Raw genomic sequence first — 230,686 nt, 5'->3', positions numbered from 1 at the left:
GCAATTGCTTCTTTCAATTTCCATTGCTGCTCAGTATTGGTTTCTGGGGTATATGTATTTCCCAGTTGTTGATACCGTTGGGCTATTTCATATGTGTATAATCCAGAAAGCGGACTATGCTTTATATTTTCTGCTGAATTTTGAAGTACCTCTAAAAATAATGCATCCTTACTGGAGAACGTAGCATTTTTATGAATGAAGCGTAGTCGCTCAATATCAACCAACACTAATGGGTGAATATCTGGGTTGCCAAAATGAAATGCTACAAGTTCTTGGTAAATGCTCAGAGCCTTAGCTTGAAGAGATGTTGTTTCTTGAGCTTTAAAATCAATAAAACTAGAAGTATATGCCTCGCATAAAATAGATGGGTCATCAATTTCAAAAGCGTCTACCGGTTTGTTGATGGAGTTTTCGCTAGTTGTATAAAAACTCAGTGCAGTATGTGCCAATAGGTCAAAAAGGGATGGTCTATAAATTCGGTTTTCCTCTTTTATGTGCAGAATATATTCGAAATCGGAAATAGGTTGGTTCTGAGTTTCGCTTGAATATTCTAGCGAAGCTGAGAAATGTTGGTCTATTTCTTTGAATAGCGTATCTAGGTCCCATGTTCTAAAGTCTACTGAATCTACTTTGGTTTCAGTAGTTGTTCTATTGTAAAATTGATATCTATTATATTGATAGTACTGCCAGTATAGGTTCGCTAAATAACTGTGTAATATGCTTTTGGTAACATTATCTGCGGATGCAATTTCTAGCTTAAAATCATTTACAATGCTCAATTCGGCATCCTCTTCAAGCGTTTTTATAAATTTTGATTTATAAAGGAGCGATTTTATGACTTGCGTATCGTCGCCTTCTTTTTTTGCCTTTGTAGAAATAATTTCAACCAATTTTAACGCCGATTTGGTTTGGTTTTCAAACTCATAATCATCAACCTGTTTCCATAGTTGATCGAATGAATTATTTTCTTGGGCATTACCAAATTGTGAAAACATAAATACGGTTAGAATTAGATATAGCTTTTTCATCATAGTAAAATTACAATACAAAACTGTGCCAAATAAATAATAGGAACAATGAATAATGAGGGAACTGTAGTTTTGGGTTAGTTATGTGAACAAACGTTTATAATTCTTAAAAATAAAATTATTTAGATTTTTTTACTACAGTTTAGATGTTATAGGTTGGTTGCAAATTCAAAAAAAAACACCCCATTTTGCTAATTAGCATAATGGGGTGTTTTATAAATGTTTAAAACCTTTAAATTAATCTTGAAGCTCCAATTCGTTAAGATTAGGAATTGCTTCAGGTTTATTTTCTTTCACTAAATCTTTTATGAATTCATCAATTTGAGACTTGTTAACGTTAGGCATACAAATAACATGTGTTATATCATCTGTAGCCAATTGCCATTTCTTTTTAATAGCATCAGATACTTTAGGAAGTACAACGGTAATGGCACCTTTATTGGTCCAGGCGTTAATTCCTATTTTTTGTAATTCTCCTTTACAATACTCTGCTGTCTCTAAACTATGACGGTACCGTGCTTCTAGACCTTTTACGCCCATTTTCTTAATGGCATACCATAAAAATAACGGACTGTGTCCATTTCTAGAACCTGTAATGGTGGTATCTAAAGAACCTATATAAGAAATACCTCTTGCAATTCTATCTCGTAAAGAACGCTTAGCTATAATAACGCCCGATGGAAAAGGAGAACCAATAAATTTATGACCACTAATAGAAATACTATCGGCTCCGTCTTGAAAATCAAAAGGAATACGGGGTTCTATAAATGGACCATATGAACCAGCTAACGCAGCATCACAATGAATGTAGTGATTTTGAATGGCTAGCTTTTTCAGAATTTTTTTCACTTTAGAAACATCATCCTTCGCCTCGGTCATTGTAGTGCCGAATGTGGTAAGGATAATTGCCGGTTTGTCTCGGTTTAATTGTAAGGTGTTTTCAAGATCTTCATAATCTAACTCCCCATTTTCTTGAGCTCTAATAGTAATGCTAGGCAGGTTTAATAAATGAATATTCTTCTTGACGCTATAATGTGTAGATTCAGAAAAATACACCATTGCCTTAGGGTGAGATTCCCTAGCTAAATACAATCCGTAAAGATTACTTTCAGACCCACCATTGGTAACATAGCCCCAAAAATCAGTAGGGTCTGCTCTAAATAATTTAGCGAAAAAATCAACTACTTCTCGCTCCATTTCATGTGTTTGAACCTTGTAGGTATTATCCTCATAAGGGTCACCAACATTATTTATGGGGTGCTTTAAAAATTCGTATAATCTTGAATAATCAAAATCCTTTGCTACTGGGTAACCTATAACTTTATCCTTCTCTTGAATTAGTTTGGTTAACAGCTCATCTATCTGTTGCTCGTTATTCATATTCATTATATTTATATGCGTATTTTAATATGGTAAAATTACAATTACTCGTAATATTTTACTTTATTTAATCATAATACAGAATATTGAACTGTTATATTTATTTTTACAGTAATTAATAACTGTTTGATGGAGGTTTAATTTAGATAACAGAAAAATAAACTAGTATGGATAGTATCGATAGTAAGATTTTGATGCAATTACAAGAAAATGCAAAGCAAAACACCAAAGAAATAGCGGCTAAAGTCGGACTTAGTGTTACCCCTACTTATGAAAGAATTCGGAAACTGGAACAGGCAGAGGTTATAAAATCTTATGTAGCCTTACTTGACAGAACCAAAATAGGAAAGGAGCTTATTGCTTATTGCCAGGTGACACTATCTAAGCAGCAGAAAAAATTAGCGGATAGCTTTAAAAAGGAAATATTACTATTGCCTGATATTATGGAATGCCATCAAGTATCCGGTAATTTTGATTATCTATTAAAAATTGCTGTAGATGATATAGCTGGGTTCCATGAATTTATAAATGAAAAGCTATCTATAATTAATGGTATTTCTACCATACACAGTTCATTCGTATTAAACTCGGTAAAAGATAGTACTGCTTATAATATTTAGACGATTTTCTCTTTTACTGGTTTATGCCAGTATATAATCAGAACTTTTTGGGCAAAGTGTTATAGGGTTGATTATGGAACTTCTATAAAGTACTTTTCCTCTAGTGGTTCATCTTGCCAAAACGCTTGTTCAAAAGTCCAATAGGGATTGTCCTCGTACAATACATGGTAATCTCCCCAAGTACATTGAAAGGCATACGTTTCTTGTGTATCAACATTAGTAACTTTTCCGAAAAGATACGCACTTGTGGTACCACTTACTCTACCGGTATGTAGCTCTGCTTTATCAATTGTTACTTCTGTGCCAATAGGTAGTTCAGCAAGAACTTCTAAATCAGAGTTCATTCCAAAACTATTCCCATCCTCTAAATGAAAAGTATAGTTTTCCTTTATAGGAATACCCGGATACTTAAAAATTAAAGTAGGTTTCTTTGTAACGATTTTCTTATTTACAATTTCTAAAAATGGTTTTTCACTAGAAACATCTCGGTATTTAGGTCTAAAAACCAAATAGAACATAACAGCCAAAGCTCCTATCCCCAGCACCAAAAATATTCCACAGCCTATTGCCATTTTTTTCAAACCTTTAAATTTTAAGTCGTTGGTAGCTACTAAATATAAGATATGTAGATTATATGCGCTTAAGTGCTCAAATCAGTATTTTCCCAGCTATCACCATTAGATACCATAAATGTTAAAGCATGTCTGCGTTCATGAATTACTCCGCCATTACCCATTGGGTCAAAACCATTTGGTACGGTGTCGCTTCCCATTTGGGCACTTCGTACCGCATTATGTAAACAATAGAACAAATCTTCTTTTTGCATCAGTTTTTCTTCTGAAACTGTTTCTTGGTTTTTAATCCAATCTGCAATATTTTCATCTAACGGGCAGGTAAAATCAGAAAGAATCTCTTGCATTTGTTCACCAGTCATCATTTGCCCTGATATCTCTGGTTCCTTATATCCAAAGTACCATGCTAATGGCCAGGCATTTTCAAATTTCCATCCAATGGCGTTTCTTGCTTGTTCATCGTCTCTTGCAACATTTAAAATTGAAATTTCTTCTTCGGTCAGTGCATCGGTAAGACCGTTTCGTTGTATGAAGTCGAGAATTCTTTCGTCCGATAAATTTTCTGGTGGTACCATTAACCAAAGCACTAAAGCCTTTATGGCATGTAACCGATTTGCTATTTCTAATGAAGGGCGTAGTGATCTTCCAAGTTCAGTTGGTAATGAACGTACAGGCGCAAACCCTGCAGCGGCAGATATGGCTAAATTGTTTCGTCTTAAATCGGTCATCCAAGCTACCTCTGCAGGTGTTTCTTGAACATTATCTTTTTTAGGTTCCGGTTTTTGTTCGTTATTTTCTTTTGAACCGAATAGTTTTTTGAATAAACTCATGCTATGCTAATTAATGTGATTTTAGTACAACGCTTTTGCTTCCATCAAATTGGATAGTGATTATAATTTTTTTCAAGGAAACTTTACGCGGTTATTTGAACACTATAAAACTGGACAAAAAATATAAAAATTTATTGTTGTCTTGTGAGCAAGTGTTTATGATTGGAGTATAGCATTGGAATATCAGTTAGATTCAATTGCAAAAGCTCTGTTAAACACTATAGCATACCCTAAAAAAATCTATTTATTATGTACTTTCGAGCCGTCTTAAGGCAAATACTATGGAAGTTGATAAAATGCTAGATTATATTAAAGATGTTTTGGAAAATATGCCAGCTGATTGGTTGAGGTTAACAACTCATCGGTTAGATATTTACAATGAAGAATTGGCTAAAATTCAGTTTTTAGATCAGTTTGAAATTTTGGCAAATCAAAATAATTCTAGTTCTTCTGTTCTTAGTGAATTGCCTACTGCATACGATTATATTCGTTTAGGTCACCCATTGTCTTGTGTTTTAGAATGGGCAATTGCTAAACTGAATAATCTAGCGCCAGATCAGGTTATTAGTTTCTTGTCAAAGACAACGCCTATTTTATCTGTTTTAAGAAAGAATTTATTAAACCATAAAAACACGTTAATTGCTTATACGAACGAACTGCCCAGTTCTTTTGATACTGAAGTGCTAAAGACTGTTTATGGTTATACGTTTGAACTAAAAAAAGTAGAAAAAGCATCAGACGTATCGGAGTTTGACGGTAGTGTCATTTTTGTGTCACACCAAGATGAAATTTCCCCTATTAATCAAAATTCGAATATTGATTTTTATATACATCTTTATGCTGATTTTGGGAGTATTCTTTTAGTTAGTGGCGAACAGAATAAAGAGTATATTTCAGACATACAGCATGTAAGAAGAAGAGAAACCGTAGCAATGACTCCGAATAATTGTCTTGCTGCTTTAAAGTCTTTAGTAAACCAACCTACTTCAGACACGCAAAAGAATAATGTGGTCGAGAATAAGACTACGGTATTAGATGCTATTAAGGAGGTTAGTGGTGCCAATACTACGCCACTTGTTGCATCCAGCGGATTATCTGTACAGTATGCCATTTTAATGGGGCTAGTGCATAATGCTATAGAAAACCATAAAGGAAAGGCAATTAAAATTGTTGTTCCGCCTAATTGTTATGGAGGTACCAATGATCAAGCAAGGCGTGTTGCTGCTTGTAATGATGCTATTGAGATTGTTGATTTACCAGTAGATGGCGATAATGATATGGTACAAAGTATTGGTATCGTTTTAGATAAATTAGCTAAAGAAGATGCTATCCCTTATATTATTGCTGAAATACCTACAAACCCTAGGGTTGAGGTTCCTGATCTTCAAAAATTAAGAGATGTTTTAAGTGCTAAACGTAAAACTGCAAGTGGGAGCGAGGCTTTAGATCCAGTTTTTATATTGGATCAAACGTTTTGCCCTAATGTTCACTTTTTAGGTGAATCGGATATTCTATCATCAGTAAGAACTATTTCATTTGCTAGTGGTTCAAAATTTCCAAGCGGAGGTAAATGCACAGCAGGTTATTGTGTAGCGAATAAAAAAGCGGAGGTTTTAATGGATAAAATTGCACTGCACCTTCAACTTTGCGATAATGAAGCTACAGACTTGCAAATGGAAATTTTAGCTAAACAAATGCCATCGATGAAACAAAGAATTCATGATGCTTATTTTAACACGCTTGAATTCGTAAACATTATCAAGGAAACTTTACCAGCCGCTAAGATCAATTTTGTATCAGAGGAATTGGCAAAAGAAGGTTTTACACCCTCTGTTTTTTCTTTAGACCTACCTACAAAAGGAAATACTGCTGAAGAAAGAGAAACGTACAAAAGAGCGCTTAATCATAAATTAATTAATTTAATGATTACCGAGATTCCTAATGAAAGCAAATACTGTGTTAGCTACGGACAGTTAAATGGCTGCTATTGGACGATACCGGCAACATCTACCCAAGGCACCACAAAAGAGGACGACAAGGATTATATAGCCCGTGTGTCACTTTCTCCAAATATGGATGTGGAACTGCACAAAAAAATCTTTTTGAAATTTGTGGAACTAATGTAATGGCTGTATAGTTTAAAAAGAATGAATCAATTATAAGACATGTTTAAATTATTCTTTAAAAATGTTGAGGAAAAAGTTGCATTAAGCATTGATGAAAAAACGGCTATTGGGGAAAAACTAGAAAGAAAAGAAATTAAAAAAGGTCAATTTTTATTACGAGCCGATGAAATTTGCAATCAAATAGTATTCATTGAAAAAGGAGTGTTAAGAACATATTTGAAGGATGAAAATGGATTTGACCATGTGATATTTTTTGGACTTGAAGGATGGACTGCTGGAGATTTAAACAGTTTTATGAAGGAACAACCAGCAAGATTCTATATTGATGCCTTAGAGGATTGTGAACTTACTATGATTTGTAAAACAGTCCATGATGAATTAATTGAAACCATTCCTGCGTTTGAATCTTACATGAGAATTTTGATGACTAATGCATATATGGCGAGCCTAACTCGTACATCTGATTTAATTAGTTTATCACTAGAAGAGCGATATAAAAACTTCATCACTTCGTACCCAAGTATAATTCAAAGAGTACCACAATATATGATAGCTTCACATTTGGGAGTTTCACCAGAAACACTCAGTCGCCTTAGGGCAAAGATTATAGATTAAACAATGGTTCAATTTTTATAACTTCTTGACAAATGTCAATGAAACATGACAGCAATGTAGAATAGCTTTGCACAAAGTTATTCTCAAATTGAATATTCAGAAAACATTGAAGCCATGTATAATTCTATTAAAACACTATTTATTATCTTATTTACTTCTTGGGGATGTATTGCTACAGCTCAATTAAATTCAATACCAGAGGATGGAGGAATATTTGTAAATCCTGAATTTGGAGATAATTCAAATAGCGGGACTAATGATTATCCTATACAATCGGTATATGAAGCTGCGCAGCGTATAAATCATGCAAACGGTAAAGGCGCGATAACTATATATCTATCGGAAGGTATACATGGTTTGGACAAGACTGTAACTTTCCATCCTGCAAACTGGCATTTTACAAAAGAAAACCGCTTGACAATTAGAGCAGAAATACTACCGGATAGTACTAGCTGGAATCACGGTAAAATGCCGGTTATTATTTCAACAATGCCTTTGAACTTTAAACCATACGGTAATGATGACCCTTTACATGGAGCATCATACGGACTTCAAATTGAAACGAGCCATGTAACCATTCAAGGATTACGTGTTTTGGGAACCCCTGTTCATGAAACTCCTAAGGATGGTTATGTGAAAAGAAATTACCCGATAGTTCGTGAAGGAATGGACTTGTCTGATTTAAGAATTACACAATGTCTTTTTTTAGGCGATATTCATGCTATACCTAATCACCTATCAATTCTGGCTAGTGGTCACGGTATAGAAGTAGACCATTGTGTTTTTTACGGAGTGAAAGATGCAGTTGTATTTTGGCAGTCAAATGAACCTGCAGTAGGTTGTTCAATGCATCATAATTTGATTGTTGATAATTACGGTGGTGCCGTTTGGGCTTGGACAGTAGCCTCAGATTTTAAATATTACAATAACGTTGTTTCCAATACGAATGTATTTTGGGAAATTGGAAAAAATGAGCAGATGACCTATAAGCTATCAAATTCTATGGTACTAGGTTATACTGAATTATTGAATAAAAATGGTGGTGCATTTGGATACGGCGAGCCTGCAGATACATCAAAATTGATTTATAAAAATGATGTCATTATCAAGAAAAAAGGTGCAGTTGAATTAGATAAAAATCCTACCAGTAAAAATTATCTTCATCTAAAACCTGGCTCAATAGGTTCAGAATTAGGAGTAGGATTGTTCTTGAAATAATGTTTTAACATTAACTGCTTATGCCTAAAGTCAAAAGAAAAATAAGCGTTAATTTACTTTAATTGCAGATAATCCTTTATGTGATTTAAATTATATTAATCTATATAACCTTGCTTGCGCATCCAATCATCATTAAACATTTTGCCTATATAGCGGCTTCCGTGGTCATGGAACAATACCACGACGACATCGTCTTTTGTAAAATGCTCTTTTAGTTGCAATACACCTTTAATTGCAGAGCCTGCCGAATTCCCTAAGAACATACCTTCTTCTTTGGCTAAACGTTGCGTATACACCGCACCGTCTTTATCGGTTACTTTAGTGAAACCATCAATGATGCTGAAGTCAACATTCTTTGGTAAAATATCTTCACCTATACCTTCGGTTACATAAGGGTAAATTTCCTTTTCATCGAAAATACCCGTTTCATGATATTTTTTAAATACACTACCATAGGTATCAACTCCCCAAATTTTAATATTTGGGTTTTGCTCTTTTAAATATTTACCAACGCCAGAAATTGTACCTCCTGTACCAACACCAACTACAAAATGAGTGATTTTTCCATCGGTTTGCTTCCAAATTTCTGGTCCGGTACTTTCGTAATGTGCTTTTGTATTACTAGGATTATCATACTGGTTTACATACCAGCTGTTTGGTGTTTCTTTTGCTAATCGTTTAGAAACGGAGTAGTAAGATCTTGGGTCTTCTGGTTCAACGTCCGTAGGGCAAACAACAACTTCAGCACCTACCGCTTTTAGAATATCGCACTTCTCTTTCGACTGCTTATCCGCCAGAACAAAAATACATTTATAGCCTTTTACAATGGCAGCCAATGCCAGTCCCATACCTGTATTTCCAGAAGTTCCTTCAATTATGGTTCCGCCAGGTTGTAGTCTTCCATCTGCCTCAGCATCTTCGATCATCTTCAACGCCATACGATCCTTTACCGAGTTACCAGGATTAAAAGTTTCGTATTTGGCTAATACTAAACAAGGTAGTTCTTCCGTAAGTTTATTTATTTTAACTAGAGGAGTATTACCAATTGTGCCAAGTATATTTTCTGCGTATTCCATAGCTGCTTTTAATGAGGGTCAAAAATATAAAACAAGATTGACTCAATACCAATATTGTTGCATATACATCAATAATTGTTGCGGTTTATGTCAATAAAACTAAGATTAAGTGTGGTTAGGAGAGAAGTTGTACTTATATATTTTCTGTTACCACCGCCTAGTTCTAAAACGACATCAAAATTATATTTACTTAAAGTTTCTATAGTAGCCTTTTTGTCTAAATCTCTTGTGTCATATTGTTCTGCCCAACTATTATATGCTTTTTCTATGCTGATGTTTTAGATTTCCCTATCAATGTAAATAGTCTTCTAAAACTTTAGTTACATTATTTAAAACTTAATTTAACGAATAAGGCTTAAAAAGTAAAGTGCTTAGTGTGATACTACTTTTAATCCAACTATAGAGATAATTAACGTGGTCATAAAAAATAGACGCATAAATGTAGCCGGTTCTTTAAAAATGAATATCCCCACTAAAACTGTGCCCACAGCTCCAATGCCAGTCCAAACTGCATAAGCGGTACCAATGGGTAGTTCTTGGGTCACTTTTATAAGTAGAAGCATACTAATTACCAAACAGGTTAAGAAACCCATGTACCAATAGGTGGCTTCACTTCCTGTTGCTTCTTTGGCTTTTCCAAGACAAGCTGCAAACCCTACTTCAAAAAGTCCGGCAAGTACTAGTAATATCCAATTCATTTTTAATATTTATGTGTTATCTGTATTGACCGGTTTATTTAGAAAATTCATTCAAAATAGCCATCGCCTTTTCTGTGTCTTTTTGATCTATAAAAATATGGTCGTGATAATATGCTGCAACGACATTGCAACTAATTCCATTTTCAGAAAGCGCTTTTGAAAATGCAGCTGTTAAACCAACTGCTTCTAATGAAGAATGTACAGTAAGTGTAATCCAAGAAGCAATAAAAGAATAGTCTAAATCTAATTTGTCCGCCACTGCCTTTTCTGCAATAATGGTGATACTTTCTTCTTCTTTAAAAGACATTATTATTTGGCTCAGGTTTATTTGCTCCAAATTTTCTGTTTTACAAAATACAAATTCGCCTACATTATGCTTAGGTTTCATTGATTTTAAAAGGGTATCTAAGTTCTTTTCTCCACTCATTTATTTTGTGTCTTTACTTATTTTCTGTAGCTCATTTAAAGTTGCTTGTCCAACACTTTTGGCTGACTGTGGGTTTTGACCCGTCACCAATCTTTGGTCAGCAACAACATGATCGGTAAATGGTTCTGATTTTTCAAAAATAGCACCACGCTCAATTAATTGGTCTTCAAGTAAAAATGGAACGACATTCTCTAAATTAACCCTGATCTCTTCTTCGTTCGTAAACGAATTTACTTTTTTACCATCTACAAGATACGACCCATCATTTAATTTAATATTCACGAGTCCGGCAGGACCGTGGCAAACGGCGCTTACAACACCATTGTTTTCATATATCTGTTGTGCAATTGCTGCAATTTCAGAATTGTCTGCAAAATCCCACATGGCTCCATGACCACCAGCATAGTGTATTGCAACATAATCATTGGGATTTACTTCGCTAGGTTTTTTAGTGTTTTCAATTTTGTGGCGATACAAATCATTATCCCAAAATTTCTTATTGATAGCATCTGTCATGTCAAAAGCATCTACTGGCGCTTTTCCACCTTGTGGACTTACAAAATCTATTTCATAACCGGCAGAATGTAACACATCCCAAGGATGAGAAACCTCTCCTAGATAATAACCGGTTTTCTCTCCGGTATTTCCTTTTTCATCATGACTGGTAACTACAAATAATATCTTTTTTAATTCTTGTGCTTTTGCATCTGCAGCTGAGTTACCTGATTTGCTTTTATTATTACAGCCCGTAAGAAGTACAACAGATAGGAATAAAAATAGGAATGATTTAATTTTAATGCTATTTGACATATCTAAATTTATTTTAAAATAAGTTTTAGATTATTCCCGATTCTAAGAAGGTTAAAACAGTTTTTCTGTTTAACAGGGAATAATATTATATGGCAAAATTCATAAACATTGAGCAGAAATTATTTAACAAATGATAAATAAACAATTTATTTTATACTCGCTCTAATTCTGCTTAAACTAACTTGGGTAATGCCTAAATAAGATGCAATATGCGTTAGTTGTACCCGCTGTATAATGCTAGGGTAATTTTCAAGAAGTGCTAAATACCTTTGGGTTGCAGTATTAAACTGTAAAGAAATAAGACGCTCTTCAGATTTAATAAGCTCGAATTCTGAAAATTTACGTCCCCAATTTGCAATGTGTATGTCTTCTAAAAATAACTGTTGAAGTTTTTCTGTTTTTAGTTCATAGAGTTCGCAATCTTCCAATAACTCCACATCTTCATATCCTTTTTTATTATTGACATAATTTTGCATGGAAACTATAGGGTCGCCTTCTTTACCGAACCAAAAAGTGATTTCATTTTCATCTGAATAGGCGTATGCCCTTGCAATTCCTTTTTTGATGAAATAAATGCTTGTTTCAATTTTATTTGCTCTGAATAGAATATGCCCTTTAGGAAACTTGGTTTCAACTATTGATTTCTTTATCAAGTTTTTTGATGCCGAGGCTAATGGATAAATAGTATCTATAATTTGGTCTAGTTCCATGTAATTGGGGCTAACAATTTTTTTATTTGAATCAAAGTATGTTTAAAATCTTTCGGTATTAATTTAGATAAATAACACTGTTGTCTTTTGTATCTAAAAAGGGATATCCTTTATGTCTTAAATACGTTGTTGATCCTATCGTAATTCTAGACTTTGTAAATTCTTTAATTCTTTAATTCTTTAATTCTTTAATTCTTTAATTCTTTAATTCTTTAATTTTATAATTTGATATTGTAAATATATCCAATTCAATATCATGTTTTCTAAATTGGGAACCTATGATTTCTTGTTTACAAAAAAAACCGTAATAGCTGTTGTGGTGTGTATAATGGACTTTCTCATGGAGTAATTTTACTTACTTGGTTTGGAGACCTTTTTTCTCACCTTTACAATGCCCTTTTTTAATCTTGGACTTCTTGAGATAATTACAGAAAATCCCATGGATGATAATAGGGCAATAAAAGCCAATGCGCCCAGTGCCCCACCGTAGCCTTCAAAAAAATGAGCTTTGTTTACATAGATAATACCAAATAAGCTAGCTGCAACCGCCAATCTAATATAGTTGCCCCTTGATAGTGGAGATACCATACCTATGAATGTGGCACCAATAAATACTAAAGGAATATTCTTCGATAGGTACGCGCCAAAAAGTTCTGGGAAACAATAGAAAAATAGACCTACAACTAGGGATAGTAGAGCAGAGGATCTTACTGGTCCTTGTTTTAATCGTTCACTGATGAAGAATGTAAGCCAAGCGCCTAATACTCCGGTTAAAATAAATATGAGATAGTTCATGTGGCTAATCCGTATATTAATGAAACAATAATAACCCCACCAAAGGCTACGGTACCCAGCTTACCGCCAACGCCTAAAAATAAGTTTTTTGATAACAGAAGAAATACGCCTGCCACCAAACCTGCCGCAGTTACAAAACCAATAGACGGTACAATCTCAGAGCTAGACATGCCCACAAAAACCCCGCAATATATAGCTGCTGGTAACTTCGCCAAATAGCTTGAATCTTTATTGATTTCAGGTATAAACGATGCCATGGTACCGGTAATACCAGCGGAAAGTACACTCCCTAATCCTCCATAAATGTTTAATAGGTAGCAAATTACGGCACCAACGGGAACCCAAATGATGACACTTATTTTTTCATATTCATATTTTGTGTGATGTAGGTCTATGTAGCGGTATCCAAAAAAGAGGGTCAATATTAAAAGAAGCATGGAAAGTATAGCTACAAAACTGCCGGTTTCATATTCCTCTTTTACAATGGTAGTCAAAAACGCTATTTGAATCAGTAATACAGTCAGCACCATAAAAACTCTTATGGCTTTATGTTTCCTCATCGAAAAAATATGTTTGCAAATGGTGCCGTATCTGTTTTGATAAAGGCTCCTTTTTAGGTTATACTTCCTTGTAAGTAATTGAGGGTACTAAATTAAGAATTACCACTCAATTGGTAACCTTAAAACAGGTCTTATATCTGTAATTTATTTTAGTTGATACTAATGAAATCGATACATTTCAGGAATTTGGAAGTGACAATTTATATTTGTTGTAACCAAAATTAAATAATGCTTGAACTATCAAATTTAGAGTAATCGGAATCCAAATAAAGTTAATATTATAACCATTCCGGCTTCTCCAGTTGTCTTAATGATCAATCTAAAAAGTATAAAAGGAAGTACATTGATGAAAACAGCCAATAAATACATTCTAAGAGGAGTAAAGTATTAAAAAGTCTTATTAATATGAACCTATAATTATTGCTTTTTCTCACCTTTAGCAGCCCAATAAATACCACCGAATAAATGGTCTAAATACATTTTATTTTGAAAAGCCTCTGGTTTATGACCTAGTGTAGTATAGAAAGAACGGCCTCCGTCGTATAATTGATACCAAGCTATAGGGTGGTTTTTGCCCATACCTTCAAGGGGAATTTCATCATACCCTTTTTGGTAATCATACGTGTTTTCGTCTACGGAAAGCAGTACTGTTATGTCATCGGACTTTAAGGATTTGAAATTATACCATTCCTCACTCCACAGCCACTTTTCCGGTAGGTGTAAGTTTGATGGAAAATTAGAATCATGATTGGTAAGCACAGCTGCCTGAAATTGGGGATGGTCTTTAAAAACTCCACCAATAAGATCATCAAACCAAGTATTTCTAATCTCACTATCAGAAGTGGAATGGACTCCCACAAAGCCTTTACCATTATTTAGATGGGCTTTTAGAACTTCAAGCTGTTCATTGGCTAAATTGTCTGCATTGGCATTTAAAAATACAACTACATCGTAAGACGGTAATTTTTTGGCGAGATCTTCCGGACTTTGCGTCCAATCAAACTTAAACTGCTGTTCTGCCGCCATTTTATGGAAAGCATCTACCGCACTAGGTATGCACTCATAATGCCAAGTATCCTGTACCGTGAATAACAACACCTTAAATTGATCTTGGGCAAAAGCCATAGTATTGAAAGTTAAAATGATAAAACATAATAATTGTAAAATTCTGGTTTTCATAAAGTCAGGTGTTGCAAGTGATTTGTTATAGTATATTAAAGTATAAATAGTTCCATGCAGAATTGATACTATACCATACCGGGTAATTAAAGGCCTCTACTTCTGCAACAGTGTATTTAAGACCTGCGGCTTTTGCGTATGTAAAGTAAAGCTCAAAATCCATTTTGCCACTCTGTCCAAGTTCTTCATAATCCTTTACGTGCCAGCTTATAAATCGGTTTTCATACCTTTTGAAGTAATCAATTGGGTCAACTTTTGAAAAATGCATCCAATACAAATCGGCTTGAAAACTAACGTATTCCGGATCGGTGTTTTCTAAGAAATAGTCATAAACGACCTTGTTCTCTATAGTCTTAAACTCATCTGAGTGATTGTGGTAGGCAAATCGAATCCCTCTTTCCTTACAAAGTTTTCCAATGGCATTGTAATACTCAGCATACCTTTTAAGTTCAGAAAGGGTAGTGATTTCTTTAATTTGATTGTTGGATATGGTAAGGTATTCAACACCTGCTTGTTTGTGGTCTTCTATGCATTCTTGCCACCATTGCATCGCTTTTTTCCAAGCCTGTTTATCTTCGGAAGGGAGATCGTAAAACGTCATGGATCCCGTAAACTTTAGGTTGTTATCTTCTACCAGTTTTTTAAAATCTAATGGAGATAATCCATAAAAAGAGCGGTCTTTGTACACAAAGGTTTCAATATAGCTATAGCCCATTCTATCAAGATACTTCAGTGTCTCTTTTGGGTTTTGCTGCATTTGTTCATGAACGGAAACCAGTTGAATACCAATATTTTTATCCTTTGGATTTTTCTTAATATAACGAGTTTGCCAAAGAATTTCGTTCTGTGGGTTTACTCCCTTTAAATGAACATCGGTTTGATTTTTAAAATCAAAAGTAACCGTCATAGTTTCTTTACCTGTAAAGTCGCGATCTCTCATTATCCAATCCGTATCGCTGGTAAACCCACCTTTCCCCAAGAACATATTACCTTGTGCACTTTTACCCAATGCAAAAATTGAATCGGTCTTTGCGTCGTGACCAATAAGTTCTGTTAAGGTATGATTGTATGTTTTGCCATCTTTTTGAAATACATCAACTGACATTGCGGTATTATCTATTTTAGGATAATTGTTCATTTTTACAAGGGGCGTTTTGCCGATACTATCTGTTGTATGATTAATAGAACTGACCCAGAAGCCTAAATACTGCTGTAATCTATCTGCTTGTTTTGGAATATTCGTTTGTGCGAAAACAGTACTTGTTCCTATTAAAATGAGCAGTAATATAATTTTATTGGTAAACCTTTGTATGCTGAAATAGTACGTCATTCTTTGGTATTTATGTTAGTAAATATAAACGAGATCCTAATCAAAAGACTATAATCAATGTAGCAATGAATGCTACTGGTGTTGCATATGGTCAATTATGTTTGTCTGAGTAAGACTTATAGTTATTAGAACTAATAAGCTTTATGCACTTATAGTTGTTCTTAGTATTGCGAATTTTTTTACGGACTTGATAGCTACGTATGCAAAGAGGGAATGCCACATTTGTGATATACAACGCACATTTTATTATAGAATTCAGATAAGATAATAGTTACCTTCGGATGAAGCGAAACTTAGTATCTAAGTAACTCTTTTCAGAAATAATGGAAAAAGAAGCAGTCTTAAAAATTATAAAATAGAAGAATCTATAACTTAATATTTTATACAAATACACCTTATGAAAAATATACTTTTTGTCGCATTGGTTATGTTATGCATTTCAAATTTTACCCAAGCCCAATCTACTGTCAAGAACGATGGAAATAAAGAGGACACGGAGAAAATGCTTTTAACCATTTTCTTAAAACATGATCAATCTATGAACCTAAGTGAGATTGAAGATGTTAGAAATAAACAAGGGTTTTACAAAAGCTTTCCTCCAGAAGGTGTATCGGTCGTTAATTGGTATGTAGTAATGGGTATAGGTCAAATGGTGGTATTGGAGTTACCGGCATCCAAACTTAGGGATGTGAATTTGGCAATAGAAAAAACCGCTTGGAAAGCATTCAAATCTGAAATTTACCCTACGTATGATTTGTATCCGCTAATAGAAGAAAAGTTAGATAACAAGTCTAAAGTAAGCTATTAACTGTTGTTCTAGCTCATCCAAATTTCTTTGTAATAAATGTTTAAAGAGATTTGGATGAGTCCGTTGAACTCGGTTTTTTAATACTAGTTTTTAAGGGGTACCGAATATATCTTTCCTGCCATCATATCAGGTACCAATAATCTGTCTTTGTCTTCTTCCAAATAAAAATCTGCGGCAGATTCTAACCCTTCGATAAGTATGGTAGACACTTCTGTTTTCAAATTGGTATTTGGTATTACTGACTACATCTTAGTTATAAATAATGCGAGAGCAATCTAGCATTTACTTTCCACCAAGCACATAGTAAAATATTTTTATTTTATGTTTTCTTTGTCCCGCTAAAATGTAAAATTCCAAAGGTTTTTTGGACATCATTAAAATACGCAAACCTTTAAATTAGACACTAAACCCACAATCCGTTTAGGTTTTGCTATACTCAATTATTCATGCTTAAGTGCTGGTAGTATTCTGTCTTGCAAAACTCTATAAGTTGACTTTTCTGGTTCACCATTTATATTCCAACCATTAAAGACAATTATTAAATTATGTTCTGGTGTTATCATTAAATACTGACCTCCATATCCGTTGGCAGAATAAATATTGGTTTCGCCATTATCAGTATATTCAGGAATCCACCATTGATACCCGTATCCGGTAACACTTTTCCAATGTGGTTTTACGTTTTTAAGTAAAGGACTTGTGGATGTTGCCACCCAATTTTCAGATACAATTTGCTTACCGTTCCATTTCCCTTTGTTCAAAAACAATGAACCAATTTTAGCCAAGTCTTCTGCCTTAAGATATAAACCTCCTTCGGTATCAATTTCTCCATCGGGTGTTTCTTTCCAATAGTAATCTGTAATGCCTAGTGGCTCAAATAATTTTTCTTCTGCCCATTTATCGATTCGTTTGCCGGTAATGGTTCTAATGATTTTACCTAAAAGCACAGTTCCACCACCGTTATACACGAATTTTGTTCCTGGTATGGTATCCATAGGCTTGCTTAACACATACGCTATCCAATTGTCGCTTGATTCTAGCCTAAAACAGTCATTTGTAGTATCATTATGATCCGTCTCTTCATTCCAATCTAATCCACTTCTCATCGTCAATAAATCTTCAATTGATATGTTTTGCTTTCGTTTATCTGAAAAATCAGTATCATAACCTGTCAACAAAGGCATTACTTTGTCACTCACATTATAATCTTCGTTTACATCTAGCGCAATACCGAAAAGGATTGAGGTGATACTTTTAGATACAGATTGAAGGGTGTGTAATTCAGTTTGTTTGTAGTATGGATGCCAATCTATACTATTGAAATTATATTGATGATTGGTTGTGTCATATTTTTGAACAATGGTTTCATAGTCCTGCTTATATTTAAAATCTGCCAATAATTCATCATTTTGTATGACCATAAAGCGGTCAATTAATCCATAATCCCCATTATTTATTTCTGAATTAATAGAATCAATTACGACAGAAATGGTGTTTTGAGAAGTAGACTTCTGGTCATTTTTAGTAGACTCTTTACTTTTTGAGTTACAACCAATTAACGCAACTATAAGTAAAATTAAAAATGATAGTTTATTCATCATATTTAGTATTGTTTTCATAGTTTTTCTTTTAATAGGGTTTAGCGCTTGCGCTATAATTAGTACGACTTTTTAATCTAACGGATTTCTAGCTACGCGCTAGGCTAATGTTCTTGGTTCATTTACTGTTTTATCTAAAGTTAAATCCATAAGATTTAGCGACTTAATAAATATACGCAGACCATTCGGTTTTGCCTTAAACTCCAGATTACGTTTAGGTTTTGTGCTTAGTGTTTTTTTCTGCGTTGTAATTTCTCCCAGTTTTGAATCCAGAATAAGCTAGTAATACTAAAAGTCCTATCTGAACAATAAATAGAATTCGTGATATAATTTTAAGTGCGTTTCCAACCACAGATTCATTATTGGGAGGTCCACTAAAAAAATCTAGCATACCAATTGTTTTCCCAAGAACTGCTGCGACCAAAATCGTTACAATTATCAATATAAGATTTGCCGTAATATTTTTAAACCTATTTCTAACGGCTCTTAATAGATAAACCGTAAAAAAAATGAAAACAAATAATAGTAAAACTAAATGGACATTGGCAATAACAAAATAAGTATCATGAATATTTATATCGAAAGTAGAATCAATATTAAATCCGTCTATTCCAAAAAGGATTAGAGTTAAGACTAAAAAAAGTCCAGCGGTAACAACTAACCAAATGATTTCTTTTCTACTCAAATTTTTAATTTTGGTGACTTTTCAAAAATAGCCAAGGCTTAGTGTTGGCAATTACTTGCGGTAGTAATTATTTTCCCAATATTTCATTGATGTATATTGAACGATATTTTTCTGGATATTCAACCTGTACTCCGTGCGTTCCATTTTCAAATAGAAACCATTTTTTAGATGGAGCAATAATAGAATCAAAATACATCTTTGCTACAGACGTTTCGGTAAAATGGTCATTGTCTCCTTGTAATATATAAATTGGCACATTCAATTCTGGAATATCACGCATTAAATTCATATCAATAGCTGTAGATTCCAAAATCTTAGCGGCAGGATAGTAGGTTTCAGGACTATTTATCATATCAGTGAATTTTTCCTTAAACGTCAACCCATTATCTAAAAACATACTTTTAATAAAATTAAAATCGGTATCTAATTTTATCGGTGCATATTTCATTACAATCTGTCGTTCTATTTCAAAGGCTTCGGTAACTGAATTTTTTGAGTTTTTAACATAAGGTGGTTTTCCAATTTGTTTTAATTGATTGATTGAAATGGTATCATTGTGTTTTTGAGATTCTGACAGTGCAAATTCATAAGATAACTCTTCTGAAAGTGATAGATTAGCCATTAGACCACTACCAATATAGGCGTGATATAATTCAGGCTGTTTTTGAACCATATAAGCTGCTACCGCTGTTCCCCAAGATATACCTTCGATGTAAATTTTATCTTTTTTGAAAGTCTTTTTTAAATGATTTGATAGTTCTAAACCATCAGCTACTATATGGGGCAAGGTAATGGACGAATCAGCTATGCTATCGTTATAGGCTAGTCCAGAGCCTCTTTGTTCCCAATAGCAAACTGTAAATATATCTTCCAAATCAACTCCCGTGAGTTTATAAATTATAGGTAAAATTGGTGCGCCCGGTCCTCCATGAACTATTAGTAACACGGGATTATTTTTGTCTTTTCCTCTAATAGTAACCCTTTGTGGCACTCCATTTATGGTCATATCCTCGTGCATAGCAATACTATTCGGAAGCACATTACCCTTTTCGTCTAAAAAAGGTTCTTCGTTTCCAGAGCTATTGATTCGGATTATTAGCAATACAACTAAAATAAACGCAATAAGTGCTCCCAGTAAAACCAAAAACCACTTTCCTATTTTCTTTAATATTTTCATATGTTCTTGATTAGTTCTGTGGTTTTTCTTATTCTGCCAACGGTTAGTATAATGTTAATTGCGAGCCTCGTACAACTAATTTAACAAAAGGAAACCGAATCTTAGAAAAACCCGAAGGATTTTCTGGGTACACACAAACTAATCAATTGGTTATACACGGAGTCGTGCTTTTGTTATTTTTCGAGCTCTTTCTCAATTTCTTTTATAGTGTTCTCTATTTCCGCTTTTACACGTCCAAAAAGATTTGGTCCATTCGTTGCTTTAGCCGATAGGTAGTAGGCTAATAGATAATTTTCAAATTCAGCTGATTCGAATAATCTTTTGTTATCTGTTTTTTCGGAAATCGACTCGCGATCAAAATCCTTAAATCCTATATCCATCACAAGTCTTCGTACACTTCCCTTATTATAAAAAATAGTACGCAATTTATCTTCTGTGAAATCCATTGCATTTAACTGAATGTTTAAATGATTCAATGAGCTATTAAAAGAGGCTAGGTTTTGTCGTAAGCTTTTATTCAAAATGATATTTAGCTTACCTGAACTAATGATATCTTCTAAAACTCCTGTTGCTGGTATATAGCCAATTGAACTACCGAAAATAGGTGCGAACTTTTGAGAAATTATTTGACTATTGACTGTGTCAAGTACATTTTTGTCAAATAAAGTCAATAGATATTCAAGTGACTGAATACGCAGCTCATTTTCTTGAATAGAGGCATTTATTTTATTCAGGTTTGTTTCAAATTCTGCTTGTAGAGATAATAAATATTCCTGCTCTAGACTTCTTTGTTCGTTGTAATTATTGTTATTATTAATCTGTAAAGCGATTAATATTCCAATCACAACAAGTATAATTTCACCGATAGCATAAAGTAAATATTTACTGAATTTATTTTCAGTCAGCATTTTTTGACGAATTTTTCTAAAGAATTTTATCATTGGTTATTGGTTGGTCATCTTGAAACACAACGGTTTAGCTAAAGCTTATTACCAGGCCGTATCGAAAAGGCACGTTTGGGTGGGTTTAGTTGTATTTTTTCTTGTTGCAAGGCTAAATCCATAAGATTTAACGACTTAATAAATATACGCAGACCATTCGGTTTTGCCCAAAAATCTGCATTACGTGTAGGTTGTGTTGTAGCAAGTATTTGTTTTACGCAGATTTGAGCATAGGAGTTAAATCAGATTATTTATTTGAATCCAATTTATCCACAATTTGAAATACTAGTGCTATATGTAATATTAAAAGACCAGCTGAAATCGGATTAATTCCGAAACTTCCAAATCCAACTTTGAAAGTTAAATAGTAAAAATCCAAAAGCCCGAAAATTCCAACCAGCAGAGTTATGCCATAAACGACATAGTAAGTTATTCTGTTTTTAAAATAGAAATAGATTGAAATTATTACGCATCCAATTCCGATGTAGTGTTTTAAGCTTAGAGCATAATTGGAAGTAGAAATCATCACTAATGAAACTAGAATCAGTATTATTGAAATTCCTAATGGTATAAAATCGAAATCTAGTTTTTTCATATTTGCTACAACGGTTTAGCTTTGAACAGTACGGGAGCAAACTAGTGTTTGCTTGTTACCTACTGGCTTTTCTTTACTCAAAAATACGGATTGCACTAATATAAGCCCAAATGATAAACAGGAATTGCAATGGGATTCTAAACCACAAATAAATAAGACCGTTTCCGTCAAATGTTCCTTTTTGGTAATTCACATGATTTAAAGAAGCATATATATTGGCAGGTAACATTAGCAGGAGAAAAACAATAAGTGCCCATCCAGAAACTATTTGAAATTTAGGAATTATTAAACCTAATGCTAATAGTATTTCAAATATTCCGGTTAGGTAAATTATACTTTCTTTGAAAGGAATAATTTTAGGTATCATCATTGACATTCCTTTTGTAAATGCAAAATGTCCAATAGCTGTAAAAAGAAGCATTATCGACATTGCAATTCTTGCTGATAAGGCAAAATCATACTCTTTTTTGATAATTTTAATTATGAAAATCGAGATTGTAAAACTTAATAAAAGTACAATTAGTGGTTTCATGTTTTTCTAAATTATTGAAATACAAATTTCAAAATACATTCTGTTGAAAACAATGAACCCAAGTTAAGTTATGCGTTTTCTTATTCTGCTTAATGCTTGCGGAGTAACACCAATGTAAGAGGCAATATATTTTAATGGAATTTGTTGGAGTAACTTTGGTCGGTCAGAGAATAAGTCCAAATATCGTTCTTCTGCTGTTTTACTTAATAAAGAAAGTTCTCTTTTTGATTTTATTAAGAACATGTTTTCAGCCATTTTACGTCCAATAATATTTCCGCTGTTTGTTCTTTCATAAACTTCTTGTAAGTCTTCTCGGGAAATTTTCCAAAGAATGGTTTCTGTCAAAGTTTCAATTTGGTATTCAGAAGGATCTTGTGTTAAAAATGAATCATAACCTGTAACAAATTCATTTTCGAATAAAAAACCAAAAGTTAAATCGAATTCTTCTCTTGGAACATAAAGTCTGACTATTCCTTTTGTAATAAATGATAGATGGTTCTCAATCTCTCCAAAATTTAATAAAATAGAATGTTTTTTGAGTTTTACCTCTTGCAATTTCGAGGAAAAAAACTGCCAATCAGAATTGTTCATTGGAGTTATATTTTCAATAAACCTTCTTATTTCGTTCATTCAAGATTCTTTTATCTAAAGGCTGGACTATGATTAGTGGGGCGCAGAAACCTGACGGATTTCCAGCTACGCGCTAAGCAAAATCTCAAAGATTATGTGACCTCATAAATATACATAGACCTTGACGTAAAAACCTAAATCCCGCATTAATTATAGCCATTGTGCCTGTTGCACAAGTCCTTGATAAAAATACTGTTTTTGCTTAACTTTAGCTATGCAGGGAAAAAAGGATTACCAGGAAAAATTGTTCGCCCGTTTCCAATTGAGCGAGCGTATACCTAAGAACAATTTCTACAGGCGTTTAAAAGAGGTTCTGGACTTGGATTTACTCTATAATCTGACCAAAGGCTATTACGGTGAGAGTGGTCAAAAGAGCATAGACCCCGTGGTCTTCTTCAAGCTTTGCCTTGTGGGCTACCTGGAGAACATCATCAGCGACCGTAAGCTTATCGCCCATTGTTCGATGCGCTTGGATATTCTTTTTTTCGTAGGCTATGACATTGACGAGGAACTTCCCTGGCACAGTACCATAAGCCGTACCCGTCAACTTTTTCCTGAATCGGTATTTGAAGAAGTATTCACCAATGTCTTGAGTATGTGTGTAGAAAAAGGGATGGTTTCCGGTCATACTCAAGCAATAGATTCTGCCCCGGTAAAGGCTAATGCGAGTATGGATACATTGGAGCTGAAGGTGCCCGAAGAGGAACTTGACGAGCATTTACGGAAGGTACGTGCTATCAGCGCCATGGACAAGGAAGTGCCACACCGCAAGAGCAAGGGCGACAGGTCGGATAAGGGGCAGCGTAGCATCAGTGCCAACACTAAGGAACTTGGTGCTATAAAGGGCAGGAACAAAAAATGGGCGAAGGACCAGGATCAAAGACCTGGCGCCGGAAACAAGGGAGCGAAGTATACGAGCAACAAGACCCATTACAGTCCTACCGACCCCGATGCCAGAATAAGCGTAAAGCCGGGCAAGGCAAGAAAGCTGAACTACCTCAGTCAGTTGAGCGTGGATACCGCCCATCATGTAATTACCGATATCAGGGCGTACCATGCCGATGGCAAGGACAACCAGCAGTTACAGGATATCGTAAAGCGCCTACAGCGGCGCCTATGGCAGCAGGGCTTCGTTTTTGAGAACTGCGTGGCCGATACGGGCTATAGCAGTGGCGAGAACTATGCCTTTTTGGAAAGCAGGGGGCTGAAGAGCTTCATACCCGCCCACGGAACGTTCAAGGGAGGTCCCGATGGTTTCGTTTATGACCAGGGGACGGACAGCTACCGCTGTCCCCAAGGGAAAACGATACCGTTCACCAAGGAGTTCAGGGATTACCGCACGGGAACAAGAAAGAAGGAATACCGGGCAAGAAAGCATATCTGCACCGGGTGCCCGATACGCAGTAGCTGTCTGGGCAAAAGCGCACAGGAGAAGAAGTTCGGCGTTACCTATTACCGGGCGGAATATTTTCGTAACATCGCACGGGTGGAGAGCCCACTGGGGCGGTATATGAAGGGCAAGCGACAGAGTACGGTAGAGCCCGTTTTTGGTACCCTGACCCAGTTCATGGGACTGAGGAAGATAAATACCGTCGGGCTCGCACAGGCGAACAAGGTGATGCACCTCTCGGCGATCGCCTACAACCTCAAAAAGTACCTGAAATTTGAAAAGAAACGCTCCAAAAGTGGGGCGGGAAGGCTTGCTTTTACGGTTTTCGTAAAAAGCATGGTTCATTACCTGAAAAGCACTTCTCCGGCGCACCGAAAATTCACGCTCAACTTCTAGCTTAGCATAAAAAAAGCCCCTTGAAGAGGCTTATATCGATAGTAATTATTTCTAATTATAGGCTAGTGCAACGGTTACCATTGTTAGACCAGTATTTATTTTAGAACATTCATTTTTCTAAGACCAAGAAGAGTTAAATCCAACCTTTTTTTAATGAAAGAATCAAAATTAAACTCCTTTTTAGGCTCTAGATTTGTGGCAAATAGGTATGTGTTGTTTTTGAATTCAACAAACCCAACAAACCAACCATTGTATTCTCCGTTATTATTTGATAAACCAGATTTCCCACTAAGTTTATATTGGTCAGTTTCTTCAATGAGCATAATCTTTCGCATAATACTCTCAGTTCTTTTTGAAATAGGAAGTTCAAAATTGTAAAGCCTTTTCAGGAAGTCGATTTGTTGCATTTGACTTATTCTTGATGCTCCTTCTAACCAAAATTTATCGATATTGGTAGCGTCAATTTCTAGATTCCCATAGTTAAGTTTGGATACATAATCGTTCATTCTTTTCGAACCAATTTTTCTTGCAACTTCTTGATAACAATGAACACAAGAAAACTGAAAAGCATCTCTAAGAATCAGGTCTTGTTCCCAATTTTTTAACCATTTTTTTTCCCCGTCCCATTTAAATATGACACTATCATTTTCAATCACACCAGTTTCAAGTCCGATAATTGAATTTGCGATTTTGAATGTAGATGCTGGTAAATTTCCTTTGTTTGACCATTCAAAGTCATTTGAATAATATACGTCTTGGTTTAAGTCGTAAATTAATATTGAACCTTTGACATCAGAAGAATCAATAATCGACTGAAATTCAGGTTTTATGATGTTCTTATTTGCCGATTGCTCTTTATTTATGGTAGTGATTCCTTTGTTTTCTTTGCAGGAAATAAAGAGAATTAAAAATACTGCTATCGATGTTATTCTCATTTTTTATAATGGTGCTACGGTTAGTATATGAAAAGTAGGCGATTTTAAAGCACCGAATTTTCAGTTAAGCACAAAGTTTGATACGATTTAAAACGTTTGATTTTATTACTTATCCGCCTATTTTTTATATACATTGTGTGTGCCCAGCATGGGCATCTTTTTAACTACAGAAAAGTAGTTGATTAATCTAGAGGGTGCAAGTCCCTTATGGACAGGGGTAACGCCTTTAACCATTAGTAAGTTGCAAGGTTGCTAGTTGCGAAGCTAGGACTGAAGGAAGCGAGCCTACAAACTCTGGTACTGACGAATAGGAACCTGATATGAGGCTATAAGGTCGGGTAAGCAGGCACATAACTGTGACGCCCCAAACTCCAAGCAATTGGAAGCAGACCAAAGTAGTAGATTGGGCAGCGATCAGAGGAAAGAAGATGCCCTTACCTGGGGAGGTCTCCCAAGCTACGAGTAGCTATATGGAGAAGTCAGCAGAGGTCATAGTAGTTCAGTTGTGATACTGAATGAAGGACTGAACGTTAATGGTCTTTAATGAACTAAGGAGTTTAGCTGTGTTACAGATAGTTTTCCAGCAGTTAAATAGCCTTAAATCAAGCGAGACACCTAAACAATTTTATAGTACCGATGATTAAGGAATTAATCAACAAAGAAAACCTAAACCGCGCCTATTTAAAGGTCTACCGAAACCGTGGAGCAAGCGGTGTAGATGGCATGGAAGTCCATGAACTGTCTCGCCACTTTGGGCACTATGGCGAACAGTACGCCTTGCAAATAGCAAGTGGCACGTATTATCCCTCAGCGATAAAGGGCATAGAGATACCGAAATCAAACGGAAAGACGCGCCTTTTAGGCGTACCTACCGTAGTAGACAGGGTATTTCAACAAGCACTACATCAAGTGTTAGAACCTTTGTTCGAGAAAGATTTTCATGCTTATAGTTTTGGTTTTCGTCCTCAGCGTAACACGCATCAAGCGTTAGCGAAGAGCCTATCAGAAATCAACTCGGGCAGAAAGTATATTGTGGACATCGACTTAAAGAGCTTCTTTGACGAGGTAAGACATGATGTGCTTCTCAACTTGATACATGACAAAGTAAGGTGTCCACTAACGCTAAAGTTGCTACGCAAATTCTTACGTGCACCTATTGAAATCAATGGCAGCTTGCACAAACGCAGTAAAGGGGTACCGCAAGGTTCGCCCTTAAGCCCACTTCTGTCGAATATCTTGCTCAATGAGCTAGATAAAGAGTTAGAAAAGCGTGGTCACGAGTTTGTACGCTATGCCGATGATTTCAGTATTTACCTGCGCAGTAAGCCAGCCGCCAAAAGGGTAGGGAATAGCATTTTCAAGTTTTTGCGAGACAAGCTGGACTTACCCATCAACCGAGAAAAGAGCGGATTACGCACCCCTTACAACTTCAATTTATTAGGCTACGGATTTGTTCCTACCTATAAGAAAGGAGAACGGGGCAGGTATCAATTTGTGGTAGAAAAGTCGAAATGGCAAGTGCTGAAACAAAAGTTAAAGTACCTGACCAAGAAGACGGTTCCTGCCAGTTTTGATGAGCGTATACAGCGCATAAATAGGTTGATACGTGGTTGGACAAACTACTTTAAACTAGCGAACATTCAAGCAAAGCTAAAGCAGCTGGATGAATGGTTGCGAAACCGATTACGGTACTGTATTTGGCATTACTGGAAGAAACCCGAGCGCAAGCGTAAAAACCTTATCCGTTTAGGTATTGAACAAGGACAAGCCTATGCATGGAGCAGAACCAATATGGGAGGATGGGCAGTAGCCCAGAGTCCTATTCTGGGTACCACCATAACCGTATCACGCTTAAAGCAGCGAGGATATCTAAGTCTATTGGATTACTATAAGAAAGTAAAGCATCATTAACGAACCGCCCAGTACGAGACCCGTACGCTGGGTGGTGTGAGAGGCGCAGTCCGTTCCTAACTAGGGGCGGACCCGTCTACTCGATTACCATACGTTTTTTTTACTATATAGGTCAAGTATCTTTTTCAGTCCAGTCATATTCCATATATTTTGCAGTTTTCAAAGCAACGTCTTTCCCATGAAGATTTTCAATTATGTGAAAGGACAAATCAATTCCTGCTGAAATTCCACCAGAGGTAAAAATTTTATCAAATCCTACGAACCTTTTAGATTTCTGTGGAATACCAGTAGGTACAATTTCCAACATATGGTCATAAACTTCGTGATGAGTGCAGTAAGGTTGATTGTCCAGTAGTCCTAAAGTACCAAGTAATCTTGAGCCTGAACATATGCTAGCGGTAATCAAACTGTTCTTATGTACTTCTTTAATCCAATTCAGGGTTTCAATTTCTTTCATTTGATTCCTAGTCCCAGCTCCACCAGCAACTATCAAAATATCAATCTTCGGTGCGTTTTCAATATTGTATTTAGGGTTGACGGAAAGTCCATTGACCGCAGAAATGGGTTCGTTTTTTTTGGCAACTGTAAATACATCGAAAAGCTCGAAATTATTTAGCTCAGAAGTAACGGAAAATACCTCAAAAGGCCCTGCAAAGTCCAGTACTTCTACATTGTCAAAAATTAAAATTCCAACTGTTTTCTTCATGATTTGTATTTGTTTTTAAATGTATGGTAACGGTTGAGCTATGAACAGTTCGGTAGCAAACTAGCGTTTGCTTTCCGCCACGCACATAGCGAAATTTTATTGGTTGATTTATTTTTTCTTGACCTGAGCAAAATCCATAAGATTTTGCGGGCTTCATAAAAATACGCAAACCTTTCGATTAAGCTCGAAGCCCGTATGGTTTATAGGTTGTGTTGGTAGTAGTTTTTATTTCCCATATTCTCAAAGTCTGTTTGATAATGCTTAGTCCTCAAAGAATGCTTTAATGTATGAGTTAGTTTCATTAGGATATTGAAAATGCGGAGCATGGCCGGCTTCTGGCATGACAATGAGCCTTAATGTTGGCGCTTTGCCAAGCATTGGATACCAGTTTTCTAACGAAAATGAGATATCATTATCACCAGATAAAACCAAAATAGGAATGTTTGTGTTTTGATATGCGGTTCTAAAATTATCCGAGTCTTCAGCAATCGCATTTTTTGAGGCAAAATATCTATTGAATACTTCTTGGCTTGAAGGTACTTTACTAAGGTCAAATCTTTTTGCTATTCGCTGCATAGATTTTTCTGCCGCAGTACTACTTTTCTTTGAGCTTGGCTCAAAAAACAACACTAGAAAATCGTCATCAGTATTTACTGGTTTTAATGCTCTTTCAAAGAACTCTTTCTTAAACGGCAACTCATTTTTTCCAATGGGATTATTACCAATTATAACAGTTTTTAATATTCTTGAAGGATTTAGAAACATAGTATACTGAGCTACCCAGCCGCCATAAGACCATCCTAAAACATGAAATTGTTCTATATCTAGGTAGTCTGCAAGTTTTATAACATCATTTGCAACATCTTTAATAGCTAAAGGTAATTCTCCTTCAGAATAGCCAATACCACAATAGTCAAAAGTAATAACGGTATTATGTTTTGCTAATAAATTAAGAAATAAAGGATCCCAAGTGTCTAATGTTCCTCTAAATCTATTTAGTAATATTAATGGTTGTCCAATACCAAATTTTCTATACGCAATTTGATTATTATCAATGTTTGCAAATTGAGTATGAACTGTAAGTGCGTTCTCTTTCATAATTATTCTTTTATATTTGTATTTTACTTGCAAAATGCAAGTGTAAATATAAATCAATCTACTTGCATTGTGCAAGTGAATTTGCGTTAAATTTTATGAAAGCACCAAAAAGAAGGTCTCATTGTCCCATAAGTTCTTCACTGGAAGTTTGGGGAGACAAATGGTCATTATTGATAGTTAGAGACCTAATGTTTAATAAAAGATTTACTTATGGAGATTTTTTAAAATCTGAGGAGAAAATTTCAACTAATATTTTAGCGGCTAGATTACTAATGCTTGAAAAGAATGATTTGATTGAAAAATTGGAACATCCTGATAGTAAAGCCAAAGTACTATACCAATTGACCCAAAAAGGTATAGATTTAATTCCGGTAATTGTAGAAATTAATTTATGGGCAGAAAAGTATTTTCAATTATCGGAGGAAAAGAAGTTTCTAATAAAAGAGATAAAATTAAATAAAGAGAAATTTATTTCAAACTCAATTAATAGCTTGCTAAAAGACTAGGTTTAAATTACTATCAATGGTTTGGCTATGCTTAGTTGCGACAATTTAGTACTCAATTTTATAAGTGCAAAGCCAAGTTTGGGAAATCGGAGATTTTTCCAAAGTAGCACAGAACTAAGCAATTAAGTATAGCCGTTGTAATAGGCATAATTTATTTCAGTTCAGCATTTTGTTCAAAATAGCGTTTACGTGAATTTTAGTCGTATTAAACACTTTTAACTTGTCAAAATCTTCTTGTTCAAGTATTAGTGGTAATTCAGTTCCACCTAATACAATTCCTTCGATATTTTCATTGACTTGTAATTCATTTATTATTCGAATGAGTTGTTTTTTTGTTTCGGGAACAATTTTGTTAAAAACTAATTCTCCCATATATTTTTCGTGAATATAGTTTTGGTCTTCCTCATTTGGAATTACTATTTTAATTCCATTTTTTTCTCCTGATTTTTGATAAAATCCTTTGCTCATTGTTGATTTTGTTCCTAGCAAACCAACTTTTTTAATTCCTGTGTTTTTTATTGCATTAGACGTTTCCTCAACTATACTTATCATTTTCGTGTTTACAGATTCCGCTAGTTTGTCAAAAACTAAATGAGGTGTATTTGATGCTAATGCAATATAATCTACATTCGATTTTTCTAATATTTTGATTTTACTTTTTAAAAACGCTACCAATTCATCTAATTGATTAGTAAAAATATAATTAAGCATTTCTGTCATATCCACGCTTTGAATAAGAATTTCTGGATATTGATTTGTGTTCAATCTCTCTCTAAATGTCTTTATCAACAATCTGTAGTATTCGATAGTTGATTCAGGTCCAATTCCACCAATTATTCCGATTTTATTCATATACTTTTTTTCTTTGCCTATAACGTGTTTGTATATGGCTTGTTGCGTGTTTAAATACCTAATTTAGCAAATACAAACCGAATAGAAAATCTGTGAGGATTTTTGTAAGTAGGCTCGAAATAGCAATCAATTATACACGGCTTAAGTTTGATTCTCAGTAAATTGTTGCTATAGCTAGAAAGAACAAAAGAGAGAATTAAGGTTACTATACACGGTGAAGCTTTAGACTTCGACAACATTGATAATCCTCTCTCTTTTACTACTTAAATCACGTTCAGTTCTGTGAGACTTTAGATCTCTTTTTCAAGTTGGTGTGAGCAGAAGTAGCCGGTTCTTTCATAAAACATTTCTTATGAATAAATATAAAGAAACTTTTGGAGTTGACATCAGTAAAGATGTCTTTGATGTACATGGTAGTAACAAAGGTCACGACCAGTATAAGAACGATGAAATTGGATTTAAGAAATTCCTTAAGGAATTACCCAAAAGTTCATTGGTCGTTATGGAAGCTACCGGATATTATCATTACAGGCTTGCACAGTTTCTTTACAAGAATAGAGTAGTAGTTTCAGTAGTAAACCCATTATCGATAAAGCGATTCATTCAAATGAAACTTGCAAAGGTAAAAACGGACAAGAGCGATGCCAAGGCTATATGTGAATACGCCCTGATCAACGAGGTTCCTATTTACAATGCCTTAACGGATACCCAGAGCGAATGTTTACAGTTGTTCCGATTATTGGATACCTATTTAAAACAACGAACGGCAACCAAGAACAAGATACATGGGGAAGCAGTTCTGGGTATACCCTCAAAGTTTGTTTATCGTTCCTTGATACGTAACAAGAAGCAGCTGAATAAAGAGGTAGCTGCTATCGAATCAAAGATTCTATCATTGGTAAAAGAGGACCAACAGGAGCAATTGACCTTGTTGATGTCAATACCAGGTATAGGTCAAAAGACTGCATTGTTCCTAATAGTGGTCACCGATGGTTTTAACAAGTTCGAAACGGCATCACAGCTTTGTAGTTATGTAGGTATAACCCCAACGATACGTGAGTCGGGGAGCAGTGTAAGAGGTCGAGCGCGAATAAGTAAGGTCGGCAATAGAAAGCTTCGTAATCTATTGTTTCTATGTTCTTTCAATGCCTGTAAACATAACAAGGCATGCAGAGAGGTATATGAGCGAATCGTGAACAAGGGGAAGAGCAAGAAATTGGCATTGATAGCGGTTGCCAACAAATACTGAAACAGTCCTTTGCTATCGCAAAATCTGGCAGACCATATGATGAAACCTACGTTTCTGTATTGCCTAGATAAATAGCAGATAAATTGAATAAAAAAAGCTCAAGAATCTGATTTTAGAATCCATGAGCCTAGAATAATATTGTCTCAGATTAAAGAAGAATTTGTTTGTTTTTTACCTCAGTTCTTTGTTGTAGTGTGTTTTTTCTCCAGCTCTTTAATTTTAAATTTAATTTTAGAGCTCCAAGTATTACTCCCGACAAAACTAATAGTACTGTCAGCTTGTAATATTCTTGATTTGAAAATGATTCTGTAATAATAATAACTGAAGCCAAAATACAGGCAATAGGAATAAAATAGGACATTACCATAATACCCTTGAAAGCAATATTTTGCACTGTTGAATTGTCTTTAACCCAATTCAGTTGTTTTAATGGTACGATACTAATTAGGTGATAAAACATATGAAAACCAATATTCATAATTAAAACAATTCCGAATTTGTCTTGAACTAATAAGTTATCAATCGGTGTTAAAATAAAAATTAGACTTACTGCAATTAGAAAATATGCAATCAGTTTATAAAGTTTATGTAATTTATTTTCTGTCAAGGTTTTCAATTAAGTTTCTTATTTTCTAATTCCGCAAACCTTTGTTTGTCTGTCGTTTCTATTTCAGTCAGTTCAAAGCTATTTTTGTCTAAAACATCAAAATCAACTAGGCTTAAATAAAGCTCCACAGCATTTTTGTCTATCATTATCTTTCCACCACCAGCCCAATGTCTGTCAGTTCCGTTTTTCTTAATTCCAGAAACCCAATATTCATCTCCATTTTCTATGTCAAAGTAATTTCCTGCGATTCCTTGAGCATTTGAGTTTTTAAGTGCTTTTCCGTTAAAATACACAGTCCGTCCAGATTTTGAAAATTCAGCAATTCCAATCCAAGCTGGTCCATTATCTCCAAATCCGCTTTTCAATTCGATGTATTTTAATTCAGGTTTCATTATGTTAAATATTTTGATGTCTTACCATTCCAACCACATTTTGAACAATTTCCGTTTTCAAATTCGTGCTCACAATTTGGATAATCATATAGTTTATGAGCGCAATCTGGACATAAATCTGTCATTTCCGAACTATCTTTAAAGTATTCAGATTCACATTCTATACAAATAATTTTCTCTCTGTTCATTGGTTTCTCAAATGCACTACAACGCTTGGGCTAAGCGTAGTGCGGTTTTATAGAAGCGATTCCCATTCCGCCACAAGCCGAAGCTAAAGCTTATTGTTTAGTTTTATTTTTTCTTGTCCAAAGCTAAATCCATAAGATTTAGCGACTTCATAAATATACACAGACCTTTCGGTTTTGCCCTAAAGTCCGCATTACGTTTAGGCTTTGTTGTAGTGCGTTTTTATTTCTCGGTTTATTATATCACTTATCTCTTTAGCTTTATCCACTATCATAAAGTGCTCCCCTTTGTCAATCAAAATTGTATTATCTCCTTTTGGTGGAAGTAACTTATCTTTTGTACCACCAATCTTAATTAAATTTGATAATTGAGTTTGATTTTTCCAATTCATTAGTTCTCTAATCGCCCATTTAGTGAAACTTACGTCTGTATCGTCTATGATCGAGTTTAAGAGTTCTTTCTTATTCGTTCCGAACATGAAACTTGCAATTGCTTTCGGAGGATTCAATAAGCTCTCAGGAACGAGCTCTAACAGTTTTGATTTTCCTGTTAGTTTGATAAGTCCGCTCAATTCATTTCTTGTTTCAACGGATGAGATTAAAATCGTGAATTTTGGTTTCGTCAATTTACTGATTTCAGTTGCAATTAAGCCGCCAAAACTTACTCCTAAAATTCCAAAATTTTTATCCGTATCGATTCCGTATTCTACAATTAGTCTTTTGGAATATTCAATTATAGATTCCTTTGTTTTCGGTTTAATCCACTCAATTGGAACTAATTCGTAGTCTAGAGTTAAATATTTAAAAACTCTTTTGTCTGCTCCAAGTCCACTAATCGCATATATTTTCATTTGTCCTTAGATGTTCTTGAGAAATGCACTACAACAATTGTATAAGGTAACAAGTTACTTTATATCTATTTTACCCGTAATTTAATCAAATCTTCTAAAGTATCAATGAATACGGTTGCTTAGTGGTGTTTACCCGTATATTATGTGTATAATATACGTTTGTAAACGACTAAATTTTATTATTACTTGGCCATCTAAAGAGATTTTAGAAGTCCGCCATCAATAGGAATATTTGTTCCAGTTATATAAGCTGCATTGTCAGATGCCAAGAAGGCTGCTAAAAAACCATATTCTTCTGGGTTACCTATACGTTTCAATGCCACTCTAGATTCCATGTCTTTACGTACTTGACTTTGTTCCACGCCTAATTGCGCTGCTTTTTTTGCATTAAGTTGCGTAATACGGTCCGTATCAAAATAACCGGTGAGTACGCTATTTACTGTAATGTTGTGTTTGCCAACATCTGTAGCCAAAGATTTTGCCCATGTTACTACGGCAGCCCTAATAGAATTAGATAGCGCTAGGTATGATAGTGGTTCTTTCACTGAAACGGAGGCAACATTTATAACTCTACCCCAATTCTTTTGCATCATAGACTGTAGTGCCAATTCTGTTGTAAAAACCACGGTTTTAAATAAGAGATCAAAAGCTTCTTGGTAATCATCTACTTTTTTTTCTAATGCACTACCAGCAGAAGGTCCTTGTGTATTATTTACCAAAATGTCTACGGTATTGTTCTCAAAATAAGTACTGATTACCTTTTTGTAGTCTTTAAAATTATTGAAGTCTACGGCAAGATATTGGTGTTGCTGTCCTTGATCCGTTGGTAATTCTGCAACAATATGATGTAATTTCTCTTCGCTGTGAGACATTAAGGTTACACTAGCGCCACTTTCTGCCAATTGTTGTGCTATAGCTTTACCTATACCTCCGCTACTACCACCAACTAATGCTTTTTTGTTTAATAGGGTTATGTTCATTTTTTAAATTTTATAGAAACAATAACTAGCGATACTCTTCTCTTGTTGGACTAAAAACATCTAACAATTTACAAGGGGTAAGTGCAATGCCACTATGTTTCTTATGTGGTGCTATGACCACAATGTCACCTGGCACGTATACCTTTGTGTTGCCCTCTAATGTAAATTGAAATTCACCTTCTATTACGTGCATAATTTGCTCGTTCATATGGGCGTGTTCTGGTACTTGCGCACCTTTTTCTACATCCCAAAATGCCATACTCATATGTTCAGAATGTACTAATTTTCCATGTAATCCAGGCATAATTTCCTTTGATGGAATGGTAGAAAGATTCAATGTCATAGTATCTTTTGTTTAAGTACTAAAGATACTAGAAACCGTTTCAATTATAAAGATGCAGGTAGTAAAGTATTTTATTGCAAACAAATTTTTATACTATCATCTGCTGTTTATTTGTCATAATCCCAGCCAACTACAACAAACTCGCATCGGCGGTTCCATTCATGATCTTCTTCTGAGCAAGCATCTTCTTTAGGGCAAACTACAATGGGTTTAGATTCCCCATAGCCTTTAGATACTATTCTCTCAGAAGCTATTCCGTTTTTAACAAGAAATTCTTTAGCGGAATCGGCACGTTTTTGAGATAGGTCTTTGTTGTAATTACCATTACCCCTAATATCTGTATGTGTGCCAATCTCAATGATCATACCCGGGTTCTTTATCATGATGTCGATTACGGTCTGTAATCGCTCTCTAGATTCTCTTCTAAGGTACCAAAGACTATAATCAAAATGTATTTCTTCGGTCTGTATAACCGTACGGTCGGTTTCTTTTACCAAGGCACTTTCTGTATTAATGGCATCTTCTATTTTTTTGGGTAAAGCTTCCTCGGTTTTTACTTTCTTAGCTATCTTTTCTTTAGCTATACGTTCTGCTTGTACGGCAGATTGTTTTTCTGCCAATAGCGCTGCCTTTTTCTCTTCTTCCAATTTCTTGATGGCCAACGCCTCTGTTCGTAACTTTTCGGCTTCTTGTTTTTGTTGCAATACCAATGCCTCAGCCTTTTGTTTTTCGCTTACTGAATATAAGCTCATTGAGGCATCGTGTTCTGCATTTCGTTCTTTTGTACTGCGGATGGTTTTAGAATTACTTTCATAACCAGTTTTTTCAGCATTTACCGTGTAGGATGTTTCACAGGTAATATTAAATTCAAAAGCACCATTTGCTTTGGTTGTTGAGGTAGCTATTGTTTTATTATTCATATCTACCAATGTCAACGTTGCGTCAGCAAGGGGCAGGGTAGTAGTGCGGTCTGTAATAATACCTGCTATATATTGTTGGCAATCTACAATCTGTAATTCTTTGGTTACGGTAAAGTTGTATATATCATCACTTCCCTTACCAGATGGTCTGTTTGATGCAAAGTATCCTGATGTGCCATCTGAATGCAATACATATGAAAAATCATCATATCCGCCATTTACGGGTAGCCCTAAATTATCTGGTTGTTGAAATGAACCTTTATTGTTTTTTGAAATAAATACATCTAAAAGTCCGTAGCCTGGGTGTCCGTTAGATGAAAAATAGAGTGAATTATCAGAAGCAATAAAAGGAAACTGTTCTTTCTTATCTGTATTGATCACATTACCTAAATTCATGGGTGTTCCAAAGGTATTATCCGCTTGTAGGCTGACTTCATAAATGTCAAATGAACCGAATCCGCCAGGTCTATCCGAAGAGAAATATAATTTTGTTCCATCGGTATTTAAAGCTGGGTGCTCGTTAGAAAATTCGTCACTGTTAAAAGGTAATTCGGTAATATTCTTCCATTCTCCATCTACCAAATTGGCACTATAAATTTTTAGGTTAGATACTTTTTTATCATCTGTCTTGCGCTTACCGTTATTGTAATTATTACGGGTAAAATACATGGTGTTGCCATCTGCAGAAATCGTAAAAGATCCCTCGTGTAATTTGGTGTTGATGTTGTTTGATAAGCTTGTACTGATACTATCGCCTAATTGTTCTTGGTCAATAGGGTGCGTATAAATATCCAAGTACTGTTGGTTGTTCCAACGATACATTTTTGAATTCGATTTTTTATGGGTTGCAGTATACCAAATTGAATTACCTACATGCATGGCCCCAAATTCTGATGAAGTTGTGTTTAGGTAACTATTTTTAATGGTAAAACGGTCTCCTATGGCTTTTACATTTTCTAAATAAACGGCATCTGCTTTAAGTTTCTGCAGTTTATCGGTATTGCCTTCTTTAGTATAAAAGTCTACAAGCACACGTTCTGCCTCTTCATATTCGCCAATGGCTTTTAAAGATTGATTGAGCTTAAAGTAATATTGTTCTCCAACAGCATCGCCATAATTAGAAATTAAATAGCGATACCAGCGAGCGGCAGCATTTAAATTGAATGTATGGTAATAGCTGTCTGCCAAGTTCTTAACCACTAGGCTACTTTTATTGCTAGGTAATGCCGCTTCGTATAAAGCAATGGCATCTGCATAATAGGCTTTTTCAAAAAGGTCATTGGCACGTTTTAATTCTTGTTGAGACCAAGCGGATTGAAATATTCCTAAAAACAGTATGATGTATATATATAACTTTTTCATTTTAGTAGAATCTAGGAGATTTATCATAGCCTTTTTTGAGTCCCCAAAGGTCTAGGTTGAACAGCACAAAAATTTCGTGAGAACCGGTATTGAACGCGCCTAAATTTGATAAGGTATAATCGTATGCATAACCAATTCTTAATGCAGGTACTACAGACACGTTGAACATGGCACTTACAGAATCTTCTAAACGATAAGACACACCACCTTCAAAACGATTATTGAATAAGGCATTAAAAGAGAAATCTGCCGTAATGGGAGCTCCCGATACCATTTTTGTTAAGATTGACGGTTTTAATTTTAGATTAGTATTGATATCAAAAACATACCCGGCCATACCAAATAAGTGAATGGCTTCTGCACCAATACGTGTTATGCCATCTCTATTTTCTAAATGTTTAGAGGTCAATAAATTTGGAATGGATATGCCTGCGTAAAATTTATCTCTATTGTAAAAAGCACCCACACCAATATTTGGGAAGGTGTTGTTTAAGTTTTCATTAAAAGCAGGGTCATCTTGTATTTCCGGAAGTCTAAAACCATTAAAGTTTGTTTCAAACGTGGTAACACCTCCTTTTAGTCCTAAGCTTAAATTACTTTTTTCATCTAGCTTAAGAATATAGGCGAAATCCACATATATGTTATTCTCCTTTAAGGAACCGTCTCCAATATCATCTGCTATAATAGAGGCACCCATTTCTATTTTTTCTGATAACGGTGTATGTGCAAAAAAGGTTAAGGTCTTTGGAGCACCAACGGCGTTTTCCCATTGGGTTCTATATAGCGTACCAAAATTAAGCATGCCCACATCATTGGTAGTATACGCAGGGTTAACCACATTCATATTATACATATACTGGGTATACTGTGGATCTTGCTGACCTTGCAGTTTTAAAAGGAATAAAAGCAACACAATGCAGATACTCCAACGGATGTTAATTAATTTCTTTTGCATTGGTTATCTGTTTAAGTATAAGCGACCTTGTATAGGTTCAGAATTACCTTTATTGTAATTTATAATGTAGAAGTAGACACCGTTAGGTGCGGTAGATGACCCATTTCTACCATCCCAAGCAGGGTTGGTTTTGTCTCCACTAAATAACGTAGTACCGTACCTGTTTAAAATTTCTAACGTATAGTTGGGAAATATGACTTCTATGTTAGGGATGAAAAATGTATCGTTTCTGCCATCGGCATTCGGTGAGAACCCGTCTGGGATAAAAAAGTCATAATTTTCTGGATCACAATCACTGAAATCTATAGTAACAGGTAATCTTGTGTTAGTAGAGCAACCTGTAAGCGTATTGTAATTTTCAGCATAGTAAATTGTATCTACTACCAACGGTACATCATCAGTTAAGGCAATACCGCCAGTTTCTGTAGAATACCAAAGAACTTCGTTTTCTGTTTCACTTTCTAAAGATCTTAGTGCTAATACTGTTGGATTATCTAAGCCACAGACTGCTAAATTATCTGCTAGCAAAGAAGTTGGTACAACTGTTATTACAGTGGGTGTTACCTCTAACCGTTCTGAGCTGTTGCAACCGCCACTATTTGTTGCTGCAAAATAAGATTGACCATCAACAAGAACGGTAGATGCTGCTAATTCGGTATTGTCAGTATTAAACCACGTAACCGAACTGCCAGGAATAACATCAATAGTTATGTCGGCTAATGTAGGATTATCTTCAGCACAGAACAACGGATTTACATTAGTGCTTGTTGGCGCATTGGGATTACTAAAACTAACTGTTACCTGAATACGTTCTGTACCCTCGCAATTAGTCAGTGGATCGCTGTTGGTTATAAAATAATCTTCACCATCTACCAATGCCGTTGAAATTGGCAAGATGGTAGTGTCCGTTAGTGTATCGTAAAACAAGATATCTGCTGCTGCGGTCACTTCAATGTCCATTAGGGTTGGACCGCCAGGAAAATCGCTTAAACAAAATGTTTGGTTAATAGCTGCTTGCGGTGCTTCTGGCACTCCGCCTCTTGAGAAATTTTCATTCTCTTCAAACTCAAAATCTAGTCTACATGGTGTAGTGTCGTTTTGTATGCTTCGTACACTTGCAGTATAATTACCTAATGGTAATGCATCTACATCAATTTGATAAGCAGCAGTACCGCCCGTGAAATTTATGGTATTTGTGGTAAGTACCGTATTGGAACCTAGTTCTGTTACATCATAGGTAATAGTATATGTGCCATTTGGTAATATAGGCGCATCTACCAAAACATCTATTTGTGTGGCATCGCAATTATTGTCTACGATGAGGTCTAGCTGAATGGCATCTGGTAACGGGGTTACGATAAATATATCAGCTAGATTACAGTTGGTTGGAAATGTATTTAAGATGGTGGGGCTAACTTCATATTCACCACCGTCAGAAAAATTGCTTCCTGCTATGCTAAACGTTGCATTACCATTTGTAAACGCTAATTCAAAAGTTTCTGAAGTTTCTGTACTGGCATCTGGTCTCGTTAAAACATATTCAGTAGTAAAAGTGCCATTTGCAAAATTACCGCTAGTATCCAATATATTGTTTATGGTAACAGTGGCATCAGTCTGTACACATATATCTGCAACATCGGCTATGGAGCTTGCCACTAAAAACGTAGTAGGTGGTACAAATACTCTTGGACAAACATCCCTAATGGGTGTAACACTGGTAATTCCTGTTATTTCTAATGTAACCGTCTGATTAAGGGGTACTAAATCCGGATCGACTATAAAATCACCGATTCCTCCAGATAATGATGCGGCTGCAACTCCTGGGGAACCATCAATAGTATACCCTATTAAAAAAGATCCATTATGCAAAAGGTTGGCATCATACTCTAGGTCAACTACATAATCTTGTCCAAAACATATATTATCGGCAATAATATCTCCAACTAAAACAGGAAGAATATCTATAACAACGGATACTTCTCTCTTTTCGCAAACGGGATGCGTAGGAAATACTGTATACGTAAATGAAAATGAATTGTAGCCGAAATTATCGTACAGCTCTTGAATATTAATAATTGAATCATTTAGATCACTTAGTTGATTGGTGCCGCTTTCTGACCATGTTCCATTGGGATCTTCGCCTGTCAATTGTCCGTTGAGGTCAAAATTGGTAAAGGGTGAAAAGTCATCGTTGGCACAAAAGTTTACGCTTGTTGCAAAACCGGCATTTGGCGGCGGGTGAACTTCTAAAACTACCGTTGCGGTTCTACCAGTACAACTATTTACATCTGGTACGGTATAGGTGAAAATATAAATACCGGTTCCAGCGGCTTGGGCATTAAAGATATTATCTTCTAAGAAACCGGTAAACGTACTAGGGTCTTCTTCCCAAAGCCCATTAAAGTCTTGTACTTTACCATCAACATTACTTCCTAGAAATCCGTGAAGGTTTACGCTATTGTCATCTCCGCAGGCATTGGCACTACCGTCAACATTATCTTCACCAGGATAACCACCTAAATTAATAGTTACAGTTGCCGTTTGGTTACATGAAGTATTGGTATAGACAAATGAATGCGTTCCAAAATTATTAATACGCCAAAGATCAACCACACCTGTGTTTTGATTTAATGCATAGAAATTTTCTGGATTTGTGGTTGACCATGTTCCGCCAACGGTAGGTGAACCACCTAGTTGTGAGAATAGATCATAATCGCGATTAGCGACGTCGGCATCTTTATTGCATACTTCTATTGTAATGTCATTACCTGCGCATTGTGCATTAACTAAGTTTGACAAACTAAGTATGAAAAACATTATAGTAAAGAGCCTTAATTTTAATATATTCATTAATAGGGGGTTAGTTGTGAATATGATTAATGAGCGTTAAAGGTATTTGTGAAAGCTATCGTAAGAAACTATATGTTGTAAAAGTGTTAAAATGTAGGGTGAATACTACTAAATATGATAGGAAGTGTTAAAAATATGCGCATTTCATCGGTAAAAATGCTTCGGAATAGCTGATTTTCAACTCTTGAGAATGTAAGGAAGTAGGTAATAATAGTAGCACAATACGTATCTTTGCCACCTAAATTTTAGGAATGCGAATACATTTTATTGCAATAGGAGGAAGTGCTATGCACAATTTAGCGCTGGCATTAGAGCACAAAGGATATGTAATTACGGGTAGTGATGATGTCATTTTTGAACCTTCTAAATCTAGACTTGCTGCCAAAGGGTTATTACCAGTAGCGTTTGGATGGTTTCCTGAAAAAATAACAAGTGATTTAGATGCCATTGTTCTTGGAATGCATGCAAAAGCAGATAATCCTGAATTGCTGAAAGCGCAAGAATTAGGTATTACGATATACTCTTATCCTGAATTTTTATACGAGCAATCCAAAAATAAAACGAGAGTAGTTATTGGCGGAAGTCATGGTAAAACAACCATTACTTCTATGATATTACATGTGCTCAATTTCCATGATATTGAAGTAGATTATATGGTAGGTGCCCAATTAGATGGGTTTGATAGAATGGTGCACTTAACTGAGGATAATGATTTTATAGTTTTAGAAGGAGATGAGTATTTGTCTTCTCCAATAGATAGACGACCAAAATTTCATTTATATCAGCCTAATATAGCGTTGTTGAGTGGTATTGCTTGGGATCATATTAATGTATTTCCAACTTTTGAAAATTACGTTGAGCAGTTTAAAATATTTGTAGATAGTATTGTAAACGGTGGTTCTATAACATATAACATAGAAGATGAGGTAGTTAAAGAAGTAGTTGAAGCTTCTGAAAATGCGATTAGAAAATTACCATATACTACTCCAGAATATACTGTTGAAGATGGTGAAACGCTATTGGAAACTAATGAAGGGCCAATGCCAATTGAAGTATTTGGCAAGCATAACCTAAGTAATTTGGCAGGAGCAAAATGGATTTGTCAGAATATGGGGGTTGATGAAGAAGATTTTTATGAGGCAATAGCAACTTTTAGCGGAGCTTCTAAACGATTAGAGAAAATTGCAGAGGCATCAACTAGTATCGCCTATAAAGATTTTGCCCATTCGCCAAGCAAGGTTGCGGCAACTACCAATGCTGTAAAAGAGCAATACCCAAACAGAAAATTAATTGCTTGTTTAGAGTTGCATACCTATAGTAGCTTTAACCCTGAATTTTTAAAAGAATATAAGGGAGCCTTAGATGCTGCAGATGAAGCGGTAATTTTCTTCTTACCAGAATCTGTTGCCATAAAGAAGTTAGAAGCGGTAACTCCTGAACAAATATCAGAAGCATTTCAAAGAAAAGATTTAAAGATTTTTACCGATGCAGCTTCCTTTCATGAATACTTGGAAAGTCAGTCGTATGATAACACCACATTGTTACTTATGAGCTCAGGTAATTATGGTGGATTTGATTTAAGGAAATTTCAAGAGTTGATGAGTTAAGGTGGGAATTACAAAGTAAAAAGTATTAATTCTTGAGTTTTTTGAACTTGAATTTGATATTTCAAACATCCAACATCCAACATCCAACATCCAACATCCAACATCCAACAATCAAGTTATACTCCAAATTGCTTTAAATGGTGGTCTAAATGTTTGTATTGTACCTGACCCCATTGCTCTTTAGTAAACGGACCAAAAGCAGGATGTGGATACCATTCTTCACGATCACGTACGGCATAGAAATCAGCAACTAGCATTTTAAGAATGTTATGCTCAGATATAAAATCTTTATCTTCTTTAGCTTTTAATTGAGGTGCTGTAGGTAAACTTTTTCTCCATGGTTTATCATTGTAAAGCGATTTTTTGAAGAAGGTTTTAATAAACCAATTTCCTTTAGAACTATTAGGTTTATTGGCTATGGCCAATTTTAAAGGATACTGGCAATGCCAACACATTTGACCAACGGTCATTTTTCCCCAACCTCTCTCAGAGTTTTCGGTAAGTAGTTCAATTCTATTTTTAATTTCCTCGAAAGCCTCTTTGTTTAATAATGATTTCATGTCGGTTTTTTAATTGATGTATAAATTTACCATAAAATAATTTGTTCTGTATCTTTATCCAATGCACGACAAACCCACTTCGTTCTCCATTAAAAATTGGTCAGATGATGACAAGCCTAGAGAAAAACTAGTACAGAAAGGTAGATCGGTATTATCTGATGCTGAATTAATTGCCATTTTAATAGGTTCAGGAAGTAGGTCTGAAAGTGCTGTGGAACTATCTAAACGAATTTTGGCATCCGTAGACAATAACCTGAATGAACTTGGTAGGCTGTCCATTAAACAGCTAATGACCTTTAAAGGTATTGGGGAAGCAAAAGCAGTAAGTATTGCCGCAGCTTTAGAAATAGGAAGAAGGAGAAGAGGAGAAGGTGCCGCCAAAATAGAAAAAATTGGTAGTAGTAAAGATGTATACGAGATTTTACAACCACTACTGGGAGATTTGGAGCATGAAGAATTTTGGATTCTCTTTCTAAATAATTCCAATAAAGTATTGCACAAGGCGCAATTAAGTAAAGGTGGTATTACCGGTACTTTGGTAGATGTGCGTATTGTTATGAAACAAGCTCTGGAACTTGGTGCTGTTGCAATTATTTTGGCACATAATCACCCTTCTGGTACGTTAAGACCAAGTGCGGCAGATAAACAGATTACCCAGAAGATAAAAGTAGCTAGCGAAACTTTAGATATTAAAGTGTTGGATCATTTGATCATTACCCAAAAAAGTTACTATAGCTTTGCAGACGAAAAAATTCTATAGATGTTATTGATTTACACGCATAAGATTACACCGCGGCTTACCTATATCATGAGACATATCTTTGTGAATATTTTGGGCGTTGAGCTCGATTTTACCACTAAAGTAGAAGAGTTTATAAAGCATACGGGACCCAAAATCACGTATACGAAGCAACCGTTACAAAACGAATTTTTTATTAGAAGCAATGAGTTGTTATTTGAACAAGGAATAAATGATATTCAATTAAATATTGCGGACTGGGATGGAGTTCCTTGTTTTTTTCAGGCAGGGGAGAAAAGCATTCTGCCTTTTGATATGTTTGCTGCCAGTTTTTTTATGCTTTCTAGATATGAGGAGTATTTACCTCATGTAAAGGATATTCATGGTAGGTTTTCACCAAAAGACAGTGTTGCCTTCCAACACGGATTTCTTCAAAAACCTGTAGTGGATATTTGGGCGTTTAAATTGTTAGACGCACTTAAAGAACGTTTTCCAGAACTAGAGCATAAGGACAAAACCTATGATTTCATATCTGTTTTAGATGTTGCTACATCGCATTGCTATGCAAATAGGGGTGTTGTACGTGGTTTGGTTGGTTTATTGTTAGATGTTGGTACACTAAAGCTTAAAAGGGTTGTTGAACGTATTGCGGTGGGGATAAACAGGCAGAAAGACCCCTATGATAATTATGCAGAAATAATTGCCTTGCATAAAAAATATAAAGTGAAATGTAATTTCTTCTTTCAATTTGCAGATTATTCTAAGTATGATAAAAACGTTTCTACCAATAGCATCCGATTTAAATCGCTTATAAAATATGTGGCAGATTATGTGCCGGTTTCCTTGGCAGCTAGCTACAGTTCATTTTCAAATTTAGAATTACTGAAGAAAGAGAAAGCCAATCTAGAAGTGGTTATCAATAGACCGGTAAATAATTCTAAGATGCGTTATAATAGGGTAGATGTACCACAAACCTATCGTAATTTAATTGCCGCAGAATTTACGGATGACTATACCATGGGTTATACTTTTGAACTTGGGTTTAGGGCAGGTACGTGTACTACATTTCAATTCTATGATATTCCACTAGAAGTAAAACAACCTATAAAAGTACATCCTTTCGCAGTACACGATATATCGTTGTCTAAAATTAAAAAGGACCAAGATTTACTGCGTCAAGTACAACAGATTACCAATGAGGTCCAAAAAGTAAATGGAACGCTGATAACGATGTTTTCTAACGAAGTGCTAGGGAATAAGGAAGACCGTGATTGGATGGCTATTTACGCTGAAATAATAAAAGAGCAACATGTTTGAAAATAAAGTCACAGATGTATTTTTTGATTTAGATCACACCCTTTGGGATTTTGATAAGAATTCAGCATTTACGTTTCAAAAAATTTTCAAGGAGCAAAACGTAGCTTTAGAACTAGAAGATTTCTTGGAAGTTTATATGCCCGCCAACTTAAAGTTTTGGAGATTATTTAGGGAAGAAAAAATTACCAAAGAGGAGTTGCGATACCAACGGTTAAAATCTGTTTTTGATACTATGGGTTATGCTGCTAAAGATGATTTAATACATTTATTGTCAGATGAGTATATCAATAATCTCTCTTCTTTCAATACCTTGTTCCCTAATGCAATTGAAGTGTTGAATTACTTAAAACCTAAATATAAACTACATATAATCACCAACGGTTTTCAAGAAGTACAGGAAAAGAAGCTTATCAATTCTGGTATACACAGTTATTTTGATCAAATAATAGATTCTGAAATGGCAGGCGTTAAAAAGCCTAATCCTATAATTTTCAATTTGGCTTTAAATAGAGCTGGTGCCATACCTGAAAAATCTTTAATGATCGGTGATAGTTTAGAAGCTGATATTATTGGGGCTAAATCTGTAGGTTTTCATACCCTACATTTTAACGCTCATAAAGAGGAAACACATGATGTATCTCCCATAATTTACAATTTAGAAGAAATAAAATCCCTTTTATAGAGTTACTATAACTATAGGCTTGTGCCTATTTGCTTAAACTTTGAATTGGTGATGAAAGGGGTACGTATACTTTGTATGGCTTTACTTGGTTTTCTATTGGTAACTTCTTGTTCTGAGAATCAAGATTTTGACCAGCTAGATAATCTAGAAATTACCCCAGATTACGAGACTAGTATTTTTTATGTAAAGGCACAGGAAAGTTTAATAAATAGAGTAGCCGGACTCAGTTTTTTTACCCAAAATTTTAATTTTGATGCTTTTGAAGAGCCTTTTTTTACGAAAAGAGTACTTGAAGGCGTATTGACCTATGAATTGGAAAATACTACCAGTAAGCCTATTGAGATTAGACTTGAGTTTTTAGATGAAGGTGAAAATATTTTAGATACAGAAGTTTTTAGAATGGATGCTGCACCAACGGCAATATTATCTCGTGATGTCGCTTATGGTGCTACGGGTAAAAGTTTAGATATAATTAAGTCTACTTCAGAAATACGTTTAACGGCTATTAACTTAGGTGATAATAGCAGCGAGTCAGATTTACCAGACCCTTCGGTAGTGCTTCGCTCTAGCGCAAAATTCACATTGGAATTGCAATGAGATTAACACGTTGCCTTTTTGTAATATCTATGTTATTTACTTCGGGAGCTATTGCCCAGAATAAATCGGTTCTCTACGATTTTAATGAAATTCCTCAGTCACTTTCTGTAAACCCAGGTGTTGAAACAGATTTTAAATGGTTTGCCGGTGTGCCTTTATTATCCGGTATTTCTGGATATGGGGGTTCTAACGGTATATCTGTACATGATATCTTTGCTGATGATGGTGTTGATATTAATGTAAAATTTAGGGAGCGAGCTTTAAATACATTGACACCTAAAGACGAATTTAGTTCTACAATACAACTTGAATACTTAACTGGAGGATTTAGAGGAGAGAACCCAAATCTTTTTTATTCGTTTGGTGGATATTTAGAGTTTGATAATATTACCTATTGGCCACAAGATTATGCTTCATTAATATTTGATGGTAATGCAGATCAACTGGGAAGAAGATTTGACTTGGGTGATTTAAAGACGCAGGGTTCTTTGGTCAACGTTTTACATTTTGGTGTCAATAAAAAAGTAGATCGTAATTTAACGATAGGTGGAAGAGGTAAAATTTATTCAGGAATTGTTGATTATAGTTCCACTTCTAATAATGGACATTTGAGCAATACAGAAGGTCAGAACAATTTAATAGCAACCAATCTAAATGCAGATTTGTTATTACGTACCTCTGGGCTTCAAGATTTAGATAATGCCAGTGATTCAGATACGCTAACAAATGAGATTATAAGTAGAGCTCTTTTTGGCGGAGATCTTGGTTTAGGAATAGATGTTGGTTTTACGTATCACCTAACCGAAAGAACTACTATAACTGGAAGTTTATTAGATGTAGGGTTTATTTATCATTCTAGCGACCCTAAAAGTTACAGCCTTAAAGGAAACACAACGGTAGAGGGTATTCAAATAAATGTTTTAGAAAATTTTGCCAGCCTAGATCGAGATTTTTGGCAAGATTTGGTAGATGATATAGAGGCAGAAGTCCCTTTTGAAACCGACACGAAAAGTTATGTTTCTTTTAGACCTACTAAATTGTACGCATCTATAAGAAATGATTTTGGAGAGCCGGTTGGTAAAGAGGGACAACAAAGTTGTGATTGTACGGCAGGGTCTTCGGGTGGTGGAGAACTCCGTACCAAATATAGAAATTCAGTTGGTGGTCAATTATATGTTATTAATAGACCTAGAGGTCCACAAATGGCTTTGACCGGTTTTTACACTCGTAGAATTGGGAATATTTTAGCTTTGAAAGGTACTTATACCGTAGATAAATTTAGTTATACCAATGTAGGTTTAGGTATGAATCTACAAGCCGGACCGGTTAATTTTTATATAATGGCCGATAACTTGTTATCTTATAACAATATTGCCGATACTAACTATGCTTCCTTTCAATTTGGGTTGAATATTATTTCCTGGGGTCGTAATTAGAAGCATATCTTCTTCATCATATTTTATTTTTTTGGCATGCTTTTTTCATATATTACCATGAATTTAAAATATAGGTCGTTTTGAAAACAGTTATCGCATTACTATTCACATTTATAGGTTATAGCACTTTTGCACAAACAAATTTAGATGATTATAAATATATCATTGTACCAAAAAAGTTTGATGCCTTTAAAAATATGAACGAATACCAAACAAGTACATTGGTTAAGTATCTATTTACAGGAAAAGATTTTAATGCAGTTTATGATGATAATTTACCCGAGGATTTAAAATTTAATAGGTGCTTAGGGTTGTCTGCAGATATACAAGATGATAGTAGCATGTTTTCTACCAAGACAATTATTAACTTAATTGATTGTAACGATGAAATTGTATTTAGTTCTATGCAGGGTATAAGCAAAGAGAAGCAATACAAAGAAGCGTATAACGAAGCCATTAGAGAAGCTATGCGTTCGTTTAATGGAATGAACTATACATACAGTGGTAAAAGTGAAAAGAACGAAGCTGTTACCGTTGATTTTAGAAATGACGTTAAAAAACTAGATGAATCTAAAGCCGATAAAATAATTCAAATTGAAAAAACTACTGAAGTGGTGAGTTCTCAAAAAGAGCCAACGGTTATTTCAAAAGAAACAGAGAAAACTCAATATTACAAAGACAATACTCCTGTTGAATCTAATATTAAAAAAACAGAAGCTGAGAAGCCTGCTTTTAAAAGTCTAGAGATTAAAAAACCAAGTGCTAAAGATATGTGGTACGCACAAGCTACAGATAATGGTTTTCAGTTAGTAGACAGCACGCCAAAAGTTAGAATGAACTTACTAAAGAGTTCAGCTGACAATGTTTTCATGGCAAAAACCGATACCAAGAATGGTATGGTGTACCAAAAAGAAGGCAATTGGATTTTTGAATATTATGAAAACGATAAATTAATTCAAGAAGAATTAAATATCAAATTTTAAAAATCATATTTCTCTTTCCATCTATTCTTTAAGAAATCGCTAAGTGCTTTTTCACGGGCATTATTACCTGGTTTGTAAAATGTTGTACCTGTGAGTTCTTCAGGTAAAAATTCAGCGTCTACGAAATTGTTCTGGTAGTCGTGGGCATATTTATATTCTTGACCATAACCTAAGTCTTTCATTAGTTTTGTGGGTGCATTTCTTAGCGGAAGCGGTACAGTTAAATTTCCTGTTTGCTTAACTGCTTGTTGTGCTTTTCCAATAGCCATATAACTAGCATTGCTCTTTGCTGAGGTTGCTAAGTAAATGGCACACTGGCTAAGGACTATACGTGCTTCCGGATAGCCAATAGTTGTTACTGCTTGAAAGGTGGTGTTTGCCATTACCAAAGCGGTAGGGTTTGCTAAGCCTATATCTTCAGAAGCGGAAATGAGCATTCTACGGGCTATGAACTTAACATCTTCACCACCTTCAATCATTCGTGCCAACCAATACACCGCACCATTGGGGTCACTACCTCTGATGGATTTTATAAAAGCCGATATAATATCATAATGCTGCTCACCGGTTTTATCATAAAGAACTGTATTTTTCTGAACTTTTGATAAAACCAATTCATTGGTGATAACAATGTTGTCACTTGCTTCTGAATTAACTACTAGCTCAAAAATGTTTAATAATTTTCTGCCATCACCTCCAGATAAACGTAACAAGGCTTCTGTTTCTTCAAGCTTTATATTTTTAGATTTAAGCAATGAATCTTTCTCCATTGCCCTTTTAATAAGGTTTTCTAAATCATCTTTTCCAAATGCATTTAATACATATACTTGGCAACGAGAGAGTAGTGCTGGTATTACCTCAAAACTTGGGTTTTCTGTAGTAGCCCCAATTAAAGTTACCCAACCTTTTTCTACAGCTGCTAGTAATGAGTCTTGTTGAGATTTACTGAACCTATGTATCTCATCAATAAATAGAATAGGATTTTTTGCGGTAAACAATCCGCCTGCTTGCTTCGCCTTATCAATTACTTCACGAATGTCCTTTACACCACTATTAATTGCACTTAAAATGTAAAAGGGTCTTTTACTTTGTTCCGCAATAATATTGGCTAAAGTAGTTTTGCCGGTACCAGGAGGTCCCCAAAGTATTAGCGAAGGAATGATTCCTCTTTTAATTTGGTGCGTAAGAGAACCTTTTTCACCAACTAAATGGTTTTGACTAATGTATTCATCTAATGTTTTTGGGCGTACGCGTTCTGCTAAAGGTTCGTTCATAGTACAAAAGTATGATAATCTTAAAAGAGAAAATAAAAGTAATGTGCCAATTGATTGTTAAGTAAGGTTTTGAATGACAATATGACCAATTTGTAAACGTTGGTAGTATAATTGTAATTCCAATACCAAAACAAGCTCATGTCAGAAATGGGACATTTTAAGTTTTCTAATAAAATATTGGGTATTCCTCTAATGGCCATGATTCTCATATGGGTCGTTTACTGGGTAGAACTTGTTATTGGAGTTAATTTTAATGAAATGGGAGTGAAGCCTAGAACTCTTTTAGGTCTTCGCGGTGTAGTATTGAGTCCGTTTATTCATGGCTCTCTTGAGCATTTATATAACAATACAATTCCCTTGGGTATTCTACTTTCGGCATTATGGTATTTTTATAGGGATGTTGCTTGGAAAGTATTGGTGTATGGTATTTTGTTGTCAGGCTTAATAACTTGGCTAATTGGTAGAACATCTTACCATATTGGAGCAAGTGGATTTATATATGTTCTTGCAAGTTTTATTTTTTTTAAAGGAATTTTTAGTTCTCATTTTAGACTAGTAGCACTTTCATTAATTGTTGTATTTATTTATGGAAGCATGCTCTGGTATATATTTCCTGTGAAAGACGGCATGTCTTGGGAAGGACATTTGGCCGGGTTTCTAACGGGTCTATTTTTAGCGAAGGTTGTTAAGGCTAGTATTCCCCCAACTAAAAAATATGAATGGGAAAAAGAGGACTTTAAAGAAGAAGACGACCTCTTTTTAAAGCACTTCGATGAAAATGGAAACTTCAGAGAATTACCAAATGAAGAAGAATTAATTGAAGATGATGGTTTGTCAATAAACTATATCTACAAAGAGAATCGTAAAAGCGATCAGCAATAGGTTATATTACATACGTTGACGAACAGCTTCATATAAAAATACTGCACAAGCAACAGATACATTCAAAGATTCTATTTCGCCAAGTAACGGTAACTTAGCTCTATAGTCCGAAGCCTTTAAAATTGATGGTGTAATACCGCGATCTTCAGCTCCCATAACAATAGCTATAGAATCTGTAAAAGGTACATCATAAACAGAATCATCTGTTTTTTCAGTAGCTGATACAATTTTAATGCCTGATGCCTGTAAATAGAAAACGGCATCTTTTAAATGATCAATTTTTGCGATAGGAACTTTATATGCTGCACCAGCTGATGTCTTAATGGTATCTGCAGTAACGGGGGCTGCACCTTTTTTCTGTACAATGATTCCATCAACTCCAGTGCATTCAGCAGTTCTAATGATGGCACCAAAATTACGTACATCCGATAGTTGGTCTAATAGTAAAAATAATGCAGGGCCTTCTTTTTCGTTAGCCTTTTCTACTAAATCTTCTAGTGTATGAAATGCAATAGGGGAGATATTTGCAACTGCCCCTTGGTGATTACTTTTGGTTAATCTGTTTAACTTTTCAATTGGTACATAGACCATATTGATTTCGTTACGACGCAATAAACTTTCCAATTCTTTCATAAGGTCTCCTTTAAGACCTTTTTGTAGAAATACCTTGTCTATCTCTTCATTTGAATTGACAGCTTCTATAATGGCTCTTAAGCCATAAATCTGAGTGGTTTTTTGCATGGGGCAAAGGTATAAAAAAACCGCCCAACAATTGTTGGGCGGTTGTAAATCTTAATGGTAAAATATATTAACTGTTTAAATACTCAAAAACTTTTATTAAATCTTGTTTAGATTTAATGTTCAGGTTATTCTCTTTTAAGAAGATTTTCAGCTCTTCTTTTTTAGAGTCATCAACTAGCTTTAATAGTTTGTTGTTTTTCTGAGGAATTTGGTCAATTCTATTGACTCCAGTTTTTTGAAAGTAAAATTCTGTAAATTTTGTAAATCTACTTGGAACGGCTGCTATAAAAGAATTTTGAGCAGGCTGACCTTCAGTAAATTTGACAAGAGTTCTTTCGTATAAATCATACTGACTTCCTTTTTCAATAAGAGATAAGTAACCATTTATTGTTGCTTTCTTGTCCGTTACAAAAGTTTTAAAACTCAATGGCTTGGAATTAATTAGTAAACTAATTTCCTTGTCTTTTACCAATGCTTGATATGCTTCCTCTTCAGCGGCAGTTTTTTTAATTTCAATTTCTTCGTTTAGCGCATTGTATCTATAATATATTGATCCAACTACTTCATCATTGTATTTTAAGACTGTAGGGGCAAAAGTATTAGATGTATAAGGTGAACCTTGAAATTTATCTAAATCTATTTCACGTCTTTTTTGATAAGCTTCATTTACCGGACCTAAGAAATTAGAGATAACGGCCCCAGCTGCTGCATTTTGACTTGCACCACCTAAGTTTGTTGGTACTTGACCAGAGTATTGAGCTTGTAATGTGGTGCTAGCTATAGCTGTAATAGCAAACATTAATATTTTTTTCATGGTGTGGTTGTTTAAGAGGTATAATTTAAATATTTTTTTTAAACCTCTTATCTTCAGGATGTTTAATTTTTTGTTAATTCGAATGTTCTTAATTTATCATTGTTAAATCCAGCAACAAGTATTGTTTGGTCATTGAATTTTATTGATTCCATACTTTTTACATTTCCTCTTAAATAAAGTCCTGTTTTTTCCATTGTTACAGGAGTGTATCCATCTTTTCCATTAGAAATTAATGCTAGACCAGAAATAGCATCTAATCTGGGTGTTTCTACTTCTGTCTCATAAATGTTGCCAGATATTACACAATCTTCGAATCCATCATTGTTCAAGTCAAACAATGTTATGGCCAAAGTTGGAAATAATTGGCACTCATTAGGTAAAGTGATTTTTTCGAAATTGTTATCGCCTTTGTTTAAAAGAAGTATGGAATTAAACTCATTAGCTTCTTTAGAATATGATTCTTTTAATTTTTCTCCATAAATGTCTTCCATAGTGGCATTGGCAAAATCATTATAAGTAGAGAATTTATCTTTTATAAAGGGCATTTGCTGTGAAGAGCATTCTCTGCCTCTAACCGGTACGTAAGTTTCATGATATTTCTTACTAAGAACAACATCATTGATTCCGTTGTTATCAAAATCATTTGCAAATATTTTAAACGGGCTTTCATCGGTTGCTTTAAATTTTATATTTCTACCTACATTTCCTATCAAATAATCTTTTTTACCATCATTATTTATATCGGTCTCTTTTATTTTAAACCACCAGCCTTTGCTATTTAGGTCGGTATTCTCGGTTGCTACAAGTTGAAACTTTCCGTTGTGATTTTGAAATAGACCAATAGGTGTCCATTCGCCAACAGCGATGAAATCTTGCCATCCATCATTATTAAAATCTGTTGTAATGATACTGTTGATCAATCCAAAATTTTCAAGATCTGGAGCGATACTTTCTGAGACATTTTTTAATATACCATTGTCATTCTCATAAAGAATTGATGCACTATGTTTTGGGTAATTATGTGGTATTATTCTATTTCCTACTAAAACGTCATTATCCCCATCTTTATCAAAATCAATTATGGTTACAGATTTTCCACTCTTTGGATATGATTGTAAAACGGGAGTATCTAGTTTCGTAAACTCGCCCTTGCCATCATTTAAATACAATCTATCTGCATAGTACGAAGAACTTTCTCCATACTCATTACCACCACTGACTACATAAAGGTCTAAGTCGCCATCATTGTCAAAATCAAAAAATACAGATTCGGCATCCTCTTTATTTTTATCCTGTTTAAATGAATTAGGTGTTTGGTTTATAAAGCCTTTCTGCGTTTGCAGGTATAGAGTACCTGATTGGCCTGATCCGCCACCTATATATAGATCTTCTCTTCCGTCCCCATTAATATCACCTTTAGCCATAAATGGCCCTGTGTTAGATTGTTTGTAGGGTAAAAGAATTTCTTGTTCAAAATCATCATACAATGTTTCTTGATGGGTGAAATTAATACTGTACGCTTTTGGTGTTTCAGATTTAAAATAAGAATTACTTGCTATTAAAGATGAATGCTCATTTAATGTGGCATCCTGTTCTTTGAATATTATAGAAGAGTTGGCTTTAACATTGTATTTATATGAAACTTTACCGCTAGGCCATTGAATTTTTACTGTGTCAATCAAAGTTGAACTTCCAACGCCAAAATGTGCAGAGTTTGCTTGAGATGACATATAGCCTCTTACTCTTTTAATCTCTTCGTATTGGGTTTTGTTATCATGGGATATCGTAATCTTCGAAAATGATTCTGAAGTATTCCCTTGTGCGGTTACTTTTAGGAAATTCCCTAAATTGTTTTCTACAGTTTTGTTCTTGTAAAGAATTGCTTCTTGGTCAATATTGTTAATTATTAAATCAAGATCTCCGTCATTATCAAAATCTCCTTGCGCGGCACCATTGCTAAAGGTAAGATCATCTAAACCCCAGTTGCTACCTACTTCCTTAAAATTTAGATTTCCTTCATTTTTATACATGAGGTTACTAAGACTTTCAGAAGGCATTTCATCATATAATTGCTGTTTTATGTTATTCGGAATATTGCCTTTATATTTTACCTTAGTTTTATATACTTTATTTTGAAAATCATTGTCCAAAGCATATTTACGATAACCGTTAGTGATGAATACGTCCTTTAATCCATCATTATTATAATCGGATAATAATACTGACCAGCTCCAATCAGAACTAGCCATAGAAGTTAACTGAGAAATGTTAGAGTAATGGTTGTTGCCTAAGTTAAGTTGTAGCGAGTTAAACATGTATTGATGTTGAAAACCCACTGTTTTTGTTAAGTAATTAAACTTATCTGTGCTCATAGAAGCCATTAATGTTTTTGCTCTAAAATTGTCGTTAGATGCCATGTCTAGAACAAATATATCTTGTAATTGGTCATTGTTGATATCAGCAATATCTAAGCCCATACCGTAAAATGAAACCTGTTGTGTTAAATCTTTTACTGAGTTAATAAAACTACCGTTCTGGTCGTTTAAATAAATGGCATCTGGTAAATAATAATCACTAGAAATATAGATGTCTAAGTACCCATCTGAGTTGATGTCAGAGACGCATAAACCTAAACCAAAAACCGGGTTTTCTAAGCCGACTTCTTTTGTAGCATCTATAAATTTACCATCAACGTTCTTGTAGAAGTGACTACTATTAAAATACTTGGTATCTTCTGTTGTGTTTACCGTTTTAAGAAGTGAAATGGGGTCTAAACCGTATAATTCATTTTCATTCATTACAACACAATCTAGATCGCCGTCTTTGTCATAATCAAAAAAAGCGGATTGTGTGGATATGCCTGGATCATCTAATCCTAGTTCTTGTGCTTTTTCTGTAAAAGTTAAATCTTTATTATTGATGAATAGAAGATTGTTTCTGTTGCTTCTATTATTAGGTCCACCTTGAGAGATGTAGATGTCTTGCCAACCATCATTATTGATGTCAACGAAGGTTACACCATTACTCCATTTTTTTCCAGTGTTAATACCTGACGATTTAGATATATCTTCAAATTTAAAATCACCTTTGTTTAGATATAGTTTGTTTTCAACTTGGTTTCCTGAAAAGATAATATCAAGTAATCCATCATTGTTAATGTCTTCAACACCAACTCCGGCACCGTTGTAGAAGTAGTCAAAATTGAAAACATTGTCATAGGTTTCCATGTTTTCTTTTAGATTATTACTGAATGTGATGTTACTAATTTCACTTGAAATGCTTTCGAAGATTTTGGTATTTGTATTTTGATTATATGCTATTTGTTCTGAAGATTCTTTTTTTTGATTTGAACATGATAGGGTAATTGATACAAGTATAATTACAATTATCAATCTTGAATCTCTATTTATGTTGAAAAGATTTAGCATATCGGGGGGGGTGTTAAAAATTAGTTTAAACAAAATAGCTGCCCTAAGTTAAGAGGGCAGCTATTGATTAATTTAAGAATTACGAAGACTACCCGTTACAGATATTCAATGTAATAGGTCCAACTGCCGGACTTGGTCCATCAGATATTGCAGTTTCACCTGTTGGAGCAGTAATTTCATAAGTTACTTCAGAATCAAAAGCACCGGAAACAAATTCTAATGTAAATTCTGTAGCTCCTTCTGGTACCGTGAAAGTAAGTGTACCTGCACTACCATCTGGAATTGTATATGAAGATGCTTCACCATCGATAACAACATCAATAGATGCACCATTCCATCCGTCACCATAACTATCAACTAAGTCAATAGTATACTCACCTGGTACTGGAGCTGGAGGGATACATTTAATAACTGGACCGTAGAAATACGGTGCATTAAAGAATGATCCTGTAATTGTACCTGTACTGTCATCGTTAGTAAAGGTTCTACCATCTGTTAATGTTAAGATCAAACGATATTGAATTGCATCACCACCGTCGAACTCTCCTTCAACTAAACCTAATAAAGATAAAGCATTAGCTAAGGTAGTCTCATAGCTTGCTATTGGCAAACCAAATTCACCATCTGTAAAATCAGAAGGAAGAAATGTTTCTATTAAGATTTCATCAACTGTAGAATCACCGTTACCCGCTGTATTGTCTTCAAAGCTAATGTATAGATCAACTTTTTCTAACAAATCTCCATCTTCGTAATCTTGCTCTTCAAAGGTGAAGCCAAAAGAAGTAGATGTATCGAAACGGTCAAATACTCCGCCAGATTCAATTGTTCTTAAAACGGCACCTCTGGTAGTTTCAGCAAATACTTCGTCAATTACTTTACCTCCATCATCATCACATGATGTTATTAGTAGAGAAGAAACACCGATTATAGCGCCTAGTATTTTATTGTTTATTTTCATTTTCTTAATTTTTAGTTAGCAGATGGGAAAGCTGGTCCGGCTGGATTAGTATCCCAAAATACTTGAGTTGATAAATCAGATTTCTGAGAAACATTCGAGTTTGTAATAACCTCTGTTTGAGGATACAAGAATGATCTTGGAAAAGACCCTGGGTTTAATTCCCAGTTAGGTGCCAAAGTTGTTGGGAAACCTGTTCTTCTGTAGTAGTTAAATGCTTCAACACCACCACCGTAAAGTGCGATCCAATATTGTTCAGACAAAATGTTTGTTTGATCATCACCAGAAGCAGCTAAATAATCAGCAACAATACCATCAATGTATGTTGTTACTTCAGCATCAGAAGGAGCAAAAGAAGTATCAGCAGTACCATCTAAAGATCCAAAACCTTGTACTTTTTCTATTGACTTTGTCATTGCCGATTCTAAAAATGCAGCTTTAGCAGCAGGAGAGCTAGCTATTTCAGCTTGCCAGAAATCAACATATGAAGCTAAGATGATAGGTTCGATACCTGCACCTCCGCCACCTAGGCCAAGACCAACACCACCAAAGCTATTGTCATCAAAACGACCTGCAGCTGGATAAACACCTACAGCTGTTCTAAGGAAACCATCTGGAGGAGTACCTTCATTGTTTCCATGAGATCTTCCCCAGTATCCATTAGGAACTGAACAATAAACAAATCCATCATAATGAGCTGGAGCAACTGCTAAAGAACACGCTAAGTCTTCTTCACTTGCTGGTTCTCCTGCAGCACCTGGTGTAGCATCAACTTGACGATAGAAATAATATCTAATTCTAGGGTCATTCTTTACTAACATGTTATTCATCAACCAGTTTGATTGGTAGATGTTAGCACCACTTGGAGTGTAATCATCTTGGTAATCTGGGTGACGTGTATCTGGCTGTAAATCTCTTGCTCCATATTGGAATTGGAAATCATCACTAGAGTCAGCAATATAATCACCAGAAGCGATAATAGAATTAAATGTGCTAACGTCACCAGTAGTTACGGCAGCTTTTAATTTAATTGTATTAATTAATTTAATCCATTGATCAGTGTCTCCACCGTAGAAAAAATCTGTTGCACCTTGATCGGCAGGACCTGCAGCAAATAATGCTTCAGCCTCATCTAATAAAGCTAATGCTCCTGTGTAAACCGCTTGACCATCATCTAATAATGGAGCAGGAAAATCTACAGGGTTACCAGCTTCGCTCAAAGTTGCTTTTCCAAGATAATCTGTAAGTAATAAAAGCATATGTGCTTTTAGAGTTTGGCCAACAGCTATATGGAAAGAGAAATCAGTATCAGTTCCTTCGTCAATAACTTGAAGGTTTGCTACGTTAGGAAAAATTCCTAAATCAACATCTGAGGTGAAAACATCACCATTACCATCTGTACTACTGTAAAGACGCTCCCAAACATCATCTAATGTGTTACCTGGGTAGGTGTTAAAATAGTTACGTCCAAGCATGTAATCAATTCTTGTTAACTCAGAACCAATATCATTTAATTCGTACATGTTGGCTACATAAGCTAACTGAATAGAATTCAATAGCAAATTTGGATCTGCTTGATCTGCTGCCAAATCATTAGGGCTAGTCCTAAGATCTAGGTCTGTTGTTTCACAAGAGTTTAATAGCACTCCTGCGGTAAAAACAACGGTTATATATTTAATTATTTTTTTCATAATATTTCTATTAATTAAGATTAGCAATTTTTAAAAGGTTGCTTTAATACTAAGTCCATATCTTCTAGAACTAGGACCATTTAAAAAGTCAAAACCTTGAGAGTTACCAACACCAGCACCTTGAATGTTAGGGTCAAAGTTTGCACCTTTAGGTGTATTGTAAGCATCATACCACAAGTTGAAACCTTGAGCAGTAATTGTCAAAGATCCAAAAGGAGTTCTTTCTAATGACTTTGCAGGGAAAGTATAGCCTAAAGAAAGTTCTTGTAAACGAACTACAGAAGCATCATAAACTTTCAATTCTGTTGGTCCGAATAAAATATTGTTGAAGTAGTAAGTAGAGTTGTTGATCTGCTTATTGTTTACTTCACCAGTACTTTGAGAAACTCCTGGAAGAATATACGTATTCTCTCTGTCTAAAGTTTCGGTAATTAAACCTCTACCTAACAAAGTACCAATAGTGTTAGAAACAATATCACCACCTTTTATATGACTAATCTGAAAACCTAAATTCCAATTTTTATAAGAAAAAGAGTTAATTACGTTCATTACAAAGTCAGGGTTTGGATTACCGATAATTGGAACATTTCCATTAGCGTCAACTTCTGTAGTAACATAATCACCACCATCATCAACTAAGAAATTACCATCAGCATCTCTAGCAATTGCATCACCTACAATTACACCTAATTGCTCACCTTTTATAGCGGCGTTACCACCAACAGATAATGTAGAACTACCAGCATAAATAATGATATCTTGTTCTTGTTCTGTAACAGTAAATTTGTTTTTAGTAAAGTTTGCTCTTGAATTCCAGTTAAATCCACTTGAAGAATCGCTTCTAAACCAATCAATTCCTAAATCAATTTCAATACCATCACCTTCTATTTTACCAACATTACTTTGTGTGAAAGTAAAACCAGTTGAAGGAGAAAGAGGCTCTCTTACGATAAGATCTTTTGTAGTTCTATCAAAATAAGTGAAATCTAAAGAAACTCTATTGTCTATGAATTTAGATTCGAAACCAACTTCAAATTCAGAAAGTAATTCTGGCTTTAAATCTGGATTTGCTTTAAATCCGGCAACTTGATTAGTTGTTACACCACCATCATCACCATAAACCTGCGTATTTTGTTCAACAACACTTACTGTTGGGTAAGCTGTTGGAAATGTTGCAGATTGTCCTAAACCAGCTCTTAACTTTAAGAAGTTAAGTCCATTTTGAGATTTAAGTCCAGGCCAAGCAGCAGTTGGCAAGAATGATGCACTTGCACTTGGGTAAGTTTGGCTATTGTTCTCTGTAATAAGGTTAGAAACCCAATCCGTTCTAGTAGATGCAGTTAAGAATAACATGTTGTCATAATCTAAAGTAACTTGACCTAAAAGACCTGCAATGTTTCTTGTCTCAGAATACTGAATTGGAGATTGGTTAGCATAGTTGAAGTGTCTTTGTATATCAAATACAATTTGACCTGTACTAGCAACACCTTGCTGATCAAATGATGTAGATCTAGAAGTAGCACCTACGTTAAATGTCATACCTAATTTCTCTGATAAATCATAATTACCATTTAAGGCTAAATAGTGATCCCAGATAGTATTATTGTTATCATATGTATTTAAGAAACCGAATATGGCACTTGTAAATTCTACACCACCCTTGTTAGAGTATTGTTCGTTTCTTTCATTGTAATAATCTAAACCTGCTCTATAAGTAACATTAAGATTGTCATTAATGTCATATTGCATTGCTGCATTCCAGAATACACGAGTAGTCAATTGAGAATACTTAGCATTGTTTGCAGTCCAACGAGGGTTTATAATGTCGTTACCATTTCTATAGTAAACACTAGAACCGTCAATTGGGTTCTGGTAAGGTAAACCTAATAAATCAACACTTCTTGGTGTAAAGTAGATGTTACCAAAAATTGAAAGTCCAGTAGTACCATTACCTTCACTAGCTGCAATTGGAGGTGAGCTATAATCAGTTCTAGAGTAGTTCATTGCTCCAGATACTGTAAATCTATTTGATAATTTAGATCTACCACCAATAGATACGTTAGCTCTTGTTAAACCGTTTCCTGGAATAAAAGACTCGTCATCTAAATAACCGAAGTTCGCATTGAAAGTAGTATTACCATCTTCAGAAGCACCGTTTATGTTAACAGAAGTAGAACTTACTGAACCTGGCTTAAAATAATTCTCAACTGAGTTGTAAGGTTTCCAGTCATATCTTGCACCCTGAAATTCAGGAAATGCTTCTCTTGTAGCTGCTACTGCTGTAGTGCTATAAGGATGTTCTAGAGTACCATTTGCATCAATTGAAGATTGTCTACCCCAACCAGAAAGACCGCTTTCTTCAAAGCTAGGGCCCCAGTTACTAAAGAACCATCCAAAGGCTTGGTCAAAACCATTACCATATTCATCTTGATAATCTGGTAATGAAGCAAATTCATTAACGAAGTAAGATTGATTAACAGTTATTTCTGTTTTTTTCTTTCCACCAACAGCAGAACCTGCTTTTGTAGTAATAAGAATAACACCGTTTTTACCTTGAGAACCATAAAGAGTTGCTGCTGCAAGACCTTTTAATACTTCAATTTTTGCGATGTTGTTTGGATCTAAATCTAAAAATCTAGAAGAACCAGTGTTACCAGTTAAGAAGTTAGAACCGCCACCGTTTGTGTCTTGTGCATTAGTATCACTACTAAATGGTACACCATCAACAACGAAAAGAGCTTGGTTACTTCCACTAAAGGAACTTAAACCCCTAACAACAACGTTAGTTGCAGAACCAGACATACCACCAGCGGCAGTAATCTGAACACCAGAAGCTTTACCAGATAAAACACGGGCAACATCACCTTCTGACCGAGATTCTAAGTCTTTTTCGTCTACAGATGATACTGCAAAACCTAAAGCTTTCTTCTCACGCTTAATACCTTGAGCGGTTACAACCACTTCTTCCAGCGCTTGTGCATCTTCTTCCATTTGCACACTTACTGTACTACCGGCACCTACCGATTTTCTTACAGCTTTCTGACCGATGTAAGTAAATAATAATGTTTCGCCTTGTGCGGCCATAATGGAATAGTTACCATCAAAATCTGTCTGAGTACCTGTGGTGGTACCTTCAACTACAATGTTAACCCCGGGCAAAGGAAGCCCTCCCTGATCAGTAACCGTACCGGATACTGTTTTTTGCTGTGCAAAAGAAATATGCACAACTAACGCTAAAAGTAGCGTTAACAATCCATTTAGTTTTGTTCTCATTTTTAAATTATTTGAATTAGCTAGCGACAAACTTCACAATAATGTGTTAATAATGCAAGATAATTTTAATAAAATTTTAAGAATTCGTGATAAAATTGGGAGTTACAGATTAAACACGATCCATATTTAAAGTTATATAATTCAACACCGTTTTTTTTGTCATATTCATAATTCTTCAATATTTGTCTAAAAAACCTGCATTTAATTCAACTCAAAAAACGTATGGGGATTTGCTGATTTTACAAATTGTTAAGGATGTTTTAACAAGTGTGTTTTTTACGATAAAACGGGGGGAATTAAAAAAAAATAAAAATAAATGCGACTTGGTTTGAATTTTACTTAAATATTACTACATTTGCCGACCCTTAAAGTAGGGGTAATTTTTTATATATCATTATAGTATGCCAACAATATCACAATTAGTACGAATAGGAAGAGAGACGATTACTAAGAAGAGTAAATCGGCTGCTTTGGATTCGTGTCCTCAGAGAAGGGGTGTTTGTACACGTGTTTATACTACCACACCTAAGAAGCCAAATTCAGCTATGAGAAAAGTAGCAAGGGTTAGGTTAACAAATGGTAAGGAAGTGAATGCTTACATTCCAGGAGAGGGTCACAATTTACAAGAGCACTCGATAGTATTAGTAAGAGGCGGAAGAGTTAAAGATTTACCAGGAGTTAGGTATCATATTGTACGTGGTGCATTGGACACAGCAGGTGTGGCCGGTAGAACACAGCGTAGATCTAAATATGGTGCTAAACGCCCTAAAAATTAATTAAACTTGTTTAAAAGGAAGTAATGAGAAAAAGACAGGCAAAGAAAAGACCACTTTTACCAGATCCAAGATTTAATGATCAATTGGTGACACGTTTCGTCAATATGATGATGTGGGATGGTAAAAAATCAGTTGCTTTTGGTGTTTTTTACGATGCAATAGATATCGTAGATGCTAAAAAAACTGATGAAGAAAAAACAGCTTTAGAGCTTTGGAAGGATGCATTGAGTAATGTTATGCCTCACGTTGAAGTTAGAAGTAGAAGAGTTGGTGGTGCAACATTTCAAATTCCAATGCAGATCAGACCGGACAGAAAAATATCAACAGCTATGAAGTGGTTGATTAGTTATGCAAGAAAGCGTAATGAGAAAGGGATGGCTCAAAAATTGGCTGGAGAAATTTTAGCAGCAGCAAAAGAAGAAGGAGCAGCTGTTAAGAAAAGAGTCGATACGCACAAGATGGCTGAGGCTAACAAAGCATTTTCGCACTTTAGATTCTAAATAGAAATGGCAAGAGATTTAAAATTTACAAGAAATATAGGTATTGCTGCGCACATTGATGCTGGTAAAACTACGACAACAGAGCGTATTCTTTTTTATACGGGTGTTAGTCATAAAATAGGTGAAGTTCATGATGGTGCTGCTACTATGGACTGGATGGAGCAAGAGCAGGAAAGAGGTATTACTATTACTTCTGCTGCTACTACTTGTACTTGGAAGTTTCCTTTAGAGAATGCAAAGGAGCTTGATAATACTAAGGATTATCACTTTAATATAATAGATACACCGGGGCACGTTGATTTTACTGTAGAGGTAAACAGATCATTACGTGTTTTGGATGGTTTGGTTTTCTTGTTTAGTGCTGTTGATGGTGTTGAGCCTCAATCAGAAACTAACTGGAGATTGGCTGATAACTATAAGGTTCCAAGAATTGGTTTTGTGAACAAGATGGACCGTCAAGGTTCTAACTTCCTTATGGTTTGTAAGCAAGTTAAAGAAATGTTGGGTTCTAATGCAGTTCCAATTGTACTTCCTATCGGTGACGAAGCTGATTTTAGAGGTATAGTTGATTTAGCTAAGAACAGAGCAATTACATGGCACGAAGAAGGTTTTGGTGCTACTTTTGACGTAATTGACATTCCTGAGGACATGAAAGCCGAAGTTAAGGAGTATAGAGCTGCCTTAATTGAAGCTGTTGCAGAATATGATGAGGAGTTGATGGAGAAATTCTTCGAAGATGAAGACTCTATCACAGAAGATGAAGTGCATGCTGCTTTAAGAGCTGCTGTTATGGATCGTGCAATCATTCCAATGATTTGTGGTTCTTCATTTAAGAATAAGGGTGTTCAGTTTTTATTGGATGCTGTATGTAGATATTTACCTTCGCCTGTAGATAAAGAGGCGATTGAGGGAACTAACCCTGATACGGGTGAGGTTGAAAAACGTAAGCCTAGTGTAAAAGAGCCTTTTGCGGCTTTGGCTTTTAAAATTGCTACTGATCCTTTTGTTGGAAGATTGGCATTTTTCAGAACTTACTCTGGTCGTTTAGATGCTGGTTCTTATATATTGAATAACCGTTCAGGTAAAAAGGAACGTATTTCACGTATTTATCAAATGCACTCTAATAAACAAAATGCTATTGATTATATCGAAGCGGGTGATATTGGTGCGGCTGTAGGTTTCAAGGATATCAAGACTGGTGACACCATGTCTGATGAAAAGCATCCAATTGTATTGGAGAGCATGGATTTCCCTGAGCCAGTTATTGGTATTGCTGTTGAGCCTAAAACTAAGGCAGACGTTGATAAGTTAGGTATGGCTTTGGCTAAATTAGCTGAAGAGGATCCAACTTTCCAGGTGAAAACTGATGAAGCTTCAGGGCAAACAATTATATCTGGTATGGGTGAGCTTCACTTAGATATTATTGTTGACCGTTTAAGAAGAGAGTTCAAGGTTGAAGTAAACCAAGGTGAACCACAAGTAGAATACAAAGAAGCATTAACTAAAACGGCATCTCACAGAGAAACTTATAAAAAGCAATCTGGTGGTCGTGGTAAATTTGGTGATATTGTATTTGAGATGGGTCCTGCTGATGAGGATTTCAAAGGAGAAGGTCTTCAGTTTGTTGATGAGATTAAAGGTGGTCGTATACCAAAGGAATTCATTCCATCTGTAGAAAAAGGTTTCAATGTTGCTATGCAAAACGGACCGTTGGCTGGGTATGAAATGGATACAATGAAAGTTGTACTTAAGGATGGATCTTTCCACGCTGTGGATTCTGATGCACTTTCGTTCGAATTAGCTGCAAAAATGGGGTATAAAGCTGCTGGTAAAGCTGCTGGTGCCGTTATCATGGAGCCGATTATGAAATTGGAAGTTATCACCCCAGAAGAAAACATGGGTGATATCGTGGGAGATTTAAATAGACGTAGAGGTACTATTGGTGATATGAGTGATAGAGCTGGTGCCAAAGTTGTTAAAGGTACTGTTCCATTATCTGAAATGTTCGGATATGTAACATCTCTTAGAACTTTATCTTCAGGACGTGCTACTTCAACAATGGAATTTTCACACTATGCAGAAACTCCTTCTAATATTTCAGAGGAAGTTATTAAGGCAGCAAAAGGTATAACAGCATAAATTTAGGACATGAGTCAGAAAATTAGAATAAAACTAAAATCTTACGATCACAATTTAGTGGATAAATCTGCTGAAAAGATTGTAAAAACGGTAAAGACTACCGGTGCTGTTGTAACAGGACCAATTCCTTTACCTACGCATAAAAAGATATTTACAGTTTTGCGTTCACCTCACGTGAATAAAAAATCAAGAGAGCAGTTCCAATTAAGTTCTTATAAGAGATTATTGGATATCTATAGCTCTTCATCTAAAACTATTGATGCACTTATGAAGCTAGAGCTTCCAAGTGGTGTAGAAGTAGAGATTAAGGTGTAATTAATTGTCTAGCTCATTTATGGGCTAGACTACATGTCCTAAGCTGCGTGCGAGGGAAAAACGGAAAAAATAATTTAGGGTTAAATTATTTTGACCCTATTTTTTTGTATAGAATTTAATAAGTAATAATTAATATAAATAAGTATGTCTGGGTTAATAGGAAAGAAAGTAGGCATGACCAGTATTTTTGACGAGAATGGAAAGAACATTCCATGTACCGTTATACAAGCTGGACCATGTGTAGTTACCCAAGTCAGAACCGAAGAGGTCGACGGGTATAGTGCCCTTCAACTTGGTTTCGATGACAAGGCAGAAACTCGTGCTAATAAGGCTGAATTAGGCCATTTTAAAAAAGCAGGTGCTTCTCCTAAGAAAAAGGTCGTTGAGTTCCAAGATTTTGAAGGTGATTTTAAATTAGGTGACACCGTAGGTGTAGATGTTTTTACTGAAGGTCAATTCGTAGATGTTATTGGTACATCTAAGGGTAAAGGTTTTCAAGGTGTTGTTAAACGTCACGGTTTTGCAGGGGTTGGTCAAGCAACTCACGGTCAGCATAACAGACTTAGAGCTCCTGGTTCTATTGGTGCTGCATCATATCCAGCAAGAGTATTCAAGGGTATGAAGATGGCTGGTAGAATGGGTACTGATCGTGTAACGGTTCAGAACCTTAGGGTTTTAAAAGTAGTTCCAGAGAAGAATCTTTTAGTAGTAAAAGGTTGTGTTCCGGGCCATAAGAATGCTTATGTAACTATACAAAGGTAGATGTAATGAAAATAGCAGTTTTAGATATTAAAGGAAAAGACACAGGTAGAAAGGCAAACCTTTCTGATGATGTTTTCGCTATAGAGCCTAATGATCACGCAGTTTACTTAGATGTTAAGCAATATTTAGCTCATCAAAGACAAGGAACGCACAAAGCTAAAGAAAGAGCTGAGATCGCTGGTAGTACTAGAAAGATTAAAAAACAAAAAGGTACGGGTACTGCAAGAGCAGGTAGTATTAAATCGCCAATCTTTAGAGGTGGTGGTAGAATATTTGGACCTAGACCTAAGGATTATACTCAGAAGTTAAATAAAAACTTGAAGCGTTTAGCAAGAAAATCTGCATTGTCTTTGAAGACAAAAGAAAATGCAATTTTAGTAGTTGAAGACTTCGATTTTGATACTCCAAAAACTAAAGATTTTATCGAAGTTTTGAAGACATTAGGTCTTGAAAATAAAAAGTCTTTAATAGTGTTGGGTGATTCAAATAAAGGTGTATATTTGTCTTCGCGTAATTTTAAAGGCTCAGAAGTTATAACTAACTCAGAATTAAGTACTTACAAAATTCTTCATGCTAATAGTGTGGTATTGTTAGAGAGCTCTTTAGAGGGGATTGAATCGAATTTAAATAAACAATAATATCATGAGTGTGTTAATAAAACCAATTATAACGGAGAAAATGACTGCTGATAGCGAGTTGAATAACCGTTATGGATTCGTAGTTAACCCTAAGGCTAATAAGTTGCAGATTAAAGATGCAGTTGAAGCTACTTATGGTGTTTCTGTGAAGAAGGTTCGTACAATGAATTACGGTCCATCAAGAAAATCCAGATATACAAAAACTGGTGTACAACATGGTAAAACAAATGCTATTAAAAAAGCAATTGTTGATGTAGTAGAAGGTGATATTATCGATTTTTACAGTAATCTATAAAGACAAGAAATGTCAGTTAGAAAATTAAAACCAATCACTCCAGGACAGCGTTTTAGAGTAGTAAATGGATTTGACGCCATTACTGCTGATAAGCCGGAGAAAAGCTTGCTTGCTCCGTTAAAAAAGTCGGGAGGTAGAAACAGTCAAGGAAAGATGACCATACGCCAAAAAGGTGGAGGTCATAAAAGAAGGTATCGTGTAATAGATTTTAAGAGAGATAAGCAAGATGTACTTGCTACTGTTAAGTCTATTGAATACGATCCTAATAGAACTGCATTTATTGCTCTTTTGGAATATGCGGATGGCGAAAAGCGTTATGTTGTAGCTCAAAACGGATTGCAGGTTGATCAACAGATTTCATCTGGATTAACTGTTGCTCCTGAGATAGGGAACGCAATGCCTTTGAGTGAAATTCCTCTAGGAACTATAATTTCATGTATTGAGTTAAGACCTGGTCAAGGTGCTATTATGGCGCGTAGCGCAGGTACTTTTGCTCAACTTATGGCAAAGGACGGTAAGTTTGTTACTGTTAAGATGCCATCTGGTGAAACAAGATTAATTCTTTCAGGTTGTATGGCTACTATTGGTGCTATATCTAACTCGGATCATCAATTACTAGTATCAGGTAAAGCTGGTAGAAGTAGATGGTTGGGTAGAAGACCAAGAACTAGACCGGTAGCTATGAACCCTGTCGATCACCCAATGGGTGGTGGTGAAGGTAGGGCTTCAGGTGGTCATCCAAGATCGAGAAATGGAATTCCTGCTAAAGGATTCAGAACTCGTTCTAAGACCAAGAGCACCAACAAGTATATAATAGAACGTAGAAAGAAATAAAAAAGTAGAAAGAAATGGCACGTTCACTAAAAAAAGGACCTTACGTTCACTATAGTTTGGAGAAGAAAATCCAACAAAGTGTTTCCTCTGGAAAAAAAGCAGTAATCAAAACTTGGTCTAGAGCCTCTATGATTACACCTGATTTTGTAGGAATGACGATAGCGGTTCACAACGGAAAACAATTTGTACCTGTTTTTGTAACAGAAAACATGGTAGGACATAAACTTGGGGAATTTTCACCAACTAGATCTTTTAGAGGTCATGCAGGTGCGAAAAACAAAGGAAAAAAGTAAGCTATGGGAGTTCGTAAAAAACAGATGGCCGAAAGAATAAAGGCTGAGAAGAAGAAGGTAGCTTTCGCTAAGTTGAATAACTGTCCTACTTCACCTAGAAAGATGCGTTTGGTTGCTGATTTAATTCGTGGTGTAAAGGTAGAGCAAGCTTTAGCTATTTTAAGGTTCAATCCTAAAGAAGCTTCTAGGAAGTTGGAGAAATTATTACTTTCAGCTTTGGCTAATTGGCAGGCAAAAAATGAAGAGGCAAGTGTAGAAGATGCTGATTTAATTGTAGCTGAGATTAGAGTAGATAGTGGTGCAATGCTTAAGAGATTGCGTCCTGCTCCACAAGGTAGAGCACATAGAATTAGAAAACGTTCAAACCATGTAACTTTGGTATTGGGGTCAAAAAATATAACAGAAAACTAGGATGGGACAGAAAACAAATCCAATAGGAAATCGTCTAGGAATCATTAGAGGTTGGGAATCTAACTGGTATGGTGGTAACGATTACGGAGATAAATTGGCTGAGGATGATAAAATACGAAAGTATATTCATGCAAGACTTTCTAAGGCTAGTGTTTCTAGAGTTATAATTGAACGTACTCTTAAATTAATCACAGTTACAGTAACCACTGCAAGACCTGGTATTATTATCGGTAAAGGTGGTCAGGAAGTTGATAAACTTAAGGAAGAATTGAAAAAAATCACCAATAAGGAGGTTCAGATCAATATCTTTGAGATAAAAAGACCTGAGCTTGATGCTAACTTAGTTGCAGCAAGTGTAGCTCGTCAAATTGAAAGTAGAATTTCTTTTAGAAGAGCAATAAAAATGGCAATCGCTGCAGCAATGCGTATGAATGCTGAAGGAATAAAGATTCAGATCTCTGGTAGATTGAATGGTGCTGAAATGGCTCGTTCGGAATCTTATAAAGATGGTAGAATTCCATTATCTACTTTTAGAGCTGATATTGATTATGCTCTACAAGAAGCTCAAACTACATATGGTAAACTTGGTATTAAAGTTTGGATTATGAAAGGTGAGGTATATGGTAAAAGAGATTTATCTCCATTAGTAGGAATGCAAAAGGATTCTTCTAAAGGTGGTAAGCAAGAAGGTGGAAGAAAACAACGTCGTAGAAAGTAATTTTTTAAAGAACTAAAGTAATGTTACAACCGAAAAGAACAAAGTTCCGTAAAATGCAGAAAGGCCGTATGAAAGGTCTTGCTGGGAGAGGACACCAACTTTCAAATGGTATGTTCGGTATAAAGAATGTTGATGATGCTACATTTTTGACTTCACGCCAGATAGAAGCTGCTCGTATTGCTGCTACTAGATTCATGAAGAGGGAAGGTCAATTGTGGATTAAAATATTTCCAGACAAGCCGATTACCAAAAAGCCATTAGAAGTACGTATGGGTAAAGGTAAAGGTGCACCAGAATATTTCGTAGCCGTGGTAAAACCAGGTAGAATTATGTTCGAAGTGGCCGGAGTTCCTATGGAAGTAGCAAAAGAAGCTTTAAGATTAGCGGCTCAAAAACTTCCTGTTAAAACAAAATTCATTGTAGCTCGAGATTACGAGGGCGGAAATTAAACGTAAGGAATAATGAAAAAACAAGAGATTAAAGAAATGTCTGTGGAAGGACTTACGGAGAAATTTGCCGAGTACAAGAAGCAACATGCAGATTTGAAAATGGCACATTTTGTAACTCCGTTAGAAAATCCACTTCAGATTAGAAAAGTAAGGAGAACGGTAGCAAGATTAGCCACTGAATTAACTAATAGGGAAAACCAATAATTGGTGGGCTTTATGGAGAAAAGAAATTTAAGAAAAGAGAGAGTAGGAGTTGTCACTAGTAATAAAATGGAGAAGTCTATTGTTATTGCTGAAGTGAAAAGAGTAAAACATCCTATGTACGGTAAGTTCGTTTTGAAGACAAAGAAATATGTTGCACATGACGAAAAGAACGATTGTAACATTGGTGATACTGTAAAGATCATGGAGACTCGTCCTATGAGTAAAACCAAATGTTGGAGATTAGTAGAAATCTTAGAAAGAGCTAAATAAGTTATGTTACAGCAAGAATCTAGATTAAAAGTAGCGGATAACACCGGAGCAAAGGAAGTTTTAACTATCCGTGTTCTTGGTGGTACCAAAAGAAGGTATGCTTCAATAGGTGACAAAATTGTTGTTACGGTTAAGGAAGCTACTCCGAACGGAGGTATCAAGAAAGGTGCGGTTTCAACTGCTGTTGTAGTTCGTACTAAGAAAGAGGTTAGAAGACCTGATGGGTCTTATATCAGATTTGATGATAACGCCTGTGTGTTATTGAATCCTGCCGGAGAAATGAGAGGAACTCGTGTTTTTGGACCTGTAGCAAGAGAGCTTAGGGATAAGCAGTTCATGAAGATTGTATCATTGGCCCCAGAGGTATTATAATATAACGGACAAGATGAAAAAGTTAAAAATCAAAACAGGAGATACGGTAAGAATTACCGCTGGTGACCATAAGGGAACCGAAGGTAAAGTGATGCGTGTTGATCTTGAGAAAAATAAAGCCATCGTTGAAGGTGCCAATATGGTATCTAAACATGAGAAGCCTAGTGCTAAGAACCCTCAAGGTGGTATTGTAAAAAAAGAAGCTTTAATCCACATTTCTAACTTGGCTCTAATCGACGGTAAATCTGGCGATACAACTAGAGTAGGTTACGAAGTAAAGGATGGTAAAAAAGTTAGGGTTTCCAAAAAATCCAATGAAGTAATTTAGTTATGGCATACGTTGCAAGATTAAAGAAAGAGTATAAGGAGCGAATAGTAGCTGCCCTTACCGAAGAGTTTGGTTACAGTAATGTAATGCAGGTTCCTAAGTTAGAGAAGATAGTAATGAGTAGAGGTGTAGGAGCTGCTGTTGCTGACAAGAAACTTATTGACCATGCAATAGATGAAATGACTATGATTACTGGTCAAAAAGCCGTTGCTACTATGTCTAAGAAAGATGTTGCTGCCTTTAAGTTAAGAAAAGGCATGCCAATTGGTGCAAAAGTTACCTTAAGAGGTGAGCGTATGTACGAATTCTTAGATCGTTTGGTGACTTCAGCATTACCTCGTGTTAGAGATTTTCAAGGTATTAAGGCTACAGGTTTTGATGGTCGTGGAAATTATAACTTGGGTGTTACTGAGCAAATAATATTTCCTGAAGTTAATATTGATAAAATCAATAGAATTAACGGTATGGATATTACCTTTGTAACTTCTGCGGGAACTGACAAAGAAGCAAAATCATTATTAACAGAATTAGGTTTACCTTTTAAAAAGAATTAGTATGGCTAAGGAATCAATGAAAGCCCGTGAGAGAAAAAGGGAAAGAACTGTAGCAGTTTATGCTGAAAAACGCAAGGCTTTGAAAGAAGCTGGCGATTATGAAGCGTTACAGAGACTACCTAAAAATGCCTCTCCGGTACGTTTACATAACAGATGTAAATTAACTGGAAGACCTAAAGGTTACATGAGAACTTTTGGTATTTCAAGGGTAAAATTCAGAGAGATGGCTAATGCCGGTTTAATACCAGGTGTTAAGAAAGCTAGCTGGTAGATTAAGAATTATTAATGGATTCAGGTTTAGCTTAATTGCTGAAAACCGTTTCCGAATTATATACATATGGTAACAGATACTATTGCAGATTACCTAACGAGAGTTAGAAACGCGAGTAGAGCGGGACATAGGGTTGTTGAAATTCCTGCGTCAAATCTAAAGAAAGAAATAACTAAAATATTATTCGATCAAGGATATATCTTAAGTTATAAATTCGAAGAAAATAAAGTTCAAGGTTCTATTAAGATAGCTTTGAAATATGATAAGCTTACAAAAGAGCCTGTTATCAAGAAAATACAGCGTATAAGTAAGCCTGGTCTTAGGAAATATTCAGGTAACGAAGATTTACCTCGTGTATTAAATGGTTTGGGTGTTGCAATTGTTTCTACATCTCATGGTGTAATGACTAGCAAGCAGGCTAAGGCAGAGAAAGTTGGTGGTGAAGTTTTGTGCTACGTTTATTAATTGATTAAAGATTTAGAAAATGTCTAGAATAGGTAATAATCCAATCGCAATTCCTGAAGGGGTTACAATTGAAATTAACGACAATATAATTTCTGTAAAAGGGAAATTAGGTGAGTTGACTCAAGAGTTCTCTGGTGTAGCGGTTAAAGTAGAAGACGGACAGGCTTTCGTAACAAGGCCATCGGATTCTAAGGAGCATAAAGCAAAGCACGGTTTATATAGATCACTTATAACTAATATGGTTGATGGTGTTTCTAAAGGTTGGACCAAAGAATTAGAATTAGTAGGTGTAGGGTATAGAGCAAGTAATCAAGGTCAAAAACTTGAATTGGCTTTAGGTTTTTCTCACAACATCGTTTTCAACTTAGCATCTGAAGTTAAAGTTGAAACTATATCAGAAAAAGGTAAGAACCCTATAGTTAAGCTAACGTCTCATGACAAACAACTAGTTGGTCATATAGCTGCAAAGATTAGATCTTTCCGTAGACCAGAGCCGTACAAAGGAAAAGGAATTAAATTTGTAGGTGAAATATTAAGAAGAAAAGCTGGTAAGTCGGCTTAATAATAGGATATTATGGGATTATCAAAAACACAAAGAAAATTAAGAATCCGACGTAGAATACGTAAGGTTTCTTCTGGAACTGCAGCTAAACCAAGGTTATCTGTTTTTAGAAGTAACAGCGAAATTTACGCTCAAGTTATAGACGACGTAAAAGGAGTCACTTTAGTATCCGCTTCTTCAAGAGATAAGGATATTGCGAAAGCAAAAGGAAATAAAACCGAGATTGCTGCTTTGGTTGGTAAAACAATCGCTGAAAAATCTGTAAAAGCTGGCTTAGAGAAAGTTGCTTTTGATAGAGGAGGTAATTTGTATCACGGAAGAGTAAAATCTTTGGCTGAAGGTGCAAGAGAAGCAGGTCTAAAATTCTAATATACTAGTATGTTCCAAAAATATAAAAACGTAGAGACTGTTAAGCCAGGTGGTTTAGACTTAAAAGATAAATTAGTTGGTATTCAACGTGTAACCAAGGTAACAAAAGGTGGTAGAGCATTCGGTTTTTCTGCAATAGTTGTTGTAGGTGATGAAAATGGTGTTGTAGGTCATGGTTTAGGTAAATCTAAAGAGGTTGCTACTGCAATAGCAAAGGCAATTGAAGATGGTAAAAAGAACTTAGTTCGTATTCCTTTAAACAAAGGAACTTTACCTCATGAGCAAAAAGGAAAATTTGGTGGAGCTAGAGTTTATATCCAGCCTGCATCTCATGGTACCGGTGTAATTGCTGGTGGAGCTGTAAGATCGGTATTGGAATCTGTAGGTGTACAAGATGTATTATCTAAGTCTCAAGGATCTTCAAATCCACATAACGTTGTTAAAGCAACTTTTGATGCTTTGTTGCAACTTAGAGATGCAAAAACTATCGCTACGCAAAGAGGTGTTTCTTTAGAAAAAGTATTTAAAGGATAAGAGGAAAATTATGGCAAAGATTAAAGTTACACAAGTAAAAAGCGGAATTAAGAAACCTCAAAATCAGAAAAGAACTTTAGAGGCTCTTGGTTTAAAGAGAATAGGACAGGTTGTTGAGCATGACGATACGCCTAACATTCTTGGAATGATAAATAAAGTTAAACATTTAGTTTCCACAGAGGAAGCTTAAATTTAGAATAAAAATGGGTTTACATAGTCTACAGCCTGCAGAAGGTTCAGTTAATAGAGACGGAAAACGCCTTGGAAGAGGTCAGGGTTCTGGAAAAGGTGGAACAGCTGCAAGAGGTCATAAAGGAGCAAAGTCAAGATCGGGTTATTCTAAGAAGATTGGTTTTGAAGGTGGTCAAATGCCATTACAACGTCGTGTACCTAAGTTTGGTTTTACGAACATTAACCGTAAGGACTATCAAGGTATCAATTTAGAGAAGTTACAAGAGCTTGTCGATAATAAAGTGATATCTAATGAAGTTTCTTTAGATCTTTTAATTGAGAACGGTTTAGTTGGTAAGAATGAATTAGTGAAAATTTTAGGAAATGGTGAGTTAAAAGCTCCTCTTAAAATTTCGGTACATAAATTTACTGCATCTGCTAAAGCAGCTATTGAAGCAGCAGGTGGTGAAGCAATAAGTTTGTAAGCATAAACGAGAGCATGAAGAATTTTATTGATACAATATCCAATATTTGGAAGATAGAAGAACTAAGAAATAGAATTCTTATTACATTGGGTCTTTTGTTGGTTTATCGTTTTGGTTGTCAAATCGTACTTCCGGGTATAGATTCAACTCAATTAGGTGGATTAACGGATAGTACTGATCAAGGTATATTTGGTCTTTTAAATGCATTTACAGGAGGGGCATTTGCTAATGCTTCTGTTTTTGCGTTGGGTATTATGCCTTATATCTCTGCTTCCATTGTTGTTCAGTTGATGGGTATTGCAATTCCTTATCTTCAGAAACTACAAAAAGAAGGAGAAAGTGGTCGTAAGACTATTAATCAAATTACTAGATGGTTAACCATCGGTATTTGTATAGTTCAAGCTCCAGCATATTTATATGGATTAGAGGCCTTTGGAGTTAGAGATAGCGCGTTTTTATTAGGTAAAGGATTGGATTTTATGGTTCCTGCAGTTATCATTTTGGTAACAGGTACTGTATTTGCAATGTGGTTAGGAGAGAAAATTACTGATAAAGGTATTGGTAATGGTATCTCTTTATTAATTATGATTGGTATTATAGCTACAATGCCTCAATCTTTTGTTCAAGAATTTATCTCTAGAACAACTGATAATAACGGTGGATTAATGTTCATCTTAATAGAAGTTATTATTTGGTTCTTGGTTATCTTGGCTTGTATTTTGTTAGTAATGGCTACAAGACAAATTCCTGTACAGTATGCAAGACGTACTGCTTCTGGTGGATACGAAAAGAACATAATGGGTTCAAGACAATATATTCCTTTGAAGTTGAATGCTTCTGGAGTTATGCCAATTATATTTGCTCAAGCAATTATGTTTGTACCTGGTATGATAGGTGGTGCATTTGATGATACTGCTTTTGGACAATGGATGCAAGTGCAGTTTAGTGATATTTTTGGATGGGCATATAATTTGTTATTCGCAATATTGATTATAATCTTTACATATTTTTATACTGCAATTACGGTTCCTACTAATAAGATGGCAGATGACCTTAAAAGGAGTGGTGGTTTTATACCAGGAATACGTCCTGGAAAAGAAACTGGAGATTATTTAGATAAGATTATGTCTTTAATAACGTTACCTGGATCTATTTTCTTAGCTTTGCTCGCTATTTTACCAGCGATTGTAGTAAAATTGATGGATGTTCAAGCTGGATGGGCTTTATTTTATGGTGGTACCTCCTTATTAATTATGGTAGGTGTAGCTATAGATACGGTACAACAGGTAAATTCATATTTATTGAATAGACATTACGATGGTTTAATGAAAACCGGTAAAAATAGAAAAGTAGCATAATTTATGGCTAAGCAGGCAGCAATAGAACAAGATGGATCTATCATTGAAGCATTGTCTAACGCAATGTTTCGTGTAGAGTTGGAGAATGGACATGTGGTAACAGCGCATATATCAGGTAAGATGCGTATGCACTATATAAAACTATTACCTGGAGATAAGGTGAAACTGGAGATGAGTCCGTATGACCTTACTAAAGCAAGAATTACATATAGATACTAAGATACAAGATGAAAGTAAGAGCATCAGTTAAGAAGAGAAGTGCCGACTGCAAGATTGTTCGCAGAAAAGGCAGGTTGTACGTAATCAACAAAAAGAATCCTAGATTTAAACAAAGACAAGGGTAATTATGGCAAGAATCGCAGGTATAGATATACCAAAACAAAAGAGAGGTGTTATCGCCTTAACCTACATTTTTGGAATTGGAAGTAGTAGGTCAAGAGAAATATTGAATAAAGCCCAAGTTAGCGAAGATACTAAGGTTTCTGATTGGAATGATGATGAAATAGGTCGTATTAGGGAAGCTGTTTCTGAATTCGTAATCGAAGGTGAATTACGTTCTGAAACTCAGTTGAACATTAAGCGTTTGATGGATATTGGCTGTTATAGAGGTATTCGTCATAGATCAGGTTTGCCTTTAAGAGGTCAACGTACTAAGAACAACTCTAGAACTAGAAAAGGAAAGCGTAAAACAGTTGCTAACAAGAAGAAAGCAACTAAATAATAATTAGGTATGGCAAAGGCAAGTACTAAAGTTACCAAGAAACGTAAAGTTATAGTTGATTCTGTTGGTGAAGCGCACATAAGTGCATCTTTCAACAACATCATTATCTCTTTAACAAATAAAAAAGGAGATGTAATTTCTTGGTCATCTGCTGGTAAATTAGGTTTTAGAGGATCTAAAAAAAATACACCGTATGCTGCTCAGGTAGCTGCTGAGGATTGTTCTAAAGTTGCTCATGAAGCAGGTTTAAGAAAGGTTAAAGTTTATGTAAAAGGTCCAGGTAACGGAAGAGAATCTGCTATTAGGTCTTTGCATAATGCTGGTATCGAAGTAACGGAAATTATTGATGTTACTCCAATGCCTCATAACGGTTGTAGACCTCCTAAGAGAAGAAGAGTTTAATTAATTACTAATATATTTCACCGAAAGTGTAGTTACGATTATCGAAGGATAAGCCTTAATTCATAATCTCACTTTCAAACTTAAAGAAAATGGCAAGATATACAGGACCAAAATCAAAGATTGCTCGTAAATTTGGCGAAGCAATATTCGGAGACGATAAGTCATTCGAAAAGAAAAATTACCCTCCAGGGCAACACGGTAACAATAGAAGAAGAGGAAAGAAATCTGAGTACTCTGTTCAATTGATGGAGAAGCAAAAAGCTAAGTATACTTATGGTATTTTAGAAAAGCAATTCAGAAACTTATTCCAGACTGCAAAAAGAAAAGAAGGTGTTGCTGGTGAAATTTTACTTCAATTATGTGAATCTCGTTTAGATAACGTTGTTTATAGAATGGGAATTTCTCCAACTAGAAGTGGTGCAAGACAATTAGTATCTCACAGACATATTACGGTTAATGGCGAGTTGGTTAACATACCTTCTTACTCATTAAAAGCAGGAGATGTTGTTGGTGTTAGAGAAAAATCTAAATCATTGCAAAGTATACAAGATTCATTAACTGCTAGTAGTGCGGTTTATGAGTGGATTTCTTGGAATAGCGAAAAGAAGGAAGGTACTTACGTTACTATTCCTGAAAGAATGCAAATTCCAGAAAATATCAAAGAACAATTAATTGTGGAGTTATACTCTAAATAAACAACACTGATCCAATTATGGCATTATTTAATTTTCAGAAACCCGATAAAGTAATAATGATCGATTCCTCTGATTTCGAAGGGAAGTTTGAATTTCGCCCTTTGGAACCTGGTTATGGATTAACTGTTGGGAATGCATTAAGACGAGTATTGCTTTCTTCTTTAGAAGGTCATGCAATTACTTCGATTAGGATTGATAAGGTAGAGCATGAGTTCTCCATGATTCCTGGCGTTGTTGAAGATGTAACCGAGATTATATTAAACTTGAAGCAAGTACGTTTCAAGAAACAAATAGAAGATTCTGAAGCTGAAGTAGTTTCTATTTCTGTTAGTGGTAAAAATCAGTTAACTGCTGGTGATTTTCAAAAGTTTATTTCTGGGTATCAAGTATTGAACCCGGATTTAGTAATTTGTAATATGGATGCTAAAGTTAGTATCAATATGGAAATTACAATTGAAAAAGGTAGAGGTTATGTTCCTGCAGAGGAAAATAAAAAATCTGGTGCTCCATTAGGTACAATTGCTATCGATTCTATTTTTACGCCTATAAAGAATGTAAAATATAGTATTGAAAACTTTCGTGTAGAGCAAAAAACGGATTATGAAAAATTGGTTTTTGAGATTTCTTCAGATGGTTCTATTCATCCGAAAGATGCATTAACTGAGGCTGCAAAAGTTCTTATACATCACTTTATGTTATTCTCTGATGAGCGTATCACTTTAGAAGCTGATGAGATTGCTCAAACAGAGACTTACGATGAGGAGTCTTTACACATGAGACAATTATTGAAAACTAAATTAGTTGATATGGACCTTTCTGTTCGTGCACTAAACTGTTTAAAAGCAGCTGAAGTAGATACTTTAGGAGATTTAGTTTCTTTCAATAAGAATGACTTAATGAAGTTTAGAAACTTTGGTAAAAAATCTTTAACTGAACTTGAAGAACTTGTTATAAACAAGGGTTTAAGTTTTGGTATGGATTTATCAAAATACAAATTAGATAAAGATTAAATAATCATATTTTGCTCCTCGTTCTAGCGAGTTTGGTAGCAAGATGATAAAATTGAAACATGAGACACGGTAAAAAGATTAATCACTTAAGTAGAAAAACTGCTCATAGAAAAGCAATGTTAGCAAACATGGCTTGTTCATTAATAGAGCACAAAAGAATTAACACTACAGTTGCTAAAGCTAAAGCTTTGAAGCAATTCATTGAGCCTTTGATTACTAAATCAAAAGCTGAAAATAATGTTAGTGCTGAAAAAGGTACTCATAATAGACGTATCGTCTTTAAAAACCTTCGTGATAAGTATGCTGTAACGGAATTATTCAGTGTTGTATCTGAAAAGGTAGCTGATAGACCAGGAGGGTATACAAGAATTATCAAGTTAGGTAATCGTTTAGGTGATAATGCTGACATGGCAATGATAGAATTGGTTGATTTCAACGAATTGTATAATGCTGGTAAGCCTAAGAAAAAATCTACTAGAAGAAGTAGAAGGTCAGGTGGTAGTGATGCTGAAGTTGTTTCTGCAGAGAAAGAAACTAAAGCAAAAGACGAAGCTCAAACTGAAACAGAAGCTAAGACAGATGATTCTAAGGAATAAAATTGTCAATAAATATTAATAATGAAAAAGGATAAGCTTTCTAGCTTATCCTTTTTTTATGTTTTTTTGTGAACGAATAAATTATAAGACTAAGATGAAATATCAAGCAAAGAGAAAAGCTCTAGTACTACTAGCTGATGGTACTATTTTTTATGGTAAATCTGTAGGTGATAAAGAAGGTACTGCCTTTGGTGAAGTTTGTTTTAATACAGGTATGACAGGTTATCAGGAGATATTTACTGATCCATCTTATTTTGGACAGATAATGGTAACTACAAATGCTCATATTGGTAATTATGGAGTTAATAAAGATGAGATTGAGTCAGAGTCCATTAAAATTTCTGGTTTAGTATGTAGAAATTTCAGTTATGAATATTCAAGACCTTTGGCAGATGATAGTCTTCAGGGGTTTTTAGATTCGAATGATCTATTTGCAATTTCTGATGTTGATACTCGTGCTTTGGTGAGCTATATAAGAGATAATGGGGCTATGAATGCAGTTATTTCTACTGATATAGAAAATATAGATGCGCTTAAAAAACGTCTTAGTGAGGTTCCTAGTATGAAAGGGCTAGAACTAGCATCCCGAGTTTCTACAAAAGAGCCATATTTTGTAGGGGATGAAAGTGCCTCAATTAAAATTGCTGCATTGGATATAGGAATTAAAAAGAATATTCTTAGAAATTTAGTAAAGCGTGGGGCGTATGTAAAGGTGTTCCCTTATAACAGTAGTTTTGAAGAAATGTCTTCATGGAATCCTGATGCTTATTTTATCTCTAATGGCCCTGGTGATCCAGAACCGTTGGTAGATGCAATTGCTGCGGTTAAAAAAATGATACTAACAGATAAACCCCTTTTTGGAATTTGTTTAGGACATCAAGTACTGGCATTGGCAAATGGTGTGTCTACATATAAAATGCATAATGGTCATAGAGGTATTAATCATCCAATATTAAATTTAATTACTGGTAAAGGGGAAATCACGTCTCAAAATCATGGCTTTGCTATTAATAGAGAAGAAACTGAGGCGAATGGTAATTTAGAGATTACGCACACACACCTAAACGATAAGACAGTTGCGGGAATACGAATGAAAAATAAAGATGTATTTTCCGTTCAATATCACCCAGAAGCAAGTCCTGGACCACACGATGCTGATTATCTATTCGATGATTTTTTCAATTTAATTGAGAAAAGTGCAAAACATAACGAAATAGTTTAAATAAACATTATTTAATTGGTAATTGTAAGGTGTAAACAAACCTGGTAATTTGCCTGTTTTGTATCTTTACTTTTTAATTTATCAACCTATAAAAATATATTAGATGAGTATTATATTAAATGTTCACGCAAGACAAATTTTAGATTCTAGAGGAAACCCAACTGTTGAAGTAGATGTAGTTACGGAGAATGGAGTAATGGGAAGAGCAGCGGTTCCTTCTGGAGCTTCAACTGGTGAGCATGAAGCAGTAGAATTACGTGATGGAGGTAAGGCTTTCATGGGTAAAGGTGTAAGTAAAGCTGTTGATAATGTAAACACTATCATTGCTGAAGAAATTTTAGGAATGAATGTTTTTGATCAAAATCTTTTAGATCAAACTATGATTGACTTAGATGGTACGCCAAATAAATCAAAATTAGGTGCAAATGCAATTTTAGGAGTTTCGTTAGCTGCTGCTAAAGCTGCTGCCAATGAATTAGGTCTTTCTCTTTTCAGATATATAGGAGGAGTTAGTGCAAACACACTTCCTGTTCCTATGATGAACATAATTAATGGTGGTTCTCACTCAGATGCACCTATTGCATTTCAAGAGTTCATGGTTATGCCAGTAAAAGCGAAGAGCTTTTCTCACGCAATGCAAATGGGGACTGAAATTTTTCATAATCTTAAAATGGTATTACACGATCGTGGTCTTAGTACTGCAGTTGGTGATGAAGGAGGTTTTGCTCCAAACTTAGCAGGTGGTACTGAAGATGCATTAGATACAATTGCTATTGCAGTTAAAAATGCAGGTTACTCTTTAGGTGATGATGTTATGATCGCTTTAGATTGTGCTGCTGCAGAATTCTATGTTAATGGTAAATATGATTATACTAAATTCGAAGGTGATAAAGGTGTAATTAGAACTTCTGAAGAACAAGCTCAGTATCTAGCTGATTTAAGTGCTAAATACCCTATTATCTCTATTGAAGATGGTATGGACGAAAATGATTGGGACGGTTGGAAATCTTTAACTGATAAAATTGGAGATAAAGTTCAATTGGTTGGTGATGATTTATTTGTTACTAATGTTGAGCGTTTATCTACAGGTATCGAAAAAGGAATTGCTAATTCAATTTTAATTAAAGTAAACCAAATAGGAACTTTAACTGAAACTATAGCAGCTGTAAATATGGCTAAAAATGCCGGTTATACTTCTGTTATGTCTCACCGTTCTGGAGAAACTGAAGATAATACTATAGCAGATTTAGCTGTTGCATTGAATACAGGTCAAATTAAAACTGGTTCTGCATCAAGATCTGATCGTATGGCTAAATACAACCAATTACTTCGTATTGAAGAAGAGTTAGGAAGTACGGCATACTATCCTCAAGAAAAAGCTTTCAAAATAGGATAATTTAAGTATTGATTATATAATTAAGCCTTTCTTTTTAGAAAGGCTTTTTTTTTTGGCGTACATCAAAACTTTAACTACCTTTTGAGAATAAACCAAATATAATCCCTCTTTATTAGCGTATGAATAATTTTCTTTTTGTTTCCGCAGAGAATGACGCCATTCCAGATTGTAAAGCTGGTGGAATGGGAGATGTTGTTAGAGATGTGCCTAGGGAGATATCGAAGCGAGAAGATAAAGTTCACGTGGTTGTGCCTGCGTATTCTAGATTGCATAAAAATGGAATTTTTAAAACTAAACTCGAATTTAGTCTTAGGGGTATGCCATACACTGCAGAATTGTACGAAGTAATCCCTAAAAGAGTTGATAAGAATATTACACATTATGTTATTCACCATCCTGAAATAATAGAAGGTGGTATCGCCCATATATATCACGACGACCCAACGGAACCTTTTTTTAATGATTTTGTCAAGTTTGTGATTTTCTGTACAGCTACAGCAGAGGCAATTAAAATAGGTGCATTTGGCGATTTGGATATAGTGCATATGCACGATTGGCATTCTGCTGCATTATTGTTTATAAAGACATATCATCCAAATTATAAAGATTTGAAAAAGATGCGTTATGTATATACCATCCATAATTTGGCAATACAAGGTATACGTCCTTTTTATAACAATTATGCTTCCATGAATAACTGGTTTCCAGAGGTGCAGTTAGATCATAAAGCGTTAATGGATTCTAGATATCAAGATTGTATAAATCTTATGGCGGTTGGTATACGTCTTGCAGATGCTGTACATACCGTTTCTCCATCTTATAAGGAAGATGTTCTTTTACCAAGCAGAAGGCCAGAATTTATAGGAGGTGAAAGTTTGGAGGACGATTTGTTGAAAGCAAATAATGAAGGAAGATTATTCGGTATTTTAAATGCAAGTAATTACGGTAATATAAGAGTAGCAGAAAAAGGGTTATTATATAGAAATACTGTAAAAGCTTTATTTAGGTGGCTTCAAGATACTTCCAAAAAATATAAGGCAGATTTTCTTGCGCATACCGGTGAGAAGATTATGCAGTATGTTGGTAATAGACCAAAATTTATTGTGTCTAGCGTAGCTCGATTAACCGAGCAAAAATTTTATTTCTTAAAACGTTCTCCAGAGGCTTTTGAAAAAATGCTGGCAAGATTAAGTGAGATTGATGGAATATTCATTTTGCTAGGAACTGGTGATCCTGATTATGAAGAATTTTTTCGCCATATGAGCTATCATCACAAGAACTTCGTTTTTACTAACGGCCAATCAGAGGATTTAATTGATTCTATGTACTTAGAAACAGACTTATATTTTATGCCAAGTTTATTTGAACCTTGTGGTATAAGTCAAATGCTGGCAATGAGAAACGGTAATCCATGTTTAGTTCATCATACCGGTGGCTTAAAGGATACTGTTGCACACATGAAAACAGGCTTTGCATTTAGTGGTGAAACATATGATGAGCAAATTAATAATATGGTAAAGAGTTTTGATGAGGCACTTACCATTTGGGAACATGATAAACCCACTTGGAAAAAGATTAAAGCCAATGCAAAAAAGGCTCGTTTTACCTGGGAAAAATCTTTAGATGAATATTACAAGTCACTATATCTGTTGTAAAGAATGTAATTCATAGAACTTATTGTTAATTTTACCCCAAACAGAATTTTGAAATTGTTAAAACAATCCTGTTTTGTTAACTTTACGAGTAGTATTTAAAACGTAAAAATTAAAAATGTCAGATAAAGCTATTTTAGAATATAATGGTGAAAAATACGAGTTTCCAGTAATTAAGGGAACCGAAGATGAACTTGCAATTGATATCAAATCTTTGCGTTCAGCAACCAAAGGAATTATAACCATTGATCCGGGTTTCAAAAATACAGGATCTTGTGAAAGTGCTATTACATTTTTGGATGGTGAGAAAGGGATTTTACGTTACAGAGGTTATTCAATTGAGGAATTGGCTGAAAAAGCAGATTTCTTAGAAGTAGCTTATTTATTGATTTTCGGAAATTTACCAAACGATACTGAACTTGCGAAATTTCATAAAGACATTAAAGATGAATCTCATGTAGATGAAGAGATGAAAAAGATTTTGGATGGTTTTCCAAAGTCTGCACATCCTATGGGTGTGTTATCTTCTTTAACAAGTGCATTAATTGCATTTAACCCTTCTACAGTAGATGTTAGTTCTGATGAGGCTATGTACCATGCAATTGTACGTATTCTTGCTAAATTCCCAGTTCTTGTAGCATGGACTTTGCGTAAGAAGAAAGGTCTTCCGTTAGATTACGGTGATGATAGTTTAGGTTATGTAGAGAACATTCATAAGATGATGTTTAAGCGTCCTAACCAAGATTATAAGAAGAACAAGGTTGTTATAGAGGCTTTGGATAAATTATTGATCTTACATGCCGATCATGAACAAAATTGTTCTACGAGTACAGTTCGTATAGTAGGTTCTTCTCATGCTGGTTTATTTGCTTCATTATCTGCAGGTATTTCTGCACTTTGGGGTCCACTTCATGGTGGTGCAAACCAAGCTGTTTTAGAGATGCTAGAAGCTATTGAAGCTGATGGTGGTGATACTAAGAAGTATATGGCAAAAGCAAAAGATAAATCTGATCCATTTAGATTAATGGGCTTTGGTCACAGAGTTTATAAAAACTTTGATCCACGTGCTAAAATAATTAAGAAAGCTGCTGATGAAGTATTGGCAGATTTAGGTATAGATGATCCAATTCTTGAAATCGCTAAAGGTTTAGAAAAAGAAGCATTGGAAGATCCATACTTTGTTGATAGAAAATTATATCCAAACGTAGATTTCTACTCTGGTATCATTTATAGAGCTTTAGGTATACCAACAGAAATGTTTACGGTTATGTTCGCGTTAGGAAGATTGCCAGGATGGATTGCACAATGGAGGGAAATGAGATTGAACGGCGAACCTATTGGTAGACCAAGACAAGTTTATATTGGTGAGAAATTAAGATCTTTTGTCGAACTTGACAAGAGGTAGATTGCTACCGTTAATAAAAAAACAAAAAGCTCTTTTAATTTTTAAAGGGGCTTTTTTTTATGCCATTTTTTAAATCATATATACAGAGACATATGTTGCAATTAAATATTAATGATGAGATTTCACAGTTAAAAGCTGTTGTTTTAGGTATAGCTAGAAGTTCTGGACCAACGCCAACAATAGAAGAGGCTTATGATCCAAAATCTCTAGAACATATTAAGGCTGGCACATACCCATTGGAAAGTGATATGATTGCTGAGATGGAGGCTTTTAGAATGGTATTTGAGAAATACGATGTAAAGGTATTTAGACCTGAGGTTCTTGAAAATTGTAATCAAATATTTACAAGAGATATAGCCTTTGTAATTGAAGATAAATTAATTAAGGCGAATATATTACCTGACCGCGAACAAGAGGTAGAGGCAATTTTACATGTACTTGATAAAATTGACGATGATAATATTCTTCAACCACCAGCAAACGTGCACGTGGAAGGTGGTGATGTTATGCCATGGAACGATTATATTTTTGTTGGAACCTATACCGCACCAGATTATTCATCTTATATAACTGCGCGTACAAACAAAGCTGCAGTAGAATATTTAACGAAACAGTTTCCTCATAAAACAGTGAAGTCTTTTGAATTAAGAAAGTCTAATACGGTTGCTCAAGATAATGCTTTGCACTTAGACTGTTGTTTTCAGCCTTTGGGTAAAGGAAAAGCTATTTTACATAAGAACGGGTTCTTGGTAGAAGAAGAATACCAATGGTTGGTTGATTTTTTTGGAAAAGAAAATATTTTTGAAATTGATGCTCAAGAAATGTATCATATGTTCAGTAATGTATTTTCTATATCACCACAAGTAGTGGTTTCTGAGCGTAATTTTACACGTCTCAATAATTGGTTACGTGATCAAGGTTTTACCGTAGAGGAGATTCCGTATGCTGAAATTTCAAAACAGGAAGGATTACTGCGTTGTAGTACATTACCATTAATAAGAGCATAAGTTTATATAAAAATAGATAAGAGAAATTTAATTAGTACCCCTATATGCAAATAACAAATACAATCCTCATGATTCGTCCGGTGTCGTTTAGAATGAACGAACAGACCGCTGTCAATAACTACTTTATGGAAGATATTGATTTGAAGAATCAAGAAATTAATGCACAAGCTCAAGAAGAGTTCGATGCTTTTGTATCCTTATTAAAGAGCAATGGAGTTAATGTCATTGTGGTTGAAGACACAAAAGAACCTGATACTCCCGATAGTATTTTTCCTAATAATTGGATTTCATTTCATTCAAATGGAACAGTAGGTGTTTACCCTATGTTCGCTGAAAATAGAAGAAATGAGCGCAGAGAAGATATCTTAGAAACTCTTGAAGAGAACGGTTTTAAAATTAAAGATGTTATAGATTATACTTCTGCAGAAGATGAAGGGTTGTTTCTTGAAGGCACTGGAAGTATTTTAATAGACCGGGTAAATAAAAAAGCGTATTGTGCGCTTTCTGAACGTGCAAATGAAGATTTGTTTATTGAATTTTGTGAAGATTTTGATTTCTTCCCGGTAATTTTTACGGCAAACCAATCTGTAGATGGTAAAAGACTTCCTATCTATCATACGAATGTAATGATGGCGTTGGCTGAAGACTTTGTGGTAATTTGTACGGATTCCATAGATGACAAAAAAGAAAGAAAAAACGTTTTGGACCATCTTAAAAAAGATGGAAAAGAGGTGATTATTATTACTGAAGGTCAAATGCATCACTTTGCTGGAAATATGTTACAAGTTTTAGGAGCAGATGATAAAAGATATATGGTTATGAGTTCAGCGGCTTACCATAGCTTACGACCAGAACAAGTAGCTCAAATTGAAAATCATTGCGCTATTCTACATAGTTCGTTACATACTATTGAAACCTGTGGTGGCGGTAGCGCTCGTTGCATGATGGCAGAAGTATTTCTTTCGAAGAACTAATGCATAAGTAACTTACCGCGTTTATAAATTTTAATGGGTTAAAAAAGTCTTAAGCTTTTATTATCTTCATAGGTATCAGATATTGATAAATGCTATGAAGATAAGACCCGTTTATTTTTTTTTACTATTAGCTGTTGTTGGAGTAGTACTAGTGTTTGCAAATACTCCAACAATATCAAACTATAAAACTTATGATAATCAGGGAATAGCGCAACAAAATCCTGATGAATCTTATGAGAAAATGATGGACGTTCTTACCCATCAACGTTGTATGAATTGTCACCCTAACGATAATATACCAAAACAAGGCGATGATAGGCATCCTCATTATTTTGGTATGGCTAGAGGTGATGATGATAATGGATTTGAAGCAACGAGTTGTAATACATGTCATCAATCTATCAATAATACAAATTCTGGTGTTCCAGGTGCACCGCATTGGTCATTGGCTCCGGCTTCAATGGGTTGGGAAGGGCTTTCGCGAGCTCAAATAGCTGAACGTTTACTCGATAAAAATACCAATGGCAATAGAAGTCATGATGAACTTGTAAAACACATGACTGAAGATGATTTGGTGTTTTGGGTGTGGGAGCCAGGTGTAGATGCAGATGGTAATCAGCGAACGATACCACCAGTATCTAAAAAAGAATTTAAAGAGGCTGTTGAAAACTGGTTCGCCAATGGAGCAATAATCCCTAATAAATAATAAGATTTTATGGAAATTTCATTGACAATAAACGGTATGCTAAAAACCGTTGATGTAGGAGACGAGAACACACCACTACTTTGGATTGTTAGAGATTTATTGGACCTAAAAGGAACCAAGTTTGGTTGTGGTAAAGCAGCTTGTGGTGCATGTACTTTACTTGTAGATGATGAGGCTGTTCGTTCTTGTTCTTACCCTGTCAAATTTGTGGAAGGAAAAAAGGTGATTACAATTGAAGGTTTGGGAGATAGGGAGAATCCACATCCTGTGCAACAAGCATGGATTGAAGAAATTGTACCTCAATGTGGATACTGTCAACCTGGTTTTATGATGGCAACGGCTGCGCTCTTAAATAAAGTACCTAACCCAACTGATGAGGATATAGACAATAATATAATTAACGTTTGCCGTTGTGGAACGTATTATAGAATGCGAAAAGCAATACATAGAGCTGCAAAATTACAAGCTGAAATAAATACGAACGAGACTAAAGAAATATAGTTGATGGGGGATAAAAGTAGTGGAGCTAAGAAAGTTTCTAGACGTAAATTTTTAGTAAGAGGTGGTTTGGGTACTATTGGTGTTTTAGCCATCGGGACATATATTTTTCGTAATGGTATTCGTAGAGAAATTTTAGGTACGGTTAACTCTTTAGAAATGCCATATACAGATAACACCGATCAGCCGATGGTTTGGTTTGAGGTAACTTCTGAAAATAATATAGTATTACATTCTCCTAAAATGGAGATGGGTCAAGGAACTTTTACTGGTATTGCCCAAATGGCTGCAGATGAACTTTCTGTATCTATGCAACAAATTCAAGTTGTACATGCAGCTTCTTCAACGGGCAATGTAGATAGTTTCGCAACGGGTGGTAGTACTTCTATATCTGGTCTATGGCAGCCACTTAGAGAGCTTTCTGCAATGCTACGAATGATGCTTTTAAAAGAAGCCTCGCAGAAATTGAATATTGATGTAACCCAACTTCAAATTGAAGATGGAGTTATATCCGGTACTGGAAAATCTTTGACTTATGCACAAGTTGCTGAAGGTGTGAAGAATTGGGAAGTGCCTGATACTCCTAAATTAAAAAGTTTGAAAGAGTATAAATTTGTTGGTAAACCCATTGCTAGAGTAGATTTAGATGCCAAGGTTTTTGGAGATTCTATATATGGGATGGATGCTCAAATGCCAGATATGCTTTATGGCGCAGTTGTAAGACCTACCAAAATAGGATCAATTTTTGTTAGTGCAGATATTGCTACTGCAGAAAATATGCCTGGTGTGGTAAAAATTGTGGTTGAAGAGGATTTTGTTGGTGTTGTCGCAAAATCTATGATTGAAGCAGAAAATGCGAAGAATGCTATTAACGTCACTTGGAATAGTTATAAAGATTTGAATACCGAAGCAATTACAAAAATTATTAAGGTTGGTAATGGTAAATCTACCATCATTCAAAAGAATGGAAATTCATTAGATGAAGAAGGTGATTTAGTAAGACTAGAATTTAGAACTCCAATTGGAGCACATGCCCAAATTGAACCAAATGGAGTAGTGGCATCAGTTGATGGTGATAGCGCAATTGTAAAAATTTCTACTCAAGTTGTAGGTATCACTAGAAAAGAAGTTGCTAAAAGATTAGGTCTGGATACTGATAAGGTTAATATAATACCTACTTATTTAGGTGGAGGATTCGGTAGAAGATTGCATACACCACATGCTGTACAGGCTGCTGTAATGTCTAAAGCTGTGGGTAAACCGGTAAAATATTTTTTCAGTAGAAAGGAAGAGTTTCAGCATGATATGTTTAGACCGCCTACCCATCACGTTATAAAAGGAAAATTAAATGCAGACGGACTTTTACATGGCTTGGAACATGAATTTGTTAGTGGAGATGTTGGTAACAATTCTGCACTAATACCTAATTTTTTACCTCCTATTATTGGAGCCGATGTTGGGGCAATACGTGGAGGGTTCATTCAATATTCAGGTATTCCAAATTTCAGAGCAGTTTATTGGCATGTAGATTTACCGTTTGCTACCAGTTGGTGGCGTAGTCTTGGTTTATTGGCAAACACATTCGCCATGGAAAGTTTTATGGATGAAATGGCGCTGAAGGCTAATAAGAATGCTGTAGAATTTAGACTTCAGCAAATTGCGGATGATGCTATGGGTGTGCGTCTAAAAAATGTAATTAAAGCTGCCGCTGAAAAAGCAAACTACTCTGAAGAAATAACAAATGGTCGTGCTATGGGTTTTGCGGCTTCTATAGATGCTAATACTCCATGCGCTCAAGTTGCTGAAGTTTCAATTATAGACAACGAAATAATTGTTCATAAGGTAACAGTTTCTTTAGATCCGGGTTTAGCGGTGAATCCAGACCAAATACGTGCACAGTGCGAGGGTTGTGTAATTATGGGAATGAGTGCTGTGTTATACGAACAAATGTTTGTGGAAGATGGGGAGTTAACACCAACAATATACGGTCCTTATCAAATGGCATTAATGAAAAATGCTCCAAAGGAAATAGATGTTGTTTTGCTACAAGGAAAAGATACTCCCGGTGCAGTGGGCGAACCACCACTAGGACCTATTGGTGCTGCAATTGCAAATGCCGTTAGACGCTTAACGGGAGAGAGATTGACCGAGCTACCATTGAAGCTATCAAAACTTACGGTATAATTATAGGTTTTAGAACTTTATATTCAGTTATTGACTGGCAATATTTTTAATCATTCCGCCAAAAATGAAGTAGTGAAAAGGCACTATGCTATACCAATATAATCTACCACGCAAACCACGTGGTCTAAATGTCGCTGTTTGATGTAGTACATTATCATCATCAATTTTGAATTCTAGCCAAGCCTCGCCGGGCAACTTCATTTCTGCAAATAACAAAAGGCGTTTTGCCTTTTTATCTGCTAAAAGAACACGCCAAAAATCTAAGGAATCACCAGCGTATATTCTGTCAGGATGTGTTCTGCCACGCCTTAAACCAACACCGCCAGAAAGTTTATCCATAAAGCCCCTAATTTTCCAAAGCCAATTGCCATAATACCAACCAGTTTCGCCGCCAATACTCCATACGCGTTGTAGTACTTTCTCAGGATTTTTTACTTTAATTTGTTTGTGATCCTTAAGTACACCATATTTTGGAACTTGTATATGCTTTTCCAGATTGTCTACAAAACGACCACTAATCATACTATCCTTCCAGCTACTAATAACTAAATTCTGCTCTATTTTTTTAAAAGCTAAATCTATGGCCTCTTTGTATGTGTGAGGTTTTATATTGAGAATTTCTTGTAATCTGGTATCTTTTGCAATAACCTCAATTTTCATACTGTCCACTAAATTCAATGCTAACTTGTATGATGTTGAGGTAACAAAGTATAGCCAATAAGAAGAGAGCTTTGGCGTCATGACAGGTACAGTCCAAATCCAGTTTTTAAAGCCCCTCACTTCTGCATACTTATGAAGCATTTCTTTGTATGTAAGTACATTGGGGCCGGCAATATCAAAAGAGTCGTTATATGTTTTTTCATTTCCTAAAACGCCTGTCAAGAAAGTAATTACATCGCGTATTGCAATAGGCTGTGTCTTTGTCAATACCCATTTAGGGGTAATCATTACAGGTAATTTTTCGCACAAATCACGAATAATCTCAAAAGATGAACTTCCAGATCCTACGATGATACCTGCTCTAAGCACAGTTAATTTAAATTTGCCTTGATAAAGAATGTCTTCAACATTTTTGCGAGATTGTAAATGCTTTGAAAGGTTGTCCTCATTTACTATTCCGCTTAAATAGACTACTTGTTCTATTTGAGTTTTTGCAACATATTTATTGAAATTTTCAGCAGTTTTAGCCTCCATTTCATCAAAATCTTGTGTTGATGAGCTCATGGAGTGGATCAGAAAATAGGCAGCATCAATATCATTTGGAACAACATTTTCTTTCGGCTCTTCTAGAAAATCAATTTCTATAACCTCAATTTTACTTCTAGTTTCCTTATCTACGGATAATCTAGCTTCATCACGAACGGCGCATACAACCTCATGTCCCATATCTAAAAGCTGCGGTAGTAATCGCATGCCTATATAACCATTTGCGCCTGTGAGAAGTATTTTCATTATCTGGGTATTTGGTACATTTTAAAAATGTAATAAAGTGGTGTTATGGTTACAAATGCTACAATGAATGCAGTGATTATTGTGAAATTAAAATAAAAGCTTAATCCGTATGCTTGGGTAATGATTTCTATTAGGATTGGTGTTAGCATAATTGATATGGCTAGACTTAAATAAACCAACATCCGCAAAGAAATTTTATAAAGTTCAGGGGCATTTCTCTTGGATAAACTGACCGGATAATTCATGTTCCAAGGTTTTACTTTTTTGATAACAAGGTTTAAAAAGAGATAAATTATTAGTGTCAAGACTGGAAATGTCCAAATAGAATCTTTAGAGCCATAGCCATCAATTTCTCCTTTAAAATTAAAATGGCTAGGTATTTTATTAGGTAATTCTGTGTAGAAAATTGCAACAATTATAAAATTTAGAACAACTATAAACCAGCCTAACAGTAAGAGATTTTGTTGATTTTTAGTTAACCTTATTTCTATTTTAGGTAGGTTCATAAATCTTCTATTGAGGTTGGTGCGTTATCCGCTTTGTACGCTAATAGTTTTTTAAAAAACTTCTGCACAGCTTTCGTATCAGAGGCAACTTTTATAAAATATTGATCTCTATATATTGAATATACTGATGCTTCTCCTTTATACAATGTAAGTTTATAATAGGGTATGATCAAAGCATAAGATTCTAACAGAGAACGAAAACCGACAATAATGCCATTAGGTCTTATTTCCACATTGCAAGTATCTGTGTTATTATCTAAAATCAGTAAATTTCTTATTTCGATACTCGTTTCGGTAATAGTGAGTTTTGGAGAGCCAATACCGCCCATCGCCCAACGTTCTTTCAACGTAAATGGCTTGCCTACCTGTTGATCGATTTTTTTAATAACCTCTTTATTGTTGTAAGATACATTTACAAGCATGCTAGCTTATTTACCGTGTTTTTATTAAAGTTAACTAAATGAGAAATGAATGACGAATCTGTTTACCTTAAAAGACTAAAAATGATTAGTTTTGCAGGCTTAATTAAACGTTTTGGTGAATATTCAAGAGGTACTATCAGATAAAGTAAAAGAAGCGGTTAAATCTATCTTTGACAAGGAATTGCCAAATGTAGAATTTCAGCCTACCCGAAAAGATTTTGAAGGAGATATCACAATTGTGGTTTTTCCTATGTTACGTGTTGTAAAAGGCAACCCAGTGGAAATTGGAGAGCAAATAGGTGCATATATTCAAGAGCATGTAGATGAAGTTGTTGGTTTTAATGTGATCAAAGGGTTTTTGAATATCGTTATCAACGATAGTTTTTACCTGGATTTTTTCAATTCAATTACATCTAAAGAAAATTTTGGTTTCGTAAAAGAATCTGATGATGCCGTAATGGTAGAGTATTCTTCGCCAAATACTAATAAGCCATTACACTTAGGGCATATTCGTAATAACTTATTAGGATATTCTGTTGCTGAAATTTTAAAAGCTTCAGGTAAGAAAGTATACAAAACACAAATTATTAATGACCGCGGAATCCATATTTGTAAAAGTATGGTGGCTTGGCAAAAATTTGGAAATGGAGAAACACCTGTTTCTGCCGGGTTGAAAGGTGATAAGCTAGTCGGTAATTATTATGTGGCATTCGATAAAGCTTATAAGGAGCAAATAGCAGAATTAGTAGCTAACGGTACTGATCAAAAAGTTGCTGAAAAGGAAGCTCCAATATTATTGGAAGCTCAAGAAATGCTTTTAAGATGGGAAGCAGGAGAAACGGAAACCGTTGAACTTTGGAAAACCATGAATAGTTGGGTGTACAAAGGTTTTGAGGTTACTTATAAAAATTTAGGGGTTGATTTTGATACACTATATTATGAAAGTGATACGTACCTTTTAGGGAAAGATGTAGTTGCAGAGGGACTTGAAAAAGGTGTTTTCTTTAAAAAGGAAGATGGTAGTGTTTGGATAGATTTGACTGAAGACGGATTAGACGAGAAAATAGTTCTTCGTTCTGACGGTACTGCAGTTTACATGACCCAAGATATTGGTACGGCTATACAACGTGTAAAAGATCATCCAGATGTAAATGGCATGGTGTATACCGTTGGTAACGAACAAGATTATCACTTTAAAGTGCTTTTCTTAATTCTTAAAAAATTAGGTTTTTCATGGTCTAATAAATTGCACCACCTAAGTTATGGAATGGTAGATTTACCAAGCGGTAAAATGAAGAGTAGAGAAGGTACAGTAGTTGACGCCGATGATTTAATGGCTGATATGACCCAAACTGCTGCAAACATTTCTGAAGAGCTAGGTAAGTTAGAAGATTACAATGAAGAAGAAAAACAGTCGCTTTATAAGATGATTGGTTTAGGTGCATTAAAATATTACATTTTAAAAGTTGATCCTAAAAAACGAATCTTATTTGACCCAGAAGAATCTGTTGATTTTCAAGGAAATACTGGTCCTTTTATTCAATATACGTACGCTAGAATCCAATCTATCTTAAGAAAGGCGGAAAGTATGGGTATTGTAATTTCTAAGGATGCTAATGTGTCTGAATTACATGGCAAGGAAAAGGAATTGATAAAACAGCTTCAACTATTTCCTGACACCATTCAATTGGCTGCAGAGAACTATAGTCCTGCATTGATAGCTAATTATACCTACGATTTGGTAAAAGAATTCAATTCGTTCTACCAGCAAGTTTCCATACTTGGGGAGGCTGACGATCAGAAAAAAATTCTACGTGTTCAGTTATCCAAAAAAGTAGCAGAGGTAATAGAAGATGCATTTAAATTACTGGGTGTAGAGGTGCCTGAGCGTATGTAAGCTTAAAAGCTTATTCGTAAACTGAAATTTGGTGTAATACCCAACGATAACCGTTCTATAGTTTCAATGGTATTATCTTCTTGTAATCTGTAATACGTATTTAAGGTATTACGTCTATGGGTGAAGTTCAGTACAGATGCTCCCAGGGTTGTTTTTACCTTATCATTTATATTTAGGGTGTATATAGCCGATGCATCTGCTCTTAGGTATTCTGGTAGCCTGCTGCTGTTAGATTCCTCGTAGTTTATTTCATTTGGGAAAACAGCTTCATTAATTGGGTCGTTTTTATCTGGTTGTGTAAAGGGTTTGCCAGATTTATAATTTAAGCCCAATCCTAATTTTAAATTACCGATAGTGTAGTTTCCGGCAAGTGTAACGGCATGTCTTACATCTAAGTTATTTGGGAATATGGTAGGTGATAGGGCATCAAAAGTGTAATCGTTTTTATTGAAGGTATAGCTAAGCCATGCACTGTAGTAATTGTTTTTTGTATTAATTAAAAACTCGGCTCCTTTTACGACATAAGAACCTATTTCCCCATCAAACTGATTTTGGTTTTGAAATCCTTGGGTATAGACATTTATACCGTCTACCTTTTTATAAAACCCATCAATGCCAAGGTAGAACTTATCAGTGTCATAATTAAAACCAATAGAACCTTGTTTGCTTTTAGTAATAGGTAGGGCATCTCCATCAGAAAGAATCCATCGTCTTTTTTCAATTCCCAAGAAGTTCTGTTCTAAATCTATTATTTGATTGGTGACCTGACTTTTAAATTCTCCTAAAACCTCGGTTTTAAAATTGGGTAAAAACGTATAGGTGACATTTAATCTAGGTTCAAAAACATATTCTTTAAACGTATTTAAATTTTCAAAATAATTAAGCCTTCCACCTAGTGAACCTTTTAATTTTTCATTTTCTGAACTGTAATTTAGTTCAGAGAATAATGCGTGATGCCGAATAACCCCTTTAATATTACTTGCAAAAGGAGGCTGATTAACATTGGTAGTATTTTCAATTCCTGTTTCGGTAAACTCATAGCCGTTCATCCAATTTATAGTGTCACATAATTGATAATTAGTAGTGAGTTTTACGTTCGATTCTTTTACCAGATTATTTTGGGTAAGCTTTTGAGTGTCGTTATTTGAAATAGATAGGGCATCTAAATCGTACTGTGTGTAATAGAAACTTAGTTGCGATGTAAAGATACCTGTCCATTCGCTTTGCAACTGACTTCCAATAGAGAAATTATCTTGGTTGAGATTACTTCTATTGGGAGCATTGCCGTCATTGGTAGTTTCAAGGTAATTTAAATTGTTGCTCATTGTGATCATGCTTGCGCTAACATGATGGTAAGGATTTATTTCGTAGATAAACTTAGTTGTAAAATCATAAAAGTAAAATTCACTTTCATTATCTACCTCGGTGTCTTGAAATGCTTTTTCTGAAAATGTAGTGTAGGTTGGAGTATTCAAGAAATCTGTATACGATCTACGGGCAGATATTTGGATGGCTAAATTTTCATTAACGGGAATCTCGCCAAAAACATCACCGGAGATTAAGTTAAAACCGGCACCACCTTTAGCATATAATGGAAGTTCTTGCATAGATTTCATACTCAACGTGCCACTTACGCCGCCACCATAAATGGCAGATGTTCCATTTTTAATGATGGATACCTTTTCGGTTACATAGGGGTTGAATGCAGATATTAATCCAAAAAAGTGTCCGGTTTGGTACATTTTTATACCATCCCAAAGAATTAGGTTTTGGTCATTAGTACCACCTCTTATATTAATATCTGATACAGTTTCATCAACACTTTTTATACCTGGTAACGCTTGTACTGTCTGTAGAATATCTGGCTCGCTTGCACCAGGTAGAATCCCGAATTTTTCAGTATTCAATTCAATACTGGCATCACTTAGTTTATTAAGTCCTGTGGTTAGAAATTGCGTAACAATGACTTCGTCCAATTCTTGGTAACTGAGTGCCATGGCAATAGTTTTGCAGTCGGTAGTTTTAATGAATTCTTTTGCCTCTATGAATATTGGTTTAAAGCCAATATGTTTAATTTGTATCAAGGAATTTCTAGGAACATTTTCAAAACTAAAAGCACCATTGGCATCCGTAATTCCCGATAAATTAGATTCATATATTTCAACCGTAGCACCAGGTATGGTGTTCTCTTCAAAATTGTCTAAAACAAAACCACATATTGTTATAGTTGATGCTTTAGTTAGTGTATAATAACGGTCATTAAGTTTAGTGATGGTAATTCCTGTTGTATTTCTAAGTGAATTAAGAATAGCATCAAGTGAATCTGAATTAGATTTTTCAATGTAAATGGCATTTACATCACTATCTGCATAGGAGAATTTCACATTGAACGATGTCTCCAATTCAGAAAGATAATCGCGTAATGGAATACTATCGTTATCTATAGTTTGGGCATAACTATTCATGCTGAAAACTAACAAGAATAGAAAAACGATAAAATTATTTTGGTGCCTTTTTTGCATAGAACAGCACTTTATTCCCTTCTAAGTTAAACTTAATTTGTAAAGGAACGCTTATGCTTTTTAGGGCAAGATCTAAATTGTCGTTACTAAAAGTTCCTGTAAAAAGTTGAGCTGTATCAATTTCTTTGGAGGTAACTTCAATATCATATTGTCGCTGTAATTCATCCATAACATAATGTAGCGGAACACTTTCAAAAGAACTCTCTTTAGATAACCATGAAGGAGCGCCATTTAATGGGGCTTTTGACATTGTGCTATTTCCATTTAAAGTCATTAAAGAATTTCCCGCAGGTAATTTTGTTTCTTTATTATTAATGGTCACACTTACTAAGCCTTCAAAACAAGTAACTTCAAAATAGTTTTCTCTGGTTTCAACATTAAATTGGGTTCCTAATACGGTAACTAATCCTTGAGAGGTGGCTACCGTGAACTTTTTTCCTTTGGCAACTTTAAAATAAGCTTCTCCTTTAAGATCTACATTTCTATGTTCATTCCATTTTTTTTCACTGAAAGCCAACTGAGATTCCGCGTTTAAAATTACCTCAGATGTATCTGGTAAGGTTATGGCTTTATTCTCTGCATAGGCTGTAGTGTAAGACTCGTTTAAGGTGCTCAAGTAAAAGAATGATCCCGCTAGCAATACTGCTATAACAGCGGCAATACGAAGAAATGTTTTAAATGGAGAGAGTACATGAACTTTAGTTTCCTCCGTTGTTGTTTTATGTTGGTCAATAGCTGTCCATGCTTTATCCATATCAAATTCAGGAGATTCTAACTGAGAAGTAGACTCTTTAATCTTTTGATATGTTTTAAAGGCTTCTGATTTTTTGAATTTCACCAACTCGGCTTCGGTCAACTCATCATTAAGCCATTTTGCTAAGTAATTATCTTGCATGTTTTTAGCTTTACAGTAGTATAACAACTAAATAATAGTTTACCCTACTTTATTCTTAAATATAATTTTTTCTGTACTAAATTTATCTATATGCCATCAATCTGCTCCCTTAGACTTTTAAGGGCCAAGTGCATTCTTTTTTCTATTGCTTTGACGCTTACATTTTCCATTTCTGCTATTTCTGCATATTTTTTACCATTTATCCTGTTGAGTAAAAAAGTAGTACGCTGATTTTCTGGTAGGCTATTCAATGCATTATCCAATTTTTCTTTGAATTGATTTTCCTCCATAATAAACTCAGGAGATTCATTGGTGGTTTTTAAAGTGGCGTCTGCATATTTTAAGCGTACTTTTTCTGCCTTTATCACATTAAGATAAAGATTGTTCGCAACAGTGTATAAATATGATTTTGCTTTTACAGGTGTAACCTTTGCGCAATTTTCCCAAAGCTTAACAAAAGCTTCTTGCACCGCATCATTGGCTTTTTCTTCGTTACCGAATTTGTAATAAATATAATTGAAGATAGTTTTAGACGTTTCATTAAAAACTCTCTTATAAACCTGCTCTTCACATACATTTAAATGGTCTTCTGCTTTCAATGGATTGCTTTTTGCCAAAGATATTTTAAAAAAAATAAAAAGGGAGGTAGGGTATTTTTATAGTCAGTTGTTTTAGAAGCATAATAACAAACAATACCCCGGTAATATGAAAAAGATATTTAATTATGCAATGTACGTTAGCCTACTAACAATTGCATTAAGTTTTACAGCTTGCCAAGATGAAATTGAGGAAATCAACACAGGTGAAGAACCACAAACAATAACTGCAAACTCTACTACTGCAGACTTAATTCAACGAACCAGTTCTAATGATGGTTCTTGTGATAACATTGTTGATGGCACAAGTTGCTATCAAATAAACTTTCCTTATACCGTTGAGGTAAATGGATTAACACTCACTATTGAATCTGAAGATGATATAGAACAAATTGAAGATATATTTGATAGTGTAGAAGATGATGAAAACTTATTGGATATTATCTTTCCTATTACCGTAACAGCTGGTGATTTCTCTGAAATTACTATTAACGGATTGGAAGATTTACGCGAGTTAGCCGCAGAATGTAAAGAAGGTGGTGATGACGATGATATAGAGTGTATAGATTTTGTGTATCCAATGACGTTATTTTCATTTAACGTCAATTTGGAACAAACAAATACTATTGAGGTTACAAGTGATCGTGAGTTAAGATTGTTTTTTAAGGATTTAGATGACGATAACTTAATTAGTTTTGATTTTCCTTTAACCTTAAAGTTGCATGATCAAACGACTATTACAGTAGAAAATAATCAAGAACTGGCTAGTGCAATTGAAAATGCCAAAGATGATTGTGATGAAGACGACGACGATGATTATAATGATGATGATTTTGATCTAGATGAAATAAATGAAGAACTAGTTGAATGTGTTTGGTTCGTTACAGAATTTAAAAGAAATGATATTGACCAGACACCACAATATGTGAACTACATTTTAAATTTTAAAGAAGATGGTACTGTGCTAACTGGGTTTACAGGAGCTACTACTATTGAAGGTACTTGGACAAGTACAGTTGGTGACGACGGTGCAAAACTTACTATGGATTTTGAGTCGAATACCGATTTCAACTTAGAGTGGAATGTGTATGATTTGGGTAATGATAAAATTAAATTATACAGTGATGATAGCAATAGAATTGTTATGAAACAATTCTGCGATGAGGATTTAGTTGAGGAAACTGTTGAAAGCATTACAGAGACTTTGAGAGAATGTGCTTGGGTGATTAAAACTGCTAAGAACAATGATGTACAAATCAATAGATTGTTAGGTGATGAGTTTGAATTTCAGGCAGATGGGGTTGTGACACTAACTAACGAAACCACTGTGACTGAAGGTACATGGACGGTATCTACTAATACACAAGGCGTATTTGTAGTAGCCATAGTTATGGAAGATGAAAGTGCTGTAAGTTTTGAGTGGTTGTTGATAGACCTAGAAGACGATATTGTAAAATTCAATGTTGAAGAAACTTTTTATGAATTGGTAATAGTTAAGAAATGTATAGATGATGACGAGGAGGATATTGAATTTATTGAAACAATTTTCGATGATACCGAGTGGGATATAGCATATTTCGCAGAGAATAACGATGAGTCCACCACGTTATTTGCAGATGTAAAACTGTATTTAGATGATGATGGTAGCTTAGAAGTTAGAAACTTAAATGGTGAAGTTTTTAGCAACGGTAGCTGGTTTGTATATAGAAATGACTTTAACGGTAAATTAGAAATGATAATTTCTTTTGAACCAGGTAGTAATTACTTGCCTTTAGCTAATGATTATCAAATTTTAGAGGTAGATGATATGAGAATTGAGCTTAAGCATGAAAATGACACTGGTTTATACGACCATTTAATATTAGAAAGAGAGTAAGATTAGAACATCCAAAAATATACCGTTAACAGTAAAGAGTTGGGCCTCGTTGGCGGTATTGATGGAGGTTTTAGTTAGGGAGTTTATGAAAATGTAATTCCTTTTTTGCCCCACAAGCAACTTTAGAGCATCCAATTTTTAATGGGTGCTCTTTTGTTTTGTAGATTTTGTGGTACATGCTGCGGAAATAGCATCGAATATTATTAAATTTGTAACCCCTTAAAAAAGAAAAGAATGTTCGATAATTTAAGCGATAAGCTAGATAAAGCTTTACATGTACTAAAAGGACATGGTCAGATTACAGAAATTAATGTTGCAGAGACTACCAAAGAAGTACGCCGAGCCTTATTGGATGCCGATGTTAACTTTAAAATAGCCAAAGAATTTACCAATAGGGTAAAAGAAAAGGCATTGGGGCAAAATGTATTAACGACCTTACAGCCAGGTCAGTTAATGGTGAAAATTGTAAAAGATGAGCTTACCCAGTTAATGGGAGGTGAGTCAGAAGGTATTAACCTATCCGGTAATCCATCGGTAATTTTAATGTCTGGTTTACAAGGTTCTGGTAAGACTACCTTTTCTGGTAAGCTTGCAAATTTTCTTAAAACTAAAAAATCTAAGAACCCATTACTTGTAGCTTGTGATGTATACCGTCCTGCGGCAATAGATCAGTTACATGTAGTTGGTGATCAAATTGGGGTGCCGGTTTATTCTGATAGAGAAAATACCGACCCTGTTGCTATTGCCAAAGCAGGTATTGCAAAAGCAAAAGCAGATGGGCACAATGTGGTAATTATAGATACCGCTGGTCGTTTGGCAGTAGATGAGAAGATGATGGCAGAGATATCTGACATTCATAAAGCAATACAACCACAAGAAACATTGTTCGTTGTCGATTCTATGACGGGTCAAGATGCGGTCAATACTGCAAAAGCTTTCAACGATATACTAAATTTTGATGGGGTTATCTTAACCAAATTAGATGGTGATACCCGTGGTGGTGCGGCTATCTCTATTAAATCGGTAGTAGATAAACCAATTAAGTTTATTGGTACGGGTGAAAAGATGGAGGCTATAGATATTTTCTATCCTTCACGTATGGCAGATCGTATTTTGGGTATGGGTGATGTTATATCACTTGTAGAAAGAGCCCAAGAGCAATTTGATGAAGAGGAGGCAAGAAAGATCCAAAAGAAAATTGCCAAAAATAAATTCGGATTCGATGATTTCCTGAGCCAGATTCAGCAAATCAAGAAGATGGGTAATATGAAAGATCTTATGGGGATGATTCCTGGTGCAGGAAAAGCCTTAAAAGGTTTAGATATTGATGATGATGCCTTCAAACATATTGAAGCTATTATTTATTCAATGACTCCAGAAGAGCGTTCTACGCCTTCTAAATTAAATGCTAGTAGAAAAAAGCGTATTGCAAAAGGTTCTGGTAGAGAAGTTCAAGAAATCAATCAGCTTTTAAAGCAATTTGATCAAATGAGCAAGATGATGAAAATGATGCAAGGCGGTGGTGGCAAAAAGATGATGCAGATGATGGGTGCCATGAAAGGAATGAAATAATAAGCGAACAACACAATTAAAAAGATACGGATATGGAATTATTGGATGGTAAAAAAGTATCCAATCAAATAAAGGAGGAAATCAAGGCTGAGGTAGCTAAGATGCGTGAAAGAGGTGAAAAAGTACCTCACCTAGCGGCAATTATTGTAGGTAGTGACGGTGCTAGTTTAACTTATGTAGGTAGTAAAGTGCGTTCTTGCGAGCGTATCGGTTTTGAGTCTACCTTAATACAAATGCCAAGTACTACTTCTGAGCAAGAATTATTGAACAAGATTAAAGAATTGAACGTTGATGATGATATCGACGGTTTTATCGTTCAATTGCCTTTACCAGAACAAATAGATACCCAAAAGGTGATTATGGCCGTAGATCCAGATAAGGATGTAGACGGATTTCACCCAACCAACTTTGGTAAAATGGCTTTGGATATGAGTACGTTCATACCTGCGACTCCGTTTGGGATTCTTGAATTATTAGAACGCTACAAGGTTGATACAAAAGGTAAACATACGGTGGTAATAGGTCGTAGTCACATCGTTGGTAGACCTATGAGTATTTTAATGGGTAGAAAAGGATGGCCGGGAAACTCCACGGTAACCCTTACCCACAGTCACACTAAAAATATTACCCAAATTATTTCTCAGGCAGATATTGTAATATCAGCATTGGGAGTGCCTAATTTCCTGAAGGCTGAAATGGTAAAAGATGATGCTGTGGTAATTGATGTAGGAATCACAAGAGTGCCAGATGAAACTAAAGAAAAAGGATATTATATTACAGGTGATGTTGATTTTGAAAATGTAAGTAAAAAAGCATCTTTTATAACTCCCGTACCTGGTGGGGTAGGTCCAATGACCATAGCAATGTTGTTGAAAAACACATTATTGGCTAGAGAGAGACATAGAAATAGAAATTAATTTCTTTCAACAATAAAAAAACCTTCAACTAATTAAAGTTGGAGGTTTTTTTATTGCGGTAATTTCTTAATCGTAATACCTGTATTTGTACTATCATTAGGTGTTAAGATATCAATATCATTACTGTCGTCATAATCACAACTAGCAATGCATGTAACTGAACAAAGAATAATAGTTATCATTAAAATTTTTCTCATAATAGGTGTTATTTAGCGGTTATCATGAATACAACTATTATAAAACGAATTTTTATTTAAAATGGTATTTGTTAAGAATCAATTAATTAACAAATTGACAAGGAGTTGGAATTAAATTTTTTAGTGGTTATTATTATGCTAGTTTATATTTTGTCTAAGTTTAAAGGTGCAATGCAATTAAAAACAGTCGTTCTGGCGGTTTTAAACCAGTAAAGAAAGTATATGAAATTGAACCATTTTTTTGATTCATCGGTAGATATGCTTTGCATTGCCAATTATGATGGATATTTTGAAGATGTAAATCCGGCGTTTATTAATTTACTTGAATACACAAAAGAAGAGTTGTTTTCAAAGAAGATTAATGATTTCGTTTTTGATGAAGACAAAGATGCTACGCAACAAACAAGGGCAAGTCTTCATGAAAATAAGAAGCTGTTAAGTTTTCAAAATAGGTATGTCAGTAAATCGGGAAAGATAATTTGGTTGTCTTGGAGCGCTGTGCCAGTAGATGAAGAAAAGTTGGTGTATGCAATTGCAAAGGATATTACCAGCGAAATGAATTTAAAAAATGAGCGTATTCTAGAATTTGCCAAACTAAAGACGGTAAATGAAGATCTTGTGAGATTAAACTACACTACTTCACATGATTTAAGGGCACCAATGAATAATCTAATTTCTCTTTTTGATGTGTTAGATTTCTCTGTAATTCATGATGAAGATACGATACAGGTACTTAGGTATATGGAGATTTCAGCTAAAGGTGTAAAAGAGTCTTTAGAGAAGTATCTGAGCTTAGCAGAAAATGCAAGTAAAGGTTTAAGTTCACTTACAGAAGTTAGCTTTGAGACCATTTTGACTAAAACACAAAGTACACTAGGGTCAATACTAAAGAATTCTAAAACAGAAATTGACTTTGATTTTTCTGTTTATGAAAGTGTTTATTTTGACAATGCTTATATGGAAAGTATTTTCTTGAACCTTATTACCAATTCCATAAAATATACAATCCAAGGTGTTCCTCCTAAAATTGAAATTAAATCAGATTTTATAGAAGGTAAGAAGGTGCTCTTGTTTAAAGATTACGGGCAAGGTTTTGATATGGAGAAGAATGGACATAAGATTTTTGGTTTAAACCAGCGTTTTAATACTACCGAAGATGGCAAAGGTGTAGGGCTATTTTTAATTCATAATCAAATTAATAGTCTAGGCGGTACAATTTCAGTAGCCAGTGCCCCAAACGAAGGGGCTGAGTTTACAATCACCTTTCCTGCCTTATAAATTGACTATCTCGTATTTTCTTAATTACTAGTTTTAAAATAATATTGATTTCTAAAATTCAATAGAGAGATTTCATTAATTATCTTTAAGCTTGAAAATATAATTTACCATGATAAAACAAATAGTTGCCATTGCATTAGTATTAGGTCTTTTTGTAAGTTGTGAAAAGGTGGTTGAGCCGGTTCATAAAATTCAAGTTTCCTTTAGTGAGGATGTCGGATCTACAACGTTAGATGGTCGTTTATTACTTATGTTATCTTCCGATGATAGTGATGAGCCTAGGTTTCAAATTAATGACGGATTAAATACCCAACTCATTTTTGGGATGAATGTAGAGAATTGGGCTAAGGATTCTGTCTTAACTTTTGATGAAACTATTTTTGGATACCCATATGAAAGTTTAAAGGACGTACCGCCGGGGGAATATAATGTTCAGGCACTACTAAATGTATATGAAACTTTTAATCTGTCTACGGGGCATACGGTAAAGTTGCCTATGGATAATGGCGAAGGGCAGAAGTGGCAGAAATCACCTGGTAATTTATACAGTAAGCCATTTAAGATAAGAGTTGCCAGCAATGGTTTTGAAAATGTTTCTGTAGAGTTGGATCAGGTAATACCGCCAATTGAAGAGCCAGAAGATACCAAGTGGATTAAACATGTAAAGGTAAAATCAGAAAAACTATCGGAATTTTGGGGTCGTGATGTTTTTTTAGGAGCCCATGTTTTGCTTCCAAAAGGATTTGAGGAACATCCTGAAGCTAAGTATCCTCTTATGGTTTTTCACGGTCATTTTCCTTCAGATTTCGGAGGTTTTAGAACTACACCGCCTGACCCTAAAATGAAACCTGAGTATTCTGAAAGATTTAGTATCGAAGGTTATAATATAATAGAGCAACAAGAGGCGTATGATTTTTATAAACGTTGGAACGAACCTGATTTTCCACGCTTTATTATTATAGAAATTCAACATCCAACACCATATTATGATGATTCTTATGCTGTAAATTCGGCAAGTCAAGGACCTTATGGAGATGCGATCACCTATGAGCTAATTCCAGAGATAGAAAAACAATTTAGGGGAATGGGCGAAGGTTGGTCACGTTTCTTGTATGGCGGATCAACTGGTGGTTGGGAAGCATTGGCAGTTCAAGTTAAATACCCTAATGAGTATAATGGATGTTTTGCAGCTTGCCCAGATCCTATAGATTTTAGAGCTTATACGCTAACCAATATATATGAGGACGATAATGCATACTATTATCCAAGTGCACATAAAAAATTAGAAGTACCATCGCATCGAAATTATCTAGGTCAAATACAATCTACATTGCGTCAAGGCAATCATTTAGAGCTAGTATTAGGAGATAAATCAAGGTCAGGGCAACAATGGGACATTTGGGAGGCTACCTATTCGCCACAAGGCAAAGATGGTTATCCGGTTAGGATTTGGGATAAAAAAACAGGTGAGATAGATCATGAAGTTGCAGAATATTGGAAAGAGAATTTTGATTTACGTCATATTCTAGAGCGTGATTGGGATAAACTAGGTGATAACCTAAAAGGGAAAATACATATCTATTGTGGAGATATGGATAACTATTACTTAAATAATGCAGTGTACTTAATGGAAGATTTTTTGGAAAGTACCACGGATCCTTATTATGAAGGCGAAGTTTTATATGGAGATCGAGATGAACATTGTTGGAACGGAGATCCAGACCAACCCAACGCTATAACTCGTTTAAGATACAACAGTATGTACGTGCCCAAGATAATGGAACGCATAGAGAAAAGTGCACCTAAAGGAGCAGATTTAACCAGTTGGAGGTATAAGTAGGTCTAACCGTTTTAATTGAAATACTAATTTCATTTCGAGTGAATTTTGAGTCACGAAAAATTAGTATCGAGAAAGATTATTTGCGAGTTGGCAAAAATGGTCTACTGGGCACATTAAAATTTAATTAGAAAAGAATAAGAATTTAAAAATGAAATACAGAAGATTCGGGAGAACAGATTGGCTAGTAAGTGAAATAGGGTATGGAATGTGGGGTATGGCTGGTTGGACGGCTAGTGATGATGCACAATCCGCAAAGTCTTTGGACCTTGCCGTAGAAAACGGAGTCAATTTTTTTGATACTGCTTGGGGTTACGGAGAAGGACATAGTGAGGAATTGCTTGGTGATTTGGTAAAAAGACATCCCTCTAAAAAAATATACACAGCTAGTAAAATACCACCTAAAAATTTTCAATGGCCGGCGAAACCTGAGTATGCATTTGAGGACTCATATCCTACGGAGCATATTGTGAAGTATACCCATAAGACTTTAAAAAATTTAGGGTTAGAACAAATTGATTTGATGCAATTTCACACGTGGGACGATGTTTGGAGCGATAGGGAAGAGTGGCAACGTGCTATTGAAGATTTAAAAACCTCTGGTAAAGTTGCAGCAATGGGCATTAGTATGAACCGTTGGGAGCCAGAAAATGGCGTAAAAGCATTAAAAACGGGTCTCTTGGATGCTGTTCAAGTAATATATAACATCTTTGATCAAGCTCCTGTAGATAAACTTTTTCCGCTTTGTGAAGAGTTGGATATCGCAACCATTGCACGAGTACCTTTTGATGAAGGTACATTGACAGGAAACATCACTAAAGAAACTACTTTCCCTGAGGGGGATTGGCGCGGCACCTATTTTGTTCCTGAGAATTTAATTTCTTCGGTAGAGCATGCCGATGCCTTAAAACCATTAATTCCTGAGGGAATGACTATGGCCGAAATGGCACTTCGTTTTATACTAATGAATGATAATGTTGGTACTACCATACCAGGTATGCGTAAGCAACGTAATGTATTGGCGAATACAGCCACTAGTGATGGTAAATTGTTGTCTAATGAACTGTATGAAGAATTAAAAAAGCATCGTTGGGATAGAGTTCCGACTTCTTGGTCTCAATAATTGTCATTTAGAATCAAGATTTTCTTAATATAAAAACCACCAACATTAATAAATGTTAGTGGTTTTTTAGTAAAATGCCTTTTGAGAAATCAGATCTGGTTACTTCGCAAACAATTGCCCCATATCTTTAAAAGCTTTAAACTCTAAAGCATTACCTGCGGGATCATAGAAAAACATCGTTGCCTGTTCGCCAACTTTACCTTTAAAACGTACATAAGGTTCAATAACAAATGTTACACCTTTAAATTTTAGCTCTTCTGAAAAGCTTTGGAAAGTATCCCAAGGTAAAACCACACCGTAGTGTGGAACTGGAACATCGTGACCGTCCACGGGATTATGATGTACGGTTTCTGCTTCTGATTTTGGCTTGTAATGTATCACCAACTGATGTCCGAATAAATTGAAATCTACCCAATGGTCGCTACTTCTACCTTCTTCGCAATTTAAAATTTCTCTGTAAAAAGTTCTACATTCTGCTAAATTGTGAACGGGAATAGCAATGTGAAATGGTGTTACGTTTTGCATGATCAGTTATTTCTTAGTGCCGATATTAATTGTTTCTTATTCATTTTTGAGCGTCCGTCTATACCAATTTTCTTGGCTTGGTCGTACAACTCTTTTTTAGTTCTGTCTTCGTAATTAGATGCAGCTCCGCCCTTTTTACCAGCATTTTCAGTATTTGCAATACGGGCAGCTTTTTCTTTGCTATATCCCTTATCGACTAAAGCTTCATATTGTTCCTCATTTTTTATACGAGGTCTGTTATTTGATTTTGCCATTTTTATTTTAAAAATAAATAAAAATAGAACTACGTCTTTGCTTTAATAAGCTAGATATTAATGCTTTAAAAAATCTATAATTTTATCATTAACTACATCTTGGTGCATTGAATGTCCGAAGCCTTCCGTGCTAAACAATTCACTTCCTTTCCAATGTTTATTAACATTTACAGAAGCATGGTAAGGTGCAATTTGATCTAATCTATCGTGAAAAATTAATCCTTTTTTATGGTTGTTTTGAACGAACTTGGAACTAGAAAAATCTTCAGTAGTAAAATTGAATTTCTTGTAAACTAATTTTTCTATTTCTTCTCTTACCTTATCATTGAAGCCTAATAGGTTTTTATAATGGTTAAGTATTTCATGAAATTCTGAAGGAGAACCTACAGTTACCATTTTTTCAATTTGGCTGTTCGGGTTTTTAGACTCATTATATAACAAAGTCATACCTCCCATCGAGTGACCAATAGCCATCTTTGGCTCATATTTTAATAAAAGTGCTTGTAATGTTTCGGCATATAATGGGGCATGAAGAATTTTGCCAGAAGAATACCCATGGGCAGGTGCATCAAAAGCTATGATATTATAATCTTCTTTTTGTAATTTTTCTATCAGCTTATGCCAACGCCATGTGTTACTTTCCCAACCGTGTATAAGTATTACGGTTTCTTTGCTACCGGGCCAGTTGTATACTTGTATTTTATTTTCGCCAACAGATATTACTTCAAATTTAGCATTGTCTAAATACTCTTTTTGGTTAGGTAATACACGACCTTTTCGTACGGTAGCAAAAACTGTAAAAGCTTTTTTTGCAATTTTCTTAGGGATAAACCAAACTAATAAATTAAAATATAGTCCGTATAATTTAGGAATAAGCTTTTGAAAGAATACTGGCACTTGCTGCTATTTAAAAATCAATATAAGGGTAATTGTTGGCAGAATATAAAAAGGAAAATGTATATCAATCCCAACCAACCATCATGTATTTTACTTTGGCGTTATCAGGAATTTGCACCTCTTCAATTTTGCTGTTGGCATTGTACCTAAGACTTTCTGGCAACTCCTTTTTGTCTATGGTAAAATATAAGTCGCTGTCCTTTAGTAAAACAACTACATTGTTAATAGAAGTGATAATTTTTTTAATAGAATAATTTTCACGTATTTCTTTAAAAGTGCTCAATTTAGAAACACCTTCTTCGGTGACAAAACGCTCATCATTAACCATTATATTTTGAATAGTGGCAATACTGTCATTATTTGGTGTTAGAGTAAGTAGTAATGCACCACCTCTTTCGTAAATTTTAATTTTACTTGCTCCGCTACCAAAATTTAATTTTACGGTGTCTTTAACTACCGAGTCTTTTTCAAAAATCAATTCAATATCTCTTGCTAGACTCTGTTTACTCAATTTGCCTACCTGGTCTCCAGATATTTGAAAATCGTTATTTTTTTCTTTTGCACAGTTAATGAGCAAACAGCAGCCAAAAATTATTAAAAGGGTGTGTGTAAACTTCATAATACTATCTCATCACTTTTTTTAATACTCCAAGTACGCCTCTTATGAATGTAGCGCTTGTTAATACTTTAATTACTGGATTCTGTCTGGTACTAGTTCTTCTAGATGTTTTTCTTGCAGCGGGTTTATTCTTTTCTTTCTCGGCTAATTTTTCGGCATTCTCAATTTTTTCGTTCAGAATTTCATAAGCACTTTCCCTATCTATAGTTTCATTGTATTTTTTAACCAATGCAGACCTGTCAATTACTTCTTTCAGTTCTGTATCTGTCAAGATATCCATACGGCTCATAGGTGCGCGTAATAACGTAGCAGCAAGTGGTGTTGGTCTACCTTTCTCGTCTAAGGCAGATATTAATGCCTCTCCAATCCCTAAAGAGGTAAGTACTTCTTTAGTGTCGTAAAACTCAGACTCAGGGTAATTTTCTGCCGTTAATTTTATCGCTTTTCTATCTCTTGCCGTAAATGCTCTTAGCGCATGTTGCACCTTTAAACCTAATTGCGATAATACATCATTTGGTACATCGGTTGGGTTTTGGGTTACAAAGTACAATCCAATACCTTTGGATCTAATCAATTTAACAATACTTTCAATTTGATCCAATAGTGCTTTGGAAGCTTCTTTAAAAATAAGGTGAGCCTCGTCTATAAACAATATTAATTCTGGTCTGTCGCTATCACCTTGTTCAGGGAACGTATCATATATCTCAGCCAATAAACTCAACATAAATGTTGAGAATAATTTTGGTCTATCTTGAATATCCGTTAAACGTAATATATTAATATAGCCTCTTCCTTGTTCATCGATACGGGTAAGGTCGTTTACATTAAAAGATTTTTCTCCAAAAAATAATTCGGCTCCTTGTTGTTCTAGCTCTATAATTTTTCTAAGAATAGTACCTGTAGAACTCGTTGATATTCTACCGTATTCTTTTGTGAATTCTGCTTTACCGGCACCTGTAGCGTATTGTAATACTTTTTTAAAGTCTTTTAAATCTAACAATGGCATTTTTTGATCATCGCAGTATTTAAAAACAACGGCAACAATGCCAGACTGTGTTTCAGAAAGGTCTAGGATACGTGATAGTAAAACAGGACCAAACTCAGAAACGGTAGCTCTTAGTTTTACTCCATCTTGTTCAGAAAGCGAAAGTATTTCTACTGGAAAGCTACTTGCCTTAAAAGGGAAGCCAATTTTTTCGTGACGTTCATCTATTTTTGCATGACCAGGACTTGGTTGTGCCAATCCACTTAAATCACCTTTTAAATCCATCAATAAAACGGGAATACCTTTTTCTGATAAATTCTCTGCCAGTACCTGAAGTGTTTTTGTTTTACCTGTACCCGTAGCACCTGCAATAAGCCCGTGTCTATTTAATGTTTTTAAAGGTATTTTTACAAAAGCATTTTTTACAGCCTCGCCATTAAGAATAGCTGCACCCATATTTATGTAGTCACCTTTTGTAGTATACCCTTTTTCTATGTGGTCAAAAAAATCTTCGGTACCGGCCATTTTATTTATTTTCGATAAAAATAGTTGATTTTTAACCAAACCAAAAGGCAAGGGCTGCCTTAAATATCACTAATTTTTAACATTTGTGGACTATTGATGACCATCTAGGGTTATAATAGACCAATGTTTACTTTCTAAGGAAATTGTGAACTAAAACGTATCTTTGCCAAATGAAAAATGAGGAGGTACTTGAAAAAGTGAATAAAGGGTTGTATTTGCCTTTAATGGAAGAGTTTTACACTATACAGGGTGAGGGATTTCATAAAGGAACAGCAGCTTATTTTATTCGTGTTGGTGGGTGTGATGTTGGTTGCCATTGGTGCGATGTAAAGGAGAGTTGGAATGCAGAAACGCATCCGCCTACAGCTATTGAAAAAATAGTGGATAATGCTGCTACATATTCTGATACAATTGTAATTACAGGTGGTGAGCCTTTAATGTGGGACATGAACCCAATTACAAATGCCTTGAAGGCAAAAGGTTTGAAAACACATATTGAAACTTCTGGTGCCTATACACTTTCTGGAGATTGGGATTGGATTTGTCTTTCTCCAAAAAAGAACAAATTACCTGAAGGGCGTATTTATGACGAAGCGCATGAGCTTAAAGTCATAGTTTATAACAAACACGATTTAATTTTTGCAGAGGAACAAGCCGCTAAAACTAACCTTAACTGCATATTGTATTTGCAACCAGAATGGAGTGTTAGGGATAAGGTAGTGCCAATGATCGTAGATTATGTAATGAAAAATCCTAAATGGAAAGTTTCATTGCAAACCCATAAGTATTTAAATATCCCTTAAATCTTAATAGGCCTTAGTTACGACCACCGTTTGCACGAATATCTAATAAACATTCAGCATCTAAATCTACAGTATTTTCGCCTTTAGCAGTGTTTTGCTGTAATAGGTTTAATACTGTTGTGCCAGACAATACACAGCCAGATTTTATTCCGTCTTCGTATGTTGCTTTGGAATTAGTTTGTAATGATTTCCCTGTAGAACTGCCAAATTGGAGCTCGGCGCGCATTAGGCATCCTATTTGGTTACAATGATTGTCGCCAACCAACTGTCCGTCTTCATTTTCAGACTCAGACTGATGGTCGTTTACCATGTCGGTTCCTAAGTCCACAAGACCAAATAAGTGGCCAAACTCATGATTAAGAGTGGTGGTTTCCACATCTGCCTCATTAATAGAAGAGCTCAGTGTAGCTAATTCTCTAACCGTTACTTCATGAATAATCATTGATGTATTGCGGTATACAGATCCTAAGGTTACCAATCCATCTTCAAGATCATCACCTTCTGCCGGTGCATCAGAAAAATAAATATAGATGCCCAATGAGCTTCCAGTATTGAAAACGGTTCTATTTTTTGTTTCTAGGTCTGCAATTTCTTGAAGTGTTAATTCATCTTCAGAAGGGCTTGACAGCTCTGTGTAAACCAATTCTATCTCTTCTTTAAATGTGTGTTCTTTTAGATAGTCGGTAAATTGGGTGATAGCAGATTCTGTTGGTTTAAAACCAGTAACATATGCAATCTCAATTACAAGTGTATCAAAATTATTGTTAGATAATATATCTCTAGCAGAATCTCCAGTAGCCAATAAATTGGCACTTTTATTTACTGATGTATCTGAATTGTCACTGTCAGAAGAATTTTTAGAGCAAGAAATGGTAAATACTAATATACATGCTACTAAGAAACTTTTGAATTTATTCATAACTCTAAATTGTCTAATAAGGATAACGTAAATAAACTTACCCTATTACTTCATATGCGTCAATCTTGCTAAATAGTCGTAATGTTCGCCTTCCATTACAAGTTTACATGTTAAATTATTATAACTCGCGGCTCTTTGCAAGGTGTTGTAGTCAACATATAACCATGGAAAAGACTGGCTTTTTTGCTTCTTATATTCCATGGAGAAGCTTACTTCACCATAGTAATTAACGTTATCGGGAATCCAATAGCCACCGTCTTCATCATTTTCAAACATATAAATAATGTCACTAGAGTCTAATAGAATTTGTCCGTTATCTTTTAAAAGCGATTTTAGTTTGGTAAAGAATTGTTCTAGTCCATTAAGAGTTCCAGCCAAACCCACACCATTCATTAAAATCAAAATAGTATCATATTGTTGACCTTGATAATCTTCTAGATTGCCGTAAATAGCATTTTTTAATCCCCGCAGCTTGCTAACTTCAATTGCACCTTTTGAAGCATCTAAACCAGTTACGGAAATGCCCATGTTTTGTAGATATAGGGCATGACTACCGGCACCACAACCCACGTCCAATACTTTGCCTGAACACAAGCTTAATGCCTTTTGTTCTATTTCTGGCATATCTTTAAATTCTCTGAACATATAAGGAAGTGGTAAAACATCCTCTTCATTTAAAGAAGAATATGTGATAATATCTTCTGAATAATTTCCTTTTTGATAATCTAAAAGTGCGGTACCTAAAATGTCTTCGTTCAAAATTCTTGTATTTCTCAATACAAAAGTCTCGCTTTTTGGTACTACTTTCCTAGTTTTGAAGAATTAATTTAAGACATGGAAGAGGTTTTACGTGAATTGCCAAAAAAGGCGAGTGAGAAACATAATGAGAATAAAAAGTTTTTTGCCAAGCTTCGTAAAAAGCCACCTAAGAATTTGGACTATACTATGCAAGAACTGCATGAGGCTGAATTTAAACGAACTGATTGTCTTACCTGTGCCAATTGTTGTAAAACAACGGGTCCGTTATTTACCAATGCTGACGTAGAGCGTATATCAAAATCGTTCCGAATGAAAGCTCAAAAATTTATTGAAACGTATTTGCGTGTCGATGAAGAAAATGATTACGTCTTACAACAAACACCTTGTACTTTTTTAGGAGCGGATAATTATTGTTCTATTTATGATGTACGCCCAAAAGCATGCCGAGAGTTTCCGCATACAGACCGAAAGAAGTTTCAACAAATAAGTAATCTTACCCTTAAAAATGTAGCTATTTGTCCTGCTGCTTTCAATATAGTAGAGGAGATGAAGAGGCGGATAAAGTGATGAAGTTGAAGAATGGCTGACTAAATTGTATTTATTGAAAGTGGGCTTTGATGATTAGTTATATGTAGTTATGTTAAATTATATCATTAGTAAAATTAAAAAAAAATGAAAATCAGATTGTTGAAAAAAACTATTGATGAAATAAATCCATTATTTTAAATAAGCATGAAACGTCCTATCCATTTTCTTTTTATTATTATTTCTTTACTTGTATATAACACTTCTTTTGCACAAGAAGATATTAGAAATACTGTGGTTGTAAATTCTGTATTTAACGCACTGAAAACACAGAGCGAAAAAGAATTTTTAAAAATATTACCTACTACAAACGAAGTGGAATATTTGATTCCAATTGTCAAAAATGCTCAGCCAAAAGAAAATATTCCTTCAGTAGATACCATAATTTCAAAGTTTGAAATTAAAGCTATCGAGAATTTTAAAAACATAAGTAAAAGGGGAAACTCGTTCGGGGTATTGTGGGAAGATATTATTTTAGAAAAAGTAAGCTATAAAAATAACCCTGACCATAACGTGCCTATTGAAAGAGGAAGTATTACCATGGAGTGTTCAAGTAACGACAAGAAGTTTCTGATTGTTTTGAAAAAGTCATATAAAATACAAGATACTTGGCGTGTAATGGACCCAATAAAGTTCACCCTTTTGTAAAGTTCTAATTTTTTAGTGTCATTAATTCAAAGCTGGTATTAAATAAGTATACTGTATTTGTAGTGGATTAAATCAATAAAACTTTATTATATTACATGATTAATTACGAAATCATTAGAATTTGTTTTTTTTATTGATGATACTATAATTATATTTTAGATTGATTTCTGCGGTTTATAATTTTAACGACTTACGTATTTGATGGAACAATTAATAACCTATTTTGAATCGATACCTGCTGCACACAGATCATTAATATTGGTTGGGGGAATAACTTTCTTTTGGATATTAGAAGGTATTGTACCGTTGTTCAACGGTTCTTATGATAAATGGAAACATTCTTTACCCAATTTCTTTTTTACATTAACAACCATCATTATTAATTTTCCTTTGGCATTTTTACTATTAAAAACATCTGATTGGGCAGTAGCCAATAATTCTGGTATTATTAACTGGTTGCCAGAAATGCCTTTGTGGGCTTATGTATTTTTAGGTGTTGCTCTGTTAGATTTAATTGGGGCGTATTTAGCACATTTGGTTGAGCATAGAGTAAAACCATTGTGGATGGTGCATTTGGTGCATCATACAGATCATAATGTTGATACTACTACAGCTAATAGGCATCACCCGTTAGAAAGCTTAATACGTTATGTATTTACTCTGGTAGGGGTTTTTGTAGTTGGCGCACCAATAGGTATTATCATGTTATACCAAAGTCTTTCGGTAGTATTATCACAATTTAACCATGCGAACATTAAACTTCCAAAAGGTGTAGATAAAGCTATCAGCTGGATACTTATTTCACCCGATATGCATAAAGTACATCATCATTATGTGTTACCATATACAGATAGTAATTACGGAAATATCTTTTCTTGGTGGGATCGTCTGTTTGGAACGTATATGCATCTAGACAGAGAGAAAATTATTTACGGTGTAGATACTTTTCCAGATGAGGTTGCAAACGGACAAATTAGCTCATTACTTAAATATCCATTTGTTGGGTATCGAAAACCAACAACAGATATCGTTAATGATAATCATCCATTAGTAAAGTAGGTACTTTGCTCTAGTTTTCTTGAACTTTTCTAGGTCTGCTTGCCAAGTGGCTTTTATTTCGGTATTGGTTAGTCCGTCTTCAATTTGCTTTTGAAGTTTTTCAGAACCTGCATGCTTGGTGAATCCGCTAGTCAGAAAATATTTGCTTTTATCAACCGAGTTGGTGTACGCATCTATAATATAATCCATAGTTACTTCATTCATGCGCTCTGTTTTTGATAGGTCTTTACCATAACACAACTTTCCTTCTTCTTTTGGGTATTTAGAGCCAAAATTTGGTTTTGGAGTATATGTAAAATCGTAAACTTTACTGTCTAAAAAGGAGGCTCCGTAACGTTGAAACTGAAACTCCGTCCCACGACCGGCATTAATATTTGTGCCTTCAAAAAGACCCAAACTAGGGTATAGGTTTATAGAGGTGTCATTAGGTAAGTTTGGTGAAGGTCGTATTGGTAGACTATAAAATGTATCATGTGTCCAATTTTCTAAAGGAATTACGGTTAAGTCTACCTTTTTATCACCATCCAACCACATTTCTTCATTAATCATAGTTGCATATTCGCCAATGGTCATTCCATACACTAACGGAATTTCGGTCATACCCAGAAAAGAGGTGTGTGCGGCTTTCATTATTGGTCCATCAACATAATGTCCGTTAGGGTTTGGTCTGTCCAATACTAAAATGGGTATTCCTTTTTCGGCACAAGCTTCCATCACCAATTGCATGGTTGATATGTACGTGTAAAAACGTACACCTACATCTTGTATGTCGAACAATACTAAATCTAAGCCTTCGAGTTGCTCCTGACTTGGTTTTCTATTTTTACCGTGCAACGATATTAAGTCTAGACCCGTTTTGATATCGGTACTATTATTTACATGCTCACCTGCATCGTAATCACCTCTAAACCCGTGTTCTGGTGCAAATACATGTTTAATGTCAACATCTAAAGAAAGTAGACTATCTACCAAATGGGTGTGTCCGTCAGAATTAAAAATGACGCTGGTCTGGTTTGCGACAACAGCTATTTTTTTTCCTTTTAAAAGTGGTACATAAGCTTCAGTTCTGTTAGCGGCAACTATAATTTCTATTTCCGTTTGTTCTATATGTGGCTCGTTGTTTATTGTAGTAGCTACTTCTTTGGTTTCGTTTCCACAGGTAGCCAATACCAAAAACCATAATAAAACTGTACTTTTGAAATTGGATAAAAATAACATCATTTGAATCTAGAATATTTTATCGCCAAACGGCTTATAAAGGGTAAGGAGCATAAAATTAGTATATCTGCGCCAATAATAAAAATAGCCATTGCCGCAATTGCAATTGGGGTTATTATGATGTTGGTTGCTATTGCTACAGGTCTAGGTTTAAAAGAAAAAATACGTGAAAAAATAACTGCATTTAACGGTCACGTACAAATCTATAATTACGATAATAATAATTCTGAAGTTTCTGTAGTGCCTGTGAGTACAAATCAGGAATTTTATCCGGATTTCAATATGGTAGATGGTATTGTTCATATACAAGCTGTTGCCACGAAAGCTGGTATTATACGTACCGAAGAAACTTTTGAAGGTATTATTGCCAAAGGTGTCGGTACCGAATATAATTGGGAACCATTCAATGAGTTTTTAATTGATGGTGTATTACCAGATTATTCCGGTGAGTTAAATTCAGATGTGTTGATTTCTAGAATAATGGCTAGTCGGCTTAACTTAAAGGTGGGCGATTCATTCTTTACTTTTTTCTTGCGAGATGATGCAGCCGATAAAATTCCCAATCAAAGAAAATTCACCATTACCGGAATCTTTGATAGCGGATTTGAAGAAATTGACGGACTCTATATTTTTACGGATATACGCCATATACAGCGTATGAATAAATGGAAGGATACCGAGGTAGGTAATTTTGAGATTTTCTTGAATAGTTTTGATGATATAGACCAGAAAGCCAATGAAATATATGGCGAAACGGTAGCTAGTTTAGATACCAAAACTATAAAAGATAAGTACTATAAAATCTTTGAATGGATTGGGTTGTTCGATTTTAATATCGCATTAATCATTGGTATTATGATTATAGTAGGTGGTATAAATATGATTACCGCTTTATTGGTTTTAATCTTAGAGCGTACCCCAATGATTGGTATTTTAAAAGCGTTGGGTACTACGAATTGGAGTATTAGAAAAGTTTTTTTATACAATGCAGCGTATCTTATTGCTGTTGGGTTGTTCTGGGGAAATCTTATAGGTCTAGGAATTATTTTTATTCAAGAGAAATTTCGTGTTTTCAAGTTCCCGAACCCGAAAGAATATTATATAGAGTACATTCCTGTAAGTATAGATTTGTGGACCATTCTGTTATTAAACGCGGGAGTTTTGTTTCTTTGTTTGTTGATGTTGTTGATTCCATCATATATTATTACCAAAATTACACCTGTAAAAGCTATTCGTTTCGAGTAGTTAATTTTTTGAATAGCTTATTCCATATTTAATCTTTGTTTAAACCCCTTTTTGGTAAATTTGATGTAAAACAAACCACATGCATCAAAAGTTACTACTTACCGTATTATCTATGTTTCTGTTTACGGCAGTTCATGCACAGAAGCTTTCAAAAAACGAAAAAAAGATTGTTAAAGCTATAGAGCAAAACAATGCCGAGGCAATTTCCTTTCTAGAAAAAGTCGTGAATATCAATAGCGGTACTTTAAATCTTAAAGGTGTTGAAATGGTAGGTCAAGAATTTGCTTCTGCTTTCACCGATATCGGTTTTGAAAGCACTTGGATTCCTATGCCCGAAGAAATGAATAGAGCAGGACATCTGTTCGCTGAAATTAAAGGTACAAAGGGAAAAAAGCTTCTATTAATAGGTCATTTAGATACCGTTTTTGAAGAAGATAGTCCGTTTCAAAAATTTGAGATGGTCAACGATTCCATAGCTCATGCCCCAGGGGGAAATGATATGAAAGGTGGCGATGTTATAGTGCTATATGCATTAAAAGCACTACAACAAAACGGATTGCTAAATGACGCTCAAATAATTGTTGCCTTTACAGGTGATGAAGAAAGTACAGGAAGCCCTCTAGAGAAAAGCAGACATGATCTAATTGAAGCTGCTAAAAGAAGTGAGATTGGGTTAGGTTTTGAAAACTCAACTGGGTTTAATTATGCAACAGTTGCCCGTAGAGGTTCGTCTGGTTGGAAAGTTGAGGTTGAGGGTAAAAGAGCGCACTCTTCAGGAATCTTTAGTGAAGATACCGGAGCAGGAGCCATTTTTGAAATGTCAAGAATTTTAAACGGCTTTTACACCGATGTAAAAGGGGAAGACTTATTAACCTTCAATCCTGGTACTTTGGTTGGTGGTACGTTCGTAGAATTTGATGAAATGACCAGTAAGGGAACTGTATTTGGCAAGACCAATGTAGTAGCTCAAAAAGCAGAAGTTCGCGGCGGATTACGATTTATATCTGAAGAGCAAAAAGAACGTGCTCGCGAAAATATGAGAACAGTTGTGGCCAACAATTTACCACATACCTCTGCCAAGGTAACTTTTGATGATAGTTATCCTGCTATGCAGCCAACGGAAGGTAACAAGGCATTGTTAACTAAACTGAACAAAGTAAGTTTAGATTTGAAACAAGGTGAGGTATTGGCATATGATCCAGGAAAAAGAGGCGCTGCAGATACTTCTTTTGTAGCGGAATATGTAGATTGTTTAGATGGTTTAGGTACTATGGGTAATGCAGCACACACTCCAGAAGAAACTGTGAACTTAAATACTATAGAAGCACTGACAAAAAGAACTGCACTATTAATTTATAGATTGATAAATGAGTAAAATAACAACACTTAAAGTTGGAGATCAACACGTAAAAATTGAAGATGGAGAATTGGTAGGGTATCAAGTTTCTGGTCATGAGTTTATGCACCAAAAAGGGAACCCTGGTTGGCGTAGTGTTGATACTGAAATGTTTCCGTTAATAGGACCTACTAGCGAAGCAGATTTTAAAGTAAAAACTCCAAAGGGATTCGCTATTCAAGATCAGCATGGGTTACTGCGAGAAATGAAGTATAAAATAGTGGGGAATACGGATAGCAAGGCTGTTTTTGTAAAAAAATACACTGCAAATACAACCGTATTGAATTCTAAATATCCTACGAAATCTACTGCGGAGAAATTAGCTTGGCCGTATAATTTTGAGTTCGTAAAAACCTTTGAATTAATAGATGGTGCATTAAACGTTTCGTTTACAATTTCTGGCGAAGAGGGAATGCCATTTATGCTTGGATATCACCCCGCATTTATGCTTCATACTAAAAATGCTATCATATCTGCAGGAAAGCAGAATATTACCATACCAGAGGTTATGGCAGTAGGTAGCAGAGCACTTCAAATACCAAATATCGATGTCGTTACGTTGAAAGATGAGCGTACATTACAAATAACATCAGTAGGGTTTAGTCATTTTATGTTATGGACAGAGGTGCCCAATATGGTCTGTATAGAGCCTATTACATTTTATCCATACGCTGTTTCTCAAGATAATTTGGCAGAAGGTTTTATGGTATTAAAAAATGAGCCAATGTTGTTCAAGGTAAAGTTGAAGCCTTTGCCATAAATATCCATTACTAAATTATGGTGTATGTGTTATGATGTTAAAACCAGTTTAGAGGCGCAATTGAAGCGGGCAAAAAGGAGTCAAGATTTAAAGGCGATAGATGAAATTATAGAAAAGCTTGGTCCTTTAACTGATTTGCCGTTACATCATGCTTCTGGATTTTCACATCCAGATGTTTTAATATATACCAACGAAGATGAGTTTTATCCTATGGTAGCTACTTGGGGTTTAATACCACATTGGGTGAATAGCGTAGAACAGCAAAAGAAGATTTGGAACAGTACGTTGAATGCCAGGGTAGAGACCATTACTGACAAACCTGCTTTTAGAGATTCTGTCCAAGAGAAACGTTGTATTTTTTATGTCGACGGATTTTACGAACACCACCATTGTAATAATCATACATATCCGTTTTACATCCATCGAAAGAATAACCAACCAATAGCCTTGGCAGCCTTATGGTCTAAATGGGTAAATCCGGAAGATGGAGGTGTTATAAATTCTTTTTCAGTAGTAACCACAATTGGTAATGGATTAATGGCAAAAATTCATAACAACCCAAAACTAAAAGAACCACGCATGCCTTTAATGCTTTCTGAAAATATGGAAGAACAGTGGTTGACATCAGCGTTAGATTTTGATAAAGAATTAAAAGAACTATTGACCGAAAATGGTACTATTGAATTACAGGCCCATACGGTAGGGAAGCTAAGAGGGAAAAGCTATGAAGGTAATGTAGCTTCAATTTCAGATGAGGTTGTATATAAAGAATTGGAAACTGAAGAATGGAAATTTTAAGTAATGGCGTATAGTGAATATTTGGCGGATAGGGTAAGAATACGTCTAAAGGGAAAAGGGGAGTTAGAGGAGAAGAAAATGATGGGTGGACTCACCTTTATGATGAACGGTAAAATGTGTTTAGGCATTATGTTCGATAAGAAAAGTGAAGAAGATAGGTTAATGCTAAGGGTAGGTAAACTTAATTACGAAGCGCTTTTAAATTTACCAGGTAGTAAACCAATGGATTTCACGGGAAAACCAATACGCGGATTTCTATTTATTGAACCTGATGGTTTTGATACCGAAAACGACTTAGATTTTTGGGTAGAAAAAGCATTGGAATTCAATAGACTTCTTAATCCGTAATGTAATGGTTTTAAAATCAGCCGCTGTGCCCTTCTAATTGATTAAATTTGCTGCGTGAGGAATATTTTGCCTTTTATGGAATGGGTTTCTACCTATAAAAAAGCCTACTTTATTAAGGATTTAATAGCGGGTCTTACCGTTGGTATCGTTCTGGTGCCACAAGGTATGGCATATGCTATGATTGCGGGGCTACCACCTGTGCACGGTTTGTATGCTTCATTATTTCCTGTGCTTACCTATGCTTTGCTTGGTACATCGAGAAAAATAGCTGTTGGTCCCGTTGCAATGGATTCCTTATTGGTAGCCGTTGGTCTTGGAACATTGGCAATAACTGGTGTGGAGAATTACATAATAATGGTAGTTCTGCTTACCTTAATGGTGGGTGCAATTCAATTGGTATTAGGTGTACTGCGCATGGGGTTTTTAGTCAACTTTCTCTCCAAACCCGTTATTAGTGGTTTTACCTCCGCAGCGGCAATCATCATAGTATTAAGTCAGTTAAAGCATTTGTTGGGTATTTCTGTTGCGGGTAGTAATAGAATTTATGAAACGATATTCAATATTTTTTATAAGCTAGGTGAGACTAATTGGGTAGATTTTGGTATCGGTCTTGTGGGTATCGGGTTACTGTTGGCATTTAAAAAATGGAACAAAAATATACCCGGTATTTTAATAATAGTAGTGTTGGGTATTTTAGCTGTTTTCCTTTTTCAGATGGAAACATTCGGAATTAAATTGGTGGGTAGTGTACCTAGCGGGTTGCCAACCTTTGTTATGCCGACCGTTGATGTTGAAGATATGAAGCAACTAGCGCCTATTGCAATTGCGTTGGCATTGGTAGGTTATTTAGAAGCAATATCCATTGGTAAGGCATTAGAAGATAAATCAGGGGAAGATACGATAGAAGCAAATAAAGAATTAATAGCTTTAGGCTCCGCTAATATTGTAGGTTCTTTATTTCAAGGTTACCCGGTAACGGCAAGTTTTTCTAGATCCGCAATTAGCTATGATGCTGGTACTAAAACAAACTTATCTGCAATATTCAGTGTTATATTGGTTGTTTTAACCCTGTTATTTTTAACACCTTTATTTAAGTATTTACCTAATGCCGTTTTAGCTAGTATTATTATGGTGTCGGTCGTCAAACTTATAGATATCAACTATTTTAAACATCTGTGGTTGAATAGGAAAGATGAGTTTTTTATAATGCTTATTACCTTTATTATTACATTGTTTATTGGCATTACTCAGGGTATTTTAATAGGTGTGCTGTGCTCTTTATTGTTGATGGTGTACAGAACATCTAAACCGCATTTTGTTGAGATTGGTAATATTGGAAATTCCGACTATTATAAAAATGTAATTCGTTTTGCCGATGAGGTGGTTGTGCGTAATGATTTATTAATCGTTAGGTTCGATTCTCAATTGTACTTTGGTAATTCAGCTTATTTTAAAAAGCAACTTTTAAAACATATTAAGGCGAAGGGACCTAAGTTAAAGGGGATAATTTTAAACGCTGAATCTATAAATTATATAGATGCAACGGCAGCAGATATGCTAACTAAGCTTATTCATGATATTCGTGAAAGAAACTTACAATTTTATATTGCTGGTGCTATTGGACCAACAAGAGATATCATTTTTAATACAGGAATAATTAAGGAATTGCAAAGAGAATTTCTGTTTGTAAAGACAAAAGAAGCGGTAGACTTTTTTGATAACCCGAACGAAGTTTCTTTATTGGCTGCTAAAGTGGCCTATGAAAATAGTAGGATGGCTAAGATGAAAGTAGCCCCAAAATAAAATAAATCTTGTACCTTAAGGAAGAAGAGGTATGTTGAATAATATAAAAGATAGTGTCGTATGAACATAGAACAAATATATACTGGTTGTTTGGCTCAAGGAGCTTATTATATTGAGAGTGATGGTGAAGTAGCTATAATTGATCCGTTAAGAGAAGTGAGTCCTTATATAAAAAGAGCAGCGAACGACAACGCAAAAATCAAGTATATTTTTGAAACTCATTTTCATGCCGATTTTGTTAGCGGGCATGTTACATTATCTAAAGAAACTGGTGCGCCTATTATTTACGGACCTACTGCAAACCCAACTTTTGATGCCATTATAGCTGAGGACGGACAAGAGTTTAAATTAGGAAAAATTACATTTAAGGTATTGCATACTCCTGGGCATACTATGGAAAGTACAACCTATTTATTGAGAGATGAAAATGGTAAGGACCATGCTATTTTTTCTGGTGATACATTATTCTTGGGAGATGTTGGAAGACCAGATTTAGCACAGAAATCTGCGGATATGACGCAAGAGCAATTGGCAGGAACATTGTTTGACAGTTTAAGAACTAAAATAATGCCATTAGCAGATGATATTACCGTTTACCCAGCACATGGCGCTGGTTCTGCATGTGGTAAGAATATGATGAAGGAGACTGTTGATACTTTGGGTAATCAGAAGAAAATGAACTACGCTTTACGGGCAGATATGACTAAAGAGGAGTTTGTAAAAGAAGTTACGGACGGGTTATTGCCACCACCTAAATATTTTCCTTTGAACGTAAAGATGAATAAAGAAGGGTATGAGGATATTGATGATGTTCTTGTGCGTGGAAACCGTGGGCTAACTCCAGAAGAGTTTGAAAAAGCAGCGAATACTACCGAAGCTTTGGTATTGGATGTAAGACACCAAGATGAGTTTGTGAAAGGTCATGTGCCAAGATCTATTTTTATTGGTTTAAACGGAGATTTTGCTCCTTGGGTAGGAGATTTAATAGCGGATACAAAACAGCCTTTGTTATTGGTGATACCTGAAGGTAAAGAAGAAGAAGCTATTACGAGATTGTCTCGTGTTGGGTTCGACTCGGCTATAGGATATTTAAAAGGCGGAATTGAAGCTTGGAAAGCAGCAGGTAAAGAGATTGATCAAATTACTTCAATTACATCATCTGAGGCTAAAGATATTATTGATAAAGGCGATGCTGCCATTTTTGATGTACGTAAAGATGGTGAGTATTTAAGTGAGCACTTAGTAGGTGCTGTTCATACGCCGCTGAGTGAATTGAATAAGTATTTGTCTAAGTTTCCTGAGAAGGGAGAATTCTTGGTTCACTGTGCTGGTGGGTACAGATCGGTAATAGCATCATCTATTTTAAAGAGTCGTGGAATTCACAATCTTATTGATGTAAAAGGCGGTTACGGAGCACTTAAAAAGGAAGATTTAAAAAAGACAGATTACGTGTGTCCCACAACTCTATAAACAGAATTGTTTATCTGGGTATCATATCTTAACTTGAAGTATTATTAATTAACCCCTTTAAATAGGATTTTATATACTGTAATGTTTAAAAATTTTATTGATCGTGTCGGTCTGACCAATGTAATCATGCTTATAGTAGTATTGTCCATAATAGTGGTATCGGAAGTTCTTTTCTTATCCGGCAAGAAATTAGATGCTATTTTTATAGCATTTTGGGCGCCTACTATTTTAGGTTTTATGAATTATTTAAAATATAAAAAGTAGTGGAGTTCGTTCTAATGTATTCAATATTCATATCCATAGTTTTTATGGTATGGTTACTTTTTGTAATTAGGATGTACAAGAAAATGAAAGACTAGTTGTAAGTAGTTCTTTATAAGGAAAAAACGGAATCAGGATTTTTTCGAAGGTAGCTCTCTATAATACGTTGCGTTTCTAAAGTGTTTTTTTGACGAACTATAAAAGTCTCTAGATCCTTTGGCTGTTGAATGGGTGTTTCTTTAGGAACAAATCCGTAACCACTATAATTATTTTCTTGAATAAATACAAAAGCGTTCTCATCTGCAGTCCTGCCTTTTATCTTAATAAATACATCTGTATGTACTTCTTTTAAGCTGGTTAGCGCTTCCTTAACACGGTCGTTATATTCGTTAACCATTTGTAGATCAGAACAAATACCAATACATTGTTTTATTTTGTAATGAGAGCATACCGCTACATTTTCTTGCAGATGACAATACTTAGGGCAAAGTTCAAAAGTGCTACATAGCGTTTCTAAATATTGCCTTGCTTCTGTAGGGCTATAACAAATTGCCAACGGATTAGGTGTCATTTTTATTTTATTGAAGGCAAGGTGAATAATGCCATTTCTGTCTTCATAGCTGAATATCCCATATTGCTGAATAGACCTTTTTTGAGCACTATTATATTTAGGGTAATGGTGTTTTATTTCTGCAGATTCTTTCAATAGCGCTATAAGCTCATTACCGGTTTCCTCAAAATCTAAAGACGTGGTTTCTGCACAAAGAGTAATTTCTTTTGTCTTTTTATCATAAAAATGACCAAGTACTCTTTTCTTGATGTTCTTAGCTTTACCTACATAAATAATTTTTCCCTTTTGGTCTTTAAAATAGTAGACGCCTGGTGTTGTAGGTAGTTTTAAGTATTCTTCTTTTGGTAAACCAGGCGGTAATGTTGCCTCTTGTGATTTTGAATTTAAGAAAAGCTTAAAGACCTTTTCAGAATTTTCTGCACGTAATAACTTGTGAAAAAGTAATACGGTGGCATGGGCATCTCCTCTGGCTCGGTGCCTATCAGTTAAAGGTATTCCTAATGCTGCCGTTAGTTTTCCTAAACTGTATGAATTATAACCGGGTAGAAGCTTTCTTGATAAGCGAACCGTGCATAGCTTCTTTCTAGAGAAATCATGTCCAAGTAATTTAAACTCGTTTTTTATGACATTGTAATCGAAATTGACACTATGGGCAACAAATATAGTATCTGCTGTAATAGCATTTATTTGCGGAATTATTTCTTCTAGCAATGGTGCGTTACGGACCATGTCATTGTCGATTCCGGTAAGCCCGGTAATAAATGCCGGTATAGGGCATTGCGGATTCACCAAAGAAGTAAATTCATCGATTACTTTATGACCATCATATTTAAAAATGGAAATCTCAGTAATTCTATTGCCTTTTACTCCGTTGCCGGTAGTTTCTATATCAATTATTGTGTACAAAAAGTGAGGAATGTATTAGAACTGCAAAGTTAGCAGAAAATGCATTAGTATGAATGGTTCTAACGTCGGTTTAGCACTTTAGAATATTGAAATAAGAAGTGAAATAGATTGTTGGAGGTGCGACAGACATTAAAAATAGTGTAGAAGACCTACTGAAGCTTAATGCTGCAACTAAATATATTAAAGTAGTAGTAACTACTTTAATTAGGTTAATGTTACTTAGAAAACAATAGAGATAAAAATTCTTATTTAGCTACCTGTGTGTTCGTATTATTAATAGCTGTTACTCCTGAATTTTGAGTATTAGAATCATTATTTAAAATGTTTTTTTCAGTATTGTCACGTACTACATATTCTGAGACAAGATCATAATCTTTACCGCAAGAGGATAAACTTAATAGAAAAACAACAGCTGCAACAGGGACGAAAAAGGTTTTGGTAATGTTCAATTTCATGTAAATGGTGGTAAAAATTATCTCGCTATTTTATTAACGCGTTTCGAAAATATTTAAACTTTATTCATTAACGACGAAAAGTTGTATTTATTCGATGAAATGCATATTAATGTTATTAACACTGACTGTTAATAACGGTAAGAGGTTAAATTATAAGCTAATTAGCTTATAATTTAGATAAGACTTATTATTCTAAATCGAAAAAAATGTAAAGGAAAATGGTTTAGAAGTGCTATTTATTTTCTTTAAGGCTATTTGCTTTAATTGTTATAGTCAGCTAGGTATAAAATAGTGATACTTTAAAATTGCTTTTTTTGAGAAAAGCTCCTATTCTTATTTTTTGTAACAAGGAATTAAGGAACACTTTTAAAATGCAAAGAATTTAAAGTTACCTTGATGTTTACTTAAACTTGAATTTAATAAATGAACTCATCTTTGCAGCGAGTTTAGAATAAGTTTGAGTTAGTTGACTAACCGATGCATCATTATAGTGTGTCGGTTTTTTTATGCCCTGAAATAAAGAACTAAATGAAAAATGTGCTTGTAATAGGAAGTTATATGGAGCTGATTAAAGCTGTACTTTGATTTCTTTGATTTTAAAAACCTGAGTTCTTAGAAGGTTTTGGAAAATAAAAACAATTTTCTCCTGATTTTCTTCAGGAATACGACCTCCAATAATCCAATTTTTTCTAACGTAATTGGTACTTTTTAGATTAAACTCAGACATCAAGCATTGTAATGCTTCTTCTCGAGTTTCGTCGTTCATTTTACTGAACATTTGTTTTATATTTTCGGTCATTGTTGGTTTTGGTAGTCTCCAAAAATAAATAAAAAAGTGTTTCAACTGTCGAAAATCTTTAAATAGATATGAGCATGTTGACAACAATTTAATCTTTACTTGACCTTAGCTTAAGTTAAAATAGGATTTTAGTTATAACATTTGCAAACCGAAATTTTTTTTAAGGTAAAACCGTACCTTAAGATTTTTAAAGATTTTCTTCATTATAAAATTGAATTATGAGACTTATAAGAATAGCAATAACCTTTTTGTTTTTAGCAAGTATTAATACTGGGTTTTCTCAAGATTATAAGGTTCATTCTCATAATGACTACAAACAGAACGTTCCGTTCTGGAAAGCATTTGGTGCTGGGGTACAATCTATTGAAGTAGATGTATTTTATATCGATGATAAATTAATGGTTGCTCATGAACTTAATGAAATTCAGCAAGACAAAACTTTAGAACGTTTGTATTTAAATCCTCTAAAAGAAGCAATAGCCTTAAAAATGGTTTCAGGAAAAGAGATTCAGTTAATGGTAGATGTTAAGACAGATGCCTATAAAACGCTTGATGCTATCGTTGGTAGCTTAAAGGATTATCCAACTATTATTAGTAATGAAAATATCAAAATCATCATTTCTGGTAATAGACCGGTTTTAGAGGAGTATGTAAACTATCCAGATTTTATTTCTTTCGATTATCAAAGCATAGAACCTATTAACGATGCTAAAACACTTGATAAAATAGCCTTGGTTAGTTTAAGTTTTAAGAGTTATTCTGAATGGAATGGTAAAGGCAGACTAACCGTTGATGATTATAATAAGGTTACTGCAGTTATAGATAAGGCACATGAATTAGAAAAGCCATTTCGTTTTTGGGCAACTCCAGATTCTAAATCCGCTTGGAAAGCTTTTACGAACATGGGGGTAGATTTTATAAATACAGATATGCCTAATGAGTGCGTGCAGTATGTTTCTTCTTTAAAGGAAAGAGTAGCTAAGAATACAATTTTCTCGAAAGTGTACAAACCAACGTTTGAATCTGATAAGGCAAATCGTGCACCTAAGAATATTATTCTAATGATTGGTGATGGTAATGGGATTACGCAAATCTCATCTGCAGTTTTAGCGAACAACGGAGAGCTATCCTTAACACAATTGAAAAGTGTAGGTTTTATAAAAACACAATCTGCCGATGATTTTACTACAGATTCTGCTGGTGCGGGCAGCGCAATTGCCACAGGTCAAAAAACGAATAACAGAGCAATTGGTACCGATGTAAATGGTAGGGCAATACCAAACCTTACTGAAATACTTTCAGAAAATGGATTTAACACTGGTGTAATTACTACAGATGAGATTACAGGAGCTACGCCTTCATCCTTTTTCGCCCATAGAACGGATAGGGGAATGGTTGCAGAAATTGCATCGGACTTACATACTTCTAAATTGAAACTATTCATATCAAGACCAACTACCACTGTTACGAATATTGAAGCGTCAGGATTTGAAATGAATTCGAATATATCAGCTATTGGTACTAGTAAAAAAGAAAAAGTAGGTGCGTGGTTTGCTGATATTAAGATAAAATCTTTAGAAGGGTATATAGAACAATTGTCGGTTGCTACTAAAAACGGACTTTCTTTTTTGAATAATAAAAAGAAGCCTTTTTTCTTAATGACGGAAGGAGCTAAAATTGATAGCTATAGTCATGAAAATGATATCACAGGAGTTATAAATGAAAGTATATCTTTTGATAAGGCAATCACTGAAGCATTAAAATTTGCCGATGCAGATAAAAACACTCTTGTCATTATTACAGCGGATCATGAAACTGGTGGGTTAACCATTCCTCAAGGTAATATACTTAAACATGAAATTGAAGCTGATTTTACTACACATGACCATACAGGCGTAATGGTTCCTGTTTTTGCCTATGGTCCCATGTCTCAAGAATTCCAGGGTATTTATGAGAATAATGAGATTTTCCATAAAATCCATAAAATATTAGACCTTTAAATCAGAAATTGTTTAATTGCCACTCTTTAAAATGTTAATTTGTTAAACAAAATCTGTTTAACAAGATAATCCCTACTGCAGAATTCTTTAAGCTGAAAACAAATGTTAACTTAATACTAATTTAACAACAGCTCAATTTTGGTCAAATATGCTAATGTAAACGTGATCTTAAGTTAACAGTCACTTGCATCGCTAAAACTACTTTTGCAGCGCAAATAAATTTTAGGATTTAAGAATTTCTAGAACTCAATCTTACTTCCTGAAATAAAAAAACAACAAATTTTATTAAACCAAACTGTATGAAAAAATTAAAATTTTTAATGCACTTCTGCTTACTTGGTTTTGCTTCCGTTATGTGGGCGCAGGACAATGTATCGGGAGTGGTGACAGATGAATTCGGGCAACCCTTACCAGGTTCAACGGTTCAAGTGAAGGGAACTACAAATGGTACCACAAGTGATTTTGATGGTAATTTTGTAATTAACGCAGAAGCTACAGATGTATTGATAATATCTTATCTAGGGTATTCAACACAAGAAGTGGCAGTAAATGGGCGTGCAACTATTAATGTAGAATTAAAAGAAGATGCCACACAATTAGATGATGTGGTTGTAGTAGGGTACGGCACCCAAAAACGATCAGATGTAACAGGGTCTATTTCATCCGTTAAAAGTGAAAACTTTAATAAAGGTGTGGTAGCAAATCCAGGTCAATTATTACAAGGTAAAGTTGCTGGGGTTAACATTACTTCTGTTAGTGGTGAACCAGGAGCGTCTCAAAATATCGTAATTCGTGGTATTGGTAGCTTTAGGTCAGGTACGTCTCCATTATTTGTTATCGATGGTTTTGTAATCGATAACACAACTACGGGAGTAGGCTCAAATCCTTTGAATTTTATCAATCCTCAAGATATTGAATCTATGGATGTTTTAAAGGATGCTTCTGCAGCTGCCATCTATGGTGCACGTGCAGCAAACGGGGTAATCGTTATTACTACTAAGAAAGGTAAGGCGGGTAAAGCTGAAATGAATGTATCGGTTACTACAGCATTCGCAACCCTTGCAAATAAAATTGATGTGTTCTCTGCAGATGAGTTTAGAAGACAGGTGCCAGCAGTTGGTGGAACCTTACTTGATGGTGGTGCAAATACGGACTGGCAAGATGAATTGACAAGAACCGGAGTATCAAAGAATGTTAACTTTTCTATGAGTGGTGGTGCTCCAGATAAGTTTACTTATTTCGCATCTGTAGGTGTAGATGATCAACAAGGTACTTTTGCGAACAGCTCATTAAAAAGATATTCTGGTCGTTTAAACTTAAATCAGAAAGCTTTTGATGGTAAGTTGAATGTAGATTTAAACCTAACCGCTTCTAGAACTTTGAACAATAGACCAGATGCCAGCGCTACTGTGACAGATATGTTAGAGTTGAATCCTACTATTCCGTTATATACCAATGGTTCTCCTACGTTGTTAAATGATAACAGATTAAATCCGTTAGTTCGTAACGATCTTTATTTAGATGAATCTAATAGTAATCGCATATTAGCAAATATTTCCCCATCCGTAGAAATTGTAAAGGGTTTGGTTTATAAACTTAGTCTAGGTGTAGATTATTCTTCTACAAACCGCGATCAACAGCGTTCTCCTTATGCATTATTAGAAGATTTAAATCAAGGGTATTTAAATTCATGGGTAACAATGAATGAAAACACTCAAATAGATAATACGTTGACCTATACTTTTGATAAAGGTGAGCATAGTGCTACAATTTTAGTTGGTCATTCATATCAAGAAGTATTATTTCAGCAAAAAAAGTTCGAATTGGAGAGCTTTGCAGATAATGATATTGATCCAAGATATCAAGATCAAATAAGTAGTCAAGAGTTTCCTACAAGCTTAATTTCTACAGCAGAGAAAAATGAATTACAGTCTTTCTTTGGTAGGTTAAATTATGGCTACCAAGATAAGTACTTGCTAACGGCTACAATGCGTGCAGATGGTTCTTCTAAGTTTGGGGCAAATAATAAATACGGATATTTCCCGTCGGTAGCTTTAGGATGGAATATAAGTAAAGAGACTTTCTTGGCAGAAAGCGATGTTGTAAATAACTTAAAACTTCGCCTTAGTTGGGGACAAACAGGAAATCAAGAAGGTATTGATAATAAAGTCTCCCTAGCAAGTTATACAGATAGTAAAAGTGATAACGATACCTATCCTTTAGATGATAGTGCAACCACATTAGATGGTTATCCTTTTGGTACTGTACCTGCTCGTACAGCAAACCCTAACTTAAAATGGGAAGTAGCTACACAGACAAATATTGGTTTGGATTTTGGATTGTTTAATAATAAGATAACAGGTACCGTAGATTACTTTAATAAGGTTTCTACCGATGTTGTTTTGTTTGCAAATAGAGTAGATCCTATTCAGCCTACCGAAAAGATTTGGACCAACTTAGAAGATTTAGAAATTCATAACTCAGGTGTAGAATTCGCTTTAGATTATAGAACAATGATCGGTTCAGATTTCTCTTTTAATATTGGTGGTAACGCTACGTTTATTAAAAATGAGGTTACAGATTCTCCATTCGCTATTATTACTACAGGTTCGGCACAAGGTGCAGGGCAGACTGGGGCTACGATCAATGGTTATTTAAACAATGAAGCTATTGGTACTTTCTATATGAAAGAGTTCATAGGTATTGGAGCAGATGGTTTAAATGAATTTAGAGATGTAAATGGTGATGGTGAAATCTTAGATGATGACCGTATTGCAGCAGGTAGTGCTGCGCCAGACTTTACCTATGCGTTTTACTTGAATTTCGATTATAAGAATTTTGACTTAGGATTTAATTTTAACGGTGTATCTGGTAATAAGATTTACAACCATACGGCAATGTCGTCTTTTTCAAAAGGGCAATTGAGTAGAAATTTAAATACAACAGATTTCGCTATTCAATTTCTTGATGAAGATGTAAGTAATTCAAACGAGGTATCTACACGGTACTTAGAAGATGGCGCTTACCTGAGGTTGAACAATGCTACTTTAGGATATACCCTTTTAGCTAGTAAAATTGGATTGGATAAATATGTAGGTGATATCCGATTTTCATTAACTGGTCAAAATTTATTTACCATTACCGATTACACTGGGTATAGCCCAGAAGTGAATACTGGTAGTGAAGTAGATGGTATACAGACTTTTGGTATTGATAGGTACACCTATCCTTCATCAAGAACAATCTTGTTTGGCTTAAACGTATCCTTTTAAAGAAAAAAAAAGTTTCAAAATGAAAAATAAACTAATTATAACATCCTTGTTCCTAGCGTCTTTTTTGACTTGGAGCTGTACGGATTTAGACGAAGAATTATTAGACGAATCGTTAACAGGTGCTCAGGCAGAAGTAATTAGCGGGGCAATTGCACCTGCATATGGCTATATCTCTTGGACCTGGAGACATACCAATTATTACGGACTTCAATTAATACCATCAGATGAAGCAATTTTACCTTATCGTGGTGGATCAGATTGGTTTGATGGCGGTAAATTTTTGGCAGCGCATAGCCATAATTTCACTCCAACAAATGATTTAATTTCCAGTGGATGGAATGAGCTTACAACCAATATTTCAAGAACTTTGGCAGCAATAGAAGTGTTGACGCCTTTGGCAGACGAAGGTGATGCGGAAGCAGCTGGTGCTTTGTATGAAATGAAAGCGCTTAGAGCTTATCTGAACATGCTATTGTTAGATAGTTGGGGGATTGTGCTTAAGAAAGAATCATCTGAAGAACTTTCTGAGGTATTAAGAACACAAGATGCTATTGACTACATTGAAAGTGAATTGTTATCTGTGGTAGATGTCATTAATACGGATAAAGGTCCGGGTAGAATGACACAATCTGCCGTATATGGTTTCTTGGCTAGGTTAAATTTAAATGCTGCGGTTTATCGTGATCCTTACGGAACTCCAGATTTTACACAGGCAGATATGGACCAAGTACTTTCTTATACGAACAGTATAATTAATTCAGGAGATTTTTCTTTATCACCAGAATATTTTGAATTGTTCAATGATGAAAATAATTCTAATCCAGAATTAATATTTGCTTTGGATCAGCGTGGTGTTTTAACTAGAGAGCATAGTAGATGGGCATATTGGTCTATTGCAGGAGCTATGTTTCCAAGACCGGAATGGCCTAGTGCAGATGGTACGGATGGCCCTGCCATTACAACTGATTTTTATCAAACATGGGTAGATGCAAACGGCGATGTAGATCCTGCAGCAGCAGATTCCCGTTTTTATCAAAGAAATACGTTGGTTCCCGATGCTCAGCTAGCAGATTTGGAAGGACGTGATAAGTTGTTGGAAACAGAAACAGATGATAGTTTCTACTGTGTTGACGCAGTAACCTTTGAAATGGATAGAGGTATTCTTCGTGGTATTCAATGGGGACCTAGAAAAGGTGATGATGGTCAATTTTTAACTTGTGACGATGGTACTGTAAAGATATTACCGGTAAGACAGACGAAAGGGAATAGCGATGCAAGAGACGTAGGTTATGTAGATCATACCTTAGCAATAGATTTTACGAATGAAGGGTCATTACACAATACAGGGTATAGAGTTTCTAAATATCAATTTAGCCGTACTTCACCAAATGGTAACGGTAACAGTAGTGTTGATTTAGTATTGATGAGGCTTGCTGAAATTTACTTGATGAGAGCAGAAGCTAAATTAAGAAACGGAGATTCTGCTGGTGCTTTGGCAGATGTGAATATTGTAAGAACATCAAGAACCGCTCGCCCTGATCAAACTCCCGCTCCATTATCTTCAATTAACGCTGATGATTTATTCCGTGAGCGTGGTTTTGAATTGTACTGGGAAGGTTTTAGAAGATCAGATCAAATTAGATTTGGTAAGTATGAAGATACTTGGACAGACAAAACGGATACTGATGTAAATCACAGACTTTTTCCAATACCGCAAAGTGCCGTTGATGGCGCCTCTGGTATAGAAGGTTTCTTGGTGCAGAACCAAGGGTATTAAATTCAAATTAATAATAGGTTTAAACGGCAAGAATTAATTTTCTTGCCGTTTTTTTATGTGTATAATGGAATTTTAAAGTTTTATTTTAACCAAGAACAAGGTTGTTTCGAGTAGTTTATATAATTAAAAATAAGATATAACAATTGCCTCTGCAAAGCTGAGGTTTAACATAATCTACCCCTTTTTATAACCATCTAATAACACTTAAAAAGTTACTAATAGTAAATAATTTTAGAATATTGCCTCTATAATTTACTATTAGTAAACAAATGAGGTTATTAAAAATTTCTAAACTAAATACAACAGTTCTTTTGAATGGTGCTCTGGCTTCATTCGGACTCTACTTTTGTATGTATGCTTTTAGAAAGCCTTTTTCCGTTGCTACTTTTGAAAATCAGTTACTCTTTGGTGTCGACTATAAAATTATGCTCATTCTTGCACAAGTAGTCGGTTATATGCTTTCTAAGTTTATTGGTATTCGGGTGGTTTCAGGTTTAAAATCGAAACACCGTGTAGCATATCTAACGGGTATGATATTATTCGCAGAGTTGACCCTTATTTTATTCGGTTTTGTTCCTAAACCTTATAATTGTATACTATTTTTCTTTAACGGTCTTTCCTTGGGGATGATTTGGGGAATCACCTTCTCTTATCTTGAGGGTAGAAAAATGACCGAAATATTAAGTATCATTCTATGTTCAAGTTTTATTGTTTCTAGTGGTGCGGTGAAGTCGGTTGGCTTATTGCTCATGACAACCTATGGTATTTCTGAATTTTGGATGCCTGCTGCTACTGGAGGGCTTTTTTTGTTGCCTTTTTTTATCTGTTTGTATTTTCTAAAAAAGCTTCCAGCACCTACTGATGAAGACATTCAACTTAGAAAAAAGAGAAAACCAATGAGTGCTGCAGATCGAAAACGGGTATTGATGCGATTCTCATTTCCAATTATAATTTTGGTAATTTTCTATACGGCTTTGACTGCATTACGTGATTTTAGGGATAATTTTTCCAGAGAATTATGGGATAGTGTAGGGTATGCAGGTGATGCATCTATTTATACATTATCAGAACTTCCAATTGCATTTTCGGTTCTGATTATATTGGGACTATTTGGAGTTATAAAAAATAATTTCAAGGCATTTATAGGGTTTCATTTCCTCTTAATTTCGGCAAGTATTCTTGTAGGTGTATCCACCTTTTTGTTTCAGCAAGGAGCTATGTCACCGGTAAACTGGATGGTGCTTATAGGTTTTGGACTTTATGCTTGTTATGTGCCATTCAACTGTATATTCTTTGATAGAATGATTGCAACTTTCAAAATTGAGGGTAATGCGGGCTATTTAATTTATATAGCAGATTCCTTTGGGTATTTAGGGAGTATGGCGGTATTGCTTTATAAGAATTTCGGGCAATCAAATAGTTCTTGGATACAATTTTTTATGGGTTCAACATATCTAATCGCTATCATGGGTGTTGCTATATCTATCATTTCCATGGCATATTTTCAAAAGAAATATAAACGAACCCAAATAGAATTTAAAATTAAAATACCAATGATAAATGGCTGATATAGATTATGATTTAGTAGTTGTAGGTGGTGGTGTGCTTGGTACTTTTCATGCCTATCATGCCATGAAGAAAGGACTCAAGGTAGCATTATTGGAAAAGGATAGTATGCCTAAAAGTGCTACGGTTCGTAATTTTGGTCAGGTTGTTCCTTCTGGTATGAATACCAAGTGGCAAGAATATGGCCGTAAGAGTTTAAAAATCTACAAAAAAATTCATGCGAAATTTAATATTACAGTTCGCCAAGAAGGATCTATCTACCTGGCAAGTAATGAAGAAGAGGTACAGTTAATTGAAGAGTTGCGAGAAATTAATCGTATAAATGAATATACATCTATACTGTTTACCAAAGCAGAATGTTTAAGCAGATATCCTGGTTTGAACGAGAAATATGTAAAAGCGGGGTTGTTTTTTCCAGAAGAAATAACGGTAGAACCACGAACTATGATTGGGCGTATTCATAAGTATTTACAGAAAAAAGGATTAAGCATATTTTACCAATCTAAAGTAATAGAATGTTATGCTCTTGGTAACGAAGTAACCACGCAATTGGCAAATGGGAGAATGTTACTGTCTTCTAAAGTTATTATTTGTAATGGCAGTGATTTTAAAACCTTGTATCCACAGCTATTTGCTACAAGTGATCTTGAGATTTCGAAACTGCAAATGATGCAAACAAAGCCACAGGAGAATTATAAAATTCCGGGATCCGTTTTAACGGGTCTCTCAATTAGACGTTATGAGGCATTTGCCGAATGCCCATCTTACCTTAAAATTAAATCTAAAGAACTATTAGAAAGTCCTGAGAAAAAATGGGGGGTACATATATTATTCAAACAGGCTATGGATGGAAGCGTAATATTAGGTGATTCTCATGAATATGCAGACGTGGAAAACATAGACGATTTAGGTTTTGACCTCAATATGGAGATTGATAATCTGATGATTAAAAAAGCAAAAGAGATTTTTGAACTTCCGACCTATGAAATAAACCAGCGTTGGTTTGGTATGTACTCTCAATGCAAAAACTCAGATATTTTTGAAAGGACCATAGATAGAAATATTCATATAGTTACGGGAATAGGGGGCAAAGGAATGACAGGAAGCGCAGGTTTCGCAAAGCATAACATTAATCAAATTTTTAATATTTAGCATGCATATAATTAAATTGGCCGTATTTGATATGGCAGGTACAGTTGTCAATGAGGATAACATCGTTTATAAAACATTACAAAAAGCTATTAATCAAAGAGGTTTTCAGTTAGACTTAGATTTTGTTTTAGAGCATGGTGCCGGTAAAGAAAAGCACCAAGCAATTAAGGATATTATAGCCGCTGAAATTGGGTGTTTCGATACTGAAATGGCTACCTCTATTTTTGAGGATTTTAAAATGTTGTTGGTCGATGCTTACAAAAATTTAAATGTTACTAGTTATGAAGGGGTAAAAGAAATGCTCTACGCTCTTAAGAAAAGCGGAATAAAAGTAGCTTTAAATACTGGATACGACTCCAATACCGCTCAATTATTATTGGATAAAATGAAATGGAAATTGGGTACGGAGTATGATGTACTTGTCACTGCAGATGATGTGGTCATGGGTAGGCCAAATCCTGATATGATAGTGGAGGCCATGATGAAGTTAAATGTTCATGATGAAAAGTTTATACTAAAAGCTGGGGATTCTATTATTGATATTGAAGAAGGTAAAAATGCTAATTGTGGTATAACTATTGGCGTGACTACGGGCGCTCATACCCGTAAGCAGTTGTTAAGTGCAAATCCTACCTATGTTTTAGATAGTTTGGCAGGACTTAATGATCTTATAAAATTCATGTAGTTATGGTAATTGCTTTAGGTTAGAAACAAAGTAAATTCAAGTGCTTATGTTACAATATTTTCATTGTAAATTAAATATGTCGAGAACTTTTGAAGTGTTTTGGCACCTAAATAAAGAAGTAGAGAACCAACATTGTTGCAGTACTTTTACTCCTGTTCTCAGGTACATGTGAAATTCTGCCGTCAAAGAAAATGGAATCGCCTTCCTTTAAAAGTACTTCTTCGTCATCAATTAAATAATAGCATTCACCAGACAACATATATTTAAATTCAAAAGCATCTGTATTTACTTTTTCTCTTTTAGAATTAGGGTGTACGTGTAGCAAAACCGCTTCAAAACCAATTGTATTCAATTGTTTTTCAAAAATATGGGAATATGAAAATCCTACGGCGTCATCCTCTTTCTCTATAGTTAAATTATCTTCTTTTCTGGAAACTATAAAATTAGCACCATTAGATTGTGGTAGTCCGTTAAAGAAATCGGTGACCTCCACATCCAAAGAACTTATAATTTTTAAAAGAACAGGTAGAGAGGGTATAGTTCTCCCATTTTCAATTCTAGATATGAGTCCGGCAGTAACGCCAGCTCTTATGGCAATTTCACTAATAGTCAAATTTCCATTTTTACGAATTTCCTTGATTCGTTTTCCTATTCCAATAAGATAATCATCCATTCATATGTGTTCTCCTACAAACATAATGAAAATTAAAATTTATCTTTTCTTGTAAATGGATGTGGCTGCTAACATCTATTTTAAAGGAGGTTTACATTAAACTAACGTTTTGCATATTTGTAAATAATGTTTAACTAACTTTTTGCTAACCTTGTGCTTGTAATGGTTGCAATTGCTTAATATATATAACTGTTTTCATTCAATTTTCATTTAGATATTTGCTGAACTAACAAACCAAAGTTTACAAATACGAATAAAATGAAAAGAACATTATTAATTACAATGGTTGCTGTTTTAGCAAGTTTTGTAGCACATTCCCAATCTATGCTAACGGGAACTGTGTTAGATGAAAACCAAGTTCCATTACCCGGTGCTACTGTGGTGGTTAAAGGAACTTCAAATGGGGTTGCCACGGATTTTGATGGTAACTTTAGTATTGAACTAACCGGTTCAAACGATATTTTACTGGTATCCTATATAGGTTACATTAAAAAAGAAGTTGATGTAACAGGAAAAAGCGCTACAATTATTTCATTGGAGCCAGACTCTCAACAATTAGATGAGGTTGTAGTTACCGCTTTAGGTATTGAAAGAGAAAAGAAATCTTTAGGTTATGCCTCTCAAGAACTGAACAATGACGAAGTGGTGCAAGCAAGAGAACCAAACCTGTTAAACAGTATGTCAGGTAAAGTTGCTGGTCTACAAATAACTAACAGTCCAACAGGTTTAGGTGGCTCGGCTAGAGTATCTATTCGTGGTGATGCTTCATTGAACATCAATGGTAACTCGCCATTGTTTATTGTAGACGGTACTCCTATCAGTAATGAAATTGTAGGTTCTAGTGGTTCTGGTACACAAAGTGTAGATTACGGTAATGGTGCTTCAGAAATCAATCCGCAAGATATAGAGTCTATCAACGTTCTAAAAGGTCCTGCTGCAGCGGCACTTTACGGTTCTAGAGCTGCCAACGGTGCTATTATTATTACTACAAAAAAAGGAAAATCTCAAAGTAGTAAACTAGGTATCTCATTTAATACGGGTGTTACTATTGAAAATGTTTTGATGTTGCCAGACTGGCAAAATGAATATGGTCAAGGGAACAATCAACAATTTGCTTTCGTGGATGGTAGTGGCTCTGGTATTGCAGATGGTGTTGATGAAAGCTGGGGGCCAAGATTGGATACAGGTTTGATGATTCCACAATTTGATTCTCCTAGAACAGACGGTACTCGTGGTGGTGACACTTTTGTTAGTGATGCGGATATTATTCCTACCCCTTGGGTTTCTCAACCTGATAATACTAAAGATTTCTTTGAGACAGGTATTACTAAGACCAACAGTATCGCTATTTCTAAAAGTGGAGAAATGGGTAATATGAGGTTATCCTTTCAGAACCTAGATCAAGAGGGTACATTGCCAAATACAGATTTAAAAAGAAACACGTTAAGCTTTTCCGGTACTATGAATGTGTCTGATAAAGTAAAAGTGAATGCCAATATTAACTATGTAAAAACAGATAGTGATAACAGACCTGCTGTAGGTTATGGTACCGAAAGTATAATGTATCTTTTTATATGGTACGGACGACAGTTAAATACGAATAATCTTAGAGATTACTGGCAGCCAGGTTTAGAGGGTACACAACAATTCAATTACAACTACAATTACCACGATAACCCTTATTTTACAATGTATGAGAATACTAATGCACAAGACAAGGACCGTATTTTCGGTAATGTAAGTCTTACCTATGATATTAATGAAAACTGGAAGTTGTTATTGCGTAGCGGTCGTGATTTCTATAGAGACTTTAGAGTTCGTAAAAGAGCTTTTAGTACCCAACGTTTTCCTTTTGGAACATATCAAGAAGATAATATTTTCTTTGAGGAAAGTAACTCTGATTTCTTATTGAGCTATGACAAAAACTTAGGAGAAAAGTTTAAACTTAATGTATCTGCTGGCGGAAATCAACTTCGTCAAAAGCAAGATTTTACCAAAAGTGTAGCACCACAATTAATTAATCCAGGGGTTTATTCTTTTAATAATAGTAGACAGGCTGTACAAGTAAGTTCTAACAATAGCGAAAAACGAATCAACAGTTTGTACGGTTATGCACGTTTTTCATATGACAATGTTTTGTTTATGGATGTTACCGGTAGAAATGACTGGTCTAGCACCTTGCCAGAGGGGAATAATTCTTATTTCTATCCTTCGGTTACATTAAGTGCCATCGCAAGTGATATTTTCAATATGCCAGAATGGGTTTCATTTGCTAAAGTAAGGGCGGCCTATGCAGAGGTAGGTAATGATACAGATGCGTACAGACTTCGTAGCTTTTATCAAAATGAAACTCCTTTTGATGGTTCTACGCCAATCTTAACAGAATCTTCTTTAATACCCAATGCTGATCTAAAACCGGAGATTACGGGTTCTTATGAATTTGGATTAGATCTTCGTTTCTTTCAAAGTAGGGTGAATTTGGATCTTACCTATTATGATAGCGCTACCAAAAACCAAATCATCAATATCAGTACAGATATAGCCAGTGGCTACAGTAGTCAGTTGATCAATGCAGGTGAGGTTCGCAATTATGGTTTTGAAGCGATTGCCAATTTTGTGCCTGTATTGACAGATAATTTTAAATGGAGCTCAACCTTCAACTTTGCTACCAATAAAAGTGAGGTGACCGATTTAGGTGATGACATTCAATTTACCTTGACCGAGTCAAACGGAGCATTTATTCAAGCTCGTGAGGGTGGTTCTATCAGTGCAATTTACGGTAGGGGTTTTCAAAGAGTAGAAGATGAAAATAGCGAGTATTTTGGTCAAATGATCATTAATAACCAAGGTATACCTGAGCGTACGGATGATTTGGTGTATCAAGGGGATTATGCTCCAGATTTTACTTTGGGTATGCAGAATACCTTTAAGTATAAGAATATAGATCTTGGATTTTTAATAGATACCAGACAAGGTGGTATTGTAGTTTCTAGAACCAAAACTATTGGTAGTACTTCTGGTCAATTACAAGAAACCTTGGTGGGTAGAGAAACAGGTATAGTGGCAGAAGGTGTTGTAAATACAGGAACGGCTGAGAGTCCGGTGTATACGCCCAATACCGTAAATGTAGATGCTAGAACATTCAACAATAGATATTACGAAAGAGATAATGTGGAAGCTGCTAAATATGATGCTTCTTACACCAAATTGCGTGAGGTTTCTTTAGGGTATTCTTTCCCTCAGAAAATGATTCAGCAATTGCCTATTAGCAATGCTCGTATTTCTGTAACGGGTAGAAACTTAATATTGTGGACAGAAAATCCTCATTTTGATCCTGAGACTGTGGGTGTATCTGGTGGTACGTTGCAGCCAGGTATTGAGAATATGTCTTACCCAAGTTCGCGTTCGTTTACCTTCAACTTACAGGTTAATTTCTAATAGAAGTAGCTACAATAAAATAAAGAAATCATGAAAAAAACATTAGTAATAATATTTACCCTAGTTATGGCGGTAAGCTGTACCGAGAATTTTGAAACGATTAATATTAATCCTAATTATCCCGCTTCTGCACAACCAGAACTATTGTTGCCGGGCATTCAAAGAGAGATGGCATACAATTGGGGCGGTCAAGGTTGGGAAGAAGGTTTTACCGTAGTACAATATGGCGCACGATTACAGTTTACTAGTGGCGATACCTATAATTGGTCACCTTCTGGCGATCCGTATGATAATGCCTATGCATCTTTACGTGATGTGGAAAATATCATTAGGGATACTAGGGAAAATGAAGATGCACAGAATTACTATGGGGTTGCCTTGGTAATGAAATCTTGGATATACTCTTATGTTACCGATGCGTATGGCGATGTGCCTTATTCAGAAGCCACTAGTGGTATCGAAAACGGAAATGTAACACCTGTTTTTGATGCTCAAAGTACTATTTATGCCGGTATTCTGGCAGATTTGGAAATGGCGAATACACTGTTGACCGATGCTGATAATATTTCGGGTGATATTTTCTACGATGGTGATATTGCAAAATGGAGAAAATTTGCAAACTCCCTTAGACTACGTTTGTTAATGCGTATCAGTGATGTTGATAATGCAACTGCAGTTGCAGGTATGACCCAAATAACAAGTAATCCTTCTGTATATCCAATTTTTGAAAGTAACGATGATATGACTTTCGTGGAATGGAATTCTGATAATCCACAACCTAAATATGATACCCGTAGTGGTAGTTTTGATGAGGTTCGTTTAAGCCAGACTTTAGAGACACGTTTAAAAGAGTTAGGGGATAACCGTTTGTATGTTTTTGCACAACCCACTTCAAATTCTGAAAAAGGAATTTTCTCTGAAGATTTTGATGATTATGTAGGTATGCCAAACGGATTAGATGATGAGGCTGCTTTAGGATACAGTCCTACGGGAAACCCTGATGAGTCTGGATCTAACTTTATTTCTAGATTAGGTATTTTACTAGGATGTAGAGCATGTAATCCAGAAGAAGCTTCAGCTACAGCTTCACATACAATTATTATGAGTTACTCTGAGCTACAGTTTATTTTAGCTGAAGCAACAGAAAGAGGATTCATAACTTCTGGTGATGCAGCAATGTACTATGAAAATGGAATTAAAGCTTCTTTTGAGTATTATACGGAAAGAGTTGCTGCAGGCGGATGGTCAGATATTACCAATGCAATGCAGGCTACAGATCTTGACGCATATGTAGCACAAGATGCTGTAGCCTTTACAGGTGATTCCGATGATAACTTAGCTAAAATTGCACTTCAAAAATGGATTTCTCTTTTCTATACCGGTTTTGAAGGCTGGTCAGATTGGAGAAGAACTGGTATGCCAGAGGTGACGCCTGGTCCAGATGCTGTTAATGATGGTCGGGTTCCAGTTCGTTTTCAATACCCAAATTCTGTAAAATCTACAAACAGTGAAAACTACAATGCAGCTGTTCAAAACATGGGTGCAGATAATATTAATACCAAACTTTGGTGGGATGTTTATTAAGCACGTGGATCTTAAAATCTTAGTGAGATTTATACCAATTTTTTTACTGACCATAGGGATGACGTCCCTATGGTCTTGTAATTATGATAAGTTAGATGATCTAAGTAATAAACCAATCCATGTTGTAGTAATTGGGTTTGATGGGTTAAGTCCTGACGGATTGCAACAAGCCAATACACCTACTTTTGATAAAATAATGGTAGAAGGGGCATCTACTATGCATGCAAGATCTGTATTGCCAACAAGTTCTAGTACTAATTGGGCTTCCATGATTATGGGTGCCGGACCAGAACAACATGGTATTACCTCAAATTCTTGGGAACGGGATAATTTTGTCTTACCCGCGGTTACACAAAGCGAACCCTTTTTATTTCCATCTATTTTTCATTTAATACGTGAACAAAAAAGTTCTGGAGAAATTGGTGCTATTTATCACTGGGGAGGTTTTGGGAGACTTTTTGAAAAAAGTGATGTGGACTTTGATGAGAACCCAGCCACGGAAGAAGAAACTGCCGTAAATGCCAGTAGCTATATAAAAGTGAAAAATCCACTGTTTACGTTTATTCATTTTGATCATATAGATCATGCTGGTCATGAATATGGGCATGGTACAAAAGAATACTATGCTTCTGTTGAAAAGGCAGATTCATTATTGGCAGAGGTTTTGAAAGCAATTGCAGAGTCAGACATGGCAGATAACACAATGGTCATAATTAGCTCCGACCATGGTGGAACAGGAAAAGGTCACGGCGGCGAGTCATTAGATGAAATAGAGATACCTTTTATTGTATGGGGTAAAGGTATAAGAAAGAACTATCAGATAAAGTATCCGGTATATCAATATGATAATGCGGCAACAGTAGCATATGCATTGCAAATTGAAACACCACGTGCTTGGATCGGTAAACCGGTTATTGAAGCCTTTGAGGGTGAAAAAGTGATTGATAAGTATCCTATTCTAGTGCAGTTAAAACAACCGGAATTAGGGATGCCTGCTAAAGGGTATGCTTCTGAAGGCGGATTGTATAATGATTCTGCAGAGCTTATTTTAAAAAATCCAAATGATAAGGGCGAAATTAAATACACACTCAATGGTACCATGCCAAAAAGTAACTCAGAAACGTTTACTTCCTCTGTTTTACTTAAGGAAAATACAGTGGTAAAGAGTGCCGTTTTCGTTGATGGGAAACTAAGTAGTCCAGTAAATGAGGCTTATTTCAGAATAAAACCGGTAGCTCTTGTAAAGCCTATTGATTATGAGGTTTTTCATTTAGATAACTTGTCTTTTATTCCATCTATAGGAAATAGAAAACCAGATGCAAAGGGTAATACTTTTGAATTTTCATCAGTTGAAGTCCGGTCGCACATAAAGCCAAACACTTTATTCAAATTTACCAGTAATCTTAAAATCGAAGAAGAAGATAACTACGAATTTGCTATTCGCTCAGATGACGGCAGCAAACTATTTGTAGATGGAGCTTTGGTAGTTGATAATGATGGTGATCACGGTGTTAGAACAAAAAACGGGAGTGTTGATTTGGAAAAAGGGAATCATATCATAGAAGTGCTATGGTTTAATGGCGGTGGAGATGGTTGGTTAGATGTATATGTAAATAGCGATAAAATGCCTAACCAAATTTTGTCTACGAATCTTCTATTAAACAATTAGACTTGAAAAATTATAGACATCTAAGTTTGGTTTTTATTCTCTTTATTTCAGCATTGTGTTCGGCCCAAAGTAATGGTGAGCAGCTGCCATCTTGGGAAGAAGGTATGTTAGTTATTCACCACATCAATACGGGTAGGGGAGATGCTGCTTTTGCAATTTTACCAGATGGTACTACATTGTTGATTGATGCGGGCGATACGTCAGAGAAGCACCCACGAACTTTATCGGCACGAAATGCGCAACGTATGCCTAATACTAATAAATCGGCTCCAGGTTGGCTTATAGATTATATACAGCAGTTTTTTCCAAAAGGATATAAAAAACAGTTGAATTATGCATTGATTACTCATTACCACGATGATCATTTTGGTGAGTTGGATAGTTTGAGGTTGAAGGCTTCTGATGGAGATTACTTGCTTACCGGTATTACCGAAGTAGGTCATACGATACCTATTAATAAGATGTTGGATAGAGGGTTTTCATATCCAATTAATTTAAAGGATTACGCTATCCAAAACCAAGAACGGTTTACAAGCGATATCTATGGTATGGTACCAACCCTTAAAAATTATTGGAAGTTTTTAGAGGTTAAAAAGCATAAAACAGGAATGGTTCACGAGCAATTGGTCGCTGGTCAAAAAAATCAAATAGCACTAGTAAATAACCCCAATAAATTTCCAGAATTTCAGATCCGCAACATTGCTGTTAACGGTACCATATGGACAGGAATCGATAATGATACGCTAGCACTTTTTTCCAATGGTATTTACCCAGGTGAAAATCCGTTGAGCACCGGTATAAAAATCAGCTACGGAGCGTTCGATTACTTTACAGGCGGAGATATAAGTGGCGTGAACGATTTTGGCGGAACAGATATGAATTCTATAGAAGCCAATATTGCACCTGTTATAGGAGCCGTTGATGTGGCAACATTGAATCATCATGGTAATCGTGATTCTCAAAATACGTACTATGTTCGTTCGCTAAGACCTAGGGTTTGGATTCAGCAAAATTGGTCATCAGACCATCCGGGTGATGAAGTTTTAAGGCGTATCACCTCTGAAAAACTGTATCCGGGGCAGCGCGATATCTTTTCAAATGTAATGTTGCAAGCAAATAAAGATGTAATTGGTAATCGGTTGAATCAATACAAAAGTCAGAACGGACATATTGTACTTCGTGTGCATCCAGAAGGGAAATCATACACTATTTTTATTCTTGACGACACTTCGGTGAAGCGAGAAATAACAGCACAATTCGGACCTTATGAAGCAAGATAAATCACAGAATAGGCGTACAGAAGGTGATATTAATGGTACGAAGGCAAGGAAAGAATGGCATGCGGGTATTACTGATGCGAAGACGTTGCAACTTTTAGAAAAAGATGCCCGTTACTTTTTTCATCAAGCCTTATCCACCCCTTGCTTAGATGTATTAGATAATTGCAATGGTCCATATATTGAAAACATATCGGGTAAAAAATATCTTGATTTTCATGGAAATAATGTGCACCAATTGGGTTTTTCGCATCCAAAATTGGTACAGCGTTTAACGGAACAATTACAGGGACTTACATTTTCAACAAGAAGATATACCAATGAGCCTGCTATCCGATTTGCTGAAAAGCTGACTTCTTTGCTTCCCTCAGATTTGAACAGAGTCTTAATGACACCTAATGGAAGCTCGGCAACAGGTATTGCGTTGAAATTAGCGCGCGCTATTACCGGTAAATTTAAGGTAGTATCATTTTGGGATTCTTTTCATGGTGCTTCACTTGATGCAATTAGTGTGGGTGGTGAAGCTGTATTTAGGGAGTATATGGGACCTATGATGCCGGGTGTTGAAAGAATACCGCCACCGGTAACCTATCGTGGAATTTTTGAAGGTAACGAAAGCAAATGTTTAGAGCATTTAGAATATGTGTTCGCCAAAGAAGGTGATATCGGCGCTTTTATAGCAGAAACAGTGCGTAACACAGATGTGCAATTGCCTTCGGTTGAATTTTGGCAAGAAGCCCGTGCCTTATGTGATAAATATGGAGTTGTTCTCATTTTAGATGAAATACCTATTGCATTGGGCAGAACAGGGAAAATGTTCGCTTTCGAGCATTATGGAATAGAACCAGATATTCTGTGTTTGGGAAAAGGATTAGGAGGAGGCATTTTTCCTCAAGCGGCAATTGTAACCCGAGATCGGTATAATAATTTTTCGGATATATCATTGGGACATTACACCCATGAGAAGAGTCCACTAGGTGCAATGGCGGCATTGACAACCTTAGAAATTATTGAGGAAGAGAAAATTTTGCATAAGATTGCGGGCGACTCATTGACCATGTGTACTGCAATGACTATTTTAAAAGATAAATATGACTTGATCGGTGATGTTCGTGGTCGTGGATTGTTATGGGGAATAGAGCTGGTAACCAATAGGGATACTAAAGAGAAAGCAATACATCAAGCGGAACAGGTAATGTATGAATGCCTTCATAACGGATTAAGCTTTAAGGTGTCTGCAGGTAATGTGCTGCAATTGGCACCGGCATTGACTATTTCTCGCAAAGAATTAAAAGATGCAATTCAAATATTAGATAATGCGCTATATCGCGTCAGTAATTAAACAGTTATGAAAATACATAAATTCATTTGGGTGGCTATCTTATTAATAGGGGCATCAACATATGCACAAGATAAGGTTGTTTTTGTGGTACAACCCTATTTACAAAATGCAAGTCCCACCGAAATGACTATTATGTGGGAGACTTCTATGGGAGAAGAGAGTGTAGTTGAATATGGAACTTCTCCTAAATTGGGCAAAAAAGCTACGGGTGTTGCTAATGATATTAATTTTACCAAAGCTCGTATTCATGAAGTGAATATTACTGGGCTAAAACGTTTTACGGAATATTTTTATAGAGTAAAAACGGGTAAGTTATTATCAGATATCTATCAGTTTAAAACTCCTCCATTTGCGAGTGATCATGAATCATTCAATCTTTTGGCAATGAGTGATATGCAAATAGATCATCAGAACCCTGATAAGTTCAATGAAATAGTAAATAAGGGGATAGTACCATTTTTAAAATCGGAATACGGTAACGAGGTGCCTGATGATCTAGCATTGGTTTTAGTCCCTGGAGATTTGGTGGAGAACGGGGCAAAATATGAGCAATGGCAAAATGATTTTTTTAAACCTGCTAAAAATTTATTCTCAGAAGTACCTGTGTATCCTGTTTTAGGTAATCACGAGCGTAATTCTAACTTCTATTTCAAATATTTCAGCCTTCCTAAAAACGGAACACCAGCATATGCAGAGCATTGGTGGTATAAAGATTATGGAAATACCAGAATAATAGGACTGAATTCAAATGAAGGCTATAGAGATAACCGTGAGCAATTTGCGTGGTTGAAATCCTTACTTGATGAAACAGCGAAAAACGAGGATATTGATTTTGTTTTTGCGCAATTACATCATCCACACAAATCGGAATTATGGATTCCTGGTGAAGAAGAATCTTCAGGTAAAGTGGTGAAAATGTTAGAGGAGTTTACAACAGAAACAGGAAAACCAAGTCTTCACTTTTTTGGACATACGCATGGCTATTCTCGTGGGCAATCTAAAGACCATAAACATTTATGGATTAATGTTGCAACCGCAGGCGGAGCAATTGATAATTGGGGTGAATTTGAAGGTAGGGATTATGATGAATTTAGTGTAACCCAAGATGAATACGGTTTTGTTATGGTTGAGGTAGATGGTGATAAAACAAACCCAAAATTCACCATAAAAAGAATTAGTCGGGGTAATGAAAAGGTATTTCGAGAAAACGAACAGACCGATGAGATAACTATATATGCCAATGAGCATAAACCAAATATTCCAATAGCTGTTTCACCAAATGAAGTAATAGAATTTACAGGAGGTATGTTAAAGGCAGAACCTTTTGAAAGTACTTTTGAGAATGCCTATCATGCAGCTTCGCACTGGCAGATTTCTACTACTGATGATTTTACTAATTTGGTGTTGGATAGCTGGAAGCAATCTGAAAATTGGTATTATTTGGAAAACCGTCAAAAAGGTGATGATTTAACCGATGAACCTACTAGAAGATTACAACCAAACACCTCTTATTTTTGGCGTGTTCGTTATAGAGATCAACATTTAAATTGGAGCGACTGGTCTGCAATACAACCATTTAAAACTAATAATTAAATTACTTATGAAAAGATTATTTAAAGTAACTGCTATTATCATTTTATTGACTTCAATGTCAATAAAAGCGCAGCAAGACAAGAACCCAAATGTGTTTTTAATTACATTAGATGGGGTACGTTGGCAAGATGTGTTTACTGGCATGGATACTAACTTGTTAAATAGCGACTATACTGAAAACAAGGAGCTATTAACGAGTAAATTTATGGGAAGCTCTTTAGAAGAAAACAGAAAATTACTTATGCCATTTCTCTGGAATACCATTGCCAAAGAAGGTCAATTACATGGGAATAGATCAAAAGGAAGTAAAGTAGACCTCACCAATAAAATGCTATTTTCTTACCCAGGATATAATGAGATTTTAACGGGTAAAGCTGATGATGAAAATATAGACAGTAATGATAAAAATTACAATAAGAATAGTACCATCTTAGAAACAGCGAACATGTCTAATGTTTATAAGGGGAAAGTGGCAGCCTTTGGTAGCTGGGATGTTTTTCCGTTCATTATTAATGATAAGAGAAGTGGAGTGCCGGTTAATGCTGGTTATATGGATGCTTCTGGTGATTTAAATGAAAAAGAAAAGTTTTTAAATGAGATACAACGTCAAGCGCCTATAGTATGGGAGAGTGTTAGGTTAGATGTTTTTACGCATCATTTTGCAAAAGAATATGTAAAAAAGAACCATCCCAAATTAGTATATATTTCATATGGCGAGACTGATGATTTTGCGCACGGTGGCTTGTTTGATTTCTACATGAAGTCATTACAAAATACAGATGCTTTAATTGCCGACTTATGGAGTTTTGTTCAAAATGACCCTATATATAAAGACAATACTTATTTTATAATAACAACCGATCATGGAAGGGGAGAAGGTATTGAGGAAGGTTCTAAATGGACAGGTCATGGTTCAGATGTAAAAGGAGCAGAACATACATGGCTAGCTATATTGGGTCCAGATGTTAAGGCAATTGGAGAAGTTAGTAATGGGCAATTATACACCAATCAAATTGCGCCAACAGTTGCTAAAATTTTAAACTTAAAAATAGATGCAGAGGTGATGCCGGGGAATCCACTTAAATTAAATTAGTCTAGTTGCATATAATGCTAAAATTTGTGTGCAACTTAATATGAGATAATAACCGATACATCTTTAATGTGTATCGGTTTTTTTATTACTAGGGTTGGCTTAAATGTAGTTTATGTATGCTTAAAATTCAAATTACCCAATTATTTTGTGTGATTTTTAATGATTTCGAAGTTTTTTACGAGTCCCTTTAAATAAAAATACATGTATGGGTTTACACCTATAAATTAAGCTATTTTTAAGATGATTATGATTCATCTTAATTTTATTAGAATTTAGAAATGATAGTATCTGAAGATAATAAACAATCTAAAAAACTTGGAATTTTTGCCATCTGGGCTATTGGTGTGGGAATGGTTATTTCTGGCGAGTCTTTTGGTTGGAATTTAGGTTGGGCCATTACAGGACCACTATGGTTTTTTGTTCCGGTTGCTGTAGCGGCACTAATGTATTTTGGCTTGGTACAAACATTAATTGAATTGGCATGTGTATACCCAGATGCTACAGGGCCACATACTTATGTAGAAAAAGCTTTTAATAAAAAATGGGGGGCATTTATAGGATTGGCCATTCTCTTTGAGTTTTTATTTGCCACACCGGCTATAGCAAGTTCATTGGGTGAGTATTTAGGGTTTTTAATGAATGATCTCTCTTTATCACCTTGGATAAGTACACTATTTTTGTTGGGTTTTTCGATTGTTAATCTTTTTGAAATGCACATAGGTGTCCGTTTTTTAATTCTATTGACCCTTTTGGCTATTTTGGAACTTTTTATGTATCAGGGTTCAGTATTTACTGCTTTTGAACTTCAGAACTTGTCAAATTCAAATGTGGGTAGTTTAGATTTACAAAGTTTTGTGCAAGCAATTCCGTATGCGATGTGGTTATTTTTGGCAATTGAAGGGATATCGCTGATGACTAACGCAGTGGATAGAAAAAATTTTAGAAAAGTTATTGGGCGAGGTTATAATTTAGCATTTTTTACACTTCTTATACTTGCAGTTTTAGTTTTGGTGTTGGCGGCCGGAGGTATTGATTGGAATTTGCCCGAGAGTTTAGGATTATTGGAAGAAAACCACCCAATGCCAGCATCTATGGCTTTGATATTGGGAAAGGATCATTTTCTGGTGCAGGTCTTTACTTTTATTGGTTTATTTGGACTAATAGCTTCATTACAAGGAATAGCATTTGCGGCAACCAAACAGTTAGAACCATTATTGCCAAGTATTAAGGATAATTTGGTGTCAAAACGAGTTATAGCCTCTACAATAGTATTTGTCATAAGTTTAGCGGCTATTTGGACAAGTCAAACCGGTTTTTTAATTGAGGTATCTGTATTTGGGGCAGTATGTATGTATTTTGCGGTAAGTAGTTCTTTATTGGTATTGAGAAAACGAAACAATATACTGGCAGCGAGAGTTAATGTAAAAAATACTGCCTATTCACATGATAATTTTAATGGTATATTTTCATCGTTCAATGCATGGGTTGCAGTCATAATTTCACTAATTTGTATAGGGTCATTTGCGTATCTACAATTTCAAGCCTTTATTATTTTTATAATCTGTAGTTTGGGCTATGTGTTTTTAATTAGAAGAAAATAAATGGTATATCGTTTCACATTAGGACACCAAAACTACCTATTTGATGATTTAAAAACTCTAATGGCTAAGGCAAGTCCTCACCGTTCGGGAGATGTTTTGGCGGGTATAGCGGCTAAAAACAATGTAGAACGAATTGCTGCTCAATATGCATTAAGTGAATTACCGTTAAAAACATTTTTAAAGGAGGCTGTTGTACCGTATGAAAGTGATGAGGTTACCCGTCTAATTATTGATACCCATGATGCTAAATCCTTTGAGCGTATCTCGCATTTAACTGTGGGTGAATTAAGAGATTTTTTTTTGGAAGACACTACAAATGGAAATACAATTCTCGAGTTAAGTAGAGCACTTACACCTGAGATGGTTGCAGCAGTTTCTAAATTAATGAGAAATCAAGATCTCATTGTGGTATCTTCTAAAATTGAATTAGTCACGCGTTTTAGAAATACATTAGGCTTAAAAGGTAATGTATCTATTCGACTACAACCCAATCATCCGACCGATGATTTAAAAGGAATTTTAGCAAGTACTATAGATGGTTTGTTATATGGTTGCGGAGATGCCGTAATTGGTATCAACCCGGCTACAGATAGTCCGGAGGTGACAATTAATTTATTAAAAATGCTTGAAGACCTTCGACTAAAATTTGAAATACCAACACAAAGTTGTGTGCTTTGCCATGTAACTACTGCAATGCAAATTATGAAGAAGGCTCCTGTAGATCTAGTGTTTCAGTCCATTACAGGTTCAGAAAAGGCAAATAGTTCTTTTGGGATAAATTTAAATCTATTGTCTGAGGCTCATCAAGCTACTTTAGAGCTTGATCGTGGTACAATAGGTAACCAATGTATGTATTTTGAAACAGGTCAAGGATCTGCGCTATCTGCCAATGCCCACCATGGTGTAGATCAACAAACTATGGAAGCAAGGGCTTATGCGGTTGCTAGGCATTATGATCCATTATTGGTGAATTCTGTAGTGGGTTTTATAGGACCCGAATATTTGTATGACGGTAAACAAATTATACGTGCAGGTCTAGAAGATCATTTTTGTGCAAAGGTAGTAGGCTTACCTATGGGGATGGATGTATGCTATACCAATCATGCAAATGCTGATCAAGATGATATGGATAATCTGCTAACACTTTTAGGTGTTGCCGGCTGTAATTTTTTTATGGGTGTTCCAGGAACAGATGATATCATGTTGAATTATCAATCTACTTCATTTCACGATGCGCTTTATATACGAAAAGTGTTACAGAAAAAACCTGCGCCAGAATTTGAATCTTGGCTATTAAAAATGGGTATTATAGATGGTGATGGGGTTAAATTAGATGTAAGGGGTTCACATAAATTATTAACCAATCTATGAGCAATAAGTTAGAAATACCAGCTAAATGGCAGCAACTTAAAAGTTATACAAAAGCTAGAGTAGCATTGGGCAATGTTGGTACTAGTTTGCCTTTAAACGACGTACTTGCACTTAAGCATGCACATGCCTTGGCTAAAGATGCCATTCTTACTCAATTAGATAAAGAGTTTCTTAAGATTAAGGCTAAAGAACATGATATTTTATGCAGTGAATTCAAAAGTCAGGTTAAAGATCGGTTAGAATATTTAAAAAGACCTGATTTAGGTCGTAAACTAGTAGCTGCTTCTGAAGTTGAAAACATAAAAAAAGTAGATATTGTCATTGTTATAACCGACGGTCTATCTGCAACGGCGGTCAATTCAAACTCTTTTTCAGTTTTGGATGGTGTTTTGCCAGATTTAAAAGAAAAATTTTCTATTTGTATTGCTTTAGTTGAACAAGGAAGGGTTGCAATTGGAGATCAGGTGGCAGAATTTTACAATGCTGATTTTGTTGCTATTTTAATAGGAGAACGCCCAGGTCTTTCGTCTCCAGAAAGTATGGGTATTTATGTAACTTATAAACCCAAAATAGGATTTACAGATGAACGTAGAAATTGTATTTCCAATATTCATAAGGATGGTTTATCGAGTATTCAGGCGGCTACCTTACTTAAATATCTGATTGATCGTTCTTTTGCATTAAAGATTAGTGGTGTAGAGTTGAAGATTGATTTAGGAGCTATACTAGCTGATGAGTAATTTTACACCAATCAAATTGCGACAATTGTTGCTAAAATTTTAAACTTAAAAATAGATGCAGAGGTGATGCCTGCTACCACTTTAAAGTTGGAATAAAAGATTATTCTAAGTTTTCTATAATTAAAATGGACCTGTTTATACGTTAAACAGGTCCATTTTTTATAAAAATTAAGCTGCTATTTCATTTGGTAAACAACATTTACTGTAAATTGTTCTTGATAATCAGTGTAGTAGCTAGTCCAGTCTTCGTTGTGGTATTGATTGCTACTAATAGAAATTATTTCACCAACGCTAGTATTTATTGCCTTACATAAGCTATTTGCATTATCCATAGCATCTTTTAATGCTAATTCAAGAGCTGCTTTATTTTTTTCTGAAGATATATGTTGTTTAACTTGAAATTGTAATTGTACACCTTGCAAATTGGTCTTTACTAATTTCATAGCTATTTCTTTAGAGTTGGTTTCATAATAAAGTACTGTACCATCTCTTTGGTAGCCTAAAGAAAAATATTCCATTTCTTTTTCTTCAAATTTAGATACATCAACACCATTTTCTTTTAGAGCAGTAAAGTATTGTTTTTTTAATTGCTCCAAATTCTCCATTCGGGTATCGGCATAATAGACTTGATCCATACTCAAGGTAGCCTTAATACGATACTTTTCAATTGTCTTCTCTAAAGGCGCTGCGCCAGATACCGTCACTGTACGTTCTTTTGAATTAGTTTGGGCTTCAGTAGATGAAATTCCAATTAAAATTAGTACTAAGATCAGTGTAAATTTTTTCATTTTTATGTGTCGTTTATTTTTTATCAAATTTATGATTTTGTAACCTAAATACTCTGTTATGTTTACTCAATATAGGGGTTATAGGCAATTTTACACCTTGAAAAGTGATTTAGTATATAAAAAATTTGTGAGTTTTATCTTGTTAACTTATATTAACAAATAAAATTGCTAGGTAATATTTATAAAGAAAATAGTTTGTTATGAAAGTTGACACGGTTTGTATAATTGATGATGATCCAATTTGCGTTTATGGTACTAAAATTTTGTTGAATCATAATAATTTTGTGAGTGCAAATATTCTAGTTTATGAAGATGGAGAAGAGGCGTTAATAAATCTTACTTCTCAATTATTAAATAGGCAGCGAATGCCAGATATAATTTTGTTGGATTTAAATATGCCTATTATGAATGGATGGGAATTTTTAGATAAATTTCAAAAATTAACTTTCACAAATAAACCTCAAGTATTTATAGTCAGTTCACACTTTGATAAAAAAGCAATTGAAAAGGGAAGAAGTTATGAATTGGTACGTGATTTTATTTCAAAACCATTAATCGCAAAGAATCTTAACGATATTATTTCTATGAGTAAGATTGCAGTTTAAACGCGCAAAGTTCATAAAATAAAAAACCACGTCATATGACGTGGTTTTTTATTTTGTGGAGCCGGAGACGACCTTGCGTTTATAAAAGGTCTAGTAGACCTTTTTAGCATGGTGCGAGCTATTGCACTGGCTTTCGAATCCTGTAGGTATAACGAAAAAAACCACCCTAAGGTGGTTTTGTTTTGTGGAGCCGGAGGGATTCGAACCCTCGTCCAAACAAGCAATTAAAATGCTTTCTACATGCTTAGAATCTGATTGATTTTCGATGCGTACCTGACCAGAAACCGCCTAATACACACTTATCTTCTTAAGATTTTGGTGGTGTCGCCAAAGTGAGCGGACACCCTTATGTTGACTTTTCTGGTGCTCCTATAAGAATCGCCATCAACAAGGGCTATTCAGGAACATCTCGCTTCCCTACCTGGTAGGGACGAGGCTAAATCCTACTATAATTCAGATTAAGCGGCAAGAGCGTAATTATTTTCGCCAATTAAAAGTGTGAAAAATGAGATTAACGAGCTGTTTCCCAGCGCTCGACATGCTTACATTCCAACTGGTCTCGCTGTCAAAACCGGTCGGCCCCAATATGTAAAAGAACTTCCTAATCTAAATAATAGCTGTATCAAATTAATCGACTTCAACTATTAAATAGCGGGCAGCAAAGCTAACAAAACTTTACGATCCCCTATAATTTTTATTTTGACCGAAGCCAAGTGTTTCTAATTGCATATTTTAGTACAATATTTATACCAAACCTATATGAAGTTCGGAATCATCAGAGAACGTAAGAATCCACCAGATAAGAGGGTTGTTCTATCTCCAAAAGCATGTCAAAAAGTCTTAAAAACGCATACAAAGGCACAAATAATAGTTGAGCCATCTCCTATTCGTGCTTATGCCGATGGTGATTATAAGCAATTAGGTATTACTGTTGCCAGTGAAATGGATAATTGTGATGTTCTTTTAGGAGTTAAAGAAGTGCCAATTGATTCCCTTATTCCCAATAAGAAGTATTTCTTCTTTTCGCATACTATAAAAAAGCAGCCGTACAATAGAAATTTGTTACGTGCTATTTTAGAAAAGAATATAGAAATGTATGACCATGAGGTTATTACCAACATGCAAGAACAACGTGTTGTTGCATTTGGTAGATATGCAGGTATTGTGGGAGCCTACAATGGTTTTCGTGCATACGGACTAAAATTTGACTTGTTCAATTTGCCGAAAGCGAGCGTTTTGCCTGATCAAACAGCTTTAATTGCTGAACTTAAAAAACTAAGTTTACCCAATATAAAGGTTTTACTTACAGGAAGAGGTAGGGTAGGTAACGGTGCTAGGGAGATGTTAGACGGCATGGAAATGAGGCGTGTAACCGTTACTGAATATTTAGAAGAAACATTTAATGAGCCAGTGTATTGCCAAATAGACGCTGGGGAGTATAATAAGCGTAAAGATGGTGTTCGAGGTAATAAAGCGAACTTTTTTGCAAACCCAGAGGAGTATAAATCTAATTTCTTTCGCTTTGCAAAGGTGACGGATTTCTATATTGCCGGACATTTTTTTGGACAAGGTTCTCCATATTTATTTACAAGGGAAGATGCCAAGCATCAAGATTTTAAAATTCGTGTAGTTGCCGATATTAGTTGTGATATTGATGGGCCGGTTGCTTCTACCATACGCCCTTCAACCATTGCTGATCCAATTTATGGATATGATGCTATGACGGAATCTGAAGCTGATTTCAAAAAACCTGAAGCAATTGCTGTTATGGCAGTTGATAATTTACCGTGTGAATTACCTAGAGATGCAAGTGAAGGTTTTGGTGAGGCATTTATTAAAAATGTAATTCCTGCCTTTTTCAATGATGATAAAGATGGTGTGTTAGAAAGAGCACGTATGACGCAAAATGGTAAATTGACAGCGCGTTATTCATATCTTCAAGACTATGTTGACGGTAAAGAATAAACTTAGGTTTTACTTTTTAGAATAATTTATTTGAAATTGTTTTTTTATTTCTAAGCTAGTTACAGTAAGTATACCTAAGGTATATGCCAATAAATCTTGAATGCTAAAATAGTTTCCGAAGATTAAGTTTGCCCATTTAGATTGTTTCACCCCAAAGTAGCTTAACATATTGGTAAGCTGCAAAAATTCAATTGCATACGCTATAAGTAAATTGATAATGCCCAGGGTAATATCATTTGCCTTCACGAAAGATTTAAAAAAGTAAAACATAAGAATGACCACAAGGTAATCTCCGAATGTGTGTCGAATAAAGCCGGATTTTAAAAACACGGCAATTAAGATTTCTATACCTAATAAGATTAGAAAGTATATAAAATAGATACGGGTGAATTTGAATTTCATGTGTTGAAGGTTTACACGTTCGCGAGATAGATATATAATATACTTAAGGGGTAATTTATAACTAGTAAAATAAGAACCATGGTATGCTCCTGTATATCCTTTGAATACCGCAATAGATTTAGTAATAATATGACTAGAGCTATACAGGTAACGATGATATAGCTGAGATATAGTATAATACCAACAATATTAATAAACTTGGTTTCCGGAATTAAAGCGATGCACATTACTAAAGTTGATAAAAGAAAATACAAGGAAACTACTCTTACAATTCTACGGTTCCATTTATGTTTAAATAAAACCGCCATTACTTATCGTTTTTAATTAGTTGGGCAAACGTATATTCTTGCCATGTTTTTTCTGATTGTAAGGTGATATATTCTTCGTGTTTTTCTAGAATACTAATGTTAAGATCATAATTAACTTCTTTCTCTTTAGCATAGTTATATAATTGAATGCTATTGGTATCCCCTAAATCGATGAGGTAATGAATATCTGGATTTTCTAGTGTACTTAAATTAAAATACGTAATTGTTTTATCCCACGGCACTGCAGCGCTTAGTACTAAGAAAGTAAACACTGTGGCGATATTGGTGCGTACTAAATAAACAAAGCTTTTTATTTCCGCTACTTTAATATAGGCTGTAATTAATCCGGTAAGGGTAAGTAGCAGATATACGAAAACACCAATGCGTTTATAAGTAAGACCTAAGGCTTCAACATAGGTAAAGTTCTTGTAAGATGTAAAGACAATTAGTATAATATTTAAAGAGATCCAAACATAGGTTAGCGTTTTTATTTGCGTATTCTCTTTATAAAAATTGAGGTTTCCTCTAAAGAAATAAAGAATTAAAATAATTGCTAACACTATCGAAAACATTAGGGCATAGACACCTTGATGAACAGATGCCGAATATTCTGCATTAGAAATATCGCCTTTTTGGAATAGGTAAATTCCGTCGGTTACTAAAAAGAATACCAGTAAAAAATTAAGGGCGATAAAAATAAATGAGCCTAAGGTATGCTCACTTTCAAGTTGCTTTTTTTGACCTATTATTTCTATTTCGGTCGGAGTCTCCAATTCGTTTTTCTGAGATACATCAACTGCTATTAATTCTTGTGCATCTAACGGACGTAAAATGTTTAGAAATATAACATACCCCAGAAATGTGAAGAATACCCAAGGGAAACTAATAAAGTCAAAAGAGATTTGGTCTACCAGATTTTCAAAAACAGGATTCGCATTCTTATAAAGCGTGGCAAATAAGATTAGTAGAATACCAGCAAAGAAGCCACCTTTTAAGCGGTTCAACAGTTTTGGTGAAGTCTCTTTCTTTATATCTTTTTCTTCTTCTGAATTTTGTCTTTGAATGAAATTTGCGATAGACGCAACCAATAAATTAGTAAACCCAAGTAACCAAGAAAGGTATAATGAGGTTTTGCTTGATATGGACTTTCCTATGAACACCATCAATGCCATGAAATGAACAAATACGGTAAACCCCGTTGGGTTAATAAGAATAAAGATGGAAGTTAAAATATAGGTAAGTGCATAGCCCCAAGACATGGCTCTAGTTTCTTTTAAGGTAGAGACAAGCACTACCACTAAAATTGATATTAAGAATAGATTTAGACCAAAGCTTTTACTGTAGAATAATAAACTGAAGGCTAAGGCAGATAAGATTGATTTTATATGAATATTCATAATATGATGTATTTAAAAGGTCGTTAATGATTAAAGTTATCTCAGTATCTTTTTGAATATGAATACAAGTATTAGGCTTGCAGATAGTTGTCGAAATTGTTTGTTATAACCTATAAAAGATTTAGGTAAAAAATAGTAATGGGTATATTGACTATAACAATGAGCATGGTACTAATGTGTTCGGTGCAGTCTTTGTAGTACCGTATGCTATTTATTACTATGAGGAGAAGTAAAATTGTATTGGTAAAAGTAGCTAGAATCGTGTACAAGTAACCTATTCTTACAAAATAGGAATCACCAGTTGTTTTAAATAATAGGAGTAAAACAGTACCAAGAATAAAGCTGATTATTGCAGTCAATACAGCTATATAATTAATTGAGTGTGTAAATTTTGTTTTCATTATTGTAGGATTTATGGAATTAAAAATGTGGATTTTATTCGTTGGATGGGTTGATGCAGCAGCTTCTGAAACTCTAATTGATGAAAGGGTAGTGCAGATTTTCCAAGTGTGTATTTCGATTTGAAGAATCTCCAATACTCCGGATATAGAATAGAACCTATTAATATTACGGTAAATAGGTAAAGACTTCTTTTTCCATTTCCCAATAAATAGAACTGCATGCTTATTTCTTCGGGTACCGTAGTTCCCGTGTTCGTGAGTACATGAAATACATCATGACTCTCTAGTTTTTCTTGTAACTGAAAGTTATTGGCAATAAGAAATTCACCCATATGATAGCCTAACGAGTTGCTTGGATACTCTTTTAGCACTTCAGCATTATATTGCCAAGCTTCATTTTTCTTGAAGTATTGATAGGGTGTCACGCTCCAATCATATAATTTTTCTAAAACGGTTGCTCTCATTATTTATTATTTTAAAAGTACTTTGAAATTCAAAGTAAAATGATAAAAAAATATATTACTTACCTATGAGTTTTTCTAAAGCATTAATATGCTTCTTAAATTGTGCTTTGCCAAGTGGGGTGGCAGAATAACGTGTGTTTGGTTTACGACCAATAAATTGCTTTTCCACTTTTATATATTCCTCTTTTTCGAGCGCTTTGGTGTGACTGGCTAAATTGCCGTCGGTTGCACCTAACAGTTCCTTCAACATTTTAAAATCAGCATAATCGTTCACCATTAGAATAGACATTATGCCCAATCGTATTCGGTGGTCAAAAGCTTTATTTATGTTGTCAATTAAACTCATATATCAATAGCTAACTAATCTTAATTTCTATCATACTTATAATACATTAATCCACCATATAGAATATGGCAAACGCCAAACCCTAAAGCCCAAAAATACAATCCATATCCTATAAATTGAGTACTAACTAGTCCAATTGCTATAAAAGCTAAACCCATATAACGTACATCGCCCATAGTGTACTTACTTGCATTTACACAAGCCAGACCATAAAATATAAGCGTCGTAGGAGCAACGAGACCGGCAATACCCTGTTGCATTAATACTAGGCAGAATAAACCACCGACAACTAAAGGAATTAGAAAGTTAAATACCAGTCGTTTACTTGTGCTGTCCCAAATTTTCTCGCCACTTTTTTTGGCTTTTCTTAAGGTCATTATAAATCCGGTAAATGCAGCTAAAACTAAAACGGCAGTTGCGATGATTGTTAAATCTTTAACCATATCAGTTCCCCAAAGAGAGGTGCTTCTTCCAGAAAGACCATCATAGTTGCTGGCAGAAAAACTTTTTAACCTAGTGTATGCTAATCCTGCACCTATTAACGCGTATACGCCAGCTAGAATACCAGATAGGCCACTTAGAGAAATAAACCGTGAAGAACGATTCATTAAATTCTTGATTTCGGTAATATCGTTTAGATACTTATTTGTCTCCATATTAAAGTACTTTGAAATACAAAGTTAAATTAAATATGCAATTCAGCACTATAGATTTTAAAAAAAAATGATTTTTACTACTTAACCGTAATGCTGTATGAAATTGTAGGTTGTTGTTTTGGCGCTGTAAAACAACCTAGTGCTTTTAGTTTTAATAAGACTTCGCGCTTATTTTCTAATGTTTTAAGGGATATTTTTTTTGTTTCGCCGGCTTTAATTTTAAATACAGGTGAGCTGTCGTAAAAAGTGTATTCAGATTCATTTTCAAAAAGAAGGTCACTACTGGTAATATTTTTTACTTCTAAAAGGAGTACATGTGTGTTGTTGGCATAACTGGCTTTTTCAACTATCAGGCTTTGCTCTAAAAGCGGAATTAAAAATTCTTCCTTACCAACCATTAGGTCATTGTACACCGCAACTGTTCTTCCTGCAAATAGCGCTTCTTGCATACTTTCTATGCTCCTTTCCTTTGCAAATACCAGCGTAATTGGTCGTTGGTTGCCTTTTTCAGTATAATCCCAATCTATGAGTCCGTGAATGTCACTGGTACCCATTATGGTTAGATTATGTTCTAAAGCTAACGCTAATGATTCTTGAGCATAATCCACAGAATTGATTACTTCTATTCCGTGTAATTCACCCTTTTTTAAGCGTTCTTTTTGAAAGTCGCTGAATATGGGATTTCCTTTTGGAGATTGATTATACCATGCCGGATGGTTCCAAAATACAAATGCACCTTGTTTTTTGGCTTCCATAAAAGCATCTTCTGCCTTGTCTTGTAAAATAGGATTTGCATCTTTTATAAAAACGGCATTATTGTGACCCGCAGGTTCGCTTCTCGTAATTTCAGAACCATGAACAATCATTAAATCATGCTCCTTGGCTTCTGCCATAGCAATAGTATAAGAACGGTTTCTATCTGGATGCGGAATGTCAGCTAAGTGTGGTTGATATTCTAAATGTTCAGTTAATGAAATAGCATCCAAGTTATCTCGTAGTGCCTCCATCACTCTAATATTAGGCCAAACATATCCATCTGAGAAAACGGTATGAATATGTAAATCTGTCTTTAGACTTTTATACCCTGGTATATCTGGAAAATTTAGAGGTCGTGCACTGCTATGCTTATGCTCTTGTGCTAGAATAGAAAAGGAGATCAATAAGAAATACAGAAAGGCAAGTCGAGTTTTCATGGGTCGGTTATTTATCCAAATGTATGAAAATCGACTCGCCTATCTATAAATGAGGTGTTTACTATAGATTAATAAATGGTTATTTATTGATGCTATTATTTTTCTGAGTCTTAATAATCTTGCTAAAAATGAGCAGACCAACTATGCCAATAACAATCCAAAAAATATCTATGAACAAAATTTGGTCATATCCCTTTTCAAAGCTTACCCATATCCAATTACCTGTACAGATACCATTCACAATTGGTATGCTTAAGCCAATTATACTGCCAGAAAGTAAACTGTAGGTATTGGTGAGATAATTGTCTTTTTGCAGTATGAAGAAAATAGAAATCAATAACCACCCTATAAAATAAAACTGGTAGAGAAGGCTCATTCCTGTAGGATTCACCACTTTAACTAAAATAAATGATAAAGCTGTTATAGGGTACATACTTAAACAAATGGCTAAATAGTACCTGACTACTGCCTCATTGAATTTTCTTTTTTTAACGGGAATATTTTTCTTGTTTCTGGCGGTCAACCATATAAGTACACCGCTCAGTATTACGAAACAACCAATAAGACCTAGTAAAAATGAAATGATGCGCAACCCATATCCACCATAATCACCAAAGTGCAATCGATAGAAGATACCTTTAACCGCATCTAAGTAAGATGTTTTTTGGGTAGGGTCTTTAATACCATATATACTACCGTCTGTTACATTATATATGGTATATCCGTAGCCGTTAATTTTATTTTTATAATCTAGATTTCCACTTACAGATACATGCATCCCTTTATCTCCATAATTGAAAATATGAACTTCGTTCACATTAAAATTATTCCATTTAGACTTTACTTGTTTTACGTAGCTATTAATATTTATTGATTTATTTATAGGCGTATTTTGAAATTCGAAATGTGGATGCGCATATTCTAAATCTTCATATAGTTTTTTATCATTGCCATCATATAGCGCTAATACCGTAGGTGCCACCAAAAGTATTTTTAACATAAAAAAAGTTCCTGTAACTGCATATACCAATTGAAACGGAAAACCAATAACACCTAATGCAGTATGTGCATCTGTCCAAACTGTTTTTAACTTAGTCATTGGTCTGAAAACATAAAAGTTGGAAATAATTTTATCCCAATGGACCACTATGCCGGTAATTAATGCGAACAAGAAAAATAGGGCTACAAAACCAGATAGGTAATACCCGAACGGGTGTGGCATTTGAGCGAAAAAATGTAAACGATATAGGAATTCGCCCAATGAGTAGGAGGTAGCATAATCAGTAGTAGATTTGTCATCTGTATTTAAATAGTAAAATGCACCTGCAGCTTTTTCTTTGGTAAGTAAAGTATCTTTTGAAGCTCCTAAGTTTACACCAATATGTTGTTCATTGTAGTACTGCTTAAACTCAATGTCTCGACCGAACAAGTTTCTTTCTTTGGACATTTGCTCCAAGGTCTCATCAAAATCTAAGTTTATTTCCTCTGGCGCTTTAACCGTGTGGTCGCGCTCCCAATTAACAATTTCATCTCTAAAAAAGGAAAAGGAGCCAGTGAAGAAAATTACATAGAGTGCTACACTTATTACAATGCCGCTAACCGTATGTAAATGAAATAAAATGTTATATGTTCTTTTAGACATTATATAAGAGGGTTTAGAGCTTTACCGTAAAACATTATTATTGCCAGTATAATGGAGGTTATAACGTAAATACCCCAAATTTTCCATCCGTTTTTAGCCAAAAAAGCTATAATCATTAAGCAGACCCAAAGTATTATAGCGCTGTAAGTGCTGGTAATTATTACATCAACATGGTCTAACCAACTGGCAATGGCCAAGTGAAAAAGTATTGAAACGATAAAACCACCTATAATGGCGGCCGTAATTTTGGAAAAGCGAGGCCAAAAAGACGGATTCAGATATTTTGAATTAGCGGGCATATTAAAAAAATGAGAATTCCATTAGGAAAATTAGTAGTATGGTTAGGCTTATTGTTTTGTAGGTAATAAGATGAAGTGGCTGTAATAGTATTATGAGACTAGCCACGGTCATTAAGAAAATTGAAAAGGTAAAAATGCCCGAGCCCCATCCAAATTGATATATGGAAAGGGCACAGGCAATCATAATTACTATAGAACCTATTGCTTTGGCTTGGGTACTTTTTTTAAGGCACCAAGTTTCTATTTTTAAATGTATGGGCACCTTTTGCCTTTTTGTTGTTGCGTAAAAAGTATAAAATCCGGTAAAGGTTAATAATAGAATTATAGTTATCATCTCTGTTTTTACTGGTTGATACAATAAGTAGCACAATGCCAAACAAATTCATAATCTTTTCCATTATAGGAACCTGGGACTCTTTCTTCATAAACAGTTTCCATAGTGTACTTAGTATTCCATGGTAATTGAAAGCTTACTTCACCGTTATCATCTGTTTCAAGAGTTTTACTCCATAAATCTGACACATATATTTGAAACTCATTTTTAGCCAAAGGTTTTCCTTTAAAAAGCACTTGTAATTTAATTTCACCATTGGTGCTCTTTAATTCCTTTATTACTATGCCGTCAGTATTTAAGGTTTTGGTATCGGCTATTATATTACCCACCTGTACTTTGGCGGTAGATTGATAATGGGTTTTGAAGATGCCAAAATCCCATTCTGTATAATCCAGTACTTCAATATTGTCATTATTTAATGCTACTGTATAAGTTCCATTAGCTTTTGGAATGAAATAGGCTACATAGTAATCTTCTTTCGCAGTAGTTTTTAAAACTTTTTTTGAGCCATCTGGATGTATAAGCCACAAATTGAATTTTGCAACTGACGGGAAATTATCCCCTTTTACTTTCTCAATAACTCCGTGAGTGTATTCGCCAAAATAGACCCTAACTTCTTGTTCTTTTTGTAAGCTGCCGGTTCGGTCGGTTTCTAGCCATAAATAGTGGGCAAACATTGGTGAAATGGTGAATAGAAGTAGGGAAATCGTAATTATTATTTTTTTCATGATTATTTATTTATGGTTAAACCCTCGGCATTTTGCCGAGGGATAACCGGATTGCACTAACTCAACAAGAATTAATTAATATGTTTTTCTAGAAATTATAGGTTACTGTTACCCTACCATTGATGCCTGGTTCTGATTGCCAATATAAATAAGTGGCATAATTAGATCCGGAATACAAGTATTCATTTAAAAGGTTGTTCACGTTAAACTGAACTCTAAACTGATCATTGCTCCAGGAGAGTGCGCCATCTAGTCTAAAGTAATCGGGTAATTGAGATTCATTATCTGCACCCCATGACCATGTAGAACGATCAATTTGATATTGGTAGCCTAAAGAAGCACCAAAACCTTGAAGCTTGGATATTTCTGGAAATTTATAATTAAGCCAGCCATTTGTTAAATGCTTTGCATGCCCAGCTACACGTTGTCCTATACTTTCAGGGTTGGTGTCTTCTGTAATTTCAACATTTGTATTGGCGTAATTTAGTATAACGTTTAATTCAGGCGTAATCTCACCTTGCAAATCAAATTCTATACCTTTAGATTGAATTTCACCCAACTGTATTGAGAAGTTAGGATTCTCTGGATCTGTTACCAGTACATTTTGTTTGGTGATTTGATATGCACCTAATGAAGTTCTTAACCTACCATCAAAAAAGCTCTTTTTAATACCACCTTCAATATCATTGGCATCAACTGGATCAAAGGTTTCTCCTGTAAAGCTTACTCCATTTTGTCCAATAAATGAGCGGTCGTATAAGGCATATGCTGTAAGACTTGGTAATATGTCTACACTTAAACCTATACGTGGTGTAATTTTTGAATCGGTTTCATCTTTGCCCCGGGTAAATAGATTGGTATATCTACCTGCAAGTGTTAAACGTGCCTTGTCATTAAAAAAACCAATTTCATCCTGTACATAAACAGAGCGGTTAATACCACCGTAATTATAAATGTTATCGCGATATTGAACGGGTACAGACTTGTTGAATACCGGTAGTTCTGTGTTTCCGTATACAGGATTATAAATATTAAATGGTTTGTCTATATCGGTGAGACCAAATTGATTGAAATCTGCCCAATATTCCTTTTGGCTATAATCGAATCCACCTAATAGTTTATGGCTTACGCCACCAGTTTGAAAGGCTCCAGATACATAAGTTTGAAAGTACTTGCCTATAGAGAGCGCATCCCAATTACTTATGTAACGTACTGCATCGCCATTTTGCTCCATTGACCACACCCAAGTAGAATTACCTACTTGATCATAACGTAAAGAACCAAATTTGGTTTCCCAACTCCAATCCTTATTAAAGTCATGTTTTACGGTTCCAAAAAAGGTAACTTCCTGTATGTCTGAAGCTGGGTAATTCGTATCTGTAAATTTAAAATCTCTATCTAAACTACCGTAACCGTCCTCATTCGGAGCAAAAACATAGGCTGCTCCCATATAGCTTTCTGCTTGTTGAACACTTAATTCTGCCGTAACAGACGTTTTTTGAGATAGATTGTAGGTTAGGGCTGGAGCAAAGCCGTAACGCTCAGCATCTTCATTACCTCTATGACTATCAGATGTTTGGTACATGGCATTAAATCGATATAATAATTTCCCGTTTTCGGTAGCCTTTCCTCCAAGGTCTAATGTTGCTCGATAGTTATCAAAACTACCTGCCATTAATGATACTTGTCTAATTGTTTTTTCAGATGGTTTTTTAGTGACCACATTATAGAATCCGCCAGGTTCTCCCGCAGACATCATAAAACCTGCAGGACCTTTTACAAATTCTATTTGATCTACAAATGCCATATCTTCAGATAATGGTCCCCAAGTGTCTTGTACATTAAATCCGTTTCTAAATGCCGGTAACCTAAAACCTCGCATATTTACTCTAGCAAAATTTCCCCAGTGCTCTAAAAGTGTAACTCCAGAAACATTTCTAATAACCCCGTCCATAATACTTGTAGCTTGTTGGTCTTGTAGTAGTTCGCTACTAATGATTTGAATGTTCTGAGGTAGTTTGGCTATTTCTGTTTTTAAGCGTAACGATGATGATGGGGTTTTTACGGCATATTTGTTATGATGCCCTTTTACTACTACTTCATTAAGTTGTTCACTTTGCTCTGGTAGCGAAACAGTGACTATTTCTATTGATTTATTGGCTAATACGGTAGTTGAGATTTGTTTAGAAACATGACCTACGATAGACAATGTCAATGTATATGGACCAGCGGCTAAATTCTTTATTTCAAATCTACCTTTGGCGTTAGTGGTTGTTCCTAAACTGGTTTTGGAAATACTAATATTAACATTAGATAGTGGGTTGTTGTTTTGGTCTACAACGGTACCTTTTAAGTCACCACTTTGTGCAAAAGTGAAAGAGGTGCCAATTAGAAAGAGCAGAATTGTGTAAATATTCTTCATGAATTATTTGTTATTTTTAATTAGTCTAAATAAGTTTGATGCGAATTTATGACCTAGTCATGGATTAGAAATGACGTGAAATGGTAAAAAAAAGACGCAATTTTACAGATGCGCAGATTGTTGATTTAACCGAGTCGCAAGAAATTGCGTATCATAAATTGGCGGACTGTGTTGAAGAAAATGGTAATGATGAGGTAAACCATAAGGTCTATCATGTTAAAGAGCAGTATGGTAAGGGACGTATTGACGAAATACATTTTGAAGATGTAATTATATCTACTCTGGTCTTTAGATTGAAGAGGGATGTCGTTTTAAAGCAGAAATTAAAAATCGACTTTGTGCAATTATCTTTTCTGATTGAGGGTGAGCGAGTAATTTCAATTTTAAATTGTGATGATATTTTTTTAGAGAGTGGAGACTCTTACTTGGCAAATATCAAATCTTTTGAAGGAACCTCTAAGATTACCGGAAATAAAACATATAAAGAGGTTAAGGTGAAGTTATCAAATTCATTTTTAGCTAAGCATGGTTTTTTCAATGATTTAAAATTAAAAGAACTTATAGATGATAATTTAATATTGCCAATTACTAATGAAATGATGTCTATTTTAGAAACTTTTGAAAAGGTGAGATTTGAAGGAACGGCAAGACTTATTTATTTAAAAGCAAAGGTTTTTGAGATGTTGGCCGTTCAAGTTTCCAATTACAAAAATGAACATCTTAGTAATAATGCCTTTCAAAATAGTAATGTATTGAAGAAATTGTTATGTATTCAAAAACGTATTAACGAGAATTTAGCCATTAACTATTCCGTAGCAGAATTGGCTAAAGAAGTTGGTATTAATAAAACTGTTTTAAACAAAGAGTTTTTAAGGGTTTTTGGAAAAACTGTACATGAATATAGTATTGATAAAAAGATAGAAAAATCAAAATCTCTATTATTAAATACAGATATACCCATCTACGAGATTGCCGAACAAATAGGTTACAAAAATGCCACACATTTCTCTGCAGCGTTTAAACGTCAAGAAGGTATAACACCAAAGAAATTTAAAAATAGCTTGTAGTAATCTTGTGAAGTAAATAGTATCAATTTATCAAAGAAACCCCAATGCCAAAGGTGGTTTGTCTATGGTTATAATCAATGAGAGTTTCTCCGTACCCATCAAAAAGTTGTAAATGCCCGTTGAAGTTCTCGTAAATAGGAAAAGACCAGGTGAATTGTAAACTGCCGCGACTCTTATCTCCTAAGTTTAACGAATGTCTGGCTATTGTTCTAAAACGCTGTCTACCCCAATCATAAGTGATATCAGCCTCGCCACGTCCAACGTAATCAGATATATTTTCGTTGTCATCAATTTTACTTCCTATACGTATCCAAGGTTTTAGCATTACTTGCCAATTATCACGCTCAAATGCAGCATGAAAGGCAATACGGTTCCAGCTTCTTGAAATTGGGTCAGACTGCCCGTTAGATTCATGTATGACTGAAGCGCCAACCATTTTGGTATCAAAACCAAGTAATTTAAATTTAATAGGAAAGTTGGCGATAATTTCGGGTTGATAATTCAATTCTCTAAATGGTCTTGAACGTTCTGTGTTATAAATTTGCCAATAAGCGGTCTGCGAATAGCCCATCCATAAATCCATTCGACCATCAAACATACCATGAAAAATTTTTGTTTTTAGGCTAATCTGAAATTTTGATTCTACAGCATTTAAGCTATTTGGCTCATCTAAAACTTTATCTGAATTTTCTGCCTGTGGAAATTCATTTGGGTTGGTAGAATATTTTGCGGCGGTTATGTATATAGGTTTGTAAGAAGTAAGAATGAATGTGCCACGTTGATGCTCATCATCTAGTTCCCATAATTCACTTAAACTTTTACTATTATTGAAATACCAATTGTGATCGTGATCGTCTTGCGAAAAACATTGATGGCTGAAGGTTATTATAAAAGCAAATATTAAAACTGTTGTTGTTTTATGTAACATCGATAAATTTTAAAGGAGTCAAAATTATATATTTGAATGCGTATTAGTAAATAAATTCGTATTTTAAATTAATACAATCAATTTAATAATGAAACCAGCAGAGAACTACATTTTTAATCAGCCCGAACCTTACAAGAGTATTTTAATGCATTTACAAATGATGATTGAAACTACTTTGCCAGAGGTAGAGTTAAAGTTTAAATGGAATATTCCTTGTTTTTATATTGGAAAATCTCCGATCTGCTATTTAAATGCATCACACAAAAAGCAATTTGTGGATATTGCTTTCTGGAACTCTGCACACCTTACAAAACATTTGAACGTACTAATTTCTGAAAACAGAAAAGTAGTACGTTCAATGCGTTATAGTACCCTTGAAGATATTGATAACGAGGTTCTTATTGATGTTTTACAAGATGCTTATTCCGTTCGTAAAAATGGGTTTTATAAACGAGAAGACTTATAAATTAAAACTGATTTACCACAGATCTCAGCGCCACTAAATCTGTCAATAGTTTTTTCATTAGTCCTAAGTCTAGCATATTGGCACCATCACTTTTTGCATTGGCACAATCAAAATGAGTTTCTATAAAAAGTCCGTCAACACCAGCGGCAACACCTGCACGAGCCATAGTACCAATCAATGCTGGTCTACCACCTGTAACACCAGAAGTTTGATTCGGCTGTTGTAACGAATGTGTAACATCTAAAACTACAGGTGCATATTGTTTCATGGTCGGTACACCTCTAAAATCTACAATCATATCTTGATAACCGAACATGGTTCCACGATCGGTAATTATAGCTTGCTCGTTTCCAGTTTCAGTTACTTTGTTGACAGCATGTTTCATGCTCTCCGGACTCATAAATTGCCCTTTTTTAATATTTACCGTTTTACCTGTGTTAGCAGCAGCAACCACTAAATCTGTTTGGCGTGCTAAAAAAGCTGGTATTTGTAGCACATCAACATATTCTGCGGCCATGATGGCATCTTGCTCGGTATGTATATCGGTAACCGTTGGCACCTTAAATGTTTCAGATACTTTTCTTAGTATTTTCAATGCTTTTTCATCGCCTATACCCGTAAATGAATCTAACCTACTACGATTTGCTTTCTTGAAACTTCCTTTAAAAACATAAGGTATTTTAAGCTCATCGGTTATGGTTACAATATGCTCTGCAATACGCATTGCCATGTCTTCACCTTCAATGGCACAAGGACCAGAAAGAAGAAAGAAATTATTACTGTCGGTGTGTTTTATTTGGGGTATTAGAGATAAGTTCATTCGTCGAATATTTTTAAACAAAGATACTATTTTAAGCAGCTTACTGTTCTATTAGGATAAGATTGTCGAAAACCCAAATCGGAATGAACTTTAAGAAGTACCTACCTATAATTTTACTTGCCTTATTTGCTTGTAAAGGCAGCGCCCAATTTGGTAAGAATTGTGAATTGAGACAGGTGAAAATCAATTTGATCAATCCGGGTTTGGAGTATGAAATGGCATTAGGTGCCAATACAACTTTTGATGTTAAGGTTGGTATTCAGGCGGCATTAGATCCATTACTGCCAGATGTGTATAGTGAGCTGGGAGTTTTTCCTGCCATTGCAGGGCAGTACAGGTATTATTATAATTTTGAGAAACGACAAAGAAAAAGAAAACAGATTTACGGTAATTCTGCCAATTATATAGCGCCTGCGGTTGCTGTTTTTTTTCCGGGTTCACGTACAATTGGTACAGAGAATGTAAAAGGTGCCTTTGGTTATGCAGGTTTGGTAACCGGTATTCAGCGAAGTTATGATTCTGGTTTTAACTTTTCGGTAGATGTTGGGGCAGCATATTATGATGGGCAATTTGAAGGTGGTATTTACCCTGTTGCCAACTTAAGTATTGGTTTTATAATTAGTGAAAAACGATGGTGTGTAGGTCGATAATCACGTAAGTAATTTCTTAATATTTCTATAAATCAAGTGGTTACTTTTTTTTAATCATGTAGTTTTAGTTGCAACATCAATCTAACTATATGAAAAAAATTACGCTGATTTTTCTATTCTTATCTATTACGACAGCACATTCTCAGATTAGGGATTTTTCTGAAAAAGGTAACGGACTCGTCAACCTAGAGCGTCATCAATTTACAATTAATCTACTTGGTCCTGGTATTAGATATGAGTTGGGCTTATTTAAAAATGTAAGTGCATCAACTAGTTTTACTCCAGCATTTGCAAGATACCAAGAAGGCTATGCTTTAGGTTTTGCTTGGCATACCAGAATAAGATATTACCATAATTTTCAAGAGCGTTTAGATGTCAATAAGAATACGGTAGGTAATTCTGCAAATTACTTTGGTCCTGCACGTAGTATTTTCTGGGAACCTGTTCAGTTTACCGATAATATATCTGACGGAAATAGTAACTATGCCTTTGCTTTCTATGGCGGAGTGTATGGCGTGCAACGTACCAATAGAAAGGGATTTAATTTTAATGGGGAAATTGGTTATGGTTATTTTAGGGGTGACGGTCTGGATAACGGTCACGGTTTTATGGTAAACTTAAATTTTGGATGGGTAGCAACAAAAAGAAAATCTACAAAGCCAACTTTTGATTAACGTGGTCTAATATTTGATATACAACCCAAATAATATCAAAACAAACTACAACATGAAAAAAGTCATTTTTCTATTAGTTATTCTTTTGTCCGCTTTTTATGTGAATGCACAATCAGGGAAATTAGTAGAGGACGGACTTTTTAAAATTAACGCATTGGCACCTGGTGTATCTTATGAATTAGGCGTTGGCTCTAAAACTACATTGAACTTGGAAGGTTTTTTAGGTTTTGCATTGAACGGAGGGTCTGGTAGGGATATTGATTTTGGACTTTTTCCAGGCTTGGCTGCAGAAGTTAGACAGTATATTAATTTCGATAGAAGGCTTAGAAAAGGCAAGAATATATCTGGTAACACAGGTAATTATATTTCATTTTTAAATCAATTGCAATTTGGTACACCCATAATTGGTAATTTAGAATATGCTTCAGATTACTATTATAATATTGTCTTAGCATATGGTTTACAGCGTACTTACAAAAAGGGATTCTATTTTGGTTTAGCCTTTGGACCAGGTATTTTTGTTAATGAATTTGATGCAAATACAGGTGTTTTAATAGATGTTAGACTTGGTTGGGTAATTGGCGGTAGAAAAAAGTAGCCTAAGCTCAAGGGAACTCTCTCAAAATCAATAAGATAAAAATAACAAAAGTTTAAGTGCAACTATTAATATTTAAAGTATCTTTGCACGCTTAAAATAGACCTTATGTCCACTACAAAGAATATTGCGATCATTGCGCACGTTGACCACGGTAAGACCACCTTGGTAGACAAAATAATGTACCACTGTAGCTTGTTTCGTGAAAACGAGAATACAGGTGATTTAATTTTGGATAATAACGACTTGGAAAGAGAACGTGGTATTACCATTACTTCCAAGAACGTTTCCGTTATATATAAGGATACTAAGATAAATATTATCGATACTCCTGGTCACGCCGATTTTGGTGGTGAAGTAGAGCGTGTATTGAACATGGCTGATGGTGTTTTGTTGTTGGTAGATGCTTTTGAAGGACCAATGCCACAGACTCGTTTTGTATTACAGAAAGCGATTGATTTAGGATTAAAGCCTTGTTTGGTTATTAATAAAGTTGATAAAGAAAACTGTACTCCAGAAGAAGTACATGAAAAAGTTTTTGATCTAATGTTTGAACTAGGTGCTGAAGAATGGCAGTTAGACTTCCCTACAGTTTATGGTTCAGCAAAGAACAACTGGATGAGCGAAGATTGGAAAAACGAAACAACTAACATAGAGCCATTATTAGATATGGTTATCGAGCATATTCCTGTTTTTGAACCAAAAGAAGGAAATACGCAAATGTTAATTACCTCTTTAGATTTCTCTTCATTTACAGGTAGAATTGCTATCGGTAGATTACAAAGAGGGTCTTTAAAAGAAGGTCAAGCTATATCTTTGGTTAAGAGAGACGGTTCTATCGTTAAATCTAAAATTAAAGAATTGTACGTATTTGAAGGTTTAGGCCGTAAAAAGGTACAAGAAGTTGAAACTGGTGATATCTGTGCCTTAGTTGGTGTTGAAGGTTTTGAGATTGGTGATACCGTTGCTGATTTAGAAAATCCAGAAGCTTTAAAAACTATCGCAATAGATGAGCCTACAATGAGTATGTTGTTTACTATTAACGATAGCCCATTCTTTGGTCAAGATGGTAAATTTGTTACTTCTAGACATATTAAAGATCGTTTGGCGAAGGAATTGGAGAAAAACCTTGCCCTACGTGTAAATGATACTGATAGTGCTGATAAGTTTTTAGTATTCGGTCGTGGTGTATTACACCTTTCTGTTTTAATAGAAACTATGCGTCGTGAAGGATACGAATTGCAAATAGGACAACCACAAGTAATTATAAAAGAAATAGACGGTGTTAAATGTGAGCCTATTGAGCATTTAACTATTGATTTACCTGAAGAAGTTTCTGGTAGAGCTGTTGAAATGGTATCTATCCGTAAGGGTGAGATGACTAAGATGGAAGCAAAAGGTAACCGTATGTTATGTGAATTTCAAATTCCATCGCGTGGTATCATCGGTCTTCGTAACCAATTATTGACTGCTACTGCTGGTGAAGCTATTATGGCACACCGTTTCTTAGAGTATCAACCAATGAAAGGTGATATTCCTCAACGTCAGAATGGTTCTTTAGTTTCTATGGAAAAAGGAAAAGCTATTCCTTATTCTATTGATAAATTACAGGATCGTGGTAAGTTTTTCGTTGATCCGGGTGAAGATATTTACGAAGGTCAAGTTATTGGAGAAAACTCTCGTGGAGATGATATGACCGTGAACATTACGAAAACTAAAAAGATGTCTAACGTACGTTCTTCAGGAGCGGATGATAAAGCTAAAATTGTACCAGCAATTAAGTTTTCATTAGAAGAAGCTTTAGAATATATTCAGAAAGATGAATATGTAGAGGTTACTCCTAAGCATTTACGTCTTCGTAAAATTTACCTAACGGAAAATGACCGTAAGCGTAATAAAATTGCATAAATAGTAAAGTCCTTTTTTAAGCGATTTTATTTACTTTATATAAAAAAAGCCACCTTTCTAGGTGGCTTTTTTGGTTGTGTAATTTTGGTATTGGGCCATTGTTTGTCAATTGAGGTTATTACTAAGCTGATTTAATGAGATTTAGAGCTATTGTATTAAGGAAAATGCAAAAAATTAAGATAGATTTTCCTACTTTCTTAATAATGATTGCATCGTTCGTTTTTCTTCGTTTCTGCATAGATTTTTATCTAATTTAAAGTGCGATTTAAACTCAACTCAAACAAAAACATAGTATGCAATTAAAAGGTAAAAATGTACTTATTACAGGAGGTACTCGTGGCATTGGTAAATGCATGGTAGAATATCTTATTGAAAAAGGGGTAACCAATATTGCCGTAATAGCTCGAGACAAGAAGAATCTAAAGCTATTATCGGAAGAATTTGCAGATGTCAATTTCATTAGAATAACCGGTGATGTAGCAAATATTCAAGTATTAAGAGACGCTGCCGCACGTATAGAAGATAAATGGGGACATTTAGATATACTGATCAATAATGCAGGTATTGTAGCTGCAGGTCCTTTAGAGGATATACAAGATGAAGACTTATATGATCAAGTAGCCATAAACTACACAGCAGTAATGTTATTGACCAAATACTGTATCCCTCTTTTAAAATTCTCTGAAGATGCTTATATCTTAAATATTTCATCTGGATTAGGATTAATAGGTATGCCTTTCTATGCCGTATACGGAAGTACAAAAGCTGCAGTACGTCAGTTTTCAGATTCTATGAGAAGAGAATTGGCTCCTTTTAACATTTCGGTTACGTGTGCTTTTCCAACCGCTACGGATACGGAAATGATGCAAAAATTTACAGGTAGAAAAATGGATGCCCCAGATTATGTTGCACAACGATCATTAGAAGGTTTATTAAAAAAAGAAATTCAAGTTATTTTTGGCGGTGATGACCGACTGAAAGAAAATACCTTAAATTTTGAAGCACCAGAAGAACTAGATAAGCAGGTGGCACAGAATTATGAGGAACGTAAAACTGCTAGTTTGGATCATAAAGCCGTCTGATCGCTACTAGGTAATAAACTAAACGGCACACAACTATGAAATTACTTTACAAATTTTCACTCTTATCAGTATTTGCAGTTATTTTATCCTGTAAAGAAACTCCTAAATCTGTTAATAAAGCTACTGATGTATCGGTAACTGAAACTGATGTTATCTCTATCCCAGAATCTTGGGTTAACTCGCGAGTTGCAAAAGCTAAAGAAAAACTAAATAGCTCTGAAGCAGGAAAAGTAGTATGGAATGCAATGGAGGCTCATGGTGGATTGGATACTTGGTTCGCAAACGGACCAATTACTTTTCGTTTTAATTATCAACCTTTAGATGGTAAAACTGCTAGAGATAGTTACCAAACCGTAGATACATGGAGTAACAGATCTGTGCATACAAGTGCTACGGAAAGTTCTGCCAAATTTGGATGGACAGGAGAACAAGCTTGGGTAAAAGCTAAAGATAGTACCGCATTTGCCTATGATACTAAATTCTGGGCGCTAACTCCGTTATGGTTTGTTGGTCATCCGTTTGTTTTGAGTGGGGAAGGTGTGAACTTAGAGTTGTTGGAGCCTACTACTTACAAAGAGAAAGAGTATAACGTAGTCAAAGTAACTTTTGATGCTGAAACTGGTGATGCGCCAGATGATTATTACATTCTATATGTAAACAAAGAATCTAATAAATTGGCGGTTATGAGGTACATAGTTTCTTATCCTCAATATTTTAAAGATGGCGGGCATGCGCCAGAAAAATTTACTGAGTTCATAGGAGAACAAGTTGTAGATGGTATTACAATGCCAGGCGGTTTTAAAACCTATTGGACAGTAAAAGACAATCAACCTGGAGATTATATTACCAAAATTGATTTCACCGATGTATCTTTTGAAAAGGATTTGTCTAAAGATTTCTTTGATGCTCCTGAAGGTGCTAAAATTCTTGAATAATTATTTCAACATATTAAACATAAAAAAGCCCCAAAGTTATCTTTGAGGCTTTTTTTATAAAAGTAATTTATCTTATTCTCCTTTATGTAGTGATGCTACCGCTGCGCCAATTATTCCAGCATGGTTTTGAAGTTCTGCTGCTATAACCTTAGTATCAATCTTAATTTTAGATTTAAATTCATTAAAATCTTTAGATGCTCCACCACCAAGAATAATTAAATCTGGAGAAACAATCAACTCAACATATTCTAAAAAGGTGTTGAATCTTTTTCCCCATTTTTTATAAGATAGTCCTTCTTTATCTTTAGCCGAACCAGCCGCCCATTTTTCAATCTTGGAATATTTTTTATAGGGTATTTGACCCAATTCAAAATTAGGAATCAATCTGCCATCTAAAAATGCCCCACTACCTAAGCCTGTACCTATGGTAATCATAATAACAAGACCTTTTTCGCCTTTACCAATACCATAGTTCATTGTGGCATAACCAGCGGCATCGGCATCATTGATAACGGTGAAATCTAAACCGGTCTTTTTCTCCAACAATTCTTCAACGTTAACACCTAACCAGCTTTTATGAAGATTACCGGTAGCTTTGCAAACACCATTTTTTATTATCGTAGGAAAACCACAACCAACTTTACCTTTGTAGTCAAAATGTGCAACAATTTCAGCGATTACATCGGTCATTGCTTCTGGTGTTCTAGGTATGGGAGTAGGTATTCTAAAGCGCTCTGAGATCATTTCTCCGGTTTCAGAATTAACTAAAGCTCCTTTAATTCCAGAACCACCAACATCAATACCAAGTAAAGTCATTTTATTTTTTTGTTATGAATTACAAAGAAACGAAAAAGAATCGGCTCTTTGAAGTGAGATTGTTTTGTGTGTTTTACTTCTTTAAACTACCACTAAAATAGAACATAAAAAAAGGACCTGTTTAGGTCCTTTAGATTATTTATTCTGGCATTAGCAGGTCTACAATGGTGCTAACTTGAATTTCTTCATCGTCTTCATCCAATTCAGAGTCAACTGTAAAAGTGATAGAAAACTGTCTACCAACAAATTTTTGACTAGTTAAATCGTACTTGCTGCTTACTTCGTTGGTAACATTATTGAATTCTACAATTTCGCCTTCATCATCTGTAAAAGAGTAAACGCCATTGCTATAGCCTTCATAAGTTGCATTCATGGTACCTGTGTCTTGACCAAATGTGGTAAACGAAGAAACTGCTACGAACAATACTATTAAAAGTGATTTCATTTTTTGCTTGTTAAGTTAATTTTCGATTTTTTTTGCCCGGTTTTCAAGCCTGTTTTTGAGACTTGAAAAGTTGTTACAAATGAAATCTAATTAGTTGAATAACGATTAAATTTATCATTTTATTATGAAAGTTTTTTTTAAACTTAATGAACTGTAAACCAGTGGGCTATTTTTGATTTATTGCAATAAAATAATTGATGTTTAGACTATAAAGTAGCATAATTAGATACTACCTTTACCCAATTAATCAATACCACTCCATTGAAAAACTATAATTTACCTAAGCTACTTGTTGTTTTGATACTTGTTTCTTTTGGGATAACACGATTAGGTTATTCCCAGACTCAAGTGTCACCAGATAAGGTTCAAAATTTAATTGGCGTCTATAAAAATGATATTAGGGGTCCGTATAAAGATATTCGTTGGTTTTGTACAGATGGTAGCGTACGCCAGCCAAAAGATCCTTGTCCAGATAATATAGGTCCAGGGGTGCAGCATGCGCGCTATAAAGATGAGGTAGTTGCTTTGGGTAAAAGCAACCATATTTACTTTGGTCAAATTCTAGCTTATACAACTATTGATGAACTTTGGGATGCTAACCACAACCATTCTCGTTTAAAACAATATCAATTAGATAAGTATTTGCGTTTGGTCGATGACGGATGGATCAATCAGAAAGGACAGTTTTACAGAGGATCGGTTCAGGTAGAAGATGAAGAAGCATGGGGTATTGCTTTCTACAAATCTATATTATCGCAAGATGCTATCATTGCCAATAATTTCTACCTTATTAGACAGTCTTTAAAAGACATCCCTCATAACGGTGATGATAATATTGCGCAATTAATGCGAAGCGAATCGAAAGTGATTTCAGATTTGTATACTCCGTTTATGGACTTGAGAACTAAGATTCATAGTCAACCAGAAAAATTGGATATTCAAAAAGTAATTGATTTCAAATCAAAAAATCAGAAATTACTAACTACAGATTTAAATAAGAAGTTAGATGGCTTGGTAAGCACTATGCAAGTTTTCTTTAAGCCAGTAGATGTTCAGGCTTTATTAGATAAGTCCAAATTGATTAAAGGAACTTCACTTGGCGATAAAGTTCAAGCTTTTATAAATAGTAAAGAGGCAAATGATACCGCAAGCTATACTGTAAACGAAGCTGCATTGTTACTAGTTGATATTCGTGAAGAATTAATAGCCGAAAAGCGACCATTGGCACGCTTACAATTATTAGATATCTCATTAAAATTAGAAGAACTTCTATTTCAAAATGCACCTAATTGGGAGCCAACCAGCGTTAGCGGGCAATTAGAAAAAATTTGTGCTTTAGCAACGGCTTCAGTTGGTGCTGGATATTTAGAGCTGTGGGAGTGGGAGCAAATTTCTGGTACATTAAGCAAATTTAATCAAGATCAATTAAGCTTAGCAGAATTAACCCAAGTATTGGAAACTGCAAGAGCAGCAGTAGAATGGAGTGCTGCTATGGTAAAGGCAAACTACCAAGAAGTGGTAAATGTGTATACCGCTTTTGAGCCTAAGGCATATGCTTTTATCGATGATAGAATTAGAGGTTCTGTCGCATTGCATTTAGGGCAAAGTGTAGGAGAGCTTGGTGATTTTATAGCAAAAGAATCTGCCTTGACCAATAAAGTGATGGATGTTGCTAACCAAAGTACGTTTAGAGGTTTAAACCCTGGGTATGCTTATGGTGAATTAGTGGTTGTAGATGGCTCATCTGAAGATGTAGAAGTATCTGCCGATAAAATTTATGTATTTCAACGTTCACCTTCAGATTTAAAACCAGTTGCAGGTATTGCTACGGTGGCAGAAGGGAACATGGTTTCGCATGTGCAATTACTGGCGCGTAATTTAGGGATACCAAATGCGGCTTTGTCAGATGCTAACCTTCAAAGTTTAAAGAAGTACGACGGTACAAGGGTGTTTTATGCAGTTTCTAATAAAGGTAATGTAATCTTGAAACCAGAGTCTCAAATGACGGATCAAGAACGCGGATTATTCGTAAAAAAAGAACGTAATACCGATAAGATAGAAGTACCTGTTGAAAAAATTCAATTGGGAAATACCGATGTTTTGAATATGCGCGATGTTGATGCTAGCGATTCGGGAGCGTTATGCGGACCAAAAGCTGCGAACCTTGGACAGTTGAAAAAAATGTTTCCTAAGCAGGTGGTTGAGGGGTTAGTGATTCCGTTCGGAATTTTTAGAGACCATATGGATCAGCAAATGCCAGGCGAGAATAGTTCATATTGGGAATATTTGAATGCGATGTTTGTGGAAGCTGAGCGTATGCGCAGTGCAAATGTATCAGAGCCAGAAGTTGAAAATTATCAATTGCGTCAATTGGAAATACTAAGAGCTGCAATTAAGAAAATGCCTTTGAAAGAAGATTTTATGAATCAACTGGAAAGTAAATTCAAATCTGTTCTTGGGTCGGACTTTGGAAAAATTCCTGTGTTCTTACGTAGTGACACCAATATGGAGGATTTAAAAGAGTTTACTGGTGCAGGTTTAAACTTAACATTATTCAATGTGTTGGATAAAGAAAAAGTTTTAGAAGGTATAAAAGATGTGTGGGCTTCACCATACACTGAACGTAGCTTTAAATGGAGACAGGTGTATTTATTGAATCCTGAGAATGTTTTTCCTTCTATTTTGGTGATACCAAGTGTGGATGTAGATTACTCGGGTGTATTAATTACAAAGGGTATCAATTCTGGTAACGATAAAGATTTAACCGTGGCATTCAGCAGAGGTGCAGGTGGTGCCGTAGATGGTCAGTCAGCAGAAACGTATACTATATATGATAGTAATGGCTATCGTTTATTAGCGCCAGCACGCGAGCCAATGTACAATACCTTACCAGCAACAGGCGGTACAGGTAAAAAAGCAGCTACTTTTCAGAATAGAGTAGTGAATGAAAAGAACATGACCGAAATCAGGACTTTGGCAAAAACTATTCGTGAAACACTACCAAAAGAAACAAATTCAGATTACGAAGGTGCTTATGATGTAGAGCTTGGTTTTAAAGAAGATAAATTATGGTTGTTTCAAATTAGACCATTTGTTGAGAATAAAAAAGCGTTGAGTTCTGGGTATTTAGAATCTATTACACCGAAAATTAATACAGAGAAAGAAATCTCTTTAAAGACAAAATTGTAAAATGAAAAGGATCTATTGGTTTTTAATTGCTTCGTTCTTTTTTATTTTCACTGGGTGTGATGATGAGGATGACAATGTTGTTAATGAAGAATTGCCAATATCTACAATAGCAGGCTTAAATACATTTGGATGCCTTATTAATGGACAAGTGTATGTGGCTGAACAAGAGAGCTTTTGTTTAGACTGTGAAGATGCACCTAAATTGCAATTAACCTATGGCAAAGTTTTTGAAGAGTATCGGTTTTCTTTAGGTACATTCAATGATATTGAGGGTGATGTTTCTATTGCTTTAGAGCTTTTTAATGGAGCTGAACCGTTAACGGAAGGTCTATATTCTCTTTCACAAACTATATTAGAAACTAATAACACACTCGTAGCTAATGCAACTTGTAGTATTAATAAAAAAATTAGTGGCGAAAAAATTGAGTCGGAATTTTACTCTAATGAAAACATTGGTGGAGTTTTGGAAATAATTAAAATTGATGAAGAAAAGAAGTTTATATCAGGTATTTTTTATTTTTCAGCAGTAGATGGCAACGGTCAATTCGTTAATATAATCGACGGTCGTTTTGATGTTACATATAAGAGTTTTTAAGAACTAGTATTGATATGAGTATGAAGAAAATTATAGTATTACTAATTGTTGTTTTAAGTGCATCTGCATTTACAACATACAAATATTACCCAATTGACGGTTACGAGCGTACAGGCATAAAACGTTTAAAGAGGTTAGAATTAATTAAAAGTGGCGAGCTTAAAGATGCAACGGCATTACCGGCTGGGGCTTTAAAATCGTACAGCGATATTCAATTGAACCTACTCTCAAGAAAGAGTGATAGTGCAATGGGTTTAATGCAGGTGAACGAAGATTTTCAGAAAGAGATAAGTGCACTTTTCCGCGGATTGGATAAAAGTTATTCGCTAACTGTCTTGGATATTTCTGACCCTGAGAATGTGCGTTATGCCGAACGAAATGAAACGGCAGGCTATCAACCAGGTAGTGTTGGTAAACTGGCTGTTTTGGTTGGGTTGTTTACACAATTAGAAAAAATTTATCCGGATTCATTTGAAAAAAGAACGGAATTGTTAAAGAACAAATCTGTGAAAGCGGGAATATGGGGATTGACAGATGAACACACTATTCCTATCTATAATATTGAAAAGAATACATTGGTAAAACGACAGGTGATTGCTAGCGATGTTTTCTCATTATATGAATGGGCTGATCATATGTTATCAGTAAGTAATAATGGTGCGGCGAGTATAGTATGGAGAGAAGTTTTGTTAATGGCAGCTTTTGGTGAAAAATATCCTGACTTAACTCAAGAAGAAACGGATGCTTATTTTAAAGAAACTCCAAAAAAGGAGTTGACGGACTTAAGTAATGATGTTGTCAACTTGCCGTTGCGCGATTTAGGTATCACATCTGATGAATGGCGACTAGGTAGTTTTTTTACTAGAGGTGCAAATACCTATGTAGGTGATAAAGGTGGTAGTATTGGGTCGCCACAAGGGTTAATGAAATTTTTGGTTCAGTTAGAGCAGGGTAAAGTTGTAGATGAGGCTTCTAGTTTAGAAATGAAACGATTGATGTATATGACAGATCGTAGAATTCGCTATGCACAATCACCTGCCTTAAAAGAAGCAGCCGTATATTTTAAATCTGGTTCACTTTATAAGTGTGATAGAAGTAAAGGTGAAGCCTGTGGTAAATATATGGGTAATGTTACCAATTTTATGAACTCGGTAATCATCGTAGAACAACCAGATAATTGTAAATATATGGTGGTGTTGATGACCAACGTTCTTCGTAAAAATTCTGCTAGTGACCATATGTACTTAGCTGGAAATATTGATAAAATTATTCGAAAGGGGTAGAATTTTAACTTCTGATTTATCTAATTTAAATAACCTATTGTGCTATATGTCAATAGGTTATTTTCGTTTTAAGAGGTTTTAAAGCCCAATAATACTTAATCTAAAGTTAAAAGTTTTTTTTATATCAAAGCACTTGCTTAGTTTTGTAGTGTAATTGGAAATAATGGCACGTAAAAAACAATATAACGAAACTGAAGTCATAGATAAGGCCATGCGCTTGTTCTGGCGTAATGGCTATGAAAGCACATCGGTTCGTATGTTGGAGAAAGAAATGGGTATTAACCAGTTCTCTATTTATGCCAGCTTTAAAAATAAAGAAGGTGTATTCTTAGAAAGTATTAAACTTTATAATACTCAAATTAAAGCCATCACCAATACCTTAGAAAAATCTAATAATGGGTTAGAAGGTATTAAAGATTATTTTTTTGATTTTCTAGATTTTTCTAGAGAAGGTGCAATTTTCAAAGGATGTTTGGTTACCAATACGGTAAACGAAATTAAAGAAGATTCGAGTCCGGTTATTATGGCGGCTTTGAAACGTTTTTCTTCAAATATTAGAGAACTTTTTGTAAGGAACCTAAAACAAGACGACTTAAGGGATGTAAAAGAAATAGAAGCACAAGCTGACTATTTAATGAACGCTCTTTTAGGTCTGTCAATTTCATCAAAAGTATTTAAAGAGGAACAGTTAAAAGGCATTATTAGGATTACATTTTTACACTTGTAGCATTTTTTTTGAACAATAACTAAGCAGTTGCTTAGATTTAACATAAATATAATAATTAATAGAAATAATAAGATTATGACAACTTTAAAAGTACACGACATAGAATCTGCACCAGAAGGTAGCAAAGCATTATTAGAGAACTCTCAAAAATCATTTGGTATGATTCCTGGTTTGCATGGTGTATTGGCTGCTTCACCTAAAATTTTAGAAGCGTATCAAACATTACATCAGTTATTTACTGAAACTTCATTCAATAATGATGAGTTGACAGTAGTATGGCAAGCTATCAATGTTGAGCATGCTTGTCATTACTGTGTACCAGCACACACAGGTATAGCTAAAATGATGAAGGTTGATGATGCTATTACAGAAGCATTACGTAACGAAACTCCGTTAGCAGACGCAAAATTAGAAGCACTAAGATCTATGACTTTAACTATAGTTCGTAACCGTGGTAATGTAACTCAAGAAGATTTAGATACTTTTTACGCTGCAGGTTATGGAGGGCAACAAGTGTTGGAAATTATTTTAGGATTATCTCAAAAGGTAATTAGTAACTATACAAATCATATTGCGCATACACCTGTCGATGCACCTTTTGAAAAGTTTGCATGGTCTAAATAATTGAGGTTTCAGTTTTCCCCGAAACCATATGTTGATTGAGTGATTAATTGTAGCCTTCTGTCTTTAAGGCAGAAGGTTATTTAATTTTAATAAACTAAATACATCAAAATGAAAAAAATAGCAATAAACGGAATGGGGCGTATTGGTCGCGCTTCTTTAAAAGTAATTTTGGATACTCCAGAATTAGAATTAGTAGCAGTAAACGATATCGTATCTATAGAGAATATTGCTTATTTATTAAAGTATGATTCAGTCTATGGTATTTATGAAAAGGAAGTTTCACATGATGAAAACAACCTTATCATAGATGGTAAAAAAATTCAATACAACTCGCAACGTAATCCTGTGGATTTGCCTTGGGCAGAATACAAAATTGATGTCGTTATTGAAAGTACCGGTTTCTTTACTAAGAGTGAAGATGCTAGAAAACACATTAAAGCAGGTGCTAAATCTGTAATTATATCTGCACCTACTAAAAGTGAAGACATACCAACGGTAGTACATGGTGTAAATACCGAAGCTGGTGAGACTAACATATTCTCTTGTGCTAGTTGTACTACGAATAATATTAGCCCGGTTGTAGAAGTATTGGGTCGTAGAATTGGTATCAAAAAAGCCATTATGACTACGGTGCATGCATATACGGCATCTCAGGGTATTGTTGATGCGCCTTCTCAAAAGAACTTGAGAATGGGTCGTGCAGGTGCGGCAAATATTGTACCTACGTCAACAGGTGCGGCAATTGCAACTACAAAGGCATTACCAGAATTAGCAGGTAAGTTTGATGGTGTTGCGTTACGTGTGCCAATTCCGGTAGGATCTATGTCAGATTTAACTTTTGTTATGGAACGCGATGTAACTATTGAAGAGGTGAATGCTATCTTTGAAGAAGAAGCAGCAACTGATAGATATAAAAATATTTTGGACACTACAGATGAGCCTTTGGTATCTTCTGATATTGTAAAGAATCCGCATGCATCAACTGTTGATTTAGGTATGACTAGAGTAGTGGATGGCGATTTATTGAAAGTGATGACGTGGTATGATAATGAATGGGGATTCACCAATCAAATGATACGTCAAATTTTGGCAGAAATATAAATTCAAATTAGACACAGAAGCTCCATTATTTTTTGGAGTTTCTGTTATCATATTAATTGTATAAAAATATTTACGATGATAAAAGTATCTGTAATGTATCCGAACAGCGAAGGCGTAAAGTTCAATGCCGAGTATTACAAAAACTCACATTTGCCAATGGTATCTAAATTGGTAGGTAGTGCATTAAAAGGATTAGAATTAGATTTAGGAGTTGGTGGTAGAGCACCTGGTGAGGCTGCGCCTTATGTTGCAATTGCCCATTTAAAATTTGATGATGTTGCTTCGTTTCAAGCTGCTTTTGGTCCGCATGCAGCAACATTCGCTGACGACGTTAAGAATTACAGTAACGTGCAAGGAGAAATTCAAATTAGTGACTTGGTATCTTTCTAAAGTCTTTATTGATTCAAACAATAAATAGCTAGTAGTTGGTAAAAGTTTTTAATAATTAGTTGGAAGATTACGTATGGAAAATATAGATGTACCTATTGAAAAATTAGCGCAACAGTGTTTCCATGCAGTTTTTAGAACAGATTCTGATAAGCCTGGTTTTAAACACTTTAATTTAGGTAAGAATAGAAGTCCATTAGAGTTTAGAACTATAATGACATCACTTAAAAAGGAACTGTCAAAATTAAGCGAAACCTACTTTGGTAAAAAACTAAGTTACCATTGGTTGGTTCGTTTTGATCAGCAGGTAAATACCCCTTTTCATGTGGATAATGCAGCACATCAATCTTTCCTTTTGCTAGGTTACGAGCCCAGTGTTATAGAGAGTGAACTTCATATTGCAGATTATCATGCGTTTGCAAAAGAAAATGATAAAGACTTTTTAACAAATTTCACTCCGGTGTTTAAAGATGACAAATCAATATTAGTGCCATTTACAACGAAATTGAAGTCATTTGATAAAGAAGCGTATCACATTGTAATCATGAATAACAGCAGCCCTACGCTTCCGGCAGAAACGTTAGGCGTATATCATAAAGCTGTTATAGTGGAGCAGAATTTTAGTGAAAGTAGAATCGTGAACTCTATGGTTCTGAATATGACATCCGAAGAAAAAAATATTGAAGATCAAAAGCGAGAAGAAAGCTATTTAAATTCTAATGTTATTAGTACATAGTACTGGTGAAATTTTAGCAGGGATAAAAAATATAGACCATAAAGAATGTAATTATGAGTAAAAAATTAAAAATAGATATTGTATCTGATGTTGTATGCCCATGGTGTGCAATTGGCTACAAGAGATTAGAAAAAGCAATTGATGAACTAGGTATTCAAGATCAAGTGGAAATAGAATGGCAACCTTTTGAATTGAACCCAGGGATGCCACCAGAAGGTCAGAATGTAACCGAACATATTACAGAGAAATATGGTTCTACCATAGAGCAACAACAAGCGTCGCAACAGAACATGACCGAGATAGGAGAGGAGCTTGGCTTTAAATTCGATTATTTTGATGACATGCGTATGTCAAACACTTTTGATGCTCATGTGTTATTGGAGTATGCAAAAGATTTTGGGAAACAAACGGAACTAAAATTGCGCTTAATGACTTCATTTTTTGGAGAAAGAAAAGATGTGTCTGATAGAGAGGTCTTAAAACAAGCGTTATTAGAAGTAGGTTTAAATGCAGAGGAAGCATTGTCTAAATTGGATAATGAAGAAGCCCGTTACGAAGTAAGGAATAAACAGGGACAATGGAAAAATATGGGTGTAAACTCCGTACCAACTATTGTATTTAACATGAAAAGTGCAATAACAGGTGCCCAACCCGTTGATAGTTTTAAACAAGTACTTTCAGAATTGATTGCTGAATAGAAAATTAAAAATGCAGGTTATGAATAAAGCAGATAAAAACAAAGGTGAACTAGATGCATTGTTAGATGTAAAACGTCAAGGAGCATCGAAATTTACGGAAGAAAAAAGGAAGATTTATGCTGATGGTATTAAAAGTGTTGCAGCATCTGGGGTGCTTGAAAATGCATTGAATATAGGAGATAAAGCGCCTAATTTTAGTTTAAAAAATGCATTGGGAGAATCTGTTTTGTTATATGATGAATTAAAAAAAGGTTCAGTTGTCTTAACATGGTACAGAGGTGGTTGGTGTCCGTATTGTAACATTACACTGCACTATTTACAAGAAAAACTTCCTGAAATTAAAGAAGCAGGCGCTACATTAATTGCCATTACACCAGAATTGCCAGATAATTCTTTATCTACTTCAGAGAAGAATAAGTTAGAATTTTCTGTTTTAAGCGATGTTGGTAATGTAGTAGGAAAAGAATATGGCGTAGTATATACATTAACCGATGAGGTAGCTACTATTTATGAAGCAGGATTTGGGTTAAGTGAAGTAAATGGAGATCATAGTAATGAACTGCCTTTGGCTGCGACTTATGTAATCAATACTGATGCTATTATTCAATATGCTTTTTTAGATGCTGATTACACGGAAAGAGCAGAAGTCACGGATATCGTAGAAGTATTACATAAGCTGAAATAAATTAATATTTGACCACCAATACTGTTAATCATGAAAAGAGATAGAATCATTTATTACATAGCAACTGGTATTTTTAGTTTGGTAATATTATTTTCCGCAGGCATGTACTTTTTTAATCACGAATTTATAAAAGGTGCTTTCGTAAAATTGGGCTATCCTACGTATTTAATTTACCCATATGCTACGGCAAAATTGGTTGGTTTATTTGCTATTTGGAACCCTAAATTTCACATTTTAAAAGAGTGGGCGTATGCTGCATTTTTCTTTGCGGTAACATTAGCATTTTTTGCTCATATTATGGTAAGTGATGGAGAGCAGATGGCTGCTGTTATTGCTTTGGTTTCATTGGTCGTTTCTTATATCTTTAGTAAAAGAATATAGAAAACTTATAAAAAAAGAATATTGCTATGATCGAAACTAGAGAAGATAAAATTTCTAAAAATATTCGTCCAAAAGTCCTATTCTTTGATGTTAATGAAACGCTTCTTGATCTTACGATCATGAAAAAAGAAGTAGGTCAAGTGTTGGGCGGTAGAGAAGATTTACTCCCGCTTTGGTTTACAACAATGTTACAGTACTCATTAGTGGTGTCTGCAGGCGGACAATATAAACCATTTGGACATATAGGAGCTGCTGCATTACAAATGGTAGCTGCAAATAATGATATAGTTATTACAGAAAGCGAAGCTCGTAAAACTATTGCCGAAGCTATGGGCAACTTGCCACCACATACTGAAGTAAAGGAGGCATTGTTGCAATTGAAGAAAGCAGGTTATAAACTAGTGGCATTCACTAACTCATCTAAAGAAGGTTTAACCAAGCAATTTAAAAGTGCAGGATTAACGGAGTATTTCGATGAGATGCTAAGCGTTGAACCTACAGGAAAATTTAAACCATTTACAGATACCTATGTTTGGGGTGCTAAAAAAATGGGAGTTGAACTAGACGAATGTATGCTTATAGCAGCACACGGTTGGGATGTAGCCGGAGCCTTATGGGCTGGCTGGCGAGCAGCATTTATTAGTAGACCGGGTAAACAGCCATTTCCGTTATCAACAGAGACAGAAATTTCAGAATCTAATTTACAACGGGTAGCAGACATTCTTGTAGCTTATACTTAAGAGTATAAATATATATTACCATATTATTGGCACCACACATAGCTTATGAGTGGTGCCTTTTCTTTATTGAAAAGGTGCAGAATTGGATAGTAGGTAGATTATGTATCTTTGCCGTACCATTAACTAAAGATGATATTACATGTTTAAAAAAACACTATTTGTTGCGCTTACTTTCCTTTTATTAACTTCATGTTGGAAAGATAAAAGCCCTGAAAATCTTATTCGTTTAAAAGATAAATTTAAGTCTCAGGTAAACGATTTTGAAAGTAAGAAAGAAACTGCCAATAAAAACGTTAACAAAGGCTTAGAGTCTTTAAATGCATTAAAAAGTGCTTTAGAAGACACCAAAAATGAAGATAAAGAATTCGCCAAAGTATATGGTGATTGGGAGAAGGTAGATCGCCGTGTTCAGAATTTGAACAAAGAATACGAAGATTTAAAGGAGAAAGCTTCTAACTTATTCACAGCTATGGAAACTCAGACCAATAGCCTAAGTGATGAAAAGAGTAAAAAAACACTTTTAGGTGCCATAGAAAAAGCGCGTACAAAGTATAATGGCACTTTGGCTAATACTTCAAAAGCTATTGATAAGTTGAAACTTTTACATGGCGATGCCGTTGAGGTAGTAAAAGCCCTAGAAGTAGCTGCTGCACTAAATTCTTTTGATAATATTAATGATCAAATGAAAAGTATAGAAGGTCGTGTAGATGGCATTATGCAAGAGTTGAATGTTGCTGTTGTAGAAAGTAAAAAATTATACGAGAAAAAGATTACAGAATTAGGAGAATAACAACCCCTTTATTGATATGCTCAAAAAGCATATCATCTTTTAGAAAACAGCAAGTGCAGAGTGGGTTAACCACAAAACATTTGCTGTTTTCTGTTTTAGATTTCCCATGTTTTTTACCCGACCTTAACAATTATATTATGGGTATAACATATCATTATGGTGCTTTAAGGATATAGCGTATGTCTATTTCATTATTTTTTTACAGTTAAAAATCCCATAATATTTGTTAATGGATTTTGATGCCATGGTCTTAAAATGAGGTATATTCATTTGTTGAAATATATGTAGTTAATATCACATTATTTTACTCCATATTTTAAATGTCAATTATATTTATGAGTTCTACAATAACGAAGTTAAAGGCTTTAATTGCTTCCACTAAAACATATATTGTTTTATTGATAATGGCCGTAGGTTTGCTTCTTTATACCGTAGCCGTGGGATATCAGCAAGTTAAAAGGCTACATAAAACTGGCGGCTTGGTTTCTCACACACTTGAAGTTCAACGAGCTATTGTAGAATTATCCGCTAAATTTTTAGAGGTGGAATCTATTCAGTTTAAAAAATATTTTGAGAAAGACGAAAGTAATCTCTCTTCTATAGTGGTAACAGAATTAGGTCAGTCTCTAGAAAGATTAAAATTACTTACTGCAGACAATGAAGCCCAACAAGAAAAGGTTAAGGCATTACAGCAATTGCGAGATAAAATCATTATTGAAATAGATAGCAGTAGTCTTTTAGATACGGTCTCTGTAAAAGATACCGCTGCAATTGATTTTTCTAGTATTGGCTATAAGCATGTTGACCGTATTTCAAAAATTGTAGCAGAATCTCAGGTTATAAAAGAAAGAATGTTAGCTGAGGAAAATTATTTAATGGTTGAGCGTAAAGAAGAATATACCTCTCAATCATTTTTAACCCCAATGTCTTCATTACTGGTAGCATTAACTGCATTAGGCATATTTATAATTGGCTTTATTAGCATTTATAAGCAGAAAGGAGAAATTCAAGATGTCAACAGTCAGGTTTATAATCAAAACAAAAAATTACAGGAAACAGAAGAATTTTTAAAAGGTGTTTATAAAAGTTCAAATAATGTCATTAGCCATTTTGAGCCACTATTAGATGCAGATGGAGTGATAACCGATTTTCAATTTCGCTATACCTCTAATGCAATTGAAAAGGTGACAGGTGCAGAACAGGATGATATTATTGGGAAATCTCTTTTAGAAATGTACCCAATGGTAAAAGAAAACGGACTTTTTGATTTGATGAAAGAATGTTATTTAAGTGGCGCGTCTCAAGAGCATGAAAGTGTTTATAGGTTTGAAGGGCAAAATAAATATATACAGAATACAGTAGTAAAATCTGCAAATGGTATTACCAATACCGCATGGGATACTACAAAGGTTAAGGAAGGTGAAAAAATATTACAAAAACTAAATGAAGAATTAAGCCTACAAAACACCATATTTAAGGAGGCGGAAAATGTTGCGGGTGTAGGAAGTTTTATTTGGTATTTAGATAATGGTAGCGCAACCGTATCAGATAACTTTTATAGAATTCTTGGAGTTGAACCCGATCATTTTGAGGTTACTTTTAACAGCTATAAAGAATTCATCCATCCAGAGGATATTTCAATATTTGAGGCACTAAGTTGTAATAAAGAAGAAAATGGCGTGTCTACTGTATTTACCTATAGAGTTCAGACCAAAAATAAAGGTGTTAGGTATCTGGATTTAAAAGGCAGGCGTATAGAGATTGATGATAGACCTGTATCTGTTGGTATAGTACAAGATATTACCAGTCGTGTAGAAAAAGATAGACAGCTAATTGATAGTTTTGAAAAATTGAAAATTAGTAATGAGGAACTAGAATCTTTTAATAGAGTGGCAAGTCATGATTTGCAAGAGCCGTTAAGAAAGATTCAAATGTTTATATCTCGAATAGAGGATACAGGTAATAAAGGAATACCGGATGAGGTTCATGGGTATTTTTCTAAAATTAAATCTGCAACATTTAGAATGCGAGAATTGATTCAAAATCTGCTATCTTATTCGAGGATAGATAAGATCAATTCAAAATTTGAGAATATTGCTTTAGATGATGTTATTACTAAAGTTGAAGATGAACTATCACAGTTAATAAAGGATACGGGTACTATTATTTCGTATGATAAATTGCCGGTAATTAATGGTATTCCATTTAAGATAGAGCAGTTGTGTACCAACCTTATCAGTAATTCTATAAAATATAGAAAAACCAATACATCCCCAATTATTGACATTACTTCAGTTCGATTACGAAATATTGAAATACCAGAGAATTTCGCTAAAAATTCTGAATACTATTACAAACTTTCATTTACCGATAACGGTATTGGATTTGATCCCGAATTTGCAAGTAATATTTTTGAAGTTTTTCAAAGATTACATACAAAAACCGAGTACTCTGGAACAGGTATTGGACTCTCTATATGTAAAAAAATTGTAGAGAAGCATAATGGTTATATACATGCAATTGGTAAAAAAGATGAAGGTTCAACATTTGTTATATATCTACCAAGTAATTAATACTTCCACTACTAATATTAAAATGTAGTTTCATTAGCTCATTTATATTGTACTTCATATCTGTATAAACTTCATACTCTACTAGTTAATAAAATTTAATGGCGTATTTGATTGTGGTAGTTATTACCATGATTAAATGGTTCATTTATAAAAAGTTACTTTTAAGACTTTATAAGTACAACTATAGAAATGGATCAACCAAAAATTATAACGGAAAGATTAAAATTAAGATTAATTGAAATAACTGATTTAGAAGCTATTCATACGCTTCATATTTTACCTGAAACAGATAAGTATAATACGCTAGGTATTCCTAAGAATTTAGAAGAGACTAAGCGGGTTATACTTCCCTGGGTTGCGGCAAACAAATTATCAGAAATAACAAATTATACTTTCGCTATTATACTTAAAGAAACAGATGAATTTATGGGTCTATTTGGACTTAGACTTGGCGATAAAAAATACAGTAGAGCAGAAGTTTGGTATAAGCTACATCTCAATTTTTGGAATAAAGGGTATGCAACAGAATCTTTAAAAGCAGTATTGAATTTTGGATTTAATACGCTTAATTTACACCGTATAGAAGCTGGTTGTGCGGTAGAAAATGTTGGCTCAGCAAAAGTGATGGAAAAAGTAGGTATGACCAAAGAAGGTAGAAAAAGACAAATACTACCATTAAAAACAGGTTGGTCAGATAGTTTTGAATATGCTATACTTAATAGTGATAAGCCAAACTATACAACGATATAAAATTTTTTATAGATTTTTTTTAAGTTATATAGCAATGACTTAGTCTGCCGAATATATTAAAGAGGAACTGCGTATGAATGTTTTATGGTGCCAATAACAAAAGTACTATGAGCACTGCCTATGTTCTGTATGGCACCAAGATCATTGATGACGAAAGATTGGTAGTGCTTCATATCTTTAATTATGATTTTAAGTAAAAAATCATAATCGCCAGATATATTATAACATTCCGTTACCTCCTTTAAAGAGATAATATCTTTAACGAATTTATTCCCAATTTCTTTGGTATGCTCTTTCAATGTTATATTACAAAAAACAGTGAGGGTCTTACCAATTTTTTCAGCTTCTACAATAGCAACATATTTTTTAATGATGCCATTTTTCTCTAAACGTTTTATTCGTTCATAAACTGGTGTTGGAGATAAATTTACGTTTTGTGCAATCTCTTTAGTTGTAAGTTTTCCGTCCTCCTGTAGTATCTCTAATAATTTCCAGTCGGTTGAATCTAAATTATGCATAGATAGTTTTTCTTTTAATGATTCAAAATACACCTAATAAAAGGTGTATTAATTATATTAATGCATAAAATTAGTTATATTTTCTTACTTATTATCAAAGAGTAGATAATTTAATCATTATAAATAATTTTGATGGAAATTTAAACTTTATCAAATGAAAACAATTGTATTAGGTTATCCTAGAATAGGAGAAAAAAGGGAGCTCAAAAGGGCGATAGAAAAATACTGGAAAAATGATATTTCTGAGGACGTGTTGGTTAAGGTTACTAGTGAATTAAGAACTAAAGCTTGGAAGACACAACAGAACTATGATATAGATTTAATTTCCTCAAATGACTTTTCATTATATGATCAAGTTTTAGATATGTGCATTACCCTGGGCTGTATTCCTCAAAGGTTCAAAGATTTATTGGGATTACAGCAGTATTTTGCAATGGCAAGGGGTCATCAAGCTAATAGTGTAGATGTCACCGCCATGGAAATGACAAAATGGTTCGATACTAACTATCATTACATTGTGCCTGAATTTATTAAAAAGCAGTATTTTAAATTAAATTCAAATAAAATAATTAGTGAAATTAAAGAGGCTAAAGCACTAGGTATTACAACTAAACCTGTTATTATAGGACCCATTACATTTTTGCTTTTGGGAAAGGAAAAGGAAGAAGGCTTTAATAGGTTGAATTTATTAAACAAGCTATTACCAGTTTATAAAGAATTGGTATTAGAAATTGACCAAGAAGGTGTCGATTACCTTCAAATTGATGAGCCCATTTTATCGACTGATCTTACAGAACAGGAACAAGCTGCTATAGTAAAGGCTTACAATTATTTCTCAAAAATTGGTGTAAATCTAAAGTTTATCTTAGCAAATTATTTTGATTGTTATGGAAAGAATTTAGAGCTAGCATTAAAATTACCTGTTCATGTGCTTCATATAGATGTGGTTCGTTGCTCATTACAATTAGAAGATATTTTAGAAACTAAATTATTAGGTGATAAAGTACTGTCTTTAGGGATTGTAGATGGCAGAAATATTTGGATAAATGATTTTAAAAAGTCATTAAAATTAATAGAAAGAGCCAAGAATGAATTAGGAGAAAACCAAGTTTGGATCGGTACTTCGTGTTCATTACTTCATGTGCCTTACAATTTGGAACTAGAAGAAAATAACGAAAATATAAATAGCGAAGTAAAGCAATGGCTAGCTTTTGCAAAGCAGAAATTACAAGAGATTGTTGTTCTAAAAGAAAAGAGCTTTCAGGAAGAAGATGTACGTGTTAATGCATTATTTGAAAAGAACCAAGAGGCAAATCAAAGTAGAAAAGTCTCATCACTAATTCATGATCAAAATGTACAGCAGCGACTTGATAGCTTAAAAGGTACAGATAGCGAAAGAGATTCTCTGTTTTCAATCCGCCAGGCACAACAACGAAAAGAATTAAAACTTCCTGTATTCCCTACAACCACCATAGGATCTTTTCCACAGACGAAAGAGGTAAGGCAAACACGTTCTAAATTTAAAAAAGGAGAACTGTCGCAAGAAGATTATGATGCATTTATAAAAAAGGAAACAGAAGAAACAATTCGTTTTCAAGAAGATGTAGATTTAGATGTTTTGGTTCATGGTGAATTTGAACGAAATGATATGGTAGAGTATTTCGGGGAGCAATTAGAGGGCTTTTTGTTTACTAAATTTGGCTGGGTACAGAGTTATGGTACCAGATGTGTAAAACCACCAATAATTTATGGAGACGTATCTAGACCCACACCAATGACCGTAAAATGGTCTTCTTACGCACAGTCTATTACCCATAAATATGTGAAAGGAATGCTAACCGGACCAGTGACCATATTACAATGGTCTTTTGTAAGAAATGACCAACCAAGGTCTGTAACGTGTAATCAAATTGCATTGGCTATACGCGATGAGGTAAATGATCTAGAGAAAGCCGGTTTGAAAATTATACAGATCGATGAGCCAGCACTTAGAGAAGGGTTGCCCTTGAGAAAAGAAGACTGGAAAGCTTATTTAGATTGGGCGGTAAATGCGTTTAAAATCTCGGCAAGTGGAGTAAGTGACCATACTCAAATACATACCCATATGTGCTACGCAGAATTTAATGATATAATAGAAAGTATTGCAAAAATGGATGCAGATGTTATTACCATAGAAACATCTCGGTCAGAAATGGAACTTTTAAAGGCTTTCGTAGATTTTAAATACCCAAATGAAATAGGTCCGGGTGTTTATGATATACATTCGCCAAGAATACCTTCGCAAGAAGAAATGGAACACCTATTGGATAAGGCTTCAAATCTTTTGCCGTCCGGAAATGTTTGGGTGAATCCTGATTGTGGATTAAAAACTAGGGATTGGCCTGAAACTAAAACAGCTCTTAAAAATTTAGTACTATCTGCAAATAGAATGCGAGAGAAATTATCTCATGTGATATAAAAACTAAATTTTTAAAATGATAATTTAAAAGACATCTAGGATGAAAATCCAAGATGTTTTTTGATTTAATTGAATACTAACAGCTATAAATTATATAATTAATTTTAAATTCAGAATCTTATAAATTTTAAAGACTACTTAGGTGATTGTTTTTAATAAAAGGAAATAGTTTTAAAAACTAAATCAATAAAATGAATTTAAACCAAATAACGGTACCTTCTTTAGATTTGACAAAATCAATTCCTTTTTATGAGGCATTAGGTCTAAAATTGATTGTGAAAGCACTACCAAATTACGCAAGATTTGAGTGTCCTCATGGAAATTCAACTTTTTCCATTCACCAAACAAATACTTTACCGATAGGTGAAGGAGTCTATGTTTATTTTGAATGTGCAAATCTAGATGAACAAGTAGAACTTCTTAAAGAAAAAGGAATTGTTTTTGACCAAGAACCTACCAATGAAAGATGGTTGTGGAGAGAAGCTAGATTAAAAGACATGGACGGTAACCAGCTTATCTTGTTTTATGGTGGTGAAAATAGAATTAATCCTCCGTGGCGTATTTAGTTCACTTATTAAAAGGAATTATTGCTATTAATATTAGTATAAAATTTATTTTTTTTGAATATTTCAAACAAGGTGTTATAGAATTCACAGATGTTATGGTTTTACTAGTTACGAGGTTAATAGTATAACTGAGTTAATTTTAATAAGTTAACAACATATTTATCCTAATTGTAATGATTAAGTAATACTAATCAGTTGATACATACAATAATCAATCAATTATTATAACAAGTATTACTTTTAACAACTTATTGAAGAAGTAAATAAAAATTGTTCAATATTTCAAGCTACTAATTAGTAGTTGAAGTTGATGAAAGATAGTTAAAATTGAAAAAGACTTTATGGTCCATAAAAATGCAGAGGAAGAAAGATTAGCCGTTGAGGATAATTATAAAAATTGGAAAAGATGGGGTCCTTATTTAGCTGAGCGTCAATGGGGAACGGTAAGGGAAGATTATAGTCCAGAAGGTCATGCCTGGAGTTTTGTTGGTCATGACAAAGCACGTAGTAATGCCTATAGATGGGGAGAAGAAGGTATTGGCGGATTCTGCGATTCTAGAGAAATACTTTGCTTGGCACCTGCTTTCTGGAATGGGAAAGATTCCATTTTAAAAGAGCGTTTGTTCGGTTTAACCAATGATGAGGGTAACCATGGTGAAGATGTAAAAGAACTTTACTTTCATCAAGTATCTACACCCACGCATTCATATGCTAAATACTTATACAAGTACCCACACAAAAAGTTTCCTTACATAGAATTAGTTCGAAAGAATAAAAATAGAAATAGAGAGCAATCAGAATTTGAGATTTTAGATACTAAAGTTTTTGATAATAACACCTATTTCGATTGTTTTATAGAATATGCCAAAGAAGATGTTGGTGATATTTTAATGAAAGTTACCGTAATTAATAGAGGCCCAAGAGCAGCTAATATTCATGTTCTTCCACATTTATGGTTTCGTAATTTTTGGAAACATAACCAAAGATTCGAAAGGCCTGAAATGAAATCTATTTCAGATAATTCAGTACAGTCTCGTAGTACTCGTAATGGACGATACTATTTTTATCATGAAAAAGGAGAGCAATTATTTTGTGAAAACGAAACCAATAACCAACGTATTTACAATGTGCCAAATGAGGTAGAGTATGTAAAAGATGGTATAAATGACCACGTTGTTAATGGAGAGGCTACGGTAAACCCAGATAAAAAAGGATCGAAATTTGCCGTTTGGCATAAGCTTCGTTTAAAATCTGGAGAGGAAAAAACAATTAAAGTTCGTCTTAGTAAAAAGAAACTTAAAGACCCTTGGGGCAACTATGATTCCATCTTTGAAAAGAGAATTCAAGAATGTGAAGAATTTTATGGTGATATTTTAAAGAAAGAGCTTCCGGTTCAACAACAAGAGATTGCCAGAAAAGCATTCTCTGGTTTACTATGGACAAAGCAGTTCTATTATTATGATGTTTATAAATGGCTATTTGGCGGTCCAGGAGAAGCCAAACCATATAGAACCGATTCTCGGAATAAGCATTGGGAACATTTGACCAATCGTCACGTAATTTCAATGCCCGATAAGTGGGAGTATCCGTGGTATGCTGCTTGGGATCTTGCTTTTCATATGGCATCGTTTGTTGAGATTGATCCATATTTTGCCAAAGAGCAGTTGTTGCTGGTATTAAGGGAAAGCTATATGCACCCTAACGGACAAATACCTGCTTACGAATGGAATTTTAGTGACGTAAACCCTCCAGTTCATTCATGGGCAGTATGGACGGTATATGAGAAGGATAAGAAAAGAAATGGTAAAGGCGATTTCAAGTTTTTAGAAAAGGCATATCAAAAATTACTGGTGAACTTTACCTGGTGGGTCAACCAAAAAGATAAGAGTGGAACAAACCTTTTTGAAGGCGGATTCTTAGGTCTTGATAATATTGGTGTTTTTGATCGTAACCACATGCCAGAAGGTATAACGCGTATGCAACAAGCAGATGCTACCAGTTGGATGGCAATGTTTACCTTAAACATGTTACGCATGTCATTAGAGATGGCAACAATTAATCCAAACTACGAAGACAGTGTCGCCAAGTTCTTTAGGCATTTCTTAAATATCGCTTGGGCAATGCATCACATTGGGCAGAAAGATATTTCTCTTTGGGATGACGAGGATAATTTCTATTATGATGTTGTAGAAATGTCCAACGGAAATACAGACCGATTAAAAGTAAGATCCTTGGTTGGTATCATACCAATGTTCGCCGTAGAGATCATTCATAAAGATTTGTTTGATGAGCTAAAACACTTTAAAGTTAGAGCTGCAGAAATTGTGCGTACAAGACCAGATCTAGCTTCTTTGATTTCTAATATCGAAGAATTTAATTCTGATGGAAATTACCTGTTCTCCATTATGCGTGGCTTTAGACTAGAAAAGCTATTGTTTCGCTTATTGGATGAGAAAGAATTTTTATCTGATTATGGTATTCGCTCACTTTCAAAATATCATGAAGAGCATCCATATGTATTTCAACATAACGGTCACCACCAAATTCAGTATGAGTCTGGGGAAAGTCAGTCAAACATGTTTGGGGGTAATTCTAACTGGCGAGGTCCTATTTGGTTGCCTTTGAATTATATGATTGTTCAGTCTTTACGTAAATACTTCTCTTATTATGGTAAGGAGTATATTTATGAGTTTCCAACAGGCTCTGGTGTAAAAATGAACTTAAACGAGATTGCAAATGAAATTTCAAAACGACTTATAAAGTTATTTGAGCCTGACGAAAACGGTAAGTTTGTATATCACTCAGAAGACGATAACCATGTGTTTACTAAAAATGAACACTTTAAAAAGGAGCATTTCTTTTATGAGTTTTTTGATGGCGATTCGGGTAAAGGTCTTGGAGCTTCTCACCAAACAGGTTGGACAGCTTTAGTTGCAAATCTTATTATGGAATTGGAGCAGAATAGCTAGAATCTATTTTCTAATATAGTTGAACAAAAACGAGACATTTTTAATGTCTCGTTTTTATTTTTAAGCTTCTGTCGTAATCGCTTGTTGTGCCTCTAAAGCAAAACTCCTGATTTTTGGATCAGCATCATTAAGAAGATTTTCGACCATACTTAGGTAGCGAGGTTCTTTTTGCTGTGCAATGAGATATAATACCGCCAATTTAATCTTTAAGTCATTGCCTTGTAATAGAAGTTTAAAACATTCAAGTTCCGTAGGTATTTTATGTTTTATCTTTTGTAGCTCTTCTTCAGACGAAATGTCTAAGGCAGATTCTTCAATAATCGGTAACAGTTTACGCTTTAATTCTCCCGTTAAAAGATTGTCTAAAAATTCGATGGCATTGTGTTGCGCTTCCTGTTTCTGACTAATTAAGCCCTCATACGCAATGGCAACATCATTTTGTTGATAGCGTAAACCTAATAGTTTAAAAATACGCTCTAGTCCAGAATCTAAACGGCGTTCTAGTAATTCCAAAAGGCTAGTTCTAGCATCTCGTTCTGCATCGCCTATTTCTTTCTTCGATTTGTTTCTATTTCGGTATGATATAATAATCTGGGTATGCATAGACGATAAGGTCTGATGATGCAGTTTGCATTCATCAAAAATTACCGAGACCACTTTGTAGCGATTAAATTTCAACTGCGGATGCGTAGCTCGTATGGCACTCAAAGCACGAATAGTTTCTAAACGTACAGTAAGGTCATTATCGGTTAATATGGCTAATAAATGGTGCACAGCTTCTTTTGAATGAAAAGATTGCATGGCTGCAGGTATAAAACGAAGCACAGGTAATGGTTGTAGACGATCTTGAATTGTACTACGTAACACCGGTAGAATCTGCTGGCCATAGATTATAAAAGCCTCCATCACGGTAGGTCTATAATTTTTCTGACCTAAAAAGGGAATTATATGTTGTGCTAAGGTTGGGTCTGTTGCAGTACCAATTGCCTTTATAGTTGTTATTACAACAGCTTCATTTTCGTATTTTAAAAAAGCAATTAGCTTATTATAAAAAAGAGGTAGGTTTGCCACCCCGAGTGTTTCAATAATCGCCTCTATATAAGATACATCTTGTTCGTGATGTTCAATATTTGCAATTGCATTTGAAATACGATCCAATAAAGAATACCGCTGTTTTAACGAGTAGTTATTTTTTGCAGCTCTAGCCAAACAATAAAGTGCTGCCATAGCAATGCGTTCATTAGCGTGTTCTAAATAGGCATCGAACACAAAAGATTTGTCTTTGTGAGCAAAACTTAAAACATACGCCAAAGTAGCGGTGGTCAACTCTCGGTCATCAATTTTTAAAAGTTCGGAGACCTCCGCGGTCATGCTCTTTGAATTTAGAAAGTACAAGTTCTGAATAGCTGATAGTTTCACTTTATTACTAGGGTGCTCCAATAACAACTCCACATCATCTGCAAAGCGTTTGTCATTAATTTCCATCAGCTTATCTAGCATAAATAGAATTTGTTCTTCGGTGCCCGTTTTAAATACCGTACGCATACCGGTTACAACAGATACTTTTGTCTGGGAGGTTTTTTTAGTCTTTTTAAAGGAATCCGTTAGTACTTCTAAATTGGTTCTAAAGGTTTTGTAATATTCTATTCGCACTTTGTAAATAAAATACAACCAAAGGCAAACTAAAGCTATAATAAGAATACCAATGTAAAAAGAAGGTAAATCTAGACCACGAACAACAAATATTAAAAGGCATCCGGCAATACCAGTAGCTAAACTATCTACAACAACATCTATAAACGATTTAGTCCTGTTTTTCAAGTCGAAGGGCAGGGGTAAAGTCAATAATTCCGAAGCACTTTTATGTATAGATTGTTTTAGTATTCCGTCCATCGCCTTAATAACGACTACGGCAGAAAGTTCAGGTAACATCAAAAATAAAATGCTCCCGCCAAAAATTCCAATGGGTAATAAAAGCAATGAAAAACCAACGCCCCAAACACCCACAATTCTATGGGTAAAAAATAGCTGTATTACCAGCGATAATAAGTTGAAGGTCGAAAACCAAAAGGCAAAAAAAGCGGTAAGCTCGTCGGCATCGGTTATGGCAGATGAGGCAAAGTCACTAAATAAGTAGTCTACCAATTTGGCAACAACTACGCTCACCGCGACAATGCTCGCTATGTAAGTAAGATGTTTAGATTTTAATATGAGTTTTAGTGGTGGCTCTGAAATGTTTGTAGCCGACTTATGTTTCTTGACGCTGCCGTTTTTTTTAACCCTAATATTCCAAATTCTACGTAATAATGGAATACAGAAAAATAGGAGTAAGGCGGCAACGAACATTAGATTTTCATTTCCAATAAGAGGAGCCAAAATAGAGGTGAGGTACCCACCGAATATGCCACCAATGATAGCGCCAGACCCAATAAAGCCGAACAATCTCTTTGCTTCTCTAATATTGAATACCAAGTTTGCCAATACCCAAAATTGTGATGCAGATAGTACTGCATAAATTGCTACCCATATATAAAAGAAGTAGAGTAACACACCACTGACCACATCTAGCGAGAGCAGTATACCTAAACCAATTAAAATGACAATAGAACTAATAATGGTAAACTCAATTACTTTTTTAAGCGGGAATTTTGAAACGGCTTTTGAATAAAAATAAGAGGTAGCTACGGCAGTCATAGCAACTAACAAGAAAGCAAAAGGCAATTGTTCAATTCCTAATTCTGATAGAAATAGAGCATTTACCGTTGGTTTAATAATGAGTAGAACGGCAATGACCAAAAAAATGTAGGCGAGCATCCAAAGTGATACTTTGAACTCGCCTTCACGAACATCGAATATTTTTTTTATTAGTCTTTCTACCATCAAGAAATGGAAATTGCTATTCCAAGACCTAAAGTACAGGCTTTTTTAACACTTTCTCAATTGGCTTCACTAAATCTCTAATAATTTGTTCGCCATTGGCATCATCTATTAAAGCAACCAAAATATACCTTCTATTGTTGTCTTCTCCCCAAACCAAAATAGAATCGGAATGGTAGGTACGCCATGAACCCGATTTTCTGAACAATCTAGCGTTTGGTGCAATTTTATCTAAGGTGTTTACAAATTTATGGTGTAACTCTGGGTCTTCCATAATATCTAACATCTGCTTAGACCTTTTTTGATTTACCAATTTTCCGTTCGCCAATAAATAATAGTATCTGCATACTTGCGTAACTGATGCAGCGTGACTCAAATTTTTTAATGGTTCGCGATTGGTGTCACCACCACTACCATATCGCTTTCCAACCCAGAGTCCGCCTCCTTTTTGTTCATCATAGAAAGCGTATTTAGGGTCGGTCATAACCGCTTCAAGCTTTTCATAACCAACACGATCGATCATTCTAGTAGACGCGGCATTGTCAGATTTGCTAATCATTAAGCGCATATCTTTTTTAACCTCCGCTGTTTCTTTAATTTCTCCTTTTTCAATAGCATCCATAGCAGCTAAGAGAATAGCTATTTTAGGCAGGCTTGCCGCATACATCATATGGTTTCCGTTCACACGGGCAAAGCGTACTTGTTCTGGGTTGCTCAAATCAACTAGACCCACCGCCATTTTCTTTTGTATAATGAGATCGTTCCATTCTGGGTGCGATGCCAGTTCTTCTCTTAAGTTCGTTTGCAAAGAGCTATCTAGTAATTTTTGTAAAGGTTTGATCTTAGAATTATCTATTTTAATTGGTAGCTCATTTTGTGCATTTATTGTTACACAGAACATAAAGGAAAAAAGAAAAAAGACTACAGATGATTTCATTGAATTTAGCATATTTAAAAATGTAGTCAAAATTAGGTAATGGACTGATTTGCCATATGTTAATTTTTGTATTTATTGTAAAATTAAAAAATCCCGCAATTGCACTGTATTGCTCTGTATACCTTAAATTCTTGTGTTAAATTTTTAAATAATTATAGATTATATAGTACCTATGCGTCCCTTTTTTTAAAGAGTAAATGGGTTAAAAATTTATATTGACATTCAATTAAATAACTGTATCTTAAATAATGGAATATATGCAAACTTATGAATCTTAAAGATGGTGTAAAAACCGCTGAGAATAAAGTATCTACGGAGGCACGTAGACTTAGCGATATGGTTAAGGATTCTAATAAATCTTTAGTTGACCGTTTAGAGTGCTTTGAAGATATTATAAGTTTAGAAGTTGGTGATACAGGTTTGCACAGGGCTAAAACCTTAGAACGTGAGTTTAATGTTCGCCAATTATACCTAAAGTATGAAGGTGATAACCCAACAGGCACTCAAAAAGATCGTATTGCTTTTGCACAATTATATGATGCATTGCGTAGGGAATTTACCGTAGTAAGCTTAGCTACTTGTGGTAATTACGGGGTTGCTATGGCACTGGCATCAGATTTAGCGGGTATTGCTTGTAAAATTTACATTCCAGAAAGTTACCATACCGATCGCATAGTGGAAATGGAAGCATTGAATGCAGAGATTATCCGTATTCCTGGTAGCTATGAAGATGTAGTTACGGAAAGCTCAAAATTAGCGGCAGAACATGGTTGGTATGATGCTAACCCTGGTGGAGCCAACACTCCGCTTCAAATTTCTGCTTACGCACAAATTGCACAAGAAATTTTTGAAGATTTGGGCGATGCACCTAAATATTGTGCGGTACCTGTTTCTAACGGTACTTTATTTGCTGGTATTTATAGAGGATTTGTGAATTTGTATAAAAGAGGGAAAACATCTCGCATACCTAAAATGATTGCGGCATCTTCATCTCATAAAAACCCAATTGTAGAATCATATCTTCAAGGATTGGATCATTGTAAAGATTTGAATCCGGCTGCTATTAAAGAAACGAAATATAACGAGCCATTGATCAACTGGCATAGTTTCGATGGCGAAGAGGCTTTATATGCTTTGCAAGAATCTGAAGGAGAAGCTTTTAATATTAGTGACAAAAAATTAAAGGAGATGACTTCTCTTTTACATAAAAAGGAAGGATTTAGAATTTTACCAGCTTCCACAGCTGGTTTGATTGGACTTCTTGAATTAGATGAAAAAATGAATTTTGAGCCCGATCGTTTTGTGGCGGTGCTCACTGCAAAAAATTAAATAGATAGATGAAAAAAGTTATTGACGGTAAAGCCCTGGTATATTGTGAGGGAGCATTTAATACTCCTAATGGTAAAACAGCACATGGTTTGGTTCGTTTTACCGAGCGTTATGAGGTAGTTGGGGTATTAGACGAAAAATATGCTGGTAGAGATGCTGGTGAGGTTTTGGATGGTAGACCTAACGGAATTCCGGTTTTTAGAGATTTAGAGGCTGCAATTGCTACTTTGACCGCAAGTTATAATCTGCCAAGTTACTTAGTAATTGGTTTGGCACCAGATGGTGGTAGATTGCCAAAAGAGGCTAAATCGACTATTAAGGCTGCATTGCAACAAGGTTGGAATGTGGATAGTGGTCTGCATGATTTTCTAACTAATGACCCAGAACTGGTTGCATTGGCAAAAGAAAAGAATGTGAAGATCAGAGATGTTAGAAAGACTCCGGATCGTGACCAACTGCATTTTTTTACAGGCGATATTGAAAAAGTCAATTGCCTAAAATTAGCGGTTCTTGGTACAGATTCAGCGTTGGGTAAACGTACCACTGCTTGGATATTGGTACATGCGTTTCGTAATGCCGGTAAAAAGGCTGAAATGATCGGAACAGGGCAAACAGGATGGATGCAAGGTGCTAAATACAGCATGGTTATGGATAGCTGTATCAATGATTTTGTATCTGGCGAAATTGAGCATGCTGTGGTTAGTGCATGGAAAAATGAAGATCCAGATGTTATCGTTATTGAAGGTCAAGGGAGTTTAATGAACCCAGCTTATCCTGGCGGATTTGAAATTCTAGCTGCTGGCAGACCAGATTATGTAATTCTGCAACACGCTCCTAAAAGAGTAGAGTATGACGGATTTCCAGGGTATAAATTACATTCTTTAGAGGAGCAAATAAGGGCAATTCAGGTTATTTCCGGTAAAGAGGTAATTGCGATTACCGTTAACCACGAAGACATGAAAAAAGAGGAAATTCTAGATGTTTGTAAAGCAATAACAATAGAAACTAAATTACCTGCTTTTGATGTGTTAGAGTACGGAGCTGAAGATTTAATTTCACTTCTGATGGCAAAACTGAAATGAGAATAACCAATATTTCTTTTGAGCGTTTAGATCTTAAATTATCTGACCCTTATACCATTGCATATGAAACTATTGATCGTACCAGCAATTTTATTCTAAAGGTTGAAACTGATGGAAAAATAGTTGGTTACGGTTGTGCAGCACCAGATCCTGTGGTTACTAATGAATCGCCCAGTGATGTAACTTATGCTATTAAAAATATCATTATTCCTTATTTACAAGGAAAAGACCCATTTACTTATGCACTGCTATTATTAGAGCTGAAGGAATTATTGGGCAAAAGGTCATCGGCTTTGGCTATGGTAGATTTGGCATTGTTCGATATTATGTCGAAAAAAGCTGAGGTGCCTTTATATAAGTTTTTAGGCGGATTTCGTAATCACATAGCTACTAGTATTACCATTGGTATTATGGGCTTGGACGAAACCTTATCTTATGCTAGTGAATTTATAAAACAAGGTTTTACAATTCTTAAAATAAAAGGCGGGTCTAATTTAGAAGAGGATATTGCTAAAATGAGATCTATCCATGAGAAGTACCCTAACATCGAATTAAGGTTTGATGGAAACCAAGGGTATTCTGTGAAAGAATCTGTAGATTTTGTAAAAGCTACGGCAGCCATTGGTATAGAAATTTTTGAACAGCCAACAAAAGTCGAATCAGAAGAAAGATTAGGTGAAGTAACCGACCAGGTCAGTATTCCTGTAATGGCAGATGAAAGCTTAAAAACATTGACTGATGCATTTCGTTTAGCACAGAATGAGCGTGTGGATATGGTCAATATTAAATTGCAAAAAGTGGGCGGTATCTGGGTTGGTATGCATATCAATTCCGTTGCTAAAGCCGCTAAATTAGATGCCATGGTGGGCTGTATAGATGAATGCGGATTAGGTATTGCTGCAGGGCTACATTTTGCCTTGTCAAGACCTAATATTGTGTATGCTGATCTTGACGGACATTTAGATATTATAGATGACCCATATCATTCTATTTTTAGATTGGAAAAAGGAATTTTATACCCCACCGAAAAACACGGGTTGGGTTTTTCTGAAGCTAACATTTAATCATTTTCCATGTATTTAACTTTACTTGCCGTATTTATCGTTGGGTATCTTTTTATAGCATTAGAACACACGATTAAAATTGATAAAGCCGCCGCAGCATTACTTACTGGTACGCTATGTTGGGTGATTTTTATAATTGGGAGAGATTCTTTTCTTGTAAATATTTCAGGAGACGAATCTATTCATTTTGTAACAGAGAGTCTCCGTGAGAATTTAGGGGAGATTTCAGAGATTTTATTTTTCTTACTTGGTGCCATGACCATTGTTGAAATTATCGATGCTCATGAAGGCTTTTCGGTAATTACAGATAAGATTACCACAACCAATCGTGTAAAGTTATTATGGATTCTGTGTTTATTGACCTTCTTTCTATCTGCAGCTTTAGATAACTTAACTACAGCTATTGTAATGTCTGCTTTACTAAGAAAGTTAATACACGACAAAAAGGACCTTTGGATGTTTGCAGGACTTCTTATTATTGCCGCAAACGCAGGTGGTGCGTGGTCACCAATTGGCGATGTAACAACCATTATGCTTTGGATAGGTGGTCAGGTAACGGCTATGCATATTATTAAGGAAATTTTCTTGCCAAGTTTGGTTTGTTTATTGGTGCCATTGGCCATAATATCTTTTCGTTTTAAAGGGCATATTACCAAACCAACGGAACAATATACTTCCGATTCTCATGTATATCAAGTAAGTAGTTTTGAGAAAAACTTGGTTTTTGCTATTGGTATAGGCGCACTTTTATTCGTGCCTATTTTTAAGACCATTACACATCTTCCGCCATTTATGGGAATACTTTTAGGTTTAAGTGTTGTTTGGATAACTACAGAAATAATTCATAGAAATAAAACTATTGAAGAAAAGAAAACCTTGGCAATTTCTAATGTGTTGAGAAGAATTGATACGCCCAGTATCTTATTCTTTTTGGGGATATTGGTAGCAGTTGGTGCTTTACAGTCGGCAGGACATTTAGCAGATATGTCTCGCTTATTAGATGCTAATTTTGATAGCATTTATGCAGTTAACTCCATCATTGGGGTGTTATCTTCGATAGTAGATAACGTACCACTTGTTGCGGGTACTATGGGTATGTACAGTTTAGATAGTTATCCGCCAGATTCTGATTTTTGGGAATTACTTGCTTATTGTGCAGGTACAGGTGGCAGCATTCTTATAATAGGTTCAGCTGCAGGGGTTGCCATTATGGGCATCCTGAAAATTGATTTTATGTGGTACCTAAAAAATATTTCTTTACTGGCTTTTATTGGCTATGTAGCAGGTATACTCACTTTTACGTTGATCAATTAAATATTACTAATCTTCTAATTGCTCAATAAGATTGGCAACTAAAGCTGTCCAGCCTGTTTGGTGAGAAGCCCCTAGACCACGACCGTTTTCTCCATGAAAATACTCGTAAAATAATATCAAGTCCTTAAAATTAGGGTCTTGGTAGTATTTCTCATAGTTCTTGTTAATGGCGCGGTTGCCATCGGCATCTTTCTCGAACATATGAATGAGTCGTTTGCTCAACTCATCACTCACCTGTTTTAGGTTGAGCAATTTTGAGCTTCCCGTTGGGTATTCAAAAAGAAAATCATTACCATCATACCATTGGTATTCGCGAAGTGCCTGAATAAATAAATAATTCATAGGCATCCAAATAGGACCACGCCAGTTAGAATTGCCTCCAAATAGGGAAACGGTAGATTCCGCTGGTTCATAGTCAATAGAGTAGTCTATACCATCTATATGAATTTGATATGCCTTTTCGTGCACCTTAGATAAAGATCTTATACCGTATTCACTCAAGAATTCATTCTCGTCTAAAAGTGCGGCAACTAATTTTTGCATTCTATCTTTTGGAACTAACGATAAAAGTAAATCACCATTCTCTTCATACTGTTGTATAACCTCGTATTTTAAATTCTCTGCACGGTATTTTTTAAACCAAAGAACACTTGCTTTGAATTTCGGGAACTTATCTAGCACGCTTTTCTTAATAGTAAGTACCGCTGCCAATGATAACATACCGGCAATAGATCGTACTTTTATAGTGGTAGATTGCCCGTCTGGTAAGGTTAAGCGATCATAGAAGAACCCTTCAACATCGTCCCAGGTATTGGCTTTATCAGTATCCATTTTATTCAGAGCTTCCGCTATGAATACAAAATGCCCAAAGTATTTGGTTGCCATATCTTCATAAGAATCGTCATGTTCTGCGATACGCAAACTTATTTCTAGCATATTCAAGCTATACATCGCCATCCAAGCGGTACCATCTACTTGGTCTAAAGAACCACCACCGGGAACACCATGGCTGCGGTCAAAAACTCCAATGTTATCCAAGCCTAAGAATCCGCCTTGAAAAACATTGTTGTCATTTCTATCTAAACGGTTTACCCACCAGTTGAAGTTCAAATTGAGTTTATTGAACATCCGTTTTAAGAACTTAATATCTGCTACACCGGTGATGGATTTATCAGTTCCATAAATTTGTAAAGTTGCCCATGCCTGTACTGGCGGATTCACATCACTAAAATTCCATTCGTAAGCAGGTATTTGTCCGTTAGGCGACATGTACCATTCTTTGGTGAACAATAGTAGTTGGTCTTTCGCAAATTCTGGGTCTATAGATGCGAACGATGCACAGTGAAAAGCAGAATCCCATGCAGCATACCAAGGGTATTCCCATGCATCTGGCATAGAAAGTATATCGTGGTTTCGTAAAGTTTTCCAATGGCTATTACGTCCGCTTAACCTTTCTTTTGGTGGTGGTGTGGTTTTGTAATCCCCTTCTAGCCATTTTTCAACTTCGTAATTATAATATTGTTTCGTCCAAAGTAAACCGGCAAATGCTTGTTTTAAGATAGCCTTTCTATCTTCGGTTGCATTTGGTGCAATGTTCTCATAAAATTGAGCGCATTCATTTTGTCTTTTCCTAAATATGGCGTCAAAATCATCAAAAGGTTCTTGCAGATTTTCTTCCGTTAATCGCAATTGAAAAGTTGCAGATTCACCACCGCCTATAATCTTTTGATACATTGGGGCAAACTTGGTGCCCGAGTTATTTTTGGTAGCCAGGTCATAGTCATTATTGCACACGGCGATGTTAAATAAGTCTTTTTTAAACGGATGATCATTCACATCTTTATAAACCTTTTCTCTGTTGGTTTCATTTTCAGTAAATAATAACTTGTCTGCAGGCTGAAAATAGAAATTGTATTTACCCACGTACGGGTGATCTATAACTACCGAAGTGTCATTGTCAATTTTAACGGTTGCTATTACCGGTTTCTGGGACATTTCTTTAAATGACCAATGATTACGCATAATCATCTGTGGCAATAAGGTTATAGGAGCAGGTTTGCTATTTCTGTTTGTAATGGTAATTTGAATAAGAATATCGGTTTCATTGCCTTTCGCATATTCTGTACTGACATCAAAGTAGGTATTGTCGTCAAAAATACCCGTGTCCAATAATTCGAATTCCAGCTCTTTACGATTGCGCTTTTGATTTTCCTCGATCAATTGATTGTATGGATATTCTTTCTGTGAATATTTGTACAAATATTTCATGTACGAATGCGACGGAGTATTTTCTAAATAGTAGTATAGCTCCTTTACATCTTCACCGTGATTTCCTTGCGGTCCTGTTAACCCAAAAAGGCGTTCTTTAAGAATAGGATCTTTTCCGTTCCATAAAGCAATACTAAAACACATATTGCAATAGCGATCACTAATACCTGCTATGCCATCTTCTCCCCAACGAAAAGCGCGACTTCTAGCATGGTCATGCGGTAAGTAGTTCCAAGCATCGCCACCCGCACTATAATCTTCCCGTACCGTTCCCCATTGACGTTCACTTAAATAGGGCCCCCATTTTAACCAGTCTTTTTCTTCTTTTTGATGTTGTGCTAAACGTTCTTTTTCAGGGTTTTTCATGCGGAATTTAATTAAGTAATTGCAAGATGTTGGTCGTACAGGATATTATAAACTATAGTTTGCTGGTGTCAATTTTAAAAAGTTCTGCAGCATTTTTCCAAAGAATCAGTTCTTTTTTTTCGTCGGCTAAATCTAATTGACCCATAAATTTTAGATAGGATTTCATATTAGAGATGGGCCAGTCCGTTCCATAAAGCAGGTATTTTGGGTCGCCAGCATAGGTAATCATTTCTTCGATTTCCTTTTTCATGTAGCGTTCAAACTTATCGGAGAAATCGCCCAAAACCAACCCGGATATATCTGCGTAAACGTTTTTGTTTTTATAAACGACCTCCATACAATCTTTGATCCACGGGTTACCTACATGACAAATCACGATTTTTAATTCTGGATAGTCAACAGCTAAATCATCAATATGAATAGGGTGGGAGTATTTTATTTTTCCGGTAGGGGCGTAGGTGTCACCAGAATGAAACATGACAGGCACATCATACTCAATTGCCATTTCATACATTAATTTGAAACGAATATCATTTGGGTAAAACGGCTCGTAACCTGGGTAGAATTTTAAGCCTTTAATGAATCCTTTTTCAAGGTAATCGCTAATCTCAATAACATCTCTGTGGTTGTAATGTAAATAACTAATGCCTGATACCACACCTAGATTGTTATATCCTTTAATTGCCTCTACGACTTGTTTGGTGCTAGGTCTATGTTCATTGACTTTATATGACGTAAGTACTAAAGAATAATCAATGTTATTATCCTTCATGTTTTGTGAAAGCTTGTCTAAACTCTCGTTTAATGACACCACTCTGTCTTCATGATAGTTGTTGATGTGGGTGTGTACGTCTATAATCATTTGTTGCTATTTTTCGTTGGTTCTACATAAAGGTTGCTTGTTGCTAAGTATCTTATTTTTGAATAATTATTTTCCACTTATCAGATTCAGCAAATTCTTTAATTGCTGAATTTCGTTTAGAGAGTAAGTTAAACATATACTTTTTCAAGAATAAAAAATTGGCTATTCTACCTAAAAAACCCAATGGTGAAGTATAATCAAATTTATCGATCATCACAGTGATGTTGCCTTTATCTTCAAAATAATGTTGATGCTTAAAACTTTTAAAGGCACCTTTTACCATTTCGTCTGTAAAAGAATTTGGATAATTAAATTGAGTGATTTTTGTAGTAAGATTTTGATATATGCCAAAATGCTTAGCACGCCATGTAACCGTTTCATTTAAATTGATTAGTCCACTAGTAACTCCTGCAATTGCCTCTTCGTAGGTATGTTCTGTAGAAATTTTATGAAGGTCAATACTACGAGATAAGTCAAAGACTATAGTCTTCTTTGCATTTATTTCTGTACAAATTTTAATCTTAGGCATATTTAAACCGCCCTTTGCACTACCTCAAATACTTTATTGGCATCACACTTAATGGTTTTAGAAGGGAATTTTAGAATCAACGCATAATCATGGGTTGCCATTAATATGGTTCTACCAGACTTATTGATTTCCTGTAAAACTTTCATAACCTCTACACTGGTTTGTGGATCAAGGTTTCCGGTAGGCTCATCGGCAATAATTAATTCTGGGTCGTTCAATAAAGCACGTGCAATAGCAATACGTTGTTGTTCCCCTCCAGAAAGTTCATGAGGGAATTTAAATCCTTTGGTTTTCATTCCTACTTTTTCAAGCACGTTAGAAACCTGAGTATCCATTTTTGCCTTGTCCGTCCAACCAGTTGCTTTCAAAACAAAAAACATATTCTGGTTGATATTACGGTCTGGAAGTAGTTTAAAATCTTGAAAAACAATACCTAATTTTCTACGTAAAAAAGGAATGTCACTTTCCTTTAAAGTTTTAAGGTTGAATTCACCCACATGACCTTCACCTTTTTGCAATGGTAAATCGCCATAAAGGGTTTTCATGAAGCTACTTTTACCGCTTCCGGTCTTACCAATGAGGTAAACGAATTCCCCTTTAGCAATTTTTAAGCTCACTTCGCTCAACACCAAGCTCTCTTTTTGAAAAATAGAGGCATCCTTAAGTTCTAAAACAATCTCTTCCATAACGCAAATGTTGATATAAAAGTAATAAGTTCCATTTGATATTTGAGAGCCCTTAATCAAAATCTTTTCTTTTGTATAGGTATTGCACATACTTAGGTACAATTTTTGTCGTTATCACATGTGATAACGGTACTTCTAAATAGTAACAGAACACTATGCTTAAAAAAATCACCGCTTTTATTCCAATGGTACTCGGTTTGGTCGCATTGACCACGGCCCAAGAGTCTAAGATTTACACCCATGAACAAAAAGCATTTCAAGACGCGCTAGCGCTTTACAACAACGAACAATATCAAGCGGCACAGACCATTTTTGAAAAGGTCAAAGTGTCTACCAAAGATGAGGAGACTGCTGCCAATAGTGCATATTATGCAGCCAATGCGGCAGTACGCCTAAACCAGATCGGTGCAGATCGATTAATGGAAGATTTTGTTGAAAAATATCCTACGTCTACCAAACGTAATTCTGCTTTTGCAGATGTGGCAGAATATTATTTTCAGACAGGGAAATATCCTTATGCTTTAAAATGGTATGACAAGGTTGACCAGAACTCATTGTCTCGTGGCGAGATGGATAAGTTCAATTTCAACTATGGGTATTCGCTATTCTCATCCCGTAAAACAAATCAGGCAGAAAAGTATTTAGAAAAGGTAACTACTTCTCAGGTATATGGGTCTCAGGCAAAATATTACTTGGGGTATATCTCTTATCAAGAAGATGATTACGAAACGGCAAATCAGCGTTTCGATCAAATTACCGATCAAGATGTTTTAGAAGAGAAGTTGAGCTATTACCAGGCAGATATGAATTTTAAACTTGGTAAGTTCGAAGAGGCAATTGCCGTGGCTAAAAAACAAATACCAAAATCTGATAGAAGGGAAGTTTCTGAACTGAATAAGATTATAGGGGAAAGCTATTTTAACCTGAAGCAATACGAAAATGCAATTCCGTATTTAACCGAGTATAATGGTAAAGGTGGTAAATGGAGCAATACCGATTACTACTACCTGGGTTATGCTTATTACAAGGGAGGAGATTATGCGAGTGCTATAGCCCAATTCAATAAAATTATTGGCGGTACCAATAGCGTTGCACAGAATGCTTACTACCATTTAGCAGAGTGTTATTTAAAGCTTGATAAAAAGCAAGAAGCATTGAACGCTTTCCGTAATGCTTCTCAAATGGATTACAGTGCAGAGATTCAAAAAGATGCATTTTTAAATTATGCACGTTTGAGTTATGAGGTGGGTAATGCCTATGAGCCGGTACCACAGGTAATAACTAATTACTTGAAAACTTACCCGAAAGATGAGCATCAAGAAGAAATGCAGACCTTATTGGTAGATTCATACATTACTTCAAAGAATTTTGAGGGCGCAATGCAATTGCTAGAAGAGAATAAGAATTATGCAAGTAAAGCGGTATATCAAAAAGTAGCTTACTATAGAGGTATTGAACTTTTTATGGAAGGTGATTACAATGCTGCAGCAGAGAATTTCGGTAAGTCTTTAAACAGTGCAGAAGATATGTTGTTTAAAGCAAGAGCAAATTATTGGAAGGCGGAAGCTGATTATAATAGCAATAGATTTGATGATGCCGCAAAAGGATTTTTAGCCTTTAAGAATAACCCGTCAGCAAAAAATACAGAAATGTATGCCGATGTAGATTATAACTTGGCATATGCATACTTCAAGCAAAAGGATTATACCGATGCTATTACCTATTACAATGCATTTACCGCTAACGGAAATGCAGAGGTAGAGAAATTGCATGATGGATTTTTAAGATTGGGAGATAGCTACTACGCTACTAGTAAATACTGGCCAGCTATTGAAACATATAACAAAGCACTTGCATTAACAGGTCCTGAGAAAGATTATGCTTTCTACCAAAAAGCAATGAGCTATGGTTATGTTGATAGAGGTGCAAGCAAAATTGAGAATTTAGAGGAGTTCGTAAACCAATACCCGAGATCTAGTTTTAAAGATGATGCCTTGTTTGAGCTGGGTAATACCTATGTATCGCAAGGGCAAGAGAACAAAGGCCTTGAGGCTTATGATAGATTGATCAGTGAATACAGAGGTAGCTCTTTAGTGCCACAAGCATTAATGAGACAGGGTCTGGTTAATTATAATGCGAGTAGAAACGAAGCTGCTTTAGCGAAGTTTAAAACTGTTGTTAGTGATTTTCCAAAAACACAAGAAGCCATACAAGCGGTAGCTACAGCAAAATTGGTCTATGTTGACATGGGGCAAGTAAACGAATATGCAGAATGGGTACGCGGACTTGATTTTGTTGAGGTAACCGATGCCGAATTGGACAACGCCACTTTTGATGCTGCGCAAAAGCAGAATTTAGAGGGTAATGTAGATGCTGCTATTAAAGGGTATAAAAATTACATTCAGCAATTCCCAACTGGGTTACATGCTGTTGATGCTAACTTTAGTTTAGCACAATTGTACTTTGGTAAAGGGGAGAAAGAATCGGCTTTACCATATTATAAATATGTTGCCGATAGAAGTACAAGTGAGTATGCAGAACAAGCATTAACCCGTGTTTGCGAGGTTTATATTTCTAAAGATGACTACCAAATTGCTTTGCCATATTTATTGAAATTAGAGAGTCAGGCAAATATTCAGCAGAATAGAACATTTGCACGCTCTAACTTAATGAAAGGCTATTATGGTGAGAAGAATTATCCAAAGACTTTAGAGTATGCCGACAAGGTATTGTCTACGCCAAGTATAGATAATAGAATTAAGAGTGATGCACATATTATGATCGCTAGATCTGCCATTGCTACCAATGACGAGCAAAAAGCAAAGTCAGCATATGCAGAGGTTTTAAAAATTGCATCTGGGGCTACGGCTGCAGAAGCATTATACTATGATGCCTATTTTGAACATAAAGATGGTGCTTATGAAAACTCAAATGTCGCCGTACAAAAACTGGCTAAAGACTATGCGGTATATAAAGAGTGGGGCGGTAAAGGTTTAGTGTTAATGGCTAAGAATTACTATGCACTAAATGATGCCTACCAAGCAACTTATATTCTTGAAAGTGTGATTACAAATTTTAGTCAATATCCAGAAATTGTATCAGAGGCAAGGGCAGAGCTTGCTATTATAAAGTCGAAAGAGGCTAAGAGTAACTCATCAGTTGATCCTAATTAAAAACTACGTACACCAGTAAAAGAACACCTATGTACAACAAACATATATTTGCGCTTATTTTTTTAACGCTTGGTTTTCAAGTTGTTTTTGCTCAAGAGGAGGAAAAGGATTTGGGAACGGAGACCGTAACGGTTACCAAAGCGTATACGCCAACCGTTTCAGATGCTTTTAAAATTAAATCGGTTCCTAATATGAACGATTCTATCGTACTACAGAAAAAACCGATTACCTATAGCATTTTTTCAGTGCCTGTAGCGTCTACGTTTACACCATCTAAAGGCACGGCATCTAAAGTGGAAAGATTGCCGCCGCCAGTACTATATAATTCGTATGCTTCTTTAGGAGCAGGCTTATATGGTAATGTATTGGGTGAATTTTATACCAGTAGAACCATTAATAGAGATGAAAATTTTGATATTGGTTTTAATCATTTATCCTCACGAGGTGGAATTGAAGGTGTTGAGTTGAACGATACTTTTTATGATACCAGATTAGATGCATCATATGCAAAACGCGACCGCGATTTAGATTGGGGAGCGGCAATTGGGCTACAACATCAATTATATAATTGGTACGGTATAGAGACAGGCGTGTTCAGTGAAACAGTTATTAATAGTATAGACGAACGTCAGAACTATTTTATGGGTGAGGCAAGTGGTCACATCAATGTAGAAGATGCTTTCTTTAAAAGAGCGGACTTAACTTACCGTAGATTTTTTGATGCTGTAAGTTCTGGAGAAAACAGGGCTATCTTTAATACAGGTTTTGAGTTTCCTTTAAACGACGAGGTATTCAATGCCAAGGTAAAAGTTGATTATGTGGGTGGTACTTTTGAGAACGCAGATGTTAGCAGTACTACTAATGACAATGGAATTTCTTATGGAAATTTACAAGTAGGTGTTAATCCGTCTTTAAAAATGTTACGTGATGACCTATCATTGAACTTGGGAGTGAATTTAGTATACGGAATGGATTTAGAGAATAGCGAAAGTAACTTCTATATCTATCCTGCGGTAACCGCATCATATCGTTTGTTAGATGAATCTGTTATTGCTTATGGTGGTGTTACGGGTGAGTTGAAGCAGAATTCTTATTATGATTTTGTGGAAGGCAATACGTTTGTTTCTCCAACGCTAACCGTTGCTCCAACAGATAGTCAATATAATGCCTATGTCGGCTTTAAGGGGCAATTATTGCCAAATTTAAGTTATAACGTTAAAGGGTCTTATTCGGCAGAGAATAACAAACCATTATATGTTTTAAACCCTAGAAACGATTTTAGGTCTGATGAGAAAGGGTATTATTACGGAAATTCATTTGATCTGTTTTATGATGATATAAAGACATTGGGCATATTTGGGGAATTGAATGTTGACGTAAACCGTAATTTCACTTTGGGTGTTAATGCTGAGGTTTATGATTATAATACAGAAACCGGAAACCCAGCCTGGAACTTGCCAAACTTAAAAGCATCTCTTTTTATGGATTATCAGATTGGAGAAAAATGGTATGCGGGAGCTAATTTATTTTATGTTGGCGAACGTGATGATTTTTCATCAAACGTAATTCAGAATGCACTGCCTAGCGATTTTCCTGCAACGCAAATTACTTTAGACGGCTTTTTCGATGCAAATGCGCATATTGGCTATCGTTATACAGATCAATGGTCTTTCTTTATTAAAGGGGCAAACCTATCTAATAATGATTACCAACGTTGGGCTAATTTTCAAGTTCAAGGTATTCAGGTTTTGGGAGGAGCAACGTATAAGTTCGATTTCTAGAATCTTATAAAATTTATATTTCAAAAAGCCCTTCTAATTATTTAGAAGGGCTTTTTGGTATGTCTAATCTTAATTTTATAGGATTTCTGTACTTTAGGGAATCTGTACCATACTCATGTTCGCTAAAACTCAACATATAAAACTTTTACTATCGCTACTGTTTGTTATGCCTTTCTTTGGGGTTGCACAAAACCTGGTTCTAAATCCTAGTTTTGAAAGGTATATAAATTGCCCTGTGAAATTGGGGAATCTAGAAAAGGATGTTGAAGATTGGAATATGCCTACACTTGGTTCTACAGATTATTTTAATGGTTGTAGTAAAGTCATGGGTACTCCGGAGAATTTCAATGGGCAGCAACCGGCTAATTTTGGAGTTGGCTATGTTGGGTTTTATATGTATGCCCCAAACGATTATCGCGAGTATATTGAAGCGCAAATGAGTTCTACTTTGAAGAAGGGAGAACGATATAGTATCTCATTTTATGTAAGCCTGGCTGAACGTTCAGATTTTGCAGTAAAGGAGTTTGGTATACGGTTTACCGAGCTTCCAGTTTCCGTAGAGACGAGTAAAGTATTGTCTGGCTTGCATTTTTCTAAACTACAAGGAGATATATCCGAAGAACTTGAAATCACATATTCAAAGTATTATTCCGACGAAATAAAATGGGTTAAGCTAACTACAGAATATGAGGCTACCGGAACTGAAAATTATATGATTATCGGTAATTTCAAGAATAATAAACGCACACAGAAATATCAAACAAAAAGAAAAATCACCAAAGGGTCTTACTACTATCTTGATATGGTCTCAGTAACGAATGTTAATTCAAAAAATGAAAATGTAATAGTCTCCAATGATAGAGAATATCAACTAGATAGTATTCATGTTTTTAAAGATGTCTACTTTAATTTCAATAAATCTAAAATTAGAGGAAACCACCAACATGAAATGGAATCGCTATTGTCTTACTTGAAGTCAAATACAGATATTAATATTAAAATAATAGGTCATACGGATAATAAAGGCTCTGATGTTTTTAATCAAAAATTAGCCTTAAAACGAGCTTCTGAAATAGTAGCTTATTTAAGTAAAAATGGAATCCCTGAAAAAAGAATCACTACAGAAGGGCATGGTAGCCTAAAACCCATTTCTACTAATAATACAGAAGCCGGTAGATTTCTCAACCGGCGTGTAGAATTTGTTCTTAGTAAAAAAGATTAGTAATCTGAATATTCAGTAGGGTACAAAAGATAAATATCTGCATGGCTAACCGTGTTTTGGTATTTGTCGATTACTGAAATTTCTTTCCATTTATCAGAAGACCCAAAGTCTTTCCAAAGTGCATCTCTCTTTTCTATGTTGGTAAAAGTGGTCATGTACATTAGGTTAGGCATTTTGTCGCCAGAGATAACATCTGCATAAAAAACGGCATTGAAGCCTAGGCTTTCAAAAAGTTCAACTTCACCGCCTTCATTAAACATATTAACTTTTCTATTGTACATGGCTTCTGTTGGACCTTCATAGCTTCGTAACTCGTAAACCCTATCAGTACGATTGCCCTCAACCTTACTAGGTTTCATTTTTGGCATATCAGGAAAAGCTCTCATTAATACCGAGCTTATTCTTTCATATGGTTTTTTATCATGTGTAGCATTTATATATTCAGCACCTGCAGATAAATGTGTTTTGTCTACTGCAAGCATCGACTCCAATTTATCAAACTCGGCTAATGATTGAAATGGAATCAGTACATAAATTTTGTCACTTACCTTAAACTTATCAGGTCTAACCTTAAAGACGCCTACAGGTTTAATACCCATTCTTTTTAAAGCAGGTAAATACGCATGTTCTAAGTAATTGTCGACCATTTTTTCTTGGTCGTCATTTTTAATGGTATAGGTTTTTAGTTCGTAGTACTCTTTTTCTTGAGCATAACCAGAAATTGATGAGATAACCATAATCAAAAGTGTAAGCAATGGTAACCGAAATGTATTCTTCATGAAGTTGTGAGTTTGTTTTAGAATTAGAAAGTTAATCATAAAAAAAATGATGCCTATGATGTATTTTTGTAGTAGCAATTTTTCTATGTCAAACTTCCTTAAAAAACCATTAATTGATCCAGCCAAAAGTCCCGTTTTTTATGGTTATGTAATTCTGGTAATTGGTACAATTGGTATCTATTGTAGTATTCCCGGGCAAACAATTGGGGTATCCGTTTTTACAGATCCGGTAAAAGATGCACTGGGGCTTTCTAGAAATCAGTTTAGTAATGCTTATATGATTGGTACCATTGTTAGCTCTTTAGTTATAGGTAGGGCAGGAGTTTGGTTTGATGTCTATGGCGCAAGATATGTAGCTTTCTTTGCATCACTTTCATTAGGTGTAACCCTGTTTTTATGTTCATGGTCTGCGGTAATGAGTTCATATATTAAAGAAGTGCTTTCTGTGGATACATGGATGGTACCTTTTACGTTAATGACGGTCCTTTTTTTCTTATTGCGTTTTGCTGGGCAAGGTGTATTGACCATGGCTTCACGAAATGTAATTATGATATGGTTCGATAAAAATAGGGGCAAGGTAAATTCGTTTAGTAGCGTAGCACTTTCTTTTGGGTTTTCTTCATCTCCATTATGGGTAAATGCCTTAATTGAAGGATATGGTTGGGAGAGAACTTGGCAGTTTTTGGCAATTGGTTTACTAGTTTTTAGTGTGTTTATTTATACGTTTTATAAAATATCTCCAGAAAAACATGGGTTGTTACCAGACGGCGCAAAATCACTATCTGTAGAAGAGGAAGAGAAGAAATTAGTTCCTAAACAATTTACACTCGAAGAAGCAAAAAAAGAAAGGGCTTTCTGGATGTATGGTTTAACCCTTGCTTTCAATAGTTTTTTTATAACAGGACTAACTTTTCATGTAGTATCAATTTTTACTCATGAAGGTTTTGTGAAAGAGGATGCAATTGCTATTTTCTTACCAGGCTCAGTGGTAGCGGTAACGGTATCTACTCTGTTTAATTTTCTAAGTGATTATTTACCATTAAAACTGTATTTATACCTTATGCTACTTGGTGGGTTTTTAGCATCCTTAGGGTTCTTGTTTCTATCTACGGCTGCTGGCGTACCTATGTTAATTGCTGGTTTTGGTATTCTTGGCGGATTCTTTGCAGTGCTTAATGCAGTGGCATGGCCTCGGTTTTTTGGCAGGGCTCATTTGGGTAGTATTACCGGTAAAATAATGAGTATTTTAATTTTAGCGAGTGCGTTGGCACCAAGTGTTTTTAGTCTATGCCTCTCTACATTTGGATCTTATAAAATGGTAGGGTACTTAGGTTTAACTTTTTTAATATTTTTGGTAATAGCCTCTGTTAAGGCAGATAATCCGCAATAAGTAGTCATTTTAAAAACTTAATGCTTAACATCTTGCAGTTCAAGTAGAAATCAATTTATCTTTACATAAAATAGTACAAATGGATTTGAATTTAGCAGTATTAATTGATGGTGATAATATTCCGTCTGCCTACGTAAAGGAAATGATGGAGGAGATTGCTAAATATGGCAACCCAACTATAAAACGTATTTATGGTGATTGGACCAACCCAAGATTAGGAAAATGGAAAAATGTATTGCTTGAAAATGCAATTACTCCCATTCAACAATATGGTTACACCCAGGGGAAAAATGCTACAGATTCTGCCATGATTATTGATGCTATGGATATTCTGTATACTGGTAAGGTTAATGGCTTTTGTATTGTTAGTAGTGATAGTGATTTTACTAGGTTGGCTACTAGATTAAGAGAAGCAGGTATGCAGGTCTTTGGTATTGGTGAACGCAAAACACCTAATCCGTTTATTGTTGCTTGCGATAAGTTTATTTATATAGAAATTCTTAAAAGTAGAACTGAAGAAGAATCATCTGATACAGCTGATAAGACACCTGCCGAAAAGAATACTGTTGATAAGATTACCCCAAAAGCATTACGTTTTATTGCTACTACAATTGATGATGTTGCAGATGACGATGGTTGGGCATTTTTAGGTGATGTTGGTAGCTTACTACAAAAGAAGCAACCAAACTTTGATTCTCGTAACTATGGTTTTCAAAAATTAACTCCATTAATCAACTCAATTCCTCATTTTGAAATTGAACGTCGTGAAGATTCCAAGGGGCGTAAAAAATTAATTTACGTGAAAATTAAGGAGAAGGGTAATTCTAAATCCAAAAAATAAATCGTTTTCATTTTTCAGTAAAATTGCAGCAGTACAATCCTATTAGTTTTTGTATTTTTCCATACAAATTCTGACATCATGATTCGTACGCTTTGGCTTTTGTTATTTATTGTTGTTTTTAATTCCTGTAAGGATATTTCAAAGCAAGATAAACCCATTATACAAAAACCTATAGCTGATGTTTTTGCTGAGTTTTATGAATTCAAGAAAAGTATTAATCCTATAGAGGCTACAAAGGCTGGGTATTCAAAATATAATGATACCATAGCTAACTATATTTCTGACGACTACATCTTACATTTAAAAGACCGCTACACTTACTTTTTAGATGAATTGGGTAAATATGATTCTACCCAAATAAGTTCAGAGGATTATATGACTATGCGAGTAATGAAGTGGGACTGTACCGTTAAATTAGAAGGGGTAATGAATTCTATGGTTACCGTTGCATCTCCTATTTATGACTTGCCAAGTTTTGAATTAATGCCGCTTTTTCAAATACAATCTTTGCATTTGTATGTTGCGCAATTAGCAAGTGGTGCAAGTGTACAGCCATTTAAATCCATAGAAGATTATAACAATTGGTTAAGTAGGTTAGATGATTACTTGATTTTTTTAGATACTTCCATTGATAAAATGAAAAGAGGTATGGATACGGGCGTTGTTTTGCCAAAGGTTTTAACGCTTAAAATGTTGCCTCAAGTTCGGTCTTTCATTGATGTTCCACTTGAAGAGAATCTTTTTTATCAGCCCGTATTAAATTTCCCTGATGGACTATCAGATGTTGATATGGATATTATAAAAAGTAATTATGCAGCGTTTATAAAAGATAAACTGACACCAAAATATGTAGAGTTAAATACATTTTTGACAAAAGAATATTTACCTGTTTGCAGAGATACGGACGGACTACAAGATTTGCCTAATGGAAAAGAAACATATCAATATTTAATAAAATTACATACGACTACCAACATGAATGCTGATGAAATTCATGAACTTGGCTTGTCTGAAGTGGCTCGTATCTCAAAGGAAATGGATTCCGTTAAAAATGAAATTGGTTATAATGGCGATTTAAAATCGTTCTTTAATTCATTGAGGAATAAAAAAGAATTGATGCCATTTTCAAAACCAGAACAGGTAATAGAAAGTTTTAATGCTATTAATAACCGTATTGCCTTACGTATAGATTCATTATTTAACCTAACTCCTAAAGCTGGCTTTAATGTCAGGAGAACAGAAGCCTTTAGGGAAGCATCTGCAAGTGCAGAGTATGTGCCAGGATCGAAAGACGGATCTAGAGCCGGTATTTTTTATGTTCCAATTCCTGATGCTAAATCATATAACGTTGTGCATGACGAGGCGCTGTTTTTACATGAAGCTATACCTGGACACCATTTTCAATTAAGCTTACAGCAAGAGAATACCAATCTACCGGAATTTTTACATCCAGAAAGTATGGGTGTTTTTGTAGAAGGTTGGGCATTGTATGCAGAATCGTTAGGTAAAGAGTTGGGTATTTACACTGATCCGTACCAATATTTTGGAATGTTAAGTATGGAGATGCATAGGGCAATAAGATTGGTAGTAGATACAGGGTTACATGCTAAAGGTTGGACAAGAAAAAAAGCAATAGAATACTCCCTTGATAACGAAGCAGAATCTGAAGAAAGTATAATTGCTGAAATTGAGCGTTATATGGCAACACCAGGTCAAGCGCTATCCTATAAAATGGGTCAATTGAAAATTAGGGAATTAAGAACAAAGGCAGAAAAAAGCTTGGGCTCTAATTTTAATATTAAGGAATTTCATAGTCAAATTTTAAATTCAGGTAGTTTACCTTTAGTTTTATTGGAAGAAAAAATAAATTATTGGATTGTACTACAACAAAAATAATGTAGTTAAAGCCTTACAATTTAATAAAATATAAAAATAAAATCGACGTTTAGTTTACATAGTTAACATAACCATTAATGAAAATTACCCGTTTTATATTTCAAGGAGTACTACTAGTATTTGTTTTTTGCTCATTTTCAACAATTGAATCTAATAGGACTACCTATTCTAATCAACAAATATTAAATGAAACTACTACTAATGATTCTGTAGTGGGCGTGTGGAAATATTCGATGTCTAATGTTGATGCACCTTATGAGAATGGGGTATTCTTTATTACAAAAAAAGAAGATTCTTATGATGTGGCCTTAAAATTATCTACAGGTATACTAACAGGTCAAGATGTTATTGTAACTGAAAACGGCATTAATTTCAATGTAAATTTTGAAGGATTAAAACGTGTTTCTTTTGTGCTAATAGTCAAAGGAGATAAAATTATGGGAGAGACCTTTTCTGAAATAGGCTCTAGTGAAATTTATGGAGTGCGTCAAATTCCAGGGCGTTAAAGATTTAAATCTTTCCAAAAAAATACTTAGTTTTCAATATAATTTAAAGAGGGTAGTATGCCCATGCTTTAATGATTTTGCTAACTAACTATTCTATTTTGAAAAAACTACTTCCTGTTCTACTTGTATTGTTGTCTGGTTGCGAACTCATGAAAGAGAAAGTTGACCTTGTTATTGTAAACGCTAAGGTTTATACTGTTGATGATTCTTTTTCTGAATCACAAGCATTTGCTGTGCAAGATGGTAAATTTATTGCCGTTGGTACTACAGATGAAATTAGAGATGTGTATACTTCAGATCAGTTAATTGATGCAGACGGTAGGGCAATTACCCCTGGTTTAATTGATGCGCATTGCCATTTTTATGGATTAGGACTTACCCAGCAAATAGTAGATTTAGTAGGAACTACAAGTTTTGAAGAGGTGTTGGAGCGTGTAAGGGCTTTTCATACTGCCAACCCAAAGTCGTTTGTTAGAGGTAGAGGTTGGGATCAGAATGATTGGGAAATAAAAGAATTTCCGACCAAAGCACAATTAGATACTATTTTTCCAGATATACCTGTTGCCTTAGAACGTGTGGATGGTCACGCCTATTTGGTAAACCAAAAGGCTTTAGATATGGCTGGTATAGATTGGAGTACCAAAGTTGAAGGTGGTGAAATCGTGAAATTATGGAAGAATGGTTTTTCTGGTATTACTGGAATTTTAGTAGACAACCCAATGACGCTTATTGATAGTATAATGCCATTGCCATCTCTAGAAGATAATATTAAGGCGTTGAAAGATGCGGAGAGAATTAGTTTAAACCATGGGCTTACCACCGTTAACGATGCAGGTTTAAGTAGAAGTACTATAGAATTGATCGATAGTCTTCAGCAAGCAGGCGAATTGTCAATTAGGGTATATGCTATGGTAAGCAACAATAAAGAAGATGTAGATTATTTTATAAATAAAGGTCCTATAAAAACTGATGGATTAAATGTTAGGTCTATAAAGGTTTATGGTGATGGGGCTTTAGGTTCTAGAGGGGCTGCGCTAAAAAAAGAGTATAGTGATTTGCCTGGTCATTTTGGAGCTATGATTACTCCCGTGGAAGATATTGAGGCTTTGGCAGAAAAACTTGCACTATCAGAATATCAAATGAATACGCATGCTATTGGCGATTCTGCCAATATTGCGGTATTAAGAGCCTATAAAAAAGTGTTGCAAAGTAAATCTGATAGGCGATGGAAAATTGAACACGCTCAAGTATTAACAGAGGGCGATTTTGATTATTTTGAAGATGGTATTATTCCTTCGGTACAACCAACACATGCAACTAGCGATATGTATTGGGCTGAAGACCGGTTGGGAGAACGTGTAAAAGGTGCTTATGCCTATAAAACTTTATTGAATAAAGCGGGGACCATAGCTTTAGGAACCGATTTTCCTGTAGAAAATGTAAGTCCGTTTTTAACTTTCTACGCAGCAGTTGCTCGTATGGACACTAGTGGGTATCCAAAAGGAGGTTTTCAAATGGATGAAGCATTGTCTAGAGAAGAAGCCTTAAAAGGGATGACAATTTGGGCAGCATATTCCAATTTTGAAGAAGACGAAAAAGGAAGTATAGAGGCAGGCAAATTTGCCGATTTTGTAATCTATGATAAAGATATGATGACAGTACCGGTAGAGGAAATTCCTACCATTCGGGCAGAACAAACTTTTATAAGTGGTATAGTTAGGTAAAATTATATGCTTAAAAAAAAAAGCCTCGGTCCATGACCGAGGCTTTTTTAATTTATATGAATTGCTAAATTACATAGTAATAGGAACAGCAACTCTAGTTTTGTCCCAGCCCATTACTAATTGAGCACCACCGTTAGCATCTTTGAATGCGATAGAGAATTCTTCAAGAGATGAGGTGTCAGAACCATTAGGTACTGTCACACGTGCAACATCAGCAGCTTCATCGTAAAAATAAGAACCCCATTGGTTTAAATTTTTGTTTAAAATAACTGTCCACTCGTCTGCACCTGGTATAGTGAATAATGAATATGTACCAGCTTTAACATCTTTTTCACCGAATTTTACATCTTTGTAAAATGTAATTTCAGGAGCTTCATTTGCTCCTGTTCTCCAAACTTTTCCTGTTGGAGCTAATTCTTCCATAGAACGACCTTTTAATTGTGGTCTTCCGTAAATGATACGAACAGCCTTTTCAGATACCTTGTAATCTGTTGGGTAGGCAGCCATATCCATTGGGCTCTTGTCGATTCCTGAGAAATCTTGAGCAGATACCGTAGTGGTTAAAACTAAGGCTAAAATTAATGTTGCGAGTGTAAATACTTTTTTCATAATAATTGTTTTGGTTTTCTAGGTCATAAAACTAAGCAGTTCCTTACAGTCCTATTAATAAAAAGAAGTTAAATTTTAGATAGTTACATTTCAACAGGTTTTAAACAGAATAAAGTTAAAAAACCTTTGAATTTGAACTGAATATCATTGTTATTATTACAATATGTAAGCATAATTGAAGTATATGTTTGTTAATTGAAACTATAAATAGATATTTGTATTCGAATTGATATAATAATTAGATTATGTGTGGAATTGTATGTGCATTTGATGTTAAGGAAAGTACAGAAGTACTTAGGCCTCAACTTTTAGAAATGTCAAAGAAAATAAGACATAGAGGTCCAGATTGGAGTGGCATCTATGCAGATGATAAAGCTATATTGGCGCATGAGCGTTTGGCTATTGTTGATCCAGCTTCTGGAAAACAGCCTTTATTGAGTCCTAATGGTAAATTGATATTAGCTGCCAATGGTGAAATATATAATCATAGAGAGTTACGTAAGCAATTTGAAGGCAAGTACGATTTTCAAACGGAGTCTGATTGTGAAGTTATTTTGGCTTTATACCAAGAAAAAGGAGTAGACTTTTTAGATGAGATGAATGGTATTTTTGGCTTCACTATTTATGATGCTGAAAAAGATGAATATTTTGTGGCTCGTGATCATATGGGAATTATTCCATTGTATATGGGCTGGGATAAGAACGGTACATTTTATGTTGCTTCTGAATTAAAAGCTTTAGAAGGTACATGTACCAAAATAGAATTGTTCCCTCCAGGACATTATTTACATAGTTCTGACGGAGAATTAAAAAGATGGTACTCTAGAGATTGGATGGAATATGATGCGGTAAAAGATAACGCAACTAGTATACAAGAGATTAAAGAAGCATTAGAAGCAGCTGTTCACAGACAGTTAATGTCAGATGTACCTTATGGTGTGTTATTATCAGGTGGTTTAGATTCTTCTGTAACCTCTGCCATCGCTAAAAAATATGCCCAAAAGCGTATTGAAAGTGGTGATACTACAGATGCTTGGTATCCACAATTGCATTCTTTTTCTGTTGGGCTAGATGGATCACCAGATTTAGCAGCTGCTCAAAAAGTTGCAGATCATATTGGTACCGTACACCATGAAATTAAGTTTACTATTCAAGAAGGTTTAGATGCTATAAAAGATGTAGTGTATAACCTAGAGACTTATGATATTACTACAATTCGTGCTTCTACGCCTATGTATTTAATGGCTCGTGTTATTAAGTCCATGGGTATTAAAATGGTATTGTCAGGTGAAGGAGCAGATGAGCTGTTCGGTGGATATTTATATTTCCATAAGGCACCAAATGCTAAAGAATTTCATGAAGAGACCGTTCGAAAATTAAGCAAGCTTCATATGTATGATTGTTTGCGTGCAAACAAGTCTTTAGCATCTTGGGGTATAGAAGGTAGAGTTCCGTTCTTAGATAAAGAATTTATGGATGTAGCTATGCGTATTAACCCACAAGATAAAATGATCAACGGTGAGCGTATGGAGAAATGGGTTGTTCGTAAAGCTTTTGAAGATATGTTACCAGAAAGTGTGGCATGGAGACAGAAAGAACAATTTTCTGATGGTGTGGGCTATAGCTGGATTGATACCTTGAAAGTAGTGGTTAATGAAGAAGTAAGTGACGAACAGTTGGCAAATGCTAAATTCAGATTCCCTCTTCAAACACCAACATCAAAAGAAGAATTTTACTATCGTTCTATATTCGAAGAGCATTTCCCTTCAGATGCAGCTGCTTTGTGTGTGCCACAGGAAGCTTCTGTAGCTTGTAGTACCCAAATTGCTTTAGAGTGGGATGCAGCTTTCAAAAACATGAACGATC

Annotated in this window: 216 protein-coding genes, 1 other RNA gene and 1 pseudogene (2 of these 218 only partly in view); 134 read left to right on the top strand and 84 right to left on the bottom strand. The window is 35.1% G+C overall.

What is annotated here, in order from left to right; translation table 11 throughout:
• Positions 1-995 carry the beginning of an alpha-2-macroglobulin family protein gene (locus P178_RS0103345; protein WP_231500498.1) on the bottom strand. The gene continues 5,023 nt to the left of window position 1, outside the view, so only the first 995 of its 6,018 coding nucleotides appear in the window; it begins with the start codon at positions 993-995; its stop codon lies beyond the left edge, outside the window.
• Between the two features lie 270 nt (positions 996-1,265).
• Entirely contained in the window at positions 1,266-2,408 is a 1,143-nt protein-coding gene (locus tag P178_RS21375; protein WP_036146264.1) for a histidine decarboxylase, read from the bottom strand.
• 167 nt (positions 2,409-2,575) lie between these two features.
• Between P178_RS21375 and P178_RS0103335 the strand changes: the two genes are divergently transcribed.
• The gene (locus P178_RS0103335) at positions 2,576-3,028 is read left to right on the top strand and encodes an Lrp/AsnC family transcriptional regulator (RefSeq protein WP_027064884.1); all 453 of its coding nucleotides are present in this window, start codon (positions 2,576-2,578) and stop codon (positions 3,026-3,028) included.
• Between the two features lie 71 nt (positions 3,029-3,099).
• On the opposite strand, the gene P178_RS0103330 is transcribed toward P178_RS0103335, so the two are convergent.
• The gene (locus P178_RS0103330; protein ID WP_155941571.1) at positions 3,100-3,609 is read right to left on the bottom strand and encodes a hypothetical protein; all 510 of its coding nucleotides are present in this window, start codon (positions 3,607-3,609) and stop codon (positions 3,100-3,102) included.
• 59 nt (positions 3,610-3,668) lie between these two features.
• A complete protein-coding gene (locus P178_RS0103325; protein ID WP_027064882.1) occupies positions 3,669-4,430 on the bottom strand; it encodes a DUF4272 domain-containing protein in 762 nt (253 codons plus the stop codon).
• A 281-nt stretch (positions 4,431-4,711) separates the two neighbouring features.
• Between P178_RS0103325 and P178_RS0103320 the strand changes: the two genes are divergently transcribed.
• From P178_RS0103320 to P178_RS0103310, 3 genes are all read left to right on the top strand, one after another.
• Positions 4,712-6,556 (top strand): PLP-dependent transferase, encoded by a 1,845-nt coding sequence (locus P178_RS0103320; protein ID WP_027064881.1) that lies wholly within the window; start codon positions 4,712-4,714, stop codon positions 6,554-6,556.
• 39 nt (positions 6,557-6,595) lie between these two features.
• The gene (locus P178_RS0103315; RefSeq protein ID WP_027064880.1) at positions 6,596-7,171 is read left to right on the top strand and encodes a Crp/Fnr family transcriptional regulator; all 576 of its coding nucleotides are present in this window, start codon (positions 6,596-6,598) and stop codon (positions 7,169-7,171) included.
• Positions 7,172-7,285: 114 nt separating this feature from the next.
• Positions 7,286-8,389 (top strand): hypothetical protein, encoded by a 1,104-nt coding sequence (locus P178_RS0103310; RefSeq protein ID WP_027064879.1) that lies wholly within the window; start codon positions 7,286-7,288, stop codon positions 8,387-8,389.
• Positions 8,390-8,484: 95 nt separating this feature from the next.
• Here the strand turns inward: P178_RS0103310 and P178_RS0103305 are convergent, their stop codons facing one another.
• From P178_RS0103305 to P178_RS22535, 9 genes are all read right to left on the bottom strand, one after another.
• The gene (locus P178_RS0103305) at positions 8,485-9,465 is read right to left on the bottom strand and encodes a PLP-dependent cysteine synthase family protein (RefSeq protein WP_027064878.1); all 981 of its coding nucleotides are present in this window, start codon (positions 9,463-9,465) and stop codon (positions 8,485-8,487) included.
• 371 nt (positions 9,466-9,836) lie between these two features.
• Complete coding sequence (locus P178_RS0103300) at positions 9,837-10,163, bottom strand: DMT family transporter (protein WP_027064877.1); 327 nt, start codon at positions 10,161-10,163, stop codon at positions 9,837-9,839.
• A 34-nt stretch (positions 10,164-10,197) separates the two neighbouring features.
• Positions 10,198-10,590 (bottom strand): ACT domain-containing protein, encoded by a 393-nt coding sequence (locus P178_RS0103295; RefSeq protein WP_027064876.1) that lies wholly within the window; start codon positions 10,588-10,590, stop codon positions 10,198-10,200.
• Positions 10,591-11,400: a type 1 glutamine amidotransferase domain-containing protein gene (locus P178_RS0103290; protein WP_081819383.1), complete on the bottom strand. Its 810-nt coding sequence runs from the start codon at positions 11,398-11,400 to the stop codon at positions 10,591-10,593.
• Positions 11,401-11,546: 146 nt separating this feature from the next.
• Positions 11,547-12,110, bottom strand: a complete 564-nt coding sequence (locus tag P178_RS0103285; protein WP_027064874.1) for a Crp/Fnr family transcriptional regulator — start codon at positions 12,108-12,110, stop codon at positions 11,547-11,549.
• A 351-nt stretch (positions 12,111-12,461) separates the two neighbouring features.
• Positions 12,462-12,905, bottom strand: coding sequence for a hypothetical protein (locus tag P178_RS0103280; RefSeq protein ID WP_027064873.1), 444 nt, complete (start codon positions 12,903-12,905; stop codon positions 12,462-12,464).
• Entirely contained in the window at positions 12,902-13,465 is a 564-nt protein-coding gene (locus tag P178_RS0103275; protein ID WP_036145649.1) for a hypothetical protein, read from the bottom strand. The genes P178_RS0103280 and P178_RS0103275 overlap by 4 nt, the downstream gene beginning before the upstream one ends.
• Before the next feature lie 417 nt (positions 13,466-13,882).
• Positions 13,883-14,644, bottom strand: a complete 762-nt coding sequence (locus P178_RS0103270) for a ThuA domain-containing protein (protein WP_027064871.1) — start codon at positions 14,642-14,644, stop codon at positions 13,883-13,885.
• A 25-nt stretch (positions 14,645-14,669) separates the two neighbouring features.
• On the bottom strand, positions 14,670-15,974 hold the full coding sequence (locus P178_RS22535; RefSeq protein ID WP_051638159.1) for a sugar phosphate isomerase/epimerase family protein: 1,305 nt from the start codon (positions 15,972-15,974) through the stop codon (positions 14,670-14,672).
• Between the two features lie 397 nt (positions 15,975-16,371).
• On the opposite strand from P178_RS22535, the gene P178_RS0103260 reads away from it, so the two are divergent.
• On the top strand, positions 16,372-16,782 hold the full coding sequence (locus P178_RS0103260; RefSeq protein WP_027064870.1) for a hypothetical protein: 411 nt from the start codon (positions 16,372-16,374) through the stop codon (positions 16,780-16,782).
• Between the two features lie 83 nt (positions 16,783-16,865).
• Here the strand turns inward: P178_RS0103260 and P178_RS23145 are convergent, their stop codons facing one another.
• The 8 genes from P178_RS23145 to P178_RS0103220 all read right to left on the bottom strand — a co-directional run bounded on the left by P178_RS23145 (position 16,866) and on the right by P178_RS0103220 (position 22,940).
• Positions 16,866-17,003, bottom strand: coding sequence for a hypothetical protein (locus tag P178_RS23145; protein ID WP_197026772.1), 138 nt, complete (start codon positions 17,001-17,003; stop codon positions 16,866-16,868).
• Between the two features lie 219 nt (positions 17,004-17,222).
• Positions 17,223-18,401 carry a serine hydrolase domain-containing protein gene (locus P178_RS0103250; protein ID WP_051638158.1) on the bottom strand — a complete coding sequence of 393 codons (1,179 nt, stop codon included), beginning with the start codon at positions 18,399-18,401 and terminating at the stop codon, positions 17,223-17,225.
• A gap of 193 nt (positions 18,402-18,594) precedes the next feature.
• Entirely contained in the window at positions 18,595-19,065 is a 471-nt protein-coding gene (locus P178_RS0103245) for a hypothetical protein (protein WP_027064868.1), read from the bottom strand.
• Between the two features lie 67 nt (positions 19,066-19,132).
• On the bottom strand, positions 19,133-20,242 hold the full coding sequence (locus tag P178_RS0103240) for an alpha/beta hydrolase (protein ID WP_027064867.1): 1,110 nt from the start codon (positions 20,240-20,242) through the stop codon (positions 19,133-19,135).
• Positions 20,243-20,415: 173 nt separating this feature from the next.
• Positions 20,416-21,183 (bottom strand): DUF6090 family protein, encoded by a 768-nt coding sequence (locus P178_RS22530; protein WP_027064866.1) that lies wholly within the window; start codon positions 21,181-21,183, stop codon positions 20,416-20,418.
• 247 nt (positions 21,184-21,430) lie between these two features.
• A complete protein-coding gene (locus P178_RS0103230) occupies positions 21,431-21,778 on the bottom strand; it encodes a hypothetical protein (RefSeq protein ID WP_027064865.1) in 348 nt (115 codons plus the stop codon).
• Positions 21,779-21,851: 73 nt separating this feature from the next.
• Positions 21,852-22,310, bottom strand: coding sequence for a DoxX family protein (locus P178_RS0103225; protein WP_027064864.1), 459 nt, complete (start codon positions 22,308-22,310; stop codon positions 21,852-21,854).
• Positions 22,311-22,373: 63 nt separating this feature from the next.
• Positions 22,374-22,940, bottom strand: a complete 567-nt coding sequence (locus tag P178_RS0103220; RefSeq protein ID WP_027064863.1) for a Crp/Fnr family transcriptional regulator — start codon at positions 22,938-22,940, stop codon at positions 22,374-22,376.
• Between the two features lie 214 nt (positions 22,941-23,154).
• Here P178_RS0103220 and P178_RS21360 point away from each other — a divergent pair, with 214 nt between their 5' ends.
• Entirely contained in the window at positions 23,155-24,726 is a 1,572-nt protein-coding gene (locus P178_RS21360) for an IS1182 family transposase (RefSeq protein WP_036145646.1), read from the top strand.
• A 95-nt stretch (positions 24,727-24,821) separates the two neighbouring features.
• On the opposite strand, the gene blaOXA is transcribed toward P178_RS21360, so the two are convergent.
• Entirely contained in the window at positions 24,822-25,661 is an 840-nt protein-coding gene (gene blaOXA, locus P178_RS0103210; RefSeq protein WP_027064862.1) for a class D beta-lactamase, read from the bottom strand.
• A 356-nt stretch (positions 25,662-26,017) separates the two neighbouring features.
• Between blaOXA and P178_RS23140 the strand changes: the two genes are divergently transcribed.
• Together P178_RS23140 and ltrA are read left to right on the top strand one after the other, a co-directional pair.
• Positions 26,018-26,170, top strand: a complete 153-nt coding sequence (locus P178_RS23140) for a hypothetical protein (protein ID WP_155941570.1) — start codon at positions 26,018-26,020, stop codon at positions 26,168-26,170.
• 127 nt (positions 26,171-26,297) lie between these two features.
• Positions 26,298-27,572: a group II intron reverse transcriptase/maturase gene (ltrA, locus tag P178_RS0103205; RefSeq protein ID WP_027064861.1), complete on the top strand. Its 1,275-nt coding sequence runs from the start codon at positions 26,298-26,300 to the stop codon at positions 27,570-27,572.
• A gap of 112 nt (positions 27,573-27,684) precedes the next feature.
• Here the strand turns inward: ltrA and P178_RS0103200 are convergent, their stop codons facing one another.
• Positions 27,685-28,278, bottom strand: coding sequence for a DJ-1/PfpI family protein (locus tag P178_RS0103200; protein ID WP_036145643.1), 594 nt, complete (start codon positions 28,276-28,278; stop codon positions 27,685-27,687).
• A gap of 261 nt (positions 28,279-28,539) precedes the next feature.
• Positions 28,540-29,376, bottom strand: coding sequence for an alpha/beta fold hydrolase (locus P178_RS21355; RefSeq protein WP_036145639.1), 837 nt, complete (start codon positions 29,374-29,376; stop codon positions 28,540-28,542).
• A 95-nt stretch (positions 29,377-29,471) separates the two neighbouring features.
• On the opposite strand from P178_RS21355, the gene P178_RS0103185 reads away from it, so the two are divergent.
• Entirely contained in the window at positions 29,472-29,882 is a 411-nt protein-coding gene (locus tag P178_RS0103185; RefSeq protein WP_027064858.1) for a winged helix-turn-helix transcriptional regulator, read from the top strand.
• Between the two features lie 156 nt (positions 29,883-30,038).
• Here the strand turns inward: P178_RS0103185 and P178_RS0103180 are convergent, their stop codons facing one another.
• Positions 30,039-30,734, bottom strand: a complete 696-nt coding sequence (locus P178_RS0103180; RefSeq protein ID WP_027064857.1) for an aspartate/glutamate racemase family protein — start codon at positions 30,732-30,734, stop codon at positions 30,039-30,041.
• A 352-nt stretch (positions 30,735-31,086) separates the two neighbouring features.
• On the opposite strand from P178_RS0103180, the pseudogene P178_RS21350 reads away from it, so the two are divergent.
• Positions 31,087-32,054 (top strand): annotated as a pseudogene (locus P178_RS21350) (IS110 family transposase).
• A 77-nt stretch (positions 32,055-32,131) separates the two neighbouring features.
• Here P178_RS21350 and P178_RS0103170 read toward each other — a convergent pair.
• From P178_RS0103170 to P178_RS0103130, 9 genes are all read right to left on the bottom strand, one after another.
• Complete coding sequence (locus P178_RS0103170; protein WP_155941569.1) at positions 32,132-32,590, bottom strand: hypothetical protein; 459 nt, start codon at positions 32,588-32,590, stop codon at positions 32,132-32,134.
• A 5-nt stretch (positions 32,591-32,595) separates the two neighbouring features.
• Complete coding sequence (locus P178_RS0103165; RefSeq protein WP_027064855.1) at positions 32,596-32,982, bottom strand: hypothetical protein; 387 nt, start codon at positions 32,980-32,982, stop codon at positions 32,596-32,598.
• On the bottom strand, positions 32,982-33,170 hold the full coding sequence (locus tag P178_RS0103160) for a hypothetical protein (RefSeq protein WP_027064854.1): 189 nt from the start codon (positions 33,168-33,170) through the stop codon (positions 32,982-32,984). Before P178_RS0103160 ends, P178_RS0103165 begins: the two co-directional genes overlap by 1 nt.
• Before the next feature lie 197 nt (positions 33,171-33,367).
• Positions 33,368-34,018, bottom strand: a complete 651-nt coding sequence (locus P178_RS0103155; protein WP_027064853.1) for an alpha/beta hydrolase — start codon at positions 34,016-34,018, stop codon at positions 33,368-33,370.
• A 194-nt stretch (positions 34,019-34,212) separates the two neighbouring features.
• Complete coding sequence (locus P178_RS0103150; RefSeq protein ID WP_027064852.1) at positions 34,213-34,998, bottom strand: SDR family oxidoreductase; 786 nt, start codon at positions 34,996-34,998, stop codon at positions 34,213-34,215.
• Positions 34,999-35,023: 25 nt separating this feature from the next.
• Positions 35,024-35,341, bottom strand: a complete 318-nt coding sequence (locus tag P178_RS0103145) for a cupin domain-containing protein (RefSeq protein ID WP_027064851.1) — start codon at positions 35,339-35,341, stop codon at positions 35,024-35,026.
• Positions 35,342-35,448: 107 nt separating this feature from the next.
• A complete protein-coding gene (locus P178_RS0103140) occupies positions 35,449-37,623 on the bottom strand; it encodes an OmpA family protein (RefSeq protein ID WP_036146251.1) in 2,175 nt (724 codons plus the stop codon).
• 1 nt (position 37,624) lies between these two features.
• On the bottom strand, positions 37,625-38,578 hold the full coding sequence (locus P178_RS0103135; protein WP_036145633.1) for a type IX secretion system membrane protein PorP/SprF: 954 nt from the start codon (positions 38,576-38,578) through the stop codon (positions 37,625-37,627).
• 3 nt (positions 38,579-38,581) lie between these two features.
• Positions 38,582-41,428 carry a gliding motility-associated C-terminal domain-containing protein gene (locus P178_RS0103130; protein ID WP_081819382.1) on the bottom strand — a complete coding sequence of 949 codons (2,847 nt, stop codon included), beginning with the start codon at positions 41,426-41,428 and terminating at the stop codon, positions 38,582-38,584.
• Positions 41,429-41,679: 251 nt separating this feature from the next.
• Between P178_RS0103130 and P178_RS0103125 the strand changes: the two genes are divergently transcribed.
• Entirely contained in the window at positions 41,680-43,035 is a 1,356-nt protein-coding gene (locus P178_RS0103125) for a UDP-N-acetylmuramate--L-alanine ligase (protein WP_027064847.1), read from the top strand.
• Between the two features lie 116 nt (positions 43,036-43,151).
• Here the strand turns inward: P178_RS0103125 and P178_RS0103120 are convergent, their stop codons facing one another.
• Positions 43,152-43,595, bottom strand: a complete 444-nt coding sequence (locus tag P178_RS0103120; RefSeq protein WP_027064846.1) for a DUF1569 domain-containing protein — start codon at positions 43,593-43,595, stop codon at positions 43,152-43,154.
• A gap of 61 nt (positions 43,596-43,656) precedes the next feature.
• On the opposite strand from P178_RS0103120, the gene radC reads away from it, so the two are divergent.
• The 6 genes from radC to P178_RS0103090 all read left to right on the top strand — a co-directional run bounded on the left by radC (position 43,657) and on the right by P178_RS0103090 (position 49,349).
• Positions 43,657-44,355: a RadC family protein gene (gene radC, locus P178_RS0103115; protein WP_027064845.1), complete on the top strand. Its 699-nt coding sequence runs from the start codon at positions 43,657-43,659 to the stop codon at positions 44,353-44,355.
• A 48-nt stretch (positions 44,356-44,403) separates the two neighbouring features.
• Positions 44,404-45,651, top strand: a complete 1,248-nt coding sequence (locus P178_RS0103110) for a polysaccharide deacetylase family protein (protein WP_231500497.1) — start codon at positions 44,404-44,406, stop codon at positions 45,649-45,651.
• On the top strand, positions 45,644-46,333 hold the full coding sequence (locus tag P178_RS0103105; RefSeq protein WP_027064843.1) for a YjjG family noncanonical pyrimidine nucleotidase: 690 nt from the start codon (positions 45,644-45,646) through the stop codon (positions 46,331-46,333). Before P178_RS0103110 ends, P178_RS0103105 begins: the two co-directional genes overlap by 8 nt.
• A gap of 51 nt (positions 46,334-46,384) precedes the next feature.
• Positions 46,385-46,930, top strand: coding sequence for a hypothetical protein (locus tag P178_RS0103100; protein ID WP_027064842.1), 546 nt, complete (start codon positions 46,385-46,387; stop codon positions 46,928-46,930).
• Entirely contained in the window at positions 46,927-48,366 is a 1,440-nt protein-coding gene (locus tag P178_RS0103095; RefSeq protein WP_027064841.1) for a DUF5723 family protein, read from the top strand. Before P178_RS0103100 ends, P178_RS0103095 begins: the two co-directional genes overlap by 4 nt.
• 80 nt (positions 48,367-48,446) lie before the next feature.
• A complete protein-coding gene (locus tag P178_RS0103090) occupies positions 48,447-49,349 on the top strand; it encodes a hypothetical protein (protein ID WP_027064840.1) in 903 nt (300 codons plus the stop codon).
• Here P178_RS0103090 and P178_RS0103085 read toward each other — a convergent pair.
• Complete coding sequence (locus P178_RS0103085; RefSeq protein ID WP_027064839.1) at positions 49,346-50,623, bottom strand: replication-associated recombination protein A; 1,278 nt, start codon at positions 50,621-50,623, stop codon at positions 49,346-49,348. The two genes, P178_RS0103090 and P178_RS0103085, sit on opposite strands and share 4 nt — an antisense overlap.
• A gap of 138 nt (positions 50,624-50,761) precedes the next feature.
• Here P178_RS0103085 and P178_RS0103080 point away from each other — a divergent pair, with 138 nt between their 5' ends.
• A complete protein-coding gene (locus P178_RS0103080; protein ID WP_027064838.1) occupies positions 50,762-51,505 on the top strand; it encodes a rhomboid family intramembrane serine protease in 744 nt (247 codons plus the stop codon).
• A 6-nt stretch (positions 51,506-51,511) separates the two neighbouring features.
• Here P178_RS0103080 and rlmB read toward each other — a convergent pair whose 3' ends face one another.
• The 6 genes from rlmB to P178_RS0103050 all read right to left on the bottom strand — a co-directional run bounded on the left by rlmB (position 51,512) and on the right by P178_RS0103050 (position 62,407).
• Positions 51,512-52,246: a 23S rRNA (guanosine(2251)-2'-O)-methyltransferase RlmB gene (gene rlmB / locus P178_RS0103075; RefSeq protein ID WP_027064837.1), complete on the bottom strand. Its 735-nt coding sequence runs from the start codon at positions 52,244-52,246 to the stop codon at positions 51,512-51,514.
• 67 nt (positions 52,247-52,313) lie between these two features.
• Positions 52,314-53,060, bottom strand: coding sequence for a hypothetical protein (locus tag P178_RS0103070; protein ID WP_027064836.1), 747 nt, complete (start codon positions 53,058-53,060; stop codon positions 52,314-52,316).
• Between the two features lie 62 nt (positions 53,061-53,122).
• Positions 53,123-56,488, bottom strand: coding sequence for a VCBS repeat-containing protein (locus P178_RS0103065; protein WP_051638157.1), 3,366 nt, complete (start codon positions 56,486-56,488; stop codon positions 53,123-53,125).
• A gap of 88 nt (positions 56,489-56,576) precedes the next feature.
• Entirely contained in the window at positions 56,577-57,446 is an 870-nt protein-coding gene (locus P178_RS21345; protein ID WP_051638156.1) for a hypothetical protein, read from the bottom strand.
• An 11-nt stretch (positions 57,447-57,457) separates the two neighbouring features.
• On the bottom strand, positions 57,458-59,134 hold the full coding sequence (locus P178_RS0103055) for a SusD/RagB family nutrient-binding outer membrane lipoprotein (RefSeq protein ID WP_027064834.1): 1,677 nt from the start codon (positions 59,132-59,134) through the stop codon (positions 57,458-57,460).
• Positions 59,135-59,164: 30 nt separating this feature from the next.
• Positions 59,165-62,407 carry a SusC/RagA family TonB-linked outer membrane protein gene (locus P178_RS0103050; RefSeq protein WP_027064833.1) on the bottom strand — a complete coding sequence of 1,081 codons (3,243 nt, stop codon included), beginning with the start codon at positions 62,405-62,407 and terminating at the stop codon, positions 59,165-59,167.
• Positions 62,408-62,808: 401 nt separating this feature from the next.
• On the opposite strand from P178_RS0103050, the gene rpsL reads away from it, so the two are divergent.
• From rpsL to P178_RS0102850, 41 genes are all read left to right on the top strand, one after another.
• On the top strand, positions 62,809-63,183 hold the full coding sequence (gene rpsL, locus P178_RS0103045) for a 30S ribosomal protein S12 (protein ID WP_027064832.1): 375 nt from the start codon (positions 62,809-62,811) through the stop codon (positions 63,181-63,183).
• Positions 63,184-63,206: 23 nt separating this feature from the next.
• Positions 63,207-63,683 carry a 30S ribosomal protein S7 gene (rpsG, locus tag P178_RS0103040; RefSeq protein ID WP_027064831.1) on the top strand — a complete coding sequence of 159 codons (477 nt, stop codon included), beginning with the start codon at positions 63,207-63,209 and terminating at the stop codon, positions 63,681-63,683.
• 6 nt (positions 63,684-63,689) lie between these two features.
• Positions 63,690-65,822, top strand: coding sequence for an elongation factor G (gene fusA, locus P178_RS0103035; RefSeq protein WP_027064830.1), 2,133 nt, complete (start codon positions 63,690-63,692; stop codon positions 65,820-65,822).
• A gap of 9 nt (positions 65,823-65,831) precedes the next feature.
• Positions 65,832-66,137, top strand: coding sequence for a 30S ribosomal protein S10 (gene rpsJ, locus P178_RS0103030; RefSeq protein ID WP_007094989.1), 306 nt, complete (start codon positions 65,832-65,834; stop codon positions 66,135-66,137).
• A gap of 144 nt (positions 66,138-66,281) precedes the next feature.
• Positions 66,282-66,899: a 50S ribosomal protein L3 gene (gene rplC / locus P178_RS0103025; protein WP_027064829.1), complete on the top strand. Its 618-nt coding sequence runs from the start codon at positions 66,282-66,284 to the stop codon at positions 66,897-66,899.
• Between the two features lie 5 nt (positions 66,900-66,904).
• Positions 66,905-67,537: a 50S ribosomal protein L4 gene (gene rplD, locus P178_RS0103020; RefSeq protein ID WP_027064828.1), complete on the top strand. Its 633-nt coding sequence runs from the start codon at positions 66,905-66,907 to the stop codon at positions 67,535-67,537.
• Between the two features lie 4 nt (positions 67,538-67,541).
• Positions 67,542-67,832 (top strand): 50S ribosomal protein L23, encoded by a 291-nt coding sequence (rplW, locus tag P178_RS0103015; RefSeq protein ID WP_027064827.1) that lies wholly within the window; start codon positions 67,542-67,544, stop codon positions 67,830-67,832.
• 9 nt (positions 67,833-67,841) lie between these two features.
• A complete protein-coding gene (gene rplB / locus P178_RS0103010) occupies positions 67,842-68,666 on the top strand; it encodes a 50S ribosomal protein L2 (protein WP_027064826.1) in 825 nt (274 codons plus the stop codon).
• A 14-nt stretch (positions 68,667-68,680) separates the two neighbouring features.
• Positions 68,681-68,959, top strand: a complete 279-nt coding sequence (gene rpsS / locus P178_RS0103005) for a 30S ribosomal protein S19 (RefSeq protein ID WP_027064825.1) — start codon at positions 68,681-68,683, stop codon at positions 68,957-68,959.
• 3 nt (positions 68,960-68,962) lie between these two features.
• On the top strand, positions 68,963-69,370 hold the full coding sequence (gene rplV / locus P178_RS0103000; protein WP_027064824.1) for a 50S ribosomal protein L22: 408 nt from the start codon (positions 68,963-68,965) through the stop codon (positions 69,368-69,370).
• A gap of 1 nt (position 69,371) precedes the next feature.
• Complete coding sequence (gene rpsC, locus P178_RS0102995; RefSeq protein ID WP_027064823.1) at positions 69,372-70,088, top strand: 30S ribosomal protein S3; 717 nt, start codon at positions 69,372-69,374, stop codon at positions 70,086-70,088.
• A gap of 20 nt (positions 70,089-70,108) precedes the next feature.
• Positions 70,109-70,537 (top strand): 50S ribosomal protein L16, encoded by a 429-nt coding sequence (rplP, locus tag P178_RS0102990; protein WP_027064822.1) that lies wholly within the window; start codon positions 70,109-70,111, stop codon positions 70,535-70,537.
• A gap of 12 nt (positions 70,538-70,549) precedes the next feature.
• Positions 70,550-70,741: a 50S ribosomal protein L29 gene (rpmC, locus tag P178_RS0102985; RefSeq protein ID WP_027064821.1), complete on the top strand. Its 192-nt coding sequence runs from the start codon at positions 70,550-70,552 to the stop codon at positions 70,739-70,741.
• 12 nt (positions 70,742-70,753) lie between these two features.
• Complete coding sequence (gene rpsQ, locus P178_RS0102980) at positions 70,754-71,011, top strand: 30S ribosomal protein S17 (protein ID WP_027064820.1); 258 nt, start codon at positions 70,754-70,756, stop codon at positions 71,009-71,011.
• A 3-nt stretch (positions 71,012-71,014) separates the two neighbouring features.
• Positions 71,015-71,383 (top strand): 50S ribosomal protein L14, encoded by a 369-nt coding sequence (gene rplN / locus P178_RS0102975; protein ID WP_027064819.1) that lies wholly within the window; start codon positions 71,015-71,017, stop codon positions 71,381-71,383.
• A gap of 13 nt (positions 71,384-71,396) precedes the next feature.
• The gene (rplX, locus tag P178_RS0102970; RefSeq protein ID WP_027064818.1) at positions 71,397-71,711 is read left to right on the top strand and encodes a 50S ribosomal protein L24; all 315 of its coding nucleotides are present in this window, start codon (positions 71,397-71,399) and stop codon (positions 71,709-71,711) included.
• Between the two features lie 2 nt (positions 71,712-71,713).
• Positions 71,714-72,265, top strand: a complete 552-nt coding sequence (gene rplE / locus P178_RS0102965; RefSeq protein ID WP_027064817.1) for a 50S ribosomal protein L5 — start codon at positions 71,714-71,716, stop codon at positions 72,263-72,265.
• A 1-nt stretch (position 72,266) separates the two neighbouring features.
• Complete coding sequence (rpsN, locus tag P178_RS0102960; RefSeq protein WP_027064816.1) at positions 72,267-72,536, top strand: 30S ribosomal protein S14; 270 nt, start codon at positions 72,267-72,269, stop codon at positions 72,534-72,536.
• A gap of 66 nt (positions 72,537-72,602) precedes the next feature.
• The gene (gene rpsH, locus P178_RS0102955) at positions 72,603-73,001 is read left to right on the top strand and encodes a 30S ribosomal protein S8 (protein WP_027064815.1); all 399 of its coding nucleotides are present in this window, start codon (positions 72,603-72,605) and stop codon (positions 72,999-73,001) included.
• Positions 73,002-73,020: 19 nt separating this feature from the next.
• On the top strand, positions 73,021-73,563 hold the full coding sequence (rplF, locus tag P178_RS0102950; protein ID WP_027064814.1) for a 50S ribosomal protein L6: 543 nt from the start codon (positions 73,021-73,023) through the stop codon (positions 73,561-73,563).
• 12 nt (positions 73,564-73,575) lie between these two features.
• Entirely contained in the window at positions 73,576-73,932 is a 357-nt protein-coding gene (gene rplR / locus P178_RS0102945; protein ID WP_027064813.1) for a 50S ribosomal protein L18, read from the top strand.
• 9 nt (positions 73,933-73,941) lie between these two features.
• A complete protein-coding gene (gene rpsE, locus P178_RS0102940; protein WP_027064812.1) occupies positions 73,942-74,466 on the top strand; it encodes a 30S ribosomal protein S5 in 525 nt (174 codons plus the stop codon).
• A gap of 10 nt (positions 74,467-74,476) precedes the next feature.
• Positions 74,477-74,656, top strand: coding sequence for a 50S ribosomal protein L30 (gene rpmD, locus P178_RS0102935; protein ID WP_027064811.1), 180 nt, complete (start codon positions 74,477-74,479; stop codon positions 74,654-74,656).
• A gap of 13 nt (positions 74,657-74,669) precedes the next feature.
• Positions 74,670-75,122: a 50S ribosomal protein L15 gene (rplO, locus tag P178_RS0102930; protein ID WP_027064810.1), complete on the top strand. Its 453-nt coding sequence runs from the start codon at positions 74,670-74,672 to the stop codon at positions 75,120-75,122.
• Positions 75,123-75,136: 14 nt separating this feature from the next.
• Positions 75,137-76,480 carry a preprotein translocase subunit SecY gene (gene secY, locus P178_RS0102925; RefSeq protein WP_027064809.1) on the top strand — a complete coding sequence of 448 codons (1,344 nt, stop codon included), beginning with the start codon at positions 75,137-75,139 and terminating at the stop codon, positions 76,478-76,480.
• Positions 76,481-76,483: 3 nt separating this feature from the next.
• Complete coding sequence (gene infA, locus P178_RS0102920; protein WP_013305172.1) at positions 76,484-76,699, top strand: translation initiation factor IF-1; 216 nt, start codon at positions 76,484-76,486, stop codon at positions 76,697-76,699.
• 8 nt (positions 76,700-76,707) lie between these two features.
• Entirely contained in the window at positions 76,708-76,824 is a 117-nt protein-coding gene (ykgO, locus tag P178_RS22850; RefSeq protein WP_013305171.1) for a type B 50S ribosomal protein L36, read from the top strand.
• A gap of 2 nt (positions 76,825-76,826) precedes the next feature.
• Complete coding sequence (rpsM, locus tag P178_RS0102915; RefSeq protein WP_027064808.1) at positions 76,827-77,201, top strand: 30S ribosomal protein S13; 375 nt, start codon at positions 76,827-76,829, stop codon at positions 77,199-77,201.
• 9 nt (positions 77,202-77,210) lie between these two features.
• The gene (gene rpsK, locus P178_RS0102910) at positions 77,211-77,603 is read left to right on the top strand and encodes a 30S ribosomal protein S11 (RefSeq protein WP_027064807.1); all 393 of its coding nucleotides are present in this window, start codon (positions 77,211-77,213) and stop codon (positions 77,601-77,603) included.
• A gap of 89 nt (positions 77,604-77,692) precedes the next feature.
• Positions 77,693-78,298 carry a 30S ribosomal protein S4 gene (gene rpsD / locus P178_RS0102905; protein WP_027064806.1) on the top strand — a complete coding sequence of 202 codons (606 nt, stop codon included), beginning with the start codon at positions 77,693-77,695 and terminating at the stop codon, positions 78,296-78,298.
• 17 nt (positions 78,299-78,315) lie between these two features.
• The gene (locus tag P178_RS0102900; RefSeq protein ID WP_027064805.1) at positions 78,316-79,308 is read left to right on the top strand and encodes a DNA-directed RNA polymerase subunit alpha; all 993 of its coding nucleotides are present in this window, start codon (positions 78,316-78,318) and stop codon (positions 79,306-79,308) included.
• 59 nt (positions 79,309-79,367) lie between these two features.
• Positions 79,368-79,904 carry a 50S ribosomal protein L17 gene (gene rplQ / locus P178_RS0102895; protein WP_027064804.1) on the top strand — a complete coding sequence of 179 codons (537 nt, stop codon included), beginning with the start codon at positions 79,368-79,370 and terminating at the stop codon, positions 79,902-79,904.
• 94 nt (positions 79,905-79,998) lie between these two features.
• The gene (carA, locus tag P178_RS0102890; protein WP_027064803.1) at positions 79,999-81,126 is read left to right on the top strand and encodes a glutamine-hydrolyzing carbamoyl-phosphate synthase small subunit; all 1,128 of its coding nucleotides are present in this window, start codon (positions 79,999-80,001) and stop codon (positions 81,124-81,126) included.
• Between the two features lie 103 nt (positions 81,127-81,229).
• Positions 81,230-82,522: a phosphopyruvate hydratase gene (gene eno, locus P178_RS0102885; protein ID WP_027064802.1), complete on the top strand. Its 1,293-nt coding sequence runs from the start codon at positions 81,230-81,232 to the stop codon at positions 82,520-82,522.
• Positions 82,523-82,641: 119 nt separating this feature from the next.
• Positions 82,642-84,177 (top strand): glycogen synthase, encoded by a 1,536-nt coding sequence (locus tag P178_RS0102880; RefSeq protein ID WP_027064801.1) that lies wholly within the window; start codon positions 82,642-82,644, stop codon positions 84,175-84,177.
• A gap of 115 nt (positions 84,178-84,292) precedes the next feature.
• A complete protein-coding gene (locus tag P178_RS0102875; RefSeq protein ID WP_027064800.1) occupies positions 84,293-85,579 on the top strand; it encodes a citrate synthase in 1,287 nt (428 codons plus the stop codon).
• Positions 85,580-85,671: 92 nt separating this feature from the next.
• Positions 85,672-86,586: a dimethylarginine dimethylaminohydrolase family protein gene (locus P178_RS0102870; protein ID WP_027064799.1), complete on the top strand. Its 915-nt coding sequence runs from the start codon at positions 85,672-85,674 to the stop codon at positions 86,584-86,586.
• Between the two features lie 44 nt (positions 86,587-86,630).
• Positions 86,631-87,560 carry a citrulline utilization hydrolase CtlX gene (gene ctlX / locus P178_RS0102865; protein WP_027064798.1) on the top strand — a complete coding sequence of 310 codons (930 nt, stop codon included), beginning with the start codon at positions 86,631-86,633 and terminating at the stop codon, positions 87,558-87,560.
• 94 nt (positions 87,561-87,654) lie between these two features.
• Positions 87,655-88,266 (top strand): hypothetical protein, encoded by a 612-nt coding sequence (locus P178_RS0102860; protein ID WP_027064797.1) that lies wholly within the window; start codon positions 87,655-87,657, stop codon positions 88,264-88,266.
• A 9-nt stretch (positions 88,267-88,275) separates the two neighbouring features.
• Entirely contained in the window at positions 88,276-88,767 is a 492-nt protein-coding gene (locus tag P178_RS0102855; protein ID WP_027064796.1) for a (2Fe-2S)-binding protein, read from the top strand.
• A 3-nt stretch (positions 88,768-88,770) separates the two neighbouring features.
• Entirely contained in the window at positions 88,771-90,948 is a 2,178-nt protein-coding gene (locus P178_RS0102850; protein ID WP_027064795.1) for a xanthine dehydrogenase family protein molybdopterin-binding subunit, read from the top strand.
• A 27-nt stretch (positions 90,949-90,975) separates the two neighbouring features.
• On the opposite strand, the gene P178_RS0102845 is transcribed toward P178_RS0102850, so the two are convergent.
• Genes P178_RS0102845 through P178_RS0102835 form a run of 3 tightly spaced genes read right to left on the bottom strand, consistent with a single transcriptional unit; the run spans position 90,976 to position 93,328 of the window.
• Positions 90,976-92,400 carry an SDR family oxidoreductase gene (locus P178_RS0102845; protein WP_027064794.1) on the bottom strand — a complete coding sequence of 475 codons (1,425 nt, stop codon included), beginning with the start codon at positions 92,398-92,400 and terminating at the stop codon, positions 90,976-90,978.
• On the bottom strand, positions 92,400-92,906 hold the full coding sequence (locus P178_RS0102840; protein ID WP_027064793.1) for a DUF1648 domain-containing protein: 507 nt from the start codon (positions 92,904-92,906) through the stop codon (positions 92,400-92,402). The genes P178_RS0102845 and P178_RS0102840 overlap by 1 nt, the downstream gene beginning before the upstream one ends.
• Positions 92,903-93,328, bottom strand: a complete 426-nt coding sequence (locus P178_RS0102835) for a hypothetical protein (protein WP_027064792.1) — start codon at positions 93,326-93,328, stop codon at positions 92,903-92,905. Before P178_RS0102835 ends, P178_RS0102840 begins: the two co-directional genes overlap by 4 nt.
• Positions 93,329-93,443: 115 nt before the next feature.
• Between P178_RS0102835 and argS the strand changes: the two genes are divergently transcribed.
• Positions 93,444-95,225 carry an arginine--tRNA ligase gene (gene argS / locus P178_RS0102830; protein WP_027064791.1) on the top strand — a complete coding sequence of 594 codons (1,782 nt, stop codon included), beginning with the start codon at positions 93,444-93,446 and terminating at the stop codon, positions 95,223-95,225.
• Between the two features lie 2 nt (positions 95,226-95,227).
• Here argS and P178_RS0102825 read toward each other — a convergent pair whose 3' ends face one another.
• The 3 genes from P178_RS0102825 to P178_RS0102815 all read right to left on the bottom strand — a co-directional run bounded on the left by P178_RS0102825 (position 95,228) and on the right by P178_RS0102815 (position 99,241).
• On the bottom strand, positions 95,228-97,747 hold the full coding sequence (locus P178_RS0102825) for a carboxypeptidase-like regulatory domain-containing protein (protein WP_027064790.1): 2,520 nt from the start codon (positions 97,745-97,747) through the stop codon (positions 95,228-95,230).
• On the bottom strand, positions 97,725-98,642 hold the full coding sequence (locus tag P178_RS0102820; RefSeq protein WP_027064789.1) for a FecR family protein: 918 nt from the start codon (positions 98,640-98,642) through the stop codon (positions 97,725-97,727). Before P178_RS0102820 ends, P178_RS0102825 begins: the two co-directional genes overlap by 23 nt.
• Before the next feature lie 86 nt (positions 98,643-98,728).
• Entirely contained in the window at positions 98,729-99,241 is a 513-nt protein-coding gene (locus P178_RS0102815; protein WP_027064788.1) for an RNA polymerase sigma factor, read from the bottom strand.
• 106 nt (positions 99,242-99,347) lie between these two features.
• Between P178_RS0102815 and P178_RS0102810 the strand changes: the two genes are divergently transcribed.
• The 6 genes from P178_RS0102810 to P178_RS0102785 all read left to right on the top strand — a co-directional run bounded on the left by P178_RS0102810 (position 99,348) and on the right by P178_RS0102785 (position 108,038).
• Positions 99,348-101,114 carry a hypothetical protein gene (locus P178_RS0102810; protein WP_027064787.1) on the top strand — a complete coding sequence of 589 codons (1,767 nt, stop codon included), beginning with the start codon at positions 99,348-99,350 and terminating at the stop codon, positions 101,112-101,114.
• 234 nt (positions 101,115-101,348) lie between these two features.
• Complete coding sequence (gene ffh, locus P178_RS0102805; protein WP_027064786.1) at positions 101,349-102,686, top strand: signal recognition particle protein; 1,338 nt, start codon at positions 101,349-101,351, stop codon at positions 102,684-102,686.
• Between the two features lie 32 nt (positions 102,687-102,718).
• Entirely contained in the window at positions 102,719-103,603 is an 885-nt protein-coding gene (locus tag P178_RS0102800; RefSeq protein ID WP_027064785.1) for a bifunctional 5,10-methylenetetrahydrofolate dehydrogenase/5,10-methenyltetrahydrofolate cyclohydrolase, read from the top strand.
• Between the two features lie 419 nt (positions 103,604-104,022).
• Entirely contained in the window at positions 104,023-105,078 is a 1,056-nt protein-coding gene (locus P178_RS0102795; protein ID WP_027064784.1) for a sensor histidine kinase, read from the top strand.
• Between the two features lie 109 nt (positions 105,079-105,187).
• Positions 105,188-106,918 (top strand): alpha/beta hydrolase-fold protein, encoded by a 1,731-nt coding sequence (locus P178_RS0102790; RefSeq protein ID WP_036145620.1) that lies wholly within the window; start codon positions 105,188-105,190, stop codon positions 106,916-106,918.
• A 148-nt stretch (positions 106,919-107,066) separates the two neighbouring features.
• Positions 107,067-108,038, top strand: coding sequence for an aldo/keto reductase (locus P178_RS0102785; protein ID WP_027064782.1), 972 nt, complete (start codon positions 107,067-107,069; stop codon positions 108,036-108,038).
• 99 nt (positions 108,039-108,137) lie between these two features.
• Here the strand turns inward: P178_RS0102785 and P178_RS0102780 are convergent, their stop codons facing one another.
• The 5 genes from P178_RS0102780 to P178_RS0102760 form a co-directional block, all read right to left on the bottom strand.
• The gene (locus P178_RS0102780) at positions 108,138-108,563 is read right to left on the bottom strand and encodes a VOC family protein (RefSeq protein WP_027064781.1); all 426 of its coding nucleotides are present in this window, start codon (positions 108,561-108,563) and stop codon (positions 108,138-108,140) included.
• 2 nt (positions 108,564-108,565) lie between these two features.
• Positions 108,566-108,817, bottom strand: coding sequence for a Rho termination factor N-terminal domain-containing protein (locus P178_RS0102775; protein ID WP_027064780.1), 252 nt, complete (start codon positions 108,815-108,817; stop codon positions 108,566-108,568).
• Between the two features lie 57 nt (positions 108,818-108,874).
• Complete coding sequence (locus P178_RS0102770) at positions 108,875-109,714, bottom strand: alpha/beta fold hydrolase (RefSeq protein WP_027064779.1); 840 nt, start codon at positions 109,712-109,714, stop codon at positions 108,875-108,877.
• Between the two features lie 64 nt (positions 109,715-109,778).
• A complete protein-coding gene (locus P178_RS0102765; RefSeq protein ID WP_027064778.1) occupies positions 109,779-110,333 on the bottom strand; it encodes a hypothetical protein in 555 nt (184 codons plus the stop codon).
• A gap of 4 nt (positions 110,334-110,337) precedes the next feature.
• Positions 110,338-111,843, bottom strand: coding sequence for a helicase HerA-like domain-containing protein (locus P178_RS0102760; protein WP_027064777.1), 1,506 nt, complete (start codon positions 111,841-111,843; stop codon positions 110,338-110,340).
• A 170-nt stretch (positions 111,844-112,013) separates the two neighbouring features.
• On the opposite strand from P178_RS0102760, the gene P178_RS0102755 reads away from it, so the two are divergent.
• Entirely contained in the window at positions 112,014-112,646 is a 633-nt protein-coding gene (locus tag P178_RS0102755; RefSeq protein ID WP_027064776.1) for a 7-carboxy-7-deazaguanine synthase QueE, read from the top strand.
• A 13-nt stretch (positions 112,647-112,659) separates the two neighbouring features.
• Here the strand turns inward: P178_RS0102755 and P178_RS0102750 are convergent, their stop codons facing one another.
• Positions 112,660-113,565 carry a hypothetical protein gene (locus P178_RS0102750; RefSeq protein ID WP_027064775.1) on the bottom strand — a complete coding sequence of 302 codons (906 nt, stop codon included), beginning with the start codon at positions 113,563-113,565 and terminating at the stop codon, positions 112,660-112,662.
• A 45-nt stretch (positions 113,566-113,610) separates the two neighbouring features.
• The gene (locus P178_RS0102745; protein WP_231500496.1) at positions 113,611-114,342 is read right to left on the bottom strand and encodes a class I SAM-dependent methyltransferase; all 732 of its coding nucleotides are present in this window, start codon (positions 114,340-114,342) and stop codon (positions 113,611-113,613) included.
• 57 nt (positions 114,343-114,399) lie between these two features.
• On the opposite strand from P178_RS0102745, the gene P178_RS0102740 reads away from it, so the two are divergent.
• From P178_RS0102740 to P178_RS0102730, 3 genes are all read left to right on the top strand, one after another.
• Entirely contained in the window at positions 114,400-114,891 is a 492-nt protein-coding gene (locus P178_RS0102740; protein WP_027064773.1) for a YkgJ family cysteine cluster protein, read from the top strand.
• A gap of 165 nt (positions 114,892-115,056) precedes the next feature.
• On the top strand, positions 115,057-115,557 hold the full coding sequence (locus P178_RS0102735; protein ID WP_027064772.1) for a hypothetical protein: 501 nt from the start codon (positions 115,057-115,059) through the stop codon (positions 115,555-115,557).
• A 201-nt stretch (positions 115,558-115,758) separates the two neighbouring features.
• Positions 115,759-116,616 carry a sterol desaturase family protein gene (locus P178_RS0102730; protein ID WP_027064771.1) on the top strand — a complete coding sequence of 286 codons (858 nt, stop codon included), beginning with the start codon at positions 115,759-115,761 and terminating at the stop codon, positions 116,614-116,616.
• Here P178_RS0102730 and P178_RS0102725 read toward each other — a convergent pair.
• Positions 116,605-117,834: an exo-beta-N-acetylmuramidase NamZ domain-containing protein gene (locus P178_RS0102725; protein ID WP_027064770.1), complete on the bottom strand. Its 1,230-nt coding sequence runs from the start codon at positions 117,832-117,834 to the stop codon at positions 116,605-116,607. The two genes, P178_RS0102730 and P178_RS0102725, sit on opposite strands and share 12 nt — an antisense overlap.
• 3 nt (positions 117,835-117,837) lie before the next feature.
• Here P178_RS0102725 and P178_RS0102720 point away from each other — a divergent pair, with 3 nt between their 5' ends.
• The 7 genes from P178_RS0102720 to P178_RS0102690 all read left to right on the top strand — a co-directional run bounded on the left by P178_RS0102720 (position 117,838) and on the right by P178_RS0102690 (position 125,654).
• The gene (locus P178_RS0102720) at positions 117,838-119,079 is read left to right on the top strand and encodes an ABC transporter permease (RefSeq protein ID WP_027064769.1); all 1,242 of its coding nucleotides are present in this window, start codon (positions 117,838-117,840) and stop codon (positions 119,077-119,079) included.
• 79 nt (positions 119,080-119,158) lie between these two features.
• Positions 119,159-120,454, top strand: coding sequence for a M20/M25/M40 family metallo-hydrolase (locus tag P178_RS0102715; protein WP_027064768.1), 1,296 nt, complete (start codon positions 119,159-119,161; stop codon positions 120,452-120,454).
• Positions 120,447-121,235 (top strand): aldose epimerase, encoded by a 789-nt coding sequence (locus P178_RS0102710; protein ID WP_027064767.1) that lies wholly within the window; start codon positions 120,447-120,449, stop codon positions 121,233-121,235. The genes P178_RS0102715 and P178_RS0102710 overlap by 8 nt, the downstream gene beginning before the upstream one ends.
• A 24-nt stretch (positions 121,236-121,259) precedes the next feature.
• Positions 121,260-122,033 carry an SOS response-associated peptidase gene (locus tag P178_RS0102705; protein ID WP_027064766.1) on the top strand — a complete coding sequence of 258 codons (774 nt, stop codon included), beginning with the start codon at positions 121,260-121,262 and terminating at the stop codon, positions 122,031-122,033.
• 3 nt (positions 122,034-122,036) lie between these two features.
• A complete protein-coding gene (locus P178_RS0102700) occupies positions 122,037-122,381 on the top strand; it encodes a TfoX/Sxy family protein (protein ID WP_027064765.1) in 345 nt (114 codons plus the stop codon).
• A gap of 54 nt (positions 122,382-122,435) precedes the next feature.
• The gene (locus P178_RS0102695; RefSeq protein WP_027064764.1) at positions 122,436-124,184 is read left to right on the top strand and encodes a SulP family inorganic anion transporter; all 1,749 of its coding nucleotides are present in this window, start codon (positions 122,436-122,438) and stop codon (positions 124,182-124,184) included.
• A gap of 60 nt (positions 124,185-124,244) precedes the next feature.
• A complete protein-coding gene (locus P178_RS0102690; RefSeq protein ID WP_027064763.1) occupies positions 124,245-125,654 on the top strand; it encodes an MBL fold metallo-hydrolase in 1,410 nt (469 codons plus the stop codon).
• 373 nt (positions 125,655-126,027) lie between these two features.
• Here P178_RS0102690 and P178_RS0102680 read toward each other — a convergent pair whose 3' ends face one another.
• The 3 genes from P178_RS0102680 to P178_RS0102670 form a co-directional block, all read right to left on the bottom strand.
• Positions 126,028-127,392: an exonuclease domain-containing protein gene (locus P178_RS0102680; RefSeq protein ID WP_027064761.1), complete on the bottom strand. Its 1,365-nt coding sequence runs from the start codon at positions 127,390-127,392 to the stop codon at positions 126,028-126,030.
• A gap of 245 nt (positions 127,393-127,637) precedes the next feature.
• Positions 127,638-127,847, bottom strand: coding sequence for a hypothetical protein (locus P178_RS0102675; RefSeq protein ID WP_027064760.1), 210 nt, complete (start codon positions 127,845-127,847; stop codon positions 127,638-127,640).
• Between the two features lie 568 nt (positions 127,848-128,415).
• Positions 128,416-128,646, bottom strand: a complete 231-nt coding sequence (locus tag P178_RS0102670) for a hypothetical protein (protein ID WP_027064759.1) — start codon at positions 128,644-128,646, stop codon at positions 128,416-128,418.
• Between the two features lie 218 nt (positions 128,647-128,864).
• On the opposite strand from P178_RS0102670, the gene P178_RS0102665 reads away from it, so the two are divergent.
• The 6 genes from P178_RS0102665 to P178_RS0102640 all read left to right on the top strand — a co-directional run bounded on the left by P178_RS0102665 (position 128,865) and on the right by P178_RS0102640 (position 139,098).
• Positions 128,865-130,646, top strand: coding sequence for an alkaline phosphatase (locus tag P178_RS0102665; RefSeq protein WP_051638155.1), 1,782 nt, complete (start codon positions 128,865-128,867; stop codon positions 130,644-130,646).
• Positions 130,647-130,945: 299 nt separating this feature from the next.
• Entirely contained in the window at positions 130,946-133,918 is a 2,973-nt protein-coding gene (locus P178_RS0102660) for a SusC/RagA family TonB-linked outer membrane protein (RefSeq protein ID WP_051638154.1), read from the top strand.
• Positions 133,919-133,937: 19 nt separating this feature from the next.
• Entirely contained in the window at positions 133,938-135,695 is a 1,758-nt protein-coding gene (locus P178_RS0102655) for a RagB/SusD family nutrient uptake outer membrane protein (protein ID WP_027064756.1), read from the top strand.
• Positions 135,696-135,964: 269 nt separating this feature from the next.
• Positions 135,965-137,263 (top strand): DUF5690 family protein, encoded by a 1,299-nt coding sequence (locus P178_RS0102650; protein WP_027064755.1) that lies wholly within the window; start codon positions 135,965-135,967, stop codon positions 137,261-137,263.
• Positions 137,256-138,413: a TIGR03364 family FAD-dependent oxidoreductase gene (locus P178_RS0102645; protein WP_027064754.1), complete on the top strand. Its 1,158-nt coding sequence runs from the start codon at positions 137,256-137,258 to the stop codon at positions 138,411-138,413. Before P178_RS0102650 ends, P178_RS0102645 begins: the two co-directional genes overlap by 8 nt.
• 1 nt (position 138,414) lies before the next feature.
• A complete protein-coding gene (locus P178_RS0102640) occupies positions 138,415-139,098 on the top strand; it encodes a phosphonatase-like hydrolase (protein ID WP_027064753.1) in 684 nt (227 codons plus the stop codon).
• Between the two features lie 106 nt (positions 139,099-139,204).
• Here P178_RS0102640 and P178_RS0102635 read toward each other — a convergent pair whose 3' ends face one another.
• Complete coding sequence (locus P178_RS0102635) at positions 139,205-139,771, bottom strand: helix-turn-helix domain-containing protein (protein WP_027064752.1); 567 nt, start codon at positions 139,769-139,771, stop codon at positions 139,205-139,207.
• A gap of 258 nt (positions 139,772-140,029) precedes the next feature.
• On the opposite strand from P178_RS0102635, the gene P178_RS0102630 reads away from it, so the two are divergent.
• From P178_RS0102630 to eutC, 10 genes are all read left to right on the top strand, one after another.
• Positions 140,030-143,209 carry a SusC/RagA family TonB-linked outer membrane protein gene (locus tag P178_RS0102630; RefSeq protein ID WP_027064751.1) on the top strand — a complete coding sequence of 1,060 codons (3,180 nt, stop codon included), beginning with the start codon at positions 140,030-140,032 and terminating at the stop codon, positions 143,207-143,209.
• Between the two features lie 30 nt (positions 143,210-143,239).
• Positions 143,240-144,793 (top strand): SusD/RagB family nutrient-binding outer membrane lipoprotein, encoded by a 1,554-nt coding sequence (locus P178_RS0102625; protein WP_027064750.1) that lies wholly within the window; start codon positions 143,240-143,242, stop codon positions 144,791-144,793.
• Positions 144,794-144,851: 58 nt separating this feature from the next.
• Positions 144,852-146,462: an alkaline phosphatase family protein gene (locus P178_RS0102620; RefSeq protein WP_036146238.1), complete on the top strand. Its 1,611-nt coding sequence runs from the start codon at positions 144,852-144,854 to the stop codon at positions 146,460-146,462.
• A 2-nt stretch (positions 146,463-146,464) separates the two neighbouring features.
• Positions 146,465-147,742, top strand: coding sequence for an MBL fold metallo-hydrolase (locus P178_RS0102615; protein ID WP_051638152.1), 1,278 nt, complete (start codon positions 146,465-146,467; stop codon positions 147,740-147,742).
• Entirely contained in the window at positions 147,729-149,081 is a 1,353-nt protein-coding gene (locus P178_RS0102610) for an aspartate aminotransferase family protein (protein WP_027064747.1), read from the top strand. The genes P178_RS0102615 and P178_RS0102610 overlap by 14 nt, the downstream gene beginning before the upstream one ends.
• A gap of 6 nt (positions 149,082-149,087) precedes the next feature.
• Positions 149,088-150,674, top strand: a complete 1,587-nt coding sequence (locus P178_RS0102605; RefSeq protein ID WP_027064746.1) for a fibronectin type III domain-containing protein — start codon at positions 149,088-149,090, stop codon at positions 150,672-150,674.
• Between the two features lie 7 nt (positions 150,675-150,681).
• Positions 150,682-151,767 (top strand): alkaline phosphatase family protein, encoded by a 1,086-nt coding sequence (locus tag P178_RS0102600; RefSeq protein WP_036145615.1) that lies wholly within the window; start codon positions 150,682-150,684, stop codon positions 151,765-151,767.
• 278 nt (positions 151,768-152,045) lie between these two features.
• Positions 152,046-153,368, top strand: a complete 1,323-nt coding sequence (locus P178_RS0102595; RefSeq protein WP_027064744.1) for an amino acid permease — start codon at positions 152,046-152,048, stop codon at positions 153,366-153,368.
• Positions 153,369-154,739: an ethanolamine ammonia-lyase subunit EutB gene (locus P178_RS0102590; RefSeq protein WP_027064743.1), complete on the top strand. Its 1,371-nt coding sequence runs from the start codon at positions 153,369-153,371 to the stop codon at positions 154,737-154,739.
• Complete coding sequence (eutC, locus tag P178_RS0102585) at positions 154,736-155,479, top strand: ethanolamine ammonia-lyase subunit EutC (protein ID WP_027064742.1); 744 nt, start codon at positions 154,736-154,738, stop codon at positions 155,477-155,479. The genes P178_RS0102590 and eutC overlap by 4 nt, the downstream gene beginning before the upstream one ends.
• Before the next feature lie 176 nt (positions 155,480-155,655).
• Here eutC and P178_RS0102580 read toward each other — a convergent pair whose 3' ends face one another.
• Entirely contained in the window at positions 155,656-156,267 is a 612-nt protein-coding gene (locus P178_RS0102580; RefSeq protein ID WP_027064741.1) for an SIMPL domain-containing protein, read from the bottom strand.
• Between the two features lie 200 nt (positions 156,268-156,467).
• Here P178_RS0102580 and P178_RS0102575 point away from each other — a divergent pair, with 200 nt between their 5' ends.
• Complete coding sequence (locus tag P178_RS0102575; protein WP_027064740.1) at positions 156,468-156,872, top strand: two-component system response regulator; 405 nt, start codon at positions 156,468-156,470, stop codon at positions 156,870-156,872.
• Between the two features lie 182 nt (positions 156,873-157,054).
• Here the strand turns inward: P178_RS0102575 and ssrA are convergent.
• Positions 157,055-157,455: a transfer-messenger RNA gene (gene ssrA / locus P178_RS22845) on the bottom strand.
• A gap of 176 nt (positions 157,456-157,631) precedes the next feature.
• Between ssrA and P178_RS0102570 the strand changes: the two genes are divergently transcribed.
• On the top strand, positions 157,632-158,837 hold the full coding sequence (locus P178_RS0102570) for an NAD(P)-dependent oxidoreductase (protein ID WP_027064739.1): 1,206 nt from the start codon (positions 157,632-157,634) through the stop codon (positions 158,835-158,837).
• Positions 158,838-158,846: 9 nt separating this feature from the next.
• Here the strand turns inward: P178_RS0102570 and P178_RS21340 are convergent, their stop codons facing one another.
• From P178_RS21340 to P178_RS0102515, 9 genes are all read right to left on the bottom strand, one after another.
• Positions 158,847-159,239: a DUF2809 domain-containing protein gene (locus tag P178_RS21340; RefSeq protein ID WP_036145612.1), complete on the bottom strand. Its 393-nt coding sequence runs from the start codon at positions 159,237-159,239 to the stop codon at positions 158,847-158,849.
• A gap of 307 nt (positions 159,240-159,546) precedes the next feature.
• Positions 159,547-160,944 carry a DUF4173 domain-containing protein gene (locus tag P178_RS0102560; RefSeq protein WP_027064738.1) on the bottom strand — a complete coding sequence of 466 codons (1,398 nt, stop codon included), beginning with the start codon at positions 160,942-160,944 and terminating at the stop codon, positions 159,547-159,549.
• 412 nt (positions 160,945-161,356) lie between these two features.
• Positions 161,357-161,809, bottom strand: coding sequence for a hypothetical protein (locus tag P178_RS0102555; protein ID WP_027064737.1), 453 nt, complete (start codon positions 161,807-161,809; stop codon positions 161,357-161,359).
• Positions 161,810-161,864: 55 nt separating this feature from the next.
• The gene (locus P178_RS0102550) at positions 161,865-162,155 is read right to left on the bottom strand and encodes a winged helix-turn-helix domain-containing protein (RefSeq protein WP_027064736.1); all 291 of its coding nucleotides are present in this window, start codon (positions 162,153-162,155) and stop codon (positions 161,865-161,867) included.
• 20 nt (positions 162,156-162,175) lie between these two features.
• The gene (locus tag P178_RS0102545) at positions 162,176-162,811 is read right to left on the bottom strand and encodes a hypothetical protein (protein WP_027064735.1); all 636 of its coding nucleotides are present in this window, start codon (positions 162,809-162,811) and stop codon (positions 162,176-162,178) included.
• 77 nt (positions 162,812-162,888) lie between these two features.
• The gene (locus P178_RS0102540; protein WP_036145609.1) at positions 162,889-164,004 is read right to left on the bottom strand and encodes an Sb-PDE family phosphodiesterase; all 1,116 of its coding nucleotides are present in this window, start codon (positions 164,002-164,004) and stop codon (positions 162,889-162,891) included.
• A gap of 79 nt (positions 164,005-164,083) precedes the next feature.
• Positions 164,084-165,646, bottom strand: coding sequence for a PepSY-associated TM helix domain-containing protein (locus P178_RS0102535; RefSeq protein WP_027064733.1), 1,563 nt, complete (start codon positions 165,644-165,646; stop codon positions 164,084-164,086).
• Between the two features lie 641 nt (positions 165,647-166,287).
• Positions 166,288-167,007, bottom strand: coding sequence for a DUF4198 domain-containing protein (locus P178_RS0102520; RefSeq protein ID WP_027064730.1), 720 nt, complete (start codon positions 167,005-167,007; stop codon positions 166,288-166,290).
• Between the two features lie 88 nt (positions 167,008-167,095).
• Positions 167,096-169,429: a TonB-dependent receptor gene (locus tag P178_RS0102515; protein WP_027064729.1), complete on the bottom strand. Its 2,334-nt coding sequence runs from the start codon at positions 169,427-169,429 to the stop codon at positions 167,096-167,098.
• An 80-nt stretch (positions 169,430-169,509) separates the two neighbouring features.
• On the opposite strand from P178_RS0102515, the gene P178_RS0102510 reads away from it, so the two are divergent.
• Entirely contained in the window at positions 169,510-170,496 is a 987-nt protein-coding gene (locus tag P178_RS0102510) for a helix-turn-helix domain-containing protein (protein WP_027064728.1), read from the top strand.
• A 22-nt stretch (positions 170,497-170,518) separates the two neighbouring features.
• On the opposite strand, the gene P178_RS0102505 is transcribed toward P178_RS0102510, so the two are convergent.
• Positions 170,519-171,424, bottom strand: coding sequence for a phospholipase A (locus P178_RS0102505; RefSeq protein ID WP_027064727.1), 906 nt, complete (start codon positions 171,422-171,424; stop codon positions 170,519-170,521).
• A gap of 88 nt (positions 171,425-171,512) precedes the next feature.
• Between P178_RS0102505 and P178_RS0102500 the strand changes: the two genes are divergently transcribed.
• A complete protein-coding gene (locus P178_RS0102500) occupies positions 171,513-171,890 on the top strand; it encodes a DUF1801 domain-containing protein (protein ID WP_027064726.1) in 378 nt (125 codons plus the stop codon).
• A gap of 1 nt (position 171,891) precedes the next feature.
• Here the strand turns inward: P178_RS0102500 and kdsA are convergent, their stop codons facing one another.
• Complete coding sequence (gene kdsA, locus P178_RS0102495; protein WP_027064725.1) at positions 171,892-172,710, bottom strand: 3-deoxy-8-phosphooctulonate synthase; 819 nt, start codon at positions 172,708-172,710, stop codon at positions 171,892-171,894.
• A gap of 83 nt (positions 172,711-172,793) precedes the next feature.
• On the opposite strand from kdsA, the gene P178_RS0102490 reads away from it, so the two are divergent.
• The 6 genes from P178_RS0102490 (at position 172,794) to P178_RS0102465 (ending at position 178,554) form a co-directional block, all read left to right on the top strand.
• Complete coding sequence (locus tag P178_RS0102490) at positions 172,794-173,360, top strand: hypothetical protein (RefSeq protein ID WP_027064724.1); 567 nt, start codon at positions 172,794-172,796, stop codon at positions 173,358-173,360.
• 89 nt (positions 173,361-173,449) lie between these two features.
• Positions 173,450-174,034, top strand: a complete 585-nt coding sequence (locus P178_RS0102485; RefSeq protein ID WP_027064723.1) for a hypothetical protein — start codon at positions 173,450-173,452, stop codon at positions 174,032-174,034.
• A gap of 52 nt (positions 174,035-174,086) precedes the next feature.
• A complete protein-coding gene (locus P178_RS0102480) occupies positions 174,087-174,632 on the top strand; it encodes a hypothetical protein (protein WP_036145604.1) in 546 nt (181 codons plus the stop codon).
• A 105-nt stretch (positions 174,633-174,737) separates the two neighbouring features.
• Entirely contained in the window at positions 174,738-176,537 is a 1,800-nt protein-coding gene (gene typA / locus P178_RS0102475; RefSeq protein WP_027064721.1) for a translational GTPase TypA, read from the top strand.
• A 293-nt stretch (positions 176,538-176,830) separates the two neighbouring features.
• Positions 176,831-177,619 carry an SDR family NAD(P)-dependent oxidoreductase gene (locus P178_RS0102470; RefSeq protein ID WP_027064720.1) on the top strand — a complete coding sequence of 263 codons (789 nt, stop codon included), beginning with the start codon at positions 176,831-176,833 and terminating at the stop codon, positions 177,617-177,619.
• A gap of 35 nt (positions 177,620-177,654) precedes the next feature.
• Entirely contained in the window at positions 177,655-178,554 is a 900-nt protein-coding gene (locus P178_RS0102465) for a DUF6503 family protein (RefSeq protein WP_027064719.1), read from the top strand.
• Between the two features lie 72 nt (positions 178,555-178,626).
• On the opposite strand, the gene ppgK is transcribed toward P178_RS0102465, so the two are convergent.
• Entirely contained in the window at positions 178,627-179,370 is a 744-nt protein-coding gene (ppgK, locus tag P178_RS0102460) for a polyphosphate--glucose phosphotransferase (RefSeq protein WP_027064718.1), read from the bottom strand.
• A gap of 139 nt (positions 179,371-179,509) precedes the next feature.
• Positions 179,510-179,815, bottom strand: a complete 306-nt coding sequence (locus tag P178_RS0102455; protein ID WP_027064717.1) for a hypothetical protein — start codon at positions 179,813-179,815, stop codon at positions 179,510-179,512.
• Positions 179,816-180,076: 261 nt separating this feature from the next.
• On the opposite strand from P178_RS0102455, the gene P178_RS0102450 reads away from it, so the two are divergent.
• The 15 genes from P178_RS0102450 (at position 180,077) to P178_RS0102380 (ending at position 195,074) form a co-directional block, all read left to right on the top strand.
• The gene (locus P178_RS0102450) at positions 180,077-183,004 is read left to right on the top strand and encodes a PEP/pyruvate-binding domain-containing protein (RefSeq protein ID WP_316929980.1); all 2,928 of its coding nucleotides are present in this window, start codon (positions 180,077-180,079) and stop codon (positions 183,002-183,004) included.
• Position 183,005: 1 nt separating this feature from the next.
• The gene (locus P178_RS0102445) at positions 183,006-183,599 is read left to right on the top strand and encodes a hypothetical protein (protein WP_027064715.1); all 594 of its coding nucleotides are present in this window, start codon (positions 183,006-183,008) and stop codon (positions 183,597-183,599) included.
• Positions 183,600-183,619: 20 nt separating this feature from the next.
• Entirely contained in the window at positions 183,620-184,882 is a 1,263-nt protein-coding gene (locus P178_RS0102440; RefSeq protein WP_027064714.1) for a serine hydrolase, read from the top strand.
• Positions 184,883-185,045: 163 nt separating this feature from the next.
• Positions 185,046-185,609 carry a TetR/AcrR family transcriptional regulator gene (locus P178_RS0102435; protein WP_027064713.1) on the top strand — a complete coding sequence of 188 codons (564 nt, stop codon included), beginning with the start codon at positions 185,046-185,048 and terminating at the stop codon, positions 185,607-185,609.
• 75 nt (positions 185,610-185,684) lie between these two features.
• On the top strand, positions 185,685-186,233 hold the full coding sequence (locus tag P178_RS0102430) for a carboxymuconolactone decarboxylase family protein (protein WP_027064712.1): 549 nt from the start codon (positions 185,685-185,687) through the stop codon (positions 186,231-186,233).
• 108 nt (positions 186,234-186,341) lie between these two features.
• Positions 186,342-187,334, top strand: a complete 993-nt coding sequence (gap, locus tag P178_RS0102425) for a type I glyceraldehyde-3-phosphate dehydrogenase (RefSeq protein ID WP_027064711.1) — start codon at positions 186,342-186,344, stop codon at positions 187,332-187,334.
• A 75-nt stretch (positions 187,335-187,409) separates the two neighbouring features.
• Positions 187,410-187,724: an EthD family reductase gene (locus P178_RS0102420; RefSeq protein WP_027064710.1), complete on the top strand. Its 315-nt coding sequence runs from the start codon at positions 187,410-187,412 to the stop codon at positions 187,722-187,724.
• A 73-nt stretch (positions 187,725-187,797) separates the two neighbouring features.
• Positions 187,798-188,457, top strand: a complete 660-nt coding sequence (locus tag P178_RS0102415) for a hypothetical protein (protein WP_027064709.1) — start codon at positions 187,798-187,800, stop codon at positions 188,455-188,457.
• Between the two features lie 53 nt (positions 188,458-188,510).
• Entirely contained in the window at positions 188,511-189,155 is a 645-nt protein-coding gene (locus P178_RS0102410) for a DsbA family oxidoreductase (protein WP_027064708.1), read from the top strand.
• Between the two features lie 19 nt (positions 189,156-189,174).
• Positions 189,175-189,840, top strand: coding sequence for a peroxiredoxin-like family protein (locus tag P178_RS0102405; protein WP_027064707.1), 666 nt, complete (start codon positions 189,175-189,177; stop codon positions 189,838-189,840).
• Positions 189,841-189,870: 30 nt separating this feature from the next.
• Positions 189,871-190,221, top strand: a complete 351-nt coding sequence (locus P178_RS0102400) for a DoxX family protein (protein ID WP_027064706.1) — start codon at positions 189,871-189,873, stop codon at positions 190,219-190,221.
• Between the two features lie 26 nt (positions 190,222-190,247).
• Positions 190,248-190,961, top strand: coding sequence for a haloacid dehalogenase type II (locus P178_RS0102395; protein ID WP_051638151.1), 714 nt, complete (start codon positions 190,248-190,250; stop codon positions 190,959-190,961).
• Between the two features lie 139 nt (positions 190,962-191,100).
• A complete protein-coding gene (locus P178_RS0102390; RefSeq protein ID WP_027064704.1) occupies positions 191,101-191,751 on the top strand; it encodes a hypothetical protein in 651 nt (216 codons plus the stop codon).
• A 335-nt stretch (positions 191,752-192,086) separates the two neighbouring features.
• A complete protein-coding gene (locus tag P178_RS22525) occupies positions 192,087-194,324 on the top strand; it encodes an ATP-binding protein (protein ID WP_051638150.1) in 2,238 nt (745 codons plus the stop codon).
• Positions 194,325-194,513: 189 nt separating this feature from the next.
• Positions 194,514-195,074, top strand: a complete 561-nt coding sequence (locus tag P178_RS0102380; protein WP_027064703.1) for a GNAT family N-acetyltransferase — start codon at positions 194,514-194,516, stop codon at positions 195,072-195,074.
• Positions 195,075-195,130: 56 nt separating this feature from the next.
• Here P178_RS0102380 and P178_RS0102375 read toward each other — a convergent pair whose 3' ends face one another.
• Positions 195,131-195,592, bottom strand: a complete 462-nt coding sequence (locus P178_RS0102375; RefSeq protein WP_027064702.1) for an Lrp/AsnC family transcriptional regulator — start codon at positions 195,590-195,592, stop codon at positions 195,131-195,133.
• 154 nt (positions 195,593-195,746) lie between these two features.
• Here P178_RS0102375 and metE point away from each other — a divergent pair, with 154 nt between their 5' ends.
• The 3 genes from metE (at position 195,747) to P178_RS0102360 (ending at position 201,585) form a co-directional block, all read left to right on the top strand.
• On the top strand, positions 195,747-198,050 hold the full coding sequence (gene metE, locus P178_RS0102370; RefSeq protein WP_027064701.1) for a 5-methyltetrahydropteroyltriglutamate--homocysteine S-methyltransferase: 2,304 nt from the start codon (positions 195,747-195,749) through the stop codon (positions 198,048-198,050).
• 191 nt (positions 198,051-198,241) lie between these two features.
• Entirely contained in the window at positions 198,242-198,616 is a 375-nt protein-coding gene (locus P178_RS0102365; RefSeq protein WP_027064700.1) for a VOC family protein, read from the top strand.
• Positions 198,617-198,957: 341 nt separating this feature from the next.
• Complete coding sequence (locus tag P178_RS0102360; protein WP_027064699.1) at positions 198,958-201,585, top strand: MGH1-like glycoside hydrolase domain-containing protein; 2,628 nt, start codon at positions 198,958-198,960, stop codon at positions 201,583-201,585.
• 60 nt (positions 201,586-201,645) lie between these two features.
• On the opposite strand, the gene P178_RS0102355 is transcribed toward P178_RS0102360, so the two are convergent.
• Positions 201,646-204,465 carry a hypothetical protein gene (locus P178_RS0102355; RefSeq protein WP_027064698.1) on the bottom strand — a complete coding sequence of 940 codons (2,820 nt, stop codon included), beginning with the start codon at positions 204,463-204,465 and terminating at the stop codon, positions 201,646-201,648.
• A 28-nt stretch (positions 204,466-204,493) separates the two neighbouring features.
• The gene (locus tag P178_RS0102350) at positions 204,494-205,399 is read right to left on the bottom strand and encodes a serine hydrolase (RefSeq protein ID WP_036145598.1); all 906 of its coding nucleotides are present in this window, start codon (positions 205,397-205,399) and stop codon (positions 204,494-204,496) included.
• A gap of 267 nt (positions 205,400-205,666) precedes the next feature.
• Here P178_RS0102350 and P178_RS0102345 point away from each other — a divergent pair, with 267 nt between their 5' ends.
• Genes P178_RS0102345 through nhaD form a run of 4 tightly spaced genes read left to right on the top strand, consistent with a single transcriptional unit; the run spans position 205,667 to position 210,188 of the window.
• Positions 205,667-206,728, top strand: a complete 1,062-nt coding sequence (locus P178_RS0102345) for a pyridoxal-phosphate dependent enzyme (RefSeq protein WP_027064696.1) — start codon at positions 205,667-205,669, stop codon at positions 206,726-206,728.
• 8 nt (positions 206,729-206,736) lie between these two features.
• Positions 206,737-207,810: a DUF1611 domain-containing protein gene (locus tag P178_RS0102340; protein WP_027064695.1), complete on the top strand. Its 1,074-nt coding sequence runs from the start codon at positions 206,737-206,739 to the stop codon at positions 207,808-207,810.
• Positions 207,807-208,874 (top strand): mandelate racemase/muconate lactonizing enzyme family protein, encoded by a 1,068-nt coding sequence (locus P178_RS0102335; RefSeq protein WP_027064694.1) that lies wholly within the window; start codon positions 207,807-207,809, stop codon positions 208,872-208,874. Before P178_RS0102340 ends, P178_RS0102335 begins: the two co-directional genes overlap by 4 nt.
• 9 nt (positions 208,875-208,883) lie before the next feature.
• Positions 208,884-210,188, top strand: coding sequence for a sodium:proton antiporter NhaD (gene nhaD, locus P178_RS0102330; protein ID WP_027064693.1), 1,305 nt, complete (start codon positions 208,884-208,886; stop codon positions 210,186-210,188).
• 6 nt (positions 210,189-210,194) lie between these two features.
• Here nhaD and P178_RS0102325 read toward each other — a convergent pair whose 3' ends face one another.
• Genes P178_RS0102325 through P178_RS0102310 form a run of 4 tightly spaced genes read right to left on the bottom strand, consistent with a single transcriptional unit; the run spans position 210,195 to position 214,899 of the window.
• Positions 210,195-212,822 carry an MGH1-like glycoside hydrolase domain-containing protein gene (locus P178_RS0102325; RefSeq protein WP_027064692.1) on the bottom strand — a complete coding sequence of 876 codons (2,628 nt, stop codon included), beginning with the start codon at positions 212,820-212,822 and terminating at the stop codon, positions 210,195-210,197.
• A gap of 52 nt (positions 212,823-212,874) precedes the next feature.
• Complete coding sequence (locus P178_RS0102320; RefSeq protein WP_027064691.1) at positions 212,875-213,684, bottom strand: amidohydrolase family protein; 810 nt, start codon at positions 213,682-213,684, stop codon at positions 212,875-212,877.
• A gap of 52 nt (positions 213,685-213,736) precedes the next feature.
• Positions 213,737-214,213 carry an SRPBCC family protein gene (locus P178_RS0102315; RefSeq protein ID WP_027064690.1) on the bottom strand — a complete coding sequence of 159 codons (477 nt, stop codon included), beginning with the start codon at positions 214,211-214,213 and terminating at the stop codon, positions 213,737-213,739.
• A gap of 2 nt (positions 214,214-214,215) precedes the next feature.
• Positions 214,216-214,899 (bottom strand): cell division ATP-binding protein FtsE, encoded by a 684-nt coding sequence (locus P178_RS0102310; RefSeq protein WP_027064689.1) that lies wholly within the window; start codon positions 214,897-214,899, stop codon positions 214,216-214,218.
• A gap of 155 nt (positions 214,900-215,054) precedes the next feature.
• Between P178_RS0102310 and P178_RS0102305 the strand changes: the two genes are divergently transcribed.
• From P178_RS0102305 to P178_RS0102295, 3 genes are all read left to right on the top strand, one after another.
• Positions 215,055-218,072, top strand: a complete 3,018-nt coding sequence (locus P178_RS0102305) for a tetratricopeptide repeat protein (protein ID WP_027064688.1) — start codon at positions 215,055-215,057, stop codon at positions 218,070-218,072.
• Positions 218,073-218,101: 29 nt separating this feature from the next.
• Positions 218,102-219,853: a hypothetical protein gene (locus tag P178_RS0102300; RefSeq protein WP_027064687.1), complete on the top strand. Its 1,752-nt coding sequence runs from the start codon at positions 218,102-218,104 to the stop codon at positions 219,851-219,853.
• Between the two features lie 241 nt (positions 219,854-220,094).
• Complete coding sequence (locus tag P178_RS0102295) at positions 220,095-221,075, top strand: OmpA family protein (RefSeq protein ID WP_197026771.1); 981 nt, start codon at positions 220,095-220,097, stop codon at positions 221,073-221,075.
• Here the strand turns inward: P178_RS0102295 and P178_RS0102290 are convergent.
• Positions 221,072-221,854, bottom strand: coding sequence for an NIPSNAP family protein (locus P178_RS0102290; RefSeq protein WP_027064685.1), 783 nt, complete (start codon positions 221,852-221,854; stop codon positions 221,072-221,074). The two genes, P178_RS0102295 and P178_RS0102290, sit on opposite strands and share 4 nt — an antisense overlap.
• A gap of 85 nt (positions 221,855-221,939) precedes the next feature.
• On the opposite strand from P178_RS0102290, the gene P178_RS0102285 reads away from it, so the two are divergent.
• The 5 genes from P178_RS0102285 (at position 221,940) to P178_RS0102265 (ending at position 228,211) form a co-directional block, all read left to right on the top strand.
• Positions 221,940-223,244, top strand: coding sequence for an MFS transporter (locus P178_RS0102285; protein WP_027064684.1), 1,305 nt, complete (start codon positions 221,940-221,942; stop codon positions 223,242-223,244).
• Positions 223,245-223,323: 79 nt separating this feature from the next.
• Entirely contained in the window at positions 223,324-224,085 is a 762-nt protein-coding gene (locus tag P178_RS0102280; RefSeq protein WP_027064683.1) for an NYN domain-containing protein, read from the top strand.
• A 78-nt stretch (positions 224,086-224,163) separates the two neighbouring features.
• The gene (locus tag P178_RS0102275; protein ID WP_027064682.1) at positions 224,164-225,981 is read left to right on the top strand and encodes a DUF885 domain-containing protein; all 1,818 of its coding nucleotides are present in this window, start codon (positions 224,164-224,166) and stop codon (positions 225,979-225,981) included.
• 77 nt (positions 225,982-226,058) lie between these two features.
• Positions 226,059-226,487, top strand: a complete 429-nt coding sequence (locus tag P178_RS0102270) for a hypothetical protein (protein WP_027064681.1) — start codon at positions 226,059-226,061, stop codon at positions 226,485-226,487.
• A 98-nt stretch (positions 226,488-226,585) separates the two neighbouring features.
• Complete coding sequence (locus tag P178_RS0102265; RefSeq protein WP_027064680.1) at positions 226,586-228,211, top strand: amidohydrolase; 1,626 nt, start codon at positions 226,586-226,588, stop codon at positions 228,209-228,211.
• Positions 228,212-228,280: 69 nt separating this feature from the next.
• Here the strand turns inward: P178_RS0102265 and P178_RS0102260 are convergent, their stop codons facing one another.
• Positions 228,281-228,820 (bottom strand): DUF2911 domain-containing protein, encoded by a 540-nt coding sequence (locus P178_RS0102260; RefSeq protein ID WP_027064679.1) that lies wholly within the window; start codon positions 228,818-228,820, stop codon positions 228,281-228,283.
• Positions 228,821-229,065: 245 nt separating this feature from the next.
• On the opposite strand from P178_RS0102260, the gene asnB reads away from it, so the two are divergent.
• Positions 229,066-230,686 carry the 5' portion of an asparagine synthase B gene (gene asnB / locus P178_RS0102255; protein WP_027064678.1) on the top strand. 53 nt of this gene lie beyond the right edge of the window, so only the first 1,621 of its 1,674 coding nucleotides appear in the window; its start codon is at positions 229,066-229,068; its stop codon lies beyond the right edge, outside the window.

Origin of the sequence: Maribacter sp. Hel_I_7 (genome assembly GCF_000688315.1) — a bacterium.
Lineage (GTDB): Bacteria > Bacteroidota > Bacteroidia > Flavobacteriales > Flavobacteriaceae > Maribacter > Maribacter stanieri.
Note: the sequence above shows the minus strand (reverse complement) of the source record. Positions and strands in the feature narration are given on the sequence as shown.

What these genes read in the sequence shown, in the direction of transcription:
- P178_RS21375 (WP_036146264.1), bottom strand. Translation starts at nt 2,408, where the DNA reads ATGAATAACGAGCAACAGATAGATGAGCTGTTAACCAAACTAATTCAA.
- P178_RS0103335 (WP_027064884.1), top strand. Translation starts at nt 2,576, where the DNA reads ATGGATAGTATCGATAGTAAGATTTTGATGCAATTACAAGAAAATGCA.
- P178_RS0103325 (WP_027064882.1), bottom strand. Translation starts at nt 4,430, where the DNA reads ATGAGTTTATTCAAAAAACTATTCGGTTCAAAAGAAAATAACGAACAA.
- P178_RS0103320 (WP_027064881.1), top strand. Translation starts at nt 4,712, where the DNA reads ATGGAAGTTGATAAAATGCTAGATTATATTAAAGATGTTTTGGAAAAT.
- P178_RS0103315 (WP_027064880.1), top strand. Translation starts at nt 6,596, where the DNA reads ATGTTTAAATTATTCTTTAAAAATGTTGAGGAAAAAGTTGCATTAAGC.
- P178_RS0103310 (WP_027064879.1), top strand. Translation starts at nt 7,286, where the DNA reads ATGTATAATTCTATTAAAACACTATTTATTATCTTATTTACTTCTTGG.
- P178_RS0103305 (WP_027064878.1), bottom strand. Translation starts at nt 9,465, where the DNA reads ATGGAATACGCAGAAAATATACTTGGCACAATTGGTAATACTCCTCTA.
- P178_RS0103300 (WP_027064877.1), bottom strand. Translation starts at nt 10,163, where the DNA reads ATGAATTGGATATTACTAGTACTTGCCGGACTTTTTGAAGTAGGGTTT.
- P178_RS0103295 (WP_027064876.1), bottom strand. Translation starts at nt 10,590, where the DNA reads ATGAGTGGAGAAAAGAACTTAGATACCCTTTTAAAATCAATGAAACCT.
- P178_RS0103290 (WP_081819383.1), bottom strand. Translation starts at nt 11,400, where the DNA reads ATGTCAAATAGCATTAAAATTAAATCATTCCTATTTTTATTCCTATCT.
- P178_RS0103285 (WP_027064874.1), bottom strand. Translation starts at nt 12,110, where the DNA reads ATGGAACTAGACCAAATTATAGATACTATTTATCCATTAGCCTCGGCA.
- P178_RS0103280 (WP_027064873.1), bottom strand. Translation starts at nt 12,905, where the DNA reads ATGAACTATCTCATATTTATTTTAACCGGAGTATTAGGCGCTTGGCTT.
- P178_RS0103275 (WP_036145649.1), bottom strand. Translation starts at nt 13,465, where the DNA reads ATGAGGAAACATAAAGCCATAAGAGTTTTTATGGTGCTGACTGTATTA.
- P178_RS0103270 (WP_027064871.1), bottom strand. Translation starts at nt 14,644, where the DNA reads ATGAAAACCAGAATTTTACAATTATTATGTTTTATCATTTTAACTTTC.
- P178_RS22535 (WP_051638159.1), bottom strand. Translation starts at nt 15,974, where the DNA reads ATGACGTACTATTTCAGCATACAAAGGTTTACCAATAAAATTATATTA.
- P178_RS0103260 (WP_027064870.1), top strand. Translation starts at nt 16,372, where the DNA reads ATGAAAAATATACTTTTTGTCGCATTGGTTATGTTATGCATTTCAAAT.
- P178_RS0103250 (WP_051638158.1), bottom strand. Translation starts at nt 18,401, where the DNA reads ATGAAAACAATACTAAATATGATGAATAAACTATCATTTTTAATTTTA.
- P178_RS0103240 (WP_027064867.1), bottom strand. Translation starts at nt 20,242, where the DNA reads ATGAAAATATTAAAGAAAATAGGAAAGTGGTTTTTGGTTTTACTGGGA.
- P178_RS22530 (WP_027064866.1), bottom strand. Translation starts at nt 21,183, where the DNA reads ATGATAAAATTCTTTAGAAAAATTCGTCAAAAAATGCTGACTGAAAAT.
- P178_RS0103230 (WP_027064865.1), bottom strand. Translation starts at nt 21,778, where the DNA reads ATGAAAAAACTAGATTTCGATTTTATACCATTAGGAATTTCAATAATA.
- P178_RS0103225 (WP_027064864.1), bottom strand. Translation starts at nt 22,310, where the DNA reads ATGAAACCACTAATTGTACTTTTATTAAGTTTTACAATCTCGATTTTC.
- P178_RS0103220 (WP_027064863.1), bottom strand. Translation starts at nt 22,940, where the DNA reads ATGAACGAAATAAGAAGGTTTATTGAAAATATAACTCCAATGAACAAT.
- P178_RS21360 (WP_036145646.1), top strand. Translation starts at nt 23,155, where the DNA reads ATGCAGGGAAAAAAGGATTACCAGGAAAAATTGTTCGCCCGTTTCCAA.
- blaOXA (WP_027064862.1), bottom strand. Translation starts at nt 25,661, where the DNA reads ATGAGAATAACATCGATAGCAGTATTTTTAATTCTCTTTATTTCCTGC.
- ltrA (WP_027064861.1), top strand. Translation starts at nt 26,298, where the DNA reads ATGATTAAGGAATTAATCAACAAAGAAAACCTAAACCGCGCCTATTTA.
- P178_RS0103200 (WP_036145643.1), bottom strand. Translation starts at nt 28,278, where the DNA reads ATGAAGAAAACAGTTGGAATTTTAATTTTTGACAATGTAGAAGTACTG.
- P178_RS21355 (WP_036145639.1), bottom strand. Translation starts at nt 29,376, where the DNA reads ATGAAAGAGAACGCACTTACAGTTCATACTCAATTTGCAAACATTGAT.
- P178_RS0103185 (WP_027064858.1), top strand. Translation starts at nt 29,472, where the DNA reads ATGAAAGCACCAAAAAGAAGGTCTCATTGTCCCATAAGTTCTTCACTG.
- P178_RS0103180 (WP_027064857.1), bottom strand. Translation starts at nt 30,734, where the DNA reads ATGAATAAAATCGGAATAATTGGTGGAATTGGACCTGAATCAACTATC.
- P178_RS0103165 (WP_027064855.1), bottom strand. Translation starts at nt 32,982, where the DNA reads ATGAAACCTGAATTAAAATACATCGAATTGAAAAGCGGATTTGGAGAT.
- P178_RS0103160 (WP_027064854.1), bottom strand. Translation starts at nt 33,170, where the DNA reads ATGAACAGAGAGAAAATTATTTGTATAGAATGTGAATCTGAATACTTT.
- P178_RS0103155 (WP_027064853.1), bottom strand. Translation starts at nt 34,018, where the DNA reads ATGAAAATATATGCGATTAGTGGACTTGGAGCAGACAAAAGAGTTTTT.
- P178_RS0103150 (WP_027064852.1), bottom strand. Translation starts at nt 34,998, where the DNA reads ATGAACATAACCCTATTAAACAAAAAAGCATTAGTTGGTGGTAGTAGC.
- P178_RS0103145 (WP_027064851.1), bottom strand. Translation starts at nt 35,341, where the DNA reads ATGACATTGAATCTTTCTACCATTCCATCAAAGGAAATTATGCCTGGA.
- P178_RS0103140 (WP_036146251.1), bottom strand. Translation starts at nt 37,623, where the DNA reads ATGAAAAAGTTATATATATACATCATACTGTTTTTAGGAATATTTCAA.
- P178_RS0103135 (WP_036145633.1), bottom strand. Translation starts at nt 38,578, where the DNA reads ATGCAAAAGAAATTAATTAACATCCGTTGGAGTATCTGCATTGTGTTG.
- P178_RS0103130 (WP_081819382.1), bottom strand. Translation starts at nt 41,428, where the DNA reads ATGAATATATTAAAATTAAGGCTCTTTACTATAATGTTTTTCATACTT.
- P178_RS0103125 (WP_027064847.1), top strand. Translation starts at nt 41,680, where the DNA reads ATGCGAATACATTTTATTGCAATAGGAGGAAGTGCTATGCACAATTTA.
- P178_RS0103120 (WP_027064846.1), bottom strand. Translation starts at nt 43,595, where the DNA reads ATGAAATCATTATTAAACAAAGAGGCTTTCGAGGAAATTAAAAATAGA.
- radC (WP_027064845.1), top strand. Translation starts at nt 43,657, where the DNA reads ATGCACGACAAACCCACTTCGTTCTCCATTAAAAATTGGTCAGATGAT.
- P178_RS0103110 (WP_231500497.1), top strand. Translation starts at nt 44,404, where the DNA reads ATGAGACATATCTTTGTGAATATTTTGGGCGTTGAGCTCGATTTTACC.
- P178_RS0103105 (WP_027064843.1), top strand. Translation starts at nt 45,644, where the DNA reads ATGTTTGAAAATAAAGTCACAGATGTATTTTTTGATTTAGATCACACC.
- P178_RS0103100 (WP_027064842.1), top strand. Translation starts at nt 46,385, where the DNA reads ATGAAAGGGGTACGTATACTTTGTATGGCTTTACTTGGTTTTCTATTG.
- P178_RS0103095 (WP_027064841.1), top strand. Translation starts at nt 46,927, where the DNA reads ATGAGATTAACACGTTGCCTTTTTGTAATATCTATGTTATTTACTTCG.
- P178_RS0103085 (WP_027064839.1), bottom strand. Translation starts at nt 50,623, where the DNA reads ATGAACGAACCTTTAGCAGAACGCGTACGCCCAAAAACATTAGATGAA.
- P178_RS0103080 (WP_027064838.1), top strand. Translation starts at nt 50,762, where the DNA reads ATGTCAGAAATGGGACATTTTAAGTTTTCTAATAAAATATTGGGTATT.
- rlmB (WP_027064837.1), bottom strand. Translation starts at nt 52,246, where the DNA reads ATGCAAAAAACCACTCAGATTTATGGCTTAAGAGCCATTATAGAAGCT.
- P178_RS0103070 (WP_027064836.1), bottom strand. Translation starts at nt 53,060, where the DNA reads ATGAAAAAAATATTAATGTTTGCTATTACAGCTATAGCTAGCACCACA.
- P178_RS0103065 (WP_051638157.1), bottom strand. Translation starts at nt 56,488, where the DNA reads ATGCTAAATCTTTTCAACATAAATAGAGATTCAAGATTGATAATTGTA.
- P178_RS21345 (WP_051638156.1), bottom strand. Translation starts at nt 57,446, where the DNA reads ATGAAAATAAACAATAAAATACTAGGCGCTATAATCGGTGTTTCTTCT.
- P178_RS0103055 (WP_027064834.1), bottom strand. Translation starts at nt 59,134, where the DNA reads ATGAAAAAAATAATTAAATATATAACCGTTGTTTTTACCGCAGGAGTG.
- P178_RS0103050 (WP_027064833.1), bottom strand. Translation starts at nt 62,407, where the DNA reads ATGAGAACAAAACTAAATGGATTGTTAACGCTACTTTTAGCGTTAGTT.
- rpsL (WP_027064832.1), top strand. Translation starts at nt 62,809, where the DNA reads ATGCCAACAATATCACAATTAGTACGAATAGGAAGAGAGACGATTACT.
- rpsG (WP_027064831.1), top strand. Translation starts at nt 63,207, where the DNA reads ATGAGAAAAAGACAGGCAAAGAAAAGACCACTTTTACCAGATCCAAGA.
- fusA (WP_027064830.1), top strand. Translation starts at nt 63,690, where the DNA reads ATGGCAAGAGATTTAAAATTTACAAGAAATATAGGTATTGCTGCGCAC.
- rpsJ (WP_007094989.1), top strand. Translation starts at nt 65,832, where the DNA reads ATGAGTCAGAAAATTAGAATAAAACTAAAATCTTACGATCACAATTTA.
- rplC (WP_027064829.1), top strand. Translation starts at nt 66,282, where the DNA reads ATGTCTGGGTTAATAGGAAAGAAAGTAGGCATGACCAGTATTTTTGAC.
- rplD (WP_027064828.1), top strand. Translation starts at nt 66,905, where the DNA reads ATGAAAATAGCAGTTTTAGATATTAAAGGAAAAGACACAGGTAGAAAG.
- rplW (WP_027064827.1), top strand. Translation starts at nt 67,542, where the DNA reads ATGAGTGTGTTAATAAAACCAATTATAACGGAGAAAATGACTGCTGAT.
- rplB (WP_027064826.1), top strand. Translation starts at nt 67,842, where the DNA reads ATGTCAGTTAGAAAATTAAAACCAATCACTCCAGGACAGCGTTTTAGA.
- rpsS (WP_027064825.1), top strand. Translation starts at nt 68,681, where the DNA reads ATGGCACGTTCACTAAAAAAAGGACCTTACGTTCACTATAGTTTGGAG.
- rplV (WP_027064824.1), top strand. Translation starts at nt 68,963, where the DNA reads ATGGGAGTTCGTAAAAAACAGATGGCCGAAAGAATAAAGGCTGAGAAG.
- rpsC (WP_027064823.1), top strand. Translation starts at nt 69,372, where the DNA reads ATGGGACAGAAAACAAATCCAATAGGAAATCGTCTAGGAATCATTAGA.
- rplP (WP_027064822.1), top strand. Translation starts at nt 70,109, where the DNA reads ATGTTACAACCGAAAAGAACAAAGTTCCGTAAAATGCAGAAAGGCCGT.
- rpmC (WP_027064821.1), top strand. Translation starts at nt 70,550, where the DNA reads ATGAAAAAACAAGAGATTAAAGAAATGTCTGTGGAAGGACTTACGGAG.
- rpsQ (WP_027064820.1), top strand. Translation starts at nt 70,754, where the DNA reads ATGGAGAAAAGAAATTTAAGAAAAGAGAGAGTAGGAGTTGTCACTAGT.
- rplN (WP_027064819.1), top strand. Translation starts at nt 71,015, where the DNA reads ATGTTACAGCAAGAATCTAGATTAAAAGTAGCGGATAACACCGGAGCA.
- rplX (WP_027064818.1), top strand. Translation starts at nt 71,397, where the DNA reads ATGAAAAAGTTAAAAATCAAAACAGGAGATACGGTAAGAATTACCGCT.
- rplE (WP_027064817.1), top strand. Translation starts at nt 71,714, where the DNA reads ATGGCATACGTTGCAAGATTAAAGAAAGAGTATAAGGAGCGAATAGTA.
- rpsN (WP_027064816.1), top strand. Translation starts at nt 72,267, where the DNA reads ATGGCTAAGGAATCAATGAAAGCCCGTGAGAGAAAAAGGGAAAGAACT.
- rpsH (WP_027064815.1), top strand. Translation starts at nt 72,603, where the DNA reads ATGGTAACAGATACTATTGCAGATTACCTAACGAGAGTTAGAAACGCG.
- rplF (WP_027064814.1), top strand. Translation starts at nt 73,021, where the DNA reads ATGTCTAGAATAGGTAATAATCCAATCGCAATTCCTGAAGGGGTTACA.
- rplR (WP_027064813.1), top strand. Translation starts at nt 73,576, where the DNA reads ATGGGATTATCAAAAACACAAAGAAAATTAAGAATCCGACGTAGAATA.
- rpsE (WP_027064812.1), top strand. Translation starts at nt 73,942, where the DNA reads ATGTTCCAAAAATATAAAAACGTAGAGACTGTTAAGCCAGGTGGTTTA.
- rpmD (WP_027064811.1), top strand. Translation starts at nt 74,477, where the DNA reads ATGGCAAAGATTAAAGTTACACAAGTAAAAAGCGGAATTAAGAAACCT.
- rplO (WP_027064810.1), top strand. Translation starts at nt 74,670, where the DNA reads ATGGGTTTACATAGTCTACAGCCTGCAGAAGGTTCAGTTAATAGAGAC.
- secY (WP_027064809.1), top strand. Translation starts at nt 75,137, where the DNA reads ATGAAGAATTTTATTGATACAATATCCAATATTTGGAAGATAGAAGAA.
- infA (WP_013305172.1), top strand. Translation starts at nt 76,484, where the DNA reads ATGGCTAAGCAGGCAGCAATAGAACAAGATGGATCTATCATTGAAGCA.
- ykgO (WP_013305171.1), top strand. Translation starts at nt 76,708, where the DNA reads ATGAAAGTAAGAGCATCAGTTAAGAAGAGAAGTGCCGACTGCAAGATT.
- rpsM (WP_027064808.1), top strand. Translation starts at nt 76,827, where the DNA reads ATGGCAAGAATCGCAGGTATAGATATACCAAAACAAAAGAGAGGTGTT.
- rpsK (WP_027064807.1), top strand. Translation starts at nt 77,211, where the DNA reads ATGGCAAAGGCAAGTACTAAAGTTACCAAGAAACGTAAAGTTATAGTT.
- rpsD (WP_027064806.1), top strand. Translation starts at nt 77,693, where the DNA reads ATGGCAAGATATACAGGACCAAAATCAAAGATTGCTCGTAAATTTGGC.
- P178_RS0102900 (WP_027064805.1), top strand. Translation starts at nt 78,316, where the DNA reads ATGGCATTATTTAATTTTCAGAAACCCGATAAAGTAATAATGATCGAT.
- rplQ (WP_027064804.1), top strand. Translation starts at nt 79,368, where the DNA reads ATGAGACACGGTAAAAAGATTAATCACTTAAGTAGAAAAACTGCTCAT.
- carA (WP_027064803.1), top strand. Translation starts at nt 79,999, where the DNA reads ATGAAATATCAAGCAAAGAGAAAAGCTCTAGTACTACTAGCTGATGGT.
- eno (WP_027064802.1), top strand. Translation starts at nt 81,230, where the DNA reads ATGAGTATTATATTAAATGTTCACGCAAGACAAATTTTAGATTCTAGA.
- P178_RS0102880 (WP_027064801.1), top strand. Translation starts at nt 82,642, where the DNA reads ATGAATAATTTTCTTTTTGTTTCCGCAGAGAATGACGCCATTCCAGAT.
- P178_RS0102875 (WP_027064800.1), top strand. Translation starts at nt 84,293, where the DNA reads ATGTCAGATAAAGCTATTTTAGAATATAATGGTGAAAAATACGAGTTT.
- P178_RS0102870 (WP_027064799.1), top strand. Translation starts at nt 85,672, where the DNA reads ATGTTGCAATTAAATATTAATGATGAGATTTCACAGTTAAAAGCTGTT.
- ctlX (WP_027064798.1), top strand. Translation starts at nt 86,631, where the DNA reads ATGCAAATAACAAATACAATCCTCATGATTCGTCCGGTGTCGTTTAGA.
- P178_RS0102860 (WP_027064797.1), top strand. Translation starts at nt 87,655, where the DNA reads ATGAAGATAAGACCCGTTTATTTTTTTTTACTATTAGCTGTTGTTGGA.
- P178_RS0102855 (WP_027064796.1), top strand. Translation starts at nt 88,276, where the DNA reads ATGGAAATTTCATTGACAATAAACGGTATGCTAAAAACCGTTGATGTA.
- P178_RS0102850 (WP_027064795.1), top strand. Translation starts at nt 88,771, where the DNA reads ATGGGGGATAAAAGTAGTGGAGCTAAGAAAGTTTCTAGACGTAAATTT.
- P178_RS0102845 (WP_027064794.1), bottom strand. Translation starts at nt 92,400, where the DNA reads ATGAAAATACTTCTCACAGGCGCAAATGGTTATATAGGCATGCGATTA.
- P178_RS0102840 (WP_027064793.1), bottom strand. Translation starts at nt 92,906, where the DNA reads ATGAACCTACCTAAAATAGAAATAAGGTTAACTAAAAATCAACAAAAT.
- P178_RS0102835 (WP_027064792.1), bottom strand. Translation starts at nt 93,328, where the DNA reads ATGCTTGTAAATGTATCTTACAACAATAAAGAGGTTATTAAAAAAATC.
- P178_RS0102825 (WP_027064790.1), bottom strand. Translation starts at nt 97,747, where the DNA reads ATGCAAAAAAGGCACCAAAATAATTTTATCGTTTTTCTATTCTTGTTA.
- P178_RS0102820 (WP_027064789.1), bottom strand. Translation starts at nt 98,642, where the DNA reads ATGCAAGATAATTACTTAGCAAAATGGCTTAATGATGAGTTGACCGAA.
- P178_RS0102810 (WP_027064787.1), top strand. Translation starts at nt 99,348, where the DNA reads ATGAAAAAGATATTTAATTATGCAATGTACGTTAGCCTACTAACAATT.
- ffh (WP_027064786.1), top strand. Translation starts at nt 101,349, where the DNA reads ATGTTCGATAATTTAAGCGATAAGCTAGATAAAGCTTTACATGTACTA.
- P178_RS0102800 (WP_027064785.1), top strand. Translation starts at nt 102,719, where the DNA reads ATGGAATTATTGGATGGTAAAAAAGTATCCAATCAAATAAAGGAGGAA.
- P178_RS0102795 (WP_027064784.1), top strand. Translation starts at nt 104,023, where the DNA reads ATGAAATTGAACCATTTTTTTGATTCATCGGTAGATATGCTTTGCATT.
- P178_RS0102790 (WP_036145620.1), top strand. Translation starts at nt 105,188, where the DNA reads ATGATAAAACAAATAGTTGCCATTGCATTAGTATTAGGTCTTTTTGTA.
- P178_RS0102785 (WP_027064782.1), top strand. Translation starts at nt 107,067, where the DNA reads ATGAAATACAGAAGATTCGGGAGAACAGATTGGCTAGTAAGTGAAATA.
- P178_RS0102780 (WP_027064781.1), bottom strand. Translation starts at nt 108,563, where the DNA reads ATGCAAAACGTAACACCATTTCACATTGCTATTCCCGTTCACAATTTA.
- P178_RS0102775 (WP_027064780.1), bottom strand. Translation starts at nt 108,817, where the DNA reads ATGGCAAAATCAAATAACAGACCTCGTATAAAAAATGAGGAACAATAT.
- P178_RS0102765 (WP_027064778.1), bottom strand. Translation starts at nt 110,333, where the DNA reads ATGAAGTTTACACACACCCTTTTAATAATTTTTGGCTGCTGTTTGCTC.
- P178_RS0102760 (WP_027064777.1), bottom strand. Translation starts at nt 111,843, where the DNA reads ATGGCCGGTACCGAAGATTTTTTTGACCACATAGAAAAAGGGTATACT.
- P178_RS0102755 (WP_027064776.1), top strand. Translation starts at nt 112,014, where the DNA reads ATGAAAAATGAGGAGGTACTTGAAAAAGTGAATAAAGGGTTGTATTTG.
- P178_RS0102750 (WP_027064775.1), bottom strand. Translation starts at nt 113,565, where the DNA reads ATGAATAAATTCAAAAGTTTCTTAGTAGCATGTATATTAGTATTTACC.
- P178_RS0102740 (WP_027064773.1), top strand. Translation starts at nt 114,400, where the DNA reads ATGGAAGAGGTTTTACGTGAATTGCCAAAAAAGGCGAGTGAGAAACAT.
- P178_RS0102735 (WP_027064772.1), top strand. Translation starts at nt 115,057, where the DNA reads ATGAAACGTCCTATCCATTTTCTTTTTATTATTATTTCTTTACTTGTA.
- P178_RS0102730 (WP_027064771.1), top strand. Translation starts at nt 115,759, where the DNA reads ATGGAACAATTAATAACCTATTTTGAATCGATACCTGCTGCACACAGA.
- P178_RS0102725 (WP_027064770.1), bottom strand. Translation starts at nt 117,834, where the DNA reads ATGTTATTTTTATCCAATTTCAAAAGTACAGTTTTATTATGGTTTTTG.
- P178_RS0102715 (WP_027064768.1), top strand. Translation starts at nt 119,159, where the DNA reads ATGCATCAAAAGTTACTACTTACCGTATTATCTATGTTTCTGTTTACG.
- P178_RS0102710 (WP_027064767.1), top strand. Translation starts at nt 120,447, where the DNA reads ATGAGTAAAATAACAACACTTAAAGTTGGAGATCAACACGTAAAAATT.
- P178_RS0102705 (WP_027064766.1), top strand. Translation starts at nt 121,260, where the DNA reads ATGTGTTATGATGTTAAAACCAGTTTAGAGGCGCAATTGAAGCGGGCA.
- P178_RS0102700 (WP_027064765.1), top strand. Translation starts at nt 122,037, where the DNA reads ATGGCGTATAGTGAATATTTGGCGGATAGGGTAAGAATACGTCTAAAG.
- P178_RS0102690 (WP_027064763.1), top strand. Translation starts at nt 124,245, where the DNA reads ATGAACATAGAACAAATATATACTGGTTGTTTGGCTCAAGGAGCTTAT.
- P178_RS0102675 (WP_027064760.1), bottom strand. Translation starts at nt 127,847, where the DNA reads ATGAAATTGAACATTACCAAAACCTTTTTCGTCCCTGTTGCAGCTGTT.
- P178_RS0102670 (WP_027064759.1), bottom strand. Translation starts at nt 128,646, where the DNA reads ATGACCGAAAATATAAAACAAATGTTCAGTAAAATGAACGACGAAACT.
- P178_RS0102665 (WP_051638155.1), top strand. Translation starts at nt 128,865, where the DNA reads ATGAGACTTATAAGAATAGCAATAACCTTTTTGTTTTTAGCAAGTATT.
- P178_RS0102660 (WP_051638154.1), top strand. Translation starts at nt 130,946, where the DNA reads ATGAAAAAATTAAAATTTTTAATGCACTTCTGCTTACTTGGTTTTGCT.
- P178_RS0102655 (WP_027064756.1), top strand. Translation starts at nt 133,938, where the DNA reads ATGAAAAATAAACTAATTATAACATCCTTGTTCCTAGCGTCTTTTTTG.
- P178_RS0102650 (WP_027064755.1), top strand. Translation starts at nt 135,965, where the DNA reads ATGAGGTTATTAAAAATTTCTAAACTAAATACAACAGTTCTTTTGAAT.
- P178_RS0102645 (WP_027064754.1), top strand. Translation starts at nt 137,256, where the DNA reads ATGGCTGATATAGATTATGATTTAGTAGTTGTAGGTGGTGGTGTGCTT.
- P178_RS0102640 (WP_027064753.1), top strand. Translation starts at nt 138,415, where the DNA reads ATGCATATAATTAAATTGGCCGTATTTGATATGGCAGGTACAGTTGTC.
- P178_RS0102635 (WP_027064752.1), bottom strand. Translation starts at nt 139,771, where the DNA reads ATGGATGATTATCTTATTGGAATAGGAAAACGAATCAAGGAAATTCGT.
- P178_RS0102630 (WP_027064751.1), top strand. Translation starts at nt 140,030, where the DNA reads ATGAAAAGAACATTATTAATTACAATGGTTGCTGTTTTAGCAAGTTTT.
- P178_RS0102625 (WP_027064750.1), top strand. Translation starts at nt 143,240, where the DNA reads ATGAAAAAAACATTAGTAATAATATTTACCCTAGTTATGGCGGTAAGC.
- P178_RS0102620 (WP_036146238.1), top strand. Translation starts at nt 144,852, where the DNA reads ATGACGTCCCTATGGTCTTGTAATTATGATAAGTTAGATGATCTAAGT.
- P178_RS0102610 (WP_027064747.1), top strand. Translation starts at nt 147,729, where the DNA reads ATGAAGCAAGATAAATCACAGAATAGGCGTACAGAAGGTGATATTAAT.
- P178_RS0102605 (WP_027064746.1), top strand. Translation starts at nt 149,088, where the DNA reads ATGAAAATACATAAATTCATTTGGGTGGCTATCTTATTAATAGGGGCA.
- P178_RS0102600 (WP_036145615.1), top strand. Translation starts at nt 150,682, where the DNA reads ATGAAAAGATTATTTAAAGTAACTGCTATTATCATTTTATTGACTTCA.
- P178_RS0102595 (WP_027064744.1), top strand. Translation starts at nt 152,046, where the DNA reads ATGATAGTATCTGAAGATAATAAACAATCTAAAAAACTTGGAATTTTT.
- P178_RS0102590 (WP_027064743.1), top strand. Translation starts at nt 153,369, where the DNA reads ATGGTATATCGTTTCACATTAGGACACCAAAACTACCTATTTGATGAT.
- eutC (WP_027064742.1), top strand. Translation starts at nt 154,736, where the DNA reads ATGAGCAATAAGTTAGAAATACCAGCTAAATGGCAGCAACTTAAAAGT.
- P178_RS0102580 (WP_027064741.1), bottom strand. Translation starts at nt 156,267, where the DNA reads ATGAAAAAATTTACACTGATCTTAGTACTAATTTTAATTGGAATTTCA.
- P178_RS0102575 (WP_027064740.1), top strand. Translation starts at nt 156,468, where the DNA reads ATGAAAGTTGACACGGTTTGTATAATTGATGATGATCCAATTTGCGTT.
- P178_RS0102570 (WP_027064739.1), top strand. Translation starts at nt 157,632, where the DNA reads ATGAAGTTCGGAATCATCAGAGAACGTAAGAATCCACCAGATAAGAGG.
- P178_RS21340 (WP_036145612.1), bottom strand. Translation starts at nt 159,239, where the DNA reads ATGAAATTCAAATTCACCCGTATCTATTTTATATACTTTCTAATCTTA.
- P178_RS0102560 (WP_027064738.1), bottom strand. Translation starts at nt 160,944, where the DNA reads ATGAATATTCATATAAAATCAATCTTATCTGCCTTAGCCTTCAGTTTA.
- P178_RS0102555 (WP_027064737.1), bottom strand. Translation starts at nt 161,809, where the DNA reads ATGAGAGCAACCGTTTTAGAAAAATTATATGATTGGAGCGTGACACCC.
- P178_RS0102550 (WP_027064736.1), bottom strand. Translation starts at nt 162,155, where the DNA reads ATGAGTTTAATTGACAACATAAATAAAGCTTTTGACCACCGAATACGA.
- P178_RS0102545 (WP_027064735.1), bottom strand. Translation starts at nt 162,811, where the DNA reads ATGGAGACAAATAAGTATCTAAACGATATTACCGAAATCAAGAATTTA.
- P178_RS0102540 (WP_036145609.1), bottom strand. Translation starts at nt 164,004, where the DNA reads ATGAAAACTCGACTTGCCTTTCTGTATTTCTTATTGATCTCCTTTTCT.
- P178_RS0102535 (WP_027064733.1), bottom strand. Translation starts at nt 165,646, where the DNA reads ATGTCTAAAAGAACATATAACATTTTATTTCATTTACATACGGTTAGC.
- P178_RS0102520 (WP_027064730.1), bottom strand. Translation starts at nt 167,007, where the DNA reads ATGAAAAAAATAATAATTACGATTTCCCTACTTCTATTCACCATTTCA.
- P178_RS0102515 (WP_027064729.1), bottom strand. Translation starts at nt 169,429, where the DNA reads ATGAAGAATATTTACACAATTCTGCTCTTTCTAATTGGCACCTCTTTC.
- P178_RS0102510 (WP_027064728.1), top strand. Translation starts at nt 169,510, where the DNA reads ATGGTAAAAAAAAGACGCAATTTTACAGATGCGCAGATTGTTGATTTA.
- P178_RS0102505 (WP_027064727.1), bottom strand. Translation starts at nt 171,424, where the DNA reads ATGTTACATAAAACAACAACAGTTTTAATATTTGCTTTTATAATAACC.
- P178_RS0102500 (WP_027064726.1), top strand. Translation starts at nt 171,513, where the DNA reads ATGAAACCAGCAGAGAACTACATTTTTAATCAGCCCGAACCTTACAAG.
- kdsA (WP_027064725.1), bottom strand. Translation starts at nt 172,710, where the DNA reads ATGAACTTATCTCTAATACCCCAAATAAAACACACCGACAGTAATAAT.
- P178_RS0102490 (WP_027064724.1), top strand. Translation starts at nt 172,794, where the DNA reads ATGAACTTTAAGAAGTACCTACCTATAATTTTACTTGCCTTATTTGCT.
- P178_RS0102485 (WP_027064723.1), top strand. Translation starts at nt 173,450, where the DNA reads ATGAAAAAAATTACGCTGATTTTTCTATTCTTATCTATTACGACAGCA.
- P178_RS0102480 (WP_036145604.1), top strand. Translation starts at nt 174,087, where the DNA reads ATGAAAAAAGTCATTTTTCTATTAGTTATTCTTTTGTCCGCTTTTTAT.
- typA (WP_027064721.1), top strand. Translation starts at nt 174,738, where the DNA reads ATGTCCACTACAAAGAATATTGCGATCATTGCGCACGTTGACCACGGT.
- P178_RS0102470 (WP_027064720.1), top strand. Translation starts at nt 176,831, where the DNA reads ATGCAATTAAAAGGTAAAAATGTACTTATTACAGGAGGTACTCGTGGC.
- P178_RS0102465 (WP_027064719.1), top strand. Translation starts at nt 177,655, where the DNA reads ATGAAATTACTTTACAAATTTTCACTCTTATCAGTATTTGCAGTTATT.
- ppgK (WP_027064718.1), bottom strand. Translation starts at nt 179,370, where the DNA reads ATGACTTTACTTGGTATTGATGTTGGTGGTTCTGGAATTAAAGGAGCT.
- P178_RS0102455 (WP_027064717.1), bottom strand. Translation starts at nt 179,815, where the DNA reads ATGAAATCACTTTTAATAGTATTGTTCGTAGCAGTTTCTTCGTTTACC.
- P178_RS0102445 (WP_027064715.1), top strand. Translation starts at nt 183,006, where the DNA reads ATGAAAAGGATCTATTGGTTTTTAATTGCTTCGTTCTTTTTTATTTTC.
- P178_RS0102440 (WP_027064714.1), top strand. Translation starts at nt 183,620, where the DNA reads ATGAAGAAAATTATAGTATTACTAATTGTTGTTTTAAGTGCATCTGCA.
- P178_RS0102435 (WP_027064713.1), top strand. Translation starts at nt 185,046, where the DNA reads ATGGCACGTAAAAAACAATATAACGAAACTGAAGTCATAGATAAGGCC.
- P178_RS0102430 (WP_027064712.1), top strand. Translation starts at nt 185,685, where the DNA reads ATGACAACTTTAAAAGTACACGACATAGAATCTGCACCAGAAGGTAGC.
- gap (WP_027064711.1), top strand. Translation starts at nt 186,342, where the DNA reads ATGAAAAAAATAGCAATAAACGGAATGGGGCGTATTGGTCGCGCTTCT.
- P178_RS0102420 (WP_027064710.1), top strand. Translation starts at nt 187,410, where the DNA reads ATGATAAAAGTATCTGTAATGTATCCGAACAGCGAAGGCGTAAAGTTC.
- P178_RS0102415 (WP_027064709.1), top strand. Translation starts at nt 187,798, where the DNA reads ATGGAAAATATAGATGTACCTATTGAAAAATTAGCGCAACAGTGTTTC.
- P178_RS0102410 (WP_027064708.1), top strand. Translation starts at nt 188,511, where the DNA reads ATGAGTAAAAAATTAAAAATAGATATTGTATCTGATGTTGTATGCCCA.
- P178_RS0102405 (WP_027064707.1), top strand. Translation starts at nt 189,175, where the DNA reads ATGAATAAAGCAGATAAAAACAAAGGTGAACTAGATGCATTGTTAGAT.
- P178_RS0102400 (WP_027064706.1), top strand. Translation starts at nt 189,871, where the DNA reads ATGAAAAGAGATAGAATCATTTATTACATAGCAACTGGTATTTTTAGT.
- P178_RS0102395 (WP_051638151.1), top strand. Translation starts at nt 190,248, where the DNA reads ATGATCGAAACTAGAGAAGATAAAATTTCTAAAAATATTCGTCCAAAA.
- P178_RS0102390 (WP_027064704.1), top strand. Translation starts at nt 191,101, where the DNA reads ATGTTTAAAAAAACACTATTTGTTGCGCTTACTTTCCTTTTATTAACT.
- P178_RS22525 (WP_051638150.1), top strand. Translation starts at nt 192,087, where the DNA reads ATGAGTTCTACAATAACGAAGTTAAAGGCTTTAATTGCTTCCACTAAA.
- P178_RS0102380 (WP_027064703.1), top strand. Translation starts at nt 194,514, where the DNA reads ATGGATCAACCAAAAATTATAACGGAAAGATTAAAATTAAGATTAATT.
- P178_RS0102375 (WP_027064702.1), bottom strand. Translation starts at nt 195,592, where the DNA reads ATGCATAATTTAGATTCAACCGACTGGAAATTATTAGAGATACTACAG.
- metE (WP_027064701.1), top strand. Translation starts at nt 195,747, where the DNA reads ATGAAAACAATTGTATTAGGTTATCCTAGAATAGGAGAAAAAAGGGAG.
- P178_RS0102365 (WP_027064700.1), top strand. Translation starts at nt 198,242, where the DNA reads ATGAATTTAAACCAAATAACGGTACCTTCTTTAGATTTGACAAAATCA.
- P178_RS0102360 (WP_027064699.1), top strand. Translation starts at nt 198,958, where the DNA reads ATGGTCCATAAAAATGCAGAGGAAGAAAGATTAGCCGTTGAGGATAAT.
- P178_RS0102355 (WP_027064698.1), bottom strand. Translation starts at nt 204,465, where the DNA reads ATGGTAGAAAGACTAATAAAAAAAATATTCGATGTTCGTGAAGGCGAG.
- P178_RS0102350 (WP_036145598.1), bottom strand. Translation starts at nt 205,399, where the DNA reads ATGAAATCATCTGTAGTCTTTTTTCTTTTTTCCTTTATGTTCTGTGTA.
- P178_RS0102345 (WP_027064696.1), top strand. Translation starts at nt 205,667, where the DNA reads ATGAATCTTAAAGATGGTGTAAAAACCGCTGAGAATAAAGTATCTACG.
- P178_RS0102340 (WP_027064695.1), top strand. Translation starts at nt 206,737, where the DNA reads ATGAAAAAAGTTATTGACGGTAAAGCCCTGGTATATTGTGAGGGAGCA.
- P178_RS0102335 (WP_027064694.1), top strand. Translation starts at nt 207,807, where the DNA reads ATGAGAATAACCAATATTTCTTTTGAGCGTTTAGATCTTAAATTATCT.
- nhaD (WP_027064693.1), top strand. Translation starts at nt 208,884, where the DNA reads ATGTATTTAACTTTACTTGCCGTATTTATCGTTGGGTATCTTTTTATA.
- P178_RS0102325 (WP_027064692.1), bottom strand. Translation starts at nt 212,822, where the DNA reads ATGAAAAACCCTGAAAAAGAACGTTTAGCACAACATCAAAAAGAAGAA.
- P178_RS0102320 (WP_027064691.1), bottom strand. Translation starts at nt 213,684, where the DNA reads ATGATTATAGACGTACACACCCACATCAACAACTATCATGAAGACAGA.
- P178_RS0102315 (WP_027064690.1), bottom strand. Translation starts at nt 214,213, where the DNA reads ATGCCTAAGATTAAAATTTGTACAGAAATAAATGCAAAGAAGACTATA.
- P178_RS0102310 (WP_027064689.1), bottom strand. Translation starts at nt 214,899, where the DNA reads ATGGAAGAGATTGTTTTAGAACTTAAGGATGCCTCTATTTTTCAAAAA.
- P178_RS0102305 (WP_027064688.1), top strand. Translation starts at nt 215,055, where the DNA reads ATGCTTAAAAAAATCACCGCTTTTATTCCAATGGTACTCGGTTTGGTC.
- P178_RS0102300 (WP_027064687.1), top strand. Translation starts at nt 218,102, where the DNA reads ATGTACAACAAACATATATTTGCGCTTATTTTTTTAACGCTTGGTTTT.
- P178_RS0102290 (WP_027064685.1), bottom strand. Translation starts at nt 221,854, where the DNA reads ATGAAGAATACATTTCGGTTACCATTGCTTACACTTTTGATTATGGTT.
- P178_RS0102285 (WP_027064684.1), top strand. Translation starts at nt 221,940, where the DNA reads ATGTCAAACTTCCTTAAAAAACCATTAATTGATCCAGCCAAAAGTCCC.
- P178_RS0102280 (WP_027064683.1), top strand. Translation starts at nt 223,324, where the DNA reads ATGGATTTGAATTTAGCAGTATTAATTGATGGTGATAATATTCCGTCT.
- P178_RS0102275 (WP_027064682.1), top strand. Translation starts at nt 224,164, where the DNA reads ATGATTCGTACGCTTTGGCTTTTGTTATTTATTGTTGTTTTTAATTCC.
- P178_RS0102270 (WP_027064681.1), top strand. Translation starts at nt 226,059, where the DNA reads ATGAAAATTACCCGTTTTATATTTCAAGGAGTACTACTAGTATTTGTT.
- P178_RS0102260 (WP_027064679.1), bottom strand. Translation starts at nt 228,820, where the DNA reads ATGAAAAAAGTATTTACACTCGCAACATTAATTTTAGCCTTAGTTTTA.